The following is a 189,826-nucleotide window of genomic DNA, read 5'->3' as shown; positions in this document are numbered from 1 at the left end:
CCGCCGCCGGTGAGCACCCAGACCATGTCGAACAGCTGGATGCTGCCGATCACGGACAGGAACACGCTGATCCGGATGGTCGGCCCGAGCAGCGGCAGCGTCACGTGCCGGAACACCTGCCACGCGCCGGCGCCGTCGGTGGTGGCGGCCTCGGTGAGCTCTTGCGGGATGCCCTGCCGGCCGGCCAAGTAGAGGATCATGTGGAAGCCGAAGTACTTCCACGAGATGACGAAGAACAGGGCGAACAGCACGGTGTCCGGGTCGGCGAAGACCGCGCCGTCGAGCGCGTCGATGCCGAGCCAGCCGGCGATCTGCTGGCCGAGTCCCCGGTTGGGCGACAGCACCAGGGTGAACAGCACCGCGGTGGTGACCTCGGACAGCACGTACGGGGCGAAGAAGATGACCCGGTAGATGCTGCGGCCCTTGAGTTTCTGGTTGAGCAGCATGGCCAGGGCCAGCGACACCGGCAGTTGGATCACCAGTGACAGGGTGATCAGGACCAGCGTGTGCCACAGGTCGCCGAGGAAGGTCGGGTCCTGGAAGGCGCGGGTGAAGTTGTCCAGCCCGACGAAGTTCTCCGGCAGGTTGAAGCCGTTCCACTTGTACATGCTGACGTAGCCCGCGACCACGATCGGGGTGATGACCAGCAGCAGGAACAGCACCAGCGCCGGGGTGAGGAACAGCGCGATCGTGGTCAGCTGCTGCCGCCTGGGCCGGCGGCCACGCGTGCGCGTGGCCGCCGGAACCTGCGCCGCGGAAGGTGCCTCCTGGTCGCCCGGACGCTGTCCGGGCACCGTGGAAAGCTTCATCGTGCCTGCTCCCGTCGTGACGTAGAAGGCAGCCAACCATCCCGCGGCCGGCTTGTCACTGGCTCTTCGCCACCTTGGTGATGTCCTTGACGATCTGCTCCGGGGTCTTGGAACCGGCCACCAGCTCGGCGACGCTGTCGTTGACCTGCTGGCCCACCGCCGGCGGGTACGCCTGGTCGAGGTAGAGCTGGAACCCGGTCGCGCTGGCCAGGCTCGCCGCGACGACCTTGCTGTTCGGGTCCTTGATCGCGTCCGCGGCGTCCTTGACCGTCGGCAGCACCGCACCCGTCGCCGCCGACTTGCGCTGGTTCGCGACGTCCAGCAGCACCTTCAGGAAGTCGACCGTCGAGGCGGGGGCGTCCTTGCCGACCACGAAACCGTTGCCGCCACCGAACGCCTCCGCCACCGTGCCCTTGCCGCCGTCGACGGCCGGGAACGCGAAGTAGCCCAGCTTGTCGCCCAGGCCCTTCTTGCTCGTCGAGCTCGAAGCCTGCACGGTCGGCGCCCACTGGCCCATCAACTCCAGCGCCGCCCCGCCGTTGCCCATCGTCGCGGCCTGGCCATCAGGCGACCCGTACTCCGCCCCCAGGAAGCCCTTCTGGAACGGCTGCAGATCCACCAGCTCCTTCAGACGCGTACCGGCGGCGATGAAGTCCGGGGTGTCGAAGTTGTTGTCCTTGGCGGCCTGCTGAAGCGCTCCCAGACCACCGATGCGCATGGCCAGGTACGCCCAGTAGAAGTGCCCCGGCCACTTCTCCTTACCGGCCAGAGCGATCGGCACGATGCCCTTGCTCTTGGTGGTCGAGACCGTGGTCAGCAGCTCGGCCCACGTCGTCGGCGTAGCGGTGATGCCCGCCTTGGCAAAAAGATCCTTGTTGTACCAGAACCCGACCATGCCGACGTCGAACGGGACCCCGTAGATCTTCCCGTCGATCGTGAACGGCTGCACGGAAGCGGGCAGCAGCGTGCCGATCCACGGCTGCACCTGCTCGGTGATGTCCTTGACCAGACCGGCGTCGACCTGCTGCTTGAGCACGCCGCCGCCCCACGACTGGAACAGGTCCGGCGGCGAACCCGCCTGCGTGGCCGTGGTCAGCTTGGCCTTGAACGCCTCGTTCTCCAGGGGCTGGATCACGACCTTGACGTTCGTGTGCGCGGTCTCGTACTCCTTGGCCATCGCAGCCCAGACCGGCAGCATCGGCTCGGTGTTCTGAATGTGCCACCAGTTGATCGTCTGCGGACTGTCGGGATTGGTGGGCTCGTCGCTGCCGCAGGCGCCGAGCAGGTAGGCGCCGGCGCCCGCACCGGCGATGCCCAGCAGCGTTCTGCGGGAGAGGTGCGCTGTCATGAGGCGTCCCTTCGCGATACGAATCAGGTGCTCGGGTGTGCCGAACGAGTCGGCGGGAGGTGCCCGGAGCCGGCCCGAAAGTTTCTGCCCGGGGGCCGGTATTTTCGCTTGATGGCGCGCACGTTACGACGTGTCAACGCCGTAGGTCAAGGCCTGTCGCATCTCTTCACGACCAGATACCGTGAGCGAGAATCCCGCCGACCGTCGACCTGTTATATCGGCCTGTTTCCGGAAGGTCGGCGGGGTTGCCGGAGCGACCAGGCGCAGCAGAGGAGAACACATGTCGACCGAGACCGCAGACGCGGAACGTGGCCGATCCCTTGGCGCGCCGCGGCAGCGGCTGCTCCACGGGACGAGCGACAACGCCCCGGACTCCGCGGCCCGGTCGATCCGCAACCCTGTCCTGCCCGGGTTCCACCCGGACCCCTCGATCCTGCGTGTCGCAGACGACTACTACCTGGCCACCTCGACCTTCGAGTGGTACCCCGGGGTACGCGTGCACCACTCCCGCGACCTCGTCCACTGGCGCCCCATCGGCGGCATCGTCACCGAACGCCGCCTGCTCGACCTCCGCGGCTGCGGCGACTCCAACGGCATCTGGGCACCCGACCTCACCTGGCACGACGGCCAGTTCCACCTCGTCTACAGCGACGTCGCCAGCTTCGCCAGCGGCTACTGGGACCCCCAGAACTACCTCATCACCGCACCCGACATCACCGGCCCCTGGTCCGACCCCGTACGACTGCACGCCCACGGCTTCGACGCGTCGCTGTTCCACGACGACGACGGCACGACCTGGCTGCTCAACATGAGCGCCGACTGGCGGCCCGGCCGCAACCGCTTCGGCGGCATCGAGATCCAGCAGTACGACCGCACGGCGCGCCGACTGGTCGGCGAGCGGCGCATCATCTTCACCGGCACGCCCGCGGGCCTGACCGAGGGACCGCACCTGTACCGCCACGACGGCTGGTACTGGCTGGTCACCGCCGAGGGCGGCACGAGCTGGGACCATCAGGTGACCGTGGCGCGCTCCCGTGACCTGTTCGGCCCGTACGAGGTCGACCCGGCCGGACCGCTGCTGACCTCGGTCGGGCGTCCCGATCTGGCGCTGCAGAAGGCCGGGCACGGCAGCCTCGTGCAGACCCAGCACGGCGACTGGTACCTCGCCCACCTCGTGGCCCGCCCCTACACCCCGCTGGGCAACTGCGTGCTCGGCCGCGAAACCGCCATCCAGAAGGTCGACTGGACACCCGGCGGCTGGCCCAGCATCCCCGGCGGCATCCCCGCCGACGAGATCGCCGCACCCGGCCTGCCCGAACACCCGTGGCCCGCCGAACCCGCCACCGACCACTTCGACGCGCCGGAACTCGGCGCGGCCTGGTCCACGCTGCGCCGTCCGGCCACGCCCGACTGGGTCGACCTACGTTCGCGGCCCTCGCACCTGCGGATCTACGGCGGGCAGTCGCCGGTGGGCAAGCAGACGCCGAGCCTGGTCGCCCGCCGGGTCGGCGCGACCCACTGTTCGCTGGAGACCGTCGTCGAGTTCGACCCCGCCGACCACCGGCAGCTCGCCGGGATCACCGGCTACTACAACACCCAGAACTGGTACTACGCCTACCTGACCAGGGCCGACGACGGCCGGCGCACGCTGGAGGTGCTCAGTTCGAACAGCGGCAAGCGCACCGCCCATCCGGAGCTGGCCGTCGACGTGACCGGGGTGGACCGGGTCGGCCTGCGGGTGGTGTTCGACGGGCCCGCGCTGCGCTTCGCCTACCACACGGGGGTCGGCTGGCAGGAGCTGCCGGCGACGTTCGACGCGACCCTCCTGTCCGACGAGCACGCCGCCCGGGAGGTCGACGGAGAGCCCGCCGCGTGGGGCTTCACCGGCGCGTTCCTCGGCCTGTGGGTCCAGGACCTGGGCGCCGACGGCGCGTACGCCGACTACGACCACGCCACCTACCGGGAGGCCTGAACCGCGCGCCTCGCCGTCAGCCGATGCGCAGGCCGAGGGCCTGGGCGATGACGACGGCCTGGGTGGCGTCGATGACGGCGTCGCGCAGCTCGACCTCGTTCGGGTGCACCGCGGTCAGGTCACTGCCGCGCAGGTCGCAGCGGTTGAACTTGGCCCGGGTCAGGTGCGCGCCGGAGAGGTCCACGGCGCTGATCGTCGCACCGTCGCAGAGCGCGGAGGTCAGGTCGGCTTCGCGCATGCGTACGCCGGAGAAGGTGACGCCGCGCAGGTCGGCGTCGGACAGGTTGACGAACGACCAGTCGCCGCCGGTCACCCGCAGCGGCCGCAGGGTGCACTGCTCGAACGTGCTGCCGGTCAGCTTGCACCCGGTGAACTCGGCCTCGAACAGGTTGCAGCGCAGAAAGGAGCAGCGCAGGAACGCGCTGTCGTGGTGCCGGGAGGCGTTGAACTTGACGTTGCCGAACACGCACTCCTCGAACACCGCGCCCCGGCTGGACAGTTCGGTCATGTCGACGTCGCGGAACGTGCACCGCAGGAAGTGCCGCTCCGCCAGCTCGTCGCCGTACCAGTCCTCGCCGGAGAAGCTCGCGTCCTCTGTCACCTCAGCCACCCGGTCACCCTACCCAGCCGCCACCCGACGGGCCTGCCGGAACGGCGGTCGGCCCGTCTCGGCCGTGCCGCCGCCGGAATCGACGGCGGCACGGCCTGCTCACGCGGCGGCGGGAGCGGCTGCCGCGACGGGCGTCGCTGCCGGAGCAGGTGCGCGCAGGTGACGGATCGACGGCACGGCCAGCAGGGCCAGCGCGACGGGCACCGCGAGCAGCGTCATGCCGTACAGCGTCGGGCGCAGGCCGAACGTCTGCGCGACCGGGCCGGCGACGGCGAGGCCCAGCGGCATCAGGCCCGCGGTCAGCAGGTAGTCGTAGGAGCTGACCCGCGACAGCGCCGCCTGCGGCACGTTCGCCTGCAGCGACGTCTCCCACAGCGTGAACGCCAGCGACACCGCGACACCGGTGACCGCCTCCAGCGCCGCGATCACCGGGATGGTCGGACCCGCCCCGATGATCAGCGCCTGGCAGGAGGCCACGGCCAGTGCGGCCGCGGCGATCACCAGGGGCCGGCTGATGCGTACCCTTAGCGCCACCACGTCGCCGACGATGGAGCCGACGCCGAACGCCGCCACCACCACCGACCAGGCCGCCGCGCCGCCGAACTCCTGCGCGGACAGCACCGGCCCGAGCACGAACACCGACGGCAGCACCACCACGTGGTAGACCGACAGCACGCCGAGCGTCGACCACACCCACGTCCGCGACACGACCTCGGTGAAGCCTTCGCGCAGCTGCGCGAAGAAACCGCCCTGCGGCGCGTCCGCCGGGTCCGCGGCGCGCGGGGTGAGCCGGGCCAGGAACACCGCGCTGACCGCGAAGCTCAGCGCGTCGAGGGCGATCGCGCCGCCCGGCCCGACCAGGAAGATCAGGCCGCCGGCCAGGGCCGGTCCGGCTACCAGGCCACTCGACATCACCAGGCCGCGCAGCGCGTTGGCCTCCTGCAGCCGCTCGGGCCCGACGATCAGCGGCATCAGGCCCGCGGCCGCGGGCGCGAAGAAGGCGTCGGCGGTGCCGAACACCGCCATCAGCACGACCAGGTGCCAGACCTGCGCGACCCCGGCCAGCAGCAGCGCCGCGACCAGCGCCTGGGTCACGAAACGGACCAGGTCGGAGGCGAGCATCACCCGCTGGCGGGGCAGCCGGTCGGCCCATACGCCGCCGGCGAGCGCGAACACCAGGAACGGCACCAGCGTCGCCGCGCTGACGAGGCCGACTTCGGCCGCGCCCGCGCCGGGGATGGACAGCACGGCGAACGGGACCACGACGAAGCTGATCCGGTCGCCGACCATGGACAGCGCCTGGCCGTAGAAGTAGCGGGCGAACTGGCGCTCCTCGCGCAGCACGGCCGGAATCAGCGACCCCATGACGACCCTCTTCTCATCTTTCGAGGACGGGGCGGAATCGGCCGCGTTCCTGCTGGTGACAGCCCAGGCTAGGAGGCCGCCCGGCGGCTCGGCAACGTATTTCCGCCGGTCGCGGGACGTCGACCGGCGCAGGCCATGCCGTCTACGATGCGACGATGTCGTCCCAGCGACCTGCCCTGCGCCGCCCCGTGCTGACCGTCACCCTGGTCCTCGCGGCCGCTGTCGGCCTGGCCTGCGGCGTCAAGCCGCAGCAGTCGAACGTCACCGGCAGCACTCCCGCCGCGTCCGCGCCGGCTGCCTCGCCCGGGTCCGCACCGACCGCGAAGCTCGGCCAGAGCATCGAGACCAGCGGCGGTCTCGGTGACAACCGCGTCGCGTACACCGTCAGCAAGCTGACCCGGCACACCGTCGCGCCCGACAGCTCCCTGGTGCGCCCGAAGAAGGGCGTCTTCGTCGCGATCGCGGTCGAGGTGAAGGTGACCGCGGGCAAGACGTACGCCTGCTTCTGCGACTTCGCGCTGGTCGCCGCGGACGGCACGCTGTTCGAGCCGGTGCTGCCGTTCGGCTTCGACGCCGGCATGCAGTCGGTCACCCTCAACACCGGCGAGAAGGCGGGCGGGGTGGTCGTGTTCGACCTGCCGAAGGACGCCGCCGACGGGGTGCGGGTGCAGCTGCGGCCCGACATCACCAACGACGTGCGCGGCTACTGGGCCGCCTGATCGCCGGCCGGGTCGCGCCGCCAGAACTGGCGCGGGGCGTAGCCGTCGCGGCGCAGCCAGTGCTCGGTGTACACGATGCGCTCGGCCTCGACGACCACCAACGGCCCGGCGGGCGGCTCGTCCAGCGGACGGGACCGCTCGACGTGGTCACTCTGCCAGCGGAACGCCTCCCAGTAGTGGTCGAACTCTGCATCGCCGTGGTCCAGCGCCCGCGCGCGCCCGAACAGCTGCGCGCCGCGGCTGCTGGCCTGCCCGACCAGCGGGGCGAACACGCCGATCGAGACCCGCGGGTCGGCGGCGAGGTTGCGCATCTTCGGTGAGGTCGCCACGGCCGTGAACATCAGCGCGAAGTCCAGGTGGTAGTAGCGCACGGGGGTGGCCAGCGGGCCGTCCGGGCCGGTGGTCGCCAGCACGCACATGTTCTGCGAGGACAGCAGGTTGAGGATGCGCTCGGCCAGCCGTTCGCGCGGCAGCCGCTTGGTGGGCGAGGGTCCGGCCAGCCAGGGGTTCGTCACAGCCATGAACGAGTCTCGCACGGTCACCGATCCCGCCACCGGACGGTCTCACCGCTCATGGTCGCTTCTCGACACAGGCCTTGATCTTGCGGAGGTTCCTGGCCAGCTCGAAGCCGTTGGTGAGCAGGATCATCGGGGCCAGCGCCCGGGTGAACCAGGTCAGCCGCAGGCTGCGCATCTCCCGGTGCAGCACGGTCGCGTCGCCGTCGGCTCGCAGCGTGAACGTCGACCGCCAACGGCCCGCGTCGCCGTCGGCCTCGTAGGCGAACCTGCGCTCCGGGTCGAGTTCGACCACGGTGACGCGATCCAGGTGGGTGCCCAGCCGGCGGCCCGTGGACTCCCAGGTCGATCCCACCCGCAGTGGTGCGCTCGAGGTGAGGCATATGGTCAGCGGGTTGCCCGCCCATTCCGGATGGCGGCCGACCTCGGTGAGGTAGCCGAACACCTGGGCGGCGGGCGCGTCGATCCGGACGCTTCGAACGGCGTGCACGGCGCTCTCCTCTCTCCACGCCGTGCTGCTCACGGCTATGCGGGGGACGCTACGCAGAGCACCGTTCCCAAACCGTTCCCAGCCGGCACCGGCGAGGCGGGTCCGGTGGACTCTTCGGCAGTCGTCAGAGCCGCGCTGCGGCGCTGCGGCAGCGGGCTTCGTCGGCCGCGCGCCGCGCCTTGGCGTACTCATCCGCGGCCTCGCGCAGCAGGGCGGCGGCCTGGGCCGGCTGCCCCTCGGCCCGGCGCAGGGCGGCACGCGCCTCCCATACCGCGGCCGCCGAGGGGCCGCCCTGCCACAGGCCGGAGATCCGTTCCGCGTCGGCGAGGTGCCGCCGCGCCCGGACCGGCTCACCGGCGCCCGCGCAGGTGATGCTCGCCTGTACCCGGAAGTTCAGCGAGCAGGGCTCGCAGACCCGCGTGGCGTCGGCCAGCTCCCGTTCGGCCATGCCCACGGCGGCCAGCGCACGAGGAGTATGGCGGGCTGCCTGGACGTCGACCCCGAGCAGCCGCACGACCAGGTGTGACCGCAGCGGTGCGGCTCGGGCGAGCGGGAACGCACTGGCCAGCAGCGCGTCGGCGCGGTCACTGTCGGCGAGTGCGAGTTCGGTCTGGGCGAGCCGTTCCAGTGACACGCACCTGCTCGAGGTGGCCCGTGCGGCCGTGTTGGTGTCGGCGGCGCGGCGCAGCTGGTCCCGGGCCAGGCTGAACTGTCCCGACGACATGAGCGCCTCCCCGACCATCAGCTCGGCCATCCCTCGTCCCGGCACCGAGCCCGCCGAGGTCGCCAGCTCAAGGAGCTCGCCGGCGTATGCGTGGGCGTCGGGTGCCGGGGCGGCCCCGGCGAGGTGGTATTCGGCGAAGCACAGATTCGCGTCGTAGGTGGCGACGCTGTTTTCCGGGCTGAGCCGGAGCGACTCGGTGAACTCCTGCCGGAAGATCTCGTGCCAGCGGCCGGTGAACGAGGCGACGAGTGCCAGCAAGGTGCTCGCGTCGCCCAGCTCGTGCGCGAGTTCGGCACCGATCGCAAGGTCGCGGGCCTGCCGGGCGAGCTGCTCCGCCGCAGCGAGTTCGTTGCGGTTGAGGTGCACCAGTCCGGTGGCGATGAGCGCCGCGGCACGGTGCGCCGATCCGGTGACCGGGGCCCCGTCGGCGGCGAGGACCTGCTCGTAGAGTGCGATCGTCTCCCGGTCCGGTCCCACGCCGACGAACTCCCGCAGCGCGTCGCGCAGGCACTCGAACTGGCGGATCGCCTCGCGCCGCCGACCCGACTCGAAGTGCCCGCGCAGCAGCTCGCGGTGGGACTCCTCGTCGGTGGGATCGAGTTCGATGACCCGCTCGAACTGGCGCGCGCCCTTGAGCACGGCAAGGTACTGCGCGCGCAGCCGGGCTCGGGGCTGTGCCGCCCATGGTTCGTACCGGTCGGCCGGCAGAGCGTCCCCGTGATAGAGGTCCGCTGCGAGTTTGCACTGCTGCGCGTCACCGGCGGCCACCGCCGCGGCCGCGGCCGCGGTGAAGCGGGCGGCGTCCACGGTGACCTCACCGCCCCACAGCGACAGCATTCCGGAGCTGCCCTGCACCGCATCGTCGGATCCCATCGCCCGGCGCGCGTGGTGGATGGCCTTGCGCAGGTTCGCGCCCGCGGCGTCCGGGCCCAGCTCCGGCCAGAGCAGCTCCATCACCTGCTCCCGGTGCAGGGCGTGCGACGGCTCCAGCGCGAGGATCTTCACCAGGTCCGCGGCACGGCGGCCGCGCCACGCATCGGCCGGCACGGCCTGCCCGTCCACGGCCACGTCGAAGCGGGCAAGGAGCCAGACCGCGCATCTCACCATGGCGAGAACCTACCGTGCGCGACGCATGCGTGCCGTTTCCGCCGAGACGGCGACCGCCGCGCGATCGATCGGCCGATGTCGTGGCGATGAACCCGGCGGCCGATGCGCGCCCGCACCGACATGCCGGGCACCGGCAACCCGGCATGGCGATCCGCGTCCCTCGTCAGGCGAGGCCGGTGAGGATGGCCAGGCCGATGAGAATGAAGACGGCGGGGACGAGCCAGTGGCCGCAACGCTCGATGACGGTGACGACCCGGGGATGGGAGCCGAGCCGTGAGGCGGCGACGCACCAGAGGGCCACGAGCACGGCGAAGACCGCGACGGTGAGCAGGCTGTCGGTCAGGCCGATGGTGCGGAACACGGGTGTGTAGACGGCGATGTTGTCCGCGCCGTTGGCGACGGTCACGCCGGCGACGGCGAGCGCGCTGGTCGCCACGGCCGGCGGCGCGGCGCCGTCGGCGCGGGCGCGTAGCGCACGGATCAGGGCGCGTACGCCCAGCAGGAGCGGGATCAGGCCGAGCAGGCCGACCCACCGGTCGGGCACCACCGCCAGACCCGCGGCGACGAGCGCGGACGCGGCGACCAGGGCGGCGATGCCCGCGTACTGGCCGACCCAGATCTCCCACGGGCGCGGGCGGCCGGCGGTGCGGCTGCCCAGGAACAGCACGGTGAGCACGATCAGGTCGTCGACGTTGGTGCCCGCGAACAGCACCACCGCCGCGCTGAGGGTCGCTGCCAGGTGATCCACGCACGGCAGCCTACGGCCATCGGCTGACCCGGCACCCAGCGTGTCGAGTTTCACCTATTCAAATCTATCTACTTCACGTTCTATCCTCCTCAGGACCGGCAACCCCGGCGCACTCGATCCCGAGGAGTACGGCGTGAGAAGAAACCCCATCATCCGCGGCATTCTCGTCCTGTCCATGGCGCTCGCCGGAGCCGTGGCCATCCCGGCCTCCCCGGCCGTGGCCCTGGCCCCGCCCGACATCTCGCTGACCGACATCCGCACGCACCTGCAGCAGTTCCAGACGATCGCGAGCAGCAACGGCGGCAACCGCCGCTCCAACACCGCCGGTTACACCGCGTCGGTGAACTACGTGTTCAACGCGCTGACCGCGGCCGGTTACAACGTCGTCAAGCAGAACTGCACCTCCGGCTGCACCAGCGGCGCGGGGCCGAACGTGATCGCGGACTGGCCGGGCGGGGACGCCAACCAGGTGCTCATGCTGGGCGCGCACCTCGACGGCGTGGCCGCGGGGGCGGGCATCAACGACAACGCCTCGGGCTCCTCGATGCTGCTGGAGCTGGCCCTGACGCTGGCCGAGCAGAACCCGACCATGGTCAAGCACGTGCGGTTCGGCTGGTGGACCGACGAGGAGCAGGGCCTCAACGGGTCCGAGTTCTACGTCAACTCGCTGTCCTCGGCCGACCGCGCGAAGATCACCGGGTACCTGAACTTCGACATGATCGCCTCCACCAACGGCGGCTACTTCATCAACCGCATCACCAGCAGCCTCGGCCAGACCATCAAGGCCTACTACGACGCGAACTTCCCGGGCCTCAACCCGGAGGAGAACGTCGAGGGCGCCGGGCGCTCCGACGACGCCTCGTTCAACGCGGCAGGCATCCAGACCAGCGGCATCGCGGCCGGTGCCAGCGCCAACAAGACCTCGGCCCAGGTGACCAAGTGGGGCGGCACGACCGGCGACTACGACCCCTGCTACCACGCCTCCTGCGACACGTTCCCCAGCAACATCAGCGACACGGTGCTGAACCGGGCGGCCGACGCGGCCGCGTACGCGGTGTGGACCCTGGCCGTGGGCACCCCCGCGGGCAACGACTTCTCCATGGCCGCCGCCCCCGCCTCCGGCAGCACCACCGCCGGCGGTTCGGTGACCTCCACCATCGGCACCACCGTCACCAACGGCAGCGCCCAGTCCGTCGCCCTGTCCGCGTCGGGCCTGCCCAGCGGGGCGACCGCGTCGTTCAGCCCGTCCACCGTCACCTCGGGCGGCTCATCGACGATGACCATCGCGACCAGCGCGAGCACTCCGGTCGGCACGTACACGGTGACCGTCACCGGCACCGGCAGCGCCGCGACCCGGACCACGACGTTCGCGCTGACCGTCGCCGGGCCGCCCGGCTGCTCGGCCACCAACCCGACCGATGTCACGATCATCGACCAGGGCACCGTCGAGTCGTCGATCGCGATCACCGGCTGCACCGGCAACGCCGGTTCGGCCAGCACGGTCGAGGTCCACATCGTGCACACGTACGTCGGGGACCTGATCGTCAGCCTCGTCGCACCCGACGGCACCCTCTACACGCTGCGCAACAAGACCGGCGGCAGCGCCGACAACATCGACCAGACGTTCACCGTCAACCTGTCGGGCGAGGCCGCCAACGGCACCTGGAGGCTGCGGGTGCAGGACGCGGGACCGTCGGACGTCGGCTACCTCAACAGCTGGACGCTGAACCTGGGCGGCGCCCTGCCGCCGGGCTGCGGCGGCACCAACGCCACCGATGTGACGATCGTCGACCTGGGCACCGTCAACAGCCCGATCACCGTGTCGGGCTGCACCGGCAACGCGTCGTCGACGTCCACCGCCGAGGTGCACATCGTGCACACATACAAGGGCGACCTCGTGGTCACCCTGGTCGCCCCGGACGGCAGCACGTACGTGCTGCACAACCGGGCCGGTGGCAGCGCCGACAACATCGACCAGACCTACACCGTCAACCTGTCGAGCGAGGTGCGCAACGGCACCTGGAACCTGCGGGTCCAGGACGCCGCGTCCAACGACGTCGGGTACGTCAACAGCTGGACGCTGACCCTGTGACCGGCTGAGGGAACTCCGCTGCCCCGGGCCCGCACCGCCCGGGGCAGCGGCGCCCCCCGACGGGACACGGCGCCACCCCCCAGGCGCCGCCGTGTCCCGTCCACCACGGGCGCAGCAGACGACCGTCCCGGCGCGCCGCCCCTCCTGCGGCGCGGCGGGCGGCCGCCCGCCGCCTAGCCCGCGTGCACCCCCTGTGCCATCACCTGCTCCAGCAGGGTGACCAGGACTTCCTTGACCGACTCGCGGCGGCGCGCGTCGCAGAGCCGGACCGGCACGTGCGGATCCAGGTTGAGGGCCTGCTCCACCTCCTGCGCCTGGTACACCCGTGCGCCGTCGAAGCAGTTCACCGCCACCACGAACGGGGTACCGCGCTGCTCGAAGTAGTCGATGGAGCCGAACGCGTCCTCGAGCCGGCGGGTATCGGCCAGCACCACCGCACCGATGGCCCCGTACGCCAGCTCGTCCCAGACGAACATGAAACGCTCCTGCCCGGGCGTGCCGAACAGGTAGAGCACCAGGTCGTCGTTGATGGTGATGCGTCCGAAGTCGAGCGCGACCGTGGTGGTCGTCTTCGTCTCCACCCCGACGGTGTCGTCCACGCCGATGCTCTCGTCGGTGAGCAGCTCCTCGGTCAGCAGCGGCGAGATCTCGCTGACCGCACCGACGAGCGTGGTCTTGCCGACGCCGAACCCGCCCGCCACCAGGATCTTGAAGGCGGCCGGAATGCCGCCCTCGTCGTCATAGGGCTCGGATGCCATCGATGACCGCCTTGAGAATGTCCGCGCTGGGCAGCTGGTTGACGTTGACGGGGGCGCGCCGCCGGACGAGCCGGCGCTCGAGCAGGTCGCTGAGCAGCACGCGGACCGTGCCGGCGGGCAGCCGAAGGTAGGAGGCGACCTCGGCCACCGACACGGGCCGCTGACACACCGCCATGATCTCGGCGTACACCGAACCCAGGCCGCCGTCGGAGGGCAGCGTGGGCCGGGTGGCCACGATGACCGCGATCAGATCGAGGTCGCCGTGGCGCGGCCGGGTCCGGCCGGAGGTCATGGCGTACGGGCGGATGAGCGGCCCGGCCTCGTCGTCGACCCACAGCAGCCCGTCGTGCGGGTCGTCCGGTGCCGGCCTTGCCACGCTCACGGGTGGCTGCCGCGGGCCGGTGCGGTCAGATACTGGCCCACCCGCACCACGAGCATCGCCATCTCGTACGCCACCAGCCCCGCGTCGGCGTCCTTGCCCGCCACCACGGCCAGGCAGGCACCGTTGCCCGCGGCCGTGACGAACAGGAAGCCGCCGTCCATCTCGATGATCGCCTGGCGGGCCTTGCCCTTGCCGAAGCGCCGCCCCGCCCCGCGGGCCAGGCCGAACAGGCTGGCGGCGACGGCGGCGAGGTGCTCGGCGTCCTCCCGGCTCAGTTCCGCGGACGCGGCCATGAGCAGGCCGTCGGCGGACAGCACGATGGCCTTCTGGGCCTGCGCCACCCGTTCGACGAAATCGTCGGCGAGCCAGGCCAGGTCAGCCGCTGCTCTCGTCTTCTGCTCCACGGTCATTCCCCTTCGCCTTGCCCTTCCTCGTGCCGCGGCGCTGTGCGCGGGCTCGGCCGTCGCGGCAGTGCGGGCCGGTCCTCGGGCTCCGGCTCGGGCTCGCCCGGGCCGCGGGGTTCGGTGGCGAGCTGTTCGGCGGCGAGCCGGCCCCGCCGGCTTCCCTGCTGGTATGCCGCGATCAGGCTGTACACCTGCGACGCAGGGCGCTCGGGCGGCCCGGCGGCGACGTCGCCGGGCGCGCCCGGCGGCTGTTGCGACACGCCGGTGGTCAGCCGCAGCTCCAGGCCCGGCGGCGACTCCGGAGGTCCCTCGCCGACGTGCACGGCCTCGGCGCGGTCGGCCAGGGGCACCGCGGGCACCGCCGGGCGGGCGCGCACGGGCAGGCCCGACGGCGTGTACACGGTGCCCTCGACCGGGCCACGCGGGGCGGGCACCACGGTGCCGCCGGGCAGACCGGCGTCCGAGGTGGAGCCGTTGACCCGGGCGGCGGCCGCGGCGGCGGGGGCGGCTGCGGCGGGGGTTGGGGGCGCGGCGACGGCGGGCGGGGGTACGGCGGCCGGGCCGGCCGCGGACGGCGCGGTCTCGGCTGCTGGTTCGTCCCCTGGCGACACGGCTGACCGGTGCTCGTGCTCGGACGCTTCGCCCACCGGGGACCCGGCGTCGGGCAGCTCGACCACCTGGGGCCCGGACTCGGCCGCTTCGCCCACCGGGGATGCCGCCGCGGCAGCGGGCGCCCGGCGGGGTGCGCGGACGGGCAGGTCCGATGTCGGCCGGGGCGATGCCGCGGTGCCGACCCGGAACTCGCCGTCGTCGGTGGCGCGAACGGGCAGGGCCGCGGCCGGCTGCGGCGCCGTGGTCGTGACGACGCGATGCTCGCCGCTGTCGGACACCGGCGTCCAGGCGTCGGAGACCAGGCTCGACGGGAGCAGCACGATCGCGGTGGTGCCGCCGCCGGCGGAGGGCTGCAGCCGCACCTTGATGTGGTGGCGCTCGGCGAGCCGGCCGACGACGTACAGGCCGAGCCGCGGGGTGCCGGTGAGCAGGAATTCGGCGGGTTCGTGCAGCTGGGCATTGGCCTGTTCCAGGTCGGCGGCGGTCATCCCCAGGCCGTGGTCCTCGACCTCGATCACGTACCCGGCGCCGACCGCGGAGCCCCCGACGTTGACCAGGGTGTGCCGGGGCGAGAAGGCCAGCGCGTTCTCCATCAGCTCGGCCAGCAGGTGCACCACGTCGCCGACGGCGTGCCCGGCCAGCCCTGCGGCCTCGCTGGGCAGCACGTTGACCCGCGGGTACTCCTCCACCTCGGCGACCGCGGCGCGGATCACGTCGACTACCGGGATGGTGCGCCGCCAGCCGCGGCCGGGCACGGCGCCGGCCAGCACGATCAGGTTCTCCGCGTTGCGGCGCATGCGGGTGGCCAGGTGGTCGACCCGGAACAGCTCGTCGAGTTCGGCCGCGTCGCTGGCCCGGCGTTCCATGGCGTCGAGCATGGTGAGCTGGCGGTGCACCAGGGTCTGGCTGCGCCGGGCCAGGCTCAGGAACAGGTCGCGTACGCTGCGGCGCAGCTCGGCCTGCTCGACGGTGGCCCGGATCGCGGTCTCCTGCACGGCGTTGAACGCCTGGCCGACCTGGCCGATCTCGTCGTCGCCGAACGCCAGCGGCGGCGCCTCGGCGACGACGTCGACCTCCTCCCCGGCCCGCAGCCGCTGCACAACTCTGGGCAATCGCGCCGTGGCCAGTTCGTCGGCGGCGTCGCGCAGCAGTCGCAGCTGGGTCACGATGGCCCGGGCGGTGGTGATCGACAGCACGATCGAGGCGACGACGGCGATGAGGCCGAGGCCGGCGGCCAGGATCAGCCGCACGATGACCAGGATGGTCGGGCCTTTCGCGCGGGCGATGGTCGCCTCGGCGAGGTCGATGTCGAGCTGTGCCACCGCGGTCAGCGCGGGGTCGAACGCGGCCCGCCAGTCGGCGGCGCTGACCGGTGGCGCCTCGTTGGGTCTCGCCCGGGCGACGACCAGGTCCTCGATCTGCGCCAGGCGGGTCAGCGCGGGACCGTCGAGCACCGGCTGGTAGATCGCCTTGTCGTCGGGCAGGCCCTCCAGCCCGGTGGCGCGGATGTTGCGCTGCGCGCCGACCAGCTGGGCGAATTCGGCGGCGTCGGTGGCGGAAAAGCGGCCCGCGGCGAGCACGCCCGACATGAGCGCGTCCTCCTGCGACAGCAGCTCCCGCCCCCGGGACATGATCAGCAGATGGCTGAGCTGGTCGTTGATGGCCTGGTCGTCGAAGCTGGCGATGGTCGCGAAGATGCGGTATCCGACGCCGATGGTCTGCGTGTAGTAGGCGACGGTCGCACCTCGCTCACCGCTGCGCTGGTCGACGTCGGCGCGTACCGGGCCGAGTCCGTCGAGCATCCGGCCCAATTCGGCGATGTTGCTTTCGGCGATCGGGGTGGCGGCCCAGCCGGCGGTGGTGCCGCGGACCGAATCGCGGAAGCGGGCCGCGGCGGCGTCGGTGGCGGCCCGGGCGGTGGCCAGCTCGTTGCGGTGGTCGCTGTCGCCCGCGGCCAGCACCACGGCGGAGATGCGGCGCTCGGCCTGCAGCGCGGCGACGAGCGAGTCGGTGGGCCGGCCCACCTCCTGGTCGAGGGTGCTGATCCAGAATAGGTTGAGGCCTTCTCGCATGGTCACGAATGCGGCGAAGGCCCACAGCGCGGCGAGCGAGGCCAACAGGAAGGCGATCTTCGCCCGCAGGTTCGAGGTCCGGGAGCTCATCACTTTCCCACCGACGCTAGAGGGTGCCGACCGCGACGGTCCGCGCCTGTCGGTGCTATGACCGCCACGCAAGGTGACTGACAACCAGCACTCAACACGACGCGGACGCCACGTCGTCGCACCCACTGTGCGACACGTCAGAAAGCCGTGGTGAAGTCTCCTAAACAGACGTCCTAACGCGACAGACGACGCCAGGCCAGCTCCGCCAGCAGCACCGCCCCATCGGGCACCACCGCGTCGTCGTGGCGGGCCTCGGGCGCATGGTTGAGCGGCGCGGTCATCGGGTCCAGGCCGGGCGGGCAGGCGCTGAGGAAGACGAACGCCCCCGGCACCTGCTCGAGCACGTACGACATGTCCTCGGCGCCCGCCTTCGGGTTGGCCATCCAGGCGAAGCGGTCGTCGCCGAACAGCTCCGCGGCGGTGCTCGCGGCGAACTCGGCCTCGCCGCCGTCGTTCATCGTCACCGGGTAGCCGGGGATGTAGTCGGCGTCGGCGGTGAGCCCGTGCGCGGCGGCGATGCCGTGCACCACGTCCAGCACGCCCTGCCGCACCCGTTCCCGGGTGGCCGGGGAGAACGAGCGCAGCGTCGCGGCGAATTCGGCCTGCGCCGGGATGACGTTCTCGGCCGTGCCGGCGTGGAAGCTGCCCACCGTGATCACCGCGGGGTCGAAGACGTCGATGCTGCGGGTGACGAACGTCTGCAGCGCGGTCACCATCTCGCACGCGGCCGGGATCGGGTCCTTGGCGAACTGCGGCGCGCTGCCGTGGCCGCCCGCGCCGCGCACGGTCACCTTCAGCGTGTCCGCGGCCGCCAGCATCGGCCCGCGCCGGGTGGAGAAGCGCCCGTACGGCTCGATCGCCGACAGGACGTGGATGCAGTACGCGGCGACCGGGTGCTCGCCCGCGGCCTCCAGCAGCCCCTCGGCGATCATCGGCTCGGCGCCGCCGGGCCCCTCCTCGCCGGGCTGGAACATGAAGATCACGCTGCCGGGCAACCGGTCGCGCACCCCGCACAGCAGCCTGGCCGCGCCGACCAGCATCGCCACGTGCAGGTCATGGCCACAGGCGTGCATGGCGCCGTCCACCTCGGAGGCGTACTCCAGCCCGGTCAGCTCGGTCACCGGCAGCGCGTCCATGTCGCCACGCAGCAGCACCACCGGACCGGGCCGGCCGCCGCGCAGCACGGCGACCACCGAGCTGAGCGAGCGCCCCGTGGTGACCTCCAGCGGCAGCCCGTCCAGGGCCTGCAGCACGGCGGCCTGGGTCTGCGGCAGGTGCAGCCCGATCTCGGGCCGGCGGTGCACGGCCCGGCGCAGCGCGATGAGGTCGTCAGCGTGATCCGGCACGGCGGCGCGGAAGCCGGAGTCGTCGGGCACGACCGGCGCCGAGCCGGCCTCAGCGGGCGCGGAGTCGGCGGCGGTGACACCCGTGGTGGTGGCGGGCGAGGCGAGGGTCGACATGGCGGCACGTTAGCCGAACCCCGCCGTCCGCGACAGCCCTCGCGCCGGCGTCAGCCCGCCACTGGGAGGTCGACCCGTTTCGGCAGCAGGGCGCCCAGCCGCAGGAGCAGGACGTAGGCGACGGCACAGCAGGCGATCAGGGCCAGCCACGGCATCGCCGGGCCGCGGGCCAGCAGCCAGGTGGCCAGGCCCGGGCTCAGCGCCTTGCCGATGTTCCAGGACAGCTGGTAGACGGCGGTGTACCGGCCGCGCACGTGGTCGGGTGCGGCGTCGGTGACCAGCCCGATGCCGGACGGGCCTTCGAGCAGGTTGGCCGCCGTCGCGGCGAGCATGGCCAGGATCAGGCCCGGTGCGACGAGGTGGCCGGGCACACCGGGTAGGGCCGCGTACACGGCGAACGAGGCGGCGAAGGCCACCGCCGCCCAGCGCAGCGCGGCGGTGCGCCGGCGGCGTTCCATCAGTCGGCCGATCACCGTCTGCAGGCCCGCGATCAGCACGGTCTCCATGGTGAACAGGACGCCGACCAGCCACAGCGGCCCGTGCAGCACCTGTGACACGTAGATCGCCAGCAGCAGGCCGGGGACGGCCATGCTGCACACGAGCAGCAGGTTGACGAGGACGAACAGCAGGTACACCCGGTCGCGCAGCACGGTGCGGAAGGAGCCTGCCTCGCTGGGCCCGGCCTGCTCGCGCGGGATGAGGCGGGGCCGCCACGTGCCGACGAGCAGGGCGAGGCCGACGAAACTGGCCGCGTTGACGGCGGCGAGCGCGGGCAGCACGTGCGGGCCGGGGGCGGCCGCGGCGAAGGCGGCGGTGAGCCCGCCCGCGGCGAAGGAGGCATTGCGCAGCGCGATCTGCGCCGCGAGCCAGCGAGGCCGGTCCGGCACGTCGACCACGGCGGCGGTCATCGACCGGATCGCGACCCAGAAGGCGGCGTCGCCGACGGCGGCCAGCAGCGCGCAGACCGCGATCTGCCATACGTCTGCGGCGAGCAGGAAGCCGCCCATCCCGGCGGCCTGCAGTACTCCGCTGGCGACCAGCGTGGGCTGGGGGCCGAGCCGGTCGGTGAGCGGCCCGGCCAGTACGCCGAGCGGCAGCGCCACCAGGCGGGCGAGGGTGACCGCGGCGCCGACGGCGGCCAGGCTCGCGCCGGTCCATTGGCTGAGGAAGAGCAGCAGGAACGGCGCGAACAGGCCGTTGCCGAGGGCGTCGACGGCCAGGGCGGTGAGCAGGCGGCCGTTGCCGCGGGTCCGGGGCAGGCCGAGCCGGTCGACCAGGGGGTATGCGGTCACCCGGTGATCATCGAGGATGAAGCGGACTTGAAGTCAACCACATACTGACCTGCGACTATGTCGGACTTGGCATCGTAACGGGCAGGATGGCGCTAGACCAGTTACCTATCGGTTCGGTAGGGTTACCTCAGTCGATCACGCACTGGAGGTTGAGCCTTGGACGTCGAGCGCACCGCGTTACCGGGTATCGGGTTGCGGCACGAGTTCCAGACCAAGCGGGGACAGCACGCGGCCGTGGTGTCGCACGTCTCGGGCCGGCGGGACATCGTGATCTACCGCCCTGACGATCCCGATACCGCCGTGGTGACGTTGTCGCTCAACACCGACGAGGCCAACGGCGTCGCCGAACTGCTGGGCACCTCCCGCATCGTGGAGCGCCTGGCCGACCTGCGCCGCCAGGTCGTCGGCCTGCTGACGGTGCAGGTGCCGGTCATCGCGGGCTCGCCGTTCGACGGACGCACCCTCGGCGACACCCAGGCCCGCACCCGTACCGGCGCGTCCATCGTCGCGGTCATCCGCGGCGGCGAGATCCTCGCCAGCCCCCGTCCCGATTTCGTGTTCCACCCCGGCGACCTCGCCGTCGCGGTGGGCACGGCCGAGGGCACCGCCGCCGTCACCGACATCCTCGACAACGGCTGACGCGTATGCACGGAGCCCTCGTACTGATCGAAATCGGCGCGGTCATCCTCGCCCTGGGCCTGCTCGGCGCGGTGTCGCTGCGGGTCGGCATCTCCCCCATCCCCCTCTACCTGCTCGCCGGCCTCGCCTTCGGCAAGGGCGGCCTGCTGCCCATCGACGAGGCGGGCGACTTCGCCGCGACCGGGGCCGAGATCGGCGTCATCCTGCTGCTGTTCACCATGGGCCTGGAGTACACCGCGCCCGAACTGGTCAGCACGCTGCGCCACAACGCCCCGGCCGGCCTGGTCGACCTGGTCCTCAACTCCGCGCCCGGCGTCATCGTGGCGCTGCTGCTGGGCTGGGGCCCGGTCGCGGCCGTCGCGCTCGGCGGCATCACCTACGTGACCTCGTCCGGCATCACGGCGAAGGTGCTGGCGGACCTGAACTGGCTGGGCAACCGCGAGGTGCCCATCGTGCTGTCGCTGCTGGTCTTCGAAGACCTGACCATGGCGATGTACCTGCCGATCCTGACCGCGATGCTCGCCGGCGCGAGCTTCGCGACCGGCCTGACCACGCTGGGCATCGCGGGCCTCACCATCACGGTCATCCTCGTCGTCGCGCTGAAGTTCGGCCGGTACGTGGAGAAGTTCGTCGCCTCGCCGAGCTCCGAGGTGCTGCTGCTCAAGGTGCTCGGTCTCACCGTGCTGGTGGCCGGCATCGCCCAGCAGCTGCAGGTTTCCGCCGCGGTCGGAGCGTTCCTGGTCGGCATCGCGCTGTCCGGGCCGCTCGCGCACACCGCCCGGGAGCTGCTCACGCCCCTGCGCGACGTGTTCGCGGCGGTGTTCTTCGTCTTCTTCGGGCTGCAGACCGACCCGACGGCGCTGCCGCCGGTCGCCGGCGTCGCCATCCTGCTGGCACTGGCCGGCATCGCGACGAAGATGGCCACCGGCTGGTGGGCCGCCAAGCGGGCGCACATCAGCGTCGCGGGCCGGCTGCGCGCCGGGGTGGCGCTGCTGCCGCGCGGTGAGTTCAACATCGTCATCGCCGGTCTGGCCGTCGCGGCAGGCATCGAACCGCAACTCGGTCCGCTGGCGGCGGCGTACGTGCTGATGCTGGCCGTGCTCGGCCCGCTCACCGCCCGCGGCGTCGAACCGCTGATCAACCGGATCAGCCGCCGTCGCCGCACCCTCGACCCGGCCACCGCCGCCGCCCAGCGGGGCGTCGACCCCGACGCGTCCCCCGCCCAGGCCTGACCCGCCCGGCGGCACGCCGCCCCGACCCCGCCTTTCACAGACGGTGGCCTATCTCATCGAAAATATCGAGATCGAACTCGATGAGATAGGCCACCGTCGTCGTCGAGCCGGGCGGGCGACGGCACCGGCTTCCGGCCGCACGGGTCGTCGACCACCGGCGGCCCGACGCGCCCGTGGTGCTGCGCCTGTCACCGCCGCCGGTTCACTCCCACAGGTAGGCGTGCCACGGACCGACCGCGTCGGTGTAGCGGGTGGCCAGGGCCTGCGTGATCTGTCCCAGGTGGACGTGGTCGTGGGTGGTCCAGGTGGCCAGCAGCTGGCCCATGGTGACCGGGCCGAAGGCCGGGTGTGCGCCCTCCCGGTCGAGGTCGTCGTCGGTCAGCTCGAAGCCGCGCAGCGCGGCGACGTTCTCCGCGCGCAGGGTGCGGAACAGGTCGAGCAGCTCGGCGGTGCTGCGGTCGGCCGCGATCGTGACGTGGCCGTCCCGGTCGAACGGGGTGAACGGCACCGACGCGCCGTGGTCGAGGATGATGCGGGCGCGCGGGATCCAGTCGGTGCGCTCGCCGTGGATGAAGTGGCCGAGCACGTCGTGCGCGCTCCACTCGCCGTCGGCGGGCCGGTGCCGGGTCCACCCGTCGCCGAGGTCGCCCAGCAGGGCGTCGAGCACGTCGGGCGTACGGCTCAGCGCGGCGATCGCGTCAGGAAGCTGGAACGTCATGGTCATCAGCGTAAGGGGCGCTCATGACACCCGCAGCCGCTGATCGATCTGGATCAGGTCCGGGTCGGTGATCACCGGGTTGAGCTTGACCAGGGCGGGCACGGTCGTCTGGTAGCGCCCGGCGATCGCGGTGAGGGTGTCGCCCGCCCGCACCGTGTGGTACGCGGCGGGGGGCAGGGACTTCTTCGACGTGGCGGCCTTCTTCGGGGTGGCCGCCCTTTTCGCCGCCTTGCGCGGCGCACGCTTGCGGGCGGGCCCGGGAGCCGCACCGCCGGCCTTCTTCGCCAGCCGGGCCAGCGCCTTGGCCACCTGGGCCGCGGACATGGCCAGGTGCACGTGGTCGGCATGGGCGGCGTCGGTGGCCGCGCCGTACGAGGCGATCGGCTTGCCGTTCTTGACGTAGAAGCCGTCGTCGTCGGCGAACGGCGTGGTGTGGATCAGTTCGACGCACAGGTCGCCGAACTCGTCTTCGATCCACTTGGCCAGGTCGCGGCCCATCCGCGCGTCCGCGCCGACGCCGAAGTCGATCGCGGCGGTCGGCGAGCCCCGGTGGTGCAGGCCGTAGTGGTGGCTGACCTCGCCGTGGTCGCCGTCCATGCCGGAGGTCACGTAGACCTCGGCGCGCTTCGGGTAGTACCGCGCGATGAGGTCCAGGATGCCGTCGCCGGTCGGTCCGGTGCGGACCGCGGACCATCGCCGCAGCGCCACCGCGACACCTCCCCGTGGGTGCCGGGGACCGACCGGAACCGGTCCCGCACGTCCCATGGTAGGTGCCGCGGCAGCGCGTGCGGTGTCAGTCGACCGAGGCCAGCACCTTCTCGATCTTCGCGACACGGGCCTGGAGGTCGGCCAGCTGGGCGGATATCGCGGTCAGTTGCTCGGCGGCGGGCGCGGATGCGGCCTTGGCGTCCGCGTTCTGCCTGCGGTGCCAGAGCACCATGCCGATCACGGAGATGGCCAGCATGCCGACGATCCAGATCGTGCCCATGCTCATGGCCCATGACGTGTTGACCATCAGTTGTTTCCCTCCTCGGTGGTGAGCGTCCGCGCGGCCAGCGCGATGCTCTGCGGGGTGAGCGTCACGGCGAACGGCACCGTGTCGTAGTACTTCATGGCCTTGCCGTCGGCGGACAGCTCGAACGCGGCGGTGACCAGGCCCGCCGCCTCCAGCTTGGCCAGGTGTAACTGCAGCAGCGGCCGGCTGATGCCCAGCTCGCGGGCCAGCGCGCTCACGTAGTTGCGCCCGTGCGCCAGTGCGGCGATGACGCGCATGCGGTGCGGGTTGGCCAGTGTCGCCAGGATCCGTGCCAGTTCGTCGCCGCTGTGCGACGTCTCCATCGGGCCCCCTAGCTTCGTCTTTCACCTGCAAGAAAAAACTAGCATGTGCCCGCATGCGCTGTCGAGTGCAATAAACGACAGTGGAAGCCGGTTCAGCGGGCGGCGCGCAGTCCGCGCGGGGACAGGCCGAACTCGCGGCGGCAGGCCTTGTTGAACGCCTGAAGGTCGGCGATGCCGACAGAGGCGGCGATTGCCGGGATCGACAGCGTCGAGCGGCGCAGCAGGTGCTCGGCCCGCGCCAGGCGACGGCGGCGCAGGTACGCCACCACCGTGTCCCCGGTCTCGGCCCGGAACAGCCGGGTCAGGTGGTTGTGCGACACCCCCGCGTGCCGGGCGATGTCCGGCACCGACACCGGCTCGGCCAGCCGCGACTCGAGGTAGGCCATCGCCGCGGCGACCGCGGGATGCGGCTCGCCGGATCGGGTGTCGGGCGCGGCGCGCGGCAGCTGGGCCACCCGCCACAGCACCGCCCACACCTCCGCCGCGGACTGGCGCGTCGGGCGCGGCGAGGCCGCCACCGCCTGGCGCAGCATGGTCGACAGCGCAGCGGCCTGTGCTCCGGCGTCCTGCATCACGGGCACCGGCAGCGGCGTGCCGGTGCGCGGGATGCGCAGGTGGGCGTAGAGGTGTTCGGAGCGGCCCCGATAGTCGAAACGCACCCCGACGCCGGGCGGGATCAGGCTGACGTGACCGGGGCGGATCGCATGCGTGACGCCGCCCGCGGTGAGTTCGCCCTGGTAGCCGTACAGGTGGAGCTGCCACAACTCGGGCAGCAGGAACGACTCGCGGGCCACGGTCGTGCCGTGCACACCGACGCCGATGTTGGCCACCTGCGGCGGGGTGTCCAGGTGCAGGCGCACGCTCCGTCCGCCGGGTACGAGCAACCCCGCCATGGTGAAAACCTACCAGTGATGGTGAGCCTGACCCACGCGCTGCCAGGCGATCGGGCCATAGCCTTACCCACCGTCGACCAGAAATGACAGTCAAGGAGCACCATCGTGGCGATGCAGCCCTGGTTCGCCGAGGCCAAACTCGGCATCTTCCTCCACTGGGGGATCTACGCCGTCGACGGCACCCTGGAGTCGTGGGCCTTCTACGCCGGCGAGGTCCCGCACGAGCAGTACATGCGCCAGCAGGACGGCTTCGCGGGCGAGAACTACGACCCGAAGGCCTGGGCGGACCTGTTCGCCCGGGTCGGTGCGCGCTACGCGGTGCTGACCGCCCGCCACCACGACGGCATCGCGCTGTGGGACTCCGCGCAGGGCGGCCGCAACGTCGTCGAGCACACCCCGGCCGGGCGCGACCTGATCGGCCCGTACGCGCAGGCGCTGCGCGAGCGCGGGCTCAAGGTCGGCCTCTACTACTCGCACTCGGACTGGAACCACCCCGACTACCCGTCGGTGCGCAGCCAGGGCGAGGCCCAGCACGTCAACGACAGCGAGTGGGTCGCCCCGCAGGACGGCAGGCCCGACGATCCGCAGGCCTGGACCCGCTACCTGTCCTACCGCGACGGGCAGGTCGGCGAGCTGATCGACCGCTACCGCCCGGACCTGCTCTGGTTCGACGGCGAGTGGGAGCGCAGCGAGCAGCAGTGGCGCATGCGGGAGCTGTCCGAGCAGATCCTCACCGCCAACCCGGAGACCGTCCTCAACGCGCGGATGATGTCCTACGGCGATTACGCCACCCCGGAGCAGGGCATCCCGATGCAGGCGCCGGACGGTCCGTGGGAGTTGTGCCTGACCGTCAACGACTCGTGGGGCTACCGCCACAGCGACACCAACCAGAAGTCCGTGGGCCAGCTGGTGCGCTACTTCACCGAGACCATCGGCATGGGCGGCAACCTGCTGCTGGACGTCGGCCCGAAAGCCGACGGCACGATCCCGGCCGAGCAGGTCGAGCGGCTGGAGGGCCTGGGCGCGTGGATCGCGCGGCACGAGCAGGCGGTGTTCGGCACGGTCGCCGGGCTGCCCGCGGGCCACCACTACGGGCCGAGCACGCTGTCCGCCGACCGGCGCACCCTCTACCTGGTCTGCTTCGGCGCGCCGGGCGAGACCATCGCGCTCAAGGGCCTGCGCACGCCGATCAAGCGGGCGTACGTGCTGGGCCCCGGCGCCGAACTGGGCCACCGGGTCACCGGCGGGTTGGGCGAGGTGCCGGGCGTTACCTGGGTCGACGCCCCGACGGCGGCGGACCTGGACCCGCACGCCACGGTGGTCGCCGTCGAACTGGACGGCGAGCTGGACCTGTACCGCGGCAAGGGCCGCGACTGAGCCCCGGCCGCCCTGGCTACGGCCGGGCGGCCGGCTCCCTGTCGTCGCGGTGCGCGGCCGCGTCGGCGTGCGCGGCCTGCAGCGTGTCGAGCCGGGTGCGCACGGTGGTGGTGGTGCGGCCCAGCCGCTTGCCGATGGCGCGGTCGGGCTGACCCTCGTGGTGCAGCTTCAGCGCCATGCGGTCGTTCTCGGCGGTCCAGCGCCGTCGGCCGTCCGCCGCGGAGGCCGGGCGAGCGGGCGGTGCCGGGTCGCCCGCAAACAGCTGACTCCACAGCTTCAGCCCGGCCAGCGCGACGCCTACCGTGACGGCGATGCCGAGCCAGCGGCCGAAGTCGTGTCGGCCGTATTCGACACCGGCGAAGCCGTAGAACCCCCACAGCAGGAACGCCCAGACCGCCATCAGGGTGAGTGCCAGCACGGCCCGCTTGAAGATCCCGGTGGGCGTCGTCGGCGGGCGTGCACTGTCGGGCATGGCGGCGAAGATATCACCTGGTGGCGAGCCGTCTGACCGACCGACCGCCTGGTCAGGCGGACTGCGGCTGCGGCACCGGTGCGGCCGTGGGTACGGCCCGCGGGGTGCGCCGGGCCCAGGCGACCGCGGCGGGGATCGCCGCACCGGTCGCGGCGAACAGGACCGCCATCGCCAGCCATCCGGCCAGGCCGTGCTCGAGGGCCAGCCAGACCAGCACGGCCGGGGCGAGCATCCGGCCGAACTGCGCCCCCATCGCGTAGGTCGCCTGGTACTGGCCCTGTGCGCCCTCCGGGGCGAGGCCGAAGGAGATCCCCCAGCCCGCCGCGGACTGGCGCAGCTCGCCGATGACGTGCACCAGCGCGCCGGCCACCAGCAGCGCGGCCGCGGCCCAGCCGGGCAGCCCGGCGGTGACCCCGAACAGCACGCACGCGGCCCCGACGAACAGGCCCGCGGTGCGGGCGGCCCGCGCGGCGCCGCCGAGGTCCTCGGTGCCGCGGGAGGCGCGCACCTGCAGCAGCACCACCATGGTGGTGTTGACCAGCAGCAGCACCGCGATGAGCCAGTGCGGCGCGTCGGTGTGGGCGGCGATCCACAACGGCAGCACCACGTTGAGGATGTCGAAGTGCATCGACATCAGCCCGTCGAGCGCCACGAACGCGAGGTAGGGGCGGTCACGCAGGGCGACCAGCCGCGGCCCGGGTGCCGCGGGCACCGGCGCGATGGCGGGCAGGCGGCTGCCGATCACGGCCGCGGCCAGGTAGCTGAGCACGTTGCCCACGATCATGAGGCGGTACGCGGTAGGTGTGTCCACGGCGATCGCGATGCCGGCCAGGGCCGCGCCGAGCGAGATGCCGACGTTCGTGGTGGCACGCAGGTAGGCCCGGCCCCGTACCCTGCTCTCGGGCGGCAGCGCACCCGCGATCATCGCGCCCCGCGCGCCGCGCTGTCCCGCGTCGGCCAGCGCGGTCACCGTGGCCAGTGCGATGAAGGCCGGGAAGGAGTCCACCAGCAGCATCGCGCCGGTGAGCCCGGCCAGCAGCAGGTAGCAGGTGAGCTGGACGCCGCGCGGGCCGCGGCGGTCGGCGAGGTAGCCCATCGGTGTGCTCGCGATCAGGCAGACGGCCGAGGCTGCGGTGAGCCCGAGGCCGAACTCGGCCGGGGACAGCCCGACGATCTTCGTGAGGTAGAGCGCGCCCACGGTCACCCACAGTCCGTTGCCGATGGTGTTGACCAGGGTGACCGCGGTGAGCACCCGCATCGGGCCGGGGTCGGGCAGGATGCGCTTGAACATGCCGCCACTAAACCGTACGTACGTACGGTTTGTAAAGCGTCCCGATCTTGCTGTGACGGCCGTCTCGCCGGACGACAGGCAGGGCCGGCCCGGTGCTACGTTGACCCGCCCTCGAATGTCCGACTCGCACGGAAACGAACGACGATGCTGGCTCTCCTGCACACCTCGCAGGCCCACGTGCTCACCTTCGACCGGCTCCGCAACGAGGACGCACCGACGCTGACGCTGTACCACATCGTCGCCGACCACCTGCTCGACGAGGCGCGCCGCCACGGCGTACCGGCCGTCGCGGACCAGGTCGCCCAGCAGATCGACCTCGCCATGGAGGCCGGCGCACGGGCCGTGCTGTGCACCTGCTCCACCATCGGCGCGCTCGCCGAGCAGGCGGCCGCACGGGCGGGCATCCCGGTGCTGCGCGTCGACCGGCCGATGGCCGCCGCGGCCGTGGCCGCCGGCCCCCGGATCACCGTGCTGGCCGCGCTCGCCACCACGCTCGCGCCGACCACGGCACTGATCGAGGAGGAGGCGGCCCGCGCGGGCCGCCCCGTCACGGTGTCCGCGAAGATGATCTGCGGCGCCTGGGACCGCCTCGAGGCCGATGATCTCGACGGTTACCTCGACCGGGTCGCCGCCGCGCTTGCCGGGGTCACCGACGCCGACGTCGTCGTACTCGCTCAGGCCTCGATGGCGCCCGTCGCCGACCGCGGGTTGACCGCCATTCCGGTGCTGGCCTCACCGCGCCTGGGCCTGCGCGCCGCCGCAGCGCTCTGACCGCACCGGCCTGCCGGCACCGGTCAGGCCGCGGCGCCGAACGCCCTCGCGAACGTCGCGTGCACCGGGGTGCCGGACAGGTTGTCGTAGATCGCGAAGACGACGCGGTCGAAGCGGTCCACGGTGCGCAGCGCGTCGGCGAAGGCCTGCGCCACCACCGCCGGGTCGTTGCGGAACACCCCGCAGCCCCACGCGCCGAGCACGAGCGTGCGGTGCCCGTGTGCGGCGGCCACTTCGAGCACCCGGGTCGCCCGGCGCAGCAGGACCGCGGGCACGTCGGGCAGGTGCTCGGGCTGGTTGCGGGCGATCGCGCCCAGGTTGGGCGCCGCCGCCGTCAGGAACGAGGTCCGGTACGCCTCGTCGAGCAGGTTGCCCCTGTCGTCACGGAACACCGGCACGCCCGGCGAGTAGATCACCCGGTCGCTGTAGCGCAGGTCGCGCTGCGCCCGGTGGTACGCGTAGAAGTCCGGCGCGGCCAGCAGGCTGGGGTAGAGCGCCGATGCCCGGGCGATGCTCTCCTCCTGCGCCTTCGCGCCGCCGAGGAAGCCGCCGCCCGGGTTCTTCGCCGAGGCGAACACCAGGCAGGCCGCCTCCGGTCCCGCACGCCGGGCGGCGACCAGCGTCGACTCACGGGTCACCTCGATCGCCGGCTGCGGGTTGCGCGCTCCGGTCGGGGTCAGCTGCTCGTCCGGCTCGTGGTGGCGGGTATCGGCGACGGCCGCTCGCACCGCGGTTCCGATCACGACCTGCGCCCCCGCCGCATTGCGGTACTCTCCGCGCTCCGCGATCTCCACCGTCTGCCGCGCGATCTCGCGCAGTCGCCCGCTCACGTCCCCGCCCCGTCCGTCTTCCACACGACGGCAACGGTGACAGGCCCGCTGTCGCGCGGCAACCGCATTGTCGGCTGCCGGCCGTGCGGGAGGCGTCCTGCCCTGGCGGATCAGGGCAGTGCACAGCCTCCCGCGGCACGCGGCCCGGGACGCCCGCCACATGCGAAAAGCGGTCTGCTCGTTTCGGGACGCTCAAGCGTCCCGAAACGAGCAGACCGCGACCGCATATGTCCACCGGGCGCACGTCAGCCACGCAGGTGAGCCGGCAGGGACCACCCGGCGAACGTCAACCACGCAGGTCAGCCGACAGCATCCACCCTGCGAACGGCACCGCGCAGGTCCGAAAGCAGCGACTCGACCTCGGCGAAGGCGTCGGCGGGCAGCGGCGTGCGGGCAAGCGGGGCGAAGTTCTCCTCGGCCTGGGCGACGGTGCGGCAGCCGGGGATCGGCAGGTTGTGCGGGCTGCGGGCGAGCAGCCAGCCCAGCGCGCCCTGGGTGAGGGTGCGGCCATCGGCGGTGAGCGCCGCACGGACCCGGTCGACCCGCTGCGCCCACTCCGGGGTGGGCACGCCGTCGGTGAACCAGCGCAGCCACTCCGGGTTCTGACCGCGGACGTCGTCGCGCCCGATGGCGCCGGCGGCGCCGTGATACTTGCCGGTGAGCAGGCCCATCGCCAGCGGGCCGCGGTTGAGCCCGGCCAGGTTCCAGGCGGCCAGCACGTCGACCATGGCGGCGTTGTCGTTCAGCACCGAGGTGTCGTACTGCACGGCCGCGCAGTGCGTCCCGGCCTTCGCGAACGCGGCGGCGCGCTCCGGGTCGTCGGTGCTCCAGCCGTACGCCCGGATGCGGCCCTGCGCGACCAGGTCTTCGAGGGTCTCCACGAGGTCGAGGGCCTGGCCGGTGGGCAGGCCGCCCAGGTGCAGCTGGTAGAGGTCGAGGTGGTCGGTGCCGAGCCGGTCGAGGATGCCGTCGAGGCAGCTGACCGCATACGCCGCCGAGGCGTCCTCGCCGGTGGCCAGCCGGGTCTGCTCCTGCACCGTGTAGCCGAACTTGCTGGCGATGACCGCGCTGTCCCGCCGTCCGCGCAGGGCCCGGCCGAGCACCCGCTCGCTGTGGCCCGCGCCGTAGTTGCTGGAGGTGTCGAACAGGGTGATGCCGTGGTCGAGGGCGGCGTGCACGGTGCGGATCGACTCCTCGTCGTCGACCTCGCCCCAGCCGAAGGGCTGTCCGTCGTCGCCCCACAGCGGGCCGCCGATCGCCCAGCAGCCCATGCCCAGCGCGCTGACCTCGATCCCGCTGCGGCCCAATGTCCGTGTCGTCGTCATGCGGGCCAGCCTGACACCTGGAGCGCGCTCCAGGTCAAGCTATCGTGGACGGATGAGCGCCTACACCCCCTCCGAGACGTCCCGGCGCAGCGGCTTCAGCCTGGACACGCTGCGCTACTACGAGCGCATCGGCCTGCTCAGCGAGGTCGACCGCACGCCCGGCGGGCAGCGGATCTTCTCCGATCACGACCTGGGCTGGCTCGGGCTGCTGCGCTGCCTGCGCGACACCGGCATGCCGATCAACCAGATGTGCCGCTTCGCGGAGCTGGCCCGCACCGGCGACGAGACCGTCGCCGATCGCGTCGAGCTGCTGCGCGCCCACGCCGAAGCGGTCGAGGAGCAGATGGCGCTGCTGGAACGGCAGTACGGGCACCTGCGCGAGAAGATCCGCTACTACGAGCGCGAGCTGGCCGCCCAGGCGTAGCGCCGGCGCGCCCCACCGCGACGCACCGGACCACGTCTCCGTCAGCGCGGCGGGGCGCCCCACTGCACCGACACCTGGTGCACGGTGCGCTCGGCGCGGACCTGCATCAGCCCGCCCGCGAGCACGGCCCGGTCGACCACCCCGACCGCGCCGTCGCGGGTGCGGGTCACCCGGTCGCTGACCAGCACCGGGCTGTCCGCGCTCTGGTGCAGCAGGGCCGCGCCGGCCTCGCCGAGGGTGGCGGCCGCGATGCGCTCCGACGCCGAGGCGATCTCCATGCCCGCGTCGGCGAGCGCCGCGTACAGGGCCGTGGCGGTGAAGTCGACGCCGCGCACCAGCTGCGCGTACGGCTGGTCCACCCAGGACACCTGGTGGATCGCGGGCACGCCGTCGAGCAGCCGCAGCCGTTCCAGCCGCAGCGCCTTGGCGGTGCCATCGGTGCGCTCGCCCCACAGCTGTGCGACCCAGGCGGGCATGGCGCGCTGGGAGCAGGAGACGACCTCGGTGGTGACCTGGTGTCCCTGGTCGCGCAGGTCGTCGACGAAGCTGCGCAGCGTGTCCAGCCGGTACGCGGGCCGCGCGGGCGCGACGAAGGTGCCCCGGCCCGCTTCGACCACGATCAGCCCGTCGTCGATCAGGGCCTGCAGTGCCTGCCGCGCCGTCGCCAGCGCCACGTCGTAGCGCGCGCTCAGCTCGCGTTGCGCGGGCAGCGCCGTGCCCGGCGGGTACTCCCCGGCGCGGATGCGCTCGGCGAGGTCGGCGGCGATGACCCGGTAGCGGGGCCCGGCCATGCGGTGGCTCCTGTCGGTGCGGCGGCGGAATCGCTCCAGTATCGCGACTCCGCCGCCGCCCGGCAGCCGTGGGACTAGTCCCGCGCGTCGGCTGCACGCCGATCCCGGCCGACCGCCCCCGTCAGCGGTCGGCCGCGACCTCCGCCGTCAGCGATGGGCCGGTCCCAGGCCGACCGCAGCCGTCAGCGGTAGGCCGCGTCCAACGCGTCGCGCAGCATGGCCACCTGCGCGCCGAGGTCGGCCGGGGTGGCGCCGTCGAGCAGCCGTCGCATCAGGGCGGAGCCGACCACGACGCCGTCGGCGGCAGAAGTGCCGGCGACCGCTTGCTCGGCCGTGGAGATGCCGAAGCCGAGCAGCACCGGCAGGTCGGTGTGCTCCTTGAGCCGGGCCGCGAACTCCCCCGCCGACGCGGGCAGCTCGGCCCGCTCGCCGGTGGTGACCATCGCGGAGACGGCGTACACGAAACCGCGGCTGCGCCGCGCGATCTCCCGCTGCCGCGACGGCGTGCCGCTGGGCGCGGCGACCAGGATCAGGTCGACGGCGGCCTCGGCTGCGGCCTGTTCCAGCCCGGCCAGCTCCTCCAGGGGCAGGTCGGGCACGATCACTCCGCGCACGCCCGCGTCGGCCAGTGCCGCGCAGAACGCCGCGTGGCCCTCGCGCGCCACCAGGTGGTAGTAGGTCATCACGATGAGCGGCACGTCCAGCCGCACCTCGCGCAGGTCGGCGAGGATGCCGCGCACGGTCGCGCCCCGGTGCAGGGCCCGCTCGCTGGCTTCCTGCACGGTCGGGCCGTCGACCATGGGCTCGGAGAACGGCAGTCCGATCTCGACGGCGTCGGCTCCCGCGGCGGCGTACGCCCGCAGGTGGTCGGTCCAGTCGGCGCTGACGCCGCCGGTCAGGTAGGGCACGAGCAGCTTGCGTCCGGCGTCGCGGCGCGCACGCAGGCGCGGCTCGACGGCCGTGCCGGTGACGGTGGTCGTGGTCACGAGATCTCCATCAGGGTCGTCATGTCCTTGTCGCCCCGGCCGGACAGCGTGACCAGCACGGTCGCGCCCAGCGGCAGCTCGCCGTCACGGGCGGCGCGCAGCACCCAGGCGATGGCGTGCGCCGACTCCAGCGCGGGCAGGATGCCTTCGCTGCGGGCCAGGCGCCGCACCGCGTCGATCACTTCGTCGTCGGTGACGGTGACGTAGCGGGCCCGGCCGAGGTCGTGCAGGTGGGCGTGTTCGGGGCCGATGCCCGGGTAGTCCAGGCCCGCGGCGACCGACTCGGCCTCCAGGATCTGGCCGTGCTCGTCCTGGATCGCGTACGAGCGGTGCCCGTGCATGACCGCGACCTGGCCGCCCGAGATCGCCGCGCCGCCCGCGGCCTCGACGCCGACCAGCTGCGCGGCGGTGCCCGCGAACCCGGCGAAGGTGCCCGCGGCGTTGGAGCCGCCGCCGACGCAGGCGACCACGTAGTCGGGGATGGCGGCGGGCAGTTCGGCGGCGCACTGGGCGCGGGCCTCCTCGCCGATGACCCGCTGGAACTCGCGCACCATCCACGGGTACGGGTGCGGGCCCATCACCGAGCCGAGGCAGTAGTACGCCTCGTCGACGCAGGTCACCCAGTGCCGCATCGCCTCGCTGGTGGCGTCCTTGAGGGTGCGGCTGCCGCTGGTGACCTCGACCACCTCCGCGCCGAGCAGGCGCATCCGGTGCACGTTGAGCGCCTGGCGGGCCATGTCCTTCTGCCCCATGAACACGGTCGCCGACAGGCCCAGCAGTGCCGCGGCGGTGGCGGTGGCCACGCCGTGCTGGCCGGCGCCGGTCTCGGCGAGCAGGCGGGTGCGGCCCATCCGGCGGGCCAGCAGCGCCTGGCCGAGCACGTTGTTGATTTTGTGGCTGCCGGTGTGGGCCAGGTCCTCGCGCTTGAGCAGCACGGTGACGCCCAGTTCGGCGGAGAGGTTCCAGGCCGGGGTGAGCGCGGTGGGCCGCCCGGCGTACACGGTGAGCAGGCGGTCCAGGTCGCGCCGGAAACCCGCGTCGGCCCACGCCGCGCGGAACGCCTCCTCGACCTCGGCGCAGGCCGGGATGAGCGCTTCGGGCACGTAGCGGCCCCCGTAGTCGCCGAACCGGCCGGTGGCGCCCGGGTCGTGCATCAGCCCTGCGGCGGGCAGCAGCGCGGGCAGGCCCGCGGCGGTGATGGCACCCACAGTTCCTCCAACTGTTCTAGAACTGTTGCCCATACTGGCACAGCGAAGGGCCGCCCCGCCAGTCGGCCGGGACGGCCCCTCACCCTTGAAGGTCGCCTATCGCTTGGCGCGCTCGACGACCTCCTCCGTCGTCAGCGGACTCTTCGGGTGATGGCTCAGGCACAGTGAGCCGCGCATCTTGCGGAACGCGAAGCCCTCGCCCGACGCGTAGAACTCGCCGGTGCCCAGCCGCGAGATGTCCGGCACGTCCGCGCCCTTGGCCCGCGCCATCTCACGCGCCGCCTCGATCTGGGCCGGGGCGTTGAGCAGCCCGAAGAACTGCGTCGCGGCGTTGCCGGAGATCCGATTGTGCAGCCCCTTCGGCGCCTGCGTGGCGAAGACCAGGCCCAAGCCGTACTTGCGTGCCTGCGAAGCCAGCGCCAGCGTGCTCTGCGTACACGCGGTCAGCGGGCCTGACGGGGCGAGGGTCTGCGCCTCGTCCATCACCAGCAGCCCGCCCAGCGGCCGGTCCCCGGCCGGGTTCTTCTTGATCCAGGCGAACAGCGCCAGCTGCAACTGGTTGACGAAACTCTGCCGCTGCTGCTCCGACGGCAGGCCGACCAGGCTGATCACCGACACCCGGGCACGCTTGCCGGGCGCGGGCGTCAGCAGCAGACCCGGATCGGCCGGCGCGCCACCGCCACCGAACAGGGCGTCGGTCACCATCGCCGCGGTCAGGTTCTGCGACAGCTCGAAAGCGATCTTCTCGGCGTCCTCGAGCTGGCTCACCCCGTCCGGCAGTGAGCTGAGCACCCCGACGAACGCCCGGATGCCCTCGCCGCCGCTGCGCGCGAAGTGCCGCAGCGCCTCGTTGAGCACCGCCTGTCCGCGCATCGCCTTGGCGGTGCCGCCGTCCACCTTCGCCCGCGGCGCGAGGCTGGCCACCGCCGCGTCGATGGCGGCGCCGAACTCGTCGGCGTCGTCGCGGATGGTCGCGAACTCCGGCAGCGGCTGGAAGGTCAGCGGCCGCCCCGCCTCCCGCCGCGGCGTCCACACCACCACGTCGGTGTGCGCCAGGTACTCCGCCGAGCGCGCCGCGTCGCCGTCCGACCAGCCCGAAGGCGGCTCGGGCCAGGGATCGCCGAGCCGGGCCAGGTCGTTGTTGGGGTCCAGCACGATCGTGGACACGCCCTGCAGCGCACACTCCTCGATCAGCCGCCGGATCAGCACGGTCTTGCCGGACCCGCTGCCCGCGAAGATCGCCGTGTGCTTGCGCAGGGACTCCAGGTCCAGCCGCACCGGCTCGCCGTCGTCGAACCCGGTGCCCAGCGTGATCGTGTGCGCGGCCGCGTCGAGCGGCGACGGCGGGTCCGCACTGCGCGCCGAGTCGCCGGCATCGTCCGCGAGCGCTGCGGCAGCGCCGTCGGCGTCATCCTGTGCCACCGCGGTCGCCCCGGCGGCATCACCCGCACCCGACTCCGCCGAAGCCTCGCCCTCGTCGTGCACGGGAGTCAGGTGGAACGCGCGTTCCCGGCGGCGCTCCCCTGCCTGCGCCGCCATGGCGATCTCCGCCACGATCTCGCCGAGCACGGTGCGCAGCAGCATCGTGCGGCCCGCCGGCCGGCGCGCGGCCAGCCAGGCGGCCAGACCGGAGTCCCGCTCGGACAGCAGCTGCCGCAGCGCGGCGAAGGTGCGCAGGTCGTCCTCGCCGAGGCTCAGCCGGGTGCCGCCGTCGGCGGCGAACGCCTTCAGCGTCTCCTGCGTCTTCGCACCCTTGTTCCAGTCGACGTTGCGCAGCAGGAACAGCTTGCGTTTGCTGATGCCCCGGCTCAGACCCGCGCTGGTACGGGCCGCCTGCAGGCGCGACAGCGCGGCGATCGCATTGGTGTGCGCGATCGCCCGGAACGACCAGTGCTGCTCGTCCTCGGTGGCCTCGTCCAGGCTGCGGCGCAACCGGGCGTGCAGCGGCACCTTGCCGCCCTGCGGCGGGTCCACCCGGAACGCCCGGCCCGGCTCGCCCAACTCCTCGATCCACGCCGCCAACCCGGCGGTGAGCAGCGCCGGCATCTCGCCGTCCTCGGTCGCGCCGACCAGGGCCGGTGCCACGTCCGCGGCCTCGCGCAGCTCCGCGAACCGCCGGTCCAGCTTGTCGTCGGGCACGTCGTCGACCACCGGGACCGCGACCGGGTGCTCGGGCTCGGTGAATCCCGCCAGCTCCCGCACCGAGCCTTCCCGCAGGCAGGCCTGCACGTGGTCGTTGATGCGGTTGATGAGCAGCCGCGGGGTGAACACCGTCGCCTCGGCGAACGCCGCCTCCCGCACCGGCCACGTCGCGTACGGCGGAACGAAGCCGTGCTCGGCGAAGCGCACCGCGAACCGCTTGGCGACGATGTCGCGGGCGATGTCGGCGCTGGCGATGCCCTTGAGCGTGACCGGCTCGCGGAACCGGTCGGCGACCGACTTGGTGGCCCGGGTGCGGATCAGCGTCCACGTCGACGGCAGGCAGGCCAGCACGGTCAGCGTGCGCCGGGTGGTCTGCCGCAGCGCCATCAGGCCGTCGGCGATCTGGTTGATCAGCTGGGTCTGCTCGGCGCTCTCGGTGCCGGCCTCCTTGAGCGCGGTGCTGTTCCACAGCTGGGCGACGAGCGTGTCGATCTGGTCGATGGCGACCACCGTCGGTCCGGTCAGCGCCAGCAGCTGCGACATCTCCTGCATGACCAGCTGCGGCGGCTTCTGCACCGGGTGGATGCCCCACCGGTGCCGCTCGCCCGGCTCCATCTCCTGCATCGACTGCAGGTACGTGTAGCCGACGTCCTGCGCGGCCGGATCGTCGGCCGCCCCGAGCAGCGCGAGCGCCCGCGCGGTGTGGTGGCAGGCCATGCCGACGGGACCGTCGAAGCGGCGCAGCGCCGCGGCGAACTCGTCGAGGTGGGCGCGGGTCAGCGGGGCACGGCCGGCGACCGCCGCCGCGGCCGCCTCGGGGACCTGGGCCGCCGCGCACAGCCGGTCCAGCAGCACCGACAGCTGACTGCCCTGCCCCAGGTGGTCGCGCTGCAGGCCGTTGACCACGGCCAGGGTGGCGCTGGACCAGAACGCCGCCCCGTCCAGCAGCCCGACGAGGAAGAAGTAGCCGCCGCCGCGCTGGGTCTGCTCGCGGACCCAGCCCAGCAGGTGCGTCTTGCCCGACCCGGGCTGCCCCTGCATGGCGATGCCGATCGGGCTGCCGTCGGGGCTGCGCCGGGCGTCGTCCAGCCCGTGCAGGATGTGCCGCACCACGTCGTCGTGCAGGGCCTCGACGTGGAAGGGCGAGCCGCGCCAGACGTCGTCGGGCACCGGCGCGACGTCGAAGCGCAGGTTCGACAGCGCCCGGCGCTCGTCGGGATTCACTCGGCCTCGATCGACAACAGGTGCTTGTCCTCACCGCCGATGTGGATCGCGGCGGCGCGGTCCTCGTCGGTGAGGGTCTTCTGGTTGTCCTCGGGCACCAGCACGATGGTGCGCGCCACCGCCATCTTCATCAGCGCCGCGTCGACCTCCGCGGCCGACACCCCGGTCAGCTCCCGGCGCAGGTCGGTCAGGCTGACCCAGGCCTGCGGCGTGTCGGCGAGCTTGTCGTACGCGGTGCGCACCCGCTTCTCCAGCCCGCGCTTGACCACTGGCTTGATCTTGACCACCGGTTGCGGGGCGGGCGGCGGGGTGCTGGCGGTGAACAGGTCGGGCAGGCTCAGCTCGGCCCGGCGCAGGTAGCGGTCGACGGCGCCGAGCAGCGCGTGCAGCGCCGGGTAGGCGGGCCCGGCACCCTTGACGAAATCCGACGTCAGCTCCCGCTTGCACTGCGCCCAGCCCTCATCGGTCAGCTCGTGCACCAGCGCGCCCTTGGCCCCCTTGCGCTTGGTGGCGAACCCGTTCTCCACCAGCGCGCGGCTGTCCGCGCCCTGGATCGAAAAGCCGTCATAGCGCTCCCGCAGCTCAGTGTTGGAGACCTCACGGGCCTCTGACATGAGCAGCAGCAGGCACGCCTTCTCCGAGGGCTTGAGCTTGGTCATTTCTTCTCCTTGTGCGCGTCGGTGCGTCGGGATCGGAGGTACTGCTCCAGGTGTGCCAGCACCTGGCCGAGTTCGGTGAGGACCTGATGGTTGGTGAACCGCAGCACGGCGAAGCCGTCGAGCTGCAGCAGCACGTCGCGGCGGCGGTCGTGGGCGAACTTGTGGGGTCCGCGGTGCTCGTCGCCGTCGATCTCGACGGCACACCGCTCGGAGGGCCAGACCAGGTCGATGACGTAGTGCGGGCGGGCCGGGTACCGGCGGTTCCAGACCCGCCCGGCGGCCCAGGCCGCCTCCACCAGGGCCGCCTCCAGCGCCGTCTCGGCAGCGCTGTCCGCGCGCGGGCGGCCCTCGACCGGCGGATACGTCAGCGTCGCCGGGGTCGGCCCGGTGGCCGGGGCATCGCCTGGCGGGGCGTCGCCCGCCGTGGCGAGCAGCTCAGCGACGTGCTCGGGCAGCCGCACCGGGTATGCCGTGACACGTCCCGCCGCGGGCAGGTCGGCCCCGGCCAGCCATACCGCGAAGCCGCCGTGCGCGGCCAGCCACTCCCCCGCGGCGGCCAGCGCCAGCTGCCGCCGCGGGTCCAGTCCGTCGGGCACGTCGACCAGCAGCACCGCGCCCGCCCGCCGGTAGCTCTCGGCGACGACCCTGGCCAGCCCGGCTGCGCGCACCTCGGGCGCGAAACGAATCGCGATCGGCCGGCGGCGCGGTCTGCTGCCCGCAGGCCGCGTCTCGGCACCGGGCCGGGCCGTGTCCGGCCGGGTGGCAGAAGGACGATCGGGTGCCGGTGGCCCCTGCCGTTCGCGCAGCGCCTCCTCGGCGAGGTCGGCGAGGAACGGCCCGAAGTGGCGGGTCGTGGCGGCCAGCTCCAACGCCACGGCGCGCACCGCGGGCACGCCCGCGCCGCCCGGCCCTTCCAGGTGCTCGGCCGCAGGCAGCCAGGCCGGGAACAGCCGCAGCGCGGCCGCCTCCAGCTCGTCCAACGCGCAGGCCACGATCTCGGCCGCGCTCGTCACGGGCGGCGGACGGAAGGTCACCACCGCCGGTGCGTCCTCGGGCAGCGGAGTCAGCGCGAGCTCGATCACCTCCGTGGACGCGCCCCGCAGGCGGGTGACCCGGCCTGCCGGTGTACGCGTCCAATGTGGTGTCATGTCCAAAGATCTCCCAGCTGCGACTCCTGGTGATTCTGTCGCTGCACTGGGTAGACGGCAACCGGACATTCGGCCCTAGACAACGCTGTCGGGCCGCGAAGACTGCCGGTTCGTCCTATCCGGATCCGCCGGACAGCTGCCCGATGAGGGCCCGCGACCACGGCTGGGCCATCGCGGGCTCACCGGTGATCGCGCGGACCAGCGCCCGCCGCGCTCGTGCCGAACGGCCCAGTTCGACCAGCGCGAACGCCTCGGCCAGGGCGAGGCGGGTCTGCTCGTCCCGCTGCGGGCCGGGCACCTGCGCCAGCCATTGCCGCGGCGGAAACGTCCGGGTCAGCTTGACCTGGTTGTCGCCGAGGTAGGACCACACCTGCGCATCGAGCGACACGTTGAGCACCGATCGCGAGGGCAGCTCGCGGGTCCAGTCGGCGTGCTGCTGCCAGCGCCAGGTCTTCGGGCTGGTGTCGCGGCGCGAGGTGACCCCGACGAACCGCAGCTTCTGCCGGATCACACCCCACGGCTCCCGCTCCCGCCCGATCCACGACCGCAGCAGCGCGTACAGCTCGCCGAAGGTGTCCCCGCCGTAGACGACGTCGACGAAGGCCACCGGCCGGGCGCGCCGGGCGAGCGCGTACGGGCTGAGCCCGAGCTGTTCGAGGATCAGCCGGGCCTGCGCCAGTTCCGGTCCGCCGATGCGTCTGCGCCGGAACCGGCGGCCGACCCACCGGCCGCCGACGCTGAACGACAGCGGCAACCGGTGCGTGCGGTCCCGCCAGGAGGTGTCCGCCAGTGCCCCGCCCAGCAGGTCGTACATCGAGTCCAGGGACCGGCCGACGAAGATCAGATCGGCGTCGCCGCTGCGGGCGATGACCCGGCCCGTGCAGGCGACCAGCTCGTCGGCGTACCACAGCGGCGGCGGCTCGACCCCGTCGAGCAGCCCGCCGACCTGGTCCGGGGTGACCACGTCCCAGCGGAAGGGCAGGTTTGGCGTATGCACGGCGGCCATCGTAGGCGCGGCGGCCGCGCGCGGCACCGCGGTTTCCGCACCGCCTGATCTCCCGAGGATTACCCTGAAAACGGACGAAACTCTACGGTGGAGATGTCCGGCATGAATCCGGTCGATGGGCTGTACGGTCGGCGCGCCGAGTGCGAGGTGCTGGACCGGCTCCTGGAAGAGATCCACGAGGGCACGCACGCGGTGCTGGTCATCCGCGGGGAGCCCGGTGAGGGCAAGACCGCGTTGCTGGACTACCTGGCCGGCAAGGCGTCGAACAGCCGTGTCGTACGGGTGTCGGGCGTCGAGTCCGAGATGGAGCTGGCCTACGCGGGCCTGCACCAGCTCTGCGGATCGATGCTCGATCAGCTGGACGGCCTGCCGGCGCCCCAGCGGGACGCGCCGCGTAGCGCGTTCGGGCTGGCCGAGGGGTCCGCCCCGGACCGCTTCCTGGTCGGCCTGGCGACCCTGACCCTGCTGTCCGAAGTGGCGGGCAGCCGGCCGATCGTCTGCCTCGTCGACGACTTCCAGTGGCTGGACCGGGCATCCGCTCAGGCCCTGACGTTCGTGGCCCGGCGGCTCGTGGCCGACCCGATCGCCCTGGTCTTCGTGGTGCGTGTGCCCGCCGTCGAACCCGAACCCGATGACCGCGAGCTGCTCGGGCTGCCGGAACTGGTGCTGGCCGGGCTCAACGACGGCGACTCGCGCACGCTGCTGGCGTCGGCGATCCCGGGAGCGCTCGACGAGCGTGTGCGGGACCGGATCCTGGCGGAGGCCCGCGGCAACCCGCTGGCCCTGCTGGAGCTGCCGACGGAGATGACCCTGCCGGAACTGGCCGGTGGATTCGGCCTGCCCAAGGGCCGGCCGCCGCTGAGCCGTACCAGCCGGATCGAGCAGTGTTATCTGCGCCGCCTGCGGGCGCTGCCCCCGCAGACCGGGCAGTTGCTGCTGGTGGCCGCCGCCGAACCGCTCGGCGATCCGGCCCTGCTGTGGCGTGCCGCGGCCGGGCTGGGCTTGACCACTGACACAGCCGCACCCGCGGAGGCAGCCCGGTTGCTCACGGTGGGCACCCGGGTGCGCTTCGCCCACCCACTCGTACGCTCCACGGTCTACCGCTCCGCGACGCCGGCCGAGCGCCGGCAGGTGCACCTCGCCCTGGCCGAGGCGACCGATCGGCTGGTCGACCCGGATCGGCGCGCCTGGCACCTCGCGGAGGCGACGACGAGTCCGGACGAGTCGGTGGCCGAGGACCTGGAGCGTTCCGCCGAACGGGCGCAGGCCCGCGGCGGCGCCGCGGCCACCGCGGCGTTCCTGGAGCGGGCTGCCGAGCTCACGCCCGATCTTGGGCTGCGCGGGGAGCGCGCGCTGGCCGCCGCGCAGGCCGCGTTCGCCGCCGGCGCGCCCGACATGGCCCACGAGCTGCTCGCCACCGCACAGCTCAGCACGCTCGACCGGCTGCAGCAGGCACGGCTGGAACGGCTGCGCGCGCAGCTGGTGTTCTCCCGCAGCCGGGGCAGTGACGCGCCGGGCCTGCTGCTGCATGCCGCCCGGCGGCTGACCCCGCTCGACGTCCCGCTCGCCCGGGAGACGTATCTGGAGGCGCTGTTGGCGTCGATATTCGCCGGCGCCGGGCGGCTGGAACCGGAGTTCGGCGTGCGCACGGTTGCCGAGGCGGCCCGGTCGGCCCCCGCCGAACCCGGCTCGCACGATCCGGTCGATCTCTTCCTCGACGGCTTGTCGGTGCAGTTCACCGACGGATACGCGCCGGCGGTGCCCACCCTGCGGCGGGCGTTGACGGCATTCCGGACCAGCGACAGCGGCCTGACCTGGATCTGCCTGACCTCCTCGCTGGTCGCGATGGAGCTGTGGGAGGGCGCGGCGTGGCTGGAGGTGCTGGAGTCCCGGGTGCAGGCGGCCCGTGCAGCGGGCACGCTGAGCCTGCTGCCGATGGCACTGGACTATCTCGCCAGCTTCTACGTCCAGGCGGGCGACTTCGCCGCCGCCGCCGCGCTGAACGACGAGTCCGCCGCCCTCGACGCCGCCATCCAGGTGTCGCCGCCGCCCTATACCCCGCTCATGCTGGCCGCCTGGCGGGGTGACGAGCCGCGCACGGCGAAACTGACCCAGGACGGCATACAGGACGCGTTTCCCCGCGGGGAGGGCAGTGCTCTCGTGCTGACCGAGTACGCCGCCGCCGTGCTGGACAACGGGCTGGGCCGCTATTCCTCCGCGCTGGCCGCCGCCCAACGGGCCACCGCCGGGGATCACCTGGTGGCCAGGGCCTGGACGCTGCCGGAACTGGTGGAGGCCGCCGCCCGCGCCGAGCAGCCGGAGATCGGCGCGGAGGCGCTGGCGGACCTCACGGAGCGGACACAGGCCAGCGGCACACAGTGGGCGCTGGGCACCGAGGCACGCGCGCGAGCGCTGCTGGCCGAGGGGCCCGCCGCCGAGGAGTTCTACCGGGAGGCCATCGACCGGCTCGAGGACTGCCGCATGAACGCGCACCTGGCCAGGGCGCACCTGGTGTACGGGGAATGGCTGCGCCGCGAGAACCGGCGGGCGGACGCCCGCGAGCACCTGCGCCGCGCCCACGACATGCTCACGCTCATGGGCGCCGAGGCGTTCGGCGAGCGCGCCCGCAACGAACTGCTGGCGACCGGCGAGACCGTCCGCAGGCGGACCGCGGATTCGGCGCTCGATCTGACGCCGCAGGAGGCGTTGATCGCGTCACTGGCCCGGGACGGGCGCACCAACACCGAGATCGGGGCCGAGCTGTTCATCAGCCCCCGTACGGTCGAGTGGCACCTGCGCAAGGTGTACACGAAGCTGGCCATCAACTCGCGCCGGGAGCTGCGCGACGCGACGCTCGACGCCGGGCTCGACACGGTGTGGGTGCCTTCTCAAGCCGGTTCACCTGGCTGATCGGGCAACAGGTCGTCCCTGGAATCGGACATCAGGGGCGAATCCCGGACGCGATCCGCTCCCGGCGGGCCCCGGCCCGGGTACCCGCGAAACCGACCAGTGCCGCCCGACCGGGGTTGTGCACAGGCTCGACCGCACTGCCCGGGACGCGATAGTTGGGCATGTCCTCGCCGAGGAGGACATCCGGCGGAACCCGCCGAGCCTTGCCCGACAGGAGCCCGCACGTGATGACCTACGACCCGATGACCTCCTTCCCCAGCACCGTCGATGCCCACACGTTGGGACCGCCTGCCGGCGACGAACCCGCCGACCCGGCGCGCGTGGCCGGCCGCACCGTCGCCCAGGCCGTCGCCCACGGCGAGTTGCGGCTGCTCTACCAGCCGATCGTGCGGGTGGCCGATCGCGCGGTGGTCGCGGTCGAGGCCCTGGTGCGCTGGCAGCACCCGACACTGGGTCTGATCAGCCCCGACCGGTTCCTGCCCGCCGCCGAGCACGGCGGTCACCTGCCGCTGCTCGACCGCTGGGTGCTGCACCGCGCCTGCCGCGACATGGTCGAACTCGACGCCTCGCTCGGCGACGCGGTGCCCGCCCACGTGAACGTCAACCTGTCCGCGCCCACCCTGGCGACGGACTTCACCGAACTCGTCACCACCGCCCTGCGCCGCACCGGGCTCGCCGCGCGGCGGCTGCGGCTGGAACTGTCCGAGGGCGCCGATCTGCAGACGCTCGTCCACGCCCGACCGTGCCTGGAGAAGCTGATCGAACGCGGCATCGGGGTGGCCCTCGACGACATGGGCGCCGGCGCGACCGACCTGCGCTACCTGTCCCGCCTGGCCGTCCAGGGCATCAAGATAGACAAGGAGTTCGTGGCGGGCATGCTGCACAACCCGCGTGATCACGCGATCGTCCGGATGCTCACCGAGCTGGCCCGGAGCCTCGGCCTGCACGTCACCGCCGAAGGCGTCGAGACCGGCGACCAGCTCACCGCCCTGGGCCGGTTGGGCGTGCCGTATGCGCAGGGCTACCACCTCGCCCTGCCGCTGGCCCTCCCCGCGCTGACCGCGACCCTGCTCGCGGCGTGAACGGCGGCCCCGCCGCCGGCGGGTCAGGAACCGTACACCTCTTCGAGTTCGAGTTCGAAGTCGACGCCGTGCTTCTTGAACCAGGTCACCGGGTCGTGGGCGACGCCGTCGACGTGGATCTCCAGGTGCAGGTGGGTGCCGTACGAGTAGCCGGTGTTGCCCGTCATGCCGATGACGTCGCCGGCCTGGACCCGGTCGCCCGGCTTGACCAGCACGCGGCTGGAGTGCCCGTACAGCGTCTGCAGGCCGTGCCCGTGGTCGACGATGATCGAGTTGCCGTAACCGCCGTTCCAGCCCGCCTGCACCACCACGCCGCCGCGCACCGCCATGTACGGCGTGCCCTCGGGCAGCCCGGCCAGGTCGAGTCCGCGGTGCGGCCGCCCCCAGCGGATGCCGTAGCGGGAGCTCAGCGTGTAGTCGTGCAGCGGCAGCACCCACGCGTCGGGGGCGTCCTGGCTGATGGAGGTGCTGAGCTGGCGGTCGCCGCGGTTGGGGCGGGCGGCGATGTCAGCACGGGCCGCCTCGCTGAACGCCGCCATGTGGTCGCCGGGGGCGTCGGCTTTGGCGTCGGGCACGACGGCCGCGGCGCCGAAGGCGACGATGCCCGCACCCGCGGCGGCGGTGGCCAGCACCGTGGCGTACCTGCTGCGCGACGGTGTGCCCGCGCGACGCCGCCCGCAGTAGCGGTCGGCCTCCCTGACCAGCTCTGGCCGATAGCGCACGACCACACCCTTCGGTCACGTCGGGCGCCGGACCGTCCGGAGCCCCTTTTCAGGCGAGTCGCCCTCGCCAGGGATGGCACTGCAGGACAACGTAACCAAATCGGGCACTAGACACAAGTCAGAAGACATGTCAAAAACTGTCCTAAAACCTCAAATAGCCTCACGTTCATGTTCCCCGGACGCGGTGAACGAGCCACCCGCAGCCCGAGCACGGATGGCCGGCGTCGCGGGCATCGGCATGCCGTACACCCGATGTAGACGGTCGGCGCGCCTGCCCGCCGACCGGCCGAGCGTGGCCGGGTTCGGGCGAGCGGGCGGTGAAGAACGCCGGACGGCCACCTCGCGGGAACTCGTCAGTGGGCTGTATCACCGAACCGGGCAACCCGTCCTCACCGAAACCGGCAGCCGGCGCACTCTCCCCCACTGCCGACTGCCGCCATCCTTCGGGATCCATCGGGCATTTCGACAGGTCCGGACCCGCGTCGGAACTGTCCGTTCCCCGTGCGGCGGGCAGGATAGCGCGACCGTGCCAGCATCCGGGTTCGGCGTTCAGCGAAAGCTCAGACATGCGACGCACGATGGCCACGCTTCACCCGAAACCGCAGAGCCCGGCATCCGTTGTCCCGCTTGGCAACGGAGGTTTGGCCCGCGGCGGCATCGGGAAGCAACGATGCACCGAGACAGTGGAGGCATGATGACAACGCTGGAAGGCACGCTCGACAAGGCACAGCTCGGCGTGCTGTTGAAGGCACGCTACGAAGAGGCCGCCGAGCAGTTGCGGGTGCAGAGCGAGTCGGTCCGGCAGCTGCGGCGCTCCGGAGACCAGGGCCCCGGCGACGTCGCCGATGCGGGCGCCATGGTCTCCGACACCGAGCAGCAGGACCTGCTCACCGCGGCACTGGACGACCACATGCGCAAGCTGGCCGACGCGCTGACCCGGTTCGAGGGCGGCTCGCTGGGCACCTGCGACGGCTGCGGGCAGCAGATCCCACCCGCGCGCATGGAGATCATGCCCTGGTCGACCCACTGCGTGAAGTGCCAGGCGGCCGCCGAGCGCTGGCGCTGACCGTCCCCTGACGTGAGGCCCGTCCCCGCCTGCCGCGGGGACGGGCCTTCCTGGTCGGTCAGACCGGCGCGGGCGCGGCGTGGATGAGGCGGATCACGCGCTGGCTCACCGTGTCGTAGTCGTGGTCGTTGGCCAACTCGCCGCGCACGGCGGCGTCGCCCATCACGGCGATCCGGTCGGCCAGCGTGACGATCTCCGGCAGGTCCGAGGAGATCAGCAGGATGGCCATGCCCTGTCCGGCCAGCCGTGCGATCAGCTCGTGGAACGCGGCCTTGGTGCGTACGTCGATGCCGACCGTCGGCTCGTCCACGATGAGGATGTCGCAGCTCGCGGCGAGCCATTTGGCGAGGCTGACCTTCTGCTGGTTGCCGCCGGACAGCTGCCCGGCGAGCTGGTTCGGCGAGGCGGCCCGGATGCCGAGCAGCTTGGTGTACTCGGCGACCACGTCACGTTCGGCCCGGTCCGGGATGAGGCCGAAACGGGCCAGCCGCCGCCATACGGTCACCCCGACGTTGCGGGTGATCGGCTGCTCCAGGAACAGGCCCTCGCCCTTGCGGTCCTCGGGCACGTAGCCGATGCGGTGGCGGCGCAGCGCCTGCCCGACGTCGCGGATGCGCACCGGTGCGCCGTGTACGCGGACCTCGCCGCCGGTGATCTCGTCGAGGCCCAGCAGCGCCTTGGCCAGCTCGGTGCGCCCGGCGCCGACCAGGCCGTAGAGGCCGAGGATCTCGCCGCGGGCGACGGTGAGCGAGACGTCGCGGTGGCCGTGGCGCGTGCTGAGCCCGGCGAGTTCCAGCGCCGGTGTCGCGTCGCGGTCCACGGTGCGGGCGGTGAGTTCGACCGAGGCGTACGCCCGGCCGACCATCAGGTCCACGATCTCGTCCCGGGTGTACCCCGACAGCGGCTGGGCCTGCGCGACGCTGCGCCCGTCGCGCAGCACGGTGACCGTGTCGGCGACCGCGAACACCTCCTCGAGCTTGTGGCTGACCAGCACCACGGCATGGCCGGTGGCGGTCAGCTTGCGCACGATGGCGTACAGCCGGTCGGCCTCGTCGCCGGTGAGCGACGCGGTCGGCTCGTCGAGCAGCAGCACCCGGGTGTCGACCGACAGCGCCTTGGCGATCTCGACCAGCTGCGCCTGGGCCACCGACAGTTCCGCGACCCGGGTGTCCGGGTCCAGGTCGAGGTCGAGCAGGTCCAGGCAGCGGCGGGCCTCGGCCCGCATCCGGGTGCGGTCGACCATGCCGAGGCGGTTCGGCAGGTGCTGCAGGGCGATGTTCTCGGCGATGGAGAACCCGGGCACCAGGTTGCGTTCCTGGTGCACGACACCGATACCCGCGTGCAGCGCTTCGAGCGGGCTGCCGAAGTGGACGTCGCGGCCGTCGAGCACGACCCGGCCGCCGTCGGGGCGGTACACCCCGGTGAGGATCTTCACCAGGGTGCTCTTGCCGGCGCCGTTCTCGCCGAGCAGCGCGTGCACGCTGCCCGCGGTGAGCTGCAGCGTCGCGCCGTCCAGCGCGCGTACCCCCGGGAACGACTTGGTCAGGCCCTCGGCCAGCAGCATCACGACGACCTCCGGGAGAGCTTGGTCCGGATCGCGCCGGACAGCACCACGCCGAGCACGACGGCGCCGACGATGAGGTCGACCCAGCGCCGGTTGATGGCGAACTGGGCCTGGGCCACGTCGACCAGGCGCACGATGAACGCGGCCAGGCTGGTGCCCAGCACGCTGACCACGCCGCCGGCCAGCGCGACGCCGCCGATGATCGGCGCGGCGAAGCTGGGCAGCAGCAGGTCGTCGCCGATGGTGGCGTTCACCGAGCCGGACTGGGCCAGGGTGAGCACCGCGGCGACCCCGGCCAGCAGCCCGGACAGCGCGTGCGCGAGCACGATGGACCGGTCGTTGGACACACCCGACAGCCGCGCGGCGAACGGGCTGCCGCCACTGGCCAGCAGGTGCCGGCCGGGCACGGTGCGGGCGAAGAAGAACCACACCGTGGCGGCGACGGCGCAGGCGATGAGGAACACCACGGGCAGGCCCAACAGGGAGGCCTGGCCCAGTTCCTCGAGCCCGGCGGAGTAGTCCTGGTAGGTGCCGGGGCCGTTGACGCCGTACCGGAGCCCGTCGATGATCGTCATGGTCGCCAGCGTCACGATGAAGGCGTTGATCCTGGTGAACACGACCAGCAGCCCGTTGCCCAGGCCGACGGCCGCGCCGAGCAGCATCGCGCCGAGCACCGCCAGCGGCGCGGGCAGCCCCGCCTCCAGCATGGCCCAGGCGGCGACCATGGCGCAGAAGCCGGTGAGCACACCGACGGACAGGTTCATCTGGCCGATGGCCAGTACGACCATCTGCGCCAACCCGATGATCATGGGTACGGCCAGGAAGCGGAAGAACGCGGCGAGGGTGCCTGCCGACAGCATGTTGCCGTCGGTGGTCAAGGTCAGTGCGACGAAGCCGATGACCGCCAGCGCGACCAGGGTGAACTCCGAGGTGCGCACGGTACGCCGCAGCCGGCTCGGAGCCGGGGCGGCCGGGGTCGCGGCCCGGGTGGCGGTGGACTCGACGGTGCTGGTCATGCCGGCACCCCCCGCCGCTCGGCGAGCACGTGGCGCAGCCGGTCCAGCGACAGCGCGGCCAACAGCACCAGCCCGATGTAGAGCTTGAGCTCGTCGACCTGGAACTGCAGCAGGTTCAGGCCCTTGTAGATGACCTGGGTGATGGCGGTGCCGAGCACCGTGCCGAGCACGCTCACCGCGCCGCCGACCAGCAGCGTGCCGCCGAGCACCGGGGCGAGGAAGGACGGCAGCAGGAAGCCGTCGCCGACCCCGGCCGAGAAAGCGCCGTTGTTGGCCGAGAGCAGGAACCCGGCGAGCCCAGCGAGCAGGCCGGACAGCGCGTGCGCCTGGATCACCCGGGCCCGCACCGGGATGCCGGACAGCTCGGCGGCCTTGGCGTTGGAGCCGGCCATCAGCACCTCGCGCCCGGTCCGGGACCACCGGAACAGCAGGCCCACCACGAGCACCGCGACCAGCGCGATCGGGGCCAGCAGCGGGATCGGCGGCCCGCACAGGTCACCGGCGCAGTAATCGGCGAAGGTGTCGGTGCGCAGCGCGGACATGCCCGCGGGCAGGCCGTTGAAGGCCACGCCGTCGGTGAAGCTGGCGTAGAGCAGCGAGACCAGGCCGATCAGGGCGAAGTCCAGGGCCAGGGTGACGACGAACGAGTTGACGCCGGTGCGCGCGATGATGAGCCCGGCCAGCGCGCCGAGCAGCGCGCCCATGGCCAGGCCCCCGGCCAGCGCCACGATCAGCGGCGCGTCGAGGCGGTCGTGCAGCAGTCCGGACGCGAAGGCGCTCATCGCGGCCATGCGACCGACGGCCATGTTCATATGGCCCAGGGAGAGCACGGCGAGCTGGGAAAGCCCGACGACGGCGTACACGCTGATGTCGGCCTGCATGGGCACCAGCGTCAGCTGGGTGTTGAGGAAGGCGGGCCGCAGCGTGGTGAACAGCGCGATCAACGCGATCAGCAGCACGACGAGCCCGATCCGGGGGTTGGCCCACAGCGGCAGCCGCGCGGGCGGCCGCGGCTGCTCGGGGGTGGTGGTGTCCTCTGGCTTCACTGCACTCTCCGGGGGTGTGGCGCGTCGCGATCGGCGCGAACGCGCCCCGGCCGCGTGGGGGTGGGGCCGGGGCGCGTCGCCGGTGGCCGGAGCTCAGACGGCTCGCTCCGGCCCTCGGCGGCTTACTTGGCGCAGGTGAGGTACTTGGTGTCGAAGTCGGACTTGAGCGAGGTGGTCTTGGCCGCGCGGTCGTTGTCGTAGGTGGCGACGTTGGCCGTGGTGACCACGAAGGAACCGGAGTCGATGATGACACCGGGGGTGGCCATCGTGCAGCCCTCGGACAGCTTCACCAGTGCGTACGAACCGACGTAGGCCTGGCCGACCGGGTTCTGCAGCACGGTCGCGGCGACCTCGCCGGCCTTGATGCCCGCGATGATGGTCGGGTCGTCGTCGATGGCGATCACCTTGATCGGCAGCTTGGCCTGCTTCACGCCGCCCGCCGCGGCCACGGCCGGGTTGTAGGCGGTGGTGACGATCGCGTTGACCTGGCTGCCCTTGGCGGCCAGCAGGTCGGCGACGGCCTTCTGCGCGGTCTGCAGATCCTTGTCGATGTCGGTGATGGTGTCCAGCAGCTTGACCTTGCCGCCGGTCTCGTCGACGGCCTTCTGCACGCCGGCGATGCGGCGCTGGGTGTTGGAGTCGACCTTGTTGCCGGTCAGGTGGACCAGGTTGCCCGCGCCGCCCATGGCCTCCACGGCCGCCTTGGCCGCCTTGTACGCCGCCTCCTGCACATCGGTGGACAGGCAGAAGTCGGCCAGGTTCTTGTCGCCGGCCGGGCAGGACGCCAGCGAGCCGACGTGGAAGCCCTGCTTCTTCAGGTTCTCGAAGGTGGAGTTGATGCTCTCCGGCGCGACACCGAAGATGCCGAAGGCGTTGTAGCCCTGGGCGGCCAGCGAGGTGAGCACGTCGTTCTGCTTGGTCTGGTCCCAGCCGGCGGTCTCGTTGAAGGTGACGTCGCCGAACGCGAAGTCGGTCTTGGCCTTGCCGCCGGCGTCCTTCCACGGCTGGAAGTACGGGTGCGCGCCGCCGGGGACCAGCGCCACCTTCACCTGCGCGGCGGTGAGCGCCGTCGCGCCGTCGGCGGGGGTGTCTTCCTTCTTGGTGCAGGCCGACGCCGCGATCACCACAGCGAGCACGCCGACGATGGAGCCCAGTCGAACAAACGGCCTCATGCCGAGTTCCTTCCCTAGTCAGGCACTTCGAGCTATCGAAATCCTATAGGATATTTCCTAGATGTTTACTCGGTCACGTACCGGCAGTCAAGCCCCCATCCGTAACGACCTGATCGAACATGGAAATAGGAAAACGCTTTCTACGCAAGGCTTCGCCGCCCTCGCGTAACAACCGCGAGAACGGCGAAGTCCACTGTGGTGGACGGACCGGGTCGAGGCCTCCAGTCCGCCCACCGGGTCAACCGGGGATGATGTCGAACTTCTCCCATCCGCCGATGGCGGTGCGGTTGGCGACGAGCGCCGCCGCGCCCGCGTTCTCGGCTGAGACGTAGCGGTTGTTCGCGGTGGCCAGCAGGCTGACGCTGCCGTCGCTGTTGGCCACCACCCGGAACGTCTCCCAGGCGCCGGACGCCGCCGCGTTCGCGATCAGCGGTGCGGCGTTGTCGGCGTGCACGAACCGGCTGTTGATCCGGGCGCGCAGCGCGATGAGGCCGCCGCCCAGGTCGATGCGGTCGAACTGCTCCCACGGGCCGACGGCGGTGCGGTTGGCGACGAGCGGGGCCGCGCCCGCGTTCTCCGCCGCCACGTACCGGTTGTTGACGCGGGCGCGCAGGCTCACCACGGTCGAGGTCGTGGGCGGCGGCGGGTTGTAGCGGTCCACCCAGTACTTCGTGCGGGTGAGGTAGGCCGTCTCGGCCGCGGTGCCGGTGAGGCCGTACGCGCCCGAGTAGGTCTGGTAACCGTTGCCGGCGGGCGGGTTGGCGCTCGCCGGTTCGATGACCGAGCCCTCGTGCCACTCGTTGAACGAGGTGATCGACACCCAGCTCGGCGGGCCGCCGTTGGCCGCGGCCAGCACGTTGCCCCACTCGCGGTCGTAGGTCGCCCCGTTGTCCCGCCCCAGCGTGGGCGTGGTGTTACCCGGCACCGCCCGGTCGTCGATGTAGCCGGGTCCCACGGACGGGGCCCAGATCAGGCCGTTGGCCTTGCAGAAGGCGTTGGCGTTCGCCCACCCCGGCGCGGTCGCTCCGGCGATCGCGTCGTAGGTGTACATCCCGCCGAAGCCGGCCACCTTCGAGGTGTCGGTCGTCTGCGCCAGGATGATGTTGCCGCTGCGCAGCGGCGCGATCGGGGCCCAGTCGGTGATGCGCAGGCTCTCGAACACGTAGAACGCGGGCCGGTTGCCGTGGGCGGCGTCGCGGTAGTACGCCGCGTGCGAGCCGTACCGGCTGTTGAGGTAGTTGACGTCGGCGACGGTGGACGCGGCGGTGCGCCCGGCATAGGGCTCCATGTGCCAGGCGACCTTGATGCCGTACTGGTTCGCGGCGTTGAGCACGCCGGGGACCAGGCGGTCCTCGTAGGAGTTCTGGCCCCACCAGCTGTAGACGATCACGCCGACGCCGGCCTGGGCGATCCAGGCCATGTGCTGGTTGACGGCCCCGGCGTAGTCGCCGGAGTCGTACGCGCCGAGCTTCGGGTACAGGTTGGCCCCGACCGCGTTGGGTGGCGTGAACCCGCCCTGCTGCCAGTGCCGGTAGGAGCCGTTCACGGCGGGGCTGCCGTACCAGGAGTAGTAGAAGATGTGCACGTTGGACGCCAGCGGTGCGGCGGCCGCTTGCGCCGCCGCGGTGACGGGTGCCGCCACCGGCGGGGGCGCCGACGCCGCGGGAGTCCCCGCGAGCGCCAGCGCCAGCCCGACGGCCGGCAGCAGGACGGACCAGGTCCGCCTGATGCGTTTCATGATCTTTTCCCTTCCGGGTCGATCAGGTTCACTGCGTGACGAGGTCGAACTTCTCCCAGGGGCCGATGGCGGTCCGGTTGGCGATCAGCGCGGCGGCGCCGCTGTTCTCGGCGACCACGTACAGCCCGTTGACGTTCGCGCGCAGGCTGATGCTGCCGTCGGAGTTGTTGACCAGCGTGAACGTCTCCCAGGCCCCGGCCGAGGCCCGGTTGGCGATCAGCGCGCCCGCGCCGCCGTTCTCCGCGCAGACGAACATGTTGTTGGCCTTGGAACGCAGGCCGTAGTTGCTGCCGCCCAGGCTGACCAGGTCGTACCGCTGCGTGGCGCCGACGGTGGCGGAGTTGGCGATCAGCGCGGTGGTGCCGTTGGCCGCCGTCACGTACTGGCTGTTGACCCGGGCCCGCCACGCGACCACGGGGCTGGCCGGCGGGGCGCCGGTGGCGAAGGTGAACGAGTCGACGTCGAACAGGTTGCCCGCGCCGCCCTTGAACACCAGGTAGAGCGTGGTCGTCCCGGACGGCGCGCCGGCCAGGTTGGCGGTGACGTTGGTGAACGTCTCCCAGCTGCCGGTCACCGGCACGGTGGCGGTGCCGAGCAGGGTGCCGGTCGCCGAGCCGGTGCGCACCTCGATGGTGCCGCCCGCGCCCGCCGAGGAGACCCGCGCGGTGAACTGCGTCGCGTTGCCCACGATGTACGGGTTGTACGCGATCCAGTCGTTGTTCTCGATGTAGCCGGCGGTGCGCCCGCCCTCGGCCGCCGCGTGGTCGGCCGGCTGCACGCCCGAGGTCGTGCCGTAGTGCTCACCCTGGCGCTTCTTCGGCTGCAGGGTGCGGGTGCTGCGCGAGGTCAGCCCGCCGTTGTCGGTGTAGGCCGCGTCGATGACGCCGAAGATGTTCGCCGCGGCGTCGTGCTCGCCGTCGACCGGGATGGTGATGGTGCCCGTGCAGCCCGTCTTCGAGGTGATCTGGTGCGCGTGGCTGTCATGGCCGAGCGAGTAGGTCACGGTCACCCGGGCGCAGTTGATCGCGCCGTCCTCCGGGTCGCTGACGGTGACCGTGAACGGCACCGTGTCGCCGAAGGTGAACAGCTGGCCGTTGCCGGGGGTGGTCAGGTTGATCGTCGGGGCGGCGTTGCCGACCGTGACGACCAGGCTCGCCGTGCCGGACAGGCCGCCCGGGTCGGTGACCCGCAGGGTCGGGGCGTACGTGCCGTTGGTGTTGTACGTCTTGGTCGGGTTGGCCGCCGTCGACGTGGTGCCGTCGCCGAACGTCCACAGGTAGCTCAGCGCCCCGCCCTCCGGGTCGGAGCTGCCCGCCGAGGAGAAGTTGATGGTCAGCGGACTCGGACCGGAGGTCCTGTTCGCCGAGGCCACCGCGACCGGGCTGCGGTTGCCGCCGCCGATGTACTCCACCCGGAACAGCCCCTGGTTGTTGGCGCCGGTGCCGTAGTCGAGCACGTACAGCGCCCCGTCGGGGCCGAACGCCATGTCCATGACCTGGGTGCCGGTCCACGGGAACGCCGAGATCTCGCCGGGCGTGCCGTCGCCGTTGACCGCGATCGCCTTGATCCAGCGCCGGCCGTACTCACCGGCGAAGTAGCGCCCGTCCATGGACTGCGGGAACTTCACCGTCGAGGTCGACGACGCGTTGAACCGGTACACCGGGCCGCCCATCGGCGACTCGGAGCCGCCGCCGAACTCCGGCGGGGTGCCCGCGTCGCCGCCGTAGCGGATCCAGCTGGGCCGGGCGGCGGGCAGGGTGGCCTGGCCGGTGTTGCGGAACGAGTTGTTGGCCGCGCCGCCGCCGCAGTTGTACTTCGCGCCGGTGGCGTTGGTGGAGAAGTTCCACTCGTTGTAGGTCTCGCTGGTGGTGTTGGTGCCCGTGCAGTACGGCCAGCCGTAGTTGCCCGCCGAGGTGATCCGGTTGAACTCGACCTGCCCGTTGGGGCCGCGGTTGGCATCGGTGGTGCCCGCGTCCGGGCCGTAGTCGCCGAGGTAGACGACGCCGGTGGCCTTGTCCACGCTCATCCGGAACGGGTTGCGGAAACCCATCGCGTAGATCTCGGGCCGGGTGTTGGCGGTGCCCGGCGCGAACAGGTTGCCCGACGGGATGGTGTAGCTGCCGTCGGCCTGCGGCTTGATACGCAGCAGCTTGCCGCGCAGGTCGTTGGTGTTGGCCGAGGACCGCTGCGCGTCGAACTGCGGGTTGCGGTTGGTGCGCTCGTCGATCGGGCTGTAGCCGGCCGACTCGAACGGGTTCGTGTCGTCGCCGGTGGTCAGGTACAGGTTGCCCGAGGCGTCGAAGTCGATGTCACCGCCCACGTGGCAGCACTGCCCGCGGTCGTTGTCGACCTGCAGTGTGATGCGCTCGCTGCCGACGTTGACGGTGTCGTCTGCGTTGAGGGTGAACCGGGACAGCCGCAGGTGCCCCTTCCACGGCGCGAAGTCCGCCGCGGTGCCGGTGACCGGGGCGTCGCCGCCGGGGGTGGTCAGCGGCGGCGAGTAGTAGACCCAGACGTAGCGGTTGGTGGCGAAGTTCGGGTCGACCGCGATGCCCTGCAGGCCCTCCTCGTCATGGGTGTACACGGACAGCTTGGCGGCCTGCTTGGTGTTGCCGTTGACGTCGGTGACCCGGATCGTGCCGTCCCGGGCGGTGTGGATCACCGAGCGGTTGGGCAGCACCGCCAGCGACATCGGCTCGCCCAGCTCGGCCGAGCCGGTCGCGAGGGACACCTGCTGGTAGTCGGCCGCCGGGATCGGGGCGGCCTGGGCGGCGGGCGCGCCCGCCGCGACGGACACCGCGACGCTCGCGGCGAGGGTGGCGGCCGCGGTGAACCACAGCCGCCATCGAGGGATCTTCCTCATGGGCTTCCTTCCGGGGGGTGGGGGTGCCCCGGCGCGCAGGGGCGTGCGCGCCGGGGATGGGACGGAACTGAAGATCAATCAATTTCCGTAGACGTCGAGCTCCCAGATCGAGTAGCCGTACTGGGTGAGGGCGCGCTGGGTGCCGTTGACGCGCACGTAGCGGCCGGTGCCGGTGACGTTCACGTCGTCGATGCCGCCGTCGCTCGTGGTGGTCGAGTGGACGGTGGTCCAGGTGGCGTTGTCGGGCGAGGTCTGGATCTGGTACGCCCGGCCGTAGGCCGCCTCCCAGCTGATCCGGACCCGGCTGATCGCCTTCGACGCGCCGAGGTCGACCGAGATCCACTGCGGGTCGGCGTAGGCGCTGCCCCAGCGGGTGCCGGTGTTGCCGTCCACGGCGTTGGCGCCGTTGTGCGCGCTGCCGGTCTCCACGCTGGACACCGTCACCGGGCGGTTGCGCGACAGCAGGACCGGCCCGGTGCCTGCGGGGGTGCCGTAGACGTTGAGGTCCCACAGCGAGTAGCCCCACTGGGTGGCCCGCTGCGTGCCGTTCATGCGCACGTAGCGGCCGGTGCCGGTCAGGGTCACGTCGTCGACGCCGCCGTCGCCGGTGGTCGTGGAGTACACGGTGGTCCAGGTGCTGTTGTCGGGCGAGGTCTGGAGCTGGTACGCCCGGCCGTAGGCGGTCTCCCAGTTCAGCCGGACCCGGGTCAGGTTGTGCGACTGGCCGAGATCCACCGTGATCGACTGCGGGTCGGCGTACAGGCTGCTCCACCGGCTGGCGGCGTTGCCGTCGACGGCGTTGGCCGCGACGTTGCCGCCGGCCTCGGTGCTGGAGGCGGTGACCGGCTTGCCCTGGGCGACATCGGTGGCCGGCGGCTGGCTGCCGTCGGTCTTGATGCGGATGTTGCGGTAGTTGATGTCCGCGCCGGTGCCGTCGTTCTGCACGCCGATGTAGCCGTTGGCGATGGCCCGGGTGCTGTTGTAGTCGTTGATCTTCACGCCGTTGAGCCAGATCTCGACCCGCTGGCCGTGCAGGCCGATCTCGTAGGTGTTCCACTGGCCCGGCGGGTTGAGCGCGGCGGCGCGGGCGGTGGTGTTGGGCGCCTGGAAGCTGTACACGCTGCCGGTGGTGCGGCTCGGGTCGGCGTCGGTGGCGTCGATCTGGATCTCGTGTCCGGCGTTGACCGGGCCCCATGGGTCGTTGAGGGGGTCCGGGAAGCCGATGAACACGCCGCCGTTGTCGTCGCCCGGCATCATCCAGTCGACCTTCAGCGAGTAGTTGCTGTAGGTGCGCACCGGGAACCACAGCAGGCCCATGCCGCCGAACGAGGTCAGCGTCTCATTGGCCAGGGTGAACCCGCCGGGTCCGGCCATGCGCCACTGGTTGAGGCTGTTCTGCGTCCCGTCGAAGATCGCGGTGTAGCCGGTCTCCGGGCGGCAGTCGGCGGGCTTGGACCCGGCCGCGATCTGGATGCCGCCGAGCAGCATGGTGCGGAAGTTCGCGTCGGTGTACGTCTCCTCGGTGTGGCCGAGGCCGGTGTACCAGGAGCGCCCGCCGCCGTAGTTCTGGCACCAGGTGATCGGGTGGTCGCCCATGCTGCCGCCGGTGTACGACGACTCGATCAGGCTCGCGAGGACCTTCACGTTGGCCCGCGGGTTGGCGCGGTAGTTGTACCACTCGTCGGTGCGCGTCCAGGTCGGCGGCAGGTGCGAGGTGGAGATGTTGGACCGGTCCTCGACCCGGATGGTGGCCTGCTGGGTCGCCGGGTGCGAGGAGAAGTAAGCCCCGACGAGGCCGCCGTACCAGGCCCAGTCGTATTCGGTGTCGGCCGCGGCGTGCACGCCGACGTAGCCGCCGCCCGCGGCGATGTAGCTCTGGAACGCGGTCTGCTGGGTCGCGTTGAGCACGTCGCCGGTCGTCGACAGCCAGATGACCGCCTGGTACTGCGCGAGGTTGGCGGTGGTGAACTGGTTGGCGTCCTCGGTCGCGGTGACCGTGAAGCCGTTGGCGGTGCCCAGGGCCTGGATCGCGGCGATGCCGTTGGGGATGGCGGAGTGGCGGAAGCCGGCCGTCTTGGAGAAGACCAGCACCTTGGTCAGCGGCGCGGCCTGCGCCGTGGCAGGCAGCGCCAGCGCCGCCGACCCGACCGCCAGGGCCAGGCCGGTGAGCAGGGACAGAAACCTTCTGCGCATCGTTGCTCCTTGTCGAAGAAGCGCCGGAGGCGACGGACGGCCGCCTCCGGCGCGAGAGGGTCAGGACCCGTAGACGTCGAACTCCCACAGCGAGTAGCCCCACTGGGTGGCCCGCGCCGTGCCGTTGATCCGCACGTAGCGGCCCGAGCCGCTGACCGCGAGGTCGTCCACCGCCCCGTTGCCGGTGGTGGTGGACGAGATCGTGGTCCAGCTGCTGTTGTCGTTGGAGACCTGCACCTGGTAAGCGGTGGCGTACGCGGTCTCCCAGTTCAGGACGACCCGGCTGACGTTGCGGGTCTGGCCGAGGTCCACGGTGATCCACTGCGGGTCGGCGTACAGGCTGCTCCACCGGGTGGTGGTGCTGCCGTCGACCGCGTTCGCCGCCACGTTGGCCCCGGCCTCGGTGCTGGACACCGTCACGGGCCGGTTGCGCGACAGCAGCGTCGCGCCGCTCGCCGGGGTGCCGTAGACGTTGAGGTCGAACAGCGAGTAGCCGTACTGGGTCAGGCCGCGCTGGGTGCCGTAGACGCGCACGTAGCGGCCGGTTCCGGTGACGTTGAGGTCGTCGACCCCGCCGTCGCCGGTGGTCGTCGAGAACACCGACGTCCACGCGCTGTTGTCCGGCGACACCTCGACCCGGTAGGCCCGCCCGAACGCGGCTTCCCAGTTGATGCGCACCCGGTTGACCGCGTACTGCTGACCGAGGTCCACGGTGATCCACTGTGGGTCGGCGTAGAGGCTGCTCCAGCGGGTGGCGGCGTTGCCGTCGACCGCGTTCGCGGCGACGTTGGCCCCGGCCTCGGTGCTGGACGCGGTCACCGGGCGGCCCTGCGCCAGGTCCTGGCCGCCGCCCGGCGGGGTGCTGCCGACGCCGCTGCCGATGAACGTGTAGCTGTCCACGTCGTACAGCGCGCCGGTGCCCGTGCCGGTGAACACCAGGTACAGGTCGTGCGTGCCGTCGTCGGGCCTGGTCACCGGGGCGGTGACCTCGGTGTAGTTGTCCCAGCCGCCGGTGCCGGGCACCGCGATCCGGGCAACCTCGGGGCCGGTCGTGGAGTCGTACCGGAAGGACAGCACGCCGCCCGTCCCGGCTGAGGAGACCCGGGCCTTGACGCTGGTGATGCCCTTCAGGCTGACGCCGTGGTGGCGTACGCTCTCGCCGTTCTGGATGTCGCCCAGCCGCTTGCCGCCCTCGGCCGCGGCCTGGTCGACCACCTTGGGCCCGTTGAGGGTCACGTAGTGCTCGGCCTGCCACTGCTTGGGCCACAGGGTGAGCTGCTGCTCGCCGGTCAGCGGCACGGTGCCGGTCGCGCCGCGGTCGGTGTAGCTGCCCCGGACCACGAAGAACTGCACCGCGTCGAGCCCGGCGTGGATCGGGCCGGTGTTGAAGGTGAAGCCGCAGCCGGTGCCCTGGCCCTCCTCGTGCGCGTGCTCCTGGTGCCCGAGCGCCACCCGCACCACCACGTTGCCGCAGGCGATGGTGCCGTCCTGCGCGTCGGTGGACGCCGCGGTCGCGGTGACGTTGTCACCCCAGCCGTAGATGCCGCCGTTCGGGATCGCGCCGACCGTGGTCACGGGCCGGTTGTTGCCGACCACGATGGGGATGGTGACGCTGCCGGACCGGCCGGTGCCGTCGTTGACGGTCAGCCGGGCCCGCTTGTCGCCGACCGTGGTGTACGTGTACGACGGGTTCGCCGCGGTCGAGTCGGTCGTGCCGTTGCTGTCGAAGTCCCAGGCGTAGGTCAGCGGGTCGCCGTCGGGGTCGTTGCTGCCCGCGCTGGAGAAGGTCACCGCGAGCGGGGCCAGCCCGTTGTCGCGGTTGGCGGTGGCGACGGCGGTCGGCGAGCGCCCGCCCGCCACGTAGTTGATTTTGTACAGGCCTGCGGCGGCGTCGCCGGAGAAGTAGCCGTTGCCGTATTCGAGCAGGTAGAGCGACCCGTCGGGGCCGAACTCCATGTCGATCGGGTGCACCAGCTGCATGCCGGAGACCACCGGCTCGATGATCGTGGGGTTGCCGGTGACCGGGTTGCCGTTGTCGAACTGGACCTCCTTGATCCAGTTACGGCAGTACTCCGTGATGATCAGCTTGTTGTCGTAGTAGGCCGGCCACTTCACCGTGGAGTTCAGGTTCGGGTTGTAGTGGTAGACCTCGGCGTGGTTGGGCGAGCCGCAGCCGCCCGGGTTGTCCAGTGCGGGCCATTCCCGGCTGCCGCCGTGCTGCTCCCATACCAGCGCGCCCTTTGTCGGCGGGAGCTGCTGCAGGCCGGTGTTGCGCGGGGAGTTGTTGACCGGGCCGGTGCTGCCGCCGCACGGGAACCAGCCGCGCGGCGCGTTGGCCGCGAAGTCCCAGTCGTTGTAGGCGGTGTTCGGGCCGCCGCAGTAGGGCCAGCCGTAGTTGCCGGGGCCGGTGGCCCGGTTGTACTCGTCGTAGGCGGCCGGGCCCCGGTTCGGGATGGTCGCCCCGGCGTCGGGTCCGACCTCGCCCCAGTACAGGGTGTTGTTCGCCTGCTTGTCGACCCAGATCCGGTACGGGTTGCGGTTGCCCATGGTGTAGATCTCGGGCCGGGTGTTCGCCGTGCCCTGCGGGAACAGGTTGCCGGACGGGATCGTGTAGGTCCCGTTGTTCTCCGGGTGGATCCGGTTGATCTTCCCGCGCAGGTCGTTGGTGTTGCCCGAGGTGCGCTGCGCGTCGTACTGCGCGTCGCGCGAGGTGCGCTCGTCGATGGGGGCCATGCCCGCGGAGTCGCCGCCGGAGTTGGTGTTGTCGCCCACCGCGAAGTACAGGTTGTTGTTGCTGTCCCAGGTCATCGAGCCCGCGGAGTGGCAGCACAGCCGCCGCTCGGTGGGCCACTCGATGAGCTTGGTCTCGCTGGCCGCGTCGAGGACCAGGGTGGTGTTGTTGAAGGTGAACCGGGAGATCCGGTTGACCAGCGGCGTGGCCACCGGCGAGTAGAACAGGTAGACCCAGCGGTTCGTGGCGAACTGCGGGTGCAGCGTGATGCCGATCAGGCCGTCCTCGAACCGGGCGTCGAGCTGCAGGGTCAGCGCCACGGTGGTGGAGCCGGTGGCCGGGTTGTAGAGCCGGACCTGGCCGCCGCCGGAGCTCGTGCCCCGGTTGATGTAGAGGACCTTGCCGTCGGGCAGCACGGACAGTTCGATCGGCTCGCCCATGGACAGCCCGCCGTCCAGCTTCACCTTCTCGAAGCTGGAGGTCGGGGGCGGCGCGGCGGCGGCCGGCGCGGGGGTCGCGACGACGTTGACGACCGCGGCCGCCACGCTCGCGAGCATCATCAGGGCCAGGCCCGCGGCCAGGCGCGGGCGGGTACTTCGAGGCATGGGTCGCTCCGGATCAGTGGGGGTCGGCTGGTGCGGGACGGGGAGCCGAAGGAACGCACGACCGTCCCGGCGACCGGCCACTGATCAGGCGCGGAGCACGGTGGATCTCGGCGATGGGTGCCATGACGCGTTCCCTCGGGGTCGGGTGTCCGGGTGGTCCGCGGCGCGCCGCCCGTGGAGGCGGAGCGCCCGGTGCCAACCCGGGCCACCGGTCTGCCGCGGTGTGCCGCGGAAGACCGGACGGTCGGCTCGGAGCCGGGTCGCCGAATGCTCGGCTCCGAAGTGGCGGTGCGGGGGCCGGACCAGGTCCGGCCCCCGCGGGGGTCAGAGTGTGATCATTTCGAATTTCTCCCAGGGGCCGATGGACGCGCGGTTGGCGATGAGCGCCGCAGCGCCGCCGTTCTCGGCCACCACGTACTGGTTGTTGACGGTGGCCCGCAGGCTCACCGTGTTGTCGGAGTTGCGGACCAGGGCGAACGTCTCCCAACTGCCGGCGGAGGCCCTGTTCGCGAGGAGCGGGTTCGCGCCCGCGTTCTCGGCGCAGACGAACTGGTTGTTCGACCGGGCACGCAGCGCGATGTTGCCGCCGCCGAGGTCGCTCACCTGGAACTGCTGTGCCGTGCCCACCGTGGTGGAGTTGGCGATCAGCGCCGTGGTGGCGTTGGCGGCGGTGACGTACTGGCCGTTGGCCAGCGCCTTCAGGGCGACGTAGCCGGTGGCCGGGGGTGTGCCGCCGGTGGTGATGCGCAGCGCGTCCACGATCGCCACGGCCGTGGCCTTGTTGACGATCCGGATGGTGTGCTGGCCGTTGGTCAGGCCGGTCTTCGACCAGACCACCGCCTGCGCCTGCCGGGCGCCGGACACGTACAGGTTGACGTTGGCCTGGAACACGTTGTCCAGGTACACGTCGACGTTGCCCATGTCGCCGTTGCGCTCGGACAGGTATTCGACCCCGGTGCCGGTGAACGTGTACGAGGCCGCCGCGTTGACGGTGTTGGTGTGGTGGGTGTCGTCGTTGTAGTCGCCGTAGCCCCGGGCGGTGGTGTGGTACCAGCCGGCGTCGTAGGTCAGGTCGGTGTCGTTGACCATCCCGCCGCCACCGCCGCCGCCGGGCGTGCCGAGGCCGAGGGTCGACGCCGTGTTGAGCAGCGACTTCTGGCCGTTGTTGGCGGTGCCGGTCAGCGTGGTGGCGGTGTAGCCGGTCAGCGGCTTGGCGGTGCGCTCCACCACGTACACCGTGTTGGCGGCGGTGGCGAAGCTGACCTCGGCCGCCGACGATGTGGTGATGATCGCGTTGTCGGAGGTGCGGCGCACCCGGACCTGCTGGGTGCCCCACGGGTTGACCACGGTGGCGTTCTTGCCGAACTGGCTGCGCAGCCCGACGTACTTGATCTCACCGGCCTCGCGCTCCGAGCTGACCAGGAAACCGTCCTTGGCCAGCAGGGTGAACTTGCCGACGAAGGAGGACGCGGTGGGCGGCGCGGGGAACACCCTGATCTTGTCGTGGTAGCTCTGCAGCAGCGACTCGTTCATGGCGACCAGGTGGATGCCGAGGTACTCGAACACCCCGTTGGTGTTGTTGGTCATGCCGTTGGGGTAGTTCTGGTAGCGCTGCAGCATGGTGCGCATGCCGTTGAACGCCTGGTCGCCCAGGCCGAGGCGGGCCGCCTGCGCGTGGTCGTTGGCCCACACGTTGGCGTACGGGTTGGGCCGCACGTTCCACGTGTTGACCGCGGTGTTGTAGTCGGCGAAGCCGATGCCGGTGCGGTCGTACGGCCAGATCAGCTCGGCCGACACGTTCTCCCCGTTGCGCACCGGCGACGACGGCGGGTCGTGCGGCAGGTAGGCGTTGTTGCTCAGCTGGTACGGCCAGAGGTTGTCGACCAGGTTCTGCCAGCCTGCGCGCAGCCCGCTGTCCAGGCCGAGCTGCGTGCTCACCTGGATGGTCAGCGGCGCGAGCAGCCGCACCGCGGCCAGGTCGGTGATCGCGTTGCGCACGTCCCAGTAGGTCTCGTGGGCATTGCTGTTGACCATCTGGTACTTGCCGTTGATCAGCTGGAACCGGTTCTGGTAGAAGCGCAGCGCGTCCTTCATGTACGGGTACACGGTGTTCTGCAGGTACGCGGTGTCGTTGGTGTACCGGTACTGCAGGTACATGTTGTACGCGGCCTCGGTGCCGGTGGAGTAGATGTCGTTGACGTAGTCACTGTTGATGGTGCCGCGGGCGTTGCCGTCCCAGCCCATCGTCTCGGGCACCCACAGCGAGTCGGTGCCGTACCTGGTCTGCGTGTACGCCTTCAGCGCGGTGTAGTTGCGGCTGTATAGCCGGTTGAACACCGCCATCATGTCGGCGTGGTTGCTGGCCAGGAACGAGTTGTAGACGTCGCGCTGATTCCAGTACCAGTAGCCGTTGCTCCACTTGGTCTGGTCACCGGTCGCCCGGAACACGCCGTTGATGAAGTGCACCGGGTAGTTGCCGTACCCGCCCGCCGCGATCATGTACGTGGACAGGTAGTACACGTTCTCCAGGTAGTCGGCGTCGCCGGTGGCATTCGAGTACTGCACGAACGACTTGCCCCAGAAGTTGTGCCACCAGTTCTTGTAGTTCGTGAACGTGGTGTTGTAGCCGGTCGACTTGGCCGAGGCGAGCTGGTTCTTGGCCTGGGCGACCGAGTCGAGGTTCGGCGAGTTGATCCGGCTGGCCGCGGTGAACCAGATGGTGTAGCTCGCCGTGGGCGTGATGCTCAGCCGCACCCGGGTGCCGTTGACCACCGAGGCGCTGTAGGACGCGCCCTCGACGGTGGCGGCGAACGTGTAGCCGAAGTTGTTCGGATCGGCCTGGCCGCGGCTGAACCAGGCGGCCGAGGCGTCACTGCCGGTCGACACCGTGCGCCAGGTGGTCAGGTTGGGCACGTCGGCGCTGTTGGAGACCCCGTTCGGGTCCCACAGGCTCAGCTCCAGCGTCGCGGCCGACACGCCGCCACGGGTGTCGTCGACGTGGATGCCCATCACCTCGGAGTTGGGCGAGCCCATGATCGTGACGGTGCGGTTGCTGTCGTACTTCGTGGTCAGCGTGCCGTCGTAGAGCGACAGCCGCTGCTGGAAGGTGCTCGACCCGGCGTCGATGGCCGGGCTGGTGTTGAAGTTGAGCAGACCGGCCGCGAAGGCCGACTGCTGCGACAGGTCCACGCCGGACACCTGCGCGGTGATCCCGTTCTGGGACCAGACCATGGCTCCGGTGCGGCCGTTGCCGACGGTGAGCCCGTGCAGCGGGTTGGTGTTCTGGCGGTTGTATACGAGGTCGTGCTTGGACAGGTAGCCGGCGTAGTTGACGTTGAGGGCGCCGGTGGAGGAGTTGAAGGCGGCATCGGTCGGCGATGCCAGGGCGGGCGCGGCGGGGACGGCCGCGCTCAGGCCCGCGGCGAGGACCGCCGCGAGGGCCAGGCGTAACGACTTGCTGAGGTTCATGGGGGAAAACCTCCGCGAATGTGGGGGCAGAGTTTCGGTCCTGTTACCGAACCGTGTATGAAATATCCTATAGGATAGATGAAGATCAGGTTAAGACATGTCGCTGCTTATATGGAAATTGGTGACCTCAGTGGAAATGTGAGCGATCCTGTTGCTTCGCCGTCATCCCGGTCAGCTCTCCGCGATCTGGTGCCTCACACCGATCTGCTCGCCACGAAGTCGGCCAGCGCCCCCAGCGCCTGCCGCGACTCCTCCGCCACATCCAGGAACTCCAGCGCCCGCAGCGCCTCGGCGCGGGCCGCCGCGATCCGCTCCTCCACCGCGGCCAGCGCCCCCGACTCCGCCATCACCGCACGCACCCGCGCCGCGCCCGCCTCGTCCAGACCCGCAGCCCCCACGTGTGCCGACAGCACCGCACGCGATCGGACATCCCCCCGCGCGAACGCCTCCGCCAGCAGCGTCGTCGGCTTGGCCTGGCGCAGGTCGTCCAGCACCGACTTGCCGGTGCGCGTCGGATCGCCGAACACCCCCAGCACGTCGTCACGCAACTGGAACGCCTCCCCCAGCGGCTCCCCGAACGCCGCCAGCCCGTCCAGCGCCGCGTCGCTCGCCCCCGCCAGCACGGCCCCGATCTGCAGCGGTCGCACCACCGAGTACCGGGCCGTCTTCAGCTGCATCACCCGTGCCGCCCGCTGCCGCGCGCCAGACCCGAAGTCGCCCATCGCCTGCGCGACGACCTCCAGGTACTCCCCCGCCACCGCCTCGGCCCGCATCACCGCGAACAGCCGCTGCGCCTGGGCCAGCCGCACCGGCCCGGCCGGGCAGCCGGCCAACAGCTCCTCCGCCCACATCGCGCACAGGTCCCCGCAGAGCAGCGCGGTGTTGCGGCCGAACGAGCGCGCGTCACCGCGCCAGCCGTGCCGCGCGTGCGCCGCGGCGAACTCCTCGTGCAGGGACGGCTGGCCGCGGCGGCGGCTGCCCGCGTCGATGATGTCGTCGTGGATCAGCGCGAAGCAGTGGAACAGCTCCAGCGCCGCGCCCGCGGTCACCGCCGCCTGGTCCTCGCCCCGATCCTCGGGCGCGGCAACCCCGCGCCAGGCCCAGTAGCAGAACGCCGGCCGCAGCCGCTTGCCACCGGTGAGGATGAACCGCCGCACCGTGTCCAGCATCGGCCGCAACTCATCGTCCGGCCACAGTAGCCGCTGCCCGTCCACGAACCCGGCCAGCACCGCGTCGATGCGCGCCGCCAGCGGCGTCGGCGCAGGCGCGAGCGTCACGGCGCACCCCCGGCCCGCACAGGCTCGAACACCCGGCGGCCACGTGTTGCGCCGGTGGGTGCAGAGCAAGCAAATGGGTGCAGAGCAAAGTCACCACACGGGAACTCCACCCGCCCCTCCCACCACCGCACCCCCCACGGGGTGAACCGCAGTTTCGGGGAAACTGCACCATCGACCGCCCGCATTCGCGCAGTTTCCCCGAAACTGCAGGACCGGAGCCGCCCGGCGCGCAGGCGGGGCGTCATGACGGGCCGCCGGACAGGCGGAGGAGGAGGGCTTTCACGTCGGTGGCGGCGATGCGGTCGACGGCCGCGGCGGGGTCGGTGCACAGGAGCACCGGGGCGTCGTCCGGGCCGGGCGGGAGCAGGCCGTGCGAGCCGCGGATCGCGTCCGCTCCGGCGTCCAGGCCGACGACATTCATCCGGTATCGCATACCGAGCTTCTTGCGCACCAGCGCCTTGGCCGCCCGCCCCTTGGCCGCACCCGGACCGGAAGGGTCGAACAGCAGTTCCGCGGGGTCGTAGCCGGGCTTGCGGTGGATCTCCACGTGGGTGGCGAAGTCCGGTGCGCGCTCGTCGTCGAGCCAGTAGTAGTAGGTGAACCAGGAATCCGGCTCGGCCAGCAGCACCAGTTCGCCGCTGCGCTCGTGGTCCAGGCCCTGCCCGGCCTTGCCGGACTCGTCGAGCACCTGCCCGACGCCGGGCAGCTCGGCGCACAGCTTCGCCACTGCGGCGATGTCCGCGGGATCGCGCACGTACACGTGGGCGACCTGGTGGTCGGCGACCGCGAAGGCGCGCGAGGTCCACGGGTCCAGGTATTCCATGCCGTCCTGGGTGTGCACCTGCAGCAGCCCCGCGGCGCGCAGCACCCGGTTGACGTGCACCGGACGGGACACGTCGGTGATGCCGTACTCCGACAGCGCGACGACGGCGGCACCCCGCGCGGCGGCGGCGTCGAGCAGCGGGCCGAGCGTGGCGTCCAGCTCGGCGGCGGCGGCCGCCGCCTGCGGCGCGGACGGGCCGAAACGCTGCAGGTCGTAGTCGAGGTGCGGGACGTACACCAGGGTCAGGTCCGGGTTGCGGGTGGCCATCACGTGCACCGCCGCTGCGGCGATCCAGGCCGAGGAGGCGATGCCCGCGCCCGGCCCCCAGTAGCTGAACAGCGGGAACGTCGGCAGCTCGTCGTGCAGTTCCGCCGGGACGGTGTAGCAGTCGGGGTCCTTGCGGCCGTCGGCGCGGTAGATCGGCCGTGGCGTGATGGTCCAGTCGACGTCCGCGCCCATGGCATACCACCAGCAGATGTTGGCCACGGTGTAGCCGGGCCGGTCCCGGCGCACCGCGTCCCAGACCCGCTCTCCGCCGACCAGCGCGTGGCTCTGGCGCCACAGCAGCACCTCGCCGAGGTCGCGGAAGTACCAGCCGTTGCCGACGATGCCGTGCCCGGCCGGGGTCTCGCCGGTGAGGAAGGTCGCCTGCACCGAGCAGGTCACCGCGGGCACGACCGGGTCGAGCCGGGCGGTGAACCCGCCGGCGAACGCGGCGCGCAGCCGGGGCATGTGCGCCAGCAGCCGGGGCGTCAGCCCGACCACGTTCAGCACGACGAGTGGCTTGTTCACGAGACCCCCAGGGCGGCGAACTGGTCGCGGGCGAAGGCGAGCTCGGCGGCGATGCCCTCGGCCAGCCCGGCGTCGTCGACGGGGCGGGCCGACGGCGGCAGCACGTCCCAGGTGTACGTCTCGACCTCGAAGTGGTCGCAGTCGCTGTTGGTCAGCAGTGCCGCCAGGCCCTCGCGCAGCACCGTGGAGCTGGTGCGCAGCGGTTCGAGCGCGGCGGCGTGCAGCGGCGCGTGGAAGTGGATGCGCCACGGTCCGGGCGCGTCGGAGGCCAGGGCCTGCGGCAGGTCGTCGAAGCGCTCGCCGGCCGAGCTGCGGGTCTGGTGCAGGAAACGCGGTTCGGCGTACGCCGCCAGTACCTGCCGGGCCGCTTCCGGGTCCTCGACCTCCAGGGCCTGCGAGACCTGCACCTTGACCACGGCGACCCCGGCCGCCTTCAGTTTCGCCACCGCGTCGACCGGGTCCTCCCAGCCGCAGGCCAGGTGCGCCAGGTCGACGCAGACGCCCAGGTGCTCGCTGGCCACCGCAGACAGCGCCGCGACGGCCTGGTCGGTGGACTCCACCACGCAGCCTGGCTCGGGCTCCAGCGCGACCCGGATCGGGCGTTCGCCCTGGGCCAGGCCCGCGGCCAGCTCGTCCAGCTGCGCCTTGGCGGCCCGGAAGCGCCTGCGGTCCCACGGCTCGCGCCAGGCCAGCGGCAGCGTCGAGATGGAGCCGCGGGCCGCGTCGTCGGGCAGCAGCTCGGCGAGCACCAGCGCCAGATCCAGGGTGTAGCGCAGGCGACGCGGGTCGGTCCAGTCCGGCAGGTACACGTCGTGCTTGACCACCGGCGCCTGGAACGCCTGGTACGGGAAGCCGTTGAGCGTCACCGTCTCCAGCCCCCGCGCGGTCAGCTCGCGCCGCAGCTTGCCGCGCAGCTGCGGCTGCTCGGCCAGGGCCCGCGCGACCGGGGCGGCCAGCCACAGGCCGAGCCCGAGCAGGTCGACGCCGAGCCGCTCGCGCACCGGCACGGCGAAGCGGTCCAGCTGGGACAGCACCCCGTCGAAGTCCTCCGCGGCGTGCACGTTCGTGCAGTACGCCAGGTGCACCGTCGCGCCGTCGGCGTCGCGCAGCCGCATCACGAACCCCCGCGCAGGATCGAGTTGCCCGCGAAGGTGGCCTCGGTGTCGGCCTCGTCGAGGTCGAGGCGGCCGGACTGGCCGTAGAACTCGACCGGGTTGCGCCACAGGACCCGGTCCACGTCGTCGTCGCTGAACCCGGCCGCCAGCATCGCCTCACCGGTGCGCAGGGTGAGCAGCGGATCGGACTTGCCCCAGTCGGCGGCGGAGTTGACCAGCATCCGCTCCAGGCCGTACTCGCGCAGGATGGCGACCATGCGGTCCGGTGACATCTTGGTGTCGGGGTAGATGGAGAAGCCCATCCAGCAGCCGCTGCCGGCGACCTCGCCGACGGTCGGCTCGTTCAGGTGGTCGAGCACGACCAGGCCGGGGTCGATGCCGGACTCCTTGACCACGTCGAGGCTGCGCCGGGTGCCGACGACCTTGTCCCGGTGCGGGGTGTGCACGAGCGCGGGCAGCCCGTGCGCGCGGGCCAGCTGCAGCTGCGCCGCGAACACCTCGTCCTCCTCCGGCGTCATCGAGTCGTACCCGGTCTCGCCGACCGCGACCACCCGGTCCTTTTCCAGGTAGCGCGGCAGCAGGGCCAGCACCTCGCGGCAGCGCGGGTCGTTGGCCTCCTTCGGGTTCAGCGCGATGGTGCAGTGGTGCGCGATGCCGTACTGGCTCGCCCGGAACGGCTCCCAGCCGATGAGCGCGTCGAAGTAGTCGGTGAACGAGCCGGGGTTGGTGCGGGGCTGGCCGAGCCAGAAAGCCGGCTCGACCAGCGCTCGCACACCGGCCGCCGCCATCCGCTCATAGTCGTCGGTGGTGCGCGAGGTCATGTGGATGTGCGGATCGAAGATGCGCATCAATGCAGCCTCTCCAGGAGGTCGACGGCGTCGTCGGGCATGGTGCGGCCGGCCGCCTCGCGCTCGCGGCGCAGCGCCGCGAGCATCCGGCCCAGCTCGGCGTCGGCCCGTAACGCCAGTCCGTCGACGCCGGACAGCGGCAGGCCCATGAACACGCTCTTGAGCACGCCCTGCCGCCATTCGGCGTCGGGCAGGTCCCGGGCGGCGGGGCCGAGCGCGGCGGCCACCAGCCGGGTGTCGTTGCTGCGCAACGCGTCGCGGACCAGGTCCGGCTGCGGGCAGGCGAGCAGCACCGCCCGCTTCTCGTCGTTGTCGCCGTAGCGGTAGAGCTCCGCGGCCGCGTCCGGGGTGAGCTCGACGGCGCCGAGCAGGCGCACCCGGGCGTCCTCGGCGGCGGCGCGGCCGACCCGGCGGCGGGCCGCGGGCAGCAGCGTCGCGATCGCGGCGGGGTCACGGGCGAGCTGGCCGAGCGCCTCGCCGAGCCACTGTGCGGCGCGCAGGAAGGTCAGTGACCGGGCCGCGACGTCGGGTGCGGCGTGCGAGTGCCGGGGCAGCTCGACGGCGACCAGGCCGCGGTATCCGGTCTCGGCCAGCGCCCGCAGCACCGGCGGAAAGTCGATCTCGCCCGCGCCGAATTCGAGGTGCTCGTGCACACCGCGGCGCATGTCGTCGATCTGCACGTTGACCAGGTGCGGTCCGGCGATACGCACGCACTCGGCGACGTCGGTGGGCTCGTTGGCGCGGCAGTGCCCGATGTCGAGGGTCAGCTTGAGGTCCGCGCCGACCAGCTCGCGCAGCCGCGCCCAGTCGGCGAGCGTCTCGACCAGCATGCCCGGCTCGGGCTCGAAGCCCGCTGCCACACCACGCTCGGCGGCGTAGCCGACGACCTCGGCGCAGCCCTCGGCCAGCAGCTGCCAGGCGACTTCGGCGGACACGTGGGCCGGGCGCACACCCGCCCAGAACGACACCGCCTCGGCGTTCAGCCCTTCGGCGATGTCGATCGCCCGTTTCAGGAAGTCGACCCGGCGGTGGGCGTCGTCGTGCAGGAAGGTCGGCGCGTGCTTGCGCCGAGGGTCGAGCAGGTAGCGCGCCCCGGTCTCCACGACCACGCCCAGCTCCCGCTCGGCGAGCAGCCGCGCGGTCCGGGCGACCTGGTCCTTCACATCCGGGGCGTACGGGTCCAGGTGCGCGTGGTCGAGCGTCAGCGCGACGCCCGCGTAGCCCAGCTCGGCGATGACGTCGAGCGCGTCGGCCAGCCGGTGGTTGGCGAAGCCGTTGGTGCCGTATCCGAATCGCAGGCTCATGTGGGTGACACCATCCTCGCCAGCTTGGCGCCGGCCGGGGCGGCGGTCGCGACCGCGGCTCCGACCAGCGGTTTCCCGTCCCGTGCGATGAGCGCGCCCTGCAGTGCGGGCAGGGAGGTGATCCCTGCCCCGACCGCGGCGCGCACCCGGCCCGCGTCGGGGTGGCGCAGCACCTCGCGCTGGGCCTTGCCGAACCGCGTGGCGTACCAGCCGGCCAGCACCGCGGGCAGCCAGCCGCCGGAGCGGCCCGCGGCGTGCGTGGCCACCGCCGCGGTCGCGGTCATGGTCAGCGCGGGCAGCACCCGGTCGGTGCCGCTGACCTCCCGCCGCGAGAGCGCGGTGACCGCGTAGGTGTGTGCGGCGACGGCCAGTGCGGGGCGGGCGGCCTTGCGCAGGTCGCCGGTGCTCGCGCCGAGCAGCACGTCCAGTCCCCGGCACAGCGCCATGCCGGCCGGCCCGGCCGGGGAGTTCTTCCACTTCACGTCGTAGGCCCACACCGCGCCGGCGAGCAGGCCCGCGGTGGCCAGGGTGCGCTTGCCGCCGCTGGCCGCGGCCAGGGCCAGGCCGGCCACGGTGAGGCCGCCCGCCACGGCCAGCGCGGTGTCGGCGCTGATCCGCCCGGACGGGATGGGCCGCTCGGGCCGCTCGACGGCGTCGAGCTCCCGGTCGGCCCAGTCGTTGGCGGCCATGCCGCCCCAGTACAGGCAGACCGACGCGGCCGCGATGCCGGCGGTGCGCGCGTCCAGCGTGCCGGCGGCGGTCGCCCCGGCGATCGCGTCACCGGGCACCGACAGCGCAGCCGGTGCGCGGACCAGCTGTGCCAGATCGCGCAGCTTCATGACGTTTCGCCGTCCGGCTCGGCCGGGCGGATGGGTGCTTGCGCCTCGGCGCGGGCCTGCGTGTCCGGGCCGCCCGGCGCGTCCGCGGCCACCGGCTCGTCGCCGGGCACCTGCCAGCTCTGCACCCAGCTGCACAGGTCGCGCCACTGCTCGGCCAGGCCGTGCGGAACCTCGCCGATCGGGTCCTTGAAGAAGAAGGCCAGCTCCGGCAGCGGGCCGGAGCGGCCCAGCCGGTGCGCGGCGGCGGTGAGCCGGGCCAGGTCCAGCACGAGCGGCGCGGCCAGCGCCGAGTCGCAGCCGTGCCAGGTGAACTCGAGCCGCATGCGGCTGCCGAGGAAGCCGCTGAAGGTGATGAGGTCCCAGGCGGTCTTCAGGTCGCCGATGTCGGGCACGTAGTCGATGCGGGTGTGCCCCTCCGGCTCGTAGCCGAGCGTCTCCCGCAGCACCCGCTGCTTGCTGGCGACCTTGGCCGCGTTGGCCTCCGGCCGGGCCAGCGTCGCGCCGTCGCCGCCGCCGAGCAGGTTGGTGCCCGACCAGGACCGCACCTGCAGGTTGCGCATCGCGAACATCGGTGCGAGCACCGACTTGAGCAGGGTCTCGCCGGTCTTGCCGTCGCTGCCCGCGTACGGCACGCCGTGCCGCGCCGCGAGCTGGTCGAGCGCGGGCAGCCGGGCCCCGGTGGACGGGGTGAAGTCGACATAGGAGCAGCCCGCGGTGAACGCGGCGTAGGCGTACCGGGCGCTGGGCGGCAGCACCTGCTCGTGGTGCAGTGCCGCGGCGAGCGCGGCGGCGTCGGCGAACGCGGGATGGTCGGCGGGTATGGCTTCGGTCGAGGACACGTTCACCACGACGACGCGGGCGAGCCCGTGGCGTTCGCGGAAGTCCACGAGATCGGCGGCGATGCGGCTGATGGTGTCGTGCTGGGTGGTCCCGTCGGGCGCGTGCCGCACGTCGGGTTCGACGGCGGCCAGCTCGTCGGTGACGGCGGCGACCACCGCCGCGGGCAGCACGCCGGCCGCGACGAGCGAGTGTGCCTTCTTTACGAGGGCCACACAGGACACGTCGTGGCCGCCGAAGACCAGGTCGGATAGGGCCGGTAGCGCCGGGTGGCGCAGCGGGGGCAGTTCGGTGACGCAGCCGACCGGGTCGGCGAGCGAGGCCCGCACCGCCAGCGCGCCGACGATGCTGGTGACCGCGACTGAGCCGCGGGCGCCGACGAGCCAGATACCAGTACGCACAGGGCCTCCTGTAACGCGTTCGTGGCGGCCATATTAAATCTAGATCTGCAAAAGTTTCTAGATAGAAACACGTACTTTTTTCTGATCTAGCAAAAGTTTCGTGCGAATGAGCAAATCAGAGGATCGCGGGGCGGAAAGTTGTCGAGGCAGTCTTCCCCCGTCCGACAGATTCCTATAGGATTCGACGTCGATAGATATCGGAACCGAGTTTCGGCGACCGGCTCCGGTTCGCGGGTGAGAACCCGGGAATGCCGTCAGCAGGGGCGTGCCCACGCCCCCGAGGACGCGCCATGTCTGGTCGCCGAACCCCTGCGTGGCCTTCGCCCGCGCGTACGGCTGTCCCGACCCGCGCGCCTCACGGCGTCCGCCGGTCCGCACCCGCCCACCGCGCTACCCTCATCGAAGGAGCGAGCCACATGCGAAAACGCGTACTGTCCCTGGTCGCCGGCCTGGCAACGGTCCTGGCGACGACGCTGTTCGCGCCGGCGACCCCCGCGTCGGCCGCCCCGCTGACCAAGGTGCTGGTCTTCTCGAAGACCGCCGGCTTCCGCCACTCGTCCATCCCCAACGGCATCGCCGCGATCCAGGCACTCGGCAGCGCGAACGGTTTCACGGTGACCGCCACCGAGGATGCCGGCCAGTTCACCGCGGCGAACCTGGCCCAGTTCCAGGCCGTCATCTGGCTGTCGACCACCGGCGACGTGCTCAACGCGACCCAGCAGACGGCGTTCCAGAACTACATCGCCGCGGGCGGCGGCTACGTGGGCGTGCACGCCGCATCCGACACCGAGTACGACTGGCCCTGGTACGGCGGGCTGGTCGGGGCGTACTTCCACTCCCACCCCGCCATCCAGAACGCGCAGTTGCGCGTCGAACCGCCGGTCAACGTCTCGACCGCACATCTGCCGGCGACCTGGACGCGCAGCGACGAGTGGTACAACTACCGCACCAACCCGCGCTCGGCCGTACGCGTGCTGATGAACCTCAACGAGGGCAGCTACACCGGCGGCAACATGGGCGACCACCCCATCACCTGGTGCCAGAACTACGGCGGCGGCCGGGCCTGGTACACCGGCCTCGGCCACACCGAGGCGAGCTACACCGACAGCAACTTCACTCGCATGCTGCTCGGCGGCATCCAGATCGCCGCCGGCGCGGTCGCCGCCGACTGCTCCCCGGGCACGCCCCCGGCCCCCGGGATCAGCCTGCGGGCGCGGGCCAACAGCAAGTTCGTCACCGCCCCCAACGGCGGGGCGGGCGCGCTGATCGCCAGCGCCAACGCCGCCGGCAACGCCGAGCGGTTCGAGATGATCGACCGGGGCGGCGGCAACATCGCGCTGCGTGCCCTGGTCAACGCGCGTTACGTCTGCGCGGACAACGCGGGCGCGAACCCCCTCATCGCCAACCGGACCGCGGTCGGCGGCTGGGAGACCTTCGCACTGATCCGCAACTCCAACGGCTCGGTGAGTTTGCGGGCCCAGGCGAACGGGAAGTACGTCGTCGCAGAGAACGGTGGCGCGGCGGCCTTGATCGCCAACCGCACCGCGATCGGCCCGTGGGAGCAGTTCGACCTGGTCAGCCCATAGTTCTGGGGGGCCGGCCACCCGGTGAAACCGGGTGGCCCGCCCCCGCTTGGGGATTTGTCACACAACTGTCATCGTTTCCAGGGTTATCTGCGCGCCGGGTGGGGAATGGCTGCACTCACCGGCAAGGAGGTTTCCAGGTGGAAGACATGGTCCCGGCGACCGCGGCACAGGCAGTGCCGTTGGTCGAGGTACAGGTCAAGGGCGATCTGGATGCGCAGGCCGCACCGGAGTTGCACCGTCTGCTCGAAGAGGCGTTGGCACTGCGTCCCCAGCAGATCGTCGTCGACCTGGCCGACTGCGACACGATCGACGCGGCGGGGATCCTGCTGCTGATGGACACCCACCGGCGCGCGGTGCGCGACGGCGGCGCCGTGGCCCTGCGCTCGCCGTCCGAGCGAGCCCGGCGCGCGCTGCGGCTGGCCAAGGTCGACCGGATCATGCAGCTGTTGCCGTATGCGAACGTGGCGCTGACCCCGGCCGGGCAGGTGGTCCTGTGACCGCGCGCTACGACCTGATCGTGGCCGGAGACCGGGTGCCCGCCGCAGACCCCGACGACAGCAGCGACCACGTGGACGTCGCGCTGGCCTCGCTGCGCCCCTTCGTGGCGGCACACGGCGGCGCCTGGGCGGCCGTGCCCGACGGCGTGAACCCGCCCGACCCCGACGCGCTGCACGTCGACGCCGACACCGAGGACGCCCGACTGGGCGCGGGCCTGCTGCGCGCGCTGTACCACCACCAGCCCGCCGAGTTCCCGCCCGGCTGGTTCGAGGCGTACGAGCAGGCCAACATCGCCATCGCCGACGCGGTGGCCGGGTCCGCGGCGCTCGGCGGCACGGTCTGGGTGCACGGCCACCAGCTCCAGCTGCTGCCGCGCCTGCTGCGCCGGCTGCGGCCCGACCTCGCCACCGCCGTGCACCTGCACAGCGCGTTCCCGCCCGCGGAGTCGTTCGCCCGGCTGCCCGAGCACCGCGAGCTGCTGGCCGGCCTGCTCGGCGCAGACGTCGTCGCGCTGCCGCACCGCCGCGCGGTGGACAACCTGCTCGACCTGGCCGGTCGTGTGCACGGCCTGCCGGTGCGCGACAACCAGATCGCGGTCGGCAACCACCGGGTTCGGGTACTGGCCTGCGCGCTGCCCGCCGACACCGCCGGTATGCGGCGGCTGGCCCGGCTGCCGCAGGTGCGCGAGCGTGCCGCGCAGATCCGCGACGCGATGCGGGTCGACGGGCCGGTGCTGCTGTCGATCGCCGGCTGGGATCCCGCCGACGCCGTCGAGCAGCGCCTGCACGCGTTCGACCGGTTCCTGGCCGAGCACCGGCCGGAGCCCGGCACGGTGTCGCTGCTGCACGTGGCGTGCGGCGACCCGTACACCCCCGACGAGCTGGAACAGCGAGAGCGGGTGGACCGCCTGATCGCGAAGATCAACGGCACCCACGCCAACGTGGGCCAGGCCGTGGTGCACTACGTGCGCGACAACCCCGACCGCCGCGAGCTGGCCGCGCTGTATCTGGCCTGCGACGGTCTGCTGGCCACCCCGGTGCACCACGGCGCGGTGAACCTGGCGCACGAGTTCGTCGCGGCGCGCGGTGCGCGTGGCGCGACCGTCGTGCTCAGCGAGCTGACCAGCGACGCCGCGGAGGTACTCGGGGCGATCGTGGTCAACCCACACGACACGGCCGCCTACGCCGACGCCGTCGCGGCGGCCGTGGGGCGATGCGGACCCGCGCCGCTGGCCGGTCCGGCACCTGCCGACCCGGGCATGGACAGCTGGGCACAGCACGTGCTCGCTGTGGTGCGCGCCCGCGCCTCGGTGGTTCCCGTCCAGGTGGGCGCCCGCCCGCGGCGGCTGCCGGCCACCCCCGGCCACACCCGGCCCGCCTTCCCCGACCGCGCCGAGCACCCGGGCACGATCCCCGGCGGCGCACCCGGACGCACCGCGTCCCGGCCGGGCCGGCCGTGAGCGACGCCCGCCGCCCGGAGGGATCCGGGCGGCGGGCGGCAACGGAAGGAAAGAAGATCCGCCGTGACAGCGATGCTCGACCATCCGCAGCTGCTGCGCCGGGCGCACGGCTGCATGCTCATGGCAGCCCGCGCCGACCTGGTGGCCGCTCCCCTGCACGGGGCCACCGTGCCGGATCCGGCACAGGTGGAGGCGGTGCTGCGCGCGGCCCGCGCCGGGCACGCCCGGCAGTCGCCGCCCAGCGCGGCCGCGACCCAGCTGCTGATACTCGCCGAGCACCTGGGCCGGCACGCGGGCCGGGTGCACGACGACGTGCTGGCCCTGGAGCTGGCCCGGGAGTGGCCGGACCGGCCCGAACTGGCCGACACCGGCACCGCGCGGGTGCTGTCCGCGGTGCGCCGGGGCGTGCGCTGGTCGCAGGTCGCCCCGACCGTCCACGACGGACAGGGCAGCTATGGCAGCGTCGCCGCGGTGCGGGCGGGCGCGATCGGCCTGCTGCCCGACGCGGGTGTCGGCGCGGTCGCGGCGCTGGCCCGCCGCACGGCCGGCATCACGCACAGCCATCCGCTGGCCCGGGACGCGGCCGCCGCGACGGCGACCGCGGTGGCCCTGGCCGCGCGCGGGCAGCCGCTCGCGCCCGCCGACAAGTACGCGTTCCTCGACCTGGTCACCGCGCAGCTGCGGACCAGCGAGTTCCGGGCCGCGATGGGCGAGGTGCAGACCCTGGTCCGCCATCGCAGCGCCCCGGCCGACGCGGCCGCGACGGTCGGCGCGGGCGGCACCGCACTGCGCTGCGTGCCCGCCGCGCTGACGGCGTTCCTGCGCCACCCTGACGACCCGGTCGCCGCCATCCGGTACGCGATGATGATGGGCGGGCAGGCCCGCACCGTGGCCACGATCGTCGGCGCGGTCTGCGGGGCCCGTCACCCCGAGCACAGCCTGGCCGTGGCGGCCCGGCCGGATGTCACCCGGCGGCTGCGCATCCAGGCCGCTGCTGCGGCGCTGGCCCGGCTGGCGACCGGCCGCCGGACCGCCGGGCTGCGGCGGGGCCGTACCGACGGCCCCGTGCCGCAGCTCAGCCCCAGTTCTGGCCGGCCGGCTGGCGGGTGACCGCGTTCAGCCGGTTGAAGAAGTTCGTCGTCGCGATCCACAGCACCAGTGAGGCGAGCTCGGCCTCGCCGAAGTGCTTGGCGGCCGCCTCCCAGACGTGGTCCGGCACCGGGTCGGCCTTGTCGGCCAGCCGGGTGGCGTGCTCGGCGAGGTCCAGCGCGGCGCGCTCGGCCTCGGTGAAGTAGTCGGTCTCGCGCCAGGCCGCGACCGCGAACAGCCGCTCGTCGGTCTCCCCGGCCTTGCGCATGCCGCGGGCGCCGGAGTCGACGCACGCGCTGCAGCCGTTGATCTGGCTGGCGCGCAGGTGCACCAGGTCCAACGTCGACTTGGCCAGGCCCGCGGAGTGGGCGGCCTTGTAGATCAGGTTGATGCCCTTCACGGCGTCCGGCAGCAGGGCGGCGGGGTTGGTCATCCGGGACTGCATGGCTCCTCCATTAGGATCTTGATGTCGCCGGGCCTGTCACATCGGCCCGATCTCGTTCGTCATCGGTATGACGGGCCGCTTTCCGAAGATGTGACAGATGTGGCCTGGATCACTATTCATGACGGTTCGGGGAGGTACGTACGACATGGACGAGCAGGACCGGCTGGCCGAACGCTTCGAACAGGACCGGGGACGGCTGCGTGCGGTGGCGCTGCGGATGCTCGGCTCCTCGGCCGAGGCCGACGACGCCGTACAGGAGACCTGGCTGCGACTGAGCCGTACCGACGTCAGCGAGGTCGGCAACCTCAGCGGCTGGCTGACCACCGTGGTCGGCCGGATCTGCCTGGACATGCTGCGCTCACGCAGCACCCGGCGCGAGGACCTGTTCGACGACGCCGCCGACACCGACCTGCCACCCGTCGGCGCCACCGCCGGGGCCGACCCCGAGCAGGAGGCGGTGCTCGCCGACTCCATCGGGCTCGCGCTGCTGGTCGTGCTCGACACGCTCACCCCCGCCGAGCGGCTGGCGTTCGTGCTGCACGACATGTTCGCGGTGCCGTTCGACGAGCTCGCCCCGGTCATCGGCAAGTCGCCCGACGCGGCCCGGCAGCTGGCCAGCCGCGCCCGCCGCCGGGTGCAGGGGCAGGCCCCGACCGGCGACGTCGACCAGGCCCGCCGCCGCGAGGTGGTCGAGGCGTTCCTGTCCGCCGCCCGCGAAGGCCGCTTCGAGGCGCTGCTCACCGCGCTCGACCCCGACGTGGTGATGCGCGCCGACGCGACCGCCGTGTCCTACGGCTCGACCGGTGAGAAGCGCGGCGCGGCCACCGTCGCCGGGTACTGGAACGGCATGGCCGCCGAGGCGCGTACCGCGCTGGTCGACGGCGTCGTCAATGCGGTCTGGGCGCCGGGCGGCAAGGTGCGTGTGGTACTGGCCTTCACCATCGTCGGCGGCCGCATCGCCGCCATCGACCTCACCGCCGACAAGGACCGGCTCGCCGACCTGGACGTGTCGATCATCTAAGGCCGGGACCACCGGCCACGAATGCCGTGGGGCGTATGCATCTCGGGATATGAACCCGTCCCGAGATGCATACGCCCCACGGCGACATACCGGCAGTGCCGGCTGAGTGCCGCCCGTGGGCGTGGCCCAGCCGCGGCACGATCAGCGCGGTCGCTGCGTCGTCGTCTTGCCCCTCGCGAACGTGTGGACCGTGGTCGCGGTCGTGATGACGGTCGTCTCGTACCTCACGCCACTCGGCACCCGCGCCAGGTAGACACCGTCGCCGAGCTGGGCCTGCACCCGGCTGCCGTCCTCCCCGACGACCTCCACCCGCTCCGTGCCCGGCAGCGTGAGACCGGCCAGCCATGACTCGTCCCTGTCCGAGCCCCCCAGGATCGAACCCGGCCCGATGTTGGTCGCCGAGCCGAGCCCCAGGATCGGACCGTGGTAGGACACGCCGTTCTCCGGGTCGTCGGCCAGGTTGGTCCAGGAGCACAGGGCGATGGCCCTGTCGGCCCGGTAGATCTGCAGCGCCCAGCTGTCCCCGTGGCGCGCGGTCAGGGCCCGCGTCGCACCGTTCAGCTCCAGGCGCTGGTCCAGCGCCCGCAGGCAGTATCGGTCGAACTCCTCCTCCTGGAACGTCGCAGTCACGGACAGCGCGTCGCGGGCCAGGTCAAGGCTGCTGTCGCCCACGGTCAGCGCCGCATCGGCCAGCGCCGCCGCCGGACCCCACACCACGGCGAACCCGTCTCGCTGCGCCGTCTGCACGTCCCCTCTCGTGGGAGTCACCGAGACCACCCCGGCCGGATCGCGCAGGCGCGCCACGATCGCCACCGTGCCGTCCGGCAGATGATCCCGGTACGCGGTGAGGGGCTGGTCGAGCTCCATCGCGGTGGTCTGCCCGTACGAGATCCGGCCCGAGACCGATCCGTCGGCGGCCCGCGCACAGTCGAAGATCATTGAACGGAGCGGCCCGGGAGCGGCGGTGTAGAGCCGGAAACGCGCGTCGCCGCGCTGCAGTTCGAGCAGCGGTTCCTCGAGCGTGGTCGGCAGCTGCGCCGCCCGGCCCGTCCTGGCGGCCTCGGCCGTGTAGGCCGCCTGGCAGCTCCGGTTGAACGCCGCGACCCGCTCGGCCTGCTCGTGCCGGTCGAGCCCGTACGCCGTGACGCCGGCCAGTCCGGCCAGCCCGACCACGGCGGCCGCCGCCGTCGCGATCCGTGCCCGGCGGCGGCGCTGCCGCCCACGCCGCTCCACCTGCTCCAGGCCGGCCGGCAGGGAGCCGTCGCCGAACCTCGTCGAGATCAGGCCGCTCAGCTCTTCGTCGGTCAGGGTCATCGTCGCGCCTCCGTAACGGTCGCAGCCTGCTCACCGAGTGCCCCGCGCAGCGCCGCCAGGGCGCGGTGCAGGTGGACGTGGACCGTCGCGGCAGTGATCCCGAGCAATCGCCCGGTCTCGTCCGCGCTCAGGTCCGCGAGCACGCGCAGCGCCACCACCTCGCGCTGCCGCCTCGACAGCGTCATGACTGCGGCCGTCAGCGCGTCGTCCAGCGGGTCCTCGGACAACGGCCGGGCACCCGGCTCGGGCCCCTCCGCGGTGAGGAACTCCTTCCTCCGCCGACGCCACCAGGACCGCGACACGTTCAGCGCCGTCCGGATGACCCAGGCGGTCGGGTTGGGGTGATCGCGCACCGATGCCCAGTGCTGATACGCCCGGGCGAACGCCTCGGCGACCGCGTCCTCGGCGCCGGCGCGGTCGCCCACGGCCACGAACACGGTGCGGTACGCGACGTCACGTCGCGCCCGGAAGAAGTCTGCGAAGTCGTCCACGGTCTCTTTCATGATCGGTAGCGCCGGCTCACTGGCGACCGCTATACGCCTGGGCGAACCTGCCACCTTTACGGAGCCGCATAACGAGCCGATAACGAAGCCCTGCTCGCCGACCCGGTCAGGATCCGTCGCGCAGGCGGCCGATCTCGGTCAGCAGGTACCGCAGCTCGGGGGCGCTGGACGTGCCGACCGCGGCAGAACGCAGCTGCTCGATCGCGGCCGGGCGGTCGCCGGCCATCTCCAGCAGGTGACCGCGCACGGCGGCCAGGCGGTAATGGCCGGGCAGCTGCTCGTCGAGCGTGTCCAGCACCTTCAGGCCCGCCTGCGGGCCGTCGACCATGGCCAGGGCGACGGCGCGGTTGAGGGTGACCATCGGGTTGGGCTGGATGCGCTCCAGTACGCCGTACAGCGCGAGGATCTGCGGCCAGTCGGTCTCGCCGGCCGCGGCGGCCTCGTCGTGCACCGCGGCGATCGCCGCCTGCAGCTGGTACGGCCCGACGGCGCGCTGCCGCAGCGCGGCGCTGACCAGGTCGACCCCCTCGGCGATGGCCGCCCGGTTCCAGCGGGCGCGGTCCTGCTCGGGCAGCGGGATCAGCTCCCCGTGCGGGCCGGTGCGCGCGTCGCGGCGGGCGTCGTTGAGCAGCATCAACGCCAGCAGCCCGGCGACCTCGGGCTCGTGCGGCAGCAGGCGGTGCACCTCCCGGGTGAGCCGGATCGCCTCCTTGGACAGGTCGGTGCGCACCAGCTCGCCGCCGCCGCTGCTGGCGTACCCCTCACTGAAGATCAGGTAGAGCACGTGCAGCACGGCGTCGAGCCGGGGCCGCCACTGCTCGCCCGACGGCAGCCGGAACGGCTCGCCGGAGGCGTGCACGCGCTGCTTGGCGCGGCTGATCCGCTGGCCCATGGTGGCCTCCGGGACCAGGAACGCGGCGGCGATCTCAGTAGTGGTGAGGCCGCCGACCGCGCGCAGCGTCAGCGCGATCGCCGACGCGGGCGTCAGCGCGCGGTGGGTACACATGAACAGCAGCTGCAGCGTGTCGTCGCGGTCGCCGCCGGGCGCATCCGCGGCGGCCGCCGCCACGGGCTCCCAGTCCCGCTCCTCTCGGCGGCGGCGGGCGTCGTCGCCTCGCCACATGTTGATCAGCCGCCGGGAGGCGGTGGCGACGAGCCACGCCTCCGGGCTGTCCGGCAGCCCTTCGGACGGCCAGTGCAGATGCGCCGCGAGCAGCGCCTCCTGCACGGCGTCCTCGGCGGTGTCGAAGTCGCGGTACTTGCGCGCGACCACGGCGAGGACCCGCGGCGCGAGTTCGCGCAGCAGGTCCTCGATCGGCCGGTCGGTCATCGCAGGTCAGGCGTCGGCCGGCGGCGGGCCCACGATCGGGCGCACCTCGATCGGGATGCCGAGCGGCTCGCCGTCCTTGCCGGGCGCGGATGACGCCTTGGCCGCGATCTCGTACGCCCGGTCGGGGCTCGCGCAGTCGACGATCCAGAAGCCGATCAGGAACTCCTTGGCCTCGGGGAACGGGCCGTCGGTGACGGCGGGTGCGCCCTTGCCGTCGTGGCGCACGATGCGGGCCTGGTCGGGGAAGGTCAGTCCTTCGTTGAAGACCATCTCGCCGGCCTCGCGCAGCTCGCGGTCGAAGTCGTGCTGGAACTCGAGGTGCCGCTTCACGTCCTGCTGCGACCAGTTCACGATGCCCTCGGTGGCGTTCTGACCCGTGTGCATCATGATCATGTACTTCATGTCCGTAACTCCTCCTGGCGATCCGTGGTGGCGGCGGCCGCCCGTCGGGCCTGTCCCGCCACCCTCTCACCGGGTAGACACCGCCGGCCGCGCGCCTTCGACATCCGCGCCGCACAATTCTCAAGATTTTTCCGGCGAAGTTGAACGGCTCGACCCGCACATGGTCAAGGGCCCCGTTCCACCGAACGGAGCCCTCGGGTACGACAAGCCGCTCAGTCCGGCCAGCTGCCGGTGAGCGCCTTGACGCCGTGCGCGCCGCCGCGGTCGACGGCGGCTTTGACCAGTCCGAAGACCGCACCCTGCAGCGCCGCGGCGAGCAGGATCTCGGTCCAACCCTTCGTCGGGTCGGTGGCGTGCGGCGCCTCGCGTTTGCCGGAGACGATCCGCCAGACCTGTTTGAACGCCACCCCGGCGACGGCACCGGCCACAACGCCGCTCACCATCCCGATCGGCTTGTAGACGACCTTCTGCGTGTTCATGGCAGACGCATACCCGCTTCAGCCGGCGCGTACCGCCGCCGCGACCACGTCGCGTACGGCCATGATCACACTCCACATCGGAGCTGAGTCGATCTCATAGAGAGCGCTCTCTTGACGGGGGCGCGACTCCGTCCTAACGTGACGGTTGTCAATTTATTAACAGTGCTTACCATATGTGTTCTGCCCGGAACGCCTGGTAGCACGCCTCGCACGCTCCTGGGAGGTAGTCCCATGCGTAGAACGACCCGACTGCTGGCCCGGCTGACCGTGGCCGCGCTCGCCGCCGCCGGCCTCACCGTGCCCGCCACCGTCATCACCGCCACCCCCGCCCTCGCCGTCGGCCCGCAGACCTGGTCCGACGAGTTCAACGCGGCCGCCGGCACGCCCGTCAACGGCAGCAAGTGGAAGTTCGACATCGGCGGCGGCGGCTGGGGCAACAACGAACTGCAGTACTACACCAACAGCACCAGCAACGCGGTCCACGACGGCGCGGGCAACCTCGTCATCACCGCCCGCCGGGAGAACCCCGCCGGCTACGGCTGCTGGTACGGCAGCTGCCAGTACACCTCCGCGCGCCTGCTCACCGCCGACCGGTTCACCCAGACCTACGGCCGGTACGAGGCCCGCATCAAGATCCCGCGCGGCAACGGCATCTGGCCCGCGTTCTGGATGCTCGGCAGCGACATCGGCACCAACCCGTGGCCCAACAGCGGCGAGATCGACATCATGGAGAACATCGGCCGCGAGCCCGGCACCGTCCACGGCAGCCTGCACGGCCCCGGCTACTCCGGCTGCTGCTCGCTGACCGGCCAGTACACCCTGCCGGGCGGAGCGCGGCTGGCCGACGCCTTCCACACCTACACCGTGGACTGGGCACCCGACTCGGTGACCTGGTACATCGACGGCATCCAGTACTCCCGCAAGACCCGCGCCGACGCGGGCAGCAACCACTGGGTCTTCGACCACCCGTTCTTCATGATCCTGAACGTGGCGGTGGGCGGCAACTGGCCCGGCTCCCCCGACGGCAGCACCGTGTTCCCGCAGTCGATGGTCGTCGACTACGTCCGGGTCTTCGCCCAGGACGGCGGCACCCCGCCCACCGGCGGCACCCCGCTCATCGGCCAGGGCAGCAACCGCTGCATCGACATCCCCAGTTCCAACACCGCCAACGGAAGCCGGCTGCAGATCTGGGACTGCAACGGCACCGGCGCACAGCGGTGGTCCTTCGAGGCCGACGGCAGCCTGCGGGCGCTGGGCAAGTGCATGGACGTCGCGGCCGGCTCGTCGGCCGACGGCGCGGCCATCCAGCTCTACGACTGCAACGGCACCGGCGCGCAGAAGTTCGTCCTCAGCGGAGCTGGCGACCTGGTGAACATCCAGGCCAACAAGTGCGTCGACGTCACCGCCGCAGGCACCGCCAACGGCGTGAAACTGCAGCTCTACACCTGCAACGGCACCGGCGCCCAGAAGTGGCGCAAGGGCTGACCGTCGTCACCGACCGCCTCGTCTCCCGGATGCGCCGAATCCGGGAGACGAGGCACAATTCGGCCTCACGGGGTGCAGGACACCGTGACCTCAGCGAAGAAGACGTGGCCGAAGTAGGGGTGGTCGAAGACCTCCCACACGCCGGGCTGTCCGGTCTGGACGCAGGTGTAGAGCTGTTCGGCACCGGCCGACGCCTCGGCGTCCCAGGCGGCGGCCTGGATGGCCGATGCCGCCGTGGGGCCGCGGCCGCCACCGGTGAACTCCTTGGCAGTGTCGGCCATCGCAGGTACAGCGGCTGCCGCCAGCAATGCTGCCGCTGCGGCCGCCACACCGACCGCGGCCGTGACGCGACGCTTGATCGAGGAACGGTGCACGAGATTTCTCCTTCCGGGCGCGAGGAACCAAGGTGGCATCGAAGTTGACGATTCAACCGATCCCTCGATCATCATGACCAGTCCAGTTGCGACAGTCAATGTAAGGTGCCGCATCGCGACCATCGAAAAAGGTCACCCCTCCTCGGTAACCTGACGCGGTGACCCGCAACATCCATCCCGGCGCGTCTGGCAGACCGACCGCACCACGGTGCCCCGAGTGCGTCGCCACCGGCCTGATCTGCCGCAGTTGCCGGACCGTGGGCGCCTTCCGGCCATGAGCGGACGCGGGCTCCGCATCCCGAGCGGCCTGACCAGGCGGGCTCGGGCCTACCTGACCGCGCACGCGATCCGGCGCGAGACATGGTCGGCCGAGCAGCACCGGCGACACTGGCACCGTGACGGCCGAGCCGCCGACGCGATCGAGCACCTGGCCGCCTACCAGGCCCGGTGGGGCGGGCTGGAGCTGCCGCCCACGCCTGAGTACGAAGGCGGTCCGCGTGTGCTCGACGCCGACGACCCTTCCGTCGCAGAAGACCTCGGCCCCTGTTTCACCGCCGGGGCTCCACGATCGGCCACGGCCTACGGGTTCGTGGTCGACGGCGCAGGACACTTCGGCATCGTCGCGGAAGGCACCTGGGTGCCGCTGCACGGCTCGGTCGAGGGCTGGGTGGAAGCCGCCGCGCTGCGGCACCTCGCCGACGGCCTGCCCGCCGAGGTGCGCATGGCCACCGGGACCAGGATCGACGGGCTGCCCGAGCGATACCGGATGCGCCCTGTGCCCGAGGTGGCGGGCGTCGCCGACGGCTGGTGGCGGGGCAAGGACAGCCTGCTGGCGATCTATCGCGGCGAGGCCCGGCTGTTCGGCAACCTGCAATACCAGACGGCGTACCTCTACCTGGGCATCGACGACCTCACCGAGCGCCTGCGGCTCGGCGTCCGCTGAACGCGTCCGACGGCCGACTCAGGCCGCAACCGACAGCCGTGCGGCGAGCGCCGCGGATCCGGCACCCGACAGGTCGGGAAGGGCCGTCAGCCGCCCGGTGAGCACCAGCAGGATCGCCTCGATCGGGGCGCTGACCTCGGCTCCCTCGCCCATGGCCCAGTCCGTGTCGGTCGCGGTCAGCCGAAAGCCCGCCATCCGCCGGCGTGCTCGGAACGGCCAGTTCAGCGCCCACACCCGGGTCGCGGCGGTGCCCGCGGCGGCTGGGTCCAGGGCGAGCCGGCGACCCACCGGGACCGCGATGTCCTGGCTGTGCACCAGGATGTCGATCAGTGTCTCCAGCGGCGTGACGCCGAGGTTGTGCCGGCGCGAGCCGATCGTGGCGCGGATACGCGCGACGAGTTCCGCGGTGGGCAGTGCTGCGCGGCGGTGGGCCATGTCGAGGATCAGCCGGTTCATGCCGTGGGGGCGTACGTACGGCAGCTCGCGCAGGACGTCACCTAGCCCTATCTGCTGCAGGGTCAGGTGCGCGGCGACGTCGCGCACGGTCCAGCCCGCGCACAGTGACGGAAGCCGCCAGTCCTCATCGGACAGCTGATCGAGTAGATCGGCGACGCCCTGCCGATGCGCGTCGATGGCCTGCCATACCTGATCACGGTCCATGACTGCCTCGCTTTCCACGTGGCGACCGGCCGGGGAACAGTGCGGCGACGAGCGGGCCGAGCTGCCCGAGGGGGTCGAAGTTCGGGTTCGGGTAGGACAGCTGGTGCAGGACCAGGCCGGTCCAGCAGTTCATGATGATCGGCGCGTCCCGCTCCAGGTCGGTGGAACCGGACACGCGTATCCAGGTGAGGAAGTGCGCCCGCACTCGCCCACCGACGGCGGCGAGCTGCGCCCGCAGCGGCGGCCGGTGGGCCGCCTCGACGAGCACGGCGTAGCGGGCCAGCGTCAGCGCGCGATGCGGGCCGGTGGCCTGGTGGGCGAACTCGGCCAGCGCGTCGGCAAGCTCGGCGGGGGTGGTCGGGCAGCGGGCCGCCCACAGCTGGTCCCAGTTGTCGCGTTCGCGGTCGGCGACGCGTTCCACCAGCGCGTCGAGCAGGGCGTCCCGAGTGCTGAAGTAGTTCGCCGCCGAGCCGGACGGCAGCCCGGCCTGGGTGTCGACGGCGCGGTGCGTGAGCCCGTGCATCCCGCGCTCGCCCAGCAGCGAGATCGCGGCGTCCAGAAGCAGGTCACGTCGATTCGACATGAAGCGATACTACGATGGTTGTTCAAAGAACAACATATGTTGTTTCGTGCGGGCGCCCGCTACGCTCGGCCGGTGACCGCGAGCCGCCCCTTTCCGCAGAAGATCCTGATCTACGGGGTGTACGGGGCGGGCAAGTCCACCCTCGCCCTGGAGCTCTCCCGGCGGTTGGGCCTGCCCTGGCAGCCGGTCGACGAGATGACCTGGGAGCCAGGCTGGAAAGAGGTCCCGATGCCGGTGCAGCGGGACCGGATCGCGGCGGTCTGCCGGCGGAAGTCCTGGATCCTCGACGGCGCGTACAAGGACTGGCTCGACGTCCCGCTCGCCTCCGCCGACCTGGTCATCGGCCTGGACTTCTCCCGCGGGCTGACGCTGCGGCGGCTGCTGCGGCGCACCGCGCGGCTGGTCTCCACCGGAGAGGTCATCTGCAACGGCAACCGCGAGACGCTCGGCAGCGTGCTGTCCTCCGAGTCGATCATCCTGTGGCACTTCGCGTCGTTCGGTCGCAAGCGCCGCCGGATGCGCCGGTGGGCCGCGGACTCCCCCGGCCCCCAGGTGCTGCTGTTCCGCACTCCGGCCGAGCTGGACCGCTGGCTCGACGAGCTGAGCCCGGTCAGCTCGGCGCGACCACGACGGTGAAGGTGAGCTGCCGCCGGACCGCGAAGCCCATCGCCTCGTAGAGCCGGATCGCGCTGGTGTTGTCGCTGGCCGCGTGCAGGAACGGCGTCTCGCCGCGCCGCCGCACGCCCGCGGCGACCGCCCGGATGAGCCGGGTGGCCAGCCCCTGCCCGCGGTATGCAGGGTCGGTACAAACCGCACTGATCTCGGTGAAACCCGGTGGATGCATGCGCTCCCCGGCCATCGCCACTAGCCTGCCGTCCTGCCTGATGCCGAGGTAGGTACCCATTTCGAGCGTGCGGGCGAGAAACGGCCCCGGCTTGGTGCGTTCGACCAGGTCGAGCATCTCCGGGACGTCGGCCGTGCCCAGCGGCACCGCCGCGGGCTCGTCCGCGACCGCGATCGTGGCGTCGACCAGCTGGACGACCTCGTCCTGCCAGGTGATCTGCCAGCCCGCCGGCACGGGGCAGTCGCCGATGACCACGGCCCTGCCATCCGGACCGACCAGCGCCGCGAGATCGTCCCACGCCTGCGTGTCGGCGCCCGCCGGCAGCGCGGCAAACGGTGTCACGGCCGGGTCGTAGCAGGCCGCCTGACCGTGCCGACGGGCGAACACGGCGTGCGGGCCGGACAGCGCTGCCCCGGCCGGGTCGTCGAGCACGCCGGTGTCGATCGTGTGCAGGCCGCTCATCACAGACCACTCCCCCGCAACAATGCCCTGATCAGCAGACGTCATCGTAGTCGCCACGGCGGGCCGCAACCGCGGCCGGTCCGCGAACGGTGACCGAACCACATCTGCGAGGTGAGGGCATAGCCGGCTGGCAACGGGGCCGCCGAGAGGCCGGGGTGCCCGCTTCTCGCAGGCGGTCAGAACAGGCGGCGCTGCCCGGCCCGCAGGGCGATGTGGGCGGCGAGCCGGTCGCCGTCGGCCACCAGGAGGTCGTTGAACCGGACCCTGCCGCCGGGCAAGTGCACGGTGAAGTCGCGCCGGGTGGTGGTGAACGCGCCGTTGCTGGTGTTGACGGTGACGCCTTCGACGTAGGCCACCTCGTGCCAGGTCACCACGTGCTGCACCCGGCCGAGTGCGCCGACCGTGATCATGCCCCGCTCGAACACGTGGATGGTCCGGTTGCGGCGGATCAGCATGGCCTGAACGAGCAGGCCGACGGTGATCACGGTGCCGGCGATCTGGTAGGGCACGATGTCCGCACCGAAGCCCAGCACCAGCGTGGTCACGGCCACGATCGGGGCGATGAGCAGCTGCGCCACCGGCCGGGTGCCGTACCGCTGCAGCAGGCTGCCGAATCCGGCGTGGGCCGCCCTGTCCTGGACGCTCGGACCACTATTCATCGACCACCCTCCACATAAGACACACGGAGGGTACCGCAGCAATACACGGTACGTAGGGGTGGGTCAGGCCCACCTGGAGAGCCAGCGATCGATGCGGCGCAGCTGACGCGGCGTCAAACCGGCCTCCACCGGCGGGGCCACCACCAGCGCCCGGTTGCCCCACGGCCTGGTGTCGGCGCCGCGCAGCTGGTGGCGTACGTCGTCGTCGGTCCACAGCAGCGGGCGGCCCTCCTCAAGCACCCGCTGCGCCGCGGGCAGCTTCCACCAGGTCTGCTTCGTCCTGGCCAGCGGTGTCGCCAGGGCGGTGTCCTGGGATCCGAACTCGGGGCACTCGCGCACCGGCCAGGCCGGCAGACCCAGTGCGGTGCCGACGTTGACGGAGTGGTGCTGCCAGGTGCTGTGCCACCAGATCTCGGCGCGGCCGTGCTCGTGGACGCGGCGCAGGAAGTCCAGCACGGGCGTCGCGGCGAGGATGGGCCACTCGAGGTCGTGGTTGCTGGGCGCGGTGGTCCGGACCCATTCGTGGTCCGGCCAGACGCGGCGATCCGGCAGATCGGTGACCGCGTTGATGACACCGTCGATGTCCAGCAGCCAGATCGGCACACCCGCCACGGCCTTCCGTTCCCGCCGCACCAGCGCGATCCCCTCCTCGGCCGTCTGTCCACTGCCGACAGCCAGTCTGCCGCCGTCCGGCCTGCCGGGCAAGGCGAACGGCTGGTCGGCGGACGCGCGTGGCGGGCGAGGGCTACATCCGGCCGGTAGCATCCGCACGTGCTTGTAGTGCTGGTGAACGGCCTTCCCGGTGCGGGGAAGACGACCCTGGCGCGGGAGCTCGGCCGCGCGCTGCGGCTGCCCGTCTTCGCCAAGGACGCGGTGAAGGAGACCCTCGCCGATCATCTGCCGGGGCAGGGCGCCGAGTGGAGCCGCTCGCTGGGCGTCGCCGCCGGCGAGACGCTCTGGACACTGCTCGCGTACGCACCGGGCGGCGCGGTGCTCGAGTCGCCGTGGCTGGCACAGCTGCGTGGCGTCGTGCTCGCGGGCCTGGCCCGCGCCGAGGTCGATCCGGCGACCGTCCACGAGGTCTGGTGCGACGCGCCCGTCGAGGTCGCCCGGCGGCGGTACGAGTCCCGTGCGCCCGGCCGTCACCCGGTGCACCGCGACACGCTCGTCGACAGCGGGGTGCGGTTCGCGGCCTGGGCGGCCGCAGCGGCCCCGCTCGGCGTGGGCACCCTGCACCGGGTCGACACCACCGGCCCGGTCGACGTGGCCGCCCTGGCCGGCCGGATCACCGCGGCCCGCGCAGACTGAGCTGCTGGACATCGACCGGTGATGTGCCGCCGGTACGCTCCGGCCATGGTGCACACCGAGCGGGACCTGGCCGCCGCGCTGAACGAGGCGAGATCCATGCCCGCCGGCAGAGCGAAGTGCGAGCGCCTGGACGAGGTGATCCGCCTTGCCGACGCCGCCGGCCTGGACGCCTTCGCCTTCAACGCCCGGCTCGACGCGATGGGCGACTACGTGCGTGCCGGGCAGACCCAGCGCAAGCTGCTCGCAATGGCGATGTGCCTGGCCACGCTCGAGCGCAGCCCGGAGGTCGTCACGCCGTGGCAGCACCAGCGGCTGCTGCGGCTGCTGGTTTACGCACCCATGAACCTGGTGCGATTCCCGGCTGTCGCACGCACGCAGATCGAGCAGGTCTTCGACGACGCCGAGCGGCATCTGCGCAGCTCCGGCTACCGCATGCACGCGATCTACCAGTTGCGGATGTACGTCGCGCTGCACCTGGGCGACCACGACGCGGCGCTGTCCTGGCACGACCGTTTCCTCGTCGCCGAGCCCGACCGGATGTCGAGCTGCAACGCCTGCGTGCCGTCGTACCTCATCGAGTGTTACGAGGAGACCGGCCAGTTCGCCAGGGCGGTCGAGCTCACCGAGAAGTCGAAGCACCTCACCTGCCACGGCCAGCCGTCCTGGCTGCTCAGCCATGCCCTGCTGCCGTATGTGCGGACGGGCGACCTGGACGGGGCACGGGAGGCGCAGCGGCGCGCCTATCCCGGCATGCGCGATGCGAACTGGTTGCACGGCATCGGCCTGCACCTGGTGTACTTCGGGCTGACCGGCAACGAGGTGCGCGGGCTCGAACTGGTGGAGCGCCATCTGCCCTGGCTGGACGGCTCGCCGTCACCGTTCCAGACCATGGAGTTCGCCTCGGGCGCGGTGATGGTGCTGCGCGGGCTGGCCGAGACCGGGCACGGTGGCGCGGTCGTACGTGACGGGCGGCGTGGCGGCGACCCGGAGACCACCGTCGGGGCCCTGTGCGACGAGCTGGCGGCGATCGCGAACGACCTCGCCGGGCGGTTCGACGCCCGCAACGGCAACGACCACTTCCGGCGACGGCTGGCCGCCCGGTCGGTGCCCGCGTCCGGCGATGATCCGCGAGACTGACGCCACGGCGGTCCGGCGGCGGGCTGTCGTTGCCCACCGCCCAGCTTAGCGATAGTGTCCGCGCTCGACGCGGCCCGCACCCGCCGCGGCCAGGCGAAGGAGCGGCACGATGGCATCGTCCGGGGTGGTCTTCCCCGTCAGCAGCGGCACCGAGCGCAGCACGTCCGCGCTGGGACGGGCGGTGGTCGCCGACGCGCTGCGGCCGGTGGACCCGGTCGGCGCCCGCGCGGCCGAGCACGAGACCAACTGGCGCACCGACTACCTGGTGCACTTCCGGCGGCTGGTCGAGGCGGGTCTGACCTCCGGTGACGCCGCGCGCGGCAGCGCGGCGGCCGGCCTGGCGTCGCTGCATCGGCGGATGCGGGTGGTGGCCGAGGACGGCGAGATCGGCCTGACGGAGGCGTTCGAGCGCAAGCCTGACCCGTCCACCGAGCTGGGCACGGTGACGGTCGGCGGCGACGGTGACGTGGACCGCGAGCTGTCCCTGCCGTACCGGGGTGAGCGGCTGCGCGGCGACGCGCTGGCCCGGCAGCTGGATGCGTGGGTCGCCGCCGGGGTCGTGGAGCCGAGCTGCGCGGAAGCGGTGCGGGCGGTGGCCGCCAATCCGGACTGGCTGGACCTGTCCGACGTGCGGGTGGTGGCGCTGGGCGCGGGCGCCGAGATGGGCCCGACGCATTCGCTGCTGCGCTGGGGCGGCGAGGTGGTCGCGGTCGACCTGCCGCGGCCGCAGCTGTGGCGGGGCCTGCTGGAGACCGCCCGGCGGTACGGGGGCCGGCTGCGCATCCCGGTCGCCGCCGCGCGCCGCGACCACGCGGACCTGGCCGAGGTCGCCGGCGCGGACCTGCTGCACCAGCTGCCCACGGTCGCGGACTGGCTGCTCGGCGTGGACGGCCGGCTGGTGGTCGGCAACTACGTCTATGCGGACGGAGCGACCAATGTGCGCGTCTGCGCCGCGGTGGACGCGCTGACCGAGCACCTGCGCGGGCAGCGCCCGGACACGGCGCTGGCGTTCCTGGCCACCCCGACGGACGTGTTCGCCGCGCCCGGCGAGGCGGTCGCCCAGGCCGACGAGAAGTACCGGCAGCCGTCGACGCTGCGTACGCTGCGCGGGCCGCTGCGGATGCTGTCGGCGGGGCGGCTGCTGCGGCGCAACTATCCGCCCGAGGCCGACCCGGGCATCTGCGACAGCCTCGTGGCGCAACAGGGTCCGAACTACGCCCTGGCCAAGCGGCTGCAGCGGTGGCGGGCGGCGGTGGCCCGACACGAGGGCGCGACGGTCAGCCTCAAGGTCGCGCCGCCGACCCGGACCCGCTCGGTGGTGAAGAACCGGGTGCTGGCCGCGGCGTACGCGGGCGCGCCGGCGTTCGGCGTGGAGGTGTTCGAACCGGCGACGTCCAACACGCTGATGGCCGCGCTGCTGGTGCACGACCTGCGCAATCCCCCGCCGGTGCGAGAGCACGTGTGGCAGGAGGAGGCGCAGGGCGCGGCGCACGGCGGGCTGTGGCGGATGCCGTACGCCCCGCGCAGCGCACTCGGCCTGGCGGCGCTGCTCGGCCTGGGCGGCGCGCGCAACTGAGACGGCACGGCCCGCACCGGCGGACGTCCGTCGGTGCGGGCCGCCGCGCCGGTCAGGCCAGCGTCTTGAGGTACGCGTCCAGCGCCTGGTAGGACTCGTTGGCGCCGCCCTCCATGCCGGAGGCGACCATGCCGTCCCGGTCCTCCTTGTTGGCGAACGTCGACGTGCCGGTGAGCGTGGTCTTGCCGTCCTTGTGCTCGAAGACGAGCCGCTCGACGGAGATGTGGCCGGGCAGGCCCTCCCACTCGAAGGTCTGCACGATCAGTTCCATGGGCACGATCTCGCGGACCTCGCCGCGGAAGGCCCACTCCTCGCCGTTGTCGCCGTGCTCGACGATGCGCCACTTGCCGCCGGGCCGGAAGTCGAACTCGGTGATGTCTGCCTCGTGGCCACGCGCCCACCACTTCTTCAGGTGCTCGGCCTTGGTGTGCACCTCCCAGACCAGTGCCAGGGGCGCGTCGAAGCTGCGCGTCATCACGATCTCGAGGTCGCCCTGCAGCTTGACGTCCAGGGTCTTGGTCTCGCCCATCTCACTTCTCCTCTGTGGTGGGACCCGTCTGCAGGGTCCGCAGGTAGTCGTCCAGCCGGTCGTAGCGCTCGTCCCAGAATCGGCGGTATTGCTCCGCCCACGCCGAGATGTCGCGCAGCGGAGCCGCCTCCAGTCGGCAGGGCCGCCACTGCGCGTCCCGGCCGCGGGTGATCAGGCCCGCCTGCTCCAGCACCTTCAGATGCTTGGAGACCGCCTGGAGGCTGATCGGAAACGGCTCGGCGAGCTGGTTCACGGTGGCGTCGCCGTCGGCCAGGCGGGCGAGGATCGCCCGTCGGGTCGGGTCGGCCAGCGCCGCGAAGACCAGGCTCAGTCGGTCCATGTCCGCCTCTCTATTCAACCATCCGGTTAATCAACCGACAAGTTGAGTATGCACCTCACGGCCCCCCTCCGCAACCCGTACCCCGAAAGGCGGACCCCATCCGTAAAGTCACCGCCCATGACCGACGACACCGAGGACTACCCGGGCTGGGACGCCGTCACCGCAGCGCTGGACCGGCTCTACCCGGGCGTCGAGCCGCAGCACTTCGGCACGCCGATCAAGTGGAGGCTGGGCGGGCCGGGCCCGCTCGACGGCGTGAGCTTCTACCGCCGTGACGACCATTGGCACCTGGTCAGTTACGGCATGTCCGAGCTGTACACCAAGGAGTGGGACGACCCGGAGCAGTCGGGCTGGGGCTTCGAGTTCACCTTCCGGGTGGCCCGCACGTCCGGCGAGGACGAGCCGCCGCTGTGGGCGGCGAACTTCCTGCAGGCCCTGGCCCGATACGTGTTCGGTTCGGGCAACGGCTTCGGGCCCGGACACCACCTCGACCTCAACGGGCCCGTGTGCGAGCGGCCGGACACCGCCATCCGCGCCGCCGCCTTCACCGACGACCCTGAACTCGGCGTCATCGACACCCCGCACGGACAGGTGCGGTTCCTGCAGGTCGTCGGCCTCACCCTGGAGGAATACGCGGTCATCGAGCAGTGGGACGCGCTGCGCCTGCTCGAGGCACTGCGGCCCCGGCTGCCGCTGCTGGTCACCGACCTCGACCGCGGCGACCTCACCGGCGACGCCGAGGTCGCCGCGGCGATCTCCCACGGCGTGCGCGACGACGGATCCTCGACCGGCGCCCTGTTCGTGGCGGAGGCGAGCTGGCAGCAGCAGGACGGCACCACCACGGTGACCGTCGGGGCAAACGCCGCCGCCCGGATCGGGCGGGTGCTGGCGGCCCGGCTGCCGTTCGGCCGCGACCTGTACCTCGCCGGCCCGGAGAGCGGGGTGCACATCCGGCCCGGGACCCGGCTCACCATGTCCCAGAAGGCCGACGGCCCGCTGGACCTGCAGCTCACGCCCGAGGTGCTGGCGGAACTGACCGGCCTGCTGCGGCCCGCGGCCGGGGAGCACCGGCTGGCCGCCGCGCCGGAACTGACCGTCCGGATCGTCCGGTCGCAGATCCGCGACCAGAGCGGGGCGGTCGTGGCCGAGGTCGGTTGACCCTGGAACGGTACGGGCAGCCGGCGGTCCTCGACCGCCCGGCTGCCCGGGCGGGGTCCGGTCAGGAGACCTTCGTCAGCGGCCAGCTGACGTAGCCGTTGCTCAGCTCCGCCTTGCTGCCGGAACAGGTGTAGGACACCGTGTTCTTGGACAGGTCGAGGTTGCCGTCGAACGCCGCGGCGGGCATCGGTGTCTCGACGCCGTTCATGGTCATGACCGACTTGGTGGTGATCTTGCCGCCGGGCATCACGCCTGCGATCTTTCCGTCCTTGGTCGTGTAGGTGGTGCTGGTCGCCGAGCCGTTGATGGTCATCTTGGCCTCGACGGCCGAGCCGGACACGGTGGACTTGATCGAGATGACCGCGTCGTCGTACGCGATGGTCATCTGGTCGGCGAACTCCAGGGTGATGCTGCCGGAGCCCTTGCCCTCGCCGCCGCCCAGCCGGGCGGCCGCCTTGGCCATGGCGTCCACGTCGGCCGTCCACTTGCCGGTCAGGCAGCCGTCCCGGTCGCCCGCGGCGGTGCCCGCCGAAGGAGCGACGCTGGTCACCGAAGGAGCGGCGCCCGGCGCGCCGCTGGATGCCGGTGTGGTCCCAGGGGTGTCGGCGGTGCAGGCAGCAGTGGCGAGGGCGACTGCGAGGACGAGTGCGGCGAGGGGGCCCGATGGCTTCATGGCGCACATGATGCCGACCAGCCACTCCCCTTTCCGTTGACTGACGGAAAACCGTCAGCGGATGGACCATGAAGTCTGTTGCCATACTGTGTGGCACACACTATCGTGTGACGTATGGTTAACGACGAGCAGCTCTCGACGCACCTGCAGGAACTGCGCCGAGGCACCGTCGTGCTGGCCTGCCTGCTCGTGCTGAGGCAGGCCAATTACGGATACGCGCTGCTCGACCTGCTGGAGCAGCGCGGCTTCGCGGTCGACGCGAACACCCTCTATCCGCTGCTGCGCCGCCTGGAGAAGCAGGGGCTGCTGACCAGCGACTGGAACACCGACGAGGCCCGGCCACGCAAGTTCTACCGCACCAGCGCCGAAGGCGAGCAGCTCGCCGACACGCTGGGCCGCGACTGGGACGCCCTCGACGCCGCATTCCGCGCACTGAAAGGCCGGCCATGACCACCCTCACCGACCGCTACGTGGACGCCACGCTGCGCCGCCTGCCCGGCCGCCAGCGCGCCGACATCGAGAAGGAACTGCGCACCGCGATCGCCGACGCCGTCGACGACCGGGTCGAGGCGGGCGGCGACCCCGCCGCCGCCGAGATCGAGGTGCTGACCGAGCTGGGCGACCCCTCCCGGCTCGCCGCCGGATACGCCGACCGGCCGCTGCACCTGATCGGCCCGGCGCTCTACCACGACTACACCCGCCTGCTCGCGATACTGCTGGCCACGGTGGTGCCCGCGGCCGCCGCCGGGGTGGGCCTGGTCCGGGCGCTGCGCGGCGAGGACGCGCTGACCCTGGCCGGTGACGCGCTGTCGGCGGCGTTCACCACGGCCGTCCACATCGTCTGCTGGACCACGCTGGCGTTCGCGGCCCTCGACCGGCTGCCCCGTCTGCGTCCCGGCGCCGCCCGGCCGTGGAGCATCGACGCGCTGCCGGAACGGCCGAGCCGACGGGCCCGGTACGCGGAACTGGCGACACTGACCGTGGTGACCGTGCTCTTCTGCACGTTCGTGCTGCTGACCCCGGTGGTCAGCACGCGCAGCGACGCGGCGGGCGAGCCGATCGGCCTGCTGTCGCCGTGGCTGTGGCAGACCGGCGTGGTGTACGCCTTCCTCGCCGTGGGGCTGGCCGGGCTCGGATTCGCGTTCGCCCGGCACTACGCCCGCTGGAGCGTGCCGCTGGCGCTGTCCGGTGCACTGGTCGAGGTCGCGGCCCCGCTGACGCTGATCTGGCTCGTCACGACCGACCGGGTGCTCAACCCGGCCTTCGTCGCCGCGGCAGGGTGGAGTCCGGACACGACACGGTGGATCGGGATCGGCCTGGTCGCCATGTCCTCGCTCAGCCTGCTGCACGCCGTCACCGACGGACTCGGCCAGGCCCGCCACCGCTGAACACAGCTCGCCCGGCCGTGCGCCGCCGCAATCGCTCGCCCCTGCCGCCGAGCACCGCTCGTCCGTGCCCTCCGCTGCTGAACACCGCTCGCCCCTTGCCCTGACCTTGCGTAGCCCGACAGCGCGGCCGCCGGGACCGGTGGCGTGCCCCAGAGATGAGGAGATCCCCGTGAAAGCGATCGTCCGTGACAGGTACGGCTCCGCCGACGTGCTGCGCTGCATTGAGGTGCCGCGGCCCGCGGTCGGGCCGGAGCAGGTGCTGGTGCGCGTGCACGCCTGCTCGCTCAACTTCGGCGACCGGGTGGCGCTGCGAGGTGAACCCACCTTCATCCGGCTGTTCTGGGGCCTGCGCAGGCCGCGGGTGACGATCCTGGGCCGCGACGTGGCCGGCACGGTCGTCGAGGTCGGCGCGAAGGTGACCCGCTGGCAGCCCGGTGACGAGGTGTTCGGCGAGATGGACCAGCGTGGCTTCGCCGAGTACGTCGCCGCGCCCGCCGACCACCTGGCCCGCAAGCCCGCCGGGGTGGGCTTCGAGCAGGCGGCGACGCTGCCCGTGGCCGCGACCACCGCGCTGCAGGCACTGCGCCTGGGCGGCGTCACGGCGGGCAGCCGGGTGCTGGTCAACGGGGCCTCCGGCGGCGTCGGCACGTTCGCCGTGCAGCTGGCCGTCGACCTCGGCGCGCAGGTCACCGGCGTGTGCAGCACCCGCAACGCCGAACTGGTGCGCTCGCTGGGCGCCGACGTCGTCGACTACACGCGCGAGGACTTCACCCGGGGCGACCGCAGCTACGACGTCGTCCTCGACCTGGCCGGCGGCCACCGGCTCGCGGCCTTGCGCCGGGTGCTCGCGCCGGGCGGGGTGTACCTGTCCTCCAGCGGCGCGGGTGGCCGGGTGCTCGGCCCGCTGCCGCACCTGCTGAAGGTGACCGCGCTGGGCGCGGTGACCCGGCCGCGGCTGCGTGTCGTGGCCGCCCGCCGGGACACCGCCGACCTGGACCACCTCGCCACGCTGGTCGCCGCGGGCCGGATCACGCCCGTCATCGAACGCACCCGCCCCCTGTCGGAGGCCGCCGACGTCTTCCGCGCCCTCGACACCGACCACGCCCGCGGCAAGATCGTCCTAACCGTCGGATGACCGGCCGGTGCCGGCTCGCGACGGGCCGGGCGGCGCCGGACCGGCCGCGCCCGACGGCGCGGACGCGGTGTCAGCCGGTGGGCAGCCCGGCCCCGGTCAGCGCGACCGCGAGCCGCGGCGCCATCGTCCTGACGTAAGTCGCGGTCAGGTGAGACGACTCGCGGTACACGATCACGTTGCCGATGACCGGGGCGCACGGCCCGACCGGGCAGATCGCGTCGAACAGGTCGATGACCGGCACGCCGGTGCCGGACGCGGCCTCCCGCTGCGTCCGGTAACCCCGGTCGGCGTCGTGGCGGGCGCGGTCGAACACGCACGCCGACAGCCGGTTGCGATTCTGGTCGATGCACTCGTAGACGATCATGCCGGGATCGGGGGTGTTCGCCAGCAGGATCACCTTCGTGCCGACCTCGGTGAGCGCCGTCCAGGACGTACGCATCCCCGCGACCATCGCCTCGACGCTCTGCTGCCCGGCGCCGTCGGCGGCCGTGCCGGTGTACTGCGAGGTGACCACGTACTCGGGGCGGTCGGCGACCAGCTTCGCCAGCAGCGCCCGGTTCCATTCGGTACAGGTCGGGTAAGGCCTGCCCGGGATGTCGTTGACCAGGTGCTCAGCGGACGCGAACCCGCAGGACGACTTGATGTAGGTGACGATCTTCCAGCGGTTCTTCGCGGCCAGCATCTGGAACGCGGGCAGCCACTGCTCCACCTTCGAGTCCCCTGCCAGGACCACCTCCGTGGTCGAAGAAGGATCGCCGAAGGTGCACGAGAGCAGTTTGGCGCCCGCGCGGCTCTGGTGGCACTTGTCGCGGTAGGTGTCGGGCAGGTCCTGGCGGGCCACCAGCGGCTCGGGGAACATCACCGGGACCCGGTCCGTCACCTGCCCTCGGGGATCGCCGAGCGGGTTGATGCCGAGCACCCCTGCGCCCAGCGGCCGCCGCTCGGGCCCGCCGGTGAGGACCGGGGGAAGGGCGACGTCCACGGGAGGTAGCACGACCACCGGGCCGTCCACGGGCGCGGACTCCTCCGCGAGGCTCGGACCGGTGCTCACGTTCGCGAAGACCAGCATCAGGGCAAGGCCGGCGCTGACGCCGACCAGCGTGAAGTTGGCACCCAGGCTCAGCGCCAGCCGCGACGAGCCGGAGATCGCCGTCGAGTATCTCAGCGGGTTCTCCACCAGCCGGTACGTCAGCCACGCGGGCACGACCGAGGCGGCCGTGATCGCCAGGCCCTGACCGGTGGACAGGCCCTGCCAGTGCGCGGTCGCGACCATCAGCAGCGGCCAGTGCCACAGGTAGAGGGAGTAGGAGAGGTCGCCGACCCAGCGCATGGGCCGGATGCCGAGCAGCGCGACCGGCCCCGACCGGCCTGCCGCGGCGCCCGCGGCCAGCACGGCGGCGGTGCCGAGCGTCGGCAGGGCGGCGGCGTGACCGGGCCACGCCGTTTCGGCGGTGACCAGCACCCCGGCGGCGACGACGGCCGCCAACCCGAGCCAGCCCGCCGTGATGGCGGCCGGCCGCGGAATCCGCGCGCACGCCGCTCCGGCGAGCGCGACGCCCGCACCGACGGCCAGTTCCCACATCCGGGTCGTGGACGCGAAGAACGCCTGCGCAGGCGACGAGGCGGTCTCGAGGACGGACCAGACGAACGACGGCACCAGCACGACCAGCAACGCGACCCAGAGCGTCGGCTTGATGCCGCTGCGCAGCAGGCGCGACGCCAGCACCGCAAGGATGATCAGCAGTGGCCAGACGATGTAGAACTGCTCCTCCACCGCCAGCGACCAGAAATGCTGCACCGGCGAGGGCTGCGTGTGCTCGGCGAGATAGTCGACCGCCCGGTCGGAGAAACGCCAGTTGACGACGTACAGGGCGGCGCTGACGATGTCGCCCGCGGTGTCCTCCCAGAGGGTTCTGGGCGCGAACCGCCAGACCAGGCCCGCGGTCGCCACCAGGACGATCGCGGCCGCCGGCAGGATCCGCTTCGCGCGGCGGGCGTAGAAGCCCGCCAGCGACACCCGTCCGGTGCGCTCGACCTCTTTGAGCAGCTGTCCGGTGATCAGGAAGCCGGAGATGACGAAGAAGACGTCGACGCCGACGAAGCCACCGGGCAGGAACGGCACGCCGGCGTGGTAGAGCAGGACCAGCCCGACGGCGACGGCGCGCAGCCCGGCGACGTCCCCGCGGAACGGATGCGCCACGGGCTCGGATGCCTTCGGCGGCGCCTGCGGCTCGGCGGCCTTCGGCGGCGTCTGCGGCTCGGCGCCCTTCGGTGGCGCCTGCGGCTCGGCGGCCTTCGGCGGCGCCTGCGGCTCGGCGGCTTCCGCCGGCGCGGGCTCGCGCTGCGTGGGTATGTCGAGCGCGCCGGAGGCGACGAGGGGGGACTGCGCCGACGTCATGCTGGTCCTTCGGTCGGAGTAGCGTGCTCGCGCACGATAGCCGAAACGGCTTCGGCTCCTGCGCGCGGTCCCCACTCGAAGATCGACCGGGGGCGGTCCGGCACCGAGTTCGCGGTGCCGGACCACCCCGAAGGCGGACCCTCGTGACGTCGGCGGCTACGGCATCGACACCAGGTGGTTGTGCACCGTGTTGGCGAAGTTGTAGCCGTTGGACGCGTCCCAGTTGATCGACCACGTCATCGCGCCGCGGATCGTGGGCCAGCGCGCCGGCGGGACGAAGCTGCCGCAGTTGGTGCCGGCGGCCAGGCAGTTCAGCGCGTTGTTGACCACGGACGGGTTGACGTAGCCGCCGCCCGCGGCCTGGGTGGTGGCGGGCAGGCCGAGCGCGATCTGGTCGGGCCGCAGCGCCGACTGCAGCTGGATGCAGGCCAGCGCGGTGAGGAAGTTGACCGTGGCCTGCGAGTACGCGAACTGCTGGTCGCAGCCGAGCATGCTGCCCGAGTTGTAGAACTGGGTGTGCACGATGGTCAGGATGTCGCGGATGTTGAGCGCGAGCGAGAAGTAGCCCGCCCCTGTGGACTGCATGTCGATGGTCTGCGGCGCCATCGTGATGATCAGGCCGGATCCGACGCGGGAGCGCAGGTTGCGCAGCGCCTGCTCCATGTAGGTCGCGTTGAGGCCGTTCTCCAGGTCGATGTCGACGCCGTTGAAGCCGAAGTCGGTGATCAGGGTGTAGAGGCTGTTGGCGAAGTTGGTCGCCGCGGCGGAGCTGTTGACGGAGACGGAGCCGAGCTCGCCGCCGACGGACAGGATGACGCGCTGGTTGCGGGCCTTCAGGGTGGCGACGTCGGTGCGGAACTGGGCGTTGGTGTAGCCGCCGACCGCCGAGGACAGCCCGGAGTCGACGTTGAAGGTGACCGCGCCGGGGGTTCCGGACACGGCGTCGGCGAAGGCGACCGCGACGATGTCGTACGTGGTGGGCACGGACGACAGCCGCAGCGGGGTGGCCCCGTTGACGAAGTTCTGCCAGTACCCGGTGAGCAGGTGCTTGGGCAGGGTGCCGGTGGTGCACCCGGTGGTGGTGCCGGACGCGGCGGCCGATGCCGGGGACTCGCCTGTGCCGTTGTAGGCGCGCACGGTGTAGGTGTGGCTGGAGCAGGTGGCCAGGCCGGTGATGGTGGCGCTGGTGCCGGTGACGGTGGCGCGCACGGTGCTGCCCTCGTACACCCGGTATCCGGTGACCGTGCCGGACGAGGCGCTCCAGCCGACGTTCAGCGAGCTGTTGGTCGCGCCGCCGACGGTGACGTTGCCGGGGGTGCCCGGCACGCCGGTGCCGCAGCCGGTGGTGGTGACGGTGACGTTGCCCGAGCGCGGTGACTCGCCGGCGCTGTTGTACGCCGCGACGGCGTAGGTGTGCGTGGTGCACGCGCCCAGCCCGCTGATGGTGGCCGAGGTGCCGGTGACGGTGGCGCGCACGGTGCTGCCCTCGTACACCCGGTATCCGGTGACCGTGCCCGACGACGCGCCCCAGGACAGCGCCACCGAGGTGTTGGTGATCGAGCCGGCGGACGGGGTGCCGGGCGCGCCGGGCACGGTGGGCCCGGTGCCGCCCTGGCCCTGCAGGGAGACGTCGTCGGCGAAGTAGGTGCCGGTGCCGTACCAGCCGTGCAGGTAGACCTGGACGGAGCTGCTGGCGGCGGTGAAGGTCAGGGTGAGCTGGGTCCAGTTGGTGGCGTTCGGGGTCCAGGTGGACGACCCGCCGTTGACGCCGAGGTAGACGTAGCTGCCGCGGACCCAGGCCGACAGCGTGTACTGGGTGCCGGAGACGACGGAGACGGTCTGGCTGCACTTGGCGTTGTCGGAGGCGCTCGCCGCGCCCTGCAGCGCCTTCGTGCCGGTGCGCACGGGCGTGGACACGACGCTGCCCAGGCCGCCGGTGCAGGTCCACGGCGACAGCGCGCCTGACTCGAAGCCGCCGTTGACGAGCACTTCGGCGGCGGTGGCGGGGGCGGGCAGCGCCGCCACCGCGAAAGTGGTGATCAGCGCGGTGGCCAGGGCCGCCGCCGCTGTTCGCAGTCTGTTCATCGAAGCTCCGATCTCAGGACACGGGGGAGCCGTTCTCCTGGGATCGTCGCGGGTCGATAATTAACAGTCAATAAGCCTTACTATTAATTCCCACCGATTGGGACGGTACACCGACGACACAGGCCCGCTCACCTTCGATGAGCGGGCCTGTGCTGCTGGTACGTGACTACTCGGCGTCCGCGCCGACCCGCTCCGGCAGCGGCATACGCTGCGCGGGGACCGCGATCTCGCTGTCGCGGCGGCCGTTGGCGTACTCGGCGAGCTCGGGGTCGCCCTCGTGGCGCTGCTGCTCCACCTCGTCCTCGGCCGGCTCGTCCTCGCCGGCCTGCTCGGCCTGCGGCTGCTCCTCCGGCACGGCTTCGGCCTGCTGCGCCGCCTCGGGCAGCTCCGCGGGCTCGGCGAGCGCCTCGGGCTCCTCGGGCTCGGCCGCCGAGTGGCGGGGGTTCGGGCGCATCTGCACACGCGGGTACTCGCCGGTCTCGACGCCGCCCACGGCGGCGGCCATGACGGCCGCGGCGGCGAGGTTGGCCACCCGCTCGGCCTCGCGCTGCACCCGGGCCCGCACCGCCACGGCGTGGCGCTCGGCGGACTCGGCCGCACGCCGGGCCTCCTCCAGCCGGTGCAGCTCGTGGCTGAGCTCCTGGGTGGTCTCGCTGAGGCGCTGCTGCAGCTGGGCCACGTCACGCTCGGCGGTGGCGCCGTCCTGGCGCGACTGCACCAGGCGCTGCTGGGCGATGTCCAGCTCGGCCTGCAGCTGGGCCAGCGCCTGGCGGCGGGCCCGGATCTCCTGCTGCACGACGGTGAGCTGCTGCTGGTGGGCGGCGTTCTGGTCGTCGGCGCGGCGGCGCAGGTCAGCCGCGTGCTGCTGGGCCTCGGCGTGCAGCGCGGCGTTCTTCTGGTTCACCGCGGTGCGCTGGCCGGCCAGCTCACGCTCGGCGGCCGCGCGCAGCTCGACGAGCTCGCGCTCGACGTTGGCCTTCCACTGCGAGACCTCCTGCTGGGTCTGCGCGCGGGCGGCCTCGACCTCCTGCTGCACCCGCACCCGGGCGGCCTCGACCAGGGCGTCGGCCTCGGCACGGGCGTGCTCGGCCTGCTGGGCGTTCTGGTCGTGCACCCGCTTGAGCTCCTGCTCGGCGCGCTCCAGGGCGCCCTCGCTCTCGGTGCGCAGCCGGTCGGCCTGCTCCCGGGCGTCGGCGAGGATCTTCTCCGCCTCGTCCTTGTGGTGCGCCATCTGCTGGGCCGTGGTGGTGGTGATCGCCTCGGCCTGCTTCTCGGCGAGCTCCAGGATCTGGTCCACCATCGGGCCCAGGTGGCGGAAGGAGGCCCGCTCGACCTGCGCCGCCGGGCGCTGGCGCAGCTCCGCCAGCTCGGACAGGTCGACGTGCTGGCGCTTCAGCCGCTCGGTGAGGTCGCGGACCTGCCCGAGCGCCCGCTCGCGCTCGGCCGACAGCGACGACACCTCGGCGTTGATACGCGCGATGTACTGCTCGACCTGCCGCTTGTCGTAGCCGCGCAGCGTGACCTCGAAGTCGGGCCGTGCCGCCAGGTCGTCGCGTAGTGCGAGTACGTCCTCGCCCTGAGACATACGTCTTCCTTCCACAGATCACGAACGCGTCGGCCGGCGGGAGCCGCGCCGCGGGGATGGCGGTGCGGCGGCGTACCCGCCTGCGCATCCGCAGACGGTACCGGCGTCCCTATGTTCGCCGTCACCCCGCCCCGCCACCAGTCCACCGACCGTTCACGTTTGTGTCGGATCGGGGCCCGCCGGACACGTTGGCACCGCAAATGAGCCACGTCGGCTTGCCTATGGCACCATAGTGGTGCCATAGTGGTGCCATGGAACTGACGCCGTACGTGGAGAAGCTCCGAGCCGAGCTGGCCGTCGCCGCCGAGACCGGCGGCGAGGAGGCCCGCGCCCTCGCCGAGCGCCTTGCCGTGCCGCTGGAGTCGGCCATCCGGCTCACGCTGCTCGAGGCGCTCTCGGCCGCGGCCGACGAGATCACCCGCGAACTCGCACCCGGCTCGGTCGAGGTGCGCCTGCGGGGGCTCAACCCCGCCTTCGTGGTCAACACCCGCCAGGCTCCGCCCGACGAGTACCCGCCGGCGCCCGCCGCCACGCCGACCTGGGACGACACCGCCGGGGAGAAGGGCGCGACCTCGCGGATCAACCTGCGCCTGCCCGACGAGTTGAAGGCGCGCATCGACGAGGCGGCCGCCCGCGAGCGGCTGTCGGCCAACGCGTGGCTGGTCCGGGCTGCCGCGGCGGCACTGGACACCGCCGCCGCGCCGCGGCCGACCGCCCGCCCCGGAGGCACCGACCTCGGCCAGCGGTACACCGGCTGGGCCCGCTGACAGTCGCGGCGCCCGCCCACCCCGCCCATCCGCGGATTCACCGACCAGACCGATGCGAGGGAACCACCATGCCCACCTTCGACACACCTGAGCCGATCACCGTGTCCATCAGCGTCATCGCCGCCGACATCCGGATCGTGGCCACCGAACGCGCCGACACCGTGGTCGAGGTGCGCCCCGCCAACAACAGCGCCAAGTCCGTCCGGCTCGCCGAGCAGACCCGCGTGGAGTACGCCGACGGCCACCTGCTGGTGAAGACGCCGAAGCACCTCAACACGCTGCTGGGCCGGCCCGGATCCCTCGACGTGGAGATCCACCTGCCCGCCGGCTCGTCGCTCGACGGTGACACCGGCATGGGCGACCTGCAGGCCGACGGGCCGCTGGGCGACTGCCGGTTCTCCACCGGCTACGGCCGGCTGTACTTCGGGCAGACCGGGCGCCTGCGCGCCAACACCGGCGCCGGGGAGATCAGCGCCGACCGGGTGCTCGGCGACGCCGAACTCACCACCGGCGCCGGGCGCACCCGCGTCGGGCTCGTCGCCGGTAACGCCGTCATCAAGAGCTCGACCGGCGGCTGCGAGGTCGGCACGATCACCGGCACCGGCCGGATCAACGGAGCGGACGGCCACATCGCCGTCGGGCGGGCCGTGGCCGAACTAAGCGCCAAGACCGCCAACGGCGACGTCGCCGTCGAGCGGGCCGAGGCCGGGCTCACCGCGAAGACCGCGTACGGCGACATCCGCGTCGGTGCCGCGGTGCGCGGCACGCACGTGCTGGAGACCTCCGCCGGGCGCATCGAGGTCGGCATCCCGACCGGCACCGCCGTCTGGATGGACCTGAAGTCCACCGGCACGGTGCGCAACTCCCTCGACAACGTCCCCGGCCCGGAGGAGTCCGACGAGCGCGTCGAGGTGCGCGCCCGGACCTCCTGGGGCGACATCCTCATCCACCGTTCGTCAACTACCCGCCCATGAATGGGCAGGCTTGTGGATCTCTTCCTCGCTGGCTGCGAGGTCAGGCCACGTGCGGGCGGTTGACTGCGCCCCAGCCCCGGGGAACCGGGGCCGCAAGAGTCATGGCATCGACGGCCCGCGACAGCCGTTCCCCGCTTGCGCGGGTGCGTGGGGACCTACGCCGTGACCCAAAGAAGTCAGCACGCATGTTCGCTTGCGCGACGCGGCTGGTCTACGCCTGTCCGCCTGGCGGCGAACCGGCTTTCCCTGCCCTGCTCCGCAGGCGATCCGTTTCCTCCCAGCCGTGAATGGCCGGGGTTCCACAGAGGCTCTGCTGAAAGGACGAACATGCCCACCCCCGAGAACGCCATCGAGGTCACCGGCCTGCGCAAGGCGTACGGCGACAAGACCGTCCTGGACGGCATCGACCTGCACGTCCCCACCGGCACCGTCTTCTCCCTGCTCGGCCCCAACGGAGCCGGCAAGACCACCGCCGTCAACATCCTGTCCACGCTGCTGCGCCCCGACGCGGGCCGGATCCGGGTGGCGGGTCACGACCCGGCCACCCACCCCGACGACGTCCGCGCCGCGATCGGCCTCACCGGCCAGTTCTCCGCGGTGGACAACTACCTCACCGGCGCGGAGAACCTGGCCCTGATGGCCGACCTGAACCATCTGGACCGGCGCGAGGGCCGACGCCGCGTCGCCGACCTGCTGGAGCGCTTCGACCTGACCGAGGCGGCCGGCACGCCGGTCACGACCTACTCCGGCGGTATGAAGCGCCGGCTCGACCTGGCCATGACCCTGGTCGGCAGCCCGCGGGTGGTCTTCCTCGACGAGCCGACCACCGGCCTGGACCCGCGCAGCCGCCGCACCATGTGGGACAGCATCCGCAACCTGGTCGCGGGCGGCGTCACCATCTTCCTGACCACGCAGTACCTGGAGGAGGCGGATCAGCTCGCCGACCGGGTCGCCCTGCTCGACCACGGGCGGATCATCGCCGAGGGCACCCCGGCGGAGCTCAAGCGGCTCATCCCCGGTGGCCACATCCGGCTCCGATTCGCGGGACCGGCCGAATTGGAGTCCGCCGCCCGCGTATTCGGCACGTTGACGCGCGACGACGACGCGCTGACCCTGCAGGTGCCCAGCGACGGCGGCGTGCGCTCGCTGCGCGAGGTGCTCGACCGGCTCGACGGCGCCGCCGTCGAGATCGCCGAGCTGACCGTGCACACCCCCGACCTCGACGACGTCTTCCTCACCCTCACCGGCCGGCCCGACACCGCCGCCACCCTCGAAGGAGCGAGCAACCGATGAGCACCACCGCGTACGCCCTGCGGGACTCGACCACCATGCTGCGGCGCTACCTGCTGCGCGCCCGCCGCTACCCGATGATCGCGTTCCTCATCGGGATCCCGGTCATCATGCTGCTGCTGTTCGTGTACGTCTTCGGCGGCACCCTGGGCGACGGCATCGCCGCGGGCGGCGGCCGGGCGGCCTACGCCAACTACGTCACCCCGGGCATCCTGCTGCTCGCCATCGCCAGCGCGCCGCAGCTCACCGCGATCGGGGTGGCGCAGGACATGACCGAGGGCATCATCGCCCGGTTCCGTACCATGGCCATCTTCCGGCCCTCGGTGCTGACCGGGCACGTGCTGGGCAACCTGATCCAGCTGGTCGTCGCCCTGGCCGTCGTCGTCGGTGTGGCGGTGGCCGTCGGTTTCCGTCCGAACGCGACGCCGGTCGAGTGGGTCGCCGCGGCCGGGCTGCTGACCCTGGTCTCGTTCGCCTGCGTCTGGTTCGGCGTGGCCTGCGGGCTGACTGCGCGCACCGTCGAGTCGGCCAGCAACCTGCCCATGCCGCTGATCCTGCTGCCGTTCCTGGGCAGCGGATTCGTGCCCACCGACTCCATGCCGCAGGCCGTCGGCTGGGTCGCCGAGTACCAGCCGTTCACCCCCGTCATGGAGACCGTGCGCGGCCTGCTGCTGGGCACCGGCATCGGCAACAGCGCCTGGCTGGCCGTGGCCTGGATGGTGGTCATCACCGTGGGCTGCTTCTACTGGGCCCGCGCCCGCTACAACCGCGACGGCGTGCGCTGAGCCTCGCCCGCCGTTGCGCCGGTGGGTGCAGAGCAAGCGAATGGGTGCAGAGCAAAGTCACCGCGCATCATGCAGGCGGCGGCCACCGGAACCCCGGTGGCCGCCGCCTGCATGTCCGGGCAGCGGCACAGGCCGGCCGCCGGGCCGCCCCCCCCGCCCGGACCGTCCGCAGTGGACGTCGGTGCATCGGCCGAGGCCGGACGGGCGCGAAGGCGCGCACCCGGCGGGCGAAGCGTCGCGCTAACCTGCCCGGGTGAACGATGCAGCCGAGGCACCTGAGCGCCGTGGATCGGCCGTCTTCGCGGCACTGATCGGTGCCGTCGCGGGCGTGGCGTCGACCGCGACGTGGGGCACCGGGGCGATGGCGGCAGGCGCGCTCGTCGGAGCGTGCCTGCTCTGGCTGGTCGACGCGCTGGCACGGGCCTGGCAGCGGCCGGGCGAGATCCCGGCGCTGTGGTCCCGCATCGTCATGAGCGCCGCCCTGGCCGCACCCTGCGGTTGGGCGCTGGGCGCGATCGGCGCGAACTCCCTGCTCGTCGGTGTCATCGCCGGCGGCGTCGCGGGGCTGCTGGGCATCCGCCCGCACAAGGTCGTGCTAGGCCCGCTGGTCGGCGCGGCGCTCGGCTGGGCCATGGCGGGCGTGCCCGCCGCGATCGTCGCGGCGGTGACCGTCGCCGCGTTCCGGGTGCTGTCCGCCCTGCTGTTCCGCGACCCGCAGGTGAGCCTGCTGGCCGAGCAGGTCGACCCGGCCCGGCTGCCGTTCGTGGTGCCGCTGGCCGCCCGCACCCGCTACGTCGGCACCGGCTACATCGCCGACCTCGCGACCGAACTCGGCGGCGACTACCGACCCGACACCCCCGACGTCGGCATCGTCGCCTCACTCGACGAACTGGCCGGTCCAGGCTTCGACCCGGTCGGCGTGGACCCGCTGGTACGCGAGTTCTACGAGCACACCACCCGGTTCACCCTCGACATCGAGCCGCGCTGGCGTGCCTGGGTACGGCCCGGTTACCTGCTCTACCGCAACCTGCTCGCCCGGCCGCTGGGGCAGGCCAACGTGCCGATGAACCAGCGCGAGACGCAGCGGGGCGTACGCAGCCGGATCGACACCGTCAGCCGGGACGGCGCGATCACCGTCCGCGGCTGGATCCGCTCGTTCGCCGACACCGACGAGCCCATCTACGTCGGCGTCTACACGACCTACCGGCACGACGGGCGCGGTTACGTCAGCGTCGGGTTCCCGCTGCCGCAGGCGAGTTTCACGGCGACCCTGGAGCCGCAGGCCCGGCCGGGCGGCGGTCTGGTGCTGACCAGCCGCAGCAAGCTGGACCAGCCCGGGCACTACCTGAGCCTCGTCGACCCGCAGGACGGGCGGTTGACCACGGCCGCCGTGCACGGCTTCGCCGAGGACCTCGACGTGTACGTGCAGGACGGGCAGCTGCGGGCCGAGCACGCGTTCCGGGTCTTCGGCCTGCCGTTCCTCGTGCTGCACTACCGCATGCACCGCAAGCCGTCCCGCTGAGCGGTGACCGCGCCTTCACCCGCCGTGGCCTTACATTGCCCGTACACGCTGCGGGCGCGATCCGGATGACGACCTGCCTAGGATCGGCGCATGGCGGAACGGGAGAAGGTCGCACACCTGCTGCGGAGGGCAACGTTCGGGCCCACCGCCGACGAGGTGGACCGGGCCGAGCAGGCCGGATATCAGGCGACCGTCGAGCAGTTGCTCGCGCCGGGCGGCGCCGACCGGGGCGCGGCCCGCACGCCGGCCCCGAAACTCGGCGCGGACCCTTACACGAACCTGCCCAAGAAGCCGACCCGCGAGCAGCGTCAGCGTGCCCAGCAGGCCCGCAAGGAGCAGGTGCAGCAGCTGACCCACTGGTGGGTCGACCGCATGGTCGCCGCGGATCACCAGCTCGCCGAGAAGCTGGTCTTCTTCTGGCACGGCCACTGGGCCACCAGCGTGCAGAAGGTCAAGTCGGCCGGGCTGATGCTGGCCCAGCAGGAGACCTTCCGGCGCGACGGCCGGGGTGACTTCGGGATGCTGGTGCGCGCGATGCTGCGCGACGGCGCGCTGATCCACTGGCTGGACGGGCAGCGCAACACCCGCAAGGCTCCGAACGAGAACCTGGCCCGCGAGCTGATGGAGCTGTTCACGCTCGGCATCGGTGCGTACACCGAGGCCGACGTGAAGGCCGCGGCGCGGGCGCTGACCGGCTGGACCGTGGACCGGGTCGACGGCACGGCCACCTTCCAGCAGGCCCGCCACGACCCCGGTGAGAAGACCGTGCTCGGCCGCACCGGCCCGCTGGACGCGGACTCGCTGGCCGAGGCCATCCTGGCGCAGCCCGCCGCCAAGACGTTCCTGCCCGCGCGGCTGTGGTTCCGGTTCGCCTCCGGCGAGCCCATGCCCGCGGCCGTACGCGACCGGCTCGCGGCCGCATTCACCGGGCACGACGTCACCGCGCTGGTCCGGGCGCTGCTGCTGGACGAGCAGTTCACCACCACCGGCGGGCAGCTGGTCAAGCAGCCGGTGGAGTGGCTGGTCGGCGCGGTGCGCCAGCTCGGCGCCACCGGCACCGACACCGGCATGAAGCAGCGCAAGCAGCTCTACCAAGGCCTGAACCGGCTCGACCAGGTGCCGTTCAAACCGCCGAGCGTCGGCGGGTGGCCGTCGGGCACGGCCTGGCTCAACACGTTCGCCACCCAGACCCGGGTGCAGCTGGCGCAGGCCCTGTCCGCTGCGGCTAGCCCGGCGTTCCTGGAGCGGCTGTCGGCCGCCCCGGTCAAGGGCCGCCCGGACGCGCTGGCCCGGCTGCTGGTCGTGGACGCCTGGACCGACCGGACCCGGGCGGTGCTGGACGACGCGGCCAAGGACGCCCGGAAGCTGACCGTGCTGGGGCTGATCAGCCCCGAGTACGCGGTGCACTGAGACTTCGAGGAGGACGCCTAATGGACACCACGACCCGGCGCAGGTTCCTGATCGCCAGCGGCGTCGTCGGCGGCGCGGCGCTGGCCGCCGGCGCGACCACGCTGGCCCTGTCCGACATCCTCGACACCTCCGGCGACCGTCCGGAGGGCGCGAAGACGCTCGTCGTCATCACGCTGTACGGCGGCAACGACGGCCTCAACACCGTCATCCCGCACGCCGACCGCGCCTACCAGGACGCCCGGCCCGAGCTGGCCTACGACGGCGGTGAGGTGCTGCGCCTGGACGACAGCACGGGCCTGAACCCGGCTCTGAAGGGGCTGCACGAGCTGTTCGGCGGCAAGAAGCTGGCGATCGTGCGCGGCGTCGGCTACCCCAAGCCCGACCGCAGCCACTTCCGCTCGATGGACATCTGGCAGACAGCCAACCCCGAGCGGCCAGGCAACACGGGCTGGATCGGGCGCTGGCTCGACGGCGTGGGCGGCGACCCGCGGCTGGCCGTGTCGTTCGAGAAGGTGCTGCCGCCGCTCCTGGCCGGGGAGCGCAGTGCCGGTGCGGTGATCGGCGCGGCGGACGCGAAGCTGCCCAAGGCGGTGACCGCCGAGGCGCTCGCCGGTTTCGCCAAGCCGTCGGCCGGGGAGCCGCCGCTGCAGGCCCGGGCCGCGGCCTGCTTCGGTGATCTGGCCCGGGTGCGGGAGATGGCGCAGCAGGTCAAGGAGGCCGACACCGACACCGACGGCGGTGACGACGAGAAGGTCCCGGCGACCGGCACCGGTGGCCTGGCCGGGCTGCAGGCGCAGCTCGACCTGGTCGCGCAGTGTATCGAGGCCGGTGTGTCGACCCGGATGTTCTCGGTGTCGCTGGGCGGCTTCGACACCCACGCCGACGAGCGCAACCTGCAGGAGCAGCTGCTGTCCTACCTGGACCGGGGGGTGACCGCGTTCTACAAGCGGATCACCGCCCACCCGGCGGGCAAGGACGTGGTGGTGCTGGTCTACTCCGAGTTCGGGCGCCGGGTGCGGGCCAACGCCTCCGACGGCACCGACCACGGCACGGCGTCCAACCTGTTCGTACTGGGCGAGTCGATCCCGGGCGGGCTCTACGGCGAGCAGCCCAGCCTGACCGACCTCGACGACGGGGACCTGAAGTACACGACCGACTTCCGCGACGTGTACGCCAGCGCACTCGACCGTGTCCTGCAGGCCGACCCGGCGGCTGCGCTCAACGGCTGGAAGGGCCGCCTGGACTGGTGGTGATCCTGAGGCGACGGCGGGGGATGGTGCGTACGGCGGCGATGGCTTAGCTTCATGCGCATGTCTCGAAAGATCGCCGCCGTTCTCGCCGCGGTGGCCGTGGCCGTGCTGCTGCCCTCCCCCGCGCAGGCGCACGGCCAGCTGGCCTTCTCCGACCCCGTGGACCGCAGCACGCTGACCGAGCCCCGCGAGAGCGTGCGGCTGGTCTTCACCGAGCGGGCGAACCCGGCCGCGTACTTCACGGTGAAGGCCCCCGACGGCACCCGCGTCGACCACGGCTGGTCCGGTGGCGAGCCCAAGCCCCTGCCCAGCCCGGTACAGGAGCTGACGCTGCGCGACGGCAACTGGGAGCCGCAGCTCTACCGCACCGGCTTCCCGGCCGTCATCCCCGTGTCGCACTGGCCGCAGACCGGTGTCTACACCATCACCTACCTGTCGGTGGCCTCCGACGGCGACAAGGTGACCGGTGAGATCCGTTTCGACTACCAGGGCAAGCTGACCCCCGCACCGGCCGGCTGGCAGCCGCCGACCAACCAGCCCGACCCGCTGCTGCTCGGGCAGACCGCACCGCCGCAGCAGCCCGCCGCCACCGTCGGTGCGACCACCGTGACCAGCGTCGGACCCTCCGAGCCCAGCGCGCCGACCTGGCCCTACTGGGCGCTGGCCGGGCTGGTGGCGGCGCTGGCCGTGGGCGGCGTGCTGGTGCACCGGCGGCGTACCGCGCGGTGACCGTTGGCCCGCGTCGCACCGGCTGTGCGACGCGGGCCGTCCGCCGTCCGTGAATCTCGTTCGCAGGCGCACCCGTTGGGGCGTGTGGCGAAGGGGGACGAGATGACCCGGATCGTCGAGAAGGTGCAGGGTTCGTTCGGGGAACGCCGCCTCCAGCAGGCGCACGGGACGGCCGGGCGGGCGCAGCGCTTCTACGACCAGCAGATGCTCGACCACCTCAACGAGCGCATGACCGCGTTCGTGCGGCGCCAGGAGATGATGTTCGTCGCGACGTCCGACGCCGCCGGGGAGTGCGACAACACGTTCCGGGCCGGGCCCGCGGGCTTCGTGCACGTGCTCGACGCCACCCACGTGACCTGGCCGGAGTACCGCGGCAACGGGGTGATGGCGAGCCTGGGCAACATCAGCGAGAACGGCCACGTGGGGCTGCTGTTCGTCGACTTCGTCAGCGACGTCATCGGGCTGCACGTCAACGGCCGCGCCTCGGTGCTGGAGGACGACCTTGCCCGGGCCGCGTACCCGGACCTGCCGGTCGACCCGGTCCCCGGGCGGCGGGCCGAGCGCTGGGTGGTGGTCGAGGTGCAGGAGGCGTACATCCACTGCGCCAAGCACATCCCGCGGATGGCGAAGGCCCCGCGCAAGCGCGAGTGGGGCACCGACGACGTGCGGCGCAAGGGCGGCGACTTCTTCGGCGCGGCCGCCGACGCCGCCGCGCGCGCGGCCTCGCCCGTCGACGCCGCCCGGCCCACGCGGCTGCGGCGCTGGCTGCGGCGTCTCGCCCCGGGCCGACGGGTCGGTTCGGCCGCCGACACCCGGTGACGTGAGGGTCAGCCCGGCGGCGTGACCAGGCCCAGCTCGTACGCGGTGATGACGAGCTGGACGCGGTCGCGGGCGGCCAGCTTGGCGAGCAGCCGCGCGACGTGCGACTTCGCGGTGGCCGGGGAGATGAACAGCTCCTGGGCGATCTCGCCGTTGGACAGCCCGCGGCCGATCAGGGTGAGCACCTCCCGTTCCCGGTCGGTGATGCCGGGATCGGGGCGTGCCGCACGAGGGGTGCCCGGCCCGGCCGCGAAGTCCGCGATGAGCCGGCGTGTGACGCTCGGCGCGATCAGGGCGTCCCCGGCCGCGACGACGCGGATCGCGGCCAGGATGTCGTCGAGCGCCATGTCCTTGACCAGGAACCCGCTGGCCCCGGCGCGCAGCGCGCCGTACACGTGCTCGTCCTCGTCGAACGTGGTGAGCATGAGCACCCGGGCCGGGCCCGATGCGGCGGTGATCTGCCGGGTGGCCTCGATGCCGTCCATGCCGGGCATCCGGATGTCCATCACGACCACGTCGGGACGCGCCTCGGCGGTCAGCCGGACCGCGTCGGCACCCGTGCCGGCCTCCGCGACCACGGCCAGGTCGGGCGTCTCGTTGATCAGCACCCGCAGCCCGGACCGCACCAGCGGCTGGTCGTCGGCGAGCAGCACCCGGACCGTCATCGCGCCCCCGCCCCTGCGCCGTGCGGCATGACCGTCTCGGACCGCTCGGGCAGCGGCAGCCGTGCGGTGACCCGCCAGCCGCCCTCAGGGCGCGGCCCGGCGGTGAACTCGCCGCCGAGCAGGGTCACCCGCTCGCGCATCCCGGTGATGCCGTAGCCGGCTCCGGGCGCGGCGCTGCCCCGCCCGGAGTCGGCTACCTCCAGCCGCAGTTCGGTGTCGCGGTAGTCGACGGTCACCGTGCACCGCGGCGTCGCCGCGTGGCGCACCACGTTGGTGACGGCCTCCTGCACCACCCGGTACGCGGACAGTTCGATGTCGCCGGGCAGCGGCCGCCGCTCGCCACGCCGGTCCAGCGTGATCTGCAGCCCTGCGCCCGCGGTGGTGGCCACCAGCCGGTCCAGGTCGTCGAGCACCGGCGCGGGCGCGGCCGGGGCGAGTCCGGCGGGCCGGTCCTGGCGCAGCCCGACCAGCACGCGCCGCAGCCCGGCGAGGGTCTCGCGGCTGGTCTCCTCGATGGCCTGCAACGCGTCGCGGGCCTCGGCGGGCTGGGTGTCGATGACGCGGCGGCCCATGCCCGCCTGGATCGCGATGACGCCGATGCTGTGCGCGACCATGTCGTGCAGCTCCCGGGCGATGCGCAGCCGCTCCTCGGTGGTGGCCTGGCTCGCGGCCCGGACCCGGATCGCCTCGGCGTGCTCGCGGCGGCCCCGCACCGAGCTGCCGACGGTCCAGGTCAGAGCCATCGCCAGGGTGGGGATCTCGAACTCGAAGACGGGCGTGTTCAGGCCGCTGCCGTAGCCGATGACGACCTGGACGAGCAGCGTGAGGAAGGCCACTGCGGCGGAGACCCGCCGCGGCCGGTTTGCCGCGACGACGGCCACGGCGAGGTCGACGGCGATGATCTGCAGGTAGCGCATGTCGGTGAGGTACGCGACCTCCGCGGTGTGGGTCGCGACGGTGGCCACGGCGGAACCGATCAGCAGCAGGCCGAGCGCGGCGAGCGGTCGGCGGCGCAGCAGCGCGAACGGCAGCGCCAGCGCCAGGGCGGGCAGCAGGTGGCGCACCGACAGCCATGGCACCAGGTCGATGCTGCCGCCGCCGGCGCCGTCGGTGATCACGATGAACAGCAGCACCGGGGACACGAGCGCGCCGGTCCACGCCGCCACGGCACGCCACCGTGGACCGGCGGATCGGCGGACCTTCGGGCCGGGGGTGAGGGGATCCACCCGGCGAGAGTAGCCAGCTCAGCGAGGTGCGGCATCGGCCCGTGGGCGTACGCCTGCGGGATGCAGCCCGCCCCGCGCTTGCCGTCCGCGGCCCGATGCGGGCGGCCGCCGTGCCGGACAGGATCGTTCCCATGATCGAAGTCATCGGCCTGACCAAGCGCTACGGCGGCAAGACCGCCGTCGACGACCTGTCCTTCACGGTGCGGCCCGGGCACGTCACCGGTTTCCTCGGCCCGAACGGCGCGGGCAAGACCACCACGCTGCGGGTCATTCTGGGCCTGGACGCGCCCACCGGCGGCGCGGCGACGGTCGGCGGGGTGCCGTTCCGCACGCACCGGCGTGGCCTGCATCACGTCGGTGCGCTGCTCGACGCGCAGCAGGTGCACGGCGGGCGCAGCGCCGCGTCGCATCTGAGTGCCCTGGCCCGCAGCAACGGCATCGGCCGGCGGCGGGTCGGCGAGGTGCTGGCCGAGGTGGGACTGACCGACGCGGCGCACCGCCGCGTCGGCGGCTTCTCGCTGGGTATGAAGCAGCGGCTGGGCATCGCGGCGGCGCTGCTGGGCGACCCGCCGGTGCTGATGTTCGACGAGCCGATCAACGGCATGGACCCGGAGGGCGTGCGCTGGGTGCGCCACCTGTTCCGGCGGCTGGCCGCGCAGGGCCGCACCGTGTTCCTGTCCAGCCACCTGATGACGGAGATGGAGCACACCGCCGACCACCTGGTCGTGATCGGCCAGGGCCGGCTCATCGCCGCCGATCCGCTGCGCACGTTCGCCGACCGCGGCACCGGGCAGTTGGTCACCGTGCGCACCCCGCAGACCGCCGTGCTCGCCGCGGCGCTGACCGCGGCGGGCGCCGTCGTCGACGCCGCACCCGGCCACCTCGACGTACGCGGGCTGTCCGCCGAGCGTGTCGGCGCGCTCGCCTTCGCCAACGCCGTCGAGCTGCACGAGCTGACCACCCGCACCGCCACCCTGGAGGAAGCCTTCATGGAGATCACCGCCGGTCACGCCGACCACCTGGCCGGGTCCCGATGACCACGTCCCTGCACCCGGCCCCGCCTGCCGCCGCCCGCGCCCGCGCCGCCGCGCCGCGGGCCCGCTTCACCGATCTGGTCGCCGCAGAGTGGATCAAGCTGTGGTCGCTGCGGTCCACCCCGTGGACGCTCGGCCTGGCCACGCTGTTCGTCGTCGCAGCGGCCGCACTGGCGGCCAAGGCCGACTACGACAACTTCCCCTTCTACGAGCCCGAGACGCAGCGGGAGCACATGTTCTCCCTTGGCGACGCGTTCCCGCAGGAGGGCTATCTGACCCTCATGCTGGTCGCCGCCAGCCTCGGCGCGCTCACCGTGGTGTCGGAGTACGGCAGCGGCCTGATCCGGACCACGACGGCGGCGGTGCCCGCCCGCGGCGCGGTGGTGCTGGCCAAGGCGGTGGTGACGGCCGGGGTCTGGACCGTGACCGGCGTGCTCATCGCCGGCGGCTCGTTCGCGGTCTCGCAGGCGATCCTCGCCGGGCGCGACGCCGCGGTGTCGGTCACCGACCCGGTGTCGGTGCGCGCCATCGCCGCGTCGGCGCTGCTCGCCCCGGTCTGCGCGCTGATCGGCCTGTGCCTGGGCGTGCTGATCCGGCACACCGCCACCACCCTGGTCACCGCCACGTTCCTGCTGCTGATGCTCCCGACCATGTTCTCCTCGGACAAGCGCTGGTCGGCCGAGCTGGGCCACCTGATGCCCGGCATCGCCTGGAACCGCCTGACCACCGACTGGATGCCGCCACCGCATCCCGGCTACTACCCCGCCACCGTCACCGAGTCCTGGCTCGTCCTGGCCGCCTGGCCGCTGCTCCTCCTCATCCCCGCCGTGCTCACCATCCGCCGCCGCGACGTCTGAAAGGAAGGGCACCTTCACAACGCCATGCGTTGTGGAAGGTGCCCTTCCACACCCTGACCGGCAAGTGACCTGGACGTCGACCTGCGCGCGCGGCACGCCGCGGGCCCGGCACGGCACGGCACGGTGCCCGACGGGACGTGACGGCCTTCGGCTGTCGGGATGTGCGCACATCGACGCAGGTGCAGGCCGCGTGTCCCGCAGGTCGGCGGAGCGGGTGACGCACCTTCCCCGCCAGCGGCGGGGCGACTACCATCGGCGCTGTTCTCGACGGTGCAAGCTGCGCGGGAACGTCGACCCGGGCCGGCGGGAGTCGCGGCGTCCGAACACTGGGGTGAGGAGAACCTGCGATGACCGACAACCGGCTGAAGGGTCGAGTGAAGGGCCTGTTCAGCGGCCCGGCGGAGAACGAACCGATGGAGCAGCAGAACAGCAGCGTGCTGGCCGACCCGGAAGCGGAGCGGCAGGCGCTGCAGGTGCTGGTGCTGGCCCGGCGCACCGCCGACGAGCACGTCGCCAACGCGCAGGCCGAAGCCGACCGGATCAAGGGCGACGCCCGGGCCAAGGCCGACGACCTGGCCCGCGACGCGCGCGGCATCGTGGAGAGCGCCCGGCAGGAGGCGGCGCAGATCCAGGCCGCCGCGCAGGCCAAGGCCGTGGAGATCAGCCGCGAGGCCCAGTCCCACGCCGAAAGCGCCCGCCGCGAGACCGAGCACATGGTCGCCGACGCGCGCGCCACCGCGACGAAGATCGTCGATGCCGCCCAGGCGAAGGCCGACGACCTGGAGCGCGACGCCCTGCAGCAGTACGAGGACGTGGTCGGCAGTCTGGAGGGCAAGCGCTCGGTGCTGCAGCGGCGCATCGAGGCGCTGCAGAACTTCGACCGCGACTACCGGGCCCGGCTGCGCAAATTCATGAACAGCCAGCTCGACGCCCTCGACCTGGACGAGCACCCGGTGCCCGAGGACGACGACGAGCAGCTCGCCGACGTCTCGGTCCCGTCGGAGCGCCAGCAGCCCGCGGTGGTACGCCGCCAGCCGGCCGCCGTGGTGGTGCCGCAGGAGCGCCGCCGCCCCTGAGCGTCGGCAGCACCGGCCTACCGCAGCGACCGCAGGCCGGTGCGGACCTCGTCCACGAACGCCGTCGGCTGCTCCCAGGCCGGGAAGTGTCCGCCCTCGGGCAGCCGGTGGTAGTGGACGAGCTTCGGGTACGCCTTCTCCGCCCAGCTTCTGGGCGGCAGGTAGATCTCGTCGGGGAAGACGCTGACGGCGACCGGGATCTGCACGCCCTTGACGCCGAAGAACGAGAACCTGTTCTCCGCGTACAGGCGCGCCGAGGAGACACCGGTGTTCGTCAGCCAGTACAGCGTGATGTTGTCGAGCACGTCGTCGCGGGTCAGGCCTTCGCGCACACCGGCGAAGGACCGTGAGATCAGCGCGAGGGTCTTCGGGTCGAGGTCGAGCATCCACGACGCCAGGAACGTCGGCGAGTCCGCCAGCCCGGTCAGCGTCTGCGGCCGCGACCCCATCTGCAGTGCGTACGTGACGTGCTTCCACACGAAGTCGAGCTGCTCGCAGGCGGCCCGTTCCTCGTCGGACAGTCCGGCCGGCAGGTGCGCGAGCGCGTCGGCGGCGCCGACGATGTTCTGCTGGAACAGGTTGTCGATCTCGGCGGGCACGACACAGGCCATGTTGGTGTGCATGCCGACCAGTCCGGCCACCTCCTGCGCGGCCATCAGGTCGACGACGATCGCGCCCCAGTCGCCGCCCTGCGCGACGTAGCGGTCGTAGCCGAGGCGCGTCATCAGCGCGGCCCAGGCGCGGCCGATGCGGTCGGGGCCCCAGCCGGTGGTCGTCGGCTTGCCGGAGAACCCGTATCCGGGCAGCGAGGGGATGACCACGTGGAAGGCGTCGTCGGCGCTGCCGCCGTACGAGGTCGGGTCGGTCAGCGGCTCGATGATCTTCAGTAGTGAGACGACCGAGTAGGGCCACCCGTGCGAGACGATGATCGGCAGAGCGTTCTCGTGCTTGGACCGGACGTGGATGAAGTGGATGTCCAGCCCGTCGATCTCGGTGAGGAAGTTCGGCAGGGAGTTCAGCCGCGCCTCGCACCTGCGCCAGTCGTACTCCTCGACCCAGTAGCGGGCGAGTTCGCGGATCGTGGCCAGCTGCGTGCCCTGCGACTGGTCGTCGACGGTCTCCTCGTCGGGCCAGCGCGTGTGCATGATCCGGTCTTGCAGGTCCTTGAGTTCGGTGTCGGGGATCACGACCCGGAACGGCCGGATGGCCGACGTGTCGGTGCCAGCGGACATGGTGGCGTTCCTCGCTGAGCTGATCGGAGAACGGCGCTCGCTCCGACTCGGGCGAATCCAGCCTGAACTCCCTGTTCGCCTCATGGTAGGGCGGAATCGGAGGGTGGCGTTGCCGGAACGGCGATCCCGAACACCCGGTCGCAGCGCTCTCCCGACACTAATAACTTAACAAGGATCTTGGCGTAGCGCCATCGGGCACTTGACGGACTGTGCAGCTCAGTGGCGCTGACTATGGTCAGCCGATGCCTACTCCCCTGATCAATGCGAGCTCTGCGGGCACCTGGACGCTCGGTGACCTGACCGTCAACCGGATCGGATTCGGCGCGATGCGGCTGCCGGGCGGCGCCAACTACGGCTACGACTCGTCCAGCGACCGCGACCGGGTCATCGGCGTGCTGCGGCGCGCCGTCGAGCTCGGCGTGAACCACATCGACACGGCGTCGTTCTACTTCTCGCCGCTGCGCTCGGCCAACGAGCTGATCAACCGGGCGCTGGCCCCGTACGCCGACGACGTCGTCATCGCGGTGAAGGTCGGGCCCGGCCGTGATCCGTCCGGCGAGTGGCTGCCGCTGGCCCGGCCCGACCAGCTGCGCGGGCAGGTCGAGGAGAACCTGCGCCAGCTGGGCCGCGACCACCTGGACGTCGTCTACCTGCGCCAGCACGGCCTGGAGTCGGTCGCCGAGCACTTCGGCGCGCTGTCCGAGCTGCGCGATGCGGGACTGATCCGGCACCTGGGCCTGTCCAACGTCCGGCCGCAGCATCTGCCCCAGGCGCAGGCCATCGCCCCGGTGGTGAGCGTGCAGAACCTGTACGGCGTCGACACCTGGCGGAGGCACGACGAGTTCCTGCGAGTCTGCGGCGAGCAGGGCGTCGCGTTCGTGCCGTTCTACTCGGTCGCCGGCGAGGGCAAGGAATCCGGCGGCGTCGCCCGCAACGACGCGATCCTGGCCGTGGCGAAGGCTCACGGCGCGACCGCGGCGCAGGTGCGCATCGCGTGGACGCTCAGCCGCGGGCCGCACATGCTGGCCATCCCCGGCACCGGCAACCCGGACCACCTGGTGGAGAACATCGCCGCCGGGGCGCTGGCCCTGTCGGCCGACGAGCTGGCGGGCCTGGAGTAGCCCCGGCCCGGTCATCGTCCATTTCGATGCGATCAGTTTTCATTCCACGGGGGAAGGAACCGCACCTCTTGACGACCACCACCAGTCAACCCACCGCCCCGACGCCGAACCGATCCTGGCTGGTCAGCCGAGGGTTGATCCCCGATCACGGCCCGCAGCGCGTGATCGCGCTGGCCACCTTCGTCAACATGGTCGGCACCGGCGTCTTCATGACCAGCGCCGCGCTCTTCTTCACCCGCTCGGTCGGCCTGCCGCTGACCAAGGTCGCCCTGGGCATGGGGATCGCCGCCCTGGTCGGCATGCTTGCCGGGATGCCGGTCGGGCATCTCGCCGACCGGCGCGGGCCCCGTGAGATCTACCTGCTCACCCTGATCGTCCGGGCCGTCTCCATGGCGTCGCTGGTGTTCGTCCACACGTTCTGGTTGTTCGTCGTGGTGGTCTGCCTGACCCAGCTCGCCAACTCCGCCGGTGGGGCGGCTCGCGGGCCGCTGGTGCGGGGCTTCGGCGGCACGAACCTGACGGAGTTCCGCTCCTACCTGCGCTCGGTCGCCAACCTGGCCGGGTGCTGCGGGGCGCTGGCGGCGGGCACCGCGGTGCAGCTGGACACGCGTGCCGCATACCTGGCTCTGGTGCTGGGCAACGCGCTGAGTTTCGTGGCGTGCGCGGCGATCATCACCCGGCTGCCGTCACTGCCGCCGGTCCCGGCGCCGACCGAGTCGGGTCGCTGGGTGGTCCTCAAGGACGCTCCCTACCTCGTGGTCACCGGGCTCGACGCCGTCATGTCGATCCAGGGTCAGGTGCTGGTCTTCGCGCTGCCGTTGTGGATCACGCTGCGTACCGACGCGCCGCGCTGGTTCATCGGGGTGGCCGTGGCCGTCAACACCGCCCTGGTCGCGGCTCTGCAGGTCAGGGCGAGCCGGGGCATCGACACCGGCTCGGCCGCCGGCCGTGCGCTGCGCCGTTCCGGCCTGGCGTTCCTGATCGGCATGGCACTGATGGCGGCGACGGCGGGGATACCCGGATGGATCGCCGTGGTGCTGCTGACCGTCGGGATCGCCGCGCACACCGTCGGCGAGCTCTGGCACGCGGCCGCCTCGCTCGAGTTGCAGTTCCGGCTCGCGCCCGCGCACGCCCAGGGCCAGTACACCGGCGTGTCCGGGTTCGGCACGGGGCTCGCGAACGTGGTGGCGCCCTCCGTGCTCGGCCTGCTCTGCGTCGCCTGGGGGGCGCCCGGCTGGCTGCTGATGGGCGGGGTCTTCGTCGTGGTAGGACTGGGCGCGCCCCACGTCGTGCGGTGGGCCGAGCGGACACGTATGCACGCGGCACACGCCGCCTGACACCCGCGATCGGCTCGGGCGGTCCGGAGTTCACCCGGGCCGCCCGGCAGCGCCTGACCTCGACTGCGGGCCGTTACGCGGCTCCACATCCGACGGACGCGCATATTGGCATCCGTCCACCCATAGACATTGACAGTAAAGCTTCCTAATAATGACGCCATGCCGAACTCCTCTCGCACGCTGCGCCGCTCGGCGCGCTGGGTGATCGCCCTCGCCACCAGCGCGGCGGCCACCCTCGCGGTCGCGGTCGTATCCATGCCGAGCGGCCAGGCCGCTCCGACCCCGGTCGCCGCCCTCGTCGCCTGCACCGCTCCGGCCTGGGCCGAGGGCAACACCTACACCGCCGGCACCCAGGTCACCTACAACGGCCGGCTCTACCGCGCCCTCGTGACGCACACCGCCCACGTCGGCGCCGGCTGGAACCCCGCGGCGACCCCCTCACTCTGGACCGACCTGGGCGTCTGCGACGGCACCCCGCCGTCGCCGTCGGCCTCGCCGTCCCGGCCGCCGTCGCCGTCCCCGTCGGCGTCCCCCTCCAAGCCTCCGTCGCCGTCCCCGTCGGTCTCGCCGCCGCCATCGCCGTCCACCTCCCCCGGCGGCACCACGTGCCCCGTGAAATCCCGCCCGGCCGGCAAGGTCCTGCACGGGTACTGGGAGAACTGGGACGGCTCGTCCAACGGCGTGCACCCGCCGTTCGGCTGGACGCCGATCACCGACGCCCGCATCCGCCAGCACGGCTACAACGTCATCAACGCGGCGTTCCCGGTCATCCGCTCCGACGGCACGGTGCTGTGGGAGGACGGCATGGACGCGGGCGTGAAGGTCGCCACCCCGGCTGAGATGTGCGCGGCCAAGGCGGCCGGCCTGACCATCCTGATGTCGATCGGCGGGGCCACCGCCGGTATCGACCTCAGCTCGTCCACGGTCGCCGACCGGTTCGTCGCCACCGTCGTGCCGCTGCTGAAGAAGTACAACTTCGACGGCATCGACATCGACATCGAGACCGGCCTCACCGGCAGCGGGAACATCAACACGCTGTCGACCTCGCAGGCCAACCTCATCCGCATCATCGACGGCGTGCTCGCGCAGATGCCGTCGAACTTCGGCCTCACCATGGCCCCGGAGACGGCGTACGTCACCGGCGGCAGCGTCGTCTACGGCTCGATCTGGGGCTCCTACCTGCCCATCATCAAGAAGTACGCCGACAACGGCCGGCTGTGGTGGCTGAACATGCAGTACTACAACGGCAGCATGTACGGCTGCTCCGGCGACTCCTACTCGGCTGGCACGGTGCAGGGCTTCGTCGCGCAGACCACCTGCCTCAACAACGGCCTGGTCATCCAGGGCACCACCATCCGGGTGCCCTACGACAAGCAGGTCCCGGGCCTGCCCGCGCAGGTCGGCGCCGGCGGCGGCTACATGTCGCCGTCGCTGGTGTCGCAGTCGTGGAACAGCTTCAACGGCCAGCTCAAGGGCCTGATGACCTGGTCCATCAACTGGGACGGGTCGAAGAACTGGACCTTCGGCGACAACGTGAAGTCGCTGCAGGGCCGCTGACCCGCACGTTCCCGGGCTCCGTCACCGCCTCACCGCAGCGGTGACGGGGCCCGGCTGGTCAGCCCCGGTACGGCCCGACCCGGTAAACCCCGGTCATCGCCGGGTCCTGGCGGTAGCCGAAGGTCTCGTACAGGCGCATCGAGTCGCCCGCCGCGAACAGCCCGACGAACGAGCGCGGACCCGCCTGCGTGGCGATCCACCGCTCCAGCGCCGTGACGATCGCCCGGCCCACACCGCGCCCCTGGTGGGCGGGCAGCACCGCGATGTCGTGCAGGTAGAAGTAGATCGCTCCGTCGCCGAGGACCCGCCCGACGCCGACGACCTCGCCCTCGTGCACCGCGACGACGGCGTGCCGGGTGCGTTCCAGCGACAGCGGCAGGGCATCGAGGTCGTACGCGTGCTGCCAGCCCACCGCGCTGGTGACCGCGATGAATTCGTCGAGCGTCGGCAGCCTGTCGATCACGTCATAGGACACGGGCGGCGACTTTAGCTGACATATACGGAAACGTCCGCTCGCCACTCCGCCCCTGTCACCCCGGCATCGCCGCTCATGAACGGCCCCGGCACGCGCAGTCAGTCCGGCGGGCGCAGGCCGCGCTCGCGGGCCAGGATCGCGGCCTGCACCCGGCTGCGCAGGCCGAGCTTGGCCAGGATCCGGCTGACGTGGGTCTTCACGGTCGCCTCGGCCATCGCCAGCGCGTGCGAGACCTCGCCGTTGGACATGCCCGCGCCGAGGCAGCCGAGCACCTCCTGCTCCCGTCCGGTCAGGGTGTCCAGGTCGGGGGAGGCCGCCGGGTCAGTCCACTGCGGCGCGGCCAGGAACCGGTCCAGCAGCCGGCGGGTCGCCGCGGGCGCGATGATCGCGTCGCCGCGCGCGACGGTGCGCACCGCGTCGGCAAGTGCCCCGGCTTCGATGTCCTTGAGCAGGAAGCCGGCCGCCCCGGCGCGCAGGCCACCGAAGACGTACTCGTCGAGGTCGAAGGTGGTCAGGATGAGGACCTGGGCCAGCCGCTGCGCGACGATCTCACGGGTCGCGGCGATGCCGTCGAGCACCGGCATGCGCACGTCGAGCAGGGCGACGTCGGGGCGCTTGCGGCGGCACAGCTCGACCGCCTGCGCACCGTCGGCCGCCTCGCCGACGACCTCGATGTCGGGATGGGCACCCAGGATCAGCACGATGCCCGACCGCACCGCGGGCTGGTCATCGGCGACCACCACCCGGATCGTCATACCCCGGCCTCCTCGGTGTGTCGCACCGGCAGCGACGCGCGCAGCCGCCAGCGGCCGTCCTCGGCACCGGCGGTCAGCGTGCCGCCCAGCAGCGCCGCCCGTTCCCGCATGCCGATCAGGCCGTGCCCACTGCCCGGCGTGGACCCGTCCGGCCGCAGCGCGTTGTCCGTCTCGATCAGGACCCGGTCGGCGTCGACGTCGACGCGCAGCACGGCCGCGCCCGCGCCGTGCTTCCACGCGTTGGTCAGGCTCTCCCGCACGATCCGGTGCGCGGCGAAGTCGACGCTGACCGGCAGCGCCCGGTCCAGGCCGCGCACGTGCAGGTCGACGGCGAGCCCGTCAGCGCGCGCCTGCGCGACCAGCTGCGGCAGCGACGCCAGCCCGGGCCGGGTGGCCGGATCGGCGTGCCCGGCGTCGCCGTCCTCGCGCAGCAGGCCGATCATCCGGCGCATCTCGGCCAGCCCCGAGACACTGCTCTCCCGGATCTGCGTGACGGCCTGGCGCACCAGTTGCGGGCTGAGGTCGGGCGCGGACAGCACGGCCGTGGCGTGGATGGCGATGGCACTGAGCTGGTTGGCGACCACGTCGTGCAGCTCGCGGGCCATCCGGGCGCGCTCGTCGGCGACGGCCTGGCGACGTTCCCAGGCGGCCAGCCGGGCCGTCTCCTCGGCCCGCAGCCGCTGGATACGGGCCTGGTCGCGATACTGCCGGACGCTGATGCCGGTCACCGTCGGCAGCACCGCGATCAGCGCCACCACCAGGCCCAGCACGACGCCGCGCCAGCTGCCGGAAGCGGCCACGCCCGCCACCGCGGCCAGCACCGAGGCGGCGACCCAGCCGAAGAGGTTGGCGCGCCACAGCCACGGCCGTCCGTAGACGCACGCGTCGTAGACGACCTGCGTGAAGATCAGCGCGGTGCCGAGCGAGCCGCCCAGCAGCGTGTCCGCGGCCAGCGCCACCACGCCGATCGCCTCGGCCGTGCCCGGCGCCAGCCGCCGCAGCAGGCAGCAGCCCGCCATCACCGTCATCGGCACCAGCAGCACCCAGTGCGGGGCGTCGGACCACAGGCTCGCGCCGAAGAACATGCGCCAGCCGCCGACCGCGTACAGGACCAGGCCGCCGAGGAAGGAGACCAGGCTGATCGCCAGGTCGGTGCGCCAGGATGGCCAGCGTGCGGTCACCTGATGATCACAGCACACCGCGCGGGCCGGCACGACCGGCCGGCGACCGAGGCCGCCTACATCCTTCGGTGTACGCCGGGTTCATGCCGCACGCCGAGGCGGGCCGCCCCGCAGCCGGACATGATCGGATCATGTTGCTGGTCGTCATCGCCGCCTGCGAGGTCGGTTTCTGGGTCATCCTCGGCGCCGGGCTGGTCGCCCGCTACCTGCTGCGCTGGCAGCGGGTATCGACCGTGCTGCTGGTCGGCGTGCCCGTCACCGATCTCGTGCTGCTCGGCGCGACCGCGCTCGACCTGTCCCGTGGGGCGACCGCCACCTGGGCACACGGGCTCGCCGCGGCATACCTGGGCTTCTCGGTGGCGTTCGGCCCGTCGATGGTCCGCTGGGCCGACGTACGCTTCGCCCACCGCTTCGCCGGCGGGCCCGCGCCGGTCCCGCCACCCCGCTACGGCCCGGCCCGCACCCGCCACGAATGGCGTGAGTGGGGCAAGGCCCTGATCGCCTGGGCGATCGCCGTGGCCCTGCTCGGCGCGGCGATCCTGGTCGTCGGCGACGCCGACCGGACCGCGGAGCTACAGGGCTGGATCGGCCGCCTGAGCCTCGTCCTCGGCATCTGGCTGATCGGCTGGCCCGTCTACTACACCGTCTTTCCGAAACGCGACCCGGCCGTCCGCGACGGCAGCGCCGCGTCCTGACACGACGGCCGTAGCCCACGGCATCCGGCCGCCGGAGCAGGGCGGTCACGTGGGCGGCAGACACCTGTTCCGCACGCGCTCACCTCATCTTCGATGTGTCCACATCGCAGATGAGGTGAGCGTCGGCGTTGACAGTCGCACCGCCTTCCCCGCGACGGCGTGCCGGCGGCGTTCGATTTAATGTCTGGCATGACCACGACCCAGCCCATGAGGCTCAACGGCCGCTACCGCCTGGACGCGCGGATCGGCGCCGGCGGCATGGGCGAGGTCTGGCGGGCCACCGACGAACTGCTGGGCCGGACGGTCGCGGTGAAGACGGTGCTGCCCGCGCTCGCCGACGACGCCGACTTCGCCCGCCGGTTCCTGGCCGAGGCACGGGCGATGGCCGGGGTCCACCACCGCGGCGTGGTCGCCATCCACGATCTGTACCACGGCCCCGAGGGCGCGTTCCTGGTTATGGAGTTCGTCGACGGGGAACCCCTGTCCCAGGTGCTGACCCGCTACGGCCGGCTCGCCGCGCCGCCCGCGCTGCACCTGGTCGGTCAGGCCGCCGACGCGCTGCACGCCGTGCACGGCCGCGGCATCGTGCACCGCGACGTCAAACCCGGCAACATGCTGGTACGCCCCGACGGCACACTGCTGCTCACCGACTTCGGCATCGCCCGCCGCGACGGCGCGACCGCGCTGACCGCGACCGGCGCGGTCATCGGCACCCTGTCCTATCTGGCCCCGGAGCAGGTGCTGGGCAACCCGGCCACACCCCGCAGCGACGTGTACGCCCTCGGCGTCGTCGCCTACGAGTGCCTGTCCGGGAGGCGGCCGTTCACCGCCGAGAACCCGTTCGCGGCCGCCATGATGCGCCTCAACCAGACTCCCCCGCCGCTCGGCCCCGACGTGCCCGGCCCCGTGGCCGCCCTGGTCGAGCGGGCCCTGGCCGTCGAGCCGGGTGACCGCTGGGCGTCGGCCGCCGCGTTCGGCACCGCGATCGCGCAGGTCGCCGCGGCCCTGCGCAGCAACGCCGCACCTGCGTCGGGGCCCGTCGCCGCCGAGGAAACCGTGGTGCAGCGGCGTGCCCCACTGGCCCCGACGCTCGTGGAACCGGCCCTTGCCGCCACCGGCGCGTCATCCGCCGAGGCCACCGTCCTCACACCTCGGCCGAACGCCGCCCAGCCGCTCGCCCCCGGCTCGGCCGCACCCGGCGGCGTGACAGTGCCGCCCGGGTTCCGGCCCCGCGACGGCTACTACGTGCCCGTCGAGCCGATGTGCTGGGGCGGCCTGGTCATCCCCGGCGGCCTGGGCCGCACGCCACGGCGGATCGCGCCCGACGAGGAGCACTACTGGGAGACGTTCGCCGCGGCGGAGCTGCCCGAGGAGGCGGTCTACCTGCGGCAGGAGGAACTGCTCGGGCACCCGGCGGTGGCCGCGGTGTGCACGGCCCGGGTGCTCGCCGCGTGCAGCCGCGACCCCGCCCGCACCAACGGCTGGGAACTGGAGCCGTGGCCGGTCCAGCTCGGCCGGGACCGCTGGGTCTTCCACTGTCTGGCCTCCCCCGGCACGGGCGAATGGCTGGGCAGCGAGTTCACCTGAGACGACATACTCATCGGCATGGCTCCCCTCGCCCGACGCAGCGTGGTCTTCGCCGGGTTCGCCGCGGGCGCCGCGCTCGCCGCGTACGCCCTGCACGACGTCAACCTTGACGCCTGGTCGTGGTTCAACTTCGACCCGCAGGGATTCGACCAGGAGTTGCAGGCCTGGCTGACCGCGGGCGCGTTCGCGGCCACCTCCGGCACCCTGGTCGCGCAGCTGAGTGCGCTCCTTTTCGGATGGTACTGCCGGCGGACCGGCGCGGGCCTGCCGACAGCGGTGGCCGCAGGGCTGGGCCTGGCCCTGGTGCAGCCGGCGGTCGCGGTGCCGATGGCGGCAACCCGCCTGAACGGCACGGGGATGGCGATCGAGATGGCCCGGCACGGTCACCCGTTCGACCCCGCACTGTGGCGGCAGCCGGTGGTGGTGACGGCCGTCCTGGTCGCCGTGCTGAGCTGCCTGGCCTGGGCGGCCATCGGGTACACCGTCGCCCGGCGCACCGGGCACGTGGTGTCCGCCGTGCTCCTGGTGCTCGCCGTGGCGCTCTACAGCGCGTTCCAGAGTCTGCTCATCGGCACCGCACTGTGGTGGGCTCCGGTCGTGCTCCTGCTCGTGCCGTGCCTGGCCGCGGCGCTGCTCGCACGGCGGCCGGTCCGCCTTTAGCCCCGGCCACCGACCGTCATCGGCTGTCCCGCGCGAGACGCTCCGCCAGCCGTCAGCGTTCGAGGAGCCTGCGCAGCACGGGCCGGGCCGCGTCGACCGGGTCCGAGCCGGCCGGTTCGGTCAGCGCCCCGGCCAGCCAGAGGCTGGCGAAGCCGTGGGCGATCGACCAGCCTGCCCGTGCCGTGTTCTCGCTGCCTGCCGCGGAGCCTGCGACCGCGCGGGCGCCCTGCGCCAGCAGTGCTCCGGCCCGCTCCCGCGCCTGCTGTACGGCGTCGTCGTCGGCGCGGTAGAGCTTCGGCTGGAACATCACTCCGAAGTGGACCGGATGCTCGGTGGCGAAGCGGACGTAGGCGAGTCCGGCCTCCAGGAAGTCCGGCCCGGCCTGCTTCAGTGTCGCGGCGAGCAGGTCGAATCCCTCCGCGGCCAGCGCCGTCAGCAGGCCGGCCTTGTCGCCGAAGTGGTGCGCGGGGGCGGCGTGGGAGACCCCGGCGCGGCGGGCCAGCTCACGCAGGCTCCAGCCGTCGAGTCCGGATTCGCCGATGGCGTCGACCGCGGCGTCCAGCACCGTACGCCGCAGGTCTCCGTGGTGGTATCCGATCGTCCTCACGTCCTTCCGCAGTGACCGAGGTCTCCATCTTTCCATTGACAAGTTCCTCGTGTCCAGACTACCGTCGGTCTCGAACTTGTCAATGACTAGATCAGGGGAAACGCCATGACACTCGCCGTACTGATCATCGGCCTGCTGGTCCTGCGCGGGCTCGGCGCGCTCGGCGTGCGCAGGTTCGCCACCTGGGCCGCGAGCGGCGCCCACGCACTCGCAGTGATGCTGGTGATGACCGCGAGCGCGCACTTCGTCCCGGCCGACGTGACGGTCATGCCGACCCACGCCGACCTCGTGGCGATGGTGCCGCCGTTCGTGCCCGCCCCCGACGCCATGGTGTACGCCACCGGCGTGCTGGAACTGCTCGGCGCGATCGGCCTCGTGGTCACCCGGACCCGCCGGGCCGCCGGACTGTCGCTGGTGGTGCTGTTCCTGCTGCTCCTGCCCGCCAACGTGTACGCCGCGGTCGCCGACGTGCCGTTCCACGGCGAGCCCGCCTCGCCGCTGTGGCAGCGCATCCCCGAGCAGGTGCTCTACATCGGCGTCGCACTCGCCGCGGCGCTGTCGGCGCCGGCACGTCGACGGACCGCCGACACCCGACCGGTCACGGTGACCGCCACCGCGGCGTGACCTCATCAGCGAGCAGGCTCGGCCTCCGGCCGGGCCTGCTGCGAGCCGGCTGCACTGAACCCGAGCAGGGCGATGCCGCCGAGCACGCCGGTCCACGGCGACGCGGCCTCCGTGACGGTCAGTGCGAGCACTCCACCGGCGATCGCCAGGCCGATCATGGTCCAGCCCAGGCGGGCGAAGACCGGTGCGCGGAAGGCTCCCGCGAACGGCAGGAAGTGCGCACCCACCACGAGCACCACCCACGGCACCGTCAGCAAGGGCTGGTGCAGGACGTTGTTGATGAGACCCGCGCCGACCGGGATGCCCAGCGCCATCGCCGTCACCGAGGTGCCGTAGACCCGGATCGCCTGCCGCGACGGCGGTTCGGCCGGGCCCTGGGCACTGGCCGGCCGGATCACCGCGAACCACACGACCGCGACGAAGGCCAGCCCTCCGAGGACCCGTACGAGCGTGTTCACCGGCGCGGGCAACTGCCCCGCGTTGACGAGAATGAAGACAAGGCCGCCGATGGAGCCGATCATCGCTCCGATACGTTCTCCGCGCATCGCCTGATCCAACCATGATCACTCAGCGTGACACGCGCCGGTACGAATCAGGCGAACGCGGAAACCCCGACGCACCAAGGCATGTGTCCCCCGCCACTCGACCCGCCGCGAACGGGCCCGACTGATATAGCGTCGGCGGCGCGAAGGGGAGTAGCTCCCAACGTGGTGGTCGACATACTGGCCCGCTCCGGCGGTCCCGGCCACCCGACCTGGCTTCCGGCCAGGTGAGCGAGACCTTCGACTCAGGCAGTCCATGCCGGGTCGAGGTCGTCGCGCGCGCCTTCCACCCGGTGAACATGTCCCGGGAGGACAAAGTGGAAGGTTTCCTCGCCGCTCTGGCGATCAGTTTCGGCGTGATCTTCGTGGCCGAGCTCGGTGACAAGTCGCAGTTGATGGCGATGACGTTCGCCACCCGCTACCGCACCGGCATCGTGCTGACCGGCATCACCATCGCCACCGCCGTGGTGCACCTGGTGTCGGTCGGGGTCGGGGTCGGGCTGGGCAGCGCGCTGCCGACCGGCTGGATCGCGCTGGCGGCGGGCCTGGCGTTCCTGGCGTTCGCCGCCTGGACGCTGCGCGGCGACAGTCTCACCGAGGAGGAGAAGTCCAAGGCCCAACGCGGCGGAAAGTCGGCGCTGTGGGCCGTGGGCGGTGCGTTCTTCCTCGCCGAACTCGGCGACAAGACGATGCTGGCGACGATCACCCTGGCCACGCAGCACGGCTGGTTCGGCACCTGGTTCGGCTCGACGGTGGGCATGGTCGCCGCGGACGCGCTGGCCATCCTGGTCGGCAGGTGGCTGGGCCGCAGCCTGCCGGAGCGGGCCGTGCGCTACGGCGCGGCCGCGCTGTTCGTCCTGTTCGGAGTATGGCTCCTGGTGGACGCCGTCGGCCAGCTCGCCTGAACATCGTGCGGTCGGCTCCCGCGGTCCGTTGTGGCCGCGGGGCCAGGCCCCGGTCAGGTAACCTGCGCGGCAAGAGTGCGGCCCGGCATGCCCTTTCCGCCACTGCAGCCACCGGGAGAGCCGTCAGCTGCCCGCCAGCTCCTCGGTGGCTCCGCGGCCGGCCTCGATGGCGCGGCTGAGAAAGCCGGCGACGACGTCCAGTTCCGCGTCGGTGTAGCCGGCGCAGATGTCGTCCATGGCGGAGTTCATGCCCGCCAGCAGGCCGTACATCTCGCCGGCGCGGTCGGGCAGGGCGCGCACGGTGACACCGCGGCGGTCGGCCGGGTCGCGTTCGCGGGCCACCCAGCCCGCGCGTTCGAGCCGGTCGAGGATGCCGGTCATGGTGGCCGGGTGCAGCCCGGCCCGGCGTGCGACGGCGCTGGGACTCAACGGCCCGTGCCGGCTGATCAGGTCGAGGCAGTCCATGTCGACGTCGTTGAGCTCCAGGCGTGCCCCGACCTGCCGGTTGAGCATGGCGAGCTGGTTGCGCAGCTCGCGCAGGTCGCCCTTGATCTCGTTGGTGAGCCGCCGTCGTGCACGCGCGTCGCCAGGTGTTACGGAACTCATATTGTACGAACCTCAGACTGAAGTAATACGATTCTCATATTGTACGGGAACCGGCTTCGGTTGGGCGGCGATCACGCCGCAAGGAAGGAACTGACGATGAGACTCACCATATTCGCGGCGACCGGGGGCATCGGCCGGCAACTGGTGGACCAGGCCACCGCCGCCGGTCACCAGGTCACGGCGGTGGTGCGCGACCCGCGGCGGCTGCCGTCCGGCGTCCGCGCGGTCACCGCCGACCTGTCCGCGCCCGACCCGGCCGCACTGAAGGACGCGGTGTCCGGCGCGGACGCCGTGCTGTCGGCCCTCGGGCCGCGCACCACGGCCGACGCCGGGATCACCGCCCCGGGCACACGCGCCATCGTCGCGGCGATGGCCGCCACCGGCGTACACCGCATCGTGGTCGTCAGCGCCGCGCCGGTCGCCACCGTGCCCTCCCCCGGCCGGCCGCACCCGCCCCGGCACGACCCCGGCGACGGCCTGTTCATGCGATACGTGGCCGGACCGCTCGTCAAGGCCGCGCTGCGCAAGCACTACGACGACCTGGCAGTGATGGAGGACGTGCTGCGCGACAGCAGCCTTCACTGGACCTCGGTGCGCCCGCCGCGCCTGACCGACGGGCCGCGCACACCCGCCTACCGCACCGCACTGGGACGCAACATCCGCGGCGGCGTCACGGTCTCCCGCGCCGACGTGGCGCACTGCATGCTCGACGCGCTCGCCCGGCCGGAGACCGTCGGCCAGACCGTCGGCATCGCCCGGTAGCCGCCATGTACGCGCTCTACCTGACCGTGACAGCGATGGCGGCGGCCGCGAACCTGTTCTCGGCCGGCTGCGACTTCGCCCGCTTCGAGCGGGTCGCCGTCGCCATGGACCAGGCCGGCGTGCCGCAGTCGTGGATGACCGCGCTCGGGACACTCAAGGCCGCCGGGGCGCTGGGGCTGCTGGCGGGGATCGCGCTGCCCGCGCTGGGCATCGCCGCGGCCACGGGGCTGGTGCTGTTCTTCCTCGGCGCCATCGCCGCCCACGTGCGGGGCCGCTACCACGACTTCGGGCTGCCGGTGGCGTTCCTGGCCCTTGCCGCCGCCGCTCTCGTCCTGCGGATCGCGGCCTGACCTGATGAAACAGCGTCGGCCTGTCCGACCGAGACCGGACAGGCCGACGCGCCGGCGATGCCGCTACCCGCGATCACGGACCAGCTTCACCGTCAGCTCGGTGTCGTTGTGGTGACCTTCGAAGTCGGAGAACTCGGCGGCGACGAACGTCCAGCCGCCGTCGGCGATGATCGCACGGAGCTTGTCCATGGGCAGCCGGACCGCCTCCACGGGCATCTCCCACTCACCGACGACGACCTCCTCGGCCCGCTGCGCCAGCTCGTCGAACGTGGCCAGTTCGTCCGGCTCGTCGTCGGCGACCTCCTGCCACTGTCCGTCGGCCGCGCGGCGCAGCAGCTCGGCCTCCATGGCCTCGACGCCTTCGATGGACTCGTCCCAGTCGTGTTCGTGGAAGGAGAAGCGGAGCAGCACGCTTTGCTCGGTCATCGGCGGATCGTACAGCGGACCGGCGACGGTCTCAGCCTGCGTCGACCGCCGCCAGCACCGCCGGATCCTCGCAGCCCCGCGCGAAACCCGCGATGCGGCGGCGGATGTCCCGGCCGAGCAGCCACACGCCGATCCAGTCGGCGATCGGTCGGATCAGCGCCGGCCGGGTGCGGAAGTGGTAACGCCACGTAGCGACCGTATAACCCGGCTCCTGTGCCGGAGCGAAGCGCCAGCCGCCGGCCATCATCTCGAAGAACCACGGCCCCCGGACCATCTTCATGCCCACGTTGGTGGGCGGGGCGTAGGAGACGTACTCGCTGACCATGGTCAGGCCGTGCCGGGACCGGGTGAACGTGCGTACGCCCTTGCCGGGCCGGGCCGCGCCGTCGAGCAGGTGCTGCTCGCGCACGAACGGATCCCAGCGGTAGCGCGTCTCACCGGTGGTCTGCGACACCGCGAACGCGACCGCGGGCGGGACGGGAACGATCGCGACGGCCTCCACGACGGGCATCGGGCCATCCTGTCATGCGGAGCCCCGCCCGGATCACCCTGTCCGCGCCTGGTAGGCGGCCCGGCTGGCCTCGATGTGCGGGACGTGCTCGATGGCCCATCCCGCCAGCGCAAGCGCAGGCGGGATGAGGCTCGTGCCGGTGTCGGTCAGTGCGTACTCCACCCGGGGCGGGACCGCTGCGAACACCGTCCGAGCCACCAAACCGTCACGTTCGAGGTTGCGCAGGGTCAGCGTCAGCATTCGCTGGGAAATCCCCGGTATCTGCTGGTGCAGTTCAGTGAAGCGCAACGTGCCCTGATCGAGGGTCGCCACGATTAGCAGCGTCCATTTGTTGCAGATCTGATCGAGGATCGCCCTGATCGTCTGGCCGCCGTCTCCCCGGATCATGCACGTGTGCTCGTACTCCGACATGACAACTCCCTGTGCCTCACGCACACACATGTGCCTTTTGTAAGCAGTTCGACGGTGACGCATCATGTAGCAACTTCCGGATGGTAACCGTCCTGCTCACCCCCACGTTTCGTCACCGAGGGAGCCCCCATGGAACTCGCCTACTGGATCGTCGCGGCGCTGCTCGCGATGTTCTACCTCTACGCCGGCGGCAAGAAGGTCGCGCAGAGCCAGGAGCAGCTCCAGCCGATGATGGGCTGGGTCGACCGCGTCCCGATGCCGCTGGTCAGGACCATCGGGGCGCTGGAGATCCTCGGCGCGGCCGGGCTGATCCTGCCGCCGCTGACCGGAATCGCGACCTGGCTCGCCGTCGCCGCCGCGATCGGCCTGGTCCTGATCCAGGTCGGCGGCATCGCGGTCCACCTGTCTCGCGGCGAGGCCCGCCTGATCGGCCTCAACATCGCTCTGCTCGTGGCCGCCGCCGCGACCGCCTGGCTGGGCACGACCTGGCTCTGAAGCACCCGGCCTGCCCTCGCAGCGGCCGCAGCCAGGCGAGGGCAGGCCGAAATCACCGGGTCCTCGGGCCGCACCAATGTGTCAGGCGGGAAAGAAGACCAGCCAGCCGCCGCCTACACCCCTGCTTGCGCGGCCGGTCACGCCGGATCACAGGCAGCACTTGAGTCGCCTCGACCAATGCCACCCGCGCCGCGTAATGATCGCGCATCTGCGCGCACGACGCCGCCACCGGGCATGGCCACGACCGGCCACACCGGCACATCCCAGCGCCAACCCTGACGTGTTCGGACAGGATCTGCTCTGCCGCGGAGATCTGCTGGTGGGCATACGCGACGAACTGGTCGGCTGTCATCATCGAGCCCCTCCTAGTTGACGCGAGGTCCCGCGACGGCACGCGGCGCGGTGCGTGAACCATCGCGGGACCTCCGGCAGCGCGAGCCGGGAGAAGCCGCTGCCTGATCAGCGTCTCGTCCCCGACCGAGCTTGTGAACCGGTTCGCTGTTGCGGCAACATCGGCAACGACGGATGCAGAGGAGGTCGTTGTGACCGGCCAGGACAGCGATGCGGTACGCCGACTCTTCGGCCTGGTCCTTCGCCACCTGCGCCGGCAGGCGGGACTGTCGCTCCGCGATCTCGGCGAACGCAGCCTTTACGACTACAGCCGCATCTCCCGGGTGGAACGCGGCGAACACCTGATCGACCCCGAACTGGTGCCCTCCTTGGATCAGGCGCTCAATGCCAACGGCTTGCTGATCTCGCTGCGAGCGCTGATATCGACGAACGGGACACCCGCGGAGATGCCACCGGCCGGCCTGATCGGTGGGTTTCCCATCGCCGACGGCGATAGCGTGACGGTGGAGTTCCGATTGTCAGGCCGAAGGGAGGCGCGAGTGAGCCTGTCACGTCGCGAGTTCCACCGTCTGATGGCCACCGGCGCGTTCGGTGGTGCGCTCCGCGCCGACCTGACCGATACCGACCTGGCCGAACGCGTCAGCAGGGCGGTCGGGGAACCGCAGCGTACCGACCCGCAGGTGCTCGACTACTTCCGCACGCTGCTCGAACAGCACTTCGTCGCGGACAAGATGCTCGGTCCGCGAGCCCTGCTAGGCCAGGTTCACGCGCAGATCGAGATTCTCGATGGGCTGCGTCGCGGTGGACGGCCCGGCACCAGCGAGTCGACGCTACGGTTGCTCGCCCGGTACGCGGAGTTCGCGGGCTGGTTGCATCAGGACTGCGGCGACGTCGCGTCGGCGATTTTCTGGTCGGACCGGGCCACTCAATGGGCGCAGGCGATCGGCGACCAGCCGTTCGTCGCGTACCTTCTGGTCCGCAGGAGCAACATCGCGATGATCGACCGCGACGGGGTCGACGTCGTCGAGTTGGCCGCCGCTGCACAACGTGTTCCCGGCCCGATCAGCCCGAGGTTACGCGCGCTCGCCGCCCAGCAGGAAGCACGCGGATGGGCGATGCACGGTGATGCCGACAGCTTCCGCGTCCGGCTCGACGTCGCCGCCGACCTGCTGCACGACCACCCCGATGGCGTCGACGAGAACGCACCCGTCTACCTGCATCGCTATGACCTCGCCGCGCTGGAGGAGCAGTCCGCCACCGGCTATCGCGACTGCGGCCACGCCGACACCGCCGTCGCCATCCTCGAACGCCGGATCGCGGACACCCCTGCTCATCTACAGCGCGATCAGGCCCATCAATGGGTCAAGCTGGCCAACGCGGTGCTCAAGTCGGCACAACCCGATCCGGAACGCGCCGCGGCCCTTGGCCTGCGCTGCGTATCGGCCGCGCGGACGACCGGGTCGGCGCGCATCGTCGGCGAGCTGCGCACGCTCAGCCGGACGCTCAGCCGGCGGTGGCCTGATCTCTGCCAGACCGAGGAGCTGCGCGACGCCCTCGCCACCGTGTGACGCCGGTCTACGCAGCAAGGCAGGCGTTGTACGAAATCTCAGGTGCCCGTCGATTATTGGCGACGGTAAACCTCGGTACCTGTTCATCGACGACGCATCAGGTGGTGACGAGCAGTACCGTCTCTGACCGTGCTCAACATCGCCCGGCTCGTGGCAGCTGCCGCGACCGCCCGGCTTAGGCCGACCGGCTCCGGCCGCGATGTCCCAGCCCGCTGTCATACTCCTGCACCGTGAGCATCGAGGAGTTCTGGCAGGTGGTCGAGAAGGCCCGGGAGTCGGCGGCCGACCCGTCGGACGCCGAGGACGTCGCCGAACGGACTCTGGCGCTGTTGACCGCCCTGCCCGCGGAGAAGGTCGCGCTGCTGGCACAACCGCTGTGGGACCTGCGTGCCCAGTCCTACAGGCGGGGCCTGTGGCATGCGGCGTATCTGATCAACGGTGGCTGCTCCGACGACGGTTTCGAGTACTTCCGCGGCTGGCTGCTCACCCAGGGACGGGAGGCGTTCGAGCGCGCGGTGGCGGATCCTGACACCCTCGCCGACCTGCCTGCGGTCCGGCATGCCGCCGCCGTTGACGAGCGCGACCTCGAATGCGAGTCCATGTACGGAGTCGTGTGGGACGCGTACGAGGTCGTGGCGGGCGGCCAGGAGCTGCCCGCGGTCACCGGTCGTTACCCGGAGCTCGGCCCGGGGTGGGACTTCGAGGACGTCGACGAGGACCGCCGACGCCTGCCGAGGCTCGCCGCACTCTTCGACGGCTGAGCGCGGTGTTCGACGCGTCGCCTCCGTCTGCCGTACCGGGGGGAGTCGACACCGGCTGGCGGGCCGACGCCGACTCCCCCGGTGTCACAGCCGCGCCTGCCGGCGCACCAGCACCGCACCGGCGGCGATCAGGACGGCCGTGACGACGGCGGGAGCCATGATCCAGAACACGCTGTAGTCGTTGCCCTGGTGGCTGGGCAGGTAGCGGTGACCCAGGCCCTGCAGGAACAACGGCAGCGGCAGCACCGCCACCGCCAGGCCCGCCCGCGCATCCACGAACGACCAGACCAGCGCGCCCAGGCAGACGGCCGTCAGCGCGAACGGCTGCCAGCCGAGCGAGGCGTCGAAGTCCGTCGGCAGGACGAACACCGACAGCGGCACGGCCAGCAGCCACCACAGGGGTGTGCCGGGCACGGCAGGCCGCCGGCGCAGCAGCGGCAGCATCAGCAGGACCGCCAGCGGCAGCGGCCAGAATTTGTAGTCCGCCAACCGGCCCTCGAGGAGATGCCAGCTGATCTGCGCCCATCCTTCGGTCAGCGGGGGTTCCTGGCCATCCCATGTGATAAACCAATGAAGATGGGGGCCGATTTGCGCCCACTGTTCGCAGGTGAACGCCACCCCGGCGAGCGCGGTGGCCCACCCGTAGCGGCCCCGTGCGGCCAGGAACAGGGCCGGCACCGCGGCCACGGTCGCGCCGACGAACCCGAGCTCGGACGCCAGCCGCAGCCCGTCACCCAGCAGGTCGGAGAAGACGACCCGGCCCGCCCGGGCCGCGGACAGCGCCGCGCCGTAGGCGAGCAGCAGCAGCGCGGCCACTCGCACGGCCGACAGCCAGGCCTGTCCGACGGGCAGGCCCGCGGCGGACCCGACCCGCGCCCGCAGCGCACCTAGCATCAGCGCGGCGATCTCGCGTCGCGGAGGCCGCCCCTGCCCGTTCTCCGCGGCGTCCATGAGCGTGCCCAGCATCTCCGCGCCGCGGTGGTGCCGGTAGGCCTTCGGGTACAGCCACAGCAGCCGCTCGTAGCGGCGTTCGATCTCCGTGCTCACGCCGGCACCGCCCCGGTGCGTACGGGCCGCACCGTGCCCGGGCCGCGTTCGGTGACGATCCGGGCCGCGTCGGCCAGCCGCGCCGCCTCCTCGCGCAGGGCGACCAGTCCCGCGTCGGTGAGCGTGTAGTAGCGGCGGGCCCGGCCGTTGACGATCTGCTCGTCGGAGACCCGCACCAGCTGCTCGCCGGCGAGCCGGTCGAGGGCCGCGTACAGCGTGCCGGTGGCGAGTTTCACCTGGCCGCGCGACAGCTCGTCGGCCCGCTTGATGATGGCCCAGCCGTGCAGGGGTTCGTCCTGAAGCGACGCCAGGATGAAGTAGGTCGGTTCCCGCATCCTCATAGGAGCGATACTCATGACGATAAGATATGGCGATGATCTACGCATGTAAAGGGGCGGCCTTGACGACATAGCCCAGCGCTCACCGAAACGCGGCGGTCGGCCACACTGCCGCGCCCATCGGCCGTCAGCTTTCGGACGCGCCGTCCGCGTCCGGGGTGGACTGCACTACTGCCGCACGGCCGACAGCGGCTGAGGGACGCCGAGGTGGAAGCCCTGCGCGAACGGCACCCCGAGGCCGGCCAGCGCGACGAGCTGCTCGGCGGTCTCCACGCCCTCGGCGGTGGTGCGCAGCCCCAGCCACAGGATCGCCCTGCTCGTGGCCGCCTGGCTGGGCGCCGCCTGGATTTGAAGCACCCGGCCTGCTCTTGCCGCGGCCGCTGCCGAGCGAGGGCAGGCCGAGATCACCGGCCCCTCTGCGCCGTACCAACGTTGCAGACGGGAAATGACGTTGTCCGGGGTGCGCCGGCTGACTACCATCCCTGGCCATGATCAATCAGCAGACCCGCGACGTCGTCTCTCTGGTCGGCGCGGTGCTCGGCGAGGATCTGATGGGCGCATACCTCCATGGCTCCGCCGTGCTCGGCGGCCTTCGGCCCGGAAGCGACATCGACGTGCTGGCGGTGTCGCGCCGTAGTGCAACGCCTGAGCAGCGGCGCGAACTCGTCGACGGCCTGCTGGACATCTCGGGACGTCGTGCGCGACGCGGACCAGGTCGGCCTGTCGAGCTGATCATCGCCGTCCGTGATGACGTCCGTCCGTGGCGATACCCGCCGACTTGCGACTTCCTGTACGGCGAGTGGCTGCGCGACGGATACGAGCGCGGCGAAGTGCCCCAGCCCGAGCCGAGCCCCGACCTCGCTCCGCTGCTCACGATGGCGCTAGCCGGCGACACCCCGCTGTTCGGCCCCCCTCCGGCGGACCTGCTCGACCCGGTGCCGCCCGCCGACCTGCATCACGCGATCGTCGCCGGGATTCCCGGCCTGCTCGCCGATCTCGAGGACGACACCCGCAATGTCATCCTGACGTTCGCCCGGATCTGGGTCACCCTGGCGACAGGGGAGATTCGATCCAAGGACGCGGCCGCCGACTGGGCGCTGGCGCACCTGGCGGCCGAGCACCAGCCGGTGCTGGCGCACGCGAAGGCGATCTATCTCGGTCACGTGGCGGAAAGCTGGCAGGATGACCTGTTCGCGCGGGTCCGGGCGCTCGTCGACCATGTCTTGGCCGAGATCGACCGGCTCGCGCCAGAGGGTCGAAGCAGGCAGCAATCGACCTCGGCCTGAAGGGGATACGCCGTGTCAGGCGGGCAGGTCCGTGCCGGAGGACAGGTTGAGGGTGGCCGCGAACGTCAGGTAGACCAGCCACAGGCCGACCACGATGTGCAGCAGGCCCAGCGCCTTCTGGGCCGGGTTGGTCGGTGCCTGTCCGTCGTGGGCGGGTCTGCCGCCGATGTTGAAGCTGGCGAAGAACTCCGCGACGTATATCAGGGTCAGGCCGGTGAAGAGCAGCCCGAGGGGCCAGTCCCCGGCCCGGAAGAAGACGATCATGCCGAGTATGCCCAGCAGGACGAACGGGATCGACATGTATCCGTTGGGTCTGGCGTCGGAGCCCTGCAGCCTGATCCAGCCCATGGCGAACCAGTGGATGCCGTAGGCGCTGAACGCCAGGGCCGCCATGTACAGCGTCTTGTTGGTGGTGAAGACCTCGAACCAGGTCAGCCCGACGAATAGGTAGAGGCCGACCAGGAACTGGCAGAAGCCGGGCATCAGGATGCCCCACACCCCGTTGCTGCGGTCGACGCGCTGGTCCCGGGGCGGATAGCCGAACAGCTCCTGCGGGCCGTAGATCAGATAGCCGGTGGCGAGCCCGAAGAAGCCCAGCGCCACCGGCACGAACATTGAGGCCGGAAGAATTTCCATGGCAGTCCCCCTCTTCGCTCCGCCGCCTCCGGGCGACACAGCCCGGCCAGGGGTGGCAACTGCCAGCGGCGATGTCCACTTTACTGCCGCGCGACCTGCTTGGATTCAATTTCGAAGGACCTCGGCGGCCGGGCCCGGGACCCGGCCGCCGAGCGCGCTCACAGCGTCGTCTCGCCGTTGAGGCCGAAGAAGTCGTGCCACTTCGCCCCGCCCAGGAACCCGGTGCCGGTGGACAGGCCCACGTACACGTCGTTGAGCGAGCCCTTGGTGAACACGATGATGTCGTCCTTGCCGTCGCCGTCGAAGTCGCCGAGGAACGGGAACTCCCCCGCGGTGCAGAAGAAGTCGTTCCACTTCACCGTGGTGCCGACGAACGCCGACCCGTTGGACACCGCGGCGTACACGTCGGCGTCGGCGTTGCAGGTGAACGTGACGATGTCGTCCTTGCCGTCACCGTTGACGTCGCCCACCCGCGGCAGCTCCGCGCCGACCGCGAACAGGTCGTGCCACTTCAGCCCGGGGCCGAACGAGCTGCCGTTGGACAGTCCGACGATCACGTCGGCGGCCGCCGCCGCACCCTGCGTGAACGTGATCAGGTCGTCCTTGCCGTCGCCGTTGACGTCGCCGACCGCCGGGTACTCGTTGGCCGGGGAGAAGAATTCGTGCCACTTGACGCCCGCGCCGAACGACGATCCGTTCGACAGCGCCACGTACACGTCTCCGGCGGCGTCGTGGGTGAAGGTGATGATGTCGTCCTTGCCGTCGCCGTTGACGTCGCCGACGGCCGGGACCTCCGCGCCGGGCGCGAACCAGTCGTGCCACTTCGCGCCGCCGAGGAACCCGGTGCCGGTGGACAGGGCCACGTAGACGTCGCCCGCCGCGGTGCCCGCGGTGCCGTGGGTGAACGCGATGATGTCGTCCCTGCCGTCGCCGTTGAAGTCGCCGGTCAGCGCGGTCTCGCCGGTCAGGGCGAAGAAGTCGTTCCACTTCACCGACGTGCCCGCGAAACCGCCGCCGGTCGAGGTGGACACGTACACGTCGGCGAGCGAGCCGTGGGTGAACGTGACGATGTCGTCTTTGCCGTCGCCGGAGAAGTCGGTCGGCGAGCCCGCGAAGTACTTGCCGCCGCTGCCGCCGCCGGAGTTGACCAGCGACATGTAGTAGTTCCAGTTCCAGTGCGGGCCCGGGTCGGTGTGGTCGTTGCCCGGCATCTCGTTGTGGCCGCGGATGTGCGCGCGGTCGCGCGGGATGCCGAACTTGCCGGTCAGGTGCCGGGTCAGCGCGGCCGAGGAGCGGTACATCGCGTCGGTGAACCAGGCCGGGTTGTCGACGAAGCCCTCGTGCTCGATGCCCAGCGAGTACGGGTTGGCCGAGCGGGCGTGGTAGCCGGTGTCGCCGTCGCGCACCATCTGGGTGACCTCGCCGTTGCTGGACTTCACCACGTAGTGGGCGCTGACGCCCGCGGACGGGTTCTGGAACCAGCTGACCGTGCCCGCGTACGAGCCCTGGGTGACGTGGATGACGACGGTGGTGATCGCCGACGAGCGGCCCGCCCCGTAGTTGCCCGCGGCGGCCGAGATCCAGCGGGCGGGCGGGTACTCGGGCAGCGCGGCCGCGGCGGCGAGCGGGGCCGCACCGGTGGAGGCCGTGGCGGCGGCTCCGGCGGGGACGACCGCGGCGTAGCGGCCGAGCTGCGGCTTGACCGCCACGCCCTTGACGGCGATCAGCTCGCCGTTCTCGGCACGGCCGGCCAGGCCCGAGGTGAGCAGGTCGTAGACGTGGTCGGCGTAGAGCCGCGCGGTCGCGTCCTCCGTCGCCGCGGAGTAGCGGGCGACCACCGGATACCAGGCCGCCAACCGGTTGCGGTCGGTGGCGCGCAGGCCCAGATCGTCGGCGTACGCGCGCAGCACCGCGGCGGCGCCGCGGATGTTGGCGGTGGTGTCGGCCTGTAGCCGTGCCACGGGTTCGCCGGTGAGCTTCGCGGCCAGTGGCAGGCTGCGGTTGCCGGGGTTGTCGGCCAGGTGCATGACGCCGTAGCCGTTGGCGCTGCTGGGTGCGCCGTCGTGGCCGTCGAGGCGGCTCTCGCCGTATCCGATGGCGACGAGCAGGTCACGGGGCACGCCGGAGGTGGCTGCGGCGTGGTCGAAGGCGGCGGCGATCGGCGGTTGCGGCACGGGGGCCGCGACGGCGGGGGTGCCGGTGGCGAGCAGCGCCGCGGCGAGCGCGGTGCCGAGCAGGGCCGCCCGGTGGGGTGTACGGGATGGCATGGTCGTCCTCTCAGGGGTGGTGGTCAGAGGGTGGTTTCGCCGGTGAGGCCGAAGAAGTCGTGCCACTTCGCGCCGCCGAGGAAGCCGGTGCCGGTGGAGATGCCGACGTACACGTCGTTGAGGGCGCCCTTGGTGAAGACGATGATGTCGTCCTTGCCGTCGCCGTCGGCGTCGCCGAGGAACGGGAACTCGCCCGCGGTGCAGAAGAAGTCGTTCCACTTGACGGTGGTGCCGGTGAAGCCGGTGCCGGTGGACACTGCGGCGTAGACGTCGGCGTCGGCGTTGCAGGTGAACGTGACGATGTCGTCCTTGCCGTCGCCGTTGACGTCGCCGACGCGGGGCAGTTCGGCTCCGACGGCGAACAGGTCGTGCCACTTCAGGCCGGGGCCGAAGGAGGTGCCGTTGGACAGTCCGACGATGACGTCGGCCGCGGTGGCGGGACCCTGGGTGAAGGTGATGATGTCGTCGCGGCCGTCGCCGTTGACGTCGCCGACGGCCGGGTACTCCCCGGCGGGGGCGAAGAACTCGTGCCATTTGACGCCCGCGCCGAACGAGGTGCCGTTGGACAGGGCCACGTAGACGTCGCCGGCGGGGTTGTGGGTGAAGGTGATGATGTCGTCGCGGCCGTCGCCGTTGACGTCGCCGACGGCGGCCAGTTCCGCGCCGGGGGCGAACCAGTCGTGCCACTTGGCGCCGCCGAGGAAGCCGGTGCCGGTGGACAGGCCGACGTACACGTCGCCGAGCGAGCCGTGGGTGAACGCGACGATGTCGTCGCGGCCGTCGCCGTTGACGTCGCCGGTCAGTGCGGTCTCGCCGCCGAGGGCGAAGAAGTCGTTCCACTTCACCGAGGTGCCGGCGAAGGTGCTGCCGGTGGACGGCGCGACGTACACGTCGGCGAGGGCGTTCTGGGTGAACGACACGATGTCGTCGCGGCCGTCGCCGTTGACGTCGGTGGACGCGGCGGCGGTCATCTCGGCCGCTCGCCGGGCTTCGGCCATGAGGCTGCGGGCTTTGGTCTCGACCTGGTCGTAGCGGTCGGGGAAGCCGGAGCGCTGCACGCACTGGGCGACCTGTCCGGCGCGGTAGCCGGGGTTGTCGCGGGCGCAGACGATCGCGCGGGTGAAGTACTGCGTCGAGGCGTAGACCGGGTCCATGATCTGTTCGGGGGTGCCCCAGCCGTAGTCCCAGCGCTGCTGGAACACGCCGAGCGACGACTTGTCGCCGCAGGGCAGGTTGTTCATGTGGGACTCGACCCAGCCGGCTTCGAAGCCGGACAGCATGACCTTGTCGGTGACGTTGAGGCTGCGGCCGACCCGGTGCACGATGACGATCACCGCGGGGTCGTGGCCGGCCGGGATCGAGGTGCAGGCAGCGTATGCGGCCGGGGCCTGGACCCCGACGATCGCGGCGACGGCGGCCAGTCCGGACAGGACCAGGCCGGTGAGGGTACGGCGGATCATGGGCATTCCTCCGGGGGTTGAGGTCGCCTGTCGAAAGGGGGCACGCCGCGGCTTCGGGGCGGCGTGAAATCGATTCCAGCGAAACTTACCGCCGTACTATATGGACGTCAAGAAATGAATCTACATAAACGAGATTCGATCAATGGGTTGCCGCACACGGCCCGGAAACGCCGAACGGCGGCCCCCGAAGGGAACCGCCGAACAGATCCGACCCGGACTTCAGACGACCACGGCGAACCCGGCGCGTTGCAGGTCCTCGGCCCGCGAGGACGGGCCCACGCGCAGCTCGAACTCGCCCGGCTCGACCACCCGCGCGCCGCGCGCGTCCACGATGGAGCAGGCCGACGCCGGCAGTTCCAGCTCGACCAGGCAGGTCTCCCCCGGCGCCAACGACACCTGCCGGTACGCCTTCAGCTCCTGCTCCGCCCAGGTCACCGAGGTCACCGTGTCGCTGACGTACACCTGGACGGTCTCCAGCGCCGGCCGTGCGCCGGTGTTGCGCAGCTCCACCTGCGCCCGCACCGTGTCGCCCGCACCCACCGCGGGCGTCAGCACCCGCAGGCCGGAGTACTCGACCGTGGTGTAGCTCAGGCCCTGCCCGAACGCGAACGCCGGGGCCTGGGTCAGGTCGGCGTAGCGGTGGCCGTGCTGGCCGCGCACCTGGTTGTAGTACGTCGGCTGCTGCCCGGCGTGCCGGGCGAACGAGATCGGCAACCGGCCGCTGGGCTCGATCAGCCCGAGCAGCAGCTCGGCGACGGCACGCCCGCCGCGCATACCCGGATTCGCGGCGTACACGATCGCGGCCGCGTCCAGGGCCGACGGCGGCAGCACCAGCGGCTTGGAGCTGAGCAGCACCACGATCAGCGGCTTGCCCGTCGCGGCCAGCGCATCGAGCAGTGCCACCTGGCCGCCCACCAGTTCCAGCGTGGCGGTCGAGCGGTACTCGCCGACCAGCTCGATGCGGTCGCCGACCACGGCGACCACGTAGTCGGCCCGGCTCGCGTCGGCGACCGCCGCGGCGATCAGCGCCTCGTCGGGCGCGGCGGGCAGGGCCACATCGGGGCGGGGCTGCCCGTCGGGGAAGAACTCCCCCTCCGGGTCGGGCCCGGTGACCACGATGTCCGCACCCCGGGCATGGGTGACCGTCCACCCGGCCGGGACGACCTCCCGGAACCCGTCGAGCACCGTCGTGATCATCTCGCGGGGGTGGCCGTCGGGCAGCCACTCGGCCTGGCCGGACGCGCCGGCCCAGTCACCGAGCTGGGTGTGCGGGTCGTCGGCGTTGGGCCCGACGATCGCGATGGTGCGGGCCGGGGCGGGTGGCGCGGCGGCGCGCCCGTCCGGCCCGGCCGCCAGGCCGCCCGCCAGCGGCAGTGTGCCGTCGTTGCGCAGCAGCACCAGCGAGCGCCGGGCGACCTCCAGGTTGAGCTCGGCGTGCGCGGCGACGCCGATGACCTCGGCCTGGCGGGCCGGGTCGGGGTGCCGGGGGTTCTCGAACAGGCCCAGTTCGAACTTGAGGGTGAGGATGCGGGTGACGGCGGCGTCCAGCTCCGACTCCTCCAGCAGCCCCTTGGCGACGGCGTCCCGGGCCCCGTCGAAGAAGTCGGGCGTGGTCATCACCATGTCGTTGCCCGCCCGCACCGCGGCCGCGGACGCGGCCGTGAAGTCGGGGAAGATGTGCTGCTCCCAGACCATGCGCCCGACGTTGTCCCAGTCGGTGACCAGGGTGCCGCGGTAGCCCCACTCGCCGCGTAGCACCTCGTTGAGCAGCCAGTCGTTCACCGTGACGGGCACCCCGTCCATCGACTGGTAGCCGAGCATGAAGGTGCGGCAGCCCTCCCGGGCGACCCGCTCGAACGGCGGCAGGAACCACGAGCGCAGCTTGCGCCGGGAGATGTCGGCCTCGCTGGCGTCCCGCCCGCCCTGCGTCTCGGAGTAGCCGGCGAAGTGCTTCGCGCAGGCCAGGATCGCCGTCGGGTCGGCCAGGCCGTCGCCCTGGTAGCCGCGCACCATCGCCGAGGCGAACTCGCCGATGAGGAACGGGTCCTCGCCGAACGTCTCACTCACCCGCCCCCAGCGCAGGTCCCGGGCGATGCACAGCACCGGCGAGAAGGTCCAGTGCACGCCGGTGGCGGCGACCTCGACGGCGGTGACCCGGGCGACCCGCTCGACGAGCTCGGCGTCCCAGGCCGCGGCCATGCCCAGCTGCGTCGGGAAGATCGTAGCGCCCTCCCAGAACGAGTGGCCGTGGATGCAGTCCTCGGCGACCAGCAGCGGGATGCCCAGCCGGGAGTTGCGGGCCAGCTGCGCCGCCTCGCGCACCCGCTCGGGCGAGGCGTGCAGGATCGAGCCCACATGGAACTCCTCGACCAGGTGGCGTACCCCGTCGCGGGCGGTGAGCTGGAGCATCTGCCCGACCTTCTCCGGCAGCGTCATCCGTCCGATGAGGTCGGCGACCCGCCGGTCGGTCGGCAGCGTGGGGTCGAGGTACGGCAGGGAGGACACGAGGTTCCTTTCACGGACACCGGCGGTGTCCTGGCTGGCAAAGTGCGGAAACATTCCGGCGGCCGCGGGGGGCTACGGGCGGCCGGCGAGCGCGGACACCGGGTGCGGCGAGCGGACGGGCGGGAGCAGCAGTGCGGCGCCGGGCCCCGTGCTGTTGCGCACGACCATGTCGACGGGGAAGAAGCGCCGCCAATGGGGCGCCGCGGCGCCCTCCAGCAGCGCCCTGGTCGCGGCAGCGGCCATCTCCTCGATGGGCAGGCGCATCGTCGTCAGCGGCGGGCTCACGCAGGCGGCCACGGCGCTGTCGTCGAAGCCGACGACGGCGATGTCGTCGGGGACGCGCCGGCCCGCATCCGTGATGGCTTGGACCGCTCCGGCGGCCATCATGTCGCAGGCCGCGAAGATCCCGTCGAGGTCGGGGTGCGCGGCCAGCAGCCGTGTGGCGGCCGCGTAGCCGCCTTCGCGCCGGAACCCGCCGTCGACGGCGATGTCGGCCAGGCCCAGCTCGCGGACCGCTTCGAGGTGCCCGGCGCGGCGGCCGGCCGCGCAGGTGTTGCAGTCGGGCCCGTGGATCGCGGCGATCCGGCGGCAGCCGATGCGGTGCAGGAGGCTGATCGCGTCGTACGCCGCGCGGCTGTTCTCGGGTTCGACGGCCGGCACATGCGGCGCGGTCGCGCCCAGCGACACCGCCCGTCGGCACCGGGCGTGGAAGCGGGCCGCCAGCGCGGGCGACACGTTGACCAGCACCGCGCCGGCCGTCACCGACTGCGCGACGCGGTCGAGCATGTCCGGCGCGTCGGCCGATTCGGCGACGTTGACCCGCAGCTGCGTGTCGGTGCCGGCCAGCGCCGCCAGCACGCCCGCGATGACCCGGCTGTAGTAGGGCTGCGCCCCGAACAGGCTGATGTCGCCATGGCACGCGATGACGACCAGGTCGAGTGCGTCACGGCGGCCCGACGCGAGTGCCCGCGCGGCCGCGTTCGGCCGGTAGCCGAGGTCGGCGACGACCCGGTCGACCCGGGTGCGCAGATCGGCGGAGACGCCCGGCGCGTTGTTGAGCACCCGCGAGGCGGTGGCCCGCGACACCCCGGCCTTGCGGGCGATGTCCTCGATGGTCAGCTTCCGGTAGGTCATGGGCACTCGCAATCTCGGCACGGGCGCCCCGTCGCGCCCCGTCGGCACCATAGACGCGAGAGCGCTCTCAGCGGAACCCGGTATGACAATGCCTCACCAGCCGGGATCGCGCTCTCCCAACTCTAGGTGACCGGGCCTGTGCCTTAGCTGCGGCTCCACCGGGCCAGCGAGTCCCACTTGCCGAAATCCGGCACCGGCTCCCACTGCGTGCTGACGTCCACGCCCGTACGGTCCTCGACGGTGCGCTGCTGGGAGGTGTCGTCGCTGATCACACGGCGGGCGCCGCCGTCCTCGCGGAACTCGAACCAGGTGACGCACGTCGCCCCGGACAGGGTCGCAGCCCCGGCGTCCGGGTAGTCCCACTGCGTCATGCCGCCGAGGAAGAGCTGCTCGCCGCTGCGCCGGAAGGAGTAGTGCAGGCACTGGCGGCCGTAGGCGTCGAAGAACCAGACACCCGCGTGGCCGTTGTCCCAGGCGATCTCGATGACCACGTCCGGCACGCCGCTCGGCGGGGCCGCCGGGATCACGGCGTACGGCTCGCCGGCCAGGTCCCGGGCCTGGGCCTCGTCCGCGGACAGCGGCTCGACCGGCTCGTGGTGGCGGAAGTTCCACCGTCTGCAGTAGACCGGCGGTGCATCCGGATCGTGCCCTGCGATGTGGACGGTCACGCCACTTCCTTCCCCGTGGTCAGGCGTGACTCACCGTAGACCGAGCGGGCCGTGCCGGGCAATCGCGCCGCACGCGCACGGCGAGCAGGCCCAGCAGCAGCACCTCGGCGAGCAGCAGATACCGCTCGGCGGCCCCGATCAGGAAACGGTCCGCGAGCGTGGCGCTGGCGAGCATCAGGACCGCGGATCCGGCCGCGGCGGCGGCGGTCCAGCGCACCGCGCGGCTCACCGGCCGCAGCGTCACCGCGGCCAGCGGCAACGCGGCGAACGCCAGCATCGAGGCGTACCGGTGCAGGTAGCCGGTCGTGGTCAGCGGGCCGAGGTCGGTGGGTGCCAGCGCCGCCACCGTCATGGCCGCCCCGAACAGGGCCAGCAGGATCCGGGGTGCGGTCGCGCGTACTGCGGGCAGCAGGCACCAGGCCGACAGTCCGAAGACGACCATCGCGGCGTCGGTGGCCCCGCCGCGGTCGTGCACGGCGAAGTCGCTGACGGTCAGCGAGACATGGCTGAGCTGCGGGTCCGGGTCCACCTGGCCGATCGCGGCGAGCAGCGCAGTCAGTACGCTGCCGGCGAGGCCCGTCCCCGCGAGCATCCTTCTGTCGATCATGCAGCGACGCTATGCCGGACAGAGCTGCCAGGCCTCCGGTGATCACCCTGCCTCGGACCCCGACGTGTCCGGCCGCGCGGTGCGGGTGATCCCTTAGCCGCCCGTCCGCTACGGACCTGCGCCGCGACGCCGGTCGTGGCGGCGTGCCGCGCAAACTCGCGTGACGGTCCGCAGGGCCGCCGGTAGCGTCGTCGGGCATGGGACTGCGGGCGTACACCGGACCGGACGACGACGAGCAGATCACGCGCGTACGGCAGGCCGCGCAAGCGGTCGATGGTGACGTCTGGCTGCCTGGCCCCGGCGACGACGTGCCCGACGACGCCTGCGTGGTCGCGGAGGACGCCGGCGAGGTCGTCGGGTTCGGCCGCCTCGACCGCTGGACCGAGGACGACGGCACGGAGATGTTCCTGGTCACGGGCTGTGTCCACCCCGCACACCGCGGCCGCGGGCACGGCACGGCGATGCTGCGCCGCCAGGAGGCGTACGCCGCCTCAATCGGCTCGGGCGCGCCGCATCAGGTGCTCGGCGGCAACGCCGACGACAGCCAGCCAGGAGCGCGGCAGCTGCTGCTGGACCACGGCTACCGGGTCGCGTTCACCCTCGTCGACCTGAGCCGCCCCGTCGCCGATGCCGCCGCGCCCTCCGCGCTGCCACCCGGCCTGCGGACCCGGCCCGTGCTCGCCGAGCACCAGCCGCAGATCCACGCCGCGATCACGGAGTGCTTCACCGACAGCAGGCACGGATTCGTCCCGGTGGACTACGACACCCACCTCGCGGCGGTGCGCGACACCGAACTCTGGGCAGTGGCCTGGGACGGCGACGAGATCGCCGGGCTGGTGACCAGCGAACGGGAGGGCGACGGCGTCGCGGACTCGCCCTGGGTCGCGGTGCGGCCCGCATACCGGCGCAAGGGTCTCGCCTCGGCGCTGCTCACCCACAGCCTGGCGGCCATGCGCAAGCACGGCGTCGCCGTCGCGACCATCCGCACCGTCGCCGAAAACCCGCACCGGACCGTGGACCTCTACGAACGGTCCGGCTACCGGATCGTGCGCCGGATGCCCCGCTACCGCAAGCCGCTGGCCGCCGCGTCGGCCTGACCGGTGTCGCCGCGTCGGCGTCGCTTGCACACGGCTTGCCCGTCGCGTGGGGCCGCGCTGCGTGGCCGGAAATCGTTTGCCTCGCTCGCGATGATGTCGCCATGGCATGGATCGCACCCGACGTCGCGCGGGGACCACGGATCGACATGGCCTGCGGCGAGCGCGAGATGCTGGAGAAGTGTCTGCGACAGCGCCGGGTCTTCCTGCTGCGCAAGTGCTCCGGGCTCACCGCGGAGCAGCTCAAGACGGCGTCCGTCGAACCGTCGAACCTGACGTTGTTGGGCCTGCTGCGGCACATGACCGAGGTCGAGCGGTTCTGGTTCCGGACCATGTACCTGCACGAGATCGTGCCCGGCCTGTACAGCACCGACGAGCACCCCGACGGTGACTTCGACCTGGTGGCCGACGCCGACGCCGCGGCCGACCACGCCCGCTTCCTCGCCGAGACCGCCGCGTGCGACGCCGCCGTGGCAGGGCGCGACCTGGACGAGCCCGTCGACGATCCCGAGGCCACGACCGCCGAGGTCAATCTCCGGTGGGTCTACATCCACCTCCTGGAGGAGTACGCCCAGCACACCGGCCACGCCGACCTCATCCGCGAGCGGATCGACGGCTCCACCGGGGCCTGAGGCCACGTGTCAGGAAACCTGTTCGGTGGCGGAGTAGTGGTCCACCAGGTCAGCGAGGACCTCGCGGGTCTGCTGCATGCCGCGGATCTGCTCGTCCACCCGGGTCAGCTCGTCGCGCAGCCGGGCGGCCAGCGCGGGCGTGCGGATCGCCTGCTCGGTGATGCAGGGCAGCACGTCGTAGATGGTGCTGCTGGACAGTCCGGCGGCCAGCAGTGAGCGGATCAGCGCGACCCGTTCGACGGCCGTGGGCGGGTAGTGCCGCTGACCGCCGGTGCTGCGGCCGCTGCCGAGCAGTCCCTGTTCCTCGTAGTAGCGCAGCGATCGCGGGCTCCTCCCGGTCGCCTGCGCCAGTTCGCCGATACGCATCGAGACCTGCCTCACAAGACTTGACCCTGACGTCAGTGTCAAGTTCTACCTTAGCCGCATGACCGACCTCATTGCACCCGCCGCCACCTCCACGACACTGCTCACCCCGCTGCTCGAACCCGTGACCATGGCCGGTCTGCCGCTGGCCACGCGCTTCGTCATGGCCCCGATGACCCGCGCCAAGTCACCCGGCGGGGTCCCGACGCCCGCGGTCGCGGCGTACTACCGCCGTCGCGCCGAGCACGGCGTCGGCTTGATCATCACGGAGGGAGTGCTGGTCGGGCACCCCAGCGCCGGGCACGAGGACGCCGTGCCCCGGATGACGGCGGGTCCGGCCGAGGTCGGCTGGCGGCACGTCGTGGACGAGGTCCACGCCGCCGGTGGCCGGATCGCGGCCCAGCTGTGGCATCTCGGGAGCCTGCGCGAGCCGGTGGACGGCCTGGCGGCCTGGTCGCCGTCGGCGGTGCCGGAGCCGGGGCGGCCGCTCAGCCACGCGATGACGGCGGCCGACGTCGACACGACACTTGCGGCGTACGCCGAGGCGGCCCGAGTCGCGGTGCGCGCCGGATTCGACGCGATCGAGATCCACGCCGCGCACGGTTACCTGCTCGACGAGTTCCTGTGGCCGCGGACGAACCGCCGCACCGACCGCTACGGCGGGTCGGCGGCCGGCCGGGCCCGGTTCCCGGCCGAGGTCATCCGTGCCGTGCGCTCGGCCGTGCCCGCGGACCTGCCCGTGATCGTGCGGTTCTCGCAGTTCAAGGAGCGCGACTTCGACGCCCGCATCGCCGACTCCCCAGCCGAGCTGGCGGTGATCCTCGAAGCGTTCGCGGCGGCGGGCGCCACCGTCCTGCACGCCTCCCAGCGCAGGTTCTGGCAGCCGCTCTTCGCCGGCTCGCCGCTCAACGTCGCAGGCTGGGCCAAACACATCACCGGGCTGCCTGCCATCACGGTGGGTGGGGTGGGCCTGACCCGCGACTTCCTCGAACCCGGCCGGCCGGACTCCGTCACCGGCCTGGTGGAGCGCGTCACCGCCGGTGAGTTCGACCTGGTCGCGCTCGGCCGCGTCCTGCTCGGCAATCCGGACTGGGTCACGCTGGCCGCCGAGGGCCGCATCGACCGCATCCAGGACTTCCGCAAGGAACACGAGCGGACGTTCGCCTGACGAACCTTCGGAGATGGTTCCCACGGGCTGCCTGCGGGAATCCTCCGTCACGGCGGACGGCCGCGCGGGCATCAGCCGGAGATGGTCCGGTGGGGCGCGACGCCCGGGTGGCCGACCGGCGCGGCGGCGTGCAGTGCCGCCAGCGCCGCGTCCAACGCGGCCGACAGGGGCTCGATCGACTGCAGTGCCTGAGCCAGCAGCAGGCCCCCCTGCACCGAGGCGAAGGCGGCCAGGGCCAGCCGCTCGGGGTCGGCATCCGGGCGCAGCAGGCCGCCATCGCGCATGCGCGACAGCCCGTCACGCAGGTGCCCGCGCCACCGGTTCAGGTGCCCGACCACCTCGGCGGCGGCGGCCGGGTCGGTGCCGACGAGCTCGCTGACCAGGGTGCCGATCGGGCAGCCCCAATGCGCCTGCGAGCCGTAGTACGCGACCAGCGCGTCGCGCCAGCCGTCCCACGCCGCCCAGGTGTCGAGGGTCTCCAGATACGGCTGCTGCGCCTGCAGCACCCGCTGCATCTGCAGTTCCGCGATCGCCAGCACCAGTTCGCTCTTGCCACCGGGAAAGTAGTGGAACAGCTGGCTCTTGCTGGTCAGCGTGCCGGCGCGGACGTCGTCCAGGCTGGTGCCGCCGACCCCGCGGGCCAGCACCAGGTCCGCCGCGGTGGCGACGATCCGGGCCCGGGTGGCGGCGCCCTTCGCGGTGAGTCCTGCGGTGGCGGTCACCTGCCCATCCTAGAGCGCCTGGACCGACCGGTCCAATATTGTGGCCGGTGGCCGGTCGGCCGTCTCCCACGGCATGGGCAGCCGTGACCCGATGAAGGAAACTTTTGTACGCTGCCCGGTGGACGATGCATTTCCTACATTGGGGAGCGTATGAACGAGCCGTCGCAGACCATGGCCGTGGCGGTCTCCGCCGCCGGACTGTGGACCTCCCCCGACGCCGTGCGGCCGCTGGACGCACCGGCCCTGACCACTCCCGCGCAGCTGCGCGCCTGGGCCGCCGCGCAGGGTCCCGACGAGCGCCGCGACCTGTGGGGCCGGGTCGACAGCCAGCTGCTGCTGGGCGAGACCGTGCTGGTCCGGGAAGTCAGAGACGGCTGGGCCCGCGTCAACGCCCCGGCGCAGCCCTCGCGCAAGGATCCCCGTGGCTACCCGGGTTGGCTGCCGCTGGCCCAGCTCGCCGCGCCCGCCGAGCCCACCGGCGAGCAGGTGGTGGTCACCGAGCAGGTCACCGAGCTCAGGGACGGCCCCGACGGCCGGGTCCTCGCCGACGACGTCAGCTACGGCACGGTGCTGCCCGCGCGCCGGCGGCAGGACGCGTTCACCGAGGTCACGCTGCCCGGTGGGCGCACCGGCTGGCTGGCGGACAAGCACCTGGACGTCCACCGCGTCCGCGGCCCGCTGCCGACCGCCGCGCAGCTGGTCGCCGCGGGACGGCAGTTCCTCGGGCTGATGTACCTGGCCGGCGGCACCCACGGGCTGATGCTCGACTGCTCCGGACTGCCCCATCTCATCTACCGCCGGTACGGGCACACCGTCCCGCGCGATGCCAGCGACCTGGCCCTGATCGGCGAGCACGTGGACGTGCCCGACCTGGTCCCGGGCGACCTCGCCGTCTTCCAGAACGACGAGACGGGCGACGTCTACCACACGGGTGTCTGCACCGGCGGCGAGCAGCAGGTGCTGCACGTGTCCCAGCCCGACTGGGCCTGCATCGACGGCGCTCTCAGCGAGCGCCGCCGCCGCCACCTGGTGTCCGGTCGTCGGCTGCGGGCGGAGTAGACGGGCCGCGGCGGTTGGCACGGGCGGTCGGGACAGCCACACTGTGCACATGCCACGCTCGCGCAAGTACCGGGTGATCACCGGGCTGGAACGGGTCAACAACCGGATCACGCGGTGGGCTTTGCGCCGAGGGCTGGCGCCGAACGCGTTCGCGCTGCTGGAGACGACCGGCCGGCGGTCCGGGCTGCCCCGGCACACCCCGGTCGGCAACGGGCTGGCCGGTGATGTCTTCTGGCTGGTCGCCGCGCACGGGCGGCAGGCCGACTATGTGCGCAACCTGCTGGCCGACCCGGTGGTGCGGGTGAAGGTCGGCGGGCGCTGGCGCGAGGGCCGGGCCGTGGTGCTGCCCGGCGACGATGTCACGGCCCGCTCGCGGTCGCTGCCTCACCAGTGGGACGCCGCCATCGGTCGGCTGATGGCGACCCGGCCGCTGACCGTACGCATCGACCTCTCCTCCGCCACCGAGGCAGCCTGACGCCACATCGTCCGACTGGGCGACCCGAACATGTTGATCTTAGGCGACAAATTTAGCGGCGATGTAGCATATGGGCATGACCGCGCCTGGGCGAAAGATCAGCATCTACTTCCCCGCCGACGTCCTGGCCGACGTCGAGGCCGCCGACAACGCCTCCGCCATGGTCGCCGAGGCCCTGCGGATGGCCAAACGCCGCAAGCAGCTGCATGAGACGATCCGCCGAGCCGGCTACCTGGTGACGCCGGAAGGCGTGAAGCGTATGAGTGAGCGCGTCGCCGCGCTGGACGCCCAGCGGGCAGCCGAGCAGTGACCGAGCCCCTGGCGGAGCCGCAGGTCCGCGTGGTTCTCGATGTCACCGCGCTGACCGCGTACGCGCGGCTGACCGGCATGGCCGTGCCCGAGCTGCTGGCCATGGTCGAGGAGGAGTCCGCCACCAGCATGGTCGGGGTGCCGGCGGCGCACTTCATGACCACGCACCAGCAGCTCGACGAGGACGAGCGCGAGCGTCTGATCGACCTGCTCACCCGCGCCGATTCGGTGGTGGTGCTGCTGCCGCTGCTCGGGGCCGAAGCGATCGAGGCCGCGCAGATGGGTCACGTCATGGGTCACGCGGTGATACTGGCCCGCCGAAGCGGGGCCTACCTGGCGACCTACGACGGCGCCGAAGCACGCCGCCACCTGCCCGGTGGCGGCGTGCTGGATCTGACGGACAAGTAGGACGGTCAGCCGCCGTCGACCTGGCGGAACGGGGTGAGGTCGACGGTCGGCCGGGTCGTGCGGGCGGCCGCCTGCGCCACCGGGGCCGGGATCGAGTCGAACAGCTGTCGGTCCAGCACCGGGTGCGCCTCGGGGCCGGGTGGGCGGTGCCAAAGTTGTCCAGCCCGTCGAGGGAGCCGGCGAAGAAGGCGACCGTCAGCGCGGGCGCTGACGCAACCGATCGAGGTCCATCGGGAAGGCGACCCGAGCGCACTGCCGGATCTACCACCAAGCTCTGATTGAACATTCAGCTTTCAGCTCTAGTCTCAAAGGATGCTGAGTCGCGCCGGAAAACTCGACCGCCTCCCGGACCCGCCGCCCGCGGCCGGGACGGACGACGTCGAGCCCGTCCCGGCGCCCCGCCGGCGATGGTGGGTGGGCAGCCGTGCGCTGGTCGCGGCGGGTGTCGCGGTGGCGCTGGCGGTCACCGCGGTGGTCGCGTTCCGGTGGGGCGCGGCCGAATCCGGCGCACCCGCCGTCGTGGCGCCCTCGCCGTCGCCGTCGGACGACGGCACGCTCACCGTCGCCGAGGTCTACCAGGTTCTGCTGCCCTCGGTGGTGTCCATCCGGACGACCGGCGCGGGCCGCGAGCCGTCGACGGCGTCGGGCACCGGTGTGCTGGCCAACGCCGACGGCACCATCCTGACCGCGCTGCACGTGGTCCAGGGCGCGGCCAGGATCGAGGTCACCTACGCCGACGGCAGCAGCACCCCGGCGAAGATCGCGGCCGCCGACCCGGCGACCGACATCGCCGCGCTGACCCCGGAGAAACTGCCTGAAGTGCTGGTCCCGGCTGTGCTCGGCGGCGCGCCGGGCATCGGCGAGCAGGTCGTCGCGATCGGCGACCAGCTCGGCCTGACCGGCTCGGCCACCACCGGCGTGGTGTCCGGTCTGGAACGTTCGGTCACCGTGGCCGACGTCGGCAAGCTCGGCGGGCTCATCCAGTTCGACGCCGCGGTCAACCCCGGCAGCTCGGGCGGCCCGCTGGTGAACATGCGCGGCGAGACGGTCGGCATCGTGGTGGCGCTGGCCAACCCGACGGACGCGGGCACGTTCATCGGCGTCGGGTTCGCCGTGCCGATCGTGACCGCCGCGGCGGCCGGCGGCCCACCGCCACCTCTGTGACCTCTCCCCCGACAGCACGTGCAACGGCACACGATCCGATGAGGACGGACCCATGAACACACCCGCATCCGGCAACGGTCACCGGCAGCCGCCCCGTCCGGCGGGCGGACCGTCGCCGGCCGCCGGCCAGAGCACCGTGGAGCAGGTGCTCTACGAGGTCAAGAAGGTCATCGTCGGGCAGGATCTGCTGCTGGAGCGGCTGATGGTCGCGCTGCTGGCGCGCGGGCACATCCTCGTCGAGGGTGTGCCGGGCCTGGCCAAGACGCTGGCCGTCAAGTCCCTGGCCGAGGCCGTCGGCGGGCAGTTCCACCGGGTGCAGTTCACCCCCGACCTGGTCCCGGCCGACATCACCGGCACCCGCACGTACCACCAGCACAGCGGCGAGTTCCAGGTGTCGCTCGGGCCGGTGTTCACGAACCTGCTGCTCGCCGACGAGATCAACCGGGCGCCGGCGAAGGTGCAGAGCGCGCTGCTGGAGGTGATGCAGGAGCACCAGGTCACCATCGGCCGGGAGACGCACCGCGTCCCGGAGCCGTTCCTGGTGCTGGCCACGCAGAACCCCATCGAGTCCGACGGCACCTATCCCCTGCCGGAGGCGCAGGTCGACCGGTTCATGATGAAGGTGCTGGTGGGCTACCCGAGCGCCACCGAGGAGTTCGTGATCGTCGAGCGGGCGGTCAGCCCCGGCGCGGCGATCCAGCGCATCATCGACCCGGCGCAGCTGATCGAGTTGCAGCAGCAGGCCGACCGGGTATACGTCGACCCTTCGCTGATCGAGTACGCGGTCCGGCTCACCGCCGCGACCCGCGACCCGGCGCTCGTCGGCCAGCAGCAGCTGTCGCGGTACGTCACCTACGGCGCCAGCCCCCGGGCGTCGATCAACCTGGTGCTGGCCGGCCGCGCCCTGGCGTTCCTGCGCGGGCGGGACTACGCGCTGCCCCAGGACCTCACCGACCTGGCCCTGGACGTGCTGCGGCACCGGCTGGTGATGTCGTACGAGGCGCTGGCCGACGAGGTGAGCGCGGACGCGGTGCTGGACCGCATCATGTCCGCGCTGCCCGTGCCGGAACTCGCCATGCAGGGCCGCTGACCCATGAACGAGCGAATCAGCCGGCCCGGCTTTCATGCCGCCGACGAGCGCAGCGGGGACTAGGCATGACAGCGGCCTCCGACCGGTTACTGCGGCGCCTGGAATGGCAGGTGCTGCGCCGCCTCGACGGGCGCCTGCAGGGCGGGCACCGCACGGTGTGGCGCGGCGCCGGGCTCGACTTCAGCGACGTGCGCGCCTACACGCCCGAGGACGACGTCCGGCACATCGACTGGAACGTCACCGCGCGGATGGACGAGCCGTTCGTGCGCCAGTACACCGAGGACCGCGACCTCACGGCGTGGCTGGTGCTGGACCGGTCCGCGTCGATGCGCGGCACCGGCCGCCACGGCAAGGACACGACCCTCAACGAGCTGGCCGTATGCCTGGCCCGGCTGCTGACGTACCGCGGCAACCGGGTCGGTGCGATCCTGTTCGACAACCGGCACCAGCGGGTCATCGCGCCGCGCACCGGCCGCGACCAGGTCCTGCGGCTGACCCATGAGCTCAACGTGCCCACGCCGCACACCGACGCCGGGACCACCACGGACCTGTCGGCGATGCTGCGGCTGGCCGCCGCCACGGCACGGCGGCGCAGTCTGGTGCTGGTGCTGTCGGACTTCATCGGCGACCCTGGCTGGGAGCGGTCGCTGGCGCTGCTGTCGCACCGGCACGAGGTGGTCGCCGTGCGCATCGTCGACCCCGCCGAGCTCGAACTGCCCGACCTGGGCATGATCGTCGTCGAGGACGCCGAGACCGGTGAGCAGCTGCTCGTGGACAGCGGCGACCCGCTGCTGCGCCGCCGGCTGCAGGCCGAGGTGCAGGCCCGGGAGAGCGGGCTGACGGACACGATGAACCGGGCCGGGGTGGCGGCCCATCGCGTCACCACCGACACCGACCTCGTCGACGCGCTGGTCGGCATGGTGCGCCGGACGAGGCGGAGATCCCGATGACCGTGCAGTATCCGTTCCTGATCGCGCTGGCCCTGGTGGGCACCGGCGCCGCCGTGCTGGCGTACCTGCGGCTGCAGCGCCGCCGCACCGCCGCGCTGCGGGTCGCCGGACTGGGCCTCACCCCGGCGGGCGGCCGGGGCGCGGTCCGCCGCCACCTGCCGTACATCCTGTTCCTGGCCGCACTGCCGATGCTGCTGACGGGCCTGGCCCGGCCGCACGCGGAACTGCCCGTGCCCCGGGTGTCCGGCACGGTGATGCTGGTGTTCGACGTGTCCAACAGCATGGCCGCCACCGACGTCGAACCCTCCCGGCTCGCCGCCGCGCAGGCCGCCGCAGCGAGATTCGTCGAGCAGCAGCCGTCCACCGTGGACATCGGCGTGGTCATCTTCGGCCAGGGCGGCCTGCTCACGCAGACTCCGACGCCCGACCGGGCCGCGGTCAAGAACGCCATCACCCGGCTGAGCACCAGCGGCAGCACCTCGCTGCGCCAGGCGGTCCTGACGGCGCTGTCGGCCATCGTCGGCGAAACGGTCGAGCTGCCGACGGAGGAGGACGCCGCACCGCCCGACCTCGGCTACTGGGGCTCGGCGACGATCATCGTGTTCTCCGACGGGCAGGAGACCGAAAGTCCCGAGCAGGCGCAGGCGGCCGCCGCGATGGCCGCCGCGGCCGGGGTGCGCATCGAGACCGTCGGCATCGGCACCCCCGAGGGCGCCACCGTCGAGGTCGAGGGCTTCCAGGTCGCCACCGCGCTCGACGAGCAGCTGCTCACCGACCTCGCCGCGGTCACCGGCGGGACATACCACCCGGCCCGGGACGCGGCCGCGCTCGACGACATCCACCGGTCCATCGACCTGCGCATCACCACCGAGCCCGAACACATCGAGCTCACCGCGCTGTTCGCGGGCTCCGCGCTGCTGCTGCTGACCCTCGGCGGACTGCTGATGATCCGCTGGTACGGAAGGATCGTCTGATGTCACTGGCCTGGCCGTGGGCGCTGGCCGCCCTGCTCGTCGTCCCGCTGCTGCTGCTGGTGCGCTGGTGGCTGAACCGGCGCAGGCGCAAGGTGGCCGTGCGGGTGTCCAGCATCGCGCTGATCCGGGCCGCGCTGCCGGGCCGTTCCCGCTGGCAGCGGCGTATCCCCGCGGCCCTGTTCGCGCTGGGCCTGCTCGCGCTCGGGCTCGCCATCGCGCGGCCGCAGGCGTCCCTGGCGGTGCCGCAGGACTCCACGGCGATCCTGCTGGCGATGGACGTCTCGCAGTCGATGTGCTCCACCGACGTCCCGCCGAACCGGCTGGCCGCGGCGCGGGAGGCGGCCCGGGAGTTCGTGCTGGCGCAGGAGGACGGCACCCGCATCGGGCTGGTCGCGTTCTCCGGCATCTCCGGGCTGCTGGTCGAGCCGACCGAGGACAAGCAGGCGCTGCTCACCGCGATCGACGATCTGCGCACCTCCCGCGGCACCGCCATCGGGCAGGCCATCCTGACCTCCATCGACGCGATCGCCGAGATCAACCCTGCGGTCCCGCCGACCGGGGTGGAACTCGGCGCGCCCGGCTCCCCCGGCTCCGGGCAGTACGTCGCCGACACGATCGTGGTGCTGACCGACGGCGCGAACACCCAGGGCGTCGACCCGGTCACCGCGGCGCAGGAGGCCAAAGCCCGCGGCCTGCGGGTGTACACCATCGGTTTCGGGACCACCGACCCGGCGCCGCTGATCTGCAGCCCCGACCAGATGACCGCGGGTTCGGGCGCGCGGCCGGAATGGCAGGGCCGGGGCGGCGGCGGGCGGCGCGCGCAGCTGATCGACGAGGAGACCCTCGGCGAGGTCGCCGAGCTGACCGGGGGCGAGTACTTCCGGGCGCAGGACGCCGAGCAGCTCGTGGACGTGCTCACGGACCTGCCCAGCACGATCGTGGTGCAGAAGGAGGACGTCGAGATGACCGTCTGGTTCGTCCTGGCGGGGGCGCTGCTGGCGGGCACCGGCGTCGGCCTGTCCCTGCGCTGGAACCGTTCCTGATTTGCCTATTGAGGGAGACCACAGCTCGGTGAGGTAGCTGTCAATCCTCATCGCACCGCGTCAGGGCCATGACAGGGCCGTGACGGGAGTCCGGCCGATTCTTTGCGGCATGGAAACGCAGACTCCCACGGCCGCAACCAAGGTTGCCCGACCGAACCGCTTCGTCGAGCTGCTGGTCGCCGACCGCCACTCCCTTCCGCTGTCCATCGCGCTGCACCTCGTGCCCGGCGCGCTGATCGTCGCCGCCTACCTGCTCCTCGCGGAGCCACTCGTCAAAGCGATCGACTATCCGATCTTCCTGGCCTGGGCGATCGCTCTGGTCGTCGTGCTCGCACCGATCCAGTTCGGCCTGTTGTGGCTGGGCCGCCTGCGCAACGGCCGGTTCTCGCTGCGCGGAGTGGTGGACTACCTGGACAAGCCGATCCGGCGCGGGAAGATCACCGCCATCGTCGCCGGGCTCATCGTGTGGGTGACGGTGGTGTCGCTCGCGCTCACCCCACTGGACAACCTCGTCTTCGACACGTTCTTCACCTGGCTCCCCTTCGAAGGCGCAGGCGGCAGCGCGACTACCTACATCGACGGGTATGCACACTCGCGTGTCGTCATCACGATGCTGATCTGCCTTCCGCTGACCGGATTCGCCCTCCCCCTGATCGAGGAGTTCTACTTCCGCGGATTCCTGCTGCCCCGCATCTCCCACCTGCGCTGGGGGGCGCCCGTGCTCAACACGGTCCTGTTCTCGGTGTACCACTTCTGGGCGCCGTGGACGGTCCTGTCGAAGGTGATCTTCATGTTCCCGGCGGTCTGGCTGGTCTGGCGGAAGCGTGACATCCGGGTGTCGATCGGCATGCACCCCGGCGGGGCTCTCCTGATGGCGACGATCGGCACCATCGCCCTGATCCTGGGCCTCGTGCCGTAACACCTATCTGGTGAGGGGCGTCGACCATAGTGGGCGACGCCCCTCGGCCGTCGGCAGTTCACTGGTGATCGGCATGCGAGACAGGTCAGGCCGATTCGCGCCGACTACCATAGACGGATGATCAACCGGCGACAGGTGCTCGACTTCCGGGTCCGGGCCCAGCAACTCGACCGGGCGGCGGGTACGCTCGCCGACACCGCGGTGCTCGACCTCGGCGTGCAGGACACCGGCCCCGACGGCGCCGCCTGGGCGCTGGCCGTCCGCGGCGTCGACCCCGCCGCATTGTCCGATCACGACACCGTCATGCTGTGGACGGTCCGCGGCGCGCCGCACCTCTACCGCCGGGCCGACGTGGGCCGGATCGCGGCCGCGGTCGAGCCGTTCTCCGACGCCGACGCCGGTAAGCGCATCTACGACGCGTCCAAGCCGCTCAAGGCCGCCGGCATCGCCAACCTGGCCGCCCTCGACGAGGTGGCGGCCCGGATGCGCGAGATCGTTTCCAAGCCGACGGTCAAGGGCGACGTGTCGGGGACCCTGGCGAAGGCCATGCCGGAGCCGTACCTGCGCTTCTGCCGCGCCTGCGACACGACCCACCTCTACGAGATGCCGTTCCGGCTGGCTGCGCTGCGCGCGGGCCTGGAACTGCAACCGGGCACCTCTCCCCCGGTCCTGCAGCGCATCGCCGGCTTCCGCAAGGCCGCCGCACCGGGCGAGCGGTTCGACGTGGTACGGGCGTACCTGCGGCTGCTCGGCCCGGCCACCCCGAAGCACGTCGCCGCCTACCTGGACGCGCCGGTCAAGGACGTGCAGGCGCACTGGCCCGACGACGTGGTCGAGGTCACCGTGGACGGCGAGAAGCGCTCGCTGCTGGCTGCCGACGAACAGGCGCTGGCCTCGGCCGGGACCGACGCGACCCGGCTGCTCGGCCCGTTCGACCTGTTCCTGCAGGCCAAAGACCGGTCGACGCTGGTCGCCGACGAGGCACGAGCCAAGCAGCTGTGGCCCACGCTGGGTCGGCCGGGTGCGGTGCTGTCCGGCGGCGAACTGGTCGGCGTCTGGCGTCCCCGCAAGTCGGGCAAGAAGTTCACAGTCGCCGTCGAGCCGTGGGGCCGGATGACGGCCGCGACCCGGACGGCGGTCGGCGAGCAGGCCGAGCGGCTCGCCGCATACCGTCAGGTCGCGCTCACCGGCGTCGAGTTCGCCTCCTGAGGGCGACTCGTCACGCCCTGAGTTCGGCCGAGCCCGGACGGGCGGGCAAGTGCCGGTCGTACGGTCCAGTGAATCCGATCGCACTCCGGTGAACCTCGTTGCTACGGTCGCCGGCGTGGACAGCATGCCTCGCGTCGACCGGGCCGACGTCCGGGAGACCGACGACGAATCCACGCTCATCCTGTCCGCAGGCGGGCTGCACGTCCTGATGATCCGCCTGCACTACGGCGGCACCGGCGGCGAGACGGACGAGGTGATCAACAGCGCCGGCGAGGTGGCGACCGGTGCGGTGTGCTCCTGGACGCTCATCGGGCAGGTGCTGACGTTGGAGTTGGACCGGCGGGCCGCGGCGCGGCTGGGATTTCCGCGCGACTACCGGGTCCGCCTCGACCTGCCGCCCGACGGGTTCTCCCTGGCTCGGGACAGTCTGCTGGAGATCCTTTACACGGCCTGCTTCGTGGTGGACACACCCGAGGGCCGCGTCACCAGCAGCTGAGCCCGGTTGCCTCCCTCACCGAGGTGACGTGCGCGGGCCGGGAGCCATCGGGGCGAGGCCGAGTTCGGCGAGCGCGGCCGCGCCGCGGGCGGCATCGTCGCCTCCGGCGAGCACCAGGGTCCGTGCCGACTGGTAGCGGCAACCGGCGGCGTCGAACGCGGCCACCGTGGCGAGAAGCCGCTCGCGGTCGCCGTCGAGCAGGGCCTGCGCCCGCTCCACGATGGCGCCCGCGACCGGGTTGCCGGCCACCACGGTCCGGGCTTCGGCGACGCGGTCCGCGGCGTCCGGGCTGCCGGCGAGCACGGCGGCTTCGGTGCGCAGTGCCACGTACCAGTGGAGCCAGATCCAGGTGACCCATTTCCACACGTCGGCGGGTTCGGGCGCCAGCCGGTCGAGCGCCTGCCTGGCCCGTCCGGTGTGGAGCATGCCGATCGCGTCGAAGACCGCCCCGTAGCCGTACGTGTGCTCCGGCGGGGTGCCGAGCTGCTGCATGACGGCGTCCCAGTCGTCCCGGGCGGCGTGATCGCCGCGCAGGCCGTGGATCATCGCCACGGCGGCCACGGCGGGGCCGAGGACCGACCGGGCGGGGCTGCCGGCCCGCTGCCACGCTTCGCGGAACCGGCCGCTGACGGAGAGCACCTCGTCGACGTCGCCCGCCAGCGCGTCAGCCACCAGCAGCCAGCTGGTGGCGCGGTGGCCGACCTCGGCCAGCAGCGGATGGTCGGCGAGCTGCCGGGCCCACCGGCGGGTGTCGGTGAGGTCTCCGGCGCCCAGGCCGGCTTCGGTGGCCATGCCGAGCGCGTCGATCAGTTCGTGGGTGCGGGCCGGGGTGTCCGGCGCGGATGCGAGCAGCGTGATCCTGCGCCGGGCGGTGGCCGCGGCCCCGAAGGTGTCACCGGCCCAGCTCCTGGCGCCGGTGAGCGCGTCGAGCGCGGCGGAGCAGGCCAGCGGGTCGCCGGTGCGTTGGGCGAGTTCGACCGCCCGTTCGGCGCGCGTGTTCGTCTCCGGCACGTCGTTGTCGGCGGGACCCTGGGCGGCGCCGTACGCGTCGGCGAGGACCCCGGCCTCGGCCAGCGCCACCGCCGCCTGGGCCGCGGGGTCGTCACCGGCCAGCTCCCGTGCCTCGTCGACGAGCACGATCGTCTCCTCGCGTGACGGGAGGCGCTCGAACTTGCTCCAGAACCGGTGCGCGTAGGTGGCGGCGGTCGCCAGGTCGCAGGCGGCCCCGGCGGTGTCCCCCGCGCGGCGGGCCGCGGCGGCGGCCGCCTGGTGGAGGCGGTACATGTCGTCACCGCACATGCGGCATCCGGCCACGGCCGCGGCCTGCCGAAGCATCGTCGCGGCGGCGGCGGGGTCGTCGGCGAGCGCGGCCGCCTGCTCGTATCGCAGCTGGGATTCGCCGACGAAGGTACGGGTGAAGGTCAGCTCCCCGAGGTGCCGGGCGAGGCGGTACGCGTGCGCGCGCTGCTCCGGCCGGTCGGCCGCCCACGCCAGGGCGGCGCGGAGGTCATCGGCCACCGCGTCGAACCGGGCGCGCCAGTCCGCTCGCACCACGGCGAGGTCCGCGGCCCTGGCCAGGCACCACTGCAGATGCCGCGATCGGGTGTCGGCCAGTTCACCGGCCTCGGTGAGCTGCTCCCTCCCGTACTGGCGGATCGTCTCCAGTGCCCGGTACGCGGTCCTGCTCGGCGAAGCGGCGACCGCCAGCAGGCTCTGCTCGGCCAGCCTGGCCAGCCCGTCGGTGACGACGCCCGGTGCGGTTCCGGCGACCTCCGCCGCCGCATCGACGGTGAACGGCGCCACGAACACCGACACCCGGCGCAGCAGCGCCCGGTCGTCCGGCTCCAGTAGGGCGTGGCTCCAGTCCAGCGCCGCCCGCACCGAGCGGTGCCGGTCGTCGGCGCGGGGGCCGCCGGACAGCAGCCGCAGCTGGTCGGACAGGCCGGCGGTGAGGCCGTCCAGGCCGAGCGTGGGCCACCGGGCGGCGGCCAGCTCGATGGCCAGCGCCACGCCGTCCAGCCGCTCGCAGACCGCGGCGATGTGCGCGCGCATCACGGGATCGGCCGGCCAGCGCAGCTCTGTCACGCGGCCGAGGAACAACGCGACGGCGTCTGATTCGCCGTCGCCGGCCAGCGACATCGACGGGACCTGGTACACCCGCTCGAACGGCACCATCAGCCGGGCCCGGCTGGTCGTCAGCACGGTCAGCCGAGGGCATGTCGCGAGCAGCCGCTCGAGAAACGGGGCCACCCCGTCCCGGACCTGTTCACAGTTGTCCAGCACCACCAGGGCGTGCCGGTCGGCCAGCGCGGCGAACACCGACTCGTCCATGCCGCGGTCGGGCTGCTCGCCGAGACCGAGCGCGCAGGCGACCGCACCCGCGACCGCGCCCGGGTCGGTGACCGGGACCAGGTCGACGAACCACACACCGTCGGCGTACTCGCCGGCCGCGTCCGCGGCCACCGTCAACGCGAGCCGGGTCTTACCCACGCCGCCGGGACCGACCGCGGACACCTGCCGGTGCGCTTTGAGCATCTCGGTCAGCTCGGCCCGTTCCTGGGACCGGCCGACGAACGAGGTCAGCGGCGTCGGCAGGACCGGAGCCGGCTGGGACCGGTCGGCGCGGGCCGCCGCGGACGCGCGCTGGGCGAGCGCACGCCGGTCCGGCACCTCCAGTTTGCGCAGCAGCGAGGAGACGTGGCTCTCCACGGTGCGCACCGAGATGAACAGCCGCGCACCGATCTCGGCGTTGCTGAGGTGCTCCCCCAGCAGCGCCAGCACCTCGGCTTCCCGAGCCGAGATCTCCACCGTCGTCGCCGTCATGAACACATTCTCGCGTACTGCTCCGTAGTGCTGTTCCGCGGTGCTTTCCGTGGTCGGCACCGATGCCGTCCCGCCGCCGCGCGGCGACGCTCATCCCAGGCACATCGGACGTCGGAAACGGAGCACGAGATGAAGCATCTGCGGGACGGCGCGCGGTCCTGGATCGGGTCCATCGGTCGGCTGAGCAGGCACCCGGCACTGCGCTGGATCCTGCCCGCACAGCTGGTCTCCGCCCTCGGCGACGGCATGAGCATGGTCGCGGTGGCGTGGCTCGCGGTCCAGATCGCGCCGCCCGGCCAGGCCGGTGTCTGGACCGGGCTGGCGGTCGCGGCGTACGCGCTGCCGGCCCCGCTCGGCGCGGCTCTGCTCGCCCGGCTGATGCGTAGGCTGCGTGCCGCGCAGCTGGTGGCGGCGGACGCCTCGGTGCGGGCGGTGACGTTGGCCGCGGTCGCGATCCTGGCGGTGACCGGGCAGCTGGATCCGGTCGTCTACGTGGCGCTGCTCGCGGTCTCGTCGCTGCTGCACGCGTGGGGCAACGCCGGGGTGTACACGCTGGTGGCGGAACTACTACCGGAGGACGACCAGGTCACCGGCAACGCGTTGCTGTCGACGTTCGCGCAGTCGGCGTTCGTGGTCGGCCCGGCCCTGGCCGGCGGGCTGACCGCGCTGGTCGGGCCGGGCTGGGTGATCGGGGTGGACGCGGCGAGCTTCGCCGTCCTGGCGGTCGCCGCCTGGGCGCTCGCCGGCCGGCAGGCCGCCACCGCCACCGCCGGGACGAACGCGCCGGACACACCGCCGACCAGCGGCTGGCGCACCATCCTCGACCAGCCACGCCTGCTCGGGCTGCTCCTGGTCACCTGCGCGTTCTTCTTCCTCTACGGCCCTGTCGAGGTCGCCCTGCCGGTGCACGTCGCCCACGGGCTGCACGGCTCACCCGGCCTGCTGGGCCTGTACTGGACCGCGTTCGGGATCGGGGCGACGGTCGGCGCACTCGGGGCGGTGCTGCTGCGGCACCGCGCGCCCTGGCCGGTCGTGGTCGCCATCATCGTCGGCTGGGGCGCCGCCCTGCTGCCCCTCGGGCTGACCGACGCCGTCGCACCCGGGCTGGTCGGATTCGCCGCCGGCGGGCTGATCTACGGCCCGTTCACCGCCATCTCCACGGCGTTGTTCCAGCGCGGCACCCCACCACACGTGCTCAGCCGTGTGCTCGCCGCCCGCGCCGCGTTGACCGCCCCCGCCACCGGGCTGGGCACGCTGGTGGGCGGTCCGGTCGTCTCCTCGGTCGGTGCACGGCCCACCCTGCTGATCTCCGCACTGCTCACCATCGCGCTGGGCCTGTCCGTCGCGGCCGTGCTGCGGCTCACCCGCCGCACGGCGGGCACCGTCGCGGCCCCCGCGGTCCCGGTCAGGCCCGCTACGCAGGACGGCCGCCTCGTCGCCGCAGGTGTGGCTCCGGCGTCGCCACACCTGCCGTAGGCGGTCCCCGTACCCACGATCCGTGGTCGGTTCCGTGGTCGCCACGGATGCCGGCCAACCCCCGCGGACGAAAAGCTGTATGCAGTTCCCGCTTCTCACCAGGGAACACACCTACCGGGCCGAACGACCCACTACCTCAGGAGCGACCATGACCGGCTCTTCCACCCTCGGCGCCAAGACCGTGCTCCACCCCGTGTCCGACCTCGCTGCGGCGAAGGCCGTGTACACCGCGCTGCTGGGCGTTCAGCCGCAGACCGACTCGTCGTACTACGTCGGCTTCGAGGCCGCCGGCCAGCAGATCGGCCTGGTGCCCAGCGGCGGACCGCAGGGCCTGACCTCGCCGGTGACCTACTGGCACGTGCCGGACATCAAGGCCAAGCTCGCCGAGGTGACCGCCGCAGGCGCCACCGTGCAGCAGGCCGCGCACGACGTCGGCGGCGGCCGCCTCGTGGCCACCGTCACCGACCTCGACGGCAATGTGCTGGGCCTGCTGCAGGACCACTGATCCGGCGCCGAAACCCGGCGAGGGGGACGGCGCGCCCCGCTGCCGTCCCCGCCCACCGAACATCCCCACCCGGCGATCGCCGGGACGGCAACGTCCTCACGGAGTCCCCATGAACCGCAACAAGTGGATCCGCCGGTTTCACCGCTGGACGGCGATCGTCTTCACGGTGACCGTCGTCGTCACGTTCGTCGCCCTGGCGCAGCAGGACCCGGCCATGTGGATCTCCTACGTGCCGCTGCTCCCGCTCGCGTTGCTCCTGATCACCGGCCTGTACTTGTTCGCGCTGCCGTACACCGCCACATGGCGCACCGCCCGCCGGCACTGACCCGATGTGCGCCAAGGCCGCAGTTTCGATCGCCGCCAGGGCGGCCCGGATGAGCCGGGTCGCCCCGGCCTTGCGTCTGCACAGCTTTCAGCGGTCCGACCGGGCTCGCACCTTGGCGAAGAAGGCCCGGATATCGGCCGCGTGCACCGACGGCACCTCCATCGCCACGAAGTGGTTGCCAGGATTGCCCGCGGGCCAGTGCACGATGGTGTTGTCACGTTCCGCGAGGCGCCGCATCAGTGCGGAACCGCCGCCGTACACCCCCGACGGCACCCGGATCTGTCCCTTGGGCCAGGCGAATCCGCCGTCGGCGGCCAGGGTCAGGCGGTCGTACATCGGCCACGAGGACGATCCCGACGTGCCGGTGAACCAGTAGAGGCTGACGTTGGTGAGCAACTGGTCCCGGTCGATGACCTGATCCGGCGTCTCTGCCATGAAGGCGAACTCCTTGAACTTCTGCATCATCCAGGCCAGCAGCCCGGCCGGGGAGTCGTTCCAGGCGTATGCGAAGGTCTGCGGCGCGGCCCGCAGCAGCGCGTGATGGTCCACACCACCGCTCATCCACTGCTGCATCTGCTCCCACTCGGCACGTTCCGCCTCCGTCATCTCCGGCACGTCTGCTGCGGTGGGGAAGCCGAAGCCGCCGTCGATGTGCACGCCGACCACGTGCTCCGGCGCGACCTTCGCCACCTCCGGAGCCACGTATGCGCCGAGGTCGCCGCCCTGCGTGCCGTAACGGTCATAGCCGAGACGGCGCATGAGTTCGGCCCACATCGCGGCGAGCCGGCCGACCGTGAACCCTGTCTGCGGCGGCGCCTGCGAGAACCCGAAGCCGGGCACGGACGGCACCACCACGTGGAAGGCCTGCCCTGGGTCCCCGCCGTGCGCGCGGGGGTCGGTCAGGGGCCCGATCAGCTCGGTGAACTCGACGACGGAGTTCGGCCAGCCGTGCGTCAGGATCAGCGGCAGCGCGTCCGGCTCCGGCGAGCGCACGTGCAAAAAATGCACGTCCAGGCCGTCGATCTCGGTGATGAACTGGGGAAACTTGTTCAGCCGCGCCTCGTGTACGCGCCAGTCGTAGCCGGTGGCCCAGTACTCGGCCAGCTCCCGCAGGTAGTCCACCGGCACCCCGCGGCTCCAGCCGTCACCGGGCGTCTGCCGGGGCCAGCGGGTCCGGGCGAGCCGGTCACGCAGGTCGTCGAGGTCGGCTTGGGGGATGTCGATCAGAAACGGCTTCATGCGAGCCACGCTATGACCTATATAGGTCAGGTTCTGTCACACATGACCGGCAAGCTGGCACCATGTCCGACACCCCCGCCCGGCTGCTGACCCTGCTGTCTTTGCTCCAGACGCCCCGGGAATGGCCCGGCAGCGAACTCGCCTCCAGGTTGGAGGTCAGCGTGCGCACCATCCGGCGGGACGTGGAGCGCCTACGCGACCTGGGCTACCCGGTGCAGGCGACGATGGGCGCGGTCGGCGGCTACCGCCTGGTCGCCGGCAAGGCGATGCCGCCGCTGCTGCTCGACGACGAGGAGGCGGTGGCGATCGCCGTCGGCCTGCGCACCGCGGCGGTGCACGCGGTGACCGGGATCGACGAGGCATCGGTCCGCGCGCTGGCGAAACTCGAACAGGTGCTGCCGTCGCGGCTGCGCCACCGGGTCGGCATGCTCGGCCGGGCCACCGAACCGCTGACGGCCTGGGGCGGTCCGATGGTCGACCTCGATCACCTGACCGCGCTGGCCGCCGCCGTCGGCAACCGGGAACGGCTGCGGTTCGGCTACCGGCGGCACGGCGGCACGGACAGCGAGCGGCTGGTCGAGCCGCACAAACTGGTGTCCGCGGGCCGCCGGTGGTATCTCGTGGCCTACGACGCCGACCGCGCCGACTGGCGCATCTTCCGCGTGGACCGGATGAGCGCGTTGCGCTCTACCGGGCAGCGCACCGCACCACGGACCCTGCCGGCCGCCGACGCCGCCACGTACGTGACCGGCAAACTGAGCGAACTGGCGCCCGTGTATCAGGCGGTGGCGACCCTGCACGCGCCCCTGGCGCAGGTGGCGGGACGGGTGGGCGACTCCCCCGCCGATCTGGTGCCGATCGACGCGACCACGTGCCGGTTGACCAGCCACACCGAGCCGCTGGAGTGGCTGGCCTGGCGGCTGCTGACACTCGGCTGCGAGTTCGAGGTGCACGGGCCGCCGGAACTCGTCGCCTACCTGCGAGAGATGGGCGGGCGGGCCGTCCGGGCGGCGGGCGGCGGGTCCTGACCCGAGGCGGTGATACGTCGAACGGCCGGCCCTGCCTGACGACGGGGTGCCCCGAACGGCGGGACCCCGTTTGGTTTGCGAGGATGCCGTGGTCGCGTTCCTTCGCCCGCGAGTTGGTTCTTGAGGCAGGTGGCGCTGCGTACGCACGCACAGTTGCCCTGGCAGTACGACGATCGTCAGGTCCTGGCCTCCCAGGTCCGTACCGTCGGACGTGGACGACACCTGTACGTGCGCGGCAGGTCCACCAGGACGTGGCATGCGCTGACCGCGTAGGCCCGGTGTTCGACGTGGCCGCGTGGGGCCCCGGCCCGCTTGGCGCGCAGGTAGCCTGCTGCGGTGATGCTGCCGCTGCCGCCCGGGGAGTTCCGGGCCTACCTGTTCGACTGCGACGGCACCGTCGCCGACTCGATGCCGTTGCACTACCGCGCGTGGTCGCAGGCGGTCGGCGAGTGGGGCTGCGACCTGCCCGAGGATCTGTTCTACGCGTGGGGCGGCCGAACGACGGCCGACGTCATCGCCGACCTGAACACCACGCACGGGCTGACCATGCCGGTCGCCGAGGTCGATCAGCGCCGCGAGAGCCTGTACCGGGAGCTGCTGCCGCAGCTGACCGCGGTGCCGGAGGTGCTGGCGCACATCGAGCACGCCCACGGGCGGATCCCGTTCGCGATCGTCTCCGGCGGTGCCCGTGACTCCGTCGCCAGGTCGCTGACGACGCTCGGCCTGCTCGACCGGTTCGACCTGATGGTGTGCGCGGAGGACTACACGCGGGCCAAGCCGGATCCGGAGGCGTTCCTGCTGGCCGCGCAGCAGCTCGGGGTCGCGCCGGAGCACTGCGTGGTGTTCGAGGACGCCGACCTGGGCATCGAGGCGGCGACCGCGGCGGGCATGGCCTGGGTCCGGGTGCCGCCGCCCTGGCAGCGCGAGGTCACGGGGGCGGTCCCGGCCTGACGCGGCCGAGCGGACGAGAAAGGTCGGGGTGCGCATCTTTGCGCACCCCGGCCTCAGTTCATCTCCGGTCAGGGCTGCTGACCGGTGGTGCCGGGGCGTCGCACGACCACCGCGGAGTTGACCACGGTGACACCGGGCACGGTGTCGGCGGTCATCTCAGTGGTGAGAGCGCCGGAACCGGGCAGGACGCCGATGACGTTGACCGCGTAGGACACCGAACCGCCCGGAGCCGGGTCGGTGCTGGTGACGACCAGGTCGTCCGTCGGCAGGGTGCCGACGGGGAGCTGTTCGCCCCCGGTGCCGTCCGCGCTCTCCGCGCCCACGATGAACGCCTGACCACCGGGGTCGGCGGGCAGCGCGGCCGTGTCGTACGCGAACGAGATGTCCTGCGTGCCGTTGACGCCGATCCAGATCTGGAAGTGGCGGTTGGAGTTGGTGCCCCACACGTCCACCTGCCATTCCAGGACCAGCCAGGTGCTGACGCCGTCGGTCAGCGTCGCCACCCGCACGCCCTCGTCGTTGCTGCCGTCGAGGTCGCTCCAGAACGGGGCCAGCACGTTGTTCGGGCGGGCCGTGTCCGGGATCTGGGTCAGGTTGCAGCAGTTGTTGTCCTCGCTGGTGGCGCCGCCGACGACCGCGTAGCCGTTGGAGAGGACGCCGATGGAGGTGTACGTGAGACCGTTGTAGACGAACGGCGGCACGTTGTAGTTGATGATCGACTCATCGCCCACCGGGTCCGGCAGGATGCCGAAATCCGCGAGGGGAAGGTAGCCCGCCGGTCCCGCGCCGGGCTCGATCGACGGCACACCCGGCTGCGCGCCGGACAGCGTGACGTCGTTCTTGGTGACCAGCCACGGGTTGTGCACGGTCGCACCGGTCGCACCGGTGGCCGCGAGGTTGACGTCGAGCTTCGTCTTCAGGTCGGCGGTGGCCTCGGCGAACGAGTTGTTCGTCGCGGTCACCGTGCAGCTGGTGCTGCCCAGCCAGTCGATGGAACCGGCAGCGCAGGTGCTGGTCAGGCTGACACTGCCCTGCTGCGGCACGAATGCCACCGGCAGGTGCAGGGTCGGCATGCCGGCCCGGGTCGCGTCGAGGCTGATCTGCCCGAAGTACTGCGCCGTCGGCGCGGTGGACGAGATCGTGATCTTCAGCTTCACCGCCTTGCCCGGGGCGAGCGTGAAGCTGCTCGGCGAAACGGTGATCTTGCTGCCGGTCGGCGCCGAGGCGGTCACGCGGTAGGCCTGCGACTTGCCGCTGACGTTGACCGCAGTGCGGTAGGTGGTGAGCCTGCCCGGCAGGGTCGGCACGTTGATCGACGGCAGGTTCAGGTGCACGGCCGCGATCGGGTTGTTGCCCAGCGAGAACATCCGCTCGGCGGTCTCGTCGAAGGTGATGCCCGGGTTGGACGCCTTCGTCAGGTCGAGACGGCCCGAACCGTGGTCGAACGGGTCGGCCGGGGTGACCGTGTCCTCCTTGACGACCGACGTCTTCGCCGTGGTCATCATGGCGGACTTGATCTGGCCGGGCGTCCAGGTCGGGTGCGCGGCCTTGAGCAGCACGGCCGCGCCCGCGATGTGCGGAGCGGACATGGACGTGCCGGCGATCGCCTGGAAGTACTCGCCCGCCGGGCCGCCGTCGACGGCGTCCGGGGTGGGCGTGTTGCCGGCCAGGATCTGCACACCCGGGGCGGTGATGTCGGGCTTGATGCCCAGTCCGCCCGGGCCGCGCGACGAGAACGCCGCCATCACGTCGGCCTGGCCGTTCTGCTTCTGGCCGGCGGTGAAGGATGCGGTCACGCCGGCGGGGTGCGCCGTCACGAACGCGTTGAACTGCGTGCCGTCGGCCAGGTGCACCGTCGGCAGGAAGTGGTTGTCGGTCTCGATGTCGGCCAGTGCGGCGTTGAACAGGATCATGCCTGCCGCGCCGCCCGCCTTGACGTTGAAGCCCTTCTCCACACGGGCGTTGACGCCGCGCTGGCAGGCCACGATCTTGCCGGAGACCGTGGCCGGGGCCGCGCTCTGGCACAACGGGTCGCCGTACGACGACGACATCACGACGGGCAGCTCGCCGACCCCGGCGGTGATCGACGCGCCGGTCAGCACCAGCGTGTCCGCACCCGACTTGAGGGTCAGCGTGGACACGAACTCGCGGGTCTGGGTCGACGCCGCGACCGTGGTGACCCACGGGGACACGTGGTCGGTGGTCGCCGAGCCCGGCCCGGAGTTGCCGGCCGAGGCCGACACGAACACGCCCGCGGCGTACGCGTCGAGGAACGTGAGCTCCACGGCGTCGGTGAACGGGTTGCTGCCGCCCGAGATCGAGTAGTTGATCACCGACACGCCGTCGAGGATCGCCTGCTGCGCGGCGGCGGCCAGGTCGGAGCTGTAGCCGCCCTGCGGGCCGAGCGCCTTGTACACCGACACCCACGCACCCGGGGCGACGCCGTTCAAGGGACCGCGCTCGACGCCGAACACCGTCGCGGAGGCGAGCATGTTGCCGGCAGAGGTGGACGCGGTGTGGGTGCCGTGGCCGCCGCTGTCACGCGCCGAGTGGTAGACGTCGTCACCGGTCTGCGCGTCGTAGGTGTCCAGGAACTTGCCGCCGCCGATGAGCTTGTTGTTGCAGACGAACACGTCTGCGGCGGGGGTCAGCGGGTTGTCGCCGAAGTCGCACTCGCGAGCCGTGCCGTCGGCCTTGGCCGGCGGAGCGCCCAGGTTGCCCTGGTCGGCGAAGGACGGGTGCTCCGGCCACGCGCCGGTGTCGATGACACCGATGATGACGCCCTTGCCGGCGTTGGCGGTGCCGCCCAGGCCTGGGTAGAGCGACGTCGCGCCGATGAACGGGGCGCTGGCGTCGGTGAGCGGCTTGCGCAGCTCGTCCTTCTGCACCGCGGACACGCCCGGGATCTTCAGTACGTCGGCGATCTTGTTGGCGGGCACGACCGCCGCGACGCCGCCGTAGACGGTGCGCAGCCGCTGCCCGGCCTTGGCGCCGGACACCTTGCCGAGCGCGCTGACGAACGCGTCCTCACGCTGGGCGAGGTAGCCCTCGTAACGCTTCTCCGCGGCGTTGCCGGACAGCTTGCGGCCGGTGACGCGCGGGCTGGTCGCGGCGTAGCCGTCGATGCCGCCGGCGTACGTCGCGACCGCTTCGACGTCGAGCTTGACCAGCACCGGCACCAGGGCGGTGTCGGTGCGGCCGAGCAGCGTCGGGTCGGTCTGGGCGAGCCGGCTGCTGGGGGTCTTGTCCGCCGTGATGTGCGACGTCGCCGTCACCTTGTTCGCTTTGAACGGTGAGGGTTGCGGAGCCGCCATTCCGGGAGTGGTCCACGTCGCACCGGCCAGCGGCACGACGAGAACCCCCACGAATGCAGCTCGTAGCCACCTGGGTGGTCTCATCCGGACACCTTTCTGAGGGCATGAGCGGAGAGGCGGCGCATGGAGCCGCAGAGCGGTCCAGGAAACACGAAAGCGCCGCTGGGGGAATGCGAAGGGATCGTTGCACAAGAATGTAATCCGGCACCAGAGTCCCAACGGGCAGAACACTATCCGACAGTGTCCGAACAGGATTCGACCGATGTGGACAGTCGGCCGACCGGGCGACGTCGGCGCAGGCCGAAGCGGTCGCGGAGCCACCATCGACTGCGGCACGGCGAGTGCCGCGGACTCACCGATGCATTTCGATGCCGGAGATCAGTGACAAGAAACGACGCCGGCCTTGCTCCGACTATTTCCGGACATTCCTTCTTCGCCCATTCATCCGGTCAGCGCGGGTCGTCGCCCGACGCCTTGCCGGCGGCGATGTGTCGCAGCACCCGGTGGAAGGTCGCCCAGTCCCGCGCGCCGACCTCGTCGCGCCAGCGGTGCTCGGTCTCGCCGAGGATCTCCTGGATGCGGGCCTGTAGGCGCAGGCCCTTGTCGGTGGGGCGCACGATGCGGGCACGCCGGTCGGTGGGGTCCGGATCGACGTGCAGGAAGCCGGCCTGCTGCATGGTGGCGACGAACTCGCCGAGCGACTGTTTGGTCATGCCGACGCGGGCGGCGAGGTCGGTGGGGCGCAGACCGCCGGCGGGAGTGAGCGAGAGCAGCCGCAGGTGGGAACCGCGCAGGTGGTGCGGTTCGCCGGCGACCTCGGCCTCCATGCCCCGCCGCGCGACCGTGAGGGCCTGTCCCAACAGGTCGAACACGTGCGGGGGATCGCCGTTGACGGGACTCATCAGGCTACCTTACTATCTCCCCAAGTCGTCAGGTAGCCTTACTATCCCGGAGCCGCCATGGAGCTGTCTGCAACGGAAGTGGCCGAGGTCGCCAAGCTGGTGCTCGGCGAGAACGCCGGGCCTGGCTCCTGGAGCGTCGAGCCGATCGACTACCAGTCCGGCTCCCCGGCCACCGGCGGCCTCGCCCGCGTACGCGGCGACGGACGAGCCTGGAGCGTCTTCGTCAAGCTGGTGCAGAATCCGCGGCACTGGCCCCTGCTGCACCTGGTGCCGGAGGTGTTCCGCGAGGAGTTGTGCAGAACCCTGCCGTGGCGGCAGGAGCTGGCGATGTGGGAGCAGCCGTTCGCCGGATACCTGCCGGCCGGGCTACGGGTCCCCGTCCTGTACCGGATCACCGAGCTGGACGACGACCGGCTGCTGCTGTGGATGGAGGACGTCGACGCCATCGCCGACCGCGACTGGACGCTCGGCCACTACCGACGCGCCGCCGTCGCGCTCGGCGGGCTGGCCGCGCGACGCAGTACCCCGGAGCTGCTCGCCGCCGCGGGCGAGCCGGGCTGGGCGTTGCGCATGCTGGTCGGCAGCCGGGTCATGCGCGGCGCGGTGCCCGCCCTCGACGAGGACGGGCTGTGGGCGCACCCGTTGGTCGCGTCGGCCGTCGACGCGGAGCTGCGCGACGACCTGCGCCGTCTCGCCGGGGCGGTGCCCGAGATCCTGGACCGGCTCGACACCCTGCCCCAGTCGCTGGCGCACGGCGACGCCAGCCCGCAGAACCTGCTCGTCCCACGCGGTGAGCCCGACGTCTTCGTCGCCATCGACGTGGCGTTCCAGTGTCCGCTCGCGGTCGGGTTCGATCTCGGCCAACTGCTCGTCGGCCTCGCCCACGCCGGGCACGTCGAGGCAGCGGTCCTACCCGCCATCCACGAACTCCTCGTGCCCGCCTACCTGGAGGGCATGGGCGCGTACGGTGTGGAGGCCGACCCTGACGCGGTCGCCTACGGCTACGTCGGCGGCCTCGTGACCCGTGCGGCCCTCACCTCGCTGCCGTTCGAGACGCTGAACGCCCCACACACCGAGCAGCTCACCGAACTGTGGCGGCAGCGTGCCGCGCTGACCCGCTTCCTCGCTGACCTCGGCCTCGAGCTGCTCCGGTCGACCGCGGCCCACGCGTAGCCCGTCACGGCCGTCAGGTCGGCGGGTACCGGCCCGGCAGGTATGGCGAAGCGGAGTGCTCGTTTCGGGACGCATCCGCGTCCCGAAACGAGCACTCACCGACGGGAGACGTCTCTGCGTCAGCGGCTGTCGCGGCCGGCCTGGCGGCGCGCGCCGGCCGCCCGGGACGAGGCCTGCCGCTTGCGCAGCCCCGGCGAGTCCGGTGACCGGTCGGTCACCTGGCTGCCCGGTCGCGCCTTCGCCGGCGGGCGCGAGGGCCGCGGCGGGGTGGTGTTGCGGCTCTCCTTGGCCATCTGCAGCCGTTCAGCCTTGAGCTGCTGCGCGCTGGCCTTCGCGGCGATCGCGACGGCGCGGCTCACCCGGGCGAGCGCGTCCTCGAAGACCTCGGCCTTCTGCCGGTCGCGGGTGCCTTTGGGCAGGGCTTTGCCGCGGCCGCCGGACTCGGTCACCCGGATGCCGGACTGGCGGCGGTAGAGCTTGACGTACTTGTTGCGCGCCCGCCGGATGCGGTCGTGCAGCTCGAGCAGACCGTCCTCGTCGAGGTCGGCGAGCCGTTCGCGTTCAGTGTCGCGGATCAGCATCATCTCGTCCTCGGTGAGCGTGTTCATGATTGCCGTCGTCATGGCTCCCCCGACGTCGCACCCGGCGTGCCCAGCGGTCTGTTCACGCACTGTCGCAGGTCATGCTATGTCTGAGGCGGACGGCGACGGGCGGGAACGGGCCATCGGACCGGGTCGGCGATCGGCGCTGCGACGGGCGCGAGCCGCTGTGTGTCGAGCAGGCCGGGCCGTTCGGCGGCGAAGCGGCTCACCGCCTCCAGCGCCTTGAGATCGTCCTTGCCCTTCTCCCGGGCCGCGTCGTCGTCGGCCTTGGCCCCCAGCAGGTGGCCGGCCATCTCCCAGCGCGGGTTGCCGGCCACGCGCCCGAAGGTGCGCACGGTGCGCGCGACGAACCGGCGCGACAAGTTGGCAAGTTTTTCGTCCATGCCCATGGCTGCGCTCCTCCCAGCACTGGCGACCTGCGGAAACTGGCGAAGTCTCCTCCTCGATCATGCGGGTGCGGCGCGCATAATGCGAACCCTCTTTCCGGATTTGCGTCGTTTTGCGCATCGATCGGCGCCGGCGGGCCGGGCCGCCGCGCATTGACGTACGTCGCCACAGTCTCCAATATGTCTCTCTATACGAAACACTGTTTCGCCTACAGAAACGGGAGCATCGTCTTGAGTACATCGACCCACCGTGTACGGCGCACCGCCGTCACCGCTCTCACGGCCGCCCTCGCCACCGTGACCGCGATGCTGGCCGCCCCCGCGCCCGCCTCCGCCGCCTACTCCTCCGTCGCCGTGTACGCGAGCACCGTCAACGGTGACGCCGCCGACGTCTACCACCCGGTCACCGGTTCGCCGCACGACCCGTGGCCGGTGGTGCTGCTGCTGCAGGGCGCCAACGTGGACAAGGCGCAGTACTCCGGCTACGCCGCCAAGGTCGCCTCGTACGGCTTCGCGGTCGTCGTGCCCAACCATTTCCAGGTGCTGTTCGGCCAGCCCGGCCTGTACGCCACCGGCGCGCAGGCGGGCTGGACCGTCACCTGGGCCCAGACGGAGAACGCGCGGGCCGGTTCGCCGCTGCTGGGCGCGCTCGACCCGAGTCGGCTGCTGCTGCTCGGGCACTCGTTCGGTGGCGCGGCGGCGCTCAGCCTGGCCACCGGCCTGTGCACTCCGCCGTTCTGCACCGCGCCGGCGCCCGCTCCGCCACAGCTCAAGGCGGTCGCGTTGTACGGAACCAACAACACCCAGCCGGGCACCGGCACCACCCCGCCGGTGGCCAACACGGTCCCGGTCGCCCTCATCCAGGGCAGCGCCGACGGCATCGGCACCCCGGCCAACGGATACGCCACCTACCAGGCGGTCACCTCGCCGCCGAAGCTGTACGCGAGCGTGCTCGGTGCCAACCACTACGGCATCACCGACGCGCAGAACCCGGCCGGCGCGCGGCCCGACCTGTCCCCGCAGGCCCTCGCCCAGGCGCAGAGCGTGGAGACCGCGGCCCGGTGGAGCGCCTACTGGCTGCGCGCACAACTCGGCGACCCGGTCGGCCAGGCCTGGGTCTACGGGTTCGGCGACCTCGTCGACGCCAACGTGACCACGGAATTCGTGCACTGATCCGGGCCGGGCTGTCGCGCCCGCCGCCGAACACCGAGCCGGACCGCGACAGATGCGGTCCGGCTCTGCCGCGTCATAGTTCATCGTCTATTGACCGGGAATTCGCGCGCGCCGTATCGTGAGAGCGCTCTCTTGTCCGCCGGGAAACCGTCGCCGCCTCGATGTGGCCCTGCATCCTGGTCGCGATGGTGACAGCCCTGACCCGATCCCGGCGGTGGAGAGCGCTCTCGCAGTCGCCCACTGCGGGGATCAGCCATCCGCCCGGGGCTCGTCGACCGGGCCTGTCATCCGTCCACCTCATCAGAATGTGAGGTTCCGCGACATGCGTACCAGACGAAAGGTCCTCGGCGTGCTCGCCGCGACCGCGCTGGCCGTCCCGCTGGCCGTGGCCGCGACCGCCTCGCCCGCCCAGGCGATCGGACCCGACCCGCTTCCCGTCACCGTCACCAACAACACCGGCCGCGGCGACGCGGTCTACCTGTACGTCATCGGCGTCCAGCTCAGCACCGGGCGTCTCGGCTACGTCAACGGCGCGGGTGCGTTCACGCCGTGGAGCGGCGGGCAGCTCCCGCCGTCACCGGCCCCCGACGTCGCGATCGCCGGCCCCGGCAACGGCGGCAGCAGCACCATCCGGTTCCCCCGCGGCTTCTCCGGCCGGGCCTACTTCTCCTTCGGTGAGAAGCTCAAGTTCTTCCTCACCCCCGACGGCCTGGTCCAGCCCGCGCCGTGGGCGTCGGGTGACGCCAACTACAACATCCTGTTCGACTGGAGCGAGTTCACCTACAACGACGCCGGGCTGTGGATCAACAGCTCCCAGGTCGACATGTTCTCCGTGCCGCACGCGGTGACCGTGACCGGCGCGTCCGGGGCGACCAAGCGCACCGGCGACGTGGTGTCCAACGGGCGCAACAACGTCATCAACCAGATCCGGGCCCAGTCCGGCTGGGCCAACACCGTCTACACCCGGCCCTCCGACGGCACCGTGCTGCGCGTGCTCGCCCCGGGCAAGGCGGCCGGGGCCGGGCTGTTCAGCGCCACCTACCTGGACGGGTACATCACCTCGGCGTGGAACGCCTACGCCTCCAAGACGCTGACCGTGGTGCCGTTCACCGACCAGCCCAACACCCGGTACTTCGGGCGTACCAGCGGCAACGTCATGAACTTCACCAACTCCGCGGGGCAGCAGGTGGCCTCGTTCAACAAGCCCACCAGCGCCCACGTGTGGGGCTGCGACGGCAACCTGCACGCGCCCAACGACCTGGTCGTCGGGCCGATCGCGCGCACGCTGTGCGCCGCGCTCAACCGCGGCACGCTGGGCACCGTCGACACCCAGCCCAGCACGAACGCGGCCCAGTTCTACCAGAGCAACCCGACCAACCAGTACGCCAAGATCATCCACGCGAACATGGCCGACGGCAAGGCGTACGCGTTCGCGTTCGACGACGTCGGCGCGTTCGAGTCGCTGGTCCACGACGGCGACCCGCGCTCGGCGAGCATCGTGCTGAGCCCGTTCGGCGCGGGCGGCACCCCGCCCGGCGGCGGCCCGATCTCGTCGACCACCTGGTACAGCGTGGCGAACAAGACCAGCAACAAGTGCGTGGACGCCCGCTCGTCGGGCACCGCCAACGGCACCGCGATCCAGCAGTACACCTGCAACAACACCTTCGCCCAGCAGTACCTGTTCCAGCCGACCAGCGGCGGCTACGTGCGGATCAACAACCGCAACAACCCCGCCCAGGTGCTCGACGTCAACGGGGTGTCGGCCGCCGACAACGCGCTGATCCACCTGTGGACCTACGGCGGGGGCAACAACCAGCAGTGGCTGCCCGTGTCCGAGGGCGGCGGGTACTACCACTTCGTGTCCCGGCACAGCGGCAAGTGCCTCGATGTGCCTGCCGCCTCCACCGCCGACAGCGTCCAGCTGGTGCAGTACACCTGCAACGGCAGCGGGGCGCAGTCCTTCCGGCTGATCGCACAGCCCTGATCAGGCGGCCGGGGCCGTCGGGGCGATCCCGGCGGCCCCGGCCGGTGCCGTGCGCAAGGTTCGCCGACAGGCCCCGCCACCCGGTCGCTGTGCCAGACTTGTGACAGAGAGTAGTTCTCTTTCACCACCGGGAGGCTCGTCACGGCGGCGGACGATGGCGCACTGGAGACCCGGACGGCATCAGCCGGACCCGACCGGGCCGTGGTGGGAGTCGTCCTCGCGGGCGCGGCCTGGGTGACCCTGTACGCGGTCCTGATGCGGGCGACCCGCAACTCCCCGGACGCCTCCCGCCTCGTCGGCGAGGTCGTCTACCTGGTCCCGATCGCTGCCGCGACGGCACTGGCCGTGTACGCGGCCCGCCGCACCCGCCAGCGTGTCGGCACGGCATGGCGGCTGCTGATCGTGTCGAACTCGCTGTGGCTCATCGGCGAGTCCACCTGGGCCGTCTACTCCTACCTGTCGCCCGAGGGCGCACCCGTCCCGTCGTTCGCCGACGCGGCCTACCTGCTCTCCTACGCCGTGGCGCTGCCGGCCATTGTCATCGGCCTGGGTCTGGGCGTGCTGGGCCGGACCCAGGGCCTGCTCGACGCCCTGCTCGTGGCCGCCGGAGCCGCGGCGATCGGCTGGCAGATGCTCATCAGCCCGCTCGTGCCGAGCACCTGGAGCGCCGCTGCCCTGGTCACCTTCCTCTATCCGGTGTTCTCGGTGAGCATCGTCAGCATCCTGGTGGCGGTCCTGCTGAGCGGAGCACAACACGTGCCCCGCTCGATGATCATCGTTGGCACCGCGTTCGGCCTGGCCTCCATCACCGACGGGGCGTACGCGTACCTGACCGCCGTCGACCGGTACGAGAGTTCGAGCTGGGTGAACCTCGGCTGGCAGGTCGAGGCCGTGCTGCTGTGCGTGGCGGCCGTCGTGGCGGGCCGCCGGGCGGAGTCCGACCAGCCGCGGGCCGTCGATCCGGACCTGGCGTTCCTGCCGGCCGTGGTGGCCGTGCTGGCGGTGGGCGGCCTCGCCGTCGCGGACCTCGTCCTGGTCGGCCGGCTCAGCCTGGTCACGCTCGCGGTCACCATGCTGTTGCTGCTGGGTCTGCTGGTGCGGCAGGTCGTCGCCACCCGGGACCGGGCCCGGCTCACCCAGGGCCTGCGTACCGCCGCGATCACCGACCAGCTCACCGGCCTGTACAACCGCCGCTTCTTCAAGGAGATGATCGACGTCGAGGCCGAGCGCGCGGTCCGCCACCACCTCCCGCTCAGCCTGGTCCTGATCGACCTGGACCATTTCAAGGACATCAACGACACCTACGGCCACTCGGTGGGCGACGCCGTGCTCACCGACGTCGCGCAGCGGCTGCGCCGGGAGGTGCGCGGCAGCGACCTGCTGTGCCGGTACGGCGGGGAGGAGTTCGTCTGCCTGCTGCCCAGCACCCCCGCGCCGGCCGCGTACGAGCTGGCCGAGCGGCTGCGGCAGACCCTGCGCGGCACCCCCGCCGCCGTCGCCGGAGTGGCCGAGCCCGTCGTGCTCACCGCCTCGCTCGGGGTGGCCACCGTCGAGCCCGGCGAGCGCGGACGAGTCGACACCGACGCGCTCATCGACGAGGCGGACCAGGCCGTCTACCGCGCCAAAGCGCTCGGCCGCGACCGCGTCGTCGGTTCCGGGCAGCCGTCGCCGACCGCCGCGGACCCGGTCACCGACCTGCCCCCGGCGCTGGTGTGGATGGCCGACCGGATCGACCGGGCGCTGGGCGACCGGGAGTGCGCCGCGGCGGTGTCGCGCTGGGCGTTTCGCACCGCGTCGCGGCTGGGTCTGGACGACGCGACGCAGCGCCGCACCGCGGCCGCCGCCCGGGTGCACGACATCGGCCGGATCACCGCCCTGGCCACGCAGCAGCCCGACCGGCCCCTCGGCGGCCGCAGAGCCGACGACCCGGGCCATCCGGCGCAGGGCGCGCGCCTGCTCGTCGAGCTGGCGGCCCGGCCGGACCTGGCGCCCCTGGTCGCGGCCCATCACGAGAACCATGACGGCACCGGTTTCCCGTACGGGCTGGCCGGCGCGGAGATCCCGGTCGAAGCGCGGATCATCGCCGTGTGCGACGCCTGGGCCGTCCTGCGGGCCGACGACTCCTGTCCGCAGGAGGCACCGGTGCCGCCCGGTCGCGACGCGCTCGTCGAGGGGCGGGGCACCCGCTTCGATCCCGCGGTCCTGGACGCGTTCCTCGCCCTGCTCGACGACGGCGCGCTCGACGACCCGGCGCACTACGGTGATCATCCCGCGGCGCAGCCGGCCGCACACGCTCCCGTCGGCGCCGACGACACGCCGCGCACAGTCCCCCGCTGATCCCCCGGCGACCTCCGGTGCCCCGGCACTTGCCCCTGGTCGTGCACGAACTGACGCACCGTGCCGCCGCGCCGTTCTTGAGGCGAGCGCGCCGGGCGAAGAATTCTTCGAGCGGGCGTGTAGAGAAACGCCGCACGGCTCCGACTTATGGTCAGACGGGGCGCCGCCCCGCGACTGACGAGGAGCAAGACGATGGGCAAGATCACTTGCGACATGGCGATGTCGGTGGACGGTTTCACGGCGGGCCTGAACCAGCGCGCCGACGCGCCCTTCGGGGACGGTGTCGGGGACGACCTGCACCGCTGGATGTTCGACGAGCCCGAGAACAACGCCGATGAACTCGCCGCGATCACCGACGCCGGCGCGTTCATCATGGGCCGCAACATGTTCAGCCCCGGCCGCGGCGACTGGGACCTGGGCTGGACGGGCTGGTGGGGCGACGAGCCGCCGTACCACGCGCCGGTCTTCGTGCTCACCCACCACGCGCGGGAGTCCGTGCAGAAGGCGGGCGGCACCGTGTTCCACTTCGTGACCGGCGGCATCGCCGAGGCGCTCGACCGGGCGCGCGCCGCCGCGGGCGACCGGGACGTCGCGATCGCGGGCGGGGCCGCGACGGTGAACCAGTTCCTTGCCGCGGGGCTGATCGACGAGCTGCGCCTGCACATCGCGCCGTTGCTGCTGGGCCGTGGTGAGCGGCTGTTCGAGGGCGTCGGCCGCATGGACCTGGTGCAGGTCGGTGTGCGGCACACGGATCTGGTCACGCACGTGCGCTATGAGCTGGGCCCGGCAGCGGCGGCGGCCTGATCGGGGCCGCCGCCACGCCGGGCGGCGGGAGCGGGTGACCTGGGCTCGGTCACCCGCCCCCGCCCCGGCCCCACCCCACTGGCGGCCGGAGTCCGGCTCAGCGGAACGGGACGGGTGGGCTGCCGTCCGGGCGTTCGGCGGCCCACCCGCGGCGCGCGGCCCGAAGGGAGGCCGCACCCGTCAGTGGTGGATCACGGGGTGGTGCAGGTGAACGTGCCGGCCGTGGCGGTGTCGCCGTTGGGCCGGCTCGCCTGGAACCCGAAGGTGGTGCTCGCGCTCGGGGCCAGGGCGCCGTTGTGCGGCGCGTTCTTCGCGGTCACGGTCTGGCCGCCGGTGGTCAGCACGGCGTTCCACTGGCCGGTGACGGCGTGGCCCGACGGCAGCGTGAACGTGACGGTCCAGCTGCTGATCGCCGAGGTGCCGGTGTTGGTGACGGTCACCGGCTGCATGACGTAGCCGTTGTTCCACTGGGTCTGCACGGTCGCGGTGACCGAGCAGCCGCCGCCGGTGCCGCCGCCGGTCGTGGTGACCGTGACGGTGTTGGACACCGCGGAGACGTTGCCCGCGGCGTCGCGCGCCCGGACCTGGTAGCGGTACGACGTGTTGGCCGACAGGCCCGTGTTGCTGAACGACGTCGTCGTGGACGTGCCGACCGAGGTGAAGGTGCCGCCTGACGTGCCGGGGGCGCGCAGGATGTCGTAGCCGGTGACTCCGACGTTGTCGGTCGAGGCGGTCCAGGTCAGGTTGGTGCTGCTGGACGTGGTGCCCGCCGCGGCCAGGCTGCTCGGCGTGCTCGGGGCCTGGGTGTCGCCGGTGCCGCCACCGGTCGTGGTCACGGTGACGGTGTTGGACACCGCCGAGGTGTTGCCCGCGGCGTCACGCGCCCGGACCTGGTAGCGGTACGACGTGTTGGCCGACAGCCCCGTGTTGCTGAACGACGCCGTGGTCGACGTGCCCACCGACGCGAACGTGCCACCGGACGTGCCCGGAGCGCGCAGAATGTCGTACCCGGCCACCCCGACGTTGTCCGTCGAGGCGGTCCACGACAGGTTCACGCTGCTGGAGGTCACGCCGGAGGCCGCGAGGCTGCTGGGTGTGGTGGGCGCCTGGGTGTCGCCCGTCGGGCTGCCGCCCAGCGCCGTGTTGACCGCGGTGTAGGCGGGCTTGGGCTGGTAATTCTCGTCGTAGAGCAGTGCCGCGCCCTCGCTGGGGAACGTGTCCGGGACCCAGGAGTACTTGTCGGTGAAGCCCCAGATGGTGATGCCGCTGCAGGCGGGCACGGCCAGGCAGGCGTTGACCGCGTTGGTGTAGTACGTCGCCTGGGTGGTGTCCTTGGCCGAGGTACGCGGGGTCTGGATGCGGATGTCCAGCTCGGTGATGCGCACCTCGACGCCCAGCGCGGCGAAACGCTCGAGGTTCTGGCGCATGTCGCCGGGGAAGCCGTACTGGGTGGCCAGGTGGCTCTGGAAGCCGACGCAGTCGACCGGCACGTTCTGCGCTCGCAGCGACTGGACCAGGTTGTACATCGCGGTGCTCTTGGCGTTGATGCCTTCGACGTTGTAGTCGTTGATGCACAGCTTCGCGTTGGGGTCGGCGGCGCGCGCGTAGCGGAACGCGTCGGCGATGAAGCTCTGGCCAAGCGTGTTGTACCAGAAGCTGGTGCGGAAGCCGCCGTTCTCGTCGAAGACCTCGTTGACCACGTCCCATGACACCAGCGACGCGTTGTTGGCGTAACGGCCGACGACGGTGGCGATGTGGTCCTGCATGGCGGTGCGCATCGCGGTCGCGCCCAGGCCCTGCACCCAGCCAGGGGTCTGGCTGTGCCAGACCAGGGTGTGCCCGTGGACCTGCTGGTTGTTGGCGGCCGCGAAAGCGACGATCTGGTCCGCGCCGCTCCAGGTGTAGTTGTTGTCCGAGGGCTCGGTGGACTCCCACTTCATCGCGTTCTCGGCGGTGATCTGGTTGAACTCGGTCTGCGCGATGGTGCGGTATGCGGCCTCGTCGGCCAGCGGGCCGGTCGCGCCGGCGAAGCCGATGAACTTGCCCTTGGCCGCGGCCAGGGTGCGCAGTGGCGTGGCGGCGGTGGCGGGCGTGGCCGACAGCAGCGGCACGGCTAGTGCGGACACGAGGCTCACCGCGGCGAGGGCGGCCAGGCGGCGTCGGGTCTTGGGGACATGGACGCGGTGCTGCGTCATGGTTCTCCTTCTCGGATGGCGGAGCGGTGCGCCCGCGCGCCGTCGAAGTGCCTCTCCGCACAGGTATGCGAGCCTGACCGGGCAGGTGGCTCCGCATCGGAGGGTTCACTTCGAAAGCTGGGCACACATCGATGGAGGCGATCACCATCCTGGGTGTCCGACCGAGAAGGAGTCAAGAACTTCCGGAAACTATCGGTGTATTCCTATCGAACGCGGGGCGGCGCCGCGCTGTCCCGGACGACGAGTTCGGTGGCCAGCTCCACCCGCGGGCTCTCCACGTGCTCACCGCGGGCCAGCCGCAGCACGGTGCGGGCGGCGACCATGCCCATCTCGGCGAGAGGCTGGCGGACGGTGGTCATCGGCGGGGACGACCAGCGCACCTCCGGCAGGTCGTCGAAGCCGACCACGCTGATGTCGTCGCCGACCCGCAGTCCCTGCTGGCGGACGGCTTCGTACACACCCAGCGCCATCTGGTCGCAGGAGGCGAAGATCGCCGTCGGCGGGTCGGGCAGCCGCAGCAGCCGGGTGCCGCCGGAGAAGCCGGACTCGTGGTAGAAGTCGCCCTGGCAGATGAGGTCGTCGTCGATCGGCAGCCCGGCCGACTCCATGGCGGCGCGGTAGCCGTCCATCCGGGCCCGGCTGCACATCAGCTGCGGCAGGCCGGTGATGAACCCGATGCGCCGGTGGCCCAGCCGGATCAGGTACTCGGTGGCGGCCAGGCCCCCGGCCCAGTTGGTCGCCCCGATGGTGGGCGCGTCCTGCTGGGGGATGCCGTCGGCGTCGACGAGCACGACGGGGATGTTGAGCCGGCGCAGTTCGGCCTGCAGCGGCGGCTCCACCATCGAGGTCACGAAGATGACGCCCTCGGTGGCCCGGGTGCGCATGCTGTCCAGCCACTGCTTGGCCGAGGCGTTGCGCCGGTGGATGGCCGACACCACGGTGCCGATGCCGGCGGCATGCGCGACGTCCTCGACGCCGCGGATGATCTCGACGGCCCACGGGCTGTCGAGATCGGGGAAGACCAGGTCCAGCAGGCCGGAGCTGGTGCGCGCGGCCGACGGGCGGCGCCGGTAGCCGTGCCGGGTGAGCAGTTCCTCCACGCGCTCACGGGTCTGTGAGGCCACATCGGAGCGGCCGTTGAGCACGCGCGAGACGGTGGGCACCGACACCCCGGCCAGATCGGCGATCGCGGCGATGGTGACCTTGCGCGTATCGTTCTCAGCCACAGACAGCTCCTCGGGACCGGCGCGACGGCAGCGGTGTACCGCCGCAAGCGGCCGCCGGTCAGGGTTCCGGCAGCCTGAGCACAGCGTAGTCATGAAAGTTTCATACGACTACCGATACTTGTTACCGGTCAAGATTTTGTCACCGAACGGCTGCCGGGAGCAGGCCGTCCGCGGTCGCGCGCCCGCCGGAGGGCCGACGGCAGGCAGCGGGTCGCCGTGGGACGTGTGATGCGGCGGCTCCGGGCGGCACGCCGCACCACACGACGTCGGTCAGCCGCGCGGGGACGCGGCACTGTCGCGCACGACCAGCTCGGTGGCCAGTTCCACGCGCGGGCTCTCGATCTTCTCGCCCTGGGCCAGCCGCAGCACGGTACGTGCGGCCAGCAGGCCCATCTCGGCGAGGGGCTGGCGGACGGTGGTCAGCGGCGGGGACGACCAGCGCACCTCGGGCAGGTCGTCGAAGCCGACGACACTGACGTCGTCGGCCACCCGCAGCCCGCGCTGGCGGATCGCCTCGTACACGCCCAGCGCCATCTGGTCGCTGGAGGCGAAGATGGCGGTGGGCGGGTCGGGCAGTTGCAGCAGGTGGCTGCCGCCGGAGAAGCCGGCCTCGTGATAGAAGTTGCCCGGGTAGACGAGCTTGTCGTCGATCGCGATACCGGCGGCCTCGAGCGCGGCCCGGTAGCCGTCGATACGGGCGCGGCTGCACATCAGCTGCGGCGGGCCGGCGATGAAGCCGATGCGCCGGTGGCCGAGGCCGATGAGGTATTCGGTGGCGCGCAGCGCGCCGGCCCAGTTGGTCGCGCCGATGGTGGGCGCTTCCTGCGGCGGCACGCCCGCGGCGTCGACGATGACGACCGGGATGTTGAGGCGGCGCAGTTCGGCCTGCAGCGGCGGCTCCAAGGTGGACGTCACGAAGATGACGCCCTCGGTGGAGCGGGTGCGCATGTTGTCCAGCCACTGTTTGGCCGCCGAGGTGCGCCGGTGGATCGCCGACACCACGGTGCCGATGCCCGCGGCGTGGGCGACGTCCTCGACACCGCGGATGATCTCGACGGCCCAGGGGCTGTCGAGGTCGTTGAAGACGAGGTCGACCAGCCCGGAGCTGGCCCGCATGCTCGGCGGGCGGCGGCGGTAGCCGTGCCGGGTGAGCAGTTCTTCGACGCGTTCGCGGGTCTGCGGGGAGACGTCGGAGCGGCCGTTGATGACGCGCGAGACCGTCGGCACGGACACTCCGGCCAGGCGCGCGATGACCGCGATGGTCACTTTCCGGTTGTCGTCCACGGCGGTTCGCCCTTTCGTCGACGGTGGAGCCGGCGGCGGTGGGATCTGCGGCACGGCAGCCTGGTCGGGCTGCCGTGCCGGAATTCCGCGCCCTGGTGGGAGAGCCGCCGTTGCGGGCATGTGCCGGTCAGCCCTTGACGCTGCCGGCGAGGCCGCCGATGAGTTGGCGTTCGGCGATGGCGTAGAAGCCGAGGGCGGGGATCATGGACAGGACGACGTAGGCGAGGACTCTGGCGGTGTCGTCGGCGTA

At 72.0% G+C, this 189,826-nt stretch carries 175 protein-coding genes; 77 read left to right on the top strand and 98 right to left on the bottom strand.

The annotated features are described in order from the left end of the window. Both FLL47_RS34615 and FLL47_RS34610 read right to left on the bottom strand, forming a co-directional pair. Positions 1 to 809, bottom strand: an 809-nt coding sequence (locus FLL47_RS34615; RefSeq protein ID WP_144126860.1) for a carbohydrate ABC transporter permease, incomplete at its 3' end; no start/stop codon positions are given. 55 nt (positions 810 to 864) lie between these two features. Next, positions 865 to 2,157: an extracellular solute-binding protein gene (locus FLL47_RS34610; RefSeq protein WP_144126859.1), complete on the bottom strand. Its 1,293-nt coding sequence runs from the start codon at positions 2,155 to 2,157 to the stop codon at positions 865 to 867. Between the two features lie 280 nt (positions 2,158 to 2,437). On the opposite strand from FLL47_RS34610, the gene FLL47_RS34605 reads away from it, so the two are divergent. Next, positions 2,438 to 4,129: a glycoside hydrolase family 43 protein gene (locus FLL47_RS34605; RefSeq protein WP_144126858.1), complete on the top strand. Its 1,692-nt coding sequence runs from the start codon at positions 2,438 to 2,440 to the stop codon at positions 4,127 to 4,129. A 16-nt stretch (positions 4,130 to 4,145) separates the two neighbouring features. Here the strand turns inward: FLL47_RS34605 and FLL47_RS34600 are convergent, their stop codons facing one another. Next, on the bottom strand, positions 4,146 to 4,739 hold the full coding sequence (locus tag FLL47_RS34600; protein WP_144126857.1) for a pentapeptide repeat-containing protein: 594 nt from the start codon (positions 4,737 to 4,739) through the stop codon (positions 4,146 to 4,148). Positions 4,740 to 4,838: 99 nt separating this feature from the next. Then, a complete protein-coding gene (locus FLL47_RS34595) occupies positions 4,839 to 6,104 on the bottom strand; it encodes an MFS transporter (RefSeq protein ID WP_186316079.1) in 1,266 nt (421 codons plus the stop codon). Positions 6,105 to 6,259: 155 nt separating this feature from the next. Here FLL47_RS34595 and FLL47_RS34590 point away from each other — a divergent pair, with 155 nt between their 5' ends. After that, positions 6,260 to 6,823, top strand: a complete 564-nt coding sequence (locus FLL47_RS34590) for a DUF4352 domain-containing protein (RefSeq protein WP_144126856.1) — start codon at positions 6,260 to 6,262, stop codon at positions 6,821 to 6,823. Here the strand turns inward: FLL47_RS34590 and FLL47_RS34585 are convergent. The 4 genes from FLL47_RS34585 to FLL47_RS34570 form a co-directional block, all read right to left on the bottom strand. Continuing rightward, positions 6,808 to 7,344 (bottom strand): pyridoxamine 5'-phosphate oxidase family protein, encoded by a 537-nt coding sequence (locus FLL47_RS34585; protein WP_144126855.1) that lies wholly within the window; start codon positions 7,342 to 7,344, stop codon positions 6,808 to 6,810. The two genes, FLL47_RS34590 and FLL47_RS34585, sit on opposite strands and share 16 nt — an antisense overlap. 49 nt (positions 7,345 to 7,393) lie before the next feature. Further along, on the bottom strand, positions 7,394 to 7,828 hold the full coding sequence (locus FLL47_RS34580; RefSeq protein WP_186316078.1) for an SRPBCC family protein: 435 nt from the start codon (positions 7,826 to 7,828) through the stop codon (positions 7,394 to 7,396). Between the two features lie 124 nt (positions 7,829 to 7,952). Next, on the bottom strand, positions 7,953 to 9,659 hold the full coding sequence (locus FLL47_RS34575; RefSeq protein WP_144126853.1) for an ATP-binding protein: 1,707 nt from the start codon (positions 9,657 to 9,659) through the stop codon (positions 7,953 to 7,955). Between the two features lie 163 nt (positions 9,660 to 9,822). Beyond that, the gene (locus tag FLL47_RS34570; RefSeq protein ID WP_222106326.1) at positions 9,823 to 10,407 is read right to left on the bottom strand and encodes a cadmium resistance transporter; all 585 of its coding nucleotides are present in this window, start codon (positions 10,405 to 10,407) and stop codon (positions 9,823 to 9,825) included. A gap of 175 nt (positions 10,408 to 10,582) precedes the next feature. Here FLL47_RS34570 and FLL47_RS34565 point away from each other — a divergent pair, with 175 nt between their 5' ends. After that, a complete protein-coding gene (locus FLL47_RS34565; RefSeq protein ID WP_144126875.1) occupies positions 10,583 to 12,499 on the top strand; it encodes a proprotein convertase P-domain-containing protein in 1,917 nt (638 codons plus the stop codon). Between the two features lie 173 nt (positions 12,500 to 12,672). On the opposite strand, the gene FLL47_RS34560 is transcribed toward FLL47_RS34565, so the two are convergent. From FLL47_RS34560 to FLL47_RS34535, 6 genes are all read right to left on the bottom strand, one after another. Further along, a complete protein-coding gene (locus FLL47_RS34560) occupies positions 12,673 to 13,257 on the bottom strand; it encodes a GTP-binding protein (protein WP_144126852.1) in 585 nt (194 codons plus the stop codon). Then, a complete protein-coding gene (locus FLL47_RS34555; protein ID WP_246159039.1) occupies positions 13,238 to 13,639 on the bottom strand; it encodes a DUF742 domain-containing protein in 402 nt (133 codons plus the stop codon). Before FLL47_RS34555 ends, FLL47_RS34560 begins: the two co-directional genes overlap by 20 nt. Then, entirely contained in the window at positions 13,636 to 14,043 is a 408-nt protein-coding gene (locus FLL47_RS34550) for a roadblock/LC7 domain-containing protein (RefSeq protein WP_120321913.1), read from the bottom strand. The genes FLL47_RS34555 and FLL47_RS34550 overlap by 4 nt, the downstream gene beginning before the upstream one ends. Positions 14,044 to 14,045: 2 nt before the next feature. Further along, positions 14,046 to 16,817, bottom strand: a complete 2,772-nt coding sequence (locus tag FLL47_RS34545) for a sensor histidine kinase (RefSeq protein WP_144126851.1) — start codon at positions 16,815 to 16,817, stop codon at positions 14,046 to 14,048. Between the two features lie 173 nt (positions 16,818 to 16,990). Continuing rightward, positions 16,991 to 18,277: a M20 metallopeptidase family protein gene (locus tag FLL47_RS34540; protein ID WP_144126850.1), complete on the bottom strand. Its 1,287-nt coding sequence runs from the start codon at positions 18,275 to 18,277 to the stop codon at positions 16,991 to 16,993. 50 nt (positions 18,278 to 18,327) lie between these two features. Beyond that, a complete protein-coding gene (locus tag FLL47_RS34535) occupies positions 18,328 to 19,569 on the bottom strand; it encodes an MFS transporter (RefSeq protein WP_186316077.1) in 1,242 nt (413 codons plus the stop codon). Between the two features lie 156 nt (positions 19,570 to 19,725). Between FLL47_RS34535 and FLL47_RS34530 the strand changes: the two genes are divergently transcribed. Both FLL47_RS34530 and FLL47_RS34525 read left to right on the top strand, forming a co-directional pair. Beyond that, positions 19,726 to 20,208: a cation:proton antiporter regulatory subunit gene (locus tag FLL47_RS34530; protein WP_144126848.1), complete on the top strand. Its 483-nt coding sequence runs from the start codon at positions 19,726 to 19,728 to the stop codon at positions 20,206 to 20,208. Positions 20,209 to 20,213: 5 nt separating this feature from the next. Beyond that, on the top strand, positions 20,214 to 21,440 hold the full coding sequence (locus FLL47_RS34525) for a cation:proton antiporter (RefSeq protein WP_144126847.1): 1,227 nt from the start codon (positions 20,214 to 20,216) through the stop codon (positions 21,438 to 21,440). A 202-nt stretch (positions 21,441 to 21,642) separates the two neighbouring features. On the opposite strand, the gene FLL47_RS34520 is transcribed toward FLL47_RS34525, so the two are convergent. The 5 genes from FLL47_RS34520 to FLL47_RS34500 all read right to left on the bottom strand — a co-directional run bounded on the left by FLL47_RS34520 (position 21,643) and on the right by FLL47_RS34500 (position 24,389). Continuing rightward, positions 21,643 to 22,158, bottom strand: coding sequence for a DinB family protein (locus tag FLL47_RS34520; RefSeq protein ID WP_144126846.1), 516 nt, complete (start codon positions 22,156 to 22,158; stop codon positions 21,643 to 21,645). 21 nt (positions 22,159 to 22,179) lie between these two features. After that, entirely contained in the window at positions 22,180 to 22,866 is a 687-nt protein-coding gene (locus FLL47_RS43755) for a LysM peptidoglycan-binding domain-containing protein (protein ID WP_222106325.1), read from the bottom strand. Between the two features lie 85 nt (positions 22,867 to 22,951). Continuing rightward, positions 22,952 to 23,173: a hypothetical protein gene (locus FLL47_RS34510; protein WP_144126845.1), complete on the bottom strand. Its 222-nt coding sequence runs from the start codon at positions 23,171 to 23,173 to the stop codon at positions 22,952 to 22,954. Next, a complete protein-coding gene (locus FLL47_RS34505) occupies positions 23,173 to 23,496 on the bottom strand; it encodes an ArsR/SmtB family transcription factor (protein ID WP_144126844.1) in 324 nt (107 codons plus the stop codon). Before FLL47_RS34505 ends, FLL47_RS34510 begins: the two co-directional genes overlap by 1 nt. A 92-nt stretch (positions 23,497 to 23,588) precedes the next feature. Next, positions 23,589 to 24,389, bottom strand: coding sequence for a helix-turn-helix domain-containing protein (locus FLL47_RS34500; RefSeq protein WP_144126843.1), 801 nt, complete (start codon positions 24,387 to 24,389; stop codon positions 23,589 to 23,591). Between the two features lie 111 nt (positions 24,390 to 24,500). Here FLL47_RS34500 and FLL47_RS34495 point away from each other — a divergent pair, with 111 nt between their 5' ends. Next, entirely contained in the window at positions 24,501 to 25,766 is a 1,266-nt protein-coding gene (locus FLL47_RS34495) for an alpha-L-fucosidase (RefSeq protein ID WP_222106331.1), read from the top strand. Positions 25,767 to 25,782: 16 nt separating this feature from the next. Here the strand turns inward: FLL47_RS34495 and FLL47_RS34490 are convergent, their stop codons facing one another. Both FLL47_RS34490 and FLL47_RS34485 read right to left on the bottom strand, forming a co-directional pair. Next, positions 25,783 to 26,238, bottom strand: coding sequence for a hypothetical protein (locus FLL47_RS34490; protein ID WP_144126841.1), 456 nt, complete (start codon positions 26,236 to 26,238; stop codon positions 25,783 to 25,785). Positions 26,239 to 26,290: 52 nt separating this feature from the next. Next, a complete protein-coding gene (locus tag FLL47_RS34485) occupies positions 26,291 to 27,529 on the bottom strand; it encodes an MFS transporter (protein WP_144126840.1) in 1,239 nt (412 codons plus the stop codon). A 144-nt stretch (positions 27,530 to 27,673) separates the two neighbouring features. Here FLL47_RS34485 and FLL47_RS34480 point away from each other — a divergent pair, with 144 nt between their 5' ends. Then, complete coding sequence (locus FLL47_RS34480; protein ID WP_144126839.1) at positions 27,674 to 28,300, top strand: aspartate/glutamate racemase family protein; 627 nt, start codon at positions 27,674 to 27,676, stop codon at positions 28,298 to 28,300. Between the two features lie 23 nt (positions 28,301 to 28,323). On the opposite strand, the gene FLL47_RS34475 is transcribed toward FLL47_RS34480, so the two are convergent. Beyond that, positions 28,324 to 29,130, bottom strand: coding sequence for a TIGR02452 family protein (locus FLL47_RS34475; protein WP_144126838.1), 807 nt, complete (start codon positions 29,128 to 29,130; stop codon positions 28,324 to 28,326). A gap of 299 nt (positions 29,131 to 29,429) precedes the next feature. Continuing rightward, complete coding sequence (locus FLL47_RS34470) at positions 29,430 to 30,455, bottom strand: aldo/keto reductase (protein ID WP_144126837.1); 1,026 nt, start codon at positions 30,453 to 30,455, stop codon at positions 29,430 to 29,432. Between the two features lie 52 nt (positions 30,456 to 30,507). Between FLL47_RS34470 and FLL47_RS34465 the strand changes: the two genes are divergently transcribed. Further along, a complete protein-coding gene (locus FLL47_RS34465; protein WP_144126836.1) occupies positions 30,508 to 30,879 on the top strand; it encodes a MerR family transcriptional regulator in 372 nt (123 codons plus the stop codon). A 41-nt stretch (positions 30,880 to 30,920) separates the two neighbouring features. On the opposite strand, the gene FLL47_RS34460 is transcribed toward FLL47_RS34465, so the two are convergent. The 7 genes from FLL47_RS34460 to FLL47_RS44395 all read right to left on the bottom strand — a co-directional run bounded on the left by FLL47_RS34460 (position 30,921) and on the right by FLL47_RS44395 (position 40,034). Beyond that, a complete protein-coding gene (locus tag FLL47_RS34460; protein ID WP_144126835.1) occupies positions 30,921 to 31,670 on the bottom strand; it encodes a GntR family transcriptional regulator in 750 nt (249 codons plus the stop codon). A 182-nt stretch (positions 31,671 to 31,852) separates the two neighbouring features. Beyond that, positions 31,853 to 32,656, bottom strand: a complete 804-nt coding sequence (gene trpA / locus FLL47_RS34455) for a tryptophan synthase subunit alpha (protein WP_144126834.1) — start codon at positions 32,654 to 32,656, stop codon at positions 31,853 to 31,855. Further along, positions 32,653 to 33,810 (bottom strand): tryptophan synthase subunit beta, encoded by a 1,158-nt coding sequence (gene trpB, locus FLL47_RS34450; protein WP_144126872.1) that lies wholly within the window; start codon positions 33,808 to 33,810, stop codon positions 32,653 to 32,655. Before trpB ends, trpA begins: the two co-directional genes overlap by 4 nt. A gap of 150 nt (positions 33,811 to 33,960) precedes the next feature. Next, positions 33,961 to 37,230, bottom strand: coding sequence for an ATP-binding protein (locus tag FLL47_RS34445; protein WP_144126833.1), 3,270 nt, complete (start codon positions 37,228 to 37,230; stop codon positions 33,961 to 33,963). After that, positions 37,227 to 37,889, bottom strand: coding sequence for a hypothetical protein (locus FLL47_RS34440; protein ID WP_144126832.1), 663 nt, complete (start codon positions 37,887 to 37,889; stop codon positions 37,227 to 37,229). Before FLL47_RS34440 ends, FLL47_RS34445 begins: the two co-directional genes overlap by 4 nt. Further along, positions 37,886 to 39,037: an endonuclease domain-containing protein gene (locus FLL47_RS34435; RefSeq protein ID WP_144126831.1), complete on the bottom strand. Its 1,152-nt coding sequence runs from the start codon at positions 39,035 to 39,037 to the stop codon at positions 37,886 to 37,888. Before FLL47_RS34435 ends, FLL47_RS34440 begins: the two co-directional genes overlap by 4 nt. A 115-nt stretch (positions 39,038 to 39,152) precedes the next feature. Then, complete coding sequence (locus FLL47_RS44395) at positions 39,153 to 40,034, bottom strand: hypothetical protein (RefSeq protein WP_246159036.1); 882 nt, start codon at positions 40,032 to 40,034, stop codon at positions 39,153 to 39,155. 111 nt (positions 40,035 to 40,145) lie between these two features. Here FLL47_RS44395 and FLL47_RS34425 point away from each other — a divergent pair, with 111 nt between their 5' ends. Next, positions 40,146 to 42,953 (top strand): ATP-binding protein, encoded by a 2,808-nt coding sequence (locus FLL47_RS34425; RefSeq protein ID WP_222106324.1) that lies wholly within the window; start codon positions 40,146 to 40,148, stop codon positions 42,951 to 42,953. Positions 42,954 to 43,180: 227 nt separating this feature from the next. Further along, on the top strand, positions 43,181 to 44,035 hold the full coding sequence (locus tag FLL47_RS34420) for an EAL domain-containing protein (RefSeq protein WP_186316076.1): 855 nt from the start codon (positions 43,181 to 43,183) through the stop codon (positions 44,033 to 44,035). Positions 44,036 to 44,058: 23 nt separating this feature from the next. On the opposite strand, the gene FLL47_RS34415 is transcribed toward FLL47_RS34420, so the two are convergent. After that, positions 44,059 to 44,757: a M23 family metallopeptidase gene (locus tag FLL47_RS34415; RefSeq protein WP_246159035.1), complete on the bottom strand. Its 699-nt coding sequence runs from the start codon at positions 44,755 to 44,757 to the stop codon at positions 44,059 to 44,061. 694 nt (positions 44,758 to 45,451) lie between these two features. Between FLL47_RS34415 and FLL47_RS43290 the strand changes: the two genes are divergently transcribed. Beyond that, positions 45,452 to 45,823 carry a TraR/DksA family transcriptional regulator gene (locus FLL47_RS43290; RefSeq protein ID WP_186316075.1) on the top strand — a complete coding sequence of 124 codons (372 nt, stop codon included), beginning with the start codon at positions 45,452 to 45,454 and terminating at the stop codon, positions 45,821 to 45,823. A gap of 58 nt (positions 45,824 to 45,881) precedes the next feature. On the opposite strand, the gene FLL47_RS34405 is transcribed toward FLL47_RS43290, so the two are convergent. The 16 genes from FLL47_RS34405 to FLL47_RS34330 all read right to left on the bottom strand — a co-directional run bounded on the left by FLL47_RS34405 (position 45,882) and on the right by FLL47_RS34330 (position 72,455). Next, positions 45,882 to 47,387 (bottom strand): sugar ABC transporter ATP-binding protein, encoded by a 1,506-nt coding sequence (locus tag FLL47_RS34405; protein WP_144126827.1) that lies wholly within the window; start codon positions 47,385 to 47,387, stop codon positions 45,882 to 45,884. Further along, a complete protein-coding gene (locus tag FLL47_RS34400) occupies positions 47,387 to 48,403 on the bottom strand; it encodes an ABC transporter permease (RefSeq protein ID WP_144126826.1) in 1,017 nt (338 codons plus the stop codon). Before FLL47_RS34400 ends, FLL47_RS34405 begins: the two co-directional genes overlap by 1 nt. Beyond that, a complete protein-coding gene (locus tag FLL47_RS34395) occupies positions 48,400 to 49,449 on the bottom strand; it encodes an ABC transporter permease (protein WP_144126825.1) in 1,050 nt (349 codons plus the stop codon). The genes FLL47_RS34400 and FLL47_RS34395 overlap by 4 nt, the downstream gene beginning before the upstream one ends. A 122-nt stretch (positions 49,450 to 49,571) precedes the next feature. Further along, positions 49,572 to 50,621, bottom strand: a complete 1,050-nt coding sequence (locus FLL47_RS34390) for a sugar ABC transporter substrate-binding protein (protein ID WP_144126824.1) — start codon at positions 50,619 to 50,621, stop codon at positions 49,572 to 49,574. A 238-nt stretch (positions 50,622 to 50,859) separates the two neighbouring features. Beyond that, positions 50,860 to 52,359, bottom strand: a complete 1,500-nt coding sequence (locus tag FLL47_RS34385) for a glycoside hydrolase family 99 protein (protein ID WP_222106323.1) — start codon at positions 52,357 to 52,359, stop codon at positions 50,860 to 50,862. Positions 52,360 to 52,387: 28 nt separating this feature from the next. Then, complete coding sequence (locus tag FLL47_RS34380; protein ID WP_144126823.1) at positions 52,388 to 55,222, bottom strand: PQQ-dependent sugar dehydrogenase; 2,835 nt, start codon at positions 55,220 to 55,222, stop codon at positions 52,388 to 52,390. A gap of 78 nt (positions 55,223 to 55,300) precedes the next feature. Further along, entirely contained in the window at positions 55,301 to 57,415 is a 2,115-nt protein-coding gene (locus tag FLL47_RS44390; protein ID WP_144126822.1) for a ThuA domain-containing protein, read from the bottom strand. Positions 57,416 to 57,475: 60 nt separating this feature from the next. Next, positions 57,476 to 60,751, bottom strand: a complete 3,276-nt coding sequence (locus FLL47_RS34370) for a discoidin domain-containing protein (protein WP_144126821.1) — start codon at positions 60,749 to 60,751, stop codon at positions 57,476 to 57,478. 324 nt (positions 60,752 to 61,075) lie between these two features. Next, complete coding sequence (locus FLL47_RS34365; protein WP_246159034.1) at positions 61,076 to 64,219, bottom strand: fascin domain-containing protein; 3,144 nt, start codon at positions 64,217 to 64,219, stop codon at positions 61,076 to 61,078. 194 nt (positions 64,220 to 64,413) lie between these two features. Further along, the gene (locus FLL47_RS34360) at positions 64,414 to 65,496 is read right to left on the bottom strand and encodes a polyprenyl synthetase family protein (RefSeq protein WP_144126820.1); all 1,083 of its coding nucleotides are present in this window, start codon (positions 65,494 to 65,496) and stop codon (positions 64,414 to 64,416) included. Positions 65,497 to 65,737: 241 nt separating this feature from the next. Further along, positions 65,738 to 67,111, bottom strand: coding sequence for an alkaline phosphatase family protein (locus FLL47_RS34355; RefSeq protein WP_144126819.1), 1,374 nt, complete (start codon positions 67,109 to 67,111; stop codon positions 65,738 to 65,740). Further along, positions 67,108 to 68,226 carry a metabolite traffic protein EboE gene (eboE, locus tag FLL47_RS34350; protein ID WP_144126818.1) on the bottom strand — a complete coding sequence of 373 codons (1,119 nt, stop codon included), beginning with the start codon at positions 68,224 to 68,226 and terminating at the stop codon, positions 67,108 to 67,110. Before eboE ends, FLL47_RS34355 begins: the two co-directional genes overlap by 4 nt. After that, positions 68,226 to 69,074, bottom strand: coding sequence for a TatD family hydrolase (locus FLL47_RS34345; protein ID WP_144126817.1), 849 nt, complete (start codon positions 69,072 to 69,074; stop codon positions 68,226 to 68,228). The genes eboE and FLL47_RS34345 overlap by 1 nt, the downstream gene beginning before the upstream one ends. Beyond that, positions 69,074 to 70,378, bottom strand: a complete 1,305-nt coding sequence (locus tag FLL47_RS34340; RefSeq protein WP_144126816.1) for a TIM barrel protein — start codon at positions 70,376 to 70,378, stop codon at positions 69,074 to 69,076. Before FLL47_RS34340 ends, FLL47_RS34345 begins: the two co-directional genes overlap by 1 nt. After that, positions 70,375 to 71,217: an SCO3242 family prenyltransferase gene (locus tag FLL47_RS34335; RefSeq protein ID WP_144126815.1), complete on the bottom strand. Its 843-nt coding sequence runs from the start codon at positions 71,215 to 71,217 to the stop codon at positions 70,375 to 70,377. Before FLL47_RS34335 ends, FLL47_RS34340 begins: the two co-directional genes overlap by 4 nt. Further along, positions 71,214 to 72,455, bottom strand: a complete 1,242-nt coding sequence (locus FLL47_RS34330) for an inositol-3-phosphate synthase (protein ID WP_144126814.1) — start codon at positions 72,453 to 72,455, stop codon at positions 71,214 to 71,216. The genes FLL47_RS34335 and FLL47_RS34330 overlap by 4 nt, the downstream gene beginning before the upstream one ends. 416 nt (positions 72,456 to 72,871) lie before the next feature. On the opposite strand from FLL47_RS34330, the gene FLL47_RS34325 reads away from it, so the two are divergent. From FLL47_RS34325 to FLL47_RS34310, 4 genes are all read left to right on the top strand, one after another. Continuing rightward, positions 72,872 to 74,041: a ThuA domain-containing protein gene (locus tag FLL47_RS34325; protein ID WP_144126813.1), complete on the top strand. Its 1,170-nt coding sequence runs from the start codon at positions 72,872 to 72,874 to the stop codon at positions 74,039 to 74,041. A gap of 146 nt (positions 74,042 to 74,187) precedes the next feature. Next, complete coding sequence (locus tag FLL47_RS34320) at positions 74,188 to 74,538, top strand: STAS domain-containing protein (protein WP_246159048.1); 351 nt, start codon at positions 74,188 to 74,190, stop codon at positions 74,536 to 74,538. Then, positions 74,535 to 75,998 (top strand): trehalose-6-phosphate synthase, encoded by a 1,464-nt coding sequence (locus FLL47_RS34315; protein ID WP_144126811.1) that lies wholly within the window; start codon positions 74,535 to 74,537, stop codon positions 75,996 to 75,998. The genes FLL47_RS34320 and FLL47_RS34315 overlap by 4 nt, the downstream gene beginning before the upstream one ends. 72 nt (positions 75,999 to 76,070) lie before the next feature. Beyond that, the gene (locus tag FLL47_RS34310; protein WP_246159046.1) at positions 76,071 to 77,108 is read left to right on the top strand and encodes an ADP-ribosylglycohydrolase family protein; all 1,038 of its coding nucleotides are present in this window, start codon (positions 76,071 to 76,073) and stop codon (positions 77,106 to 77,108) included. Here the strand turns inward: FLL47_RS34310 and FLL47_RS34305 are convergent. Further along, positions 77,074 to 77,532: a carboxymuconolactone decarboxylase family protein gene (locus FLL47_RS34305; RefSeq protein ID WP_144126809.1), complete on the bottom strand. Its 459-nt coding sequence runs from the start codon at positions 77,530 to 77,532 to the stop codon at positions 77,074 to 77,076. The genes FLL47_RS34310 and FLL47_RS34305 overlap by 35 nt on opposite strands. 145 nt (positions 77,533 to 77,677) lie before the next feature. Between FLL47_RS34305 and FLL47_RS34300 the strand changes: the two genes are divergently transcribed. Next, positions 77,678 to 78,553, top strand: a complete 876-nt coding sequence (locus FLL47_RS34300) for a sigma-70 family RNA polymerase sigma factor (protein WP_144126808.1) — start codon at positions 77,678 to 77,680, stop codon at positions 78,551 to 78,553. 141 nt (positions 78,554 to 78,694) lie between these two features. Here FLL47_RS34300 and FLL47_RS34295 read toward each other — a convergent pair whose 3' ends face one another. The 5 genes from FLL47_RS34295 to FLL47_RS34275 form a co-directional block, all read right to left on the bottom strand. After that, positions 78,695 to 79,867: a hypothetical protein gene (locus FLL47_RS34295; RefSeq protein ID WP_144126807.1), complete on the bottom strand. Its 1,173-nt coding sequence runs from the start codon at positions 79,865 to 79,867 to the stop codon at positions 78,695 to 78,697. After that, entirely contained in the window at positions 79,864 to 80,370 is a 507-nt protein-coding gene (locus FLL47_RS34290; RefSeq protein WP_144126806.1) for an RNA polymerase sigma factor, read from the bottom strand. Before FLL47_RS34290 ends, FLL47_RS34295 begins: the two co-directional genes overlap by 4 nt. Positions 80,371 to 80,476: 106 nt before the next feature. Beyond that, positions 80,477 to 81,700 (bottom strand): RNA polymerase sigma factor, encoded by a 1,224-nt coding sequence (locus FLL47_RS34285; RefSeq protein ID WP_144126805.1) that lies wholly within the window; start codon positions 81,698 to 81,700, stop codon positions 80,477 to 80,479. 6 nt (positions 81,701 to 81,706) lie between these two features. After that, positions 81,707 to 82,102: a YciI family protein gene (locus FLL47_RS34280; protein ID WP_144126804.1), complete on the bottom strand. Its 396-nt coding sequence runs from the start codon at positions 82,100 to 82,102 to the stop codon at positions 81,707 to 81,709. A gap of 212 nt (positions 82,103 to 82,314) precedes the next feature. Beyond that, on the bottom strand, positions 82,315 to 82,581 hold the full coding sequence (locus tag FLL47_RS34275) for a DUF4235 domain-containing protein (protein WP_144126803.1): 267 nt from the start codon (positions 82,579 to 82,581) through the stop codon (positions 82,315 to 82,317). 231 nt (positions 82,582 to 82,812) lie between these two features. Here FLL47_RS34275 and FLL47_RS34270 point away from each other — a divergent pair, with 231 nt between their 5' ends. Continuing rightward, positions 82,813 to 84,066 (top strand): glycoside hydrolase family 16 protein, encoded by a 1,254-nt coding sequence (locus FLL47_RS34270; protein ID WP_144126802.1) that lies wholly within the window; start codon positions 82,813 to 82,815, stop codon positions 84,064 to 84,066. A gap of 65 nt (positions 84,067 to 84,131) precedes the next feature. Here the strand turns inward: FLL47_RS34270 and FLL47_RS34265 are convergent, their stop codons facing one another. Continuing rightward, a complete protein-coding gene (locus FLL47_RS34265; protein ID WP_144126801.1) occupies positions 84,132 to 84,440 on the bottom strand; it encodes a hypothetical protein in 309 nt (102 codons plus the stop codon). A 274-nt stretch (positions 84,441 to 84,714) separates the two neighbouring features. Between FLL47_RS34265 and FLL47_RS34260 the strand changes: the two genes are divergently transcribed. Beyond that, complete coding sequence (locus FLL47_RS34260) at positions 84,715 to 85,383, top strand: hypothetical protein (protein WP_144126800.1); 669 nt, start codon at positions 84,715 to 84,717, stop codon at positions 85,381 to 85,383. Positions 85,384 to 85,401: 18 nt separating this feature from the next. On the opposite strand, the gene FLL47_RS34255 is transcribed toward FLL47_RS34260, so the two are convergent. Then, on the bottom strand, positions 85,402 to 86,043 hold the full coding sequence (locus FLL47_RS34255) for a maleylpyruvate isomerase family mycothiol-dependent enzyme (protein ID WP_144126799.1): 642 nt from the start codon (positions 86,041 to 86,043) through the stop codon (positions 85,402 to 85,404). Beyond that, entirely contained in the window at positions 86,033 to 86,626 is a 594-nt protein-coding gene (locus tag FLL47_RS34250) for a TetR/AcrR family transcriptional regulator (RefSeq protein ID WP_144126798.1), read from the bottom strand. The genes FLL47_RS34255 and FLL47_RS34250 overlap by 11 nt, the downstream gene beginning before the upstream one ends. A gap of 72 nt (positions 86,627 to 86,698) precedes the next feature. Here FLL47_RS34250 and FLL47_RS34245 point away from each other — a divergent pair, with 72 nt between their 5' ends. Further along, complete coding sequence (locus FLL47_RS34245) at positions 86,699 to 87,262, top strand: P-loop NTPase family protein (protein WP_246159031.1); 564 nt, start codon at positions 86,699 to 86,701, stop codon at positions 87,260 to 87,262. On the opposite strand, the gene FLL47_RS34240 is transcribed toward FLL47_RS34245, so the two are convergent. The 3 genes from FLL47_RS34240 to FLL47_RS34230 all read right to left on the bottom strand — a co-directional run bounded on the left by FLL47_RS34240 (position 87,237) and on the right by FLL47_RS34230 (position 89,224). Then, positions 87,237 to 87,932, bottom strand: a complete 696-nt coding sequence (locus tag FLL47_RS34240; RefSeq protein WP_144126796.1) for a GNAT family N-acetyltransferase — start codon at positions 87,930 to 87,932, stop codon at positions 87,237 to 87,239. The two genes, FLL47_RS34245 and FLL47_RS34240, sit on opposite strands and share 26 nt — an antisense overlap. A gap of 176 nt (positions 87,933 to 88,108) precedes the next feature. Beyond that, a complete protein-coding gene (locus tag FLL47_RS34235; protein ID WP_144126795.1) occupies positions 88,109 to 88,591 on the bottom strand; it encodes a hypothetical protein in 483 nt (160 codons plus the stop codon). 63 nt (positions 88,592 to 88,654) lie between these two features. Further along, entirely contained in the window at positions 88,655 to 89,224 is a 570-nt protein-coding gene (locus FLL47_RS34230; protein WP_144126794.1) for a hypothetical protein, read from the bottom strand. 138 nt (positions 89,225 to 89,362) lie between these two features. Between FLL47_RS34230 and FLL47_RS34225 the strand changes: the two genes are divergently transcribed. From FLL47_RS34225 to FLL47_RS34215, 3 genes are all read left to right on the top strand, one after another. Beyond that, positions 89,363 to 89,899, top strand: a complete 537-nt coding sequence (locus tag FLL47_RS34225) for a P-loop nucleotide/nucleoside kinase family protein (RefSeq protein ID WP_222106322.1) — start codon at positions 89,363 to 89,365, stop codon at positions 89,897 to 89,899. A 45-nt stretch (positions 89,900 to 89,944) separates the two neighbouring features. Continuing rightward, positions 89,945 to 91,036: a tetratricopeptide repeat protein gene (locus tag FLL47_RS34220; protein WP_144126793.1), complete on the top strand. Its 1,092-nt coding sequence runs from the start codon at positions 89,945 to 89,947 to the stop codon at positions 91,034 to 91,036. A 109-nt stretch (positions 91,037 to 91,145) separates the two neighbouring features. Further along, positions 91,146 to 92,612 (top strand): hypothetical protein, encoded by a 1,467-nt coding sequence (locus FLL47_RS34215; RefSeq protein WP_144126792.1) that lies wholly within the window; start codon positions 91,146 to 91,148, stop codon positions 92,610 to 92,612. A gap of 52 nt (positions 92,613 to 92,664) precedes the next feature. Here FLL47_RS34215 and FLL47_RS34210 read toward each other — a convergent pair whose 3' ends face one another. Together FLL47_RS34210 and FLL47_RS34205 are read right to left on the bottom strand one after the other, a co-directional pair. Next, positions 92,665 to 93,141: an SRPBCC family protein gene (locus FLL47_RS34210; RefSeq protein ID WP_144126791.1), complete on the bottom strand. Its 477-nt coding sequence runs from the start codon at positions 93,139 to 93,141 to the stop codon at positions 92,665 to 92,667. 1 nt (position 93,142) lies between these two features. Further along, positions 93,143 to 93,481, bottom strand: coding sequence for an ArsR/SmtB family transcription factor (locus tag FLL47_RS34205; RefSeq protein WP_144126790.1), 339 nt, complete (start codon positions 93,479 to 93,481; stop codon positions 93,143 to 93,145). A 117-nt stretch (positions 93,482 to 93,598) separates the two neighbouring features. Between FLL47_RS34205 and FLL47_RS34200 the strand changes: the two genes are divergently transcribed. After that, a complete protein-coding gene (locus FLL47_RS34200) occupies positions 93,599 to 94,639 on the top strand; it encodes a suppressor of fused domain protein (RefSeq protein ID WP_186316074.1) in 1,041 nt (346 codons plus the stop codon). Between the two features lie 61 nt (positions 94,640 to 94,700). On the opposite strand, the gene FLL47_RS34195 is transcribed toward FLL47_RS34200, so the two are convergent. Continuing rightward, positions 94,701 to 95,312, bottom strand: coding sequence for a hypothetical protein (locus FLL47_RS34195; protein WP_144126788.1), 612 nt, complete (start codon positions 95,310 to 95,312; stop codon positions 94,701 to 94,703). Positions 95,313 to 95,426: 114 nt separating this feature from the next. Here FLL47_RS34195 and FLL47_RS34190 point away from each other — a divergent pair, with 114 nt between their 5' ends. The 3 genes from FLL47_RS34190 (at position 95,427) to FLL47_RS34180 (ending at position 97,835) form a co-directional block, all read left to right on the top strand. Beyond that, on the top strand, positions 95,427 to 95,762 hold the full coding sequence (locus tag FLL47_RS34190) for a PadR family transcriptional regulator (protein ID WP_144126787.1): 336 nt from the start codon (positions 95,427 to 95,429) through the stop codon (positions 95,760 to 95,762). Then, positions 95,759 to 96,700, top strand: coding sequence for a permease prefix domain 1-containing protein (locus tag FLL47_RS43285; RefSeq protein WP_186316073.1), 942 nt, complete (start codon positions 95,759 to 95,761; stop codon positions 96,698 to 96,700). The genes FLL47_RS34190 and FLL47_RS43285 overlap by 4 nt, the downstream gene beginning before the upstream one ends. 169 nt (positions 96,701 to 96,869) lie before the next feature. Then, the gene (locus FLL47_RS34180; protein WP_144126786.1) at positions 96,870 to 97,835 is read left to right on the top strand and encodes an NAD(P)-dependent alcohol dehydrogenase; all 966 of its coding nucleotides are present in this window, start codon (positions 96,870 to 96,872) and stop codon (positions 97,833 to 97,835) included. Positions 97,836 to 97,905: 70 nt separating this feature from the next. Here the strand turns inward: FLL47_RS34180 and FLL47_RS34175 are convergent, their stop codons facing one another. The 3 genes from FLL47_RS34175 to FLL47_RS43280 form a co-directional block, all read right to left on the bottom strand. Then, positions 97,906 to 100,233: an acyltransferase family protein gene (locus tag FLL47_RS34175; protein ID WP_144126785.1), complete on the bottom strand. Its 2,328-nt coding sequence runs from the start codon at positions 100,231 to 100,233 to the stop codon at positions 97,906 to 97,908. A 156-nt stretch (positions 100,234 to 100,389) separates the two neighbouring features. Next, entirely contained in the window at positions 100,390 to 102,318 is a 1,929-nt protein-coding gene (locus FLL47_RS44385; RefSeq protein WP_144126784.1) for a fibronectin type III domain-containing protein, read from the bottom strand. 166 nt (positions 102,319 to 102,484) lie between these two features. After that, positions 102,485 to 103,903 carry a coiled-coil domain-containing protein gene (locus FLL47_RS43280; RefSeq protein ID WP_186316072.1) on the bottom strand — a complete coding sequence of 473 codons (1,419 nt, stop codon included), beginning with the start codon at positions 103,901 to 103,903 and terminating at the stop codon, positions 102,485 to 102,487. 251 nt (positions 103,904 to 104,154) lie between these two features. On the opposite strand from FLL47_RS43280, the gene FLL47_RS34160 reads away from it, so the two are divergent. The 9 genes from FLL47_RS34160 (at position 104,155) to FLL47_RS34120 (ending at position 113,449) form a co-directional block, all read left to right on the top strand. Then, on the top strand, positions 104,155 to 104,670 hold the full coding sequence (locus FLL47_RS34160; protein ID WP_144126783.1) for a toxin-antitoxin system HicB family antitoxin: 516 nt from the start codon (positions 104,155 to 104,157) through the stop codon (positions 104,668 to 104,670). Positions 104,671 to 104,738: 68 nt separating this feature from the next. Further along, positions 104,739 to 105,644, top strand: coding sequence for a DUF4097 family beta strand repeat-containing protein (locus FLL47_RS34155; RefSeq protein WP_144126782.1), 906 nt, complete (start codon positions 104,739 to 104,741; stop codon positions 105,642 to 105,644). A gap of 327 nt (positions 105,645 to 105,971) precedes the next feature. After that, a complete protein-coding gene (locus tag FLL47_RS34150) occupies positions 105,972 to 106,937 on the top strand; it encodes an ATP-binding cassette domain-containing protein (protein WP_144126781.1) in 966 nt (321 codons plus the stop codon). Next, positions 106,934 to 107,719, top strand: a complete 786-nt coding sequence (locus tag FLL47_RS34145; protein ID WP_144126780.1) for an ABC transporter permease — start codon at positions 106,934 to 106,936, stop codon at positions 107,717 to 107,719. Before FLL47_RS34150 ends, FLL47_RS34145 begins: the two co-directional genes overlap by 4 nt. Before the next feature lie 253 nt (positions 107,720 to 107,972). Then, a complete protein-coding gene (locus tag FLL47_RS34140) occupies positions 107,973 to 109,241 on the top strand; it encodes a hypothetical protein (protein ID WP_144126779.1) in 1,269 nt (422 codons plus the stop codon). A 90-nt stretch (positions 109,242 to 109,331) separates the two neighbouring features. Further along, entirely contained in the window at positions 109,332 to 110,651 is a 1,320-nt protein-coding gene (locus FLL47_RS34135; RefSeq protein WP_144126778.1) for a DUF1800 domain-containing protein, read from the top strand. Positions 110,652 to 110,671: 20 nt separating this feature from the next. Beyond that, entirely contained in the window at positions 110,672 to 111,904 is a 1,233-nt protein-coding gene (locus FLL47_RS34130; protein WP_144126777.1) for a DUF1501 domain-containing protein, read from the top strand. A gap of 57 nt (positions 111,905 to 111,961) precedes the next feature. Further along, complete coding sequence (locus FLL47_RS34125) at positions 111,962 to 112,630, top strand: copper resistance CopC family protein (protein WP_186316071.1); 669 nt, start codon at positions 111,962 to 111,964, stop codon at positions 112,628 to 112,630. A 102-nt stretch (positions 112,631 to 112,732) separates the two neighbouring features. Continuing rightward, positions 112,733 to 113,449 (top strand): pyridoxamine 5'-phosphate oxidase family protein, encoded by a 717-nt coding sequence (locus tag FLL47_RS34120; RefSeq protein ID WP_144126775.1) that lies wholly within the window; start codon positions 112,733 to 112,735, stop codon positions 113,447 to 113,449. An 8-nt stretch (positions 113,450 to 113,457) separates the two neighbouring features. On the opposite strand, the gene FLL47_RS34115 is transcribed toward FLL47_RS34120, so the two are convergent. Together FLL47_RS34115 and FLL47_RS34110 are read right to left on the bottom strand one after the other, a co-directional pair. Further along, complete coding sequence (locus tag FLL47_RS34115; RefSeq protein WP_144126774.1) at positions 113,458 to 114,114, bottom strand: response regulator; 657 nt, start codon at positions 114,112 to 114,114, stop codon at positions 113,458 to 113,460. Next, positions 114,111 to 115,340, bottom strand: a complete 1,230-nt coding sequence (locus FLL47_RS34110; RefSeq protein WP_144126773.1) for a sensor histidine kinase — start codon at positions 115,338 to 115,340, stop codon at positions 114,111 to 114,113. Before FLL47_RS34110 ends, FLL47_RS34115 begins: the two co-directional genes overlap by 4 nt. Positions 115,341 to 115,471: 131 nt before the next feature. On the opposite strand from FLL47_RS34110, the gene FLL47_RS34105 reads away from it, so the two are divergent. The 3 genes from FLL47_RS34105 (at position 115,472) to FLL47_RS34095 (ending at position 118,307) form a co-directional block, all read left to right on the top strand. Then, entirely contained in the window at positions 115,472 to 116,377 is a 906-nt protein-coding gene (locus tag FLL47_RS34105) for an ABC transporter ATP-binding protein (RefSeq protein WP_144126772.1), read from the top strand. Then, entirely contained in the window at positions 116,374 to 117,231 is an 858-nt protein-coding gene (locus FLL47_RS34100; RefSeq protein ID WP_222106321.1) for a hypothetical protein, read from the top strand. Before FLL47_RS34105 ends, FLL47_RS34100 begins: the two co-directional genes overlap by 4 nt. Before the next feature lie 347 nt (positions 117,232 to 117,578). Next, positions 117,579 to 118,307, top strand: a complete 729-nt coding sequence (locus tag FLL47_RS34095) for a DivIVA domain-containing protein (protein ID WP_144126771.1) — start codon at positions 117,579 to 117,581, stop codon at positions 118,305 to 118,307. 17 nt (positions 118,308 to 118,324) lie between these two features. On the opposite strand, the gene FLL47_RS34090 is transcribed toward FLL47_RS34095, so the two are convergent. Next, positions 118,325 to 119,539: an epoxide hydrolase family protein gene (locus FLL47_RS34090; RefSeq protein WP_144126770.1), complete on the bottom strand. Its 1,215-nt coding sequence runs from the start codon at positions 119,537 to 119,539 to the stop codon at positions 118,325 to 118,327. 242 nt (positions 119,540 to 119,781) lie between these two features. On the opposite strand from FLL47_RS34090, the gene FLL47_RS34085 reads away from it, so the two are divergent. From FLL47_RS34085 to FLL47_RS34075, 3 genes are all read left to right on the top strand, one after another. Continuing rightward, complete coding sequence (locus FLL47_RS34085) at positions 119,782 to 120,660, top strand: aldo/keto reductase (protein WP_186316070.1); 879 nt, start codon at positions 119,782 to 119,784, stop codon at positions 120,658 to 120,660. A gap of 68 nt (positions 120,661 to 120,728) precedes the next feature. Continuing rightward, the gene (locus tag FLL47_RS34080; protein ID WP_246159028.1) at positions 120,729 to 121,997 is read left to right on the top strand and encodes an MFS transporter; all 1,269 of its coding nucleotides are present in this window, start codon (positions 120,729 to 120,731) and stop codon (positions 121,995 to 121,997) included. Positions 121,998 to 122,156: 159 nt separating this feature from the next. After that, positions 122,157 to 123,554, top strand: coding sequence for a carbohydrate-binding protein (locus tag FLL47_RS34075; RefSeq protein ID WP_144126768.1), 1,398 nt, complete (start codon positions 122,157 to 122,159; stop codon positions 123,552 to 123,554). A gap of 58 nt (positions 123,555 to 123,612) precedes the next feature. On the opposite strand, the gene FLL47_RS34070 is transcribed toward FLL47_RS34075, so the two are convergent. The 3 genes from FLL47_RS34070 to FLL47_RS34060 all read right to left on the bottom strand — a co-directional run bounded on the left by FLL47_RS34070 (position 123,613) and on the right by FLL47_RS34060 (position 125,965). Then, positions 123,613 to 124,029, bottom strand: a complete 417-nt coding sequence (locus FLL47_RS34070) for a GNAT family N-acetyltransferase (RefSeq protein ID WP_186316069.1) — start codon at positions 124,027 to 124,029, stop codon at positions 123,613 to 123,615. 98 nt (positions 124,030 to 124,127) lie between these two features. Then, on the bottom strand, positions 124,128 to 124,784 hold the full coding sequence (locus FLL47_RS34065; protein ID WP_144126766.1) for a response regulator: 657 nt from the start codon (positions 124,782 to 124,784) through the stop codon (positions 124,128 to 124,130). Beyond that, a complete protein-coding gene (locus FLL47_RS34060) occupies positions 124,781 to 125,965 on the bottom strand; it encodes a sensor histidine kinase (RefSeq protein ID WP_222106320.1) in 1,185 nt (394 codons plus the stop codon). Before FLL47_RS34060 ends, FLL47_RS34065 begins: the two co-directional genes overlap by 4 nt. 131 nt (positions 125,966 to 126,096) lie before the next feature. Between FLL47_RS34060 and FLL47_RS34055 the strand changes: the two genes are divergently transcribed. The 3 genes from FLL47_RS34055 to FLL47_RS34045 all read left to right on the top strand — a co-directional run bounded on the left by FLL47_RS34055 (position 126,097) and on the right by FLL47_RS34045 (position 128,907). Next, positions 126,097 to 126,660 (top strand): hypothetical protein, encoded by a 564-nt coding sequence (locus FLL47_RS34055; protein WP_144126765.1) that lies wholly within the window; start codon positions 126,097 to 126,099, stop codon positions 126,658 to 126,660. Positions 126,661 to 126,849: 189 nt separating this feature from the next. Continuing rightward, positions 126,850 to 128,247 carry a serine/threonine-protein kinase gene (locus FLL47_RS34050; protein WP_246159027.1) on the top strand — a complete coding sequence of 466 codons (1,398 nt, stop codon included), beginning with the start codon at positions 126,850 to 126,852 and terminating at the stop codon, positions 128,245 to 128,247. An 18-nt stretch (positions 128,248 to 128,265) separates the two neighbouring features. Further along, positions 128,266 to 128,907, top strand: a complete 642-nt coding sequence (locus FLL47_RS34045; protein WP_144126764.1) for a hypothetical protein — start codon at positions 128,266 to 128,268, stop codon at positions 128,905 to 128,907. A 52-nt stretch (positions 128,908 to 128,959) separates the two neighbouring features. Here FLL47_RS34045 and FLL47_RS34040 read toward each other — a convergent pair whose 3' ends face one another. Continuing rightward, complete coding sequence (locus tag FLL47_RS34040) at positions 128,960 to 129,514, bottom strand: TetR/AcrR family transcriptional regulator (protein ID WP_246159025.1); 555 nt, start codon at positions 129,512 to 129,514, stop codon at positions 128,960 to 128,962. Positions 129,515 to 129,619: 105 nt separating this feature from the next. Here FLL47_RS34040 and FLL47_RS34035 point away from each other — a divergent pair, with 105 nt between their 5' ends. After that, the gene (locus FLL47_RS34035; protein ID WP_144126762.1) at positions 129,620 to 130,138 is read left to right on the top strand and encodes a DoxX family protein; all 519 of its coding nucleotides are present in this window, start codon (positions 129,620 to 129,622) and stop codon (positions 130,136 to 130,138) included. A gap of 5 nt (positions 130,139 to 130,143) precedes the next feature. Here the strand turns inward: FLL47_RS34035 and FLL47_RS34030 are convergent, their stop codons facing one another. Further along, positions 130,144 to 130,683 carry a hypothetical protein gene (locus FLL47_RS34030; protein ID WP_144126761.1) on the bottom strand — a complete coding sequence of 180 codons (540 nt, stop codon included), beginning with the start codon at positions 130,681 to 130,683 and terminating at the stop codon, positions 130,144 to 130,146. Between the two features lie 314 nt (positions 130,684 to 130,997). Here FLL47_RS34030 and FLL47_RS34025 point away from each other — a divergent pair, with 314 nt between their 5' ends. Continuing rightward, positions 130,998 to 131,585 (top strand): TMEM165/GDT1 family protein, encoded by a 588-nt coding sequence (locus FLL47_RS34025; RefSeq protein ID WP_144126864.1) that lies wholly within the window; start codon positions 130,998 to 131,000, stop codon positions 131,583 to 131,585. Between the two features lie 123 nt (positions 131,586 to 131,708). On the opposite strand, the gene FLL47_RS34020 is transcribed toward FLL47_RS34025, so the two are convergent. After that, positions 131,709 to 132,191: a MarR family transcriptional regulator gene (locus FLL47_RS34020; protein WP_144126760.1), complete on the bottom strand. Its 483-nt coding sequence runs from the start codon at positions 132,189 to 132,191 to the stop codon at positions 131,709 to 131,711. 96 nt (positions 132,192 to 132,287) lie between these two features. Here FLL47_RS34020 and FLL47_RS34015 point away from each other — a divergent pair, with 96 nt between their 5' ends. Both FLL47_RS34015 and FLL47_RS34010 read left to right on the top strand, forming a co-directional pair. Then, positions 132,288 to 132,953, top strand: a complete 666-nt coding sequence (locus tag FLL47_RS34015; RefSeq protein ID WP_144126759.1) for an NAD(P)-dependent oxidoreductase — start codon at positions 132,288 to 132,290, stop codon at positions 132,951 to 132,953. 5 nt (positions 132,954 to 132,958) lie between these two features. Then, positions 132,959 to 133,303, top strand: coding sequence for a DoxX family protein (locus FLL47_RS34010; protein ID WP_144126758.1), 345 nt, complete (start codon positions 132,959 to 132,961; stop codon positions 133,301 to 133,303). Between the two features lie 63 nt (positions 133,304 to 133,366). On the opposite strand, the gene FLL47_RS43275 is transcribed toward FLL47_RS34010, so the two are convergent. From FLL47_RS43275 to FLL47_RS33995, 3 genes are read right to left on the bottom strand one after another with little or no spacing between them, the layout of a single operon-like run. Further along, entirely contained in the window at positions 133,367 to 133,729 is a 363-nt protein-coding gene (locus tag FLL47_RS43275; RefSeq protein WP_186316068.1) for a hypothetical protein, read from the bottom strand. Between the two features lie 31 nt (positions 133,730 to 133,760). Continuing rightward, positions 133,761 to 134,240, bottom strand: coding sequence for an SRPBCC family protein (locus FLL47_RS34000; RefSeq protein ID WP_144126757.1), 480 nt, complete (start codon positions 134,238 to 134,240; stop codon positions 133,761 to 133,763). Positions 134,241 to 134,273: 33 nt separating this feature from the next. Next, on the bottom strand, positions 134,274 to 134,651 hold the full coding sequence (locus FLL47_RS33995) for a winged helix-turn-helix transcriptional regulator (RefSeq protein WP_144126756.1): 378 nt from the start codon (positions 134,649 to 134,651) through the stop codon (positions 134,274 to 134,276). Between the two features lie 129 nt (positions 134,652 to 134,780). Between FLL47_RS33995 and FLL47_RS33990 the strand changes: the two genes are divergently transcribed. The 3 genes from FLL47_RS33990 (at position 134,781) to FLL47_RS33980 (ending at position 137,826) form a co-directional block, all read left to right on the top strand. Then, entirely contained in the window at positions 134,781 to 135,146 is a 366-nt protein-coding gene (locus FLL47_RS33990) for a DoxX family protein (RefSeq protein WP_144126755.1), read from the top strand. A 542-nt stretch (positions 135,147 to 135,688) separates the two neighbouring features. Next, positions 135,689 to 137,065, top strand: coding sequence for a helix-turn-helix domain-containing protein (locus FLL47_RS33985; protein ID WP_144126754.1), 1,377 nt, complete (start codon positions 135,689 to 135,691; stop codon positions 137,063 to 137,065). Between the two features lie 230 nt (positions 137,066 to 137,295). Then, the gene (locus FLL47_RS33980; protein ID WP_144126753.1) at positions 137,296 to 137,826 is read left to right on the top strand and encodes a DUF4240 domain-containing protein; all 531 of its coding nucleotides are present in this window, start codon (positions 137,296 to 137,298) and stop codon (positions 137,824 to 137,826) included. A gap of 84 nt (positions 137,827 to 137,910) precedes the next feature. Here the strand turns inward: FLL47_RS33980 and FLL47_RS33975 are convergent, their stop codons facing one another. From FLL47_RS33975 to FLL47_RS43735, 3 genes are all read right to left on the bottom strand, one after another. Beyond that, the gene (locus tag FLL47_RS33975) at positions 137,911 to 138,873 is read right to left on the bottom strand and encodes a hypothetical protein (RefSeq protein ID WP_144126752.1); all 963 of its coding nucleotides are present in this window, start codon (positions 138,871 to 138,873) and stop codon (positions 137,911 to 137,913) included. Next, positions 138,870 to 139,229 carry a PadR family transcriptional regulator gene (locus FLL47_RS33970; RefSeq protein WP_246159020.1) on the bottom strand — a complete coding sequence of 120 codons (360 nt, stop codon included), beginning with the start codon at positions 139,227 to 139,229 and terminating at the stop codon, positions 138,870 to 138,872. Before FLL47_RS33970 ends, FLL47_RS33975 begins: the two co-directional genes overlap by 4 nt. 150 nt (positions 139,230 to 139,379) lie before the next feature. Further along, positions 139,380 to 139,568, bottom strand: coding sequence for a hypothetical protein (locus FLL47_RS43735; RefSeq protein WP_222106332.1), 189 nt, complete (start codon positions 139,566 to 139,568; stop codon positions 139,380 to 139,382). A gap of 131 nt (positions 139,569 to 139,699) precedes the next feature. Between FLL47_RS43735 and FLL47_RS33960 the strand changes: the two genes are divergently transcribed. Further along, positions 139,700 to 140,497: an aminoglycoside adenylyltransferase family protein gene (locus tag FLL47_RS33960; protein WP_144126750.1), complete on the top strand. Its 798-nt coding sequence runs from the start codon at positions 139,700 to 139,702 to the stop codon at positions 140,495 to 140,497. A gap of 15 nt (positions 140,498 to 140,512) precedes the next feature. Here the strand turns inward: FLL47_RS33960 and FLL47_RS33955 are convergent, their stop codons facing one another. From FLL47_RS33955 to FLL47_RS33925, 7 genes are all read right to left on the bottom strand, one after another. Then, positions 140,513 to 141,133, bottom strand: a complete 621-nt coding sequence (locus FLL47_RS33955; RefSeq protein ID WP_222106319.1) for a hypothetical protein — start codon at positions 141,131 to 141,133, stop codon at positions 140,513 to 140,515. 158 nt (positions 141,134 to 141,291) lie between these two features. After that, entirely contained in the window at positions 141,292 to 143,400 is a 2,109-nt protein-coding gene (locus FLL47_RS33950) for an N-acetylmuramoyl-L-alanine amidase (RefSeq protein WP_144126749.1), read from the bottom strand. Between the two features lie 23 nt (positions 143,401 to 143,423). Further along, complete coding sequence (locus tag FLL47_RS33945; RefSeq protein ID WP_246159018.1) at positions 143,424 to 144,860, bottom strand: FG-GAP repeat domain-containing protein; 1,437 nt, start codon at positions 144,858 to 144,860, stop codon at positions 143,424 to 143,426. A 219-nt stretch (positions 144,861 to 145,079) separates the two neighbouring features. Further along, positions 145,080 to 147,365 carry an exo-beta-d-1,3/1,6-glucosidase gene (locus tag FLL47_RS33940; protein ID WP_246159017.1) on the bottom strand — a complete coding sequence of 762 codons (2,286 nt, stop codon included), beginning with the start codon at positions 147,363 to 147,365 and terminating at the stop codon, positions 145,080 to 145,082. 72 nt (positions 147,366 to 147,437) lie between these two features. After that, positions 147,438 to 148,499 (bottom strand): LacI family DNA-binding transcriptional regulator, encoded by a 1,062-nt coding sequence (locus FLL47_RS33935; RefSeq protein WP_144126746.1) that lies wholly within the window; start codon positions 148,497 to 148,499, stop codon positions 147,438 to 147,440. A 143-nt stretch (positions 148,500 to 148,642) separates the two neighbouring features. Next, positions 148,643 to 149,167, bottom strand: a complete 525-nt coding sequence (locus FLL47_RS33930) for a hypothetical protein (protein WP_144126745.1) — start codon at positions 149,165 to 149,167, stop codon at positions 148,643 to 148,645. A 19-nt stretch (positions 149,168 to 149,186) separates the two neighbouring features. After that, positions 149,187 to 149,774, bottom strand: a complete 588-nt coding sequence (locus FLL47_RS33925; protein WP_144126744.1) for a DUF998 domain-containing protein — start codon at positions 149,772 to 149,774, stop codon at positions 149,187 to 149,189. Positions 149,775 to 149,971: 197 nt separating this feature from the next. On the opposite strand from FLL47_RS33925, the gene FLL47_RS33920 reads away from it, so the two are divergent. Together FLL47_RS33920 and FLL47_RS33915 are read left to right on the top strand one after the other, a co-directional pair. After that, the gene (locus FLL47_RS33920) at positions 149,972 to 150,871 is read left to right on the top strand and encodes a GNAT family N-acetyltransferase (protein ID WP_144126743.1); all 900 of its coding nucleotides are present in this window, start codon (positions 149,972 to 149,974) and stop codon (positions 150,869 to 150,871) included. Positions 150,872 to 150,972: 101 nt separating this feature from the next. After that, the gene (locus tag FLL47_RS33915; protein ID WP_144126742.1) at positions 150,973 to 151,500 is read left to right on the top strand and encodes a DinB family protein; all 528 of its coding nucleotides are present in this window, start codon (positions 150,973 to 150,975) and stop codon (positions 151,498 to 151,500) included. 9 nt (positions 151,501 to 151,509) lie between these two features. Here the strand turns inward: FLL47_RS33915 and FLL47_RS33910 are convergent, their stop codons facing one another. Then, positions 151,510 to 151,866, bottom strand: a complete 357-nt coding sequence (locus FLL47_RS33910) for a MerR family transcriptional regulator (RefSeq protein WP_144126741.1) — start codon at positions 151,864 to 151,866, stop codon at positions 151,510 to 151,512. Between the two features lie 58 nt (positions 151,867 to 151,924). On the opposite strand from FLL47_RS33910, the gene FLL47_RS33905 reads away from it, so the two are divergent. Beyond that, positions 151,925 to 153,031, top strand: coding sequence for an oxidoreductase (locus FLL47_RS33905; RefSeq protein WP_144126740.1), 1,107 nt, complete (start codon positions 151,925 to 151,927; stop codon positions 153,029 to 153,031). Positions 153,032 to 153,102: 71 nt separating this feature from the next. On the opposite strand, the gene FLL47_RS33900 is transcribed toward FLL47_RS33905, so the two are convergent. Next, the gene (locus FLL47_RS33900) at positions 153,103 to 153,753 is read right to left on the bottom strand and encodes a TetR/AcrR family transcriptional regulator (RefSeq protein WP_144126739.1); all 651 of its coding nucleotides are present in this window, start codon (positions 153,751 to 153,753) and stop codon (positions 153,103 to 153,105) included. A 150-nt stretch (positions 153,754 to 153,903) separates the two neighbouring features. Between FLL47_RS33900 and FLL47_RS33895 the strand changes: the two genes are divergently transcribed. The 12 genes from FLL47_RS33895 (at position 153,904) to FLL47_RS33840 (ending at position 163,849) form a co-directional block, all read left to right on the top strand. Beyond that, a complete protein-coding gene (locus FLL47_RS33895; RefSeq protein WP_144126738.1) occupies positions 153,904 to 154,812 on the top strand; it encodes a C40 family peptidase in 909 nt (302 codons plus the stop codon). Between the two features lie 49 nt (positions 154,813 to 154,861). Next, positions 154,862 to 155,287 (top strand): nitroreductase/quinone reductase family protein, encoded by a 426-nt coding sequence (locus FLL47_RS33890; RefSeq protein ID WP_144126737.1) that lies wholly within the window; start codon positions 154,862 to 154,864, stop codon positions 155,285 to 155,287. 76 nt (positions 155,288 to 155,363) lie between these two features. Next, positions 155,364 to 155,597 (top strand): hypothetical protein, encoded by a 234-nt coding sequence (locus FLL47_RS33885; RefSeq protein WP_144126736.1) that lies wholly within the window; start codon positions 155,364 to 155,366, stop codon positions 155,595 to 155,597. After that, entirely contained in the window at positions 155,594 to 156,004 is a 411-nt protein-coding gene (locus FLL47_RS33880) for a hypothetical protein (protein WP_144126735.1), read from the top strand. Before FLL47_RS33885 ends, FLL47_RS33880 begins: the two co-directional genes overlap by 4 nt. 312 nt (positions 156,005 to 156,316) lie before the next feature. Next, the gene (locus FLL47_RS33875; RefSeq protein ID WP_144126734.1) at positions 156,317 to 157,168 is read left to right on the top strand and encodes a S1C family serine protease; all 852 of its coding nucleotides are present in this window, start codon (positions 156,317 to 156,319) and stop codon (positions 157,166 to 157,168) included. Between the two features lie 52 nt (positions 157,169 to 157,220). After that, on the top strand, positions 157,221 to 158,258 hold the full coding sequence (locus tag FLL47_RS33870) for an AAA family ATPase (protein WP_144126733.1): 1,038 nt from the start codon (positions 157,221 to 157,223) through the stop codon (positions 158,256 to 158,258). A gap of 65 nt (positions 158,259 to 158,323) precedes the next feature. Beyond that, positions 158,324 to 159,208, top strand: a complete 885-nt coding sequence (locus FLL47_RS33865) for a DUF58 domain-containing protein (protein ID WP_144126732.1) — start codon at positions 158,324 to 158,326, stop codon at positions 159,206 to 159,208. After that, complete coding sequence (locus FLL47_RS33860; RefSeq protein WP_144126731.1) at positions 159,205 to 160,182, top strand: VWA domain-containing protein; 978 nt, start codon at positions 159,205 to 159,207, stop codon at positions 160,180 to 160,182. The genes FLL47_RS33865 and FLL47_RS33860 overlap by 4 nt, the downstream gene beginning before the upstream one ends. Then, entirely contained in the window at positions 160,182 to 161,225 is a 1,044-nt protein-coding gene (locus FLL47_RS33855) for a VWA domain-containing protein (RefSeq protein WP_144126730.1), read from the top strand. The genes FLL47_RS33860 and FLL47_RS33855 overlap by 1 nt, the downstream gene beginning before the upstream one ends. A 109-nt stretch (positions 161,226 to 161,334) precedes the next feature. Then, positions 161,335 to 162,144: a CPBP family intramembrane glutamic endopeptidase gene (locus tag FLL47_RS33850; RefSeq protein WP_144126729.1), complete on the top strand. Its 810-nt coding sequence runs from the start codon at positions 161,335 to 161,337 to the stop codon at positions 162,142 to 162,144. 117 nt (positions 162,145 to 162,261) lie between these two features. Beyond that, positions 162,262 to 163,353 (top strand): winged helix DNA-binding domain-containing protein, encoded by a 1,092-nt coding sequence (locus FLL47_RS33845; RefSeq protein ID WP_144126728.1) that lies wholly within the window; start codon positions 162,262 to 162,264, stop codon positions 163,351 to 163,353. 124 nt (positions 163,354 to 163,477) lie between these two features. Continuing rightward, complete coding sequence (locus FLL47_RS33840; RefSeq protein WP_246159042.1) at positions 163,478 to 163,849, top strand: hypothetical protein; 372 nt, start codon at positions 163,478 to 163,480, stop codon at positions 163,847 to 163,849. 15 nt (positions 163,850 to 163,864) lie between these two features. Here the strand turns inward: FLL47_RS33840 and FLL47_RS33835 are convergent, their stop codons facing one another. Continuing rightward, complete coding sequence (locus FLL47_RS33835) at positions 163,865 to 166,672, bottom strand: ATP-binding protein (RefSeq protein WP_144126726.1); 2,808 nt, start codon at positions 166,670 to 166,672, stop codon at positions 163,865 to 163,867. A gap of 129 nt (positions 166,673 to 166,801) precedes the next feature. Here FLL47_RS33835 and FLL47_RS33830 point away from each other — a divergent pair, with 129 nt between their 5' ends. From FLL47_RS33830 to FLL47_RS33820, 3 genes are all read left to right on the top strand, one after another. Then, a complete protein-coding gene (locus FLL47_RS33830; protein ID WP_144126725.1) occupies positions 166,802 to 168,148 on the top strand; it encodes an MFS transporter in 1,347 nt (448 codons plus the stop codon). A 148-nt stretch (positions 168,149 to 168,296) separates the two neighbouring features. Continuing rightward, a complete protein-coding gene (locus tag FLL47_RS33825; RefSeq protein ID WP_144126724.1) occupies positions 168,297 to 168,653 on the top strand; it encodes a VOC family protein in 357 nt (118 codons plus the stop codon). Between the two features lie 109 nt (positions 168,654 to 168,762). Next, entirely contained in the window at positions 168,763 to 168,978 is a 216-nt protein-coding gene (locus FLL47_RS33820; RefSeq protein WP_144126723.1) for a hypothetical protein, read from the top strand. Positions 168,979 to 169,065: 87 nt separating this feature from the next. On the opposite strand, the gene FLL47_RS33815 is transcribed toward FLL47_RS33820, so the two are convergent. Then, complete coding sequence (locus FLL47_RS33815) at positions 169,066 to 170,217, bottom strand: epoxide hydrolase family protein (protein WP_144126722.1); 1,152 nt, start codon at positions 170,215 to 170,217, stop codon at positions 169,066 to 169,068. Positions 170,218 to 170,279: 62 nt separating this feature from the next. Between FLL47_RS33815 and FLL47_RS33810 the strand changes: the two genes are divergently transcribed. Together FLL47_RS33810 and FLL47_RS33805 are read left to right on the top strand one after the other, a co-directional pair. Then, positions 170,280 to 171,245, top strand: a complete 966-nt coding sequence (locus FLL47_RS33810; protein ID WP_144126721.1) for a helix-turn-helix transcriptional regulator — start codon at positions 170,280 to 170,282, stop codon at positions 171,243 to 171,245. A gap of 339 nt (positions 171,246 to 171,584) precedes the next feature. Then, positions 171,585 to 172,196, top strand: coding sequence for an HAD family hydrolase (locus FLL47_RS33805; RefSeq protein ID WP_342780384.1), 612 nt, complete (start codon positions 171,585 to 171,587; stop codon positions 172,194 to 172,196). Between the two features lie 68 nt (positions 172,197 to 172,264). Here FLL47_RS33805 and FLL47_RS33800 read toward each other — a convergent pair whose 3' ends face one another. Together FLL47_RS33800 and FLL47_RS33795 are read right to left on the bottom strand one after the other, a co-directional pair. Further along, a complete protein-coding gene (locus FLL47_RS33800) occupies positions 172,265 to 175,594 on the bottom strand; it encodes a S8 family serine peptidase (protein ID WP_222106317.1) in 3,330 nt (1,109 codons plus the stop codon). Between the two features lie 365 nt (positions 175,595 to 175,959). Further along, positions 175,960 to 176,412, bottom strand: a complete 453-nt coding sequence (locus FLL47_RS33795; RefSeq protein WP_144126719.1) for a MarR family winged helix-turn-helix transcriptional regulator — start codon at positions 176,410 to 176,412, stop codon at positions 175,960 to 175,962. A 57-nt stretch (positions 176,413 to 176,469) separates the two neighbouring features. On the opposite strand from FLL47_RS33795, the gene FLL47_RS33790 reads away from it, so the two are divergent. Then, positions 176,470 to 177,585, top strand: coding sequence for an aminoglycoside phosphotransferase (locus FLL47_RS33790; protein ID WP_144126718.1), 1,116 nt, complete (start codon positions 176,470 to 176,472; stop codon positions 177,583 to 177,585). A 119-nt stretch (positions 177,586 to 177,704) separates the two neighbouring features. Here the strand turns inward: FLL47_RS33790 and FLL47_RS33785 are convergent, their stop codons facing one another. Both FLL47_RS33785 and FLL47_RS43270 read right to left on the bottom strand, forming a co-directional pair. After that, positions 177,705 to 178,208, bottom strand: a complete 504-nt coding sequence (locus FLL47_RS33785) for a hypothetical protein (RefSeq protein WP_144126717.1) — start codon at positions 178,206 to 178,208, stop codon at positions 177,705 to 177,707. Positions 178,209 to 178,270: 62 nt separating this feature from the next. Beyond that, a complete protein-coding gene (locus FLL47_RS43270; protein ID WP_186316067.1) occupies positions 178,271 to 178,576 on the bottom strand; it encodes a hypothetical protein in 306 nt (101 codons plus the stop codon). 228 nt (positions 178,577 to 178,804) lie between these two features. Between FLL47_RS43270 and FLL47_RS43265 the strand changes: the two genes are divergently transcribed. From FLL47_RS43265 to FLL47_RS33765, 4 genes are all read left to right on the top strand, one after another. Beyond that, the gene (locus FLL47_RS43265; protein WP_186316066.1) at positions 178,805 to 179,746 is read left to right on the top strand and encodes an alpha/beta hydrolase family protein; all 942 of its coding nucleotides are present in this window, start codon (positions 178,805 to 178,807) and stop codon (positions 179,744 to 179,746) included. A gap of 322 nt (positions 179,747 to 180,068) precedes the next feature. Continuing rightward, on the top strand, positions 180,069 to 181,730 hold the full coding sequence (locus tag FLL47_RS33775) for a beta-1,3-glucanase family protein (RefSeq protein ID WP_144126715.1): 1,662 nt from the start codon (positions 180,069 to 180,071) through the stop codon (positions 181,728 to 181,730). A gap of 204 nt (positions 181,731 to 181,934) precedes the next feature. Continuing rightward, positions 181,935 to 184,067: a bifunctional diguanylate cyclase/phosphohydrolase gene (locus FLL47_RS44845; protein WP_144126714.1), complete on the top strand. Its 2,133-nt coding sequence runs from the start codon at positions 181,935 to 181,937 to the stop codon at positions 184,065 to 184,067. A gap of 192 nt (positions 184,068 to 184,259) precedes the next feature. Continuing rightward, complete coding sequence (locus FLL47_RS33765) at positions 184,260 to 184,871, top strand: dihydrofolate reductase family protein (protein WP_144126713.1); 612 nt, start codon at positions 184,260 to 184,262, stop codon at positions 184,869 to 184,871. Positions 184,872 to 185,062: 191 nt separating this feature from the next. Here the strand turns inward: FLL47_RS33765 and FLL47_RS33760 are convergent, their stop codons facing one another. From FLL47_RS33760 to FLL47_RS33750, 3 genes are all read right to left on the bottom strand, one after another. Next, entirely contained in the window at positions 185,063 to 187,066 is a 2,004-nt protein-coding gene (locus tag FLL47_RS33760) for an endo-1,4-beta-xylanase (protein WP_144126712.1), read from the bottom strand. A gap of 203 nt (positions 187,067 to 187,269) precedes the next feature. Then, entirely contained in the window at positions 187,270 to 188,292 is a 1,023-nt protein-coding gene (locus tag FLL47_RS33755; protein ID WP_144126711.1) for a LacI family DNA-binding transcriptional regulator, read from the bottom strand. Positions 188,293 to 188,562: 270 nt separating this feature from the next. Further along, positions 188,563 to 189,576 carry a LacI family DNA-binding transcriptional regulator gene (locus FLL47_RS33750; RefSeq protein ID WP_246159015.1) on the bottom strand — a complete coding sequence of 338 codons (1,014 nt, stop codon included), beginning with the start codon at positions 189,574 to 189,576 and terminating at the stop codon, positions 188,563 to 188,565. Between the last annotated feature and the right edge of the window lie 250 nt (positions 189,577 to 189,826).

Origin of the sequence: Catellatospora sichuanensis (genome assembly GCF_007483665.1) — a bacterium.
Classification (GTDB): Bacteria; Actinomycetota; Actinomycetes; order Mycobacteriales; family Micromonosporaceae; genus Catellatospora; species Catellatospora sichuanensis.
Note: the sequence above shows the minus strand (reverse complement) of the source record. Positions and strands in the feature narration are given on the sequence as shown.

Coding starts and splice junctions, on each gene's coding strand:
- FLL47_RS34215 (WP_144126792.1), top strand. CDS start 91,146: ATGGCATCGTCCGGGGTGGTCTTCCCCGTCAGCAGCGGCACCGAGCGC.
- FLL47_RS34500 (WP_144126843.1), bottom strand. CDS start 24,389: ATGGCGGGGTTGCTCGTACCCGGCGGACGGAGCGTGCGCCTGCACCTG.
- FLL47_RS34100 (WP_222106321.1), top strand. CDS start 116,374: ATGACCACGTCCCTGCACCCGGCCCCGCCTGCCGCCGCCCGCGCCCGC.
- FLL47_RS34210 (WP_144126791.1), bottom strand. CDS start 93,141: ATGGGCGAGACCAAGACCCTGGACGTCAAGCTGCAGGGCGACCTCGAG.
- FLL47_RS34480 (WP_144126839.1), top strand. CDS start 27,674: ATGCTGGCTCTCCTGCACACCTCGCAGGCCCACGTGCTCACCTTCGAC.
- FLL47_RS34495 (WP_222106331.1), top strand. CDS start 24,501: ATGCAGCCCTGGTTCGCCGAGGCCAAACTCGGCATCTTCCTCCACTGG.
- FLL47_RS34090 (WP_144126770.1), bottom strand. CDS start 119,539: ATGTCCGCTGGCACCGACACGTCGGCCATCCGGCCGTTCCGGGTCGTG.
- FLL47_RS34145 (WP_144126780.1), top strand. CDS start 106,934: ATGAGCACCACCGCGTACGCCCTGCGGGACTCGACCACCATGCTGCGG.
- FLL47_RS33795 (WP_144126719.1), bottom strand. CDS start 176,412: ATGAGTCCCGTCAACGGCGATCCCCCGCACGTGTTCGACCTGTTGGGA.
- FLL47_RS34325 (WP_144126813.1), top strand. CDS start 72,872: ATGCGAAAACGCGTACTGTCCCTGGTCGCCGGCCTGGCAACGGTCCTG.
- FLL47_RS34390 (WP_144126824.1), bottom strand. CDS start 50,621: ATGAGGCCGTTTGTTCGACTGGGCTCCATCGTCGGCGTGCTCGCTGTG.
- FLL47_RS33875 (WP_144126734.1), top strand. CDS start 156,317: ATGCTGAGTCGCGCCGGAAAACTCGACCGCCTCCCGGACCCGCCGCCC.
- FLL47_RS34345 (WP_144126817.1), bottom strand. CDS start 69,074: ATGCGCATCTTCGATCCGCACATCCACATGACCTCGCGCACCACCGAC.
- FLL47_RS33775 (WP_144126715.1), top strand. CDS start 180,069: ATGCGTACCAGACGAAAGGTCCTCGGCGTGCTCGCCGCGACCGCGCTG.
- FLL47_RS33905 (WP_144126740.1), top strand. CDS start 151,925: ATGACCGACCTCATTGCACCCGCCGCCACCTCCACGACACTGCTCACC.
- FLL47_RS33960 (WP_144126750.1), top strand. CDS start 139,700: ATGATCAATCAGCAGACCCGCGACGTCGTCTCTCTGGTCGGCGCGGTG.
- FLL47_RS34190 (WP_144126787.1), top strand. CDS start 95,427: ATGGTTAACGACGAGCAGCTCTCGACGCACCTGCAGGAACTGCGCCGA.
- FLL47_RS34545 (WP_144126851.1), bottom strand. CDS start 16,817: ATGAGCTCCCGGACCTCGAACCTGCGGGCGAAGATCGCCTTCCTGTTG.
- FLL47_RS34220 (WP_144126793.1), top strand. CDS start 89,945: ATGGTGCACACCGAGCGGGACCTGGCCGCCGCGCTGAACGAGGCGAGA.
- FLL47_RS33865 (WP_144126732.1), top strand. CDS start 158,324: ATGACAGCGGCCTCCGACCGGTTACTGCGGCGCCTGGAATGGCAGGTG.
- FLL47_RS34235 (WP_144126795.1), bottom strand. CDS start 88,591: ATGAATAGTGGTCCGAGCGTCCAGGACAGGGCGGCCCACGCCGGATTC.
- FLL47_RS34590 (WP_144126856.1), top strand. CDS start 6,260: ATGTCGTCCCAGCGACCTGCCCTGCGCCGCCCCGTGCTGACCGTCACC.
- FLL47_RS33855 (WP_144126730.1), top strand. CDS start 160,182: ATGTCACTGGCCTGGCCGTGGGCGCTGGCCGCCCTGCTCGTCGTCCCG.
- FLL47_RS34560 (WP_144126852.1), bottom strand. CDS start 13,257: ATGGCATCCGAGCCCTATGACGACGAGGGCGGCATTCCGGCCGCCTTC.
- FLL47_RS34285 (WP_144126805.1), bottom strand. CDS start 81,700: ATGACCGACCGGCCGATCGAGGACCTGCTGCGCGAACTCGCGCCGCGG.
- FLL47_RS33845 (WP_144126728.1), top strand. CDS start 162,262: ATGATCAACCGGCGACAGGTGCTCGACTTCCGGGTCCGGGCCCAGCAA.
- FLL47_RS34280 (WP_144126804.1), bottom strand. CDS start 82,102: ATGAAGTACATGATCATGATGCACACGGGTCAGAACGCCACCGAGGGC.
- FLL47_RS34020 (WP_144126760.1), bottom strand. CDS start 132,191: ATGAGTTCCGTAACACCTGGCGACGCGCGTGCACGACGGCGGCTCACC.
- FLL47_RS34175 (WP_144126785.1), bottom strand. CDS start 100,233: ATGACGTCGGCGCAGTCCCCCCTCGTCGCCTCCGGCGCGCTCGACATA.
- FLL47_RS34575 (WP_144126853.1), bottom strand. CDS start 9,659: ATGGTGAGATGCGCGGTCTGGCTCCTTGCCCGCTTCGACGTGGCCGTG.
- FLL47_RS34045 (WP_144126764.1), top strand. CDS start 128,266: ATGGCTCCCCTCGCCCGACGCAGCGTGGTCTTCGCCGGGTTCGCCGCG.
- FLL47_RS34105 (WP_144126772.1), top strand. CDS start 115,472: ATGATCGAAGTCATCGGCCTGACCAAGCGCTACGGCGGCAAGACCGCC.
- FLL47_RS34135 (WP_144126778.1), top strand. CDS start 109,332: ATGGCGGAACGGGAGAAGGTCGCACACCTGCTGCGGAGGGCAACGTTC.
- FLL47_RS34485 (WP_144126840.1), bottom strand. CDS start 27,529: ATGTTCAAGCGCATCCTGCCCGACCCCGGCCCGATGCGGGTGCTCACC.
- FLL47_RS33990 (WP_144126755.1), top strand. CDS start 134,781: ATGGAACTCGCCTACTGGATCGTCGCGGCGCTGCTCGCGATGTTCTAC.
- FLL47_RS34525 (WP_144126847.1), top strand. CDS start 20,214: ATGCACGGAGCCCTCGTACTGATCGAAATCGGCGCGGTCATCCTCGCC.
- FLL47_RS34335 (WP_144126815.1), bottom strand. CDS start 71,217: ATGAAGCTGCGCGATCTGGCACAGCTGGTCCGCGCACCGGCTGCGCTG.
- FLL47_RS34255 (WP_144126799.1), bottom strand. CDS start 86,043: ATGGACCGTGATCAGGTATGGCAGGCCATCGACGCGCATCGGCAGGGC.
- FLL47_RS34155 (WP_144126782.1), top strand. CDS start 104,739: ATGCCCACCTTCGACACACCTGAGCCGATCACCGTGTCCATCAGCGTC.
- FLL47_RS33790 (WP_144126718.1), top strand. CDS start 176,470: ATGGAGCTGTCTGCAACGGAAGTGGCCGAGGTCGCCAAGCTGGTGCTC.
- FLL47_RS34200 (WP_186316074.1), top strand. CDS start 93,599: ATGACCGACGACACCGAGGACTACCCGGGCTGGGACGCCGTCACCGCA.
- eboE (WP_144126818.1), bottom strand. CDS start 68,226: ATGCGGCTGCGCGACGCCGACGGCGCGACGGTGCACCTGGCGTACTGC.
- FLL47_RS34035 (WP_144126762.1), top strand. CDS start 129,620: ATGACACTCGCCGTACTGATCATCGGCCTGCTGGTCCTGCGCGGGCTC.
- FLL47_RS34565 (WP_144126875.1), top strand. CDS start 10,583: ATGGCGCTCGCCGGAGCCGTGGCCATCCCGGCCTCCCCGGCCGTGGCC.
- FLL47_RS33815 (WP_144126722.1), bottom strand. CDS start 170,217: ATGAAGCCGTTTCTGATCGACATCCCCCAAGCCGACCTCGACGACCTG.
- FLL47_RS34205 (WP_144126790.1), bottom strand. CDS start 93,481: ATGGACCGACTGAGCCTGGTCTTCGCGGCGCTGGCCGACCCGACCCGA.
- FLL47_RS34275 (WP_144126803.1), bottom strand. CDS start 82,581: ATGAACACGCAGAAGGTCGTCTACAAGCCGATCGGGATGGTGAGCGGC.
- FLL47_RS43290 (WP_186316075.1), top strand. CDS start 45,452: ATGACAACGCTGGAAGGCACGCTCGACAAGGCACAGCTCGGCGTGCTG.
- FLL47_RS34510 (WP_144126845.1), bottom strand. CDS start 23,173: ATGGTCAACACGTCATGGGCCATGAGCATGGGCACGATCTGGATCGTC.
- FLL47_RS33895 (WP_144126738.1), top strand. CDS start 153,904: ATGAACGAGCCGTCGCAGACCATGGCCGTGGCGGTCTCCGCCGCCGGA.
- FLL47_RS34305 (WP_144126809.1), bottom strand. CDS start 77,532: ATGCAGTCCCGGATGACCAACCCCGCCGCCCTGCTGCCGGACGCCGTG.
- FLL47_RS34290 (WP_144126806.1), bottom strand. CDS start 80,370: ATGAAAGAGACCGTGGACGACTTCGCAGACTTCTTCCGGGCGCGACGT.
- FLL47_RS34435 (WP_144126831.1), bottom strand. CDS start 39,037: ATGACACCACATTGGACGCGTACACCGGCAGGCCGGGTCACCCGCCTG.
- FLL47_RS34505 (WP_144126844.1), bottom strand. CDS start 23,496: ATGGAGACGTCGCACAGCGGCGACGAACTGGCACGGATCCTGGCGACA.
- FLL47_RS33785 (WP_144126717.1), bottom strand. CDS start 178,208: ATGACGACGGCAATCATGAACACGCTCACCGAGGACGAGATGATGCTG.
- FLL47_RS34030 (WP_144126761.1), bottom strand. CDS start 130,683: ATGCGCGGAGAACGTATCGGAGCGATGATCGGCTCCATCGGCGGCCTT.
- FLL47_RS34075 (WP_144126768.1), top strand. CDS start 122,157: ATGCCGAACTCCTCTCGCACGCTGCGCCGCTCGGCGCGCTGGGTGATC.
- FLL47_RS34405 (WP_144126827.1), bottom strand. CDS start 47,387: ATGCTGCTGGCCGAGGGCCTGACCAAGTCGTTCCCGGGGGTACGCGCG.
- FLL47_RS34400 (WP_144126826.1), bottom strand. CDS start 48,403: ATGACCAGCACCGTCGAGTCCACCGCCACCCGGGCCGCGACCCCGGCC.
- FLL47_RS34425 (WP_222106324.1), top strand. CDS start 40,146: ATGAATCCGGTCGATGGGCTGTACGGTCGGCGCGCCGAGTGCGAGGTG.
- FLL47_RS34095 (WP_144126771.1), top strand. CDS start 117,579: ATGACCGACAACCGGCTGAAGGGTCGAGTGAAGGGCCTGTTCAGCGGC.
- FLL47_RS34250 (WP_144126798.1), bottom strand. CDS start 86,626: ATGTCGAATCGACGTGACCTGCTTCTGGACGCCGCGATCTCGCTGCTG.
- FLL47_RS34000 (WP_144126757.1), bottom strand. CDS start 134,240: ATGCCCGTCGTGGAGGCCGTCGCGATCGTTCCCGTCCCGCCCGCGGTC.
- FLL47_RS33890 (WP_144126737.1), top strand. CDS start 154,862: ATGCCACGCTCGCGCAAGTACCGGGTGATCACCGGGCTGGAACGGGTC.
- FLL47_RS34115 (WP_144126774.1), bottom strand. CDS start 114,114: ATGACGGTCCGGGTGCTGCTCGCCGACGACCAGCCGCTGGTGCGGTCC.
- FLL47_RS33885 (WP_144126736.1), top strand. CDS start 155,364: ATGACCGCGCCTGGGCGAAAGATCAGCATCTACTTCCCCGCCGACGTC.
- FLL47_RS34065 (WP_144126766.1), bottom strand. CDS start 124,784: ATGACGATCCGGGTGGTGGTCGCCGATGACCAGCCCGCGGTGCGGTCG.
- FLL47_RS34380 (WP_144126823.1), bottom strand. CDS start 55,222: ATGAGGAAGATCCCTCGATGGCGGCTGTGGTTCACCGCGGCCGCCACC.
- FLL47_RS34240 (WP_144126796.1), bottom strand. CDS start 87,932: ATGAGCGGCCTGCACACGATCGACACCGGCGTGCTCGACGACCCGGCC.
- FLL47_RS43275 (WP_186316068.1), bottom strand. CDS start 133,729: ATGACCGAGCAAAGCGTGCTGCTCCGCTTCTCCTTCCACGAACACGAC.
- FLL47_RS33995 (WP_144126756.1), bottom strand. CDS start 134,651: ATGTCGGAGTACGAGCACACGTGCATGATCCGGGGAGACGGCGGCCAG.
- FLL47_RS33830 (WP_144126725.1), top strand. CDS start 166,802: ATGAAGCATCTGCGGGACGGCGCGCGGTCCTGGATCGGGTCCATCGGT.
- FLL47_RS33870 (WP_144126733.1), top strand. CDS start 157,221: ATGAACACACCCGCATCCGGCAACGGTCACCGGCAGCCGCCCCGTCCG.
- FLL47_RS34340 (WP_144126816.1), bottom strand. CDS start 70,378: ATGAGCCTGCGATTCGGATACGGCACCAACGGCTTCGCCAACCACCGG.
- FLL47_RS33955 (WP_222106319.1), bottom strand. CDS start 141,133: ATGGAAATTCTTCCGGCCTCAATGTTCGTGCCGGTGGCGCTGGGCTTC.
- FLL47_RS33850 (WP_144126729.1), top strand. CDS start 161,335: ATGGAAACGCAGACTCCCACGGCCGCAACCAAGGTTGCCCGACCGAAC.
- FLL47_RS34270 (WP_144126802.1), top strand. CDS start 82,813: ATGCGTAGAACGACCCGACTGCTGGCCCGGCTGACCGTGGCCGCGCTC.
- FLL47_RS34385 (WP_222106323.1), bottom strand. CDS start 52,359: ATGAAACGCATCAGGCGGACCTGGTCCGTCCTGCTGCCGGCCGTCGGG.
- FLL47_RS34130 (WP_144126777.1), top strand. CDS start 110,672: ATGGACACCACGACCCGGCGCAGGTTCCTGATCGCCAGCGGCGTCGTC.
- FLL47_RS34420 (WP_186316076.1), top strand. CDS start 43,181: ATGACCTACGACCCGATGACCTCCTTCCCCAGCACCGTCGATGCCCAC.
- FLL47_RS34085 (WP_186316070.1), top strand. CDS start 119,782: ATGCCTACTCCCCTGATCAATGCGAGCTCTGCGGGCACCTGGACGCTC.
- FLL47_RS34010 (WP_144126758.1), top strand. CDS start 132,959: ATGTACGCGCTCTACCTGACCGTGACAGCGATGGCGGCGGCCGCGAAC.
- FLL47_RS33915 (WP_144126742.1), top strand. CDS start 150,973: ATGGCATGGATCGCACCCGACGTCGCGCGGGGACCACGGATCGACATG.
- FLL47_RS34125 (WP_186316071.1), top strand. CDS start 111,962: ATGTCTCGAAAGATCGCCGCCGTTCTCGCCGCGGTGGCCGTGGCCGTG.
- FLL47_RS33950 (WP_144126749.1), bottom strand. CDS start 143,400: ATGCCATCCCGTACACCCCACCGGGCGGCCCTGCTCGGCACCGCGCTC.
- FLL47_RS33925 (WP_144126744.1), bottom strand. CDS start 149,774: ATGATCGACAGAAGGATGCTCGCGGGGACGGGCCTCGCCGGCAGCGTA.
- FLL47_RS43280 (WP_186316072.1), bottom strand. CDS start 103,903: ATGTCTCAGGGCGAGGACGTACTCGCACTACGCGACGACCTGGCGGCA.
- FLL47_RS33820 (WP_144126723.1), top strand. CDS start 168,763: ATGAACCGCAACAAGTGGATCCGCCGGTTTCACCGCTGGACGGCGATC.
- FLL47_RS34260 (WP_144126800.1), top strand. CDS start 84,715: ATGAGCGGACGCGGGCTCCGCATCCCGAGCGGCCTGACCAGGCGGGCT.
- FLL47_RS33910 (WP_144126741.1), bottom strand. CDS start 151,866: ATGCGTATCGGCGAACTGGCGCAGGCGACCGGGAGGAGCCCGCGATCG.
- FLL47_RS33805 (WP_342780384.1), top strand. CDS start 171,585: ATGCTGCCGCTGCCGCCCGGGGAGTTCCGGGCCTACCTGTTCGACTGC.
- FLL47_RS34605 (WP_144126858.1), top strand. CDS start 2,438: ATGTCGACCGAGACCGCAGACGCGGAACGTGGCCGATCCCTTGGCGCG.
- FLL47_RS34440 (WP_144126832.1), bottom strand. CDS start 37,889: ATGACCAAGCTCAAGCCCTCGGAGAAGGCGTGCCTGCTGCTGCTCATG.
- FLL47_RS33765 (WP_144126713.1), top strand. CDS start 184,260: ATGGGCAAGATCACTTGCGACATGGCGATGTCGGTGGACGGTTTCACG.
- FLL47_RS34610 (WP_144126859.1), bottom strand. CDS start 2,157: ATGACAGCGCACCTCTCCCGCAGAACGCTGCTGGGCATCGCCGGTGCG.
- FLL47_RS34465 (WP_144126836.1), top strand. CDS start 30,508: ATGAGCGCCTACACCCCCTCCGAGACGTCCCGGCGCAGCGGCTTCAGC.
- FLL47_RS34150 (WP_144126781.1), top strand. CDS start 105,972: ATGCCCACCCCCGAGAACGCCATCGAGGTCACCGGCCTGCGCAAGGCG.
- FLL47_RS34320 (WP_246159048.1), top strand. CDS start 74,188: ATGGTCCCGGCGACCGCGGCACAGGCAGTGCCGTTGGTCGAGGTACAG.
- FLL47_RS33840 (WP_246159042.1), top strand. CDS start 163,478: ATGCCTCGCGTCGACCGGGCCGACGTCCGGGAGACCGACGACGAATCC.
- FLL47_RS34365 (WP_246159034.1), bottom strand. CDS start 64,219: ATGAACCTCAGCAAGTCGTTACGCCTGGCCCTCGCGGCGGTCCTCGCC.
- trpB (WP_144126872.1), bottom strand. CDS start 33,810: ATGCACGACCCGGGCGCCACCGGCCGGTTCGGCGACTACGGGGGCCGC.
- FLL47_RS34195 (WP_144126788.1), bottom strand. CDS start 95,312: ATGAAGCCATCGGGCCCCCTCGCCGCACTCGTCCTCGCAGTCGCCCTC.
- FLL47_RS34120 (WP_144126775.1), top strand. CDS start 112,733: ATGACCCGGATCGTCGAGAAGGTGCAGGGTTCGTTCGGGGAACGCCGC.
- FLL47_RS33810 (WP_144126721.1), top strand. CDS start 170,280: ATGTCCGACACCCCCGCCCGGCTGCTGACCCTGCTGTCTTTGCTCCAG.
- FLL47_RS34585 (WP_144126855.1), bottom strand. CDS start 7,344: ATGGCTGTGACGAACCCCTGGCTGGCCGGACCCTCGCCCACCAAGCGG.
- FLL47_RS34050 (WP_246159027.1), top strand. CDS start 126,850: ATGACCACGACCCAGCCCATGAGGCTCAACGGCCGCTACCGCCTGGAC.
- FLL47_RS34520 (WP_144126846.1), bottom strand. CDS start 22,158: ATGACGTTCCAGCTTCCTGACGCGATCGCCGCGCTGAGCCGTACGCCC.
- FLL47_RS34055 (WP_144126765.1), top strand. CDS start 126,097: ATGTTGCTGGTCGTCATCGCCGCCTGCGAGGTCGGTTTCTGGGTCATC.
- FLL47_RS34015 (WP_144126759.1), top strand. CDS start 132,288: ATGAGACTCACCATATTCGCGGCGACCGGGGGCATCGGCCGGCAACTG.
- FLL47_RS44390 (WP_144126822.1), bottom strand. CDS start 57,415: ATGCGCAGAAGGTTTCTGTCCCTGCTCACCGGCCTGGCCCTGGCGGTC.
- FLL47_RS34540 (WP_144126850.1), bottom strand. CDS start 18,277: ATGTCGACCCTCGCCTCGCCCGCCACCACCACGGGTGTCACCGCCGCC.
- FLL47_RS43270 (WP_186316067.1), bottom strand. CDS start 178,576: ATGGGCATGGACGAAAAACTTGCCAACTTGTCGCGCCGGTTCGTCGCG.
- FLL47_RS33920 (WP_144126743.1), top strand. CDS start 149,972: ATGGGACTGCGGGCGTACACCGGACCGGACGACGACGAGCAGATCACG.
- FLL47_RS33935 (WP_144126746.1), bottom strand. CDS start 148,499: ATGACCTACCGGAAGCTGACCATCGAGGACATCGCCCGCAAGGCCGGG.
- FLL47_RS34470 (WP_144126837.1), bottom strand. CDS start 30,455: ATGACGACGACACGGACATTGGGCCGCAGCGGGATCGAGGTCAGCGCG.
- FLL47_RS44385 (WP_144126784.1), bottom strand. CDS start 102,318: ATGAACAGACTGCGAACAGCGGCGGCGGCCCTGGCCACCGCGCTGATC.
- FLL47_RS33860 (WP_144126731.1), top strand. CDS start 159,205: ATGACCGTGCAGTATCCGTTCCTGATCGCGCTGGCCCTGGTGGGCACC.
- FLL47_RS33760 (WP_144126712.1), bottom strand. CDS start 187,066: ATGACGCAGCACCGCGTCCATGTCCCCAAGACCCGACGCCGCCTGGCC.
- FLL47_RS33825 (WP_144126724.1), top strand. CDS start 168,297: ATGACCGGCTCTTCCACCCTCGGCGCCAAGACCGTGCTCCACCCCGTG.
- FLL47_RS34370 (WP_144126821.1), bottom strand. CDS start 60,751: ATGCCTCGAAGTACCCGCCCGCGCCTGGCCGCGGGCCTGGCCCTGATG.
- FLL47_RS34310 (WP_246159046.1), top strand. CDS start 76,071: ATGCTCGACCATCCGCAGCTGCTGCGCCGGGCGCACGGCTGCATGCTC.
- FLL47_RS33800 (WP_222106317.1), bottom strand. CDS start 175,594: ATGAGACCACCCAGGTGGCTACGAGCTGCATTCGTGGGGGTTCTCGTC.
- FLL47_RS34295 (WP_144126807.1), bottom strand. CDS start 79,867: ATGACCCTGACCGACGAAGAGCTGAGCGGCCTGATCTCGACGAGGTTC.
- FLL47_RS34460 (WP_144126835.1), bottom strand. CDS start 31,670: ATGGCCGGGCCCCGCTACCGGGTCATCGCCGCCGACCTCGCCGAGCGC.
- FLL47_RS34300 (WP_144126808.1), top strand. CDS start 77,678: ATGGACGAGCAGGACCGGCTGGCCGAACGCTTCGAACAGGACCGGGGA.
- FLL47_RS33945 (WP_246159018.1), bottom strand. CDS start 144,860: ATGATCCGCCGTACCCTCACCGGCCTGGTCCTGTCCGGACTGGCCGCC.
- FLL47_RS34160 (WP_144126783.1), top strand. CDS start 104,155: ATGGAACTGACGCCGTACGTGGAGAAGCTCCGAGCCGAGCTGGCCGTC.
- FLL47_RS34490 (WP_144126841.1), bottom strand. CDS start 26,238: ATGCCCGACAGTGCACGCCCGCCGACGACGCCCACCGGGATCTTCAAG.
- FLL47_RS33835 (WP_144126726.1), bottom strand. CDS start 166,672: ATGACGGCGACGACGGTGGAGATCTCGGCTCGGGAAGCCGAGGTGCTG.
- FLL47_RS34595 (WP_186316079.1), bottom strand. CDS start 6,104: ATGGGGTCGCTGATTCCGGCCGTGCTGCGCGAGGAGCGCCAGTTCGCC.
- FLL47_RS33970 (WP_246159020.1), bottom strand. CDS start 139,229: ATGAGTATCGCTCCTATGAGGATGCGGGAACCGACCTACTTCATCCTG.
- FLL47_RS43285 (WP_186316073.1), top strand. CDS start 95,759: ATGACCACCCTCACCGACCGCTACGTGGACGCCACGCTGCGCCGCCTG.